This window comes from Pseudomonas sp. N-1-13 (assembly GCF_057787095.1).
This window is the reverse complement of record NZ_JBYNRI010000001.1, coordinates 5451775-5679327: the sequence shown is the minus strand read 5'-3', so window position 1 is coordinate 5679327 and position 227553 is coordinate 5451775. Positions and strand designations below refer to the sequence as shown.

General features: G+C 60.5%; 205 protein-coding genes, 2 tRNA genes, 1 pseudogene and 1 riboswitch (2 of these 209 cut by a window edge). Of the genes and pseudogenes, 103 read left to right on the top strand and 105 right to left on the bottom strand.

Annotation, left to right across the window (positions count from 1 at the left end; translation table 11 throughout):
- Together AC3I65_RS25470 and AC3I65_RS25465 are read right to left on the bottom strand one after the other, a co-directional pair.
- Positions 1-357, bottom strand: the beginning of a protein-coding gene (locus AC3I65_RS25470) for a slipin family protein (RefSeq protein WP_047226796.1). Its footprint begins 405 nt before the window's first position; 357 of the gene's 762 nt are visible here — the first part of the coding sequence; the start codon lies at positions 355-357; its stop codon lies beyond the left edge, outside the window.
- 1 nt (position 358) lies between these two features.
- Entirely contained in the window at positions 359-883 is a 525-nt protein-coding gene (locus AC3I65_RS25465; RefSeq protein WP_047226797.1) for an NfeD family protein, read from the bottom strand.
- Between the two features lie 144 nt (positions 884-1027).
- Between AC3I65_RS25465 and AC3I65_RS25460 the strand changes: the two genes are divergently transcribed.
- The 6 genes from AC3I65_RS25460 to AC3I65_RS25435 all read left to right on the top strand — a co-directional run bounded on the left by AC3I65_RS25460 (position 1028) and on the right by AC3I65_RS25435 (position 9961).
- Positions 1028-1273 carry a DUF2789 domain-containing protein gene (locus AC3I65_RS25460; RefSeq protein ID WP_076383248.1) on the top strand — a complete coding sequence of 82 codons (246 nt, stop codon included), beginning with the start codon at positions 1028-1030 and terminating at the stop codon, positions 1271-1273.
- Between the two features lie 213 nt (positions 1274-1486).
- Positions 1487-2068, top strand: a complete 582-nt coding sequence (locus AC3I65_RS25455) for an alpha/beta hydrolase (protein ID WP_076383249.1) — start codon at positions 1487-1489, stop codon at positions 2066-2068.
- A gap of 46 nt (positions 2069-2114) precedes the next feature.
- The gene (locus AC3I65_RS25450; RefSeq protein WP_488524266.1) at positions 2115-3038 is read left to right on the top strand and encodes a sigma 54-interacting transcriptional regulator; all 924 of its coding nucleotides are present in this window, start codon (positions 2115-2117) and stop codon (positions 3036-3038) included.
- 259 nt (positions 3039-3297) lie between these two features.
- Positions 3298-4242 (top strand): hypothetical protein, encoded by a 945-nt coding sequence (locus tag AC3I65_RS25445; protein WP_076383251.1) that lies wholly within the window; start codon positions 3298-3300, stop codon positions 4240-4242.
- A 28-nt stretch (positions 4243-4270) separates the two neighbouring features.
- Entirely contained in the window at positions 4271-9001 is a 4731-nt protein-coding gene (locus AC3I65_RS25440) for an RHS repeat domain-containing protein (RefSeq protein WP_488524265.1), read from the top strand.
- A gap of 177 nt (positions 9002-9178) precedes the next feature.
- Positions 9179-9961: a MetQ/NlpA family ABC transporter substrate-binding protein gene (locus AC3I65_RS25435; protein ID WP_047226803.1), complete on the top strand. Its 783-nt coding sequence runs from the start codon at positions 9179-9181 to the stop codon at positions 9959-9961.
- Positions 9962-10289: 328 nt separating this feature from the next.
- Here the strand turns inward: AC3I65_RS25435 and AC3I65_RS25430 are convergent, their stop codons facing one another.
- Positions 10290-11450 carry an AAA family ATPase gene (locus AC3I65_RS25430; protein ID WP_047226804.1) on the bottom strand — a complete coding sequence of 387 codons (1161 nt, stop codon included), beginning with the start codon at positions 11448-11450 and terminating at the stop codon, positions 10290-10292.
- Between the two features lie 142 nt (positions 11451-11592).
- Here AC3I65_RS25430 and AC3I65_RS25425 point away from each other — a divergent pair, with 142 nt between their 5' ends.
- Genes AC3I65_RS25425 through AC3I65_RS25415 form a run of 3 tightly spaced genes read left to right on the top strand, consistent with a single transcriptional unit; the run spans position 11593 to position 16801 of the window.
- On the top strand, positions 11593-12696 hold the full coding sequence (locus tag AC3I65_RS25425) for an efflux RND transporter periplasmic adaptor subunit (protein ID WP_107323105.1): 1104 nt from the start codon (positions 11593-11595) through the stop codon (positions 12694-12696).
- Positions 12693-13757, top strand: a complete 1065-nt coding sequence (locus AC3I65_RS25420; RefSeq protein ID WP_488524264.1) for an efflux RND transporter periplasmic adaptor subunit — start codon at positions 12693-12695, stop codon at positions 13755-13757. The genes AC3I65_RS25425 and AC3I65_RS25420 overlap by 4 nt, the downstream gene beginning before the upstream one ends.
- Positions 13754-16801, top strand: a complete 3048-nt coding sequence (locus AC3I65_RS25415) for an efflux RND transporter permease subunit (RefSeq protein ID WP_488524263.1) — start codon at positions 13754-13756, stop codon at positions 16799-16801. The genes AC3I65_RS25420 and AC3I65_RS25415 overlap by 4 nt, the downstream gene beginning before the upstream one ends.
- Positions 16802-16954: 153 nt before the next feature.
- Here AC3I65_RS25415 and AC3I65_RS25410 read toward each other — a convergent pair whose 3' ends face one another.
- From AC3I65_RS25410 to AC3I65_RS25400, 3 genes are all read right to left on the bottom strand, one after another.
- Entirely contained in the window at positions 16955-17791 is an 837-nt protein-coding gene (locus tag AC3I65_RS25410; protein ID WP_047230569.1) for an IS3 family transposase, read from the bottom strand.
- On the bottom strand, positions 17788-18090 hold the full coding sequence (locus AC3I65_RS25405) for an IS3 family transposase (protein ID WP_047230570.1): 303 nt from the start codon (positions 18088-18090) through the stop codon (positions 17788-17790). The genes AC3I65_RS25410 and AC3I65_RS25405 overlap by 4 nt, the downstream gene beginning before the upstream one ends.
- A 102-nt stretch (positions 18091-18192) precedes the next feature.
- Positions 18193-20412, bottom strand: a complete 2220-nt coding sequence (locus AC3I65_RS25400) for a heavy metal translocating P-type ATPase (RefSeq protein WP_488524262.1) — start codon at positions 20410-20412, stop codon at positions 18193-18195.
- Positions 20413-20498: 86 nt separating this feature from the next.
- Here AC3I65_RS25400 and cadR point away from each other — a divergent pair, with 86 nt between their 5' ends.
- Positions 20499-20945: a Cd(II)/Pb(II)-responsive transcriptional regulator gene (gene cadR / locus AC3I65_RS25395; protein ID WP_305466936.1), complete on the top strand. Its 447-nt coding sequence runs from the start codon at positions 20499-20501 to the stop codon at positions 20943-20945.
- Between the two features lie 144 nt (positions 20946-21089).
- Here the strand turns inward: cadR and AC3I65_RS25390 are convergent, their stop codons facing one another.
- The 3 genes from AC3I65_RS25390 to AC3I65_RS25380 all read right to left on the bottom strand — a co-directional run bounded on the left by AC3I65_RS25390 (position 21090) and on the right by AC3I65_RS25380 (position 23770).
- Positions 21090-22061, bottom strand: coding sequence for a thymidylate synthase (locus tag AC3I65_RS25390; protein ID WP_047226810.1), 972 nt, complete (start codon positions 22059-22061; stop codon positions 21090-21092).
- 48 nt (positions 22062-22109) lie between these two features.
- A complete protein-coding gene (lgt, locus tag AC3I65_RS25385; protein ID WP_076383259.1) occupies positions 22110-22919 on the bottom strand; it encodes a prolipoprotein diacylglyceryl transferase in 810 nt (269 codons plus the stop codon).
- A 68-nt stretch (positions 22920-22987) separates the two neighbouring features.
- Positions 22988-23770 (bottom strand): sulfite exporter TauE/SafE family protein, encoded by a 783-nt coding sequence (locus AC3I65_RS25380; RefSeq protein ID WP_047226812.1) that lies wholly within the window; start codon positions 23768-23770, stop codon positions 22988-22990.
- A gap of 152 nt (positions 23771-23922) precedes the next feature.
- Between AC3I65_RS25380 and AC3I65_RS25375 the strand changes: the two genes are divergently transcribed.
- The gene (locus AC3I65_RS25375; protein WP_188251751.1) at positions 23923-24669 is read left to right on the top strand and encodes an NRDE family protein; all 747 of its coding nucleotides are present in this window, start codon (positions 23923-23925) and stop codon (positions 24667-24669) included.
- Between the two features lie 132 nt (positions 24670-24801).
- Here AC3I65_RS25375 and ptsP read toward each other — a convergent pair whose 3' ends face one another.
- On the bottom strand, positions 24802-27081 hold the full coding sequence (ptsP, locus tag AC3I65_RS25370; protein ID WP_047226814.1) for a phosphoenolpyruvate--protein phosphotransferase: 2280 nt from the start codon (positions 27079-27081) through the stop codon (positions 24802-24804).
- A gap of 22 nt (positions 27082-27103) precedes the next feature.
- Entirely contained in the window at positions 27104-27583 is a 480-nt protein-coding gene (locus tag AC3I65_RS25365; RefSeq protein WP_003186867.1) for an RNA pyrophosphohydrolase, read from the bottom strand.
- Positions 27584-27726: 143 nt separating this feature from the next.
- On the opposite strand from AC3I65_RS25365, the gene AC3I65_RS25360 reads away from it, so the two are divergent.
- Positions 27727-28383 (top strand): histidinol-phosphatase, encoded by a 657-nt coding sequence (locus AC3I65_RS25360; RefSeq protein WP_160894064.1) that lies wholly within the window; start codon positions 27727-27729, stop codon positions 28381-28383.
- 103 nt (positions 28384-28486) lie between these two features.
- On the opposite strand, the gene AC3I65_RS25355 is transcribed toward AC3I65_RS25360, so the two are convergent.
- Positions 28487-28912: a DUF2269 domain-containing protein gene (locus AC3I65_RS25355; protein WP_160894062.1), complete on the bottom strand. Its 426-nt coding sequence runs from the start codon at positions 28910-28912 to the stop codon at positions 28487-28489.
- Between the two features lie 42 nt (positions 28913-28954).
- Complete coding sequence (gene ilvA / locus AC3I65_RS25350; protein ID WP_047226817.1) at positions 28955-30469, bottom strand: threonine ammonia-lyase, biosynthetic; 1515 nt, start codon at positions 30467-30469, stop codon at positions 28955-28957.
- A 137-nt stretch (positions 30470-30606) separates the two neighbouring features.
- On the opposite strand from ilvA, the gene rpiA reads away from it, so the two are divergent.
- Entirely contained in the window at positions 30607-31281 is a 675-nt protein-coding gene (gene rpiA, locus AC3I65_RS25345; protein WP_047226818.1) for a ribose-5-phosphate isomerase RpiA, read from the top strand.
- 143 nt (positions 31282-31424) lie between these two features.
- Here rpiA and AC3I65_RS25340 read toward each other — a convergent pair whose 3' ends face one another.
- The 4 genes from AC3I65_RS25340 to AC3I65_RS25325 form a co-directional block, all read right to left on the bottom strand.
- Positions 31425-32339 carry an SdiA-regulated domain-containing protein gene (locus tag AC3I65_RS25340; protein ID WP_488524261.1) on the bottom strand — a complete coding sequence of 305 codons (915 nt, stop codon included), beginning with the start codon at positions 32337-32339 and terminating at the stop codon, positions 31425-31427.
- Between the two features lie 118 nt (positions 32340-32457).
- Positions 32458-33390: an SdiA-regulated domain-containing protein gene (locus AC3I65_RS25335; protein ID WP_076383265.1), complete on the bottom strand. Its 933-nt coding sequence runs from the start codon at positions 33388-33390 to the stop codon at positions 32458-32460.
- A 163-nt stretch (positions 33391-33553) separates the two neighbouring features.
- Positions 33554-34219, bottom strand: a complete 666-nt coding sequence (locus AC3I65_RS25330; protein WP_047226821.1) for a fumarylacetoacetate hydrolase family protein — start codon at positions 34217-34219, stop codon at positions 33554-33556.
- A 41-nt stretch (positions 34220-34260) separates the two neighbouring features.
- Positions 34261-35655: an FAD-binding oxidoreductase gene (locus tag AC3I65_RS25325; RefSeq protein WP_107323098.1), complete on the bottom strand. Its 1395-nt coding sequence runs from the start codon at positions 35653-35655 to the stop codon at positions 34261-34263.
- 205 nt (positions 35656-35860) lie between these two features.
- Between AC3I65_RS25325 and serA the strand changes: the two genes are divergently transcribed.
- Entirely contained in the window at positions 35861-37090 is a 1230-nt protein-coding gene (serA, locus tag AC3I65_RS25320; protein ID WP_047226823.1) for a phosphoglycerate dehydrogenase, read from the top strand.
- Positions 37091-37200: 110 nt separating this feature from the next.
- Here serA and AC3I65_RS25315 read toward each other — a convergent pair whose 3' ends face one another.
- Positions 37201-37626 (bottom strand): DUF4399 domain-containing protein, encoded by a 426-nt coding sequence (locus tag AC3I65_RS25315; protein ID WP_047226960.1) that lies wholly within the window; start codon positions 37624-37626, stop codon positions 37201-37203.
- A gap of 133 nt (positions 37627-37759) precedes the next feature.
- Between AC3I65_RS25315 and AC3I65_RS25310 the strand changes: the two genes are divergently transcribed.
- Positions 37760-38326 carry a transporter substrate-binding domain-containing protein gene (locus AC3I65_RS25310; protein WP_047226824.1) on the top strand — a complete coding sequence of 189 codons (567 nt, stop codon included), beginning with the start codon at positions 37760-37762 and terminating at the stop codon, positions 38324-38326.
- Positions 38327-38491: 165 nt separating this feature from the next.
- Here the strand turns inward: AC3I65_RS25310 and AC3I65_RS25305 are convergent, their stop codons facing one another.
- The 12 genes from AC3I65_RS25305 to AC3I65_RS25250 all read right to left on the bottom strand — a co-directional run bounded on the left by AC3I65_RS25305 (position 38492) and on the right by AC3I65_RS25250 (position 50879).
- Positions 38492-39121: a class I SAM-dependent methyltransferase gene (locus tag AC3I65_RS25305; RefSeq protein WP_047226825.1), complete on the bottom strand. Its 630-nt coding sequence runs from the start codon at positions 39119-39121 to the stop codon at positions 38492-38494.
- A 169-nt stretch (positions 39122-39290) separates the two neighbouring features.
- Complete coding sequence (locus AC3I65_RS25300; protein WP_025211262.1) at positions 39291-39935, bottom strand: methionine ABC transporter permease; 645 nt, start codon at positions 39933-39935, stop codon at positions 39291-39293.
- Positions 39925-41049, bottom strand: coding sequence for a methionine ABC transporter ATP-binding protein (locus AC3I65_RS25295; RefSeq protein ID WP_488524260.1), 1125 nt, complete (start codon positions 41047-41049; stop codon positions 39925-39927). Before AC3I65_RS25295 ends, AC3I65_RS25300 begins: the two co-directional genes overlap by 11 nt.
- 2 nt (positions 41050-41051) lie before the next feature.
- Positions 41052-41861, bottom strand: a complete 810-nt coding sequence (locus AC3I65_RS25290; protein WP_047226827.1) for a MetQ/NlpA family ABC transporter substrate-binding protein — start codon at positions 41859-41861, stop codon at positions 41052-41054.
- A gap of 146 nt (positions 41862-42007) precedes the next feature.
- Positions 42008-43366, bottom strand: a complete 1359-nt coding sequence (locus AC3I65_RS25285) for an LLM class flavin-dependent oxidoreductase (RefSeq protein ID WP_488524259.1) — start codon at positions 43364-43366, stop codon at positions 42008-42010.
- The gene (locus tag AC3I65_RS25280) at positions 43366-44559 is read right to left on the bottom strand and encodes an SfnB family sulfur acquisition oxidoreductase (protein WP_488524258.1); all 1194 of its coding nucleotides are present in this window, start codon (positions 44557-44559) and stop codon (positions 43366-43368) included. Before AC3I65_RS25280 ends, AC3I65_RS25285 begins: the two co-directional genes overlap by 1 nt.
- Before the next feature lie 23 nt (positions 44560-44582).
- Positions 44583-45824 (bottom strand): SfnB family sulfur acquisition oxidoreductase, encoded by a 1242-nt coding sequence (locus tag AC3I65_RS25275; protein ID WP_488524257.1) that lies wholly within the window; start codon positions 45822-45824, stop codon positions 44583-44585.
- Positions 45825-46192: 368 nt separating this feature from the next.
- A complete protein-coding gene (locus AC3I65_RS25270; RefSeq protein WP_047226831.1) occupies positions 46193-46960 on the bottom strand; it encodes a hypothetical protein in 768 nt (255 codons plus the stop codon).
- Positions 46961-47428: 468 nt separating this feature from the next.
- On the bottom strand, positions 47429-48190 hold the full coding sequence (gene tcyN / locus AC3I65_RS25265) for an L-cystine ABC transporter ATP-binding protein TcyN (RefSeq protein WP_047226832.1): 762 nt from the start codon (positions 48188-48190) through the stop codon (positions 47429-47431).
- Between the two features lie 3 nt (positions 48191-48193).
- Entirely contained in the window at positions 48194-48859 is a 666-nt protein-coding gene (tcyL, locus tag AC3I65_RS25260) for a cystine ABC transporter permease (RefSeq protein WP_047226833.1), read from the bottom strand.
- Complete coding sequence (tcyJ, locus tag AC3I65_RS25255) at positions 48859-49653, bottom strand: cystine ABC transporter substrate-binding protein (RefSeq protein WP_047226834.1); 795 nt, start codon at positions 49651-49653, stop codon at positions 48859-48861. Before tcyJ ends, tcyL begins: the two co-directional genes overlap by 1 nt.
- A 227-nt stretch (positions 49654-49880) precedes the next feature.
- On the bottom strand, positions 49881-50879 hold the full coding sequence (locus AC3I65_RS25250; protein WP_488524256.1) for a D-cysteine desulfhydrase: 999 nt from the start codon (positions 50877-50879) through the stop codon (positions 49881-49883).
- Between the two features lie 490 nt (positions 50880-51369).
- Here AC3I65_RS25250 and betT point away from each other — a divergent pair, with 490 nt between their 5' ends.
- Positions 51370-53331 (top strand): choline transporter BetT, encoded by a 1962-nt coding sequence (gene betT, locus AC3I65_RS25245; RefSeq protein WP_488524335.1) that lies wholly within the window; start codon positions 51370-51372, stop codon positions 53329-53331.
- 12 nt (positions 53332-53343) lie between these two features.
- Here the strand turns inward: betT and AC3I65_RS25240 are convergent, their stop codons facing one another.
- Positions 53344-54084 (bottom strand): SDR family oxidoreductase, encoded by a 741-nt coding sequence (locus AC3I65_RS25240; protein WP_188251756.1) that lies wholly within the window; start codon positions 54082-54084, stop codon positions 53344-53346.
- Between the two features lie 272 nt (positions 54085-54356).
- Between AC3I65_RS25240 and mgrA the strand changes: the two genes are divergently transcribed.
- Positions 54357-55394, top strand: coding sequence for an L-glyceraldehyde 3-phosphate reductase (mgrA, locus tag AC3I65_RS25235; protein WP_047226838.1), 1038 nt, complete (start codon positions 54357-54359; stop codon positions 55392-55394).
- Positions 55395-55502: 108 nt separating this feature from the next.
- On the opposite strand, the gene gshA is transcribed toward mgrA, so the two are convergent.
- The 3 genes from gshA to AC3I65_RS25220 form a co-directional block, all read right to left on the bottom strand.
- Positions 55503-57086 carry a glutamate--cysteine ligase gene (gshA, locus tag AC3I65_RS25230; RefSeq protein WP_160894040.1) on the bottom strand — a complete coding sequence of 528 codons (1584 nt, stop codon included), beginning with the start codon at positions 57084-57086 and terminating at the stop codon, positions 55503-55505.
- A 272-nt stretch (positions 57087-57358) separates the two neighbouring features.
- Positions 57359-57742: a PaaI family thioesterase gene (locus AC3I65_RS25225; protein ID WP_047226840.1), complete on the bottom strand. Its 384-nt coding sequence runs from the start codon at positions 57740-57742 to the stop codon at positions 57359-57361.
- Positions 57742-60066 (bottom strand): Tex family protein, encoded by a 2325-nt coding sequence (locus AC3I65_RS25220; RefSeq protein WP_047226841.1) that lies wholly within the window; start codon positions 60064-60066, stop codon positions 57742-57744. Before AC3I65_RS25220 ends, AC3I65_RS25225 begins: the two co-directional genes overlap by 1 nt.
- A gap of 353 nt (positions 60067-60419) precedes the next feature.
- Here AC3I65_RS25220 and ompR point away from each other — a divergent pair, with 353 nt between their 5' ends.
- Both ompR and AC3I65_RS25210 read left to right on the top strand, forming a co-directional pair.
- Positions 60420-61160, top strand: coding sequence for an osmolarity response regulator transcription factor OmpR (gene ompR, locus AC3I65_RS25215; protein WP_025211284.1), 741 nt, complete (start codon positions 60420-60422; stop codon positions 61158-61160).
- Between the two features lie 113 nt (positions 61161-61273).
- A complete protein-coding gene (locus AC3I65_RS25210) occupies positions 61274-62587 on the top strand; it encodes an ATP-binding protein (protein ID WP_047226842.1) in 1314 nt (437 codons plus the stop codon).
- Between the two features lie 122 nt (positions 62588-62709).
- Here AC3I65_RS25210 and rimK read toward each other — a convergent pair whose 3' ends face one another.
- Both rimK and rimB read right to left on the bottom strand, forming a co-directional pair.
- Positions 62710-63615, bottom strand: coding sequence for a 30S ribosomal protein S6--L-glutamate ligase (rimK, locus tag AC3I65_RS25205; RefSeq protein ID WP_047226843.1), 906 nt, complete (start codon positions 63613-63615; stop codon positions 62710-62712).
- The gene (gene rimB / locus AC3I65_RS25200) at positions 63612-64094 is read right to left on the bottom strand and encodes a retropepsin-like aspartic endopeptidase RimB (protein WP_025211286.1); all 483 of its coding nucleotides are present in this window, start codon (positions 64092-64094) and stop codon (positions 63612-63614) included. Before rimB ends, rimK begins: the two co-directional genes overlap by 4 nt.
- A 233-nt stretch (positions 64095-64327) precedes the next feature.
- Between rimB and AC3I65_RS25195 the strand changes: the two genes are divergently transcribed.
- The 3 genes from AC3I65_RS25195 (at position 64328) to AC3I65_RS25185 (ending at position 67507) form a co-directional block, all read left to right on the top strand.
- A complete protein-coding gene (locus tag AC3I65_RS25195; RefSeq protein ID WP_047226844.1) occupies positions 64328-64732 on the top strand; it encodes an RNA-binding S4 domain-containing protein in 405 nt (134 codons plus the stop codon).
- A 149-nt stretch (positions 64733-64881) separates the two neighbouring features.
- A complete protein-coding gene (hslO, locus tag AC3I65_RS25190; protein WP_047226845.1) occupies positions 64882-65784 on the top strand; it encodes an Hsp33 family molecular chaperone HslO in 903 nt (300 codons plus the stop codon).
- Between the two features lie 178 nt (positions 65785-65962).
- A complete protein-coding gene (locus tag AC3I65_RS25185; protein WP_488524255.1) occupies positions 65963-67507 on the top strand; it encodes a phosphoenolpyruvate carboxykinase in 1545 nt (514 codons plus the stop codon).
- 171 nt (positions 67508-67678) lie between these two features.
- Here the strand turns inward: AC3I65_RS25185 and AC3I65_RS25180 are convergent, their stop codons facing one another.
- Both AC3I65_RS25180 and AC3I65_RS25175 read right to left on the bottom strand, forming a co-directional pair.
- The gene (locus AC3I65_RS25180) at positions 67679-68032 is read right to left on the bottom strand and encodes a DUF1493 family protein (protein WP_047226847.1); all 354 of its coding nucleotides are present in this window, start codon (positions 68030-68032) and stop codon (positions 67679-67681) included.
- Between the two features lie 148 nt (positions 68033-68180).
- Entirely contained in the window at positions 68181-69245 is a 1065-nt protein-coding gene (locus AC3I65_RS25175; RefSeq protein ID WP_488524254.1) for a S8 family peptidase, read from the bottom strand.
- A gap of 251 nt (positions 69246-69496) precedes the next feature.
- On the opposite strand from AC3I65_RS25175, the gene AC3I65_RS25170 reads away from it, so the two are divergent.
- The 3 genes from AC3I65_RS25170 to AC3I65_RS25160 all read left to right on the top strand — a co-directional run bounded on the left by AC3I65_RS25170 (position 69497) and on the right by AC3I65_RS25160 (position 73233).
- The gene (locus AC3I65_RS25170) at positions 69497-71425 is read left to right on the top strand and encodes a RecQ family ATP-dependent DNA helicase (RefSeq protein ID WP_488524253.1); all 1929 of its coding nucleotides are present in this window, start codon (positions 69497-69499) and stop codon (positions 71423-71425) included.
- A gap of 107 nt (positions 71426-71532) precedes the next feature.
- Entirely contained in the window at positions 71533-72774 is a 1242-nt protein-coding gene (locus tag AC3I65_RS25165) for a 3-hydroxyacyl-CoA dehydrogenase (RefSeq protein ID WP_488524252.1), read from the top strand.
- 39 nt (positions 72775-72813) lie between these two features.
- Positions 72814-73233: an acyl-CoA thioesterase gene (locus AC3I65_RS25160; RefSeq protein WP_047226851.1), complete on the top strand. Its 420-nt coding sequence runs from the start codon at positions 72814-72816 to the stop codon at positions 73231-73233.
- Positions 73234-73319: 86 nt separating this feature from the next.
- Here AC3I65_RS25160 and AC3I65_RS25155 read toward each other — a convergent pair whose 3' ends face one another.
- The 4 genes from AC3I65_RS25155 to AC3I65_RS25140 form a co-directional block, all read right to left on the bottom strand.
- Positions 73320-73805, bottom strand: coding sequence for a glycine zipper domain-containing protein (locus AC3I65_RS25155; RefSeq protein WP_047226852.1), 486 nt, complete (start codon positions 73803-73805; stop codon positions 73320-73322).
- A gap of 262 nt (positions 73806-74067) precedes the next feature.
- Positions 74068-76416, bottom strand: a complete 2349-nt coding sequence (locus AC3I65_RS25150; RefSeq protein ID WP_047226853.1) for an FdhF/YdeP family oxidoreductase — start codon at positions 76414-76416, stop codon at positions 74068-74070.
- Complete coding sequence (gene fdhD / locus AC3I65_RS25145; protein WP_160894032.1) at positions 76413-77252, bottom strand: formate dehydrogenase accessory sulfurtransferase FdhD; 840 nt, start codon at positions 77250-77252, stop codon at positions 76413-76415. Before fdhD ends, AC3I65_RS25150 begins: the two co-directional genes overlap by 4 nt.
- A 93-nt stretch (positions 77253-77345) precedes the next feature.
- Positions 77346-78233, bottom strand: a complete 888-nt coding sequence (locus AC3I65_RS25140; protein ID WP_076383281.1) for a LysR family transcriptional regulator — start codon at positions 78231-78233, stop codon at positions 77346-77348.
- Between the two features lie 136 nt (positions 78234-78369).
- On the opposite strand from AC3I65_RS25140, the gene lysM reads away from it, so the two are divergent.
- Positions 78370-78810: a peptidoglycan-binding protein LysM gene (lysM, locus tag AC3I65_RS25135; protein ID WP_107323084.1), complete on the top strand. Its 441-nt coding sequence runs from the start codon at positions 78370-78372 to the stop codon at positions 78808-78810.
- 112 nt (positions 78811-78922) lie between these two features.
- On the opposite strand, the gene yrfG is transcribed toward lysM, so the two are convergent.
- Positions 78923-79585, bottom strand: coding sequence for a GMP/IMP nucleotidase (gene yrfG / locus AC3I65_RS25130; RefSeq protein ID WP_047226857.1), 663 nt, complete (start codon positions 79583-79585; stop codon positions 78923-78925).
- A gap of 88 nt (positions 79586-79673) precedes the next feature.
- On the opposite strand from yrfG, the gene nudE reads away from it, so the two are divergent.
- Together nudE and cysQ are read left to right on the top strand one after the other, a co-directional pair.
- Positions 79674-80240, top strand: a complete 567-nt coding sequence (gene nudE, locus AC3I65_RS25125; protein WP_160894030.1) for an ADP compounds hydrolase NudE — start codon at positions 79674-79676, stop codon at positions 80238-80240.
- Entirely contained in the window at positions 80237-81064 is an 828-nt protein-coding gene (gene cysQ / locus AC3I65_RS25120; protein WP_173406435.1) for a 3'(2'),5'-bisphosphate nucleotidase CysQ, read from the top strand. The genes nudE and cysQ overlap by 4 nt, the downstream gene beginning before the upstream one ends.
- A gap of 129 nt (positions 81065-81193) precedes the next feature.
- Here the strand turns inward: cysQ and AC3I65_RS25115 are convergent, their stop codons facing one another.
- The 7 genes from AC3I65_RS25115 to rfbB are packed head-to-tail and all read right to left on the bottom strand — an operon-like array spanning position 81194 to position 88299.
- On the bottom strand, positions 81194-81649 hold the full coding sequence (locus AC3I65_RS25115) for a YiiD C-terminal domain-containing protein (RefSeq protein WP_047226860.1): 456 nt from the start codon (positions 81647-81649) through the stop codon (positions 81194-81196).
- A gap of 45 nt (positions 81650-81694) precedes the next feature.
- Positions 81695-83083 (bottom strand): sigma-54-dependent transcriptional regulator, encoded by a 1389-nt coding sequence (locus AC3I65_RS25110; RefSeq protein WP_047226861.1) that lies wholly within the window; start codon positions 83081-83083, stop codon positions 81695-81697.
- Positions 83080-84888 carry a sensor histidine kinase gene (locus tag AC3I65_RS25105; protein WP_047226961.1) on the bottom strand — a complete coding sequence of 603 codons (1809 nt, stop codon included), beginning with the start codon at positions 84886-84888 and terminating at the stop codon, positions 83080-83082. The genes AC3I65_RS25110 and AC3I65_RS25105 overlap by 4 nt, the downstream gene beginning before the upstream one ends.
- A 36-nt stretch (positions 84889-84924) precedes the next feature.
- Complete coding sequence (rfbD, locus tag AC3I65_RS25100; protein ID WP_047226862.1) at positions 84925-85806, bottom strand: dTDP-4-dehydrorhamnose reductase; 882 nt, start codon at positions 85804-85806, stop codon at positions 84925-84927.
- Positions 85803-86348: a dTDP-4-dehydrorhamnose 3,5-epimerase gene (gene rfbC, locus AC3I65_RS25095; protein WP_047226863.1), complete on the bottom strand. Its 546-nt coding sequence runs from the start codon at positions 86346-86348 to the stop codon at positions 85803-85805. The genes rfbD and rfbC overlap by 4 nt, the downstream gene beginning before the upstream one ends.
- A complete protein-coding gene (gene rfbA, locus AC3I65_RS25090) occupies positions 86345-87220 on the bottom strand; it encodes a glucose-1-phosphate thymidylyltransferase RfbA (protein WP_047226864.1) in 876 nt (291 codons plus the stop codon). Before rfbA ends, rfbC begins: the two co-directional genes overlap by 4 nt.
- A complete protein-coding gene (rfbB, locus tag AC3I65_RS25085; RefSeq protein ID WP_139048819.1) occupies positions 87217-88299 on the bottom strand; it encodes a dTDP-glucose 4,6-dehydratase in 1083 nt (360 codons plus the stop codon). The genes rfbA and rfbB overlap by 4 nt, the downstream gene beginning before the upstream one ends.
- Before the next feature lie 190 nt (positions 88300-88489).
- Between rfbB and AC3I65_RS25080 the strand changes: the two genes are divergently transcribed.
- The 9 genes from AC3I65_RS25080 to AC3I65_RS25040 all read left to right on the top strand — a co-directional run bounded on the left by AC3I65_RS25080 (position 88490) and on the right by AC3I65_RS25040 (position 98151).
- Positions 88490-91402, top strand: coding sequence for an aminotransferase (locus AC3I65_RS25080; RefSeq protein ID WP_076383286.1), 2913 nt, complete (start codon positions 88490-88492; stop codon positions 91400-91402).
- A gap of 248 nt (positions 91403-91650) precedes the next feature.
- On the top strand, positions 91651-92529 hold the full coding sequence (gene aguB / locus AC3I65_RS25075) for an N-carbamoylputrescine amidase (protein WP_076383287.1): 879 nt from the start codon (positions 91651-91653) through the stop codon (positions 92527-92529).
- A gap of 3 nt (positions 92530-92532) precedes the next feature.
- Entirely contained in the window at positions 92533-93639 is a 1107-nt protein-coding gene (gene aguA / locus AC3I65_RS25070; protein ID WP_488524251.1) for an agmatine deiminase, read from the top strand.
- A gap of 245 nt (positions 93640-93884) precedes the next feature.
- Positions 93885-94088 (top strand): hypothetical protein, encoded by a 204-nt coding sequence (locus tag AC3I65_RS25065; RefSeq protein WP_047226869.1) that lies wholly within the window; start codon positions 93885-93887, stop codon positions 94086-94088.
- Between the two features lie 339 nt (positions 94089-94427).
- The gene (locus AC3I65_RS25060) at positions 94428-95714 is read left to right on the top strand and encodes an OprD family porin (protein ID WP_188251767.1); all 1287 of its coding nucleotides are present in this window, start codon (positions 94428-94430) and stop codon (positions 95712-95714) included.
- A 233-nt stretch (positions 95715-95947) separates the two neighbouring features.
- Positions 95948-96694: a 2OG-Fe dioxygenase family protein gene (locus AC3I65_RS25055; RefSeq protein WP_047226871.1), complete on the top strand. Its 747-nt coding sequence runs from the start codon at positions 95948-95950 to the stop codon at positions 96692-96694.
- Between the two features lie 13 nt (positions 96695-96707).
- Positions 96708-97145 carry a GNAT family N-acetyltransferase gene (locus AC3I65_RS25050; RefSeq protein ID WP_171061302.1) on the top strand — a complete coding sequence of 146 codons (438 nt, stop codon included), beginning with the start codon at positions 96708-96710 and terminating at the stop codon, positions 97143-97145.
- Positions 97142-97855, top strand: coding sequence for an AzlC family ABC transporter permease (locus AC3I65_RS25045; protein ID WP_047226872.1), 714 nt, complete (start codon positions 97142-97144; stop codon positions 97853-97855). Before AC3I65_RS25050 ends, AC3I65_RS25045 begins: the two co-directional genes overlap by 4 nt.
- Positions 97834-98151 (top strand): AzlD domain-containing protein, encoded by a 318-nt coding sequence (locus AC3I65_RS25040; RefSeq protein WP_047226873.1) that lies wholly within the window; start codon positions 97834-97836, stop codon positions 98149-98151. The genes AC3I65_RS25045 and AC3I65_RS25040 overlap by 22 nt, the downstream gene beginning before the upstream one ends.
- Here AC3I65_RS25040 and AC3I65_RS25035 read toward each other — a convergent pair.
- Positions 98068-98994: a LysR family transcriptional regulator gene (locus tag AC3I65_RS25035; protein WP_047226874.1), complete on the bottom strand. Its 927-nt coding sequence runs from the start codon at positions 98992-98994 to the stop codon at positions 98068-98070. The two genes, AC3I65_RS25040 and AC3I65_RS25035, sit on opposite strands and share 84 nt — an antisense overlap.
- A 354-nt stretch (positions 98995-99348) precedes the next feature.
- Between AC3I65_RS25035 and AC3I65_RS25030 the strand changes: the two genes are divergently transcribed.
- Complete coding sequence (locus AC3I65_RS25030; RefSeq protein WP_047226875.1) at positions 99349-99759, top strand: MbcA/ParS/Xre antitoxin family protein; 411 nt, start codon at positions 99349-99351, stop codon at positions 99757-99759.
- On the top strand, positions 99759-100436 hold the full coding sequence (locus tag AC3I65_RS25025) for an RES family NAD+ phosphorylase (RefSeq protein WP_047226876.1): 678 nt from the start codon (positions 99759-99761) through the stop codon (positions 100434-100436). The genes AC3I65_RS25030 and AC3I65_RS25025 overlap by 1 nt, the downstream gene beginning before the upstream one ends.
- A 144-nt stretch (positions 100437-100580) precedes the next feature.
- Here the strand turns inward: AC3I65_RS25025 and AC3I65_RS25020 are convergent, their stop codons facing one another.
- Positions 100581-102188 (bottom strand): methyl-accepting chemotaxis protein, encoded by a 1608-nt coding sequence (locus tag AC3I65_RS25020; RefSeq protein WP_488524250.1) that lies wholly within the window; start codon positions 102186-102188, stop codon positions 100581-100583.
- A gap of 233 nt (positions 102189-102421) precedes the next feature.
- Between AC3I65_RS25020 and AC3I65_RS25015 the strand changes: the two genes are divergently transcribed.
- Complete coding sequence (locus AC3I65_RS25015) at positions 102422-102958, top strand: dihydrofolate reductase family protein (RefSeq protein ID WP_488524334.1); 537 nt, start codon at positions 102422-102424, stop codon at positions 102956-102958.
- Positions 102959-103194: 236 nt separating this feature from the next.
- On the opposite strand, the gene AC3I65_RS25010 is transcribed toward AC3I65_RS25015, so the two are convergent.
- The gene (locus AC3I65_RS25010; RefSeq protein ID WP_488524249.1) at positions 103195-103473 is read right to left on the bottom strand and encodes a DUF3077 domain-containing protein; all 279 of its coding nucleotides are present in this window, start codon (positions 103471-103473) and stop codon (positions 103195-103197) included.
- A 519-nt stretch (positions 103474-103992) separates the two neighbouring features.
- Here AC3I65_RS25010 and AC3I65_RS25005 point away from each other — a divergent pair.
- A complete protein-coding gene (locus AC3I65_RS25005) occupies positions 103993-104634 on the top strand; it encodes a BRCT domain-containing protein (RefSeq protein WP_047226880.1) in 642 nt (213 codons plus the stop codon).
- 309 nt (positions 104635-104943) lie between these two features.
- Here the strand turns inward: AC3I65_RS25005 and AC3I65_RS25000 are convergent, their stop codons facing one another.
- The 19 genes and pseudogenes from AC3I65_RS25000 to panM all read right to left on the bottom strand — a co-directional run bounded on the left by AC3I65_RS25000 (position 104944) and on the right by panM (position 121124).
- Positions 104944-105294: an HVO_A0114 family putative DNA-binding protein gene (locus AC3I65_RS25000; RefSeq protein ID WP_047226881.1), complete on the bottom strand. Its 351-nt coding sequence runs from the start codon at positions 105292-105294 to the stop codon at positions 104944-104946.
- The gene (locus tag AC3I65_RS24995; RefSeq protein ID WP_047226882.1) at positions 105291-105650 is read right to left on the bottom strand and encodes a toxin-antitoxin system TumE family protein; all 360 of its coding nucleotides are present in this window, start codon (positions 105648-105650) and stop codon (positions 105291-105293) included. The genes AC3I65_RS25000 and AC3I65_RS24995 overlap by 4 nt, the downstream gene beginning before the upstream one ends.
- Before the next feature lie 668 nt (positions 105651-106318).
- A tRNA-Thr gene (locus AC3I65_RS24990) sits at positions 106319-106394 on the bottom strand.
- Positions 106395-106469: 75 nt separating this feature from the next.
- On the bottom strand, positions 106470-107294 hold the full coding sequence (locus AC3I65_RS24985; RefSeq protein ID WP_488524248.1) for an FkbM family methyltransferase: 825 nt from the start codon (positions 107292-107294) through the stop codon (positions 106470-106472).
- Between the two features lie 331 nt (positions 107295-107625).
- On the bottom strand, positions 107626-108858 hold the full coding sequence (locus tag AC3I65_RS24980) for a methyltransferase (protein WP_488524247.1): 1233 nt from the start codon (positions 108856-108858) through the stop codon (positions 107626-107628).
- A complete protein-coding gene (locus AC3I65_RS24975) occupies positions 108839-109528 on the bottom strand; it encodes an ABC transporter permease (protein ID WP_076383341.1) in 690 nt (229 codons plus the stop codon). The genes AC3I65_RS24980 and AC3I65_RS24975 overlap by 20 nt, the downstream gene beginning before the upstream one ends.
- Entirely contained in the window at positions 109525-110220 is a 696-nt protein-coding gene (locus tag AC3I65_RS24970) for an ABC transporter permease (RefSeq protein ID WP_076383342.1), read from the bottom strand. Before AC3I65_RS24970 ends, AC3I65_RS24975 begins: the two co-directional genes overlap by 4 nt.
- Positions 110221-110298: 78 nt before the next feature.
- Positions 110299-111066, bottom strand: a complete 768-nt coding sequence (locus tag AC3I65_RS24965; RefSeq protein WP_047226887.1) for an ABC transporter substrate-binding protein — start codon at positions 111064-111066, stop codon at positions 110299-110301.
- A gap of 13 nt (positions 111067-111079) precedes the next feature.
- A complete protein-coding gene (locus AC3I65_RS24960; RefSeq protein ID WP_047226888.1) occupies positions 111080-111853 on the bottom strand; it encodes an ABC transporter ATP-binding protein in 774 nt (257 codons plus the stop codon).
- Positions 111854-112203: 350 nt separating this feature from the next.
- Positions 112204-112650, bottom strand: coding sequence for a hypothetical protein (locus AC3I65_RS24955; protein WP_047226889.1), 447 nt, complete (start codon positions 112648-112650; stop codon positions 112204-112206).
- Between the two features lie 40 nt (positions 112651-112690).
- Positions 112691-114925 carry an ATP-binding protein gene (locus tag AC3I65_RS24950; protein WP_488524246.1) on the bottom strand — a complete coding sequence of 745 codons (2235 nt, stop codon included), beginning with the start codon at positions 114923-114925 and terminating at the stop codon, positions 112691-112693.
- Complete coding sequence (locus tag AC3I65_RS24945) at positions 114922-115527, bottom strand: biliverdin-producing heme oxygenase (protein ID WP_076383345.1); 606 nt, start codon at positions 115525-115527, stop codon at positions 114922-114924. Before AC3I65_RS24945 ends, AC3I65_RS24950 begins: the two co-directional genes overlap by 4 nt.
- Positions 115528-115658: 131 nt before the next feature.
- A pseudogene (locus AC3I65_RS24940) lies at positions 115659-116054 on the bottom strand (DUF1016 N-terminal domain-containing protein); the annotation flags it as partial.
- A gap of 183 nt (positions 116055-116237) precedes the next feature.
- The gene (locus tag AC3I65_RS24935; protein ID WP_047226892.1) at positions 116238-116645 is read right to left on the bottom strand and encodes a hypothetical protein; all 408 of its coding nucleotides are present in this window, start codon (positions 116643-116645) and stop codon (positions 116238-116240) included.
- A 192-nt stretch (positions 116646-116837) separates the two neighbouring features.
- Positions 116838-116913, bottom strand: a tRNA-Phe gene (locus AC3I65_RS24930).
- A gap of 102 nt (positions 116914-117015) precedes the next feature.
- Positions 117016-117288, bottom strand: a complete 273-nt coding sequence (locus AC3I65_RS24925; protein ID WP_047226893.1) for an oxidative damage protection protein — start codon at positions 117286-117288, stop codon at positions 117016-117018.
- A complete protein-coding gene (mutY, locus tag AC3I65_RS24920; protein ID WP_047226894.1) occupies positions 117285-118352 on the bottom strand; it encodes an A/G-specific adenine glycosylase in 1068 nt (355 codons plus the stop codon). Before mutY ends, AC3I65_RS24925 begins: the two co-directional genes overlap by 4 nt.
- Complete coding sequence (locus tag AC3I65_RS24915; RefSeq protein ID WP_488524245.1) at positions 118349-120586, bottom strand: AsmA family protein; 2238 nt, start codon at positions 120584-120586, stop codon at positions 118349-118351. The genes mutY and AC3I65_RS24915 overlap by 4 nt, the downstream gene beginning before the upstream one ends.
- 139 nt (positions 120587-120725) lie before the next feature.
- A complete protein-coding gene (gene panM, locus AC3I65_RS24910) occupies positions 120726-121124 on the bottom strand; it encodes an aspartate 1-decarboxylase autocleavage activator PanM (RefSeq protein WP_047226896.1) in 399 nt (132 codons plus the stop codon).
- A 261-nt stretch (positions 121125-121385) separates the two neighbouring features.
- Here panM and AC3I65_RS24905 point away from each other — a divergent pair, with 261 nt between their 5' ends.
- The 6 genes from AC3I65_RS24905 to hisF all read left to right on the top strand — a co-directional run bounded on the left by AC3I65_RS24905 (position 121386) and on the right by hisF (position 126366).
- A complete protein-coding gene (locus tag AC3I65_RS24905) occupies positions 121386-123047 on the top strand; it encodes an OFA family MFS transporter (RefSeq protein ID WP_047226897.1) in 1662 nt (553 codons plus the stop codon).
- Between the two features lie 273 nt (positions 123048-123320).
- Positions 123321-123914 carry an imidazoleglycerol-phosphate dehydratase HisB gene (gene hisB, locus AC3I65_RS24900; protein ID WP_003186751.1) on the top strand — a complete coding sequence of 198 codons (594 nt, stop codon included), beginning with the start codon at positions 123321-123323 and terminating at the stop codon, positions 123912-123914.
- The gene (hisH, locus tag AC3I65_RS24895) at positions 123914-124552 is read left to right on the top strand and encodes an imidazole glycerol phosphate synthase subunit HisH (RefSeq protein WP_160894010.1); all 639 of its coding nucleotides are present in this window, start codon (positions 123914-123916) and stop codon (positions 124550-124552) included. Before hisB ends, hisH begins: the two co-directional genes overlap by 1 nt.
- Positions 124552-124806, top strand: coding sequence for a DUF2164 domain-containing protein (locus tag AC3I65_RS24890; protein ID WP_047226899.1), 255 nt, complete (start codon positions 124552-124554; stop codon positions 124804-124806). Before hisH ends, AC3I65_RS24890 begins: the two co-directional genes overlap by 1 nt.
- Positions 124807-124848: 42 nt before the next feature.
- Positions 124849-125586 carry a 1-(5-phosphoribosyl)-5-[(5-phosphoribosylamino)methylideneamino]imidazole-4-carboxamide isomerase gene (hisA, locus tag AC3I65_RS24885; RefSeq protein ID WP_047226900.1) on the top strand — a complete coding sequence of 246 codons (738 nt, stop codon included), beginning with the start codon at positions 124849-124851 and terminating at the stop codon, positions 125584-125586.
- Positions 125587-125595: 9 nt separating this feature from the next.
- Positions 125596-126366, top strand: coding sequence for an imidazole glycerol phosphate synthase subunit HisF (gene hisF / locus AC3I65_RS24880; protein ID WP_488524244.1), 771 nt, complete (start codon positions 125596-125598; stop codon positions 126364-126366).
- A gap of 29 nt (positions 126367-126395) precedes the next feature.
- Here hisF and AC3I65_RS24875 read toward each other — a convergent pair whose 3' ends face one another.
- Complete coding sequence (locus tag AC3I65_RS24875; RefSeq protein WP_488524243.1) at positions 126396-127907, bottom strand: trypsin-like serine peptidase; 1512 nt, start codon at positions 127905-127907, stop codon at positions 126396-126398.
- 216 nt (positions 127908-128123) lie between these two features.
- Here AC3I65_RS24875 and AC3I65_RS24870 point away from each other — a divergent pair, with 216 nt between their 5' ends.
- Positions 128124-128879, top strand: coding sequence for a substrate-binding periplasmic protein (locus tag AC3I65_RS24870; protein ID WP_305466913.1), 756 nt, complete (start codon positions 128124-128126; stop codon positions 128877-128879).
- 219 nt (positions 128880-129098) lie between these two features.
- On the opposite strand, the gene AC3I65_RS24865 is transcribed toward AC3I65_RS24870, so the two are convergent.
- The 4 genes from AC3I65_RS24865 to gpmI all read right to left on the bottom strand — a co-directional run bounded on the left by AC3I65_RS24865 (position 129099) and on the right by gpmI (position 134275).
- The gene (locus AC3I65_RS24865; protein ID WP_288911517.1) at positions 129099-129881 is read right to left on the bottom strand and encodes a divergent polysaccharide deacetylase family protein; all 783 of its coding nucleotides are present in this window, start codon (positions 129879-129881) and stop codon (positions 129099-129101) included.
- 1 nt (position 129882) lies between these two features.
- Complete coding sequence (locus AC3I65_RS24860; protein WP_047226905.1) at positions 129883-131199, bottom strand: S41 family peptidase; 1317 nt, start codon at positions 131197-131199, stop codon at positions 129883-129885.
- 32 nt (positions 131200-131231) lie between these two features.
- A complete protein-coding gene (locus AC3I65_RS24855) occupies positions 131232-132518 on the bottom strand; it encodes a murein hydrolase activator EnvC family protein (protein WP_047226906.1) in 1287 nt (428 codons plus the stop codon).
- A gap of 227 nt (positions 132519-132745) precedes the next feature.
- Positions 132746-134275, bottom strand: a complete 1530-nt coding sequence (gpmI, locus tag AC3I65_RS24850; protein ID WP_274090777.1) for a 2,3-bisphosphoglycerate-independent phosphoglycerate mutase — start codon at positions 134273-134275, stop codon at positions 132746-132748.
- A 152-nt stretch (positions 134276-134427) separates the two neighbouring features.
- Between gpmI and AC3I65_RS24845 the strand changes: the two genes are divergently transcribed.
- From AC3I65_RS24845 to secB, 3 genes are read left to right on the top strand one after another with little or no spacing between them, the layout of a single operon-like run.
- Entirely contained in the window at positions 134428-134841 is a 414-nt protein-coding gene (locus AC3I65_RS24845) for a rhodanese-like domain-containing protein (RefSeq protein ID WP_047226908.1), read from the top strand.
- Between the two features lies 1 nt (position 134842).
- Positions 134843-135097 carry a glutaredoxin 3 gene (gene grxC, locus AC3I65_RS24840; protein WP_047226909.1) on the top strand — a complete coding sequence of 85 codons (255 nt, stop codon included), beginning with the start codon at positions 134843-134845 and terminating at the stop codon, positions 135095-135097.
- 38 nt (positions 135098-135135) lie between these two features.
- Positions 135136-135618: a protein-export chaperone SecB gene (secB, locus tag AC3I65_RS24835; protein WP_047226910.1), complete on the top strand. Its 483-nt coding sequence runs from the start codon at positions 135136-135138 to the stop codon at positions 135616-135618.
- Between the two features lie 139 nt (positions 135619-135757).
- On the opposite strand, the gene trmL is transcribed toward secB, so the two are convergent.
- Positions 135758-136213, bottom strand: coding sequence for a tRNA (uridine(34)/cytosine(34)/5-carboxymethylaminomethyluridine(34)-2'-O)-methyltransferase TrmL (gene trmL, locus AC3I65_RS24830; RefSeq protein ID WP_047226911.1), 456 nt, complete (start codon positions 136211-136213; stop codon positions 135758-135760).
- On the opposite strand from trmL, the gene AC3I65_RS24825 reads away from it, so the two are divergent.
- Positions 136212-136652 carry a hypothetical protein gene (locus tag AC3I65_RS24825; RefSeq protein WP_076383353.1) on the top strand — a complete coding sequence of 147 codons (441 nt, stop codon included), beginning with the start codon at positions 136212-136214 and terminating at the stop codon, positions 136650-136652. The genes trmL and AC3I65_RS24825 overlap by 2 nt on opposite strands.
- Before the next feature lie 203 nt (positions 136653-136855).
- On the opposite strand, the gene AC3I65_RS24820 is transcribed toward AC3I65_RS24825, so the two are convergent.
- From AC3I65_RS24820 to glnA, 7 genes are all read right to left on the bottom strand, one after another.
- Complete coding sequence (locus AC3I65_RS24820) at positions 136856-137035, bottom strand: hypothetical protein (RefSeq protein WP_160894004.1); 180 nt, start codon at positions 137033-137035, stop codon at positions 136856-136858.
- Positions 137036-137157: 122 nt separating this feature from the next.
- On the bottom strand, positions 137158-138594 hold the full coding sequence (gene ntrC / locus AC3I65_RS24815; RefSeq protein WP_047226913.1) for a nitrogen regulation protein NR(I): 1437 nt from the start codon (positions 138592-138594) through the stop codon (positions 137158-137160).
- Positions 138591-139676, bottom strand: coding sequence for a nitrogen regulation protein NR(II) (glnL, locus tag AC3I65_RS24810; RefSeq protein WP_047226914.1), 1086 nt, complete (start codon positions 139674-139676; stop codon positions 138591-138593). Before glnL ends, ntrC begins: the two co-directional genes overlap by 4 nt.
- A 231-nt stretch (positions 139677-139907) precedes the next feature.
- Complete coding sequence (locus AC3I65_RS24805; protein ID WP_488524242.1) at positions 139908-140531, bottom strand: DUF4124 domain-containing protein; 624 nt, start codon at positions 140529-140531, stop codon at positions 139908-139910.
- Positions 140528-141046 (bottom strand): DUF4124 domain-containing protein, encoded by a 519-nt coding sequence (locus AC3I65_RS24800; protein ID WP_047226964.1) that lies wholly within the window; start codon positions 141044-141046, stop codon positions 140528-140530. Before AC3I65_RS24800 ends, AC3I65_RS24805 begins: the two co-directional genes overlap by 4 nt.
- 233 nt (positions 141047-141279) lie before the next feature.
- Complete coding sequence (locus AC3I65_RS24795; RefSeq protein ID WP_173406453.1) at positions 141280-141837, bottom strand: chorismate mutase; 558 nt, start codon at positions 141835-141837, stop codon at positions 141280-141282.
- Between the two features lie 122 nt (positions 141838-141959).
- Entirely contained in the window at positions 141960-143366 is a 1407-nt protein-coding gene (gene glnA, locus AC3I65_RS24790) for a type I glutamate--ammonia ligase (RefSeq protein ID WP_488524241.1), read from the bottom strand.
- Between the two features lie 328 nt (positions 143367-143694).
- Here glnA and thiI point away from each other — a divergent pair, with 328 nt between their 5' ends.
- A complete protein-coding gene (gene thiI / locus AC3I65_RS24785; RefSeq protein ID WP_047226917.1) occupies positions 143695-145149 on the top strand; it encodes a tRNA uracil 4-sulfurtransferase ThiI in 1455 nt (484 codons plus the stop codon).
- A gap of 138 nt (positions 145150-145287) precedes the next feature.
- Positions 145288-147108, top strand: a complete 1821-nt coding sequence (typA, locus tag AC3I65_RS24780) for a translational GTPase TypA (RefSeq protein WP_047226918.1) — start codon at positions 145288-145290, stop codon at positions 147106-147108.
- Between the two features lie 224 nt (positions 147109-147332).
- Here typA and AC3I65_RS24775 read toward each other — a convergent pair whose 3' ends face one another.
- A complete protein-coding gene (locus AC3I65_RS24775) occupies positions 147333-147770 on the bottom strand; it encodes a YkgJ family cysteine cluster protein (RefSeq protein ID WP_047226919.1) in 438 nt (145 codons plus the stop codon).
- 254 nt (positions 147771-148024) lie between these two features.
- On the opposite strand from AC3I65_RS24775, the gene AC3I65_RS24770 reads away from it, so the two are divergent.
- The 5 genes from AC3I65_RS24770 (at position 148025) to AC3I65_RS24750 (ending at position 157571) form a co-directional block, all read left to right on the top strand.
- A complete protein-coding gene (locus AC3I65_RS24770; protein WP_076383354.1) occupies positions 148025-150475 on the top strand; it encodes a glycogen/starch/alpha-glucan phosphorylase in 2451 nt (816 codons plus the stop codon).
- A gap of 287 nt (positions 150476-150762) precedes the next feature.
- The gene (locus AC3I65_RS24765) at positions 150763-154344 is read left to right on the top strand and encodes a DUF2339 domain-containing protein (protein WP_488524240.1); all 3582 of its coding nucleotides are present in this window, start codon (positions 150763-150765) and stop codon (positions 154342-154344) included.
- A complete protein-coding gene (locus AC3I65_RS24760; RefSeq protein WP_419417280.1) occupies positions 154341-155708 on the top strand; it encodes a DUF3999 family protein in 1368 nt (455 codons plus the stop codon). The genes AC3I65_RS24765 and AC3I65_RS24760 overlap by 4 nt, the downstream gene beginning before the upstream one ends.
- A 252-nt stretch (positions 155709-155960) precedes the next feature.
- Positions 155961-156971 (top strand): class 1 fructose-bisphosphatase, encoded by a 1011-nt coding sequence (locus AC3I65_RS24755; RefSeq protein WP_047226923.1) that lies wholly within the window; start codon positions 155961-155963, stop codon positions 156969-156971.
- 3 nt (positions 156972-156974) lie between these two features.
- Positions 156975-157571, top strand: coding sequence for a DUF924 family protein (locus AC3I65_RS24750; RefSeq protein WP_160893996.1), 597 nt, complete (start codon positions 156975-156977; stop codon positions 157569-157571).
- A gap of 58 nt (positions 157572-157629) precedes the next feature.
- Here AC3I65_RS24750 and AC3I65_RS24745 read toward each other — a convergent pair whose 3' ends face one another.
- Entirely contained in the window at positions 157630-159522 is a 1893-nt protein-coding gene (locus AC3I65_RS24745) for a methyl-accepting chemotaxis protein (protein WP_197685214.1), read from the bottom strand.
- A gap of 283 nt (positions 159523-159805) precedes the next feature.
- Here AC3I65_RS24745 and AC3I65_RS24740 point away from each other — a divergent pair, with 283 nt between their 5' ends.
- Positions 159806-160060 (top strand): lipoprotein, encoded by a 255-nt coding sequence (locus AC3I65_RS24740; RefSeq protein ID WP_047226926.1) that lies wholly within the window; start codon positions 159806-159808, stop codon positions 160058-160060.
- Positions 160061-160091: 31 nt separating this feature from the next.
- Positions 160092-160661, top strand: coding sequence for a lipocalin family protein (locus AC3I65_RS24735; RefSeq protein WP_047226927.1), 570 nt, complete (start codon positions 160092-160094; stop codon positions 160659-160661).
- A 114-nt stretch (positions 160662-160775) separates the two neighbouring features.
- Here the strand turns inward: AC3I65_RS24735 and AC3I65_RS24730 are convergent, their stop codons facing one another.
- The gene (locus tag AC3I65_RS24730) at positions 160776-162140 is read right to left on the bottom strand and encodes a formimidoylglutamate deiminase (protein ID WP_488524239.1); all 1365 of its coding nucleotides are present in this window, start codon (positions 162138-162140) and stop codon (positions 160776-160778) included.
- Between the two features lie 144 nt (positions 162141-162284).
- Between AC3I65_RS24730 and hutC the strand changes: the two genes are divergently transcribed.
- The 26 genes from hutC (at position 162285) to madM (ending at position 191433) form a co-directional block, all read left to right on the top strand.
- A complete protein-coding gene (hutC, locus tag AC3I65_RS24725; RefSeq protein WP_171061303.1) occupies positions 162285-162995 on the top strand; it encodes a histidine utilization transcriptional repressor HutC in 711 nt (236 codons plus the stop codon).
- Positions 162995-163564, top strand: a complete 570-nt coding sequence (locus AC3I65_RS24720; RefSeq protein ID WP_488524333.1) for a HutD/Ves family protein — start codon at positions 162995-162997, stop codon at positions 163562-163564. Before hutC ends, AC3I65_RS24720 begins: the two co-directional genes overlap by 1 nt.
- Before the next feature lie 446 nt (positions 163565-164010).
- Entirely contained in the window at positions 164011-165699 is a 1689-nt protein-coding gene (hutU, locus tag AC3I65_RS24715) for a urocanate hydratase (RefSeq protein ID WP_419417282.1), read from the top strand.
- 137 nt (positions 165700-165836) lie between these two features.
- Positions 165837-167303 (top strand): purine-cytosine permease family protein, encoded by a 1467-nt coding sequence (locus tag AC3I65_RS24710; protein ID WP_107323042.1) that lies wholly within the window; start codon positions 165837-165839, stop codon positions 167301-167303.
- Positions 167304-167372: 69 nt separating this feature from the next.
- Complete coding sequence (locus tag AC3I65_RS24705; protein ID WP_047226933.1) at positions 167373-168341, top strand: ABC transporter substrate-binding protein; 969 nt, start codon at positions 167373-167375, stop codon at positions 168339-168341.
- A gap of 70 nt (positions 168342-168411) precedes the next feature.
- On the top strand, positions 168412-169263 hold the full coding sequence (locus tag AC3I65_RS24700; RefSeq protein WP_047226934.1) for an ABC transporter permease: 852 nt from the start codon (positions 168412-168414) through the stop codon (positions 169261-169263).
- A complete protein-coding gene (locus AC3I65_RS24695; protein ID WP_488524238.1) occupies positions 169260-170090 on the top strand; it encodes a quaternary amine ABC transporter ATP-binding protein in 831 nt (276 codons plus the stop codon). Before AC3I65_RS24700 ends, AC3I65_RS24695 begins: the two co-directional genes overlap by 4 nt.
- Before the next feature lie 171 nt (positions 170091-170261).
- Complete coding sequence (gene hutH, locus AC3I65_RS24690) at positions 170262-171785, top strand: histidine ammonia-lyase (protein ID WP_047226935.1); 1524 nt, start codon at positions 170262-170264, stop codon at positions 171783-171785.
- 115 nt (positions 171786-171900) lie between these two features.
- Positions 171901-173433 (top strand): histidine ammonia-lyase, encoded by a 1533-nt coding sequence (gene hutH, locus AC3I65_RS24685; protein ID WP_047226936.1) that lies wholly within the window; start codon positions 171901-171903, stop codon positions 173431-173433.
- A 120-nt stretch (positions 173434-173553) separates the two neighbouring features.
- Positions 173554-174756 (top strand): imidazolonepropionase, encoded by a 1203-nt coding sequence (gene hutI / locus AC3I65_RS24680; protein WP_281459759.1) that lies wholly within the window; start codon positions 173554-173556, stop codon positions 174754-174756.
- An 11-nt stretch (positions 174757-174767) separates the two neighbouring features.
- Positions 174768-175571, top strand: a complete 804-nt coding sequence (hutG, locus tag AC3I65_RS24675; RefSeq protein WP_488524237.1) for an N-formylglutamate deformylase — start codon at positions 174768-174770, stop codon at positions 175569-175571.
- Positions 175572-175778: 207 nt separating this feature from the next.
- Entirely contained in the window at positions 175779-176726 is a 948-nt protein-coding gene (locus AC3I65_RS24670) for a choline ABC transporter substrate-binding protein (RefSeq protein WP_047226939.1), read from the top strand.
- 181 nt (positions 176727-176907) lie between these two features.
- Positions 176908-177822 carry an alpha/beta hydrolase gene (locus tag AC3I65_RS24665; RefSeq protein ID WP_488524236.1) on the top strand — a complete coding sequence of 305 codons (915 nt, stop codon included), beginning with the start codon at positions 176908-176910 and terminating at the stop codon, positions 177820-177822.
- 105 nt (positions 177823-177927) lie between these two features.
- Positions 177928-178899, top strand: coding sequence for a prolyl aminopeptidase (gene pip / locus AC3I65_RS24660; protein WP_047226941.1), 972 nt, complete (start codon positions 177928-177930; stop codon positions 178897-178899).
- Entirely contained in the window at positions 178896-179333 is a 438-nt protein-coding gene (dtd, locus tag AC3I65_RS24655) for a D-aminoacyl-tRNA deacylase (RefSeq protein WP_076383364.1), read from the top strand. Before pip ends, dtd begins: the two co-directional genes overlap by 4 nt.
- A 349-nt stretch (positions 179334-179682) precedes the next feature.
- On the top strand, positions 179683-181422 hold the full coding sequence (locus tag AC3I65_RS24650; RefSeq protein WP_230682610.1) for a glucan biosynthesis protein G: 1740 nt from the start codon (positions 179683-179685) through the stop codon (positions 181420-181422).
- Positions 181415-183985: a glucans biosynthesis glucosyltransferase MdoH gene (gene mdoH / locus AC3I65_RS24645; protein ID WP_047226943.1), complete on the top strand. Its 2571-nt coding sequence runs from the start codon at positions 181415-181417 to the stop codon at positions 183983-183985. The genes AC3I65_RS24650 and mdoH overlap by 8 nt, the downstream gene beginning before the upstream one ends.
- Before the next feature lie 194 nt (positions 183986-184179).
- The gene (gene mdcA / locus AC3I65_RS24640) at positions 184180-185850 is read left to right on the top strand and encodes a malonate decarboxylase subunit alpha (RefSeq protein ID WP_047226944.1); all 1671 of its coding nucleotides are present in this window, start codon (positions 184180-184182) and stop codon (positions 185848-185850) included.
- The gene (locus tag AC3I65_RS24635) at positions 185851-186726 is read left to right on the top strand and encodes a triphosphoribosyl-dephospho-CoA synthase (RefSeq protein WP_047226945.1); all 876 of its coding nucleotides are present in this window, start codon (positions 185851-185853) and stop codon (positions 186724-186726) included.
- Entirely contained in the window at positions 186726-187025 is a 300-nt protein-coding gene (locus AC3I65_RS24630) for a malonate decarboxylase subunit delta (protein ID WP_047226946.1), read from the top strand. The genes AC3I65_RS24635 and AC3I65_RS24630 overlap by 1 nt, the downstream gene beginning before the upstream one ends.
- On the top strand, positions 187018-187869 hold the full coding sequence (locus tag AC3I65_RS24625; RefSeq protein WP_047226947.1) for a biotin-independent malonate decarboxylase subunit beta: 852 nt from the start codon (positions 187018-187020) through the stop codon (positions 187867-187869). Before AC3I65_RS24630 ends, AC3I65_RS24625 begins: the two co-directional genes overlap by 8 nt.
- A complete protein-coding gene (mdcE, locus tag AC3I65_RS24620; protein ID WP_107323038.1) occupies positions 187866-188669 on the top strand; it encodes a biotin-independent malonate decarboxylase subunit gamma in 804 nt (267 codons plus the stop codon). Before AC3I65_RS24625 ends, mdcE begins: the two co-directional genes overlap by 4 nt.
- On the top strand, positions 188663-189286 hold the full coding sequence (locus AC3I65_RS24615) for a malonate decarboxylase holo-ACP synthase (protein ID WP_488524235.1): 624 nt from the start codon (positions 188663-188665) through the stop codon (positions 189284-189286). The genes mdcE and AC3I65_RS24615 overlap by 7 nt, the downstream gene beginning before the upstream one ends.
- Positions 189283-190203 (top strand): malonate decarboxylase subunit epsilon, encoded by a 921-nt coding sequence (mdcH, locus tag AC3I65_RS24610; protein ID WP_107323037.1) that lies wholly within the window; start codon positions 189283-189285, stop codon positions 190201-190203. The genes AC3I65_RS24615 and mdcH overlap by 4 nt, the downstream gene beginning before the upstream one ends.
- Positions 190204-190270: 67 nt before the next feature.
- The gene (gene madL, locus AC3I65_RS24605; protein ID WP_047226951.1) at positions 190271-190663 is read left to right on the top strand and encodes a malonate transporter subunit MadL; all 393 of its coding nucleotides are present in this window, start codon (positions 190271-190273) and stop codon (positions 190661-190663) included.
- Between the two features lie 5 nt (positions 190664-190668).
- A complete protein-coding gene (gene madM, locus AC3I65_RS24600; RefSeq protein WP_076386537.1) occupies positions 190669-191433 on the top strand; it encodes a malonate transporter subunit MadM in 765 nt (254 codons plus the stop codon).
- A 118-nt stretch (positions 191434-191551) separates the two neighbouring features.
- On the opposite strand, the gene AC3I65_RS24595 is transcribed toward madM, so the two are convergent.
- On the bottom strand, positions 191552-192466 hold the full coding sequence (locus AC3I65_RS24595; protein WP_047226952.1) for a LysR family transcriptional regulator: 915 nt from the start codon (positions 192464-192466) through the stop codon (positions 191552-191554).
- Positions 192467-192686: 220 nt separating this feature from the next.
- Here AC3I65_RS24595 and trhA point away from each other — a divergent pair, with 220 nt between their 5' ends.
- Positions 192687-193304 carry a PAQR family membrane homeostasis protein TrhA gene (gene trhA / locus AC3I65_RS24590; protein WP_047226953.1) on the top strand — a complete coding sequence of 206 codons (618 nt, stop codon included), beginning with the start codon at positions 192687-192689 and terminating at the stop codon, positions 193302-193304.
- 66 nt (positions 193305-193370) lie between these two features.
- On the opposite strand, the gene AC3I65_RS24585 is transcribed toward trhA, so the two are convergent.
- Positions 193371-194090: a 16S rRNA (uracil(1498)-N(3))-methyltransferase gene (locus AC3I65_RS24585; protein WP_047226954.1), complete on the bottom strand. Its 720-nt coding sequence runs from the start codon at positions 194088-194090 to the stop codon at positions 193371-193373.
- A gap of 200 nt (positions 194091-194290) precedes the next feature.
- Entirely contained in the window at positions 194291-195697 is a 1407-nt protein-coding gene (locus AC3I65_RS24580) for an adenosylmethionine--8-amino-7-oxononanoate transaminase (RefSeq protein WP_076383370.1), read from the bottom strand.
- Positions 195698-195921: 224 nt separating this feature from the next.
- Between AC3I65_RS24580 and AC3I65_RS24575 the strand changes: the two genes are divergently transcribed.
- Positions 195922-197679 (top strand): flavin monoamine oxidase family protein, encoded by a 1758-nt coding sequence (locus AC3I65_RS24575; protein WP_107323036.1) that lies wholly within the window; start codon positions 195922-195924, stop codon positions 197677-197679.
- A 571-nt stretch (positions 197680-198250) separates the two neighbouring features.
- Here AC3I65_RS24575 and llpB read toward each other — a convergent pair.
- On the bottom strand, positions 198251-198757 hold the full coding sequence (gene llpB / locus AC3I65_RS24570; protein WP_047226957.1) for a lectin-like bacteriocin LlpB: 507 nt from the start codon (positions 198755-198757) through the stop codon (positions 198251-198253).
- A 339-nt stretch (positions 198758-199096) separates the two neighbouring features.
- Here llpB and AC3I65_RS24565 point away from each other — a divergent pair, with 339 nt between their 5' ends.
- On the top strand, positions 199097-199648 hold the full coding sequence (locus tag AC3I65_RS24565) for a cytochrome b (protein ID WP_047226958.1): 552 nt from the start codon (positions 199097-199099) through the stop codon (positions 199646-199648).
- A gap of 32 nt (positions 199649-199680) precedes the next feature.
- Positions 199681-200277 carry a YceI family protein gene (locus AC3I65_RS24560; protein WP_439125314.1) on the top strand — a complete coding sequence of 199 codons (597 nt, stop codon included), beginning with the start codon at positions 199681-199683 and terminating at the stop codon, positions 200275-200277.
- 253 nt (positions 200278-200530) lie between these two features.
- Here AC3I65_RS24560 and rhlE2 read toward each other — a convergent pair whose 3' ends face one another.
- The 5 genes from rhlE2 to ahcY all read right to left on the bottom strand — a co-directional run bounded on the left by rhlE2 (position 200531) and on the right by ahcY (position 207096).
- Positions 200531-202396 (bottom strand): RNA helicase RhlE2, encoded by a 1866-nt coding sequence (gene rhlE2, locus AC3I65_RS24555; RefSeq protein WP_047230429.1) that lies wholly within the window; start codon positions 202394-202396, stop codon positions 200531-200533.
- A 266-nt stretch (positions 202397-202662) separates the two neighbouring features.
- Positions 202663-203439, bottom strand: a complete 777-nt coding sequence (locus AC3I65_RS24550; protein WP_448694358.1) for a substrate-binding periplasmic protein — start codon at positions 203437-203439, stop codon at positions 202663-202665.
- A 55-nt stretch (positions 203440-203494) separates the two neighbouring features.
- On the bottom strand, positions 203495-204577 hold the full coding sequence (locus AC3I65_RS24545) for a hypothetical protein (RefSeq protein ID WP_488524234.1): 1083 nt from the start codon (positions 204575-204577) through the stop codon (positions 203495-203497).
- A gap of 83 nt (positions 204578-204660) precedes the next feature.
- A complete protein-coding gene (metF, locus tag AC3I65_RS24540; protein ID WP_047230426.1) occupies positions 204661-205506 on the bottom strand; it encodes a methylenetetrahydrofolate reductase [NAD(P)H] in 846 nt (281 codons plus the stop codon).
- 180 nt (positions 205507-205686) lie between these two features.
- Positions 205687-207096: an adenosylhomocysteinase gene (ahcY, locus tag AC3I65_RS24535; RefSeq protein ID WP_076383373.1), complete on the bottom strand. Its 1410-nt coding sequence runs from the start codon at positions 207094-207096 to the stop codon at positions 205687-205689.
- A 23-nt stretch (positions 207097-207119) separates the two neighbouring features.
- Positions 207120-207226: riboswitch (S-adenosyl-L-homocysteine riboswitch) on the bottom strand.
- A 191-nt stretch (positions 207227-207417) separates the two neighbouring features.
- Between ahcY and AC3I65_RS24530 the strand changes: the two genes are divergently transcribed.
- Both AC3I65_RS24530 and AC3I65_RS24525 read left to right on the top strand, forming a co-directional pair.
- Entirely contained in the window at positions 207418-207822 is a 405-nt protein-coding gene (locus AC3I65_RS24530; RefSeq protein WP_047230424.1) for an acyl-CoA thioesterase, read from the top strand.
- Between the two features lie 203 nt (positions 207823-208025).
- Entirely contained in the window at positions 208026-208907 is an 882-nt protein-coding gene (locus AC3I65_RS24525; protein WP_047230423.1) for a formate/nitrite transporter family protein, read from the top strand.
- On the opposite strand, the gene AC3I65_RS24520 is transcribed toward AC3I65_RS24525, so the two are convergent.
- Positions 208858-210027 carry an MFS transporter gene (locus tag AC3I65_RS24520; RefSeq protein WP_047230422.1) on the bottom strand — a complete coding sequence of 390 codons (1170 nt, stop codon included), beginning with the start codon at positions 210025-210027 and terminating at the stop codon, positions 208858-208860. The genes AC3I65_RS24525 and AC3I65_RS24520 overlap by 50 nt on opposite strands.
- Before the next feature lie 196 nt (positions 210028-210223).
- On the opposite strand from AC3I65_RS24520, the gene AC3I65_RS24515 reads away from it, so the two are divergent.
- Positions 210224-211057 (top strand): EamA family transporter, encoded by an 834-nt coding sequence (locus tag AC3I65_RS24515; RefSeq protein ID WP_047230421.1) that lies wholly within the window; start codon positions 210224-210226, stop codon positions 211055-211057.
- A 51-nt stretch (positions 211058-211108) separates the two neighbouring features.
- Positions 211109-211492: an MAPEG family protein gene (locus AC3I65_RS24510; RefSeq protein WP_488524233.1), complete on the top strand. Its 384-nt coding sequence runs from the start codon at positions 211109-211111 to the stop codon at positions 211490-211492.
- Positions 211493-211645: 153 nt separating this feature from the next.
- Here AC3I65_RS24510 and mltA read toward each other — a convergent pair whose 3' ends face one another.
- Positions 211646-212830, bottom strand: coding sequence for a murein transglycosylase A (gene mltA / locus AC3I65_RS24505; RefSeq protein WP_076383375.1), 1185 nt, complete (start codon positions 212828-212830; stop codon positions 211646-211648).
- A gap of 123 nt (positions 212831-212953) precedes the next feature.
- On the opposite strand from mltA, the gene AC3I65_RS24500 reads away from it, so the two are divergent.
- Positions 212954-213403: a c-type cytochrome gene (locus AC3I65_RS24500; RefSeq protein ID WP_047230418.1), complete on the top strand. Its 450-nt coding sequence runs from the start codon at positions 212954-212956 to the stop codon at positions 213401-213403.
- Positions 213404-213470: 67 nt separating this feature from the next.
- On the opposite strand, the gene AC3I65_RS24495 is transcribed toward AC3I65_RS24500, so the two are convergent.
- On the bottom strand, positions 213471-213866 hold the full coding sequence (locus AC3I65_RS24495; protein WP_047230417.1) for a DUF1090 domain-containing protein: 396 nt from the start codon (positions 213864-213866) through the stop codon (positions 213471-213473).
- An 88-nt stretch (positions 213867-213954) separates the two neighbouring features.
- Positions 213955-215628 carry an NAD-dependent DNA ligase LigB gene (gene ligB, locus AC3I65_RS24490; RefSeq protein ID WP_488524232.1) on the bottom strand — a complete coding sequence of 558 codons (1674 nt, stop codon included), beginning with the start codon at positions 215626-215628 and terminating at the stop codon, positions 213955-213957.
- A 207-nt stretch (positions 215629-215835) separates the two neighbouring features.
- On the opposite strand from ligB, the gene AC3I65_RS24485 reads away from it, so the two are divergent.
- Positions 215836-216456: a LysE family translocator gene (locus AC3I65_RS24485; RefSeq protein WP_076383377.1), complete on the top strand. Its 621-nt coding sequence runs from the start codon at positions 215836-215838 to the stop codon at positions 216454-216456.
- A gap of 142 nt (positions 216457-216598) precedes the next feature.
- Here the strand turns inward: AC3I65_RS24485 and metK are convergent, their stop codons facing one another.
- Together metK and AC3I65_RS24475 are read right to left on the bottom strand one after the other, a co-directional pair.
- Positions 216599-217789, bottom strand: a complete 1191-nt coding sequence (gene metK / locus AC3I65_RS24480; RefSeq protein WP_047230414.1) for a methionine adenosyltransferase — start codon at positions 217787-217789, stop codon at positions 216599-216601.
- A 19-nt stretch (positions 217790-217808) separates the two neighbouring features.
- Positions 217809-218804 (bottom strand): ArsR/SmtB family transcription factor, encoded by a 996-nt coding sequence (locus AC3I65_RS24475; RefSeq protein WP_092401593.1) that lies wholly within the window; start codon positions 218802-218804, stop codon positions 217809-217811.
- Positions 218805-219061: 257 nt separating this feature from the next.
- Here AC3I65_RS24475 and tkt point away from each other — a divergent pair, with 257 nt between their 5' ends.
- The 6 genes from tkt (at position 219062) to fba (ending at position 225427) form a co-directional block, all read left to right on the top strand.
- The gene (gene tkt / locus AC3I65_RS24470; protein WP_047230412.1) at positions 219062-221059 is read left to right on the top strand and encodes a transketolase; all 1998 of its coding nucleotides are present in this window, start codon (positions 219062-219064) and stop codon (positions 221057-221059) included.
- 165 nt (positions 221060-221224) lie between these two features.
- Positions 221225-222280, top strand: coding sequence for an erythrose-4-phosphate dehydrogenase (epd, locus tag AC3I65_RS24465; protein WP_076383381.1), 1056 nt, complete (start codon positions 221225-221227; stop codon positions 222278-222280).
- A gap of 24 nt (positions 222281-222304) precedes the next feature.
- Entirely contained in the window at positions 222305-223468 is a 1164-nt protein-coding gene (locus tag AC3I65_RS24460; protein ID WP_076383382.1) for a phosphoglycerate kinase, read from the top strand.
- A 31-nt stretch (positions 223469-223499) separates the two neighbouring features.
- Positions 223500-223724 (top strand): hypothetical protein, encoded by a 225-nt coding sequence (locus AC3I65_RS24455; protein WP_047230409.1) that lies wholly within the window; start codon positions 223500-223502, stop codon positions 223722-223724.
- Positions 223725-223781: 57 nt separating this feature from the next.
- Positions 223782-224117 (top strand): MliC family protein, encoded by a 336-nt coding sequence (locus tag AC3I65_RS24450; RefSeq protein WP_047230408.1) that lies wholly within the window; start codon positions 223782-223784, stop codon positions 224115-224117.
- Positions 224118-224362: 245 nt separating this feature from the next.
- Positions 224363-225427 (top strand): class II fructose-bisphosphate aldolase, encoded by a 1065-nt coding sequence (gene fba / locus AC3I65_RS24445; protein WP_003177554.1) that lies wholly within the window; start codon positions 224363-224365, stop codon positions 225425-225427.
- Positions 225428-226476: 1049 nt separating this feature from the next.
- Here the strand turns inward: fba and AC3I65_RS24440 are convergent.
- Positions 226477-226761: a fructose-bisphosphate aldolase gene (locus tag AC3I65_RS24440; protein WP_107323029.1), complete on the bottom strand. Its 285-nt coding sequence runs from the start codon at positions 226759-226761 to the stop codon at positions 226477-226479.
- 465 nt (positions 226762-227226) lie between these two features.
- A protein-coding gene (locus AC3I65_RS24435; RefSeq protein ID WP_047230500.1) for a polysaccharide lyase family 7 protein crosses the window boundary here: on the bottom strand, positions 227227-227553 show its end. Its footprint extends 342 nt past the window's final position; the window shows 327 of its 669 coding nt (coding positions 343-669); the start codon falls outside the window, past its right edge; it ends in the stop codon at positions 227227-227229.

Here is a 227553-nt window from a genome sequence, read left to right as displayed (position 1 = left end):
GGCGCGCAAGGTGGTCTGGGCCAGTTGGCTGGTCGCCATGAGGAAGTTTTCGACCTGGATAATCGCCTTCTGTGGATCGAGCACGCGAAAGTACAACACCGCGTTGACCTTCACCGAGACGTTGTCGCGGGTGATCACGTCCTGCGCCGGTACGTCGAGGACAATGGTGCGCAAGTCGACGCGGATCATCTGCTGCACCACGGGAATCAGCAGGATCAGCCCGGGCCCTTTGACCTGCCAGAACCGGCCGAGCTGAAAAACCACCCCGCGTTCGTATTCGCGCAGGATCCGGAACGTTGAAGCCGCCAGTGCTATCAACAGCAACAACAGCATCGTGAAACCGATTTGCATACCCATATCAGGCTCCTTGTGAATCAGCGGCGGCCACTTCCAGTAGCAGACCCTTGCGTGCGATGACCCGCACGGCCTGGCCAGGCCGCAGCGGCATCGCGCTTGTCACCTGCCAGCGTTCGCCTTCCAGCTGGATCCAGCCATGATGGTTATTGCCGGCCTGTAACGCTGTCACCGCCGTGACGCTGCCCAACAACGCGGCATCGCCGCTGACGGGTTGGCGCGGTCGGGTTTTCAATGCGCGGACCAGGAGGGCTATCAGCAAAAAGCCACTGATCAGACCCAGGACGATCATCAGTGGGACCGGTATATCGGCGTTGGTCAGGATGATCGCGCCAATGACGCACAGAATGATGCCGCCCAACCCGGCGACTCCGTAGTTGGGCAGGGCGGCCTCGGCGATCAGCAAGGCCACGCCCGCGGCAATCAGCCAGAAACCCAAGGGATTGGCCGTCAGTAGCGCGAGTCCGTCAGCCGCCAATGCGGGCCCGCTCATGGCCAGCAATGCGACCATCAAACAGCGAATGTTCACTGGATCCTCCGCGATGTGATTGGGAACTCTATCTAGAGTCTAGTTCACGCGTGATTTGATCGAATTTTGATCAGTCTGGCGGTCGTCAAGAGGCTAGACTGCGGGGAGTAACCCAGCCATCCGATCTATGCTCAGGAGTCCCGCATGGAATCCCCGATCCACAGCCTGCCCGCGCTGTTCAAACAATTGGGCCTGTCTGACGACCCCGTTGATATCGACAAATTCATCACGACCCATTCACCCCTCAAGCCTGAACTGCACTTGGCTGACGCGTTTTTCTGGAGCACAAGCCAGCAGCAGTTACTGCGTGAAGAAATCCTTGAGGACGCGGACTGGGCGGAAGTGGTGGACCAGTTGAATGTGTTGCTGCGCAAGGGACGCAACGAGTGACACGGAAGCAGAACCTGTGGGAGCGGGCTTGCTCGCGAATGCGTCGTATCAGCCAGCATCACCGACAGCTGGCCCAGCGCTTTCGCGAGCAAGCCCGCTCTCACAGAGAAAGGTTGTTATTCTTTACTGTTATTAATAAATAGCTTCTTATTCCTTAATCAATCTGGCTCACCTCCCTATACTCGCCTGCAACAGACACGCGGGAGAGCACCCATGCGCAACGAATCGATTCGCTACCTGATTGTGCCGGGCTGGCAAGGATCGCCGCAAAACCACTGGCAAACCCATTGGCAGAACAGCCTGCCCAACAGTGCCCGGGTCGAGCAGGGCGACTGGTTGACCCCTCGGCGTGAAGACTGGGTGGCGGCGCTGGCCGAAGCCATTGCCGCCGACAGCAGGCCGGTGATCCTCATTGCCCATAGCCTGGGTTGCATCACGGTTGCCCATTGGGCGGCCAGCGCGCCGGTGCAGTTTCTGCAGCAGGTGCGCGGGGCGTTACTGGTGGCGCCGGCGGATGTCGAACGGCCGGCCTGCGCGCCTGCGTTGCGCAACTTCGCGCCGATTCCCACCGATCTGCTGCCATTTGCGAGCCAGGTGGTCAGTTCCGACAATGACCCCGCCGTAAGCGTTGAGCGCGCGCTTGAACTGGCGCGTCATTGGGGCGCCGAGGCCGGGATTCTGGCCGGGGCGGGGCATATCAATGTCAAGTCTGGCCATCAACGTTGGGAGCAGGGGTTCGCCTATCTCTATCGTCTGCAAACCCGCATGGAGCACCACGCCCTGCGTCGCGCCTGAATTTTTTTGCCCTCCCGTCTCCCGGCGGTTGGGGCGGGAGTCTGCCATGAGCTTGCATGAAACACTGGGTCAGCCGTTGCTGACGTTTCCCGACGCACAAAAAAGCCCCCTGAGCATTCGCGCCAAGGCGTTGGTGTTCGTCGACCCGCGTTCGCGGCAACTACGCCACGCATTGGAGCAACTGGCGCCGCGCTCGATCGCTGTACTGATTCGCGGCCAAACCGGTACGGGCAAGGAGTTGCTTGCCCGTTACTTGCATCGTGAAAGCGCTCGCGGTGGGCTGTTCGTTTCGGTCAATTGCGCTGCGATCAGCCCGACTTACGCCGACGCCGAATTGTTCGGTTATGCCGTCGGCAGCCACAACGGCTCGGCCAGTAGCCGCGCCGGCTGGTTCGGCTCGGCCAATGGCGGCACCCTTTATCTGGATGAGATCGGCGATTTACCGCTGCCGATCCAGCTAAAATTGTTGGCGGCTCTGGAGAACCACGAAGTCATCCGCGTCGGCGCCCACCAGCCCAGCCCTGTGGATGTGCGCCTGGTTGCGGCCACCAGCATCGATCTGGCGCAAGCAGTGGCAGCCGGTAAATTCCACCAACGGCTCTATGACTATCTCAGTGAAGGTCAACTCGAGTTGCCGGCTTTGCGCGAGCGGGTGGGCGATATCCTGTCCCTGGCCGAGTACTTCCTGGGCATCTACAGCCAGCGCCTCGGCCTGGCGGTGCCGCTGATCAGCGAAGCCGCGCAGCACGCGCTGGAACGGCACGACTGGCCGGGCAATACCCGCGAGTTGGAGAACGTCATTCATTTTGCGTTGCTGGTGAGCACCGGCGATCAAATATTGCCAGAACATCTCAATTTACCGCATCAACCGACACCCGCAACGGTGAATGAGCAAATGGTTCTTGAGTTGATCAGGCAAGGTGACCGGCAACAACTTGAGCGATTAAAGACATGGATCGCCGGGATCTGATGCCTGCGTCAATAATGTTACTGAATCATTTGAGCGCTGATGATTTTTATATTGTCGGCGTTGTTGTTGCGCGGATCCCGTAAATGTCGGGGCTGTTTCATTTTGCGGCCAGTTATAAGTTGTCATTCAAATAATTTGTCTGGGTTTTGATCTTGATTGGTGGCGCCGTAGTGATGGTTAATTAAATGGCGCAAGCAATGTGGCGACCAAACTGGAAGGCTGCCACTTATCAATCAAGTAACGGACTAAGGATTTGAAAATGGAACTTAAGAATAATGAACCTGGCGTGGCGACATGGTCGGACCTGAAAACCTTTAAGATTTTTTCAGTCTCGGGCGGTAATCAGTTGTACCGCAACGGTTATCAGCAATTGAAGGTTAAAGTGGTTGTCGAGGTCGAAGACTGGCTCTGGGGCAGTGTCGCTCTAAGCCAGTCCGAGCTGGACTCCATTGTTCTGGTCGATGCATTGACCGGATTGGCATTGACCAAAGACCGGCACCGCGAAGACATCAAAGACTGGAGGTACACCGAGCGGGAGGACAGCCGTTTTCGCCAGCTTCCTCCGAATGGCCCTATCCAAGGCTCGGTGCCGTCGGGTGAGTTTGTTTACACCAAAGATTTTTATGTCACGACCCGTTCCGACACACCGATAGATTTACAGCTGTGCATCACGCGGGCCGATGGCAAAAAATTTCTATCTTCCAAGGCCAGCGAGTTTGGCTCTCTGGTATTGATTCCACTGGCGCCCGCTGTTTACCGAAGTGAGCAGTACTCTGTTCGCACCATCCCCGCCTACTATTCCAGCCAATCGCCTGATATCGCGAAAGTCGAGGGTTTTGTCCTGGAGTTGATCGTTGACCAGCAGCGAATGGAATTTATGGCGGACTTTTATATGAGGACGCATCTTCAGATAGGAAGCCCGGACAATCGATACTCGGGTTATTACGTGGTGGGCTATGGCGATGGCCGCGCAATACGAACGTCAGCCTATTTGAGTTGGGAGCGGCCGGATGCGGTAGGAAGGAATTTAAGCGAAAAGGGCGTGGTTGCATTCGTTCTGGCGTTCGGAAAAAAGGGTGGGCCGGTGTGGGTCCGAGAGAATAGAAACAGCGCTGCACTGGAAATGCGTGATGTATTTGGAAATTTCCATCAACTGCGCGTCGGGATAACTGAAGAGACGTTGGCGGTCTGGGTCGCCCGGTAAATCAGAAACCATGTTCAAGGAAGAATAGATGAGTCGCTCAGTTCCATTCAAAGAGCAGTTAACTTCGGCTGCCTTCAGGTTTGATAGTTTCATTCGCTCGGGTGTTGATCCTCGTACCGGTAGTTATAGTTGCAGCGTGGCGCTGGATGCAGCGCCCACTGACGCAGCCGGCGGGTCGAAGGTGCCGCTTACCCTTTCATATGATTCCTTCAATAATCAAAACATGGGTTTAGGCATCGGCTGGTCCCTGCGCACCTGCAGCTATGAGCAACGCCGACGCAAGCTGACACTGTCGAACGGCGTGACCTATCAGCTTCTGGTCAGCGAAGGCCAGGCCGCGTTCAAGGATAAAAAGCTCGATAACCTGAACGTTACGGTGCAAGGCGATGAACTTGTCATTGAGCACATAGATGGGCGGACCGAAATACTCTCGCGCCCCTCTGCAACGGCTGAGGAGTGGCTGCTGACGCATGCGTATTGCCCCAATGGCAAGCAAACGCGCTATGCCTACAGGCTCATCTCTGGACAGCGACGTCTGACGGAGGTTTATCACCAACATCACCGCCTGTTGAGTATCGACTATGCCCAGAACGGAGGAACGCCACCGACCATTACCTTGTGGCCGGATATGCCTTCAAAAAGACTCCAATACCGGTTCGCGCTCAACAATGAACTACTCCAGCGCATCATTCTGGTCACGGCCGAAAATAATCAGTTGATGTGGTCCTTTGGTTATCGGCGAATCAATGGTTTTTTGCTGATGACCAACGTCCAACAGCCAAGCGGCGCGCAGGAAACGCTCAGTTACAGGCCTGAGGGACATCGCTTGCCTACGGGGGCGCCGGTCTCTTCGTTGCCGGTTGTCGTCCAGTCGGTCATGTCCCCCGGCGGGGGGCAGCCGGCCATGATGAGCAAATATGAATACTCGCGCAGAAACTTTCTCGGGTTCGATTCGCGGGCGCTCTGGACCGCTGACAGTGATGTGCTTTATGGCTTGAGCGGGCAGTACGAGTACGCTTGCACCCAGATACAGATCGCCCTGGATGAAGGTGGTCAGCGTGAGGCGTCTCGCGTCACGCGTACCTACAACCGCTTTCATTCGATGATTTCGCAAAGAACGATCAGTGGCGGCAAGATGCAACTGCGGGAGATCGAATACCACGATGTCCCCAATAGGGCTTTCGAGGATCAGCCCCCACAGTTCCAGATGCAACGCGTGGTGCGCGACAGCTTCTTTGACAGCAGCGATGCCGCGGATGCGGGGCGCAGTAGAATCAGAAGCGAGGTCACCCGCACGTCCTATGATGAACATGGGAATCTGCTGGAAAAGACCAGTCCGAGCGGAGTGCGTGAAGTCTATGAATACTTCCCCGCACAAGGGGATGCTGACTGCCCTGCCAGTCCATTGGGCGTGCCGTCCTTGCTCAAACAGAAGTCGATTTTCGCTTCCCCTGACTTCGCTGCCGCGCCTACAACGGTGGTCCGTTACACCTACGCTGAGCTGCCTTCGTTACGTCCCGGTGGCGGCCGTTGTGTGCAGCTCGCCAGTGAAACACTGTACGAAGACGGCGTCAGCGAGCCACGGGTGGACTGTCGATTAAAGTACGTCAATGACGTCAATGACGTCTTCCATGCGAGGCTGCAAAGCAAAGTTGAAACGGTAGGCGGTGTGCGGACTGAATACCATTATGCCTACCAGCGTGAAAACGGGCATGTCCGCACCGACCAGACCTTTAGCGCCGAAGGCGTGAGGCACTTGCGACAGAGCTGGCATGACGAGTGTGACTGGCTGATCAAGACCCGTGAATCCGGGGGCAGCAGCGTCAGCATGAAATACGATTCGCTGGGGCAACTGATCCGTGAAACGGTGATGCCAGGCACCGACAGCGCAGCGTCGCGTCAATTCACCTATCAACCGTTCACACCCGAAGATCCGTTTGTCACGGTCATCGTCACGGATTCGCGGGGTGTCCAGACAGCGACCCGCAGTGACGGGGTCGGCCGCACCATCAGCGTCCAGAAGCAGGATGTCGATATGCCTGGCGCGCCCATGCGCCTGATCTATCAGGCCGAATACGACAGCCTCGGGCGCCTGAAGGCGGATGAAGAAACCGACTGGTTCGAGGGCCAGGCGAAATCACTGAAGACCCTGTACGAGTATGACCCGTGGGGACATCAGAGCCGCGTCCGTCGCCGTGGACAGGTGATCGTGCATGATGAGGTCGACCCGGTAGCGCTCACTCGCACACAGTGGATGGAAGGCGCCGGCAAGACGCGTACGTTCACGAACGTTTTTGGCAAACCGTCGCGCATCGAACGGGTGGACCTGTCAGGCGTTGTTCGAGAGGTCACCGCCTACGAATACGATGGGCTGGGACGGTGCATCAGGCAAAGGGCTTCTGACGGGGCGGTGACTCGCTTCAGCTACGATCTGGCGGGGAGGGTCCTGAGTACGGTTTTGCCCGACGGTACGGTCATCAAGAAGCAGTACGCGGTACACAGCCAGGGTGACCATCCCACGCAAATCAGCGCCAATGACTACGTGGTGGGTAGCCGAACCTACGATGGGCTGATGCGTATTACGCTCAATCGCTCAGGTGGTCGCACTGAACGATTGGTCTATGAAGGCTCCAGCAGGAACGCTTCACAGAGGATCACTGCGGCCGGCAAAGTCCTGCGGTTCACCCTTGATCCGTTGCTCGATGATTGTGTCACCGAGCGCGCAGGCAGCCAGGCGCCGGTTTCGACAAGGCATCGTTTTGATCCGCGCACCGGCCTGCTCCAGGAGTCGGCCAACGCGCTGGTGCAGCGACGCATGGAATATTCTGCGTCCGGTCGGCTCAAGCAGGAAAAATGGGTAACTGCGCTCGACCGGTTCGAAAGTTCGCAAACCCACTCGTTGATGGGAAAGCCGATTTGCCATACAGACGTCAACGGCGCGGATCGCACCTGTCTTTATGACGAGACAGGACGGTTGTCGGGCATCACCCAAGGCCGAGTCTGCGTCGCCTACTCGTACAACGCTCAAGAGCACCTCAGTTGTATCACCGTCACCGACGCTCAATCGGGCCTGTCGATGGTCACCGACCTGGTGTACGACGAGTTTGGCCGCGAGGTTCTTCGACGTTCCTCCTCCCAGGAAAAAGACGTCCTGGAGTTGGCCCAGTCGTTCGGCCCCGGCGATAAGCTCAGCCAGCGCACGCTCAAGGTCGGGAACGTCCTCCTGCGCCTGGAATCGTTCACCTATGATCTGCGTGGCCGCTTGGAGCGTTACGCCTGCAAGGGTGAGCAGGCGCCCGTGGATACGCAGGGAAAAGTTATCGTTTCCCAGGATTTCACTTACGACTATCTCGATAACATTCGTCAGGTCACCACCCGTTTCGTCGGTGGCGAGAACATTGCGAACTATCGGTATGACCTGGCTGACAAAACGCAACTCAGTGCCGTCATCCACAGTCATCCCGACTATGTGGCGGGCAATACAACCTTCAGTTATGACGCGGACGGCAATCTGCTCAACGATGGGCAAGGGCGCAGGCTGCTGTATGACGAGTTGGGCCGCCTGGAAAGCGTGACGTCGGCGGACTCCAGATCGACGTTGGCCCGCTATCGGTATGACGCCTCGGATTGGCTCCATGCCTTTGAGCTGACGGGGGAGAAGGCATACCGGCGTTTCCACCATCAAGAGCAGTTGTGCAGCGAAGTGGCGGGTGACGAGAGGCGCAGCATCGTGCGCGAAGGGCGGCAGTTGCTGGCCCTGTTGCAAGGCCAGGAGACGGCGCTGTTTTGCACCGACGCTTACGGCAACGTCCTGCAGGCACTTTCCGGTGCAGACACCACCACGCAGGCTTATTCACCCTATGGGCAACGCCCGGTGTCCGACGGGTTGGGTAGCCTGTTCGGTTTCAATGGCGAGCCGCTGGACCCCGTGACGGGATGTTACCTGCTGGGTAATGGCTACCGGGTTTACGATCCGGTACTGATGCGATTCCACCGGCCCGACAGTTGGAGCCCGTTCGATGGCGGCGGCCTCAATCCTTATGCCTATTGTCTGGGAGACCCGATCAATCTCAGCGACCCGACAGGCCATATTTCTGCCTGGGGTTGGGTCAAGATAGGTCTTACTGCTGCTTTTGCTGTGGCTTCCGTCGCATTGACCCTTGCGACCCTTGGCGCATCCGCACCTTTGGTCGGGGTGTCATTTTCGGCCGCGGCGGCGTTGACGCTGGAAGTGGTGTCAGGCGCGGCATCGATTGCATCGGTGGTGTTGACGGAGGCAGCCCCGGATGCCGTCGCCACGCAGATTCTCAGTTACACCAGTATTGCGCTGGGTGTTGTGTCCGGCGGGGCTTCCCTGGCGGGCAAGGTATTGGGCAAAGGCACAAGCGTGGCGTTGCAGAAAACCGTCGAGGCACTCGGTGATACCGTGACATTGAATCGTGGCAATGCCTTGCGTGCGGTACGTGTTGGTGAATATGCCAAGGCCGCGAGCCGTCTGGTTCCTGAAGGCGGGCGGCGTAACTTCATCGCTGTGCAAAACGACCTGAGGAATGTACTGACAGCCAAGGATGTGGTCGGTTACGTCAAGTATCCGGTTGACGGCGTCAGGTACACGATCGATAGAGACCGGTACATCGAAAAAGCCAAAGAGTATCTCCAGCGCGCGGACGAATTTTTCGGCAGCCAGTCGCTTTGGCAGGCACAGGACGAAATCTATGGTGACGTCAGGAAGCGAAGCGCCGATATCCGATTTGCCTGACGAGGAAATTACGCCTGCTCATTTATGGCTTATGGGTATAAGCACCTCAATAAAAGATATTGTTAAGGCATAAAAAATATCGGTATCGTCCACATCACGCCAGCGATAGCACTTCGCTGGCACTTCCATTGTTTGACCGTGGTCCATGACGACGGTGATCTTCGATAAGGACACTGCATGAAAAAGGTTCTGTTATTCACCGCGTTGGCAGCAGCCCTGACCTCGGGTCTGGCCCAGGCGGCGGAGAAACTGGTCGTGGCGGCCACCCCGGTGCCCCACGCTGAAATCCTTGAGCTGATCAAGCCGGCCCTGGCCAAAGAAGGCGTGGACCTGCAAATCAAGGTGTTCACCGACTACGTTCAACCCAACGTACAGGTTGATCAGAAGCGCCTGGACGCCAACTACTTCCAGACCCTGCCGTATCTCAAGAGCTTCAACGAAGGCAAAGGCACCGATCTGGTGACCGTGATCGGCGTGCATGTGGAACCGTTCGGTGGTTACTCGAAGAAAGTCAAAAGCCTGGCCGAACTCAAGGACGGCGCGACCATCGCCATCCCCAACGAAGGCAGCAACAGTGGTCGCGCCCTGATCCTGTTGCAGAAGGCGGGCCTGATCGAGCTCAAAGACCCGAAAAACGCCCTGGCCACGCCCAAGGACATCGCCAAGAACCCGAAAAACTTTCAGTTCAAGGAGCTGGAATCGGCCATGCTGCCGCGTGTGCTGGATCAGGTCGACCTGGACATGATCAACACCAACTACGCCCTGGAAGCGGGTCTTAACCCGGCCAAGGATGCGCTGGTGATCGAAGGTTCGGATTCGCCGTACGTGAACTTCCTGGTGGCCCGCCCGGACAACAAGGACAGCCCGGCCATGCAGAAACTGGCCAAGGCCCTGACCAGCCCGGAAGTGAAGGCATTTATCGAGAAGAAATACAGCGGCGCGGTACTGCCGGCGTTCTGATCGAACAGCAAGGATTTGAAGTTTCAACGCCGACGGCTTTGCCAGCGTCGGCGTTTTTTTGTGCCGACGCTCAGAACCCGTCTTGATCGATGTAGCTATGCAGGCGGTTCTTTCAATGCGCGGCGCAGGGCCACGAGCAGTTTGACGATGTCGCGTGGGTCGAGGTGTTGCGGGGCTTTCACGTCAGCCATTGTGATCTTCCTTGTGATGGGGGCCAGGCAGTCTGGCCATAAGCTGCGGTTCCTTGGAGAGGTCCGTCGAGAAATAGACCCGTCCTACAGCCAGTGGAAAAATAGCCTTCTTACTTGGCCCCTGCAAATACCGTCGATCAATCCGGCCAGCTCCAGGCCGGCGCATCCAGTATTCCCTGGCCGACGATCCCGGTCTGGCCCAGATCTTTCTCCAGCACGATGCAATTGCAGTCGTTGTCCTGCTGCAAGGCGGTGATCAAGCGCCGGGCATGGGAGACCACCCAGACCTGACAGTGCGCTGAAGCGCGGATGATCAACCGCGCCAGGGCCGGCAACAGGTCCGGGTGCAGGCTGGTTTCCGGTTCGTTGAGCACCATCAGCGAGGGTGGGCGCGGGGTGAGCAGTGCGGCTATCAGCAGCAGATAGCGCAGGGTCCCGTCGGAAAGTTCGGCAGCCGACAGCGGGCGCAGCAAGCCATGCTGATGAAACTCGATGCCGAAACGCCCGCCTTGCAGTTTCTCGATATGCAGCCGGGCACCGGGGAATGCGTCGCTGATGGACGAGTGCAGGGCTTGATCGTCGCCGATCTCAAGAATGGTTTGCAGGGCAGCGGCCAGGTCACGCCCATCGTGGTGCAGCACCGGCGTGCGGGTGCCCAGTTGCGGCTGGCGCGCCGGGGCGTCGGCGTCGCTGCGAAAGTGGTCATAGAAGCGCCAGCGACGAATGAACTCGCGCATCTGCAGCACCTCCGGTGAGGTGCGCAGGCTGCCGACCTGGTCGAACAAACTGTCAAAGGTGGGCGTGTACTGAGCCAGGACGTCCCAGGTGCGACCGTCCCGGGCACGGATCATGGGCCCGTTGCGATCCACCAGCAGGCTGGCGGGACGAAACACCGGGCCGGCCCAGATGCATTCGCGCTTGATTTCAGGGTCCAGCGAAAACGCGGACAAACTCGGTTCCGGCAGGCCGAGGGAAATCGAATAGCTGAAATCTTCCCCGGCAAAACCCAGGCGCAGACGTTTCGTGCTGAGCCGCACCGTAGCTCCGATGGGCACCTCGCCGTTGCGCATACGCCGGCTGATCACTTCCGGCCCGGCCCAGAAGGTCGAGTCCAGCCCGCCTTCGCGGGCCAGGGCGTTGACCACGCCACCCTGGGCGGTCTCCGCCAACAGGCGCAGGGCACGATACAGATTGGATTTGCCACTGCCGTTGGGGCCGGTGATCAGGTTCAGCCGGCCCAGGGGGATCACCAGTTTGTTGATCGAGCGGTAGTTGGCCACCGCCAGTGTCTTGAGCATGTGCAAATTTTTCCCGCTGCCGCAAAGGCACTAGTCTGCCTGATGGGTGTATCCATTGTGATCCTGTGGCAGGTGTTGAACCCTGTTCTAAGCTCACAGTCGTATCGTCACTGGTACGTCCGTACAACGCAAAGGAGTCTGCATGGCTGGTCCTCGAAGTAAAGTTCTGGTTGGCCTTGGCTTGTGTGTGGTGTTGGCCGGATGCGGTGATGAAAAACCCGAGGAAAAGGCCCTGCCGAGGGTTTTCGTGCAACAGGCCGTGCCCACCGAATATGCCGCCTCGGTGACCCTCACCGGTGACGTCCAGGCTCGGGTGCAGACCGATTTGTCGTTCCGCGTGGCCGGCAAGATCGTCGAGCGCAAGGTGGATGTCGGTGACCGGGTTTCGGCTCGACAGGTGCTCGCCCGGCTCGACCCCCAGGATCTGCAGACTCGTGTCGACTCCGCCCAGGCTCAGGTGGCTGCCGAACAGGCGCGGGTCAAGCAGAGTGCGGCGGCGTTCGTGCGCCAGCAAAAACTCTTGCCCAAGGGTTATACCAGCCAGAGCGAATATGACACGGCCCAGGCGCAACTGCGCAGCAGCCAGAGTGCGCTGACCGCTGCCCAGGCCCAGTTGGCCAACGCCCGCGAACAACTGAGCTATACCGCGCTGATCGCCGAGGCTCCGGGCATCATCACGGCACGGCAGGCGGAGGTCGGCCAGGTGGTGCAGGCCACGGAACCGATCTTCAGCCTGGCCCAGGACGGAGAGCGCGACGCCGTGTTCAATATCTACGAGTCACTGTTGCGCGAACCGCCCTCGGATCCCGCCATCGTCATCAGCCTGCTGGACAACCCGGCCATCAAGACCACCGGTACGGTGCGCGAGATCACCCCGGCGGTTTCCGCTGAAACCGGCACCGTGCAGGTCAAGGTGACGCTCAGTGAGTTACCCGAAGGCATGCGCCTGGGTTCGGTGGTCAGTGCCACCGCCAAGTCTGCCGGCAAGACCGCCGTGGAACTGCCCTGGTCGGCGCTGACCAAGAACCTTCACGATCCGGCGGTGTGGCTGGTGGACGATGCAGGCAAGGCGCAGTTGCACAATGTCACCGTCGGCCGGTATCTCACCGGAAAGGTCATCATCAGCGACGGGCTCAAGGGGGGTGAGACAGTGGTCACCGCGGGTGGGCAATTGCTGCATCCCGGCGTGCGCGTAGAGATCGCTGAAAATACCCATGAGAAATCCCCGACGGGAGTCCAGCCATGAAGCGTTTATGGATGGTCTCGGCCGGTCTGTTGCTGGTGGCATGCTCGAAGGAAGAGCCGCCACCTGAGCCGGTGCGCCCGGTGTTGTCCATCGAGGTTCGCGCGCTCGACCAGCAAGCCCTTGGGCGCTTCGCCGGCAGCATCCAGGCCCGTTACGAGACCAATGTGGGCTTCCGCGTGCCGGGACGGATCGCCAGCCGCAACGTCGATGTCGGCGCCGAAGTGAAGAAGGGTGATTTGCTCGCTACCCTCGACCCCACCGATCAACAGAACCAGTTGCGCGCCGCCCAGGGCGACCTGGCACGGATCGAGGCGCAGTACATCAATGCCCAGGCTAATGCCCGTCGCCAGCAGCAGTTGTTCGACCGTGGTGTCGGCGCGCAGGCGCAACTGGACATTGCCCAGACCGATCTGAAAACCACCGCGGCTTCCCTGGAACAGGCCCGTGCATCGGTGGAGCAGGCTCGCGACCAACTCAACTACAGCCAGTTGCACACCGACCACGATGCCGTCGTCACGGCCTGGAATGCCGAGGCCGGGCAGGTGGTCACTGCCGGCCAGCAAGTGGTGACCCTGGCGCGCCCGGACATCAAGGAAGCGGTGATCGACCTGCCGGCCGGCCTGGCTGAGCGCCTGCCCGCCGATGTCGTGTTCGAGGTTGCCGGGGAACTGGACCCGAGCATCCGCACGACCGCCACCGTGCGCGAGATCGAACCCCAGGCCCAAAGCGCCACCCGCACGCGCCGCGCACGGCTGACCCTGGGCGATACACCGCCAGGCTTTCGCCTGGGCACGGCCATCAGCGTGACCCTGAGCTCCACCATCGAGCCGCGCATCGAGCTGCCGCTCAGTGCCTTGCAAGAGGTTGATGGCACAACGCGGATCTGGCTTGTCGATCCGCAGAGTCAGACCGTTTCCCCCCGAGAGGTGAGGATTCTCAGCCGCTCCACCGACTCGGTGCTGGTGGCCAATGGCATCAAGCCCGGCGACCGTGTGGTCAGCGCCGGTGTGAACAGCCTCCAGCCGGGGCAGAAAGTGAAACTCGACGAGGACGCACGATGAAAGGGCCTTTCAACTTATCCGAATGGGCCCTGCGGCATCAGTCGTTTGTTTGGTACTTAATGTTCGTCGCCCTGTTGATGGGGGTGTTTTCCTACATGAACCTGGGGCGCGAAGAAGACCCCTCGTTCACCATCAAGACCATGGTCATCCAGACTCGTTGGCCTGGCGCGACCCAGGAGGAAACCCTCAAGCAGGTCACCGACCGCATCGAGAAAAAACTCGAAGAGCTCGACTCTCTCGACTATGTCAAAAGCTATACCCGACCAGGGGAGTCGACGGTGTTCGTGTACCTGCGCGATACCACCGACGCCGAGGAAATCCCCGGGATCTGGTATCAGGTTCGCAAGAAGATCGACGACATCCGTGGTGACTTCCCCCAGGGCCTGCAGGGCCCGGGATTCAACGACGAATTCGGCGATGTGTACGGGTCGGTCTATGCCTTCACCGGCGACGGGCTTTCGATGCGTCAGTTGCGCGATTATGTGGAGCAAGTGCGCGCCGAAATCCGTGAGGTACCGGGCCTGGGCAAGGTCGAGATGGTGGGCGAGCAGGATGAAGTCCTGTACCTGAATTTTTCGACCCGCAAGCTCGCCGCGCTGGGTATTGATCAGCGCCAGGTGGTGCAGAGCCTGCAATCCCAGAACGCTGTGACTCCCGCCGGGGTGATCGACGCCGGGCCGGAGCGGATTTCCGTACGCACTTCCGGGCAGTTCCAGTCGGAAAAGGACCTGGCCAACGTCAATCTGCGGCTCAATGATCGTTTTTATCGCCTGGCCGACATCGCTGACATCAGTCGCGGTTATGTCGACCCCGCGACCCCAATGTTTCGCTTCAATGGCACGCCGGCCATTGGCCTGGCCATTGCGATGAAGAAGGGCGGCAACATCCAGGAATTCGGCAAGGCACTGCACGCGCGCATGAACGAACTGACCGCCGATCTGCCAGTGGGCGTCGACGTGCATACCGTGTCGGACCAGGCCGAAGTGGTGGAGGAAGCGGTCGGCGGTTTCACCAGCGCGTTGTTCGAGGCGGTGATTATCGTGCTGGTGGTCAGCTTTATCAGCCTTGGCTTACGGGCCGGGCTGGTGGTGGCCTGCTCGATTCCGCTGGTATTGGCGATGGTCTTTGTGTTCATGGAATACAGCGGCATCACCATGCAGCGGATTTCCCTCGGTGCGCTGATCATCGCCCTCGGTCTGCTGGTGGACGACGCGATGATCACCGTGGAAATGATGGTCACGCGCCTGGAGAAAGGTGAAACCAAGGAGCAGGCCGCGACCTTCGCCTACACCTCAACGGCGTTCCCGATGCTCACCGGGACCCTGGTGACCGTGGCCGGGTTCGTGCCCATCGGCCTGAACGCCAGCTCCGCCGGCGAGTACACCTTTACCCTGTTTGCAGTCATTGCCGTGGCGATGCTGGTGTCGTGGATCGTCGCGGTGCTGTTCGCCCCGGTGATCGGCGTGCACATCCTCAGTACCAATGTGAAACCCCACAGCAACGAGCCAGGACGGATCGGCCGGGCTTTCAATGGCGGCTTGCTGTGGGCGATGCGCAATCGCTGGTGGGCCATTGGCATCACCGTGCTGCTGTTTGCGTTGTCGGTGTTTTGCATGCGTTTTGTGCAGAACCAGTTCTTCCCGTCTTCGGACCGCCCGGAAATTCTGGTGGACTTGAACCTGCCGCAGAACGCTTCGATGGACGAGACCCGCAAGGCGGTCGATCGCCTGGAGGCGACGCTCAAGGGCGACCCGGACATCGAGCGCTGGAGCACCTACATCGGTGAGGGCGCGATTCGTTTCTACCTGCCGCTGGACCAGCAGTTGCAGAATCCGTACTACGCGCAACTGGTGATCGTCAGCAAAGGCCTGGAGTCGCGCACGGCCCTCACCGAACGCCTGCAAAAGCGTCTGCGCGAGGACTTCGTCGGCATTGGCAGCTACGTGCAGGCCCTGGAAATGGGCCCGCCGGTGGGGCGGCCGATCCAGTACCGGGTCAGCGGCAAGGACATCGACCAGGTGCGCAAGCACGCCATCGAACTTGCCAGCGAACTGGACAAGAACACCCACATCGGCGAAATCATTTATGACTGGAACGAGCCGGGCAAGGTGCTGCGTATCGACATTGCCCAAGACCGGGCGCGGCAACTGGGCTTGTCTTCGGAGGACGTGGCCAGGCTGATGAACAGTATCGTCAGCGGTTCGCCGGTGACCCAGGTCAATGACGACATATACCTGATCAACGTGGTCGGTCGTGCCGAAGACGCCGAGCGCGGTTCGCCGGAGACCCTGCAGAACTTGCAGATCGTCACGCCGAGCGGCACCTCCATTCCGCTGCTGGCGTTCGCCACAGTGCGCTATGAACTGGAACAACCCCTGGTGTGGCGTCGCGACCGCAAGCCCACCATTACCATCAAGGCCGCGGTGCGCGATGAAATCCAGCCCACCGATCTGGTGAAGCAACTGCAACCGGCCATCGATCAATTCGCTGCCGGCCTGCCGGCGGGCTACAAGGTCGCCACCGGGGGGACGGTGGAAGAAAGCAGCAAAGCCCAAGGGCCGATCGCCAGCGTCGTGCCGCTGATGCTGTTTTTGATGGCGACCTTCCTGATGATCCAGCTGCACAGTGTGCAGAAGATGTTCCTGGTGGCCAGCGTCGCGCCCCTTGGGTTGATCGGCGTGGTGCTGGCGCTGGTGCCGACGGGCACGCCCATGGGTTTTGTGGCGATCCTCGGGATACTGGCACTGATCGGCATCATCATCCGCAACTCGGTGATCCTGGTGACCCAGATCGATGAGTATGAACGTGACGGGTACGAGCCCTGGGATGCGGTGGTGCAAGCCACCGAACATCGGCGTCGGCCGATTCTGCTCACCGCGGCCGCCGCGAGCCTGGGGATGATCCCGATTGCCCGGGAAGTGTTCTGGGGGCCGATGGCCTACGCGATGATCGGCGGGATCATCATCGCCACCCTGCTGACGTTGTTGTTCCTGCCGGCGTTGTATGTGGCCTGGTACAAGATTCGCGAGCCCAAGCGCGACTGAACAGGCGTTGAATCATTGGGGCTGCGGTGCAGCCCCATCGCGAGCAGGCTCGCTCCCACATTGGATCTCGGTTGTACACCACGTGTGGCCGCTGAGATCTACTGTAGGAGCGAGCCTGAACTGGTCAAGTAATTCTGGACACCAGTTAAGGTTTCACGCCGCCAGTTTCTCCATGGCTACCGGCGACCGGTAGTCGTTGTAGCTATGGAGCCTGACGTTGTTGTATCGCATCACATAACGTTGCACATCCACGCGGGCTTCATGCTCCGAGCTGTAGCCATCGTCTGGCACCCACTCTGATTTCAGGCTCCCAAAGAAACGCTCCATCGGGGCGTTGTCCCAGCACTCACCTTTACGACTCATGCTGTGCAGGAGTCCATGCTTGCGCATCTCATTCCTGAATTTGTGGCTGGTGTATTGGCAACCTTGGTCAGAATGAAACAGCACCTCTTTTGGACAGCCTCGCAATTGAACCGCCATTCGCAACGCTTCGCAGGTCAGCGTGGCATCGGAAATCATTGAAAACGACCACCCCACGATCCGGCGAGCAAACAAATCCAACACTGCCGCGAAATACATCCAGCGCTTACCCACCTTGATGTACGTCACATCTCCACACCACACCTGGTTGATCGCCGTGACATCAAACTTGCGCTTGAGCACATGCGGCGCTACCAGCGCTTCCACGCCGGAAGATTTGTACTTGTGCCGCCGCCGCTGATGACTGGCAACACCGGCTTCGCGCATCAAACTGCGAGCCAGATGTCGCCCGACACGATGCCCCTTTGCTTGCAGTTCCTTGGAAAGGGTGCGAGACCCGGCGGATGCTCTGGATTCCTTGTGATGCTCGACCAGCACGGCTTTGAGTTTCTCCCGCTCAGGCTTCACCTTGCCTTGGCGCTGACGCCAGGCGTAAAAGCTGCTGCGGTTGACCCCAAACGCCCGACAGCAATTGTTAACGCCGTACTGCTCGTCCAGCTCGTTGATCAACGAGAATGATCTTTGGAGTCCAAAAGCAGGAGAGCACTGGCCTTTTTTAGGATTTCAATGTCCAGGTCTTTTTGCCTGAGCAACGCTTTGAGCTGCTGAATCTCTCGCTGATCGGCGGTAATCGCCTTAGCCCCCTCGGGGGTCGAACCCAAGCGCTCTTTGCGAACCTGGTCGACCCAACGGCGCAAGGCGGTAGGGCCAATATCCAGGCTGGCACAGACTTCGGGAACGGACTGGCCCTCGTCCAGCACCATGCTGGCAGCCTTGAGCTTGAACTCACTGGAATAAGATTTGCGCATATCCAAACACCTCAGATTTGGGCGCCATCATAGCGCCCGATTGAAGTGTCCAAAATCATTAGGCCAGTTCAGCCTGCTCGCGATGCGGGTGCCTCATCACCTCTATTTACGCAACAACCGCAACCCATTGAACACCACCAGCAAACTCACCCCCATGTCGGCAAACACCGCCATCCACATGGTGGCAAACCCGGCAAAGGTGAATCCCAGAAAGATCGCCTTGATGACCAGCGCCAAAGCGATGTTCTGTTTCAGGATGCTCGAAGTCTGCCGCGACAGGCGGATGAACGCCGGGATCTTGCGCAAGTCATCGTCCATCAGGGCGACATCGGCGGTCTCAATGGCGGTGTCGGTGCCCGCCGCCGCCATGGCGAAGCCGATCTCCGAGCGCGCCAGGGCAGGGGCGTCGTTGATGCCGTCGCCCACCATGCCGACCCGGTGACCCAAGGCATACAGATCCTCGATGGCTTGCAGTTTGTCGCCTGGCAACAGATCGCCTCGGGCCTGATCCATGCCCACCTGTGCGGCAATCGCTTCGGCGGTATGGGCGTTGTCGCCGGTGAGCATCAGGGTCTTGATACCCAGCTCATGCAGTTGCTGGATGGCTTCGCGGCTGGAGTCCTTCACCGTGTCGGCGACGGCAAACAGCGCCAAGGGGCCTGAGTGGTCGAGCAACAGCACCACGGACTTGCCTTGTTTTTCCAGGGCGAAGAGCTTCTCTTCCAGCTCGGCAGAGCACAGGCCCAGGTCTTCCACCAGACGGTGATTGCCCAAATGATAGGTCTGGCCGTTGATATCGCCGCGTACCCCGCGTCCCGGCAGCGCTGCAAAGTTATCCACAGCGTGCGGCGCCTGCTGTTTATCCACAACTGCGTTGGCGATTGCGTGGGAGACCGGATGGTCGGAACGGGCGGCAAGACTGGCGGCCAAAGCGGGTGCCGTCGCTTCCACTGTCGGGTCGAGTGGAACGTAGTCGGTCTGCACCGGCTTGCCATGGGTGATCGTGCCGGTCTTGTCCAGGGCCAGATAGTCGAGCTTGTGGCCACCCTCCAGATACACGCCGCCCTTGATCAGAATGCCTTTGCGCGCCGCTGCGGCGAGGCCGCTGACAATGGTCACCGGGGTGGAAATCACCAGCGCACACGGACAGGCCACCACCAGTAACACCAGCGCCCGGTAGATCCAGTCGAACCAGATCGCCCCCATGAACAGCGGCGGGATCACCGCCACGGCCAACGCCAGGGCGAACACCGCCGGGGTGTAGATTTTCGAGAACTGATCGACGAAGCGCTGGGTCGGAGCGCGGGAGCCCTGGGCCTGCTCCACGGCGTGGATGATTCGCGCCAGGGTGGAGTGGTCGGCTGCGGCGGTCACGGTGTACTCCAGTTCGCCGGTCTGGTTGATGGTGCCGGCGAAAACCTTGTCGCCCACGGTTTTTTCCACCGGCAGGCTCTCGCCGGTAATGGGCGCCTGGTCGATGGTAGAGCGACCGGCGACGACGTCCCCGTCCAGACCCACCCGTTCGCCTGGACGAACCCGCACCCGTGCACCGAGGTTGATGGCCTTGACCGCTTGCACCTGCCAGGTGCCATCGGCCTGTTGCACGGTGGCCTGTTCCGGGGCCATCTGCATCAAGCCGCTGATGGCGTTGCGCGCCCGGTCCAGGGACTTGGCCTCGATCAATTCAGCCACCGTGAACAGGAACATCACCATCGCCGCTTCCGGCCATTGGCCGATCAGCACCGCACCGGTCACCGCGATGCTCATCAGTGCGTTGATGTTCAGGTTGCGGTTTTTCAGAGCGATCCAGCCCTTCTTGTAGGTACCGAGACCGCCGCTGAGGATCGACACCAACGCCATTAGCGCGACCACCCACTCCGGCGCGGCGCTGGTGAAGTGGATCACCTCGGCACCCAGTGCGGTGACACCCGACAGCACCAGCGGCCACCAGGGCTTGGCCGGGGCGGGCAATTCGCTGGTTTCTTTTTCCTGGCCCGGGGCCAACGGCTCGGCCTGCATGCCCAGGGACTGGATCGCATCAATGATCGGCGAGTCGTTGGGCAAGTCGTGAGTCACGCCCAGCACGCGATTGATCAGGTTGAATTCCAGTTGTTGCACGCCTTCAAGTTTGCCGAGCTTGTTCTGGATCAGCGTCTGTTCGGTGGGGCAGTCCATGGCCTGGATGCGAAAACTGCTCAGCCGAGCGCCGTCCGTCGGGGCCTTGCCGAGCTTGACCACCGACGGTGCCGCTTTGGCTGAGCAGCAGGAATGCCCGTGGTCATGGCCGTGGTCGGGCTTGTGGGTATGAATGGAATCGCTCATCGGGTTACGTCCGTGAAAAGTGCCTGTTGCACAGTAAAGACCCTGTAGCCACTATAGGGTCAAGCACCTGTTTTGGAGGTAACGCCATGAAGATCGGCGAACTGGCAAAAATCACCGACTGCCAGGTCGAAACCATTCGCTACTACGAGCGCGAAGGCTTGCTGCCGGAGCCGGCCCGCAGCGATGGTAATTATCGGGTCTACACCCAGGCTCATGCCGAGCGGCTGACGTTCATCCGCAACTGCCGCACCCTGGACATGACCCTGGAAGAAATCCGCAGCCTCCTGGCCCTGCGCGACAGCCCTCAGGACCAGTGCGAAAACGTCAACGCGCTGATCGACGAACACATCCACCACGTCAAGGCGCGCATCGACGGTCTGCTGGCCTTGCAGGCACAACTGATCGACCTGCGCCATCGTTGTGGCGAAGGGCCGGACCTGGATCAATGCGGGATTTTGCAGCGCCTGGAAGTGAGTGGCGCGGTGGCGCCGGAGGTGGAGCATTCACATGTGGGCAGGAGTCATGGGCATTGAGTCCTTGCCGTCAATCTCCAACACACTGAGCTCTGTGTGGGAGCGAGCTTGCTCGCGATAGCGGCTTAACAGTCAACATCTATGTTGAATGTAATGGCCTCATCGCGAGCAGGCTCGCTCCCACAGGGGGAGAGGTGGCGTGGCTTAGACCGCCATCGGCGCCGTCATCGGCGCGTGGTGCTGGTAGCCCTCGAGGGAGAAGTCGCTCGGCTCTACTAGCTCCAGCCACTCAGGCTGGTACACACCGGTCTTGGCGAACTCCGGCACGCGCTCGGAAATCACCAGTTTGGGCATCGGGAACGGCTCGCGCTTGAGCTGCTCGTTGAGCATGTCCAGGTGGTTTTCGTAGACGTGGGCGTCGCCGATGAAATAGGTGAACCAGCGTGGCGTGTAGCCGGTCAGGCGACCGATCAGGCTCAGCAGCGCGGCGCCTTCGGTGAGGTTGAACGGTGTGCCCAGGCCCAGGTCGTTGGAACGGATGTAGAGGGTCAGGGAGATTTCCTTGGTCTCGACATTCGGGTGGAACTGGTAGAGCAAATGGCACGGCGGCAGGGCCATTTCATCGAGCTGGGCGCAGTTCCAGCCGTGGAACAGGATCCGCCGGCTGCCCGGGTCCTTGATGATGGTGTCGACGCACTGGCGCACCTGATCGATGGCTTTGTACAGCACCACGTAGGCCTGACCGTTTTCTTCGCCTTCGGCGATCTGCCGGTAACCCTGGGCCAGGGTCTGTTCGATGGCGGCCGGGTTGCTCAAAGGGATTTGTTTGTAGGCCGGCCACTTGCGCCATTGCACACCATAGATCTCACCCAGGTCGTCTTCGCCCTGGCGAAACGGGTTGGCCAGCCATTGGGCGTTTTCGTTGGCGTTCTGATCCCAGACCTTGCAGCCCAGGGCACGGAATTCGGCGGCGTTGTTGACCCCACGGAGGAAACCGCACATCTCACCGATGGCTGACTTGAAGGCCATTTTGCGCGTGGTGATGGCCGGGAATCCGTCCTTCAGGTCATAGCGCAACATGGCGCCGGGAAAGCTGATGGTGTTTACACCCGTGCGGTTGGCTTGCTTGGTGCCGTTCTTGATGACGTGGGCCACCAGATCGAGATATTGCTTCATGGGTTACCTGTGTCCTTGAACCCGGGGCCAGCGCCCCGGGGTTCGAATTTAAATCTTGGCCGCCGCAGCCGGCGCACGATGATAGGCCAGCCAGATCAGCGCCAGGCCACCAATGATCATTGGCAGGCACAGCAACTGGCCCATGGTCAGCCAGTTCCACGCCAGATAGCCGAGTTGGGCGTCTGGTACGCGGACGAATTCAACGATGAAACGGAAGATCCCGTAGAACAGCGCGAACATGCCCGACACGGCCATGGTCGGCCGTGGCTTGCGCGAGAACAGCCACAGGATGGCAAACAGTGCCACGCCTTCGAGCGCGAACTGGTACAGCTGCGAAGGATGACGGGGCAGCTGCGCCGGGTCGCTGAACGGCGGGAAGACCATCGCCCATGGCACGTCGGTGGCCTTGCCCCACAATTCGGCGTTGATGAAGTTTCCGATGCGCCCGGCCCCCAGGCCAATCGGCACCATTGGCGCGACGAAGTCCATCAGCTCGAAAAACGATTTGTTGTTGCGTTTACCGAACCACAGCGCTGCCAGCATCACGCCGATGAACCCGCCGTGGAACGACATGCCGCCCTTCCAGACTTCGAAGATCAGCGTCGGATTGGCCAGGTACGCGCTCAGGTCGTAGAACAAGACGTAACCCAGGCGTCCGCCAACGATCACGCCCATGGATAGCCAGAACACCAGGTCCGAGAGCTTTTCCTTGTTCCAGGTCGGATCGAAGCGGTTGAGCCGGCGCGACGCCAGCAACCAGGCACCGCCGATGCCGATCAGGTACATCAGGCCGTACCAGTGGATTTTCAGCGGGCCGATGGCCAGGGCCACCGGATCGATCTGCGGGTAAGGCAGCATTGATATTCCTCGTAAACGTCAAAAATATCCGGGCGACGCTGCCACCTCGGGATTAAGCCAGGATTGCGTCAGAGCAGAAAACTCAAGCCCACGCTGAACAGCAAAGCGGCGAACAGCCGTTTGAGCAAGCGCGGTGACAGGCGATGGGCCAGTCGCGCGCCGAAGCGGGCGAAGACCATGCTCGTCAGGGCAATGCCCAGTAGCGCCGGCAAATAAACAAAACCGAGACTATGAGCCGGCAGTCGCGGCTCTTGCCAGCCCAGAATCATGAAACTTAATGCACTGACCAGGGCAATCGGCAAACCGCAGGCCGATGACGTCGCCACCGCCTGTTGCATCGGCACGCTGCGCCAGGTCAGGAACGGCACGGTCAGCGAGCCGCCGCCGATGCCGAAAATCGCCGAGGCCCAGCCGATCACCGTCCCCGCCACCGTCAACCCGACCTTGCCCGGAACTGTGCGGCTGGCCTTGGGCCTCAAGTCCAGGCCCAGTTGTACGGCGACAATCAGGGCGAACACGCCGATGATTTTTTGCAGGTTCGGACCGGAAATCGCTTCGGCAGTGACGGCTCCGAAACCGGCACCGATCAGGATTCCAACGGTCATCCAGGCAAAAATCGGCCAGCGCACCGCGCCTTTGCGCTGATGCTCGCGCACGGCATTGACCGAAGTGAAGATGATCGATGCCAGGGACGTGCCGACCGCCAGGTGCGTCAACACCAGTGGGTCGAAGCCCTGCAAGGTAAAACTGAATACCAGCACCGGGACGATGATGATCCCGCCACCCACGCCGAACAGTCCGGCCAGCACGCCGGCACAGGCGCCGAGCAGCAGATAGAGCACAAATTCCACCAGCGTCCCTCGCCCATCCTAGAAACAAGAGCGGCATGGTAACGGATCCATGGCCTTGGGCTCCACTCAAGGCGATGGATGCCGGGGCGATGTCTGGGTAGAGTGAAACCCACAACAGCTGTGCTCGGCTTTATTTTTAATGGGACTATCTGATGTGCCTGATCGTATTTGCCTGGCGCCCCGGCCACGCCCGGCCACTGATCGTGGCGGCCAACCGCGATGAGTTCTACGCGCGCCCGACCTTGCCCCTGGGGCAATGGCCTGACGCCCCTGATGTCCATGCCGGTCGCGATCTGGAAGCCGGGGGGACCTGGCTTGGCGTCGGCGCCGATGGCCGCTTCGCTGCCCTGACCAACATTCGCGACCCGGCCCAGCCGCCCGGCTTCAAGTCCCGTGGTGAACTGGTGGCGCGATTTTTGAGCGGAAATCTTTCAATTGCCGATTATTTGAGCGAAGTGGTGCCCCGTGCCGGTGAGTACGGCGGGTTCAACTTGCTGTTGGGCGATGGCACCGAACTGTGGCACCACAATGCCCGCGATGCCCGGCCACAGCGACTGGCCGAGGGTGTCTACGGTTTGTCGAACGCCGGGCTGAACACGCCATGGCCCAAGCTGCTCAAGGCCCGGGCGGCGCTGGTCGAGGTACTGGACGACCCGCAGCCCCAGGCCTTGTTGGCGCTGCTGAACGACCCGCAGCCGGCCCCGGTAGCCGAACTGCCGGACACCGGCGTAGGGCTGGCGACCGAGACACTGTTGTCGAGTGTGTTCATCGCCAGCCCTGCTTACGGGACGCGAGCGAGTACGGCGCTGATTGTCCATGCCGATGGGACGCGGCATCTGGTCGAGCGCAGTTATGGGCCGCTTGGGGGGCATTTGGGGGAGGTGGAGTTTAAGGTTTGATTTTGTGCTGTCATTTCTGGCCCCATCGCGAGCAGGCTCGCTCCCACAGTAGATCTTCAGTGAACACAAACGTTGTGAACAACCGAGATCCCCTGTGGGAGCGAGCCTGCTCGCGATGAGGTCGCTAAAGATTCAGAGCGTCTTGTTCGAAGCCGGATTGATCATCCGCGCCAACCCAAGGTTCTTCAGCGCCAGTTGCAAGGAGCTGTGGATCACCTGCGGATTATCGATCGTCATCACTTCGGCCAGCAGTTCCTGGGCCTTGCTGAGGTTGATCTGACGCAGCATCCATTTCACTTTCGGCAGGTTGGTGGCGTTCATCGACAGGCTGTCAAAGCCCATCGCCATCAGCAGCACCGCCGCCGCCGGGTCCCCGGCCATTTCACCGCAGATGCTCACTGGCTTGCCTTCGGCATGGGCGTCGCGGACCACATTCTGCAGGGCTTGCAGCACCGCTGGGTGCAGATAGTCGTACAGGTCGGCAACCCGCGGGTTGTTGCGGTCCACGGCCAGCAAATACTGGGTCAGGTCGTTGGAGCCAACCGACAGGAAGTCAACCTGGCGCGCCAGTTCCTTGGTCTGGTACACCGCCGCCGGGATTTCGATCATCACCCCCACCGGCGGCATCGGCACGTCGGTGCCTTCATCGCGCACTTCGCCCCACGCCCGGTGGATCAGGTGCAAGGCTTCTTCCAGCTCATGGGTGCCGGAAATCATCGGCAACAGGATGCGCAGGTTGTTCAGACCCTCGCTGGCCTTGAGCATGGCGCGGGCCTGGACCAGGAAGATTTCCGGATGGTCGAGCGTCACGCGTATCCCGCGCCAGCCAAGGAAGGGGTTGTCTTCCTTGATGGGGAAGTAGGACAGGGATTTGTCCCCGCCGATGTCCAGGCTGCGCATGGTCACCGGTTGCGGATGGAAAGCGGCCAACTGTTCGCGATAGATCGCCAGCTGTTCCTTTTCGCTGGGGAAGCGCTGGTTGATCATGAAGGGCACTTCGGTGCGGTACAGGCCCACACCCTCGGCGCCGCGCTTCTGCGCCCGGGCAACATCGGCCAGCAGCCCGGTGTTGACCCACAGCGGCATGCGGTGGCCGTCGAGCGTCACGCAAGGCAGGTCCCGCAGCGCATCCAGGCCCAGGGACAGTTGCTTTTCTTCCTCCACCACATCGGCAAACTGCTTGCGCAGCAATTCGGTGGGGTTGGTGTAGACCTCGCCGTGGTAGCCATCGACGATCATCTGGATGCCGTCGACCTTTGAATACGGCAGGTCCACCACGCCCATGACCGTCGGAATGCCCATGGCGCGGGCCAGGATCGCGACGTGGGAGTTGCCCGAACCCAATACCGAGACCAGCCCCGCGAGCTTGCCTTCAGGCACCTCGCCGAGCATGGCCGGGGTCAGTTCTTCGCTGATCAGGATGGTGTTATCGGGATAGACCAGGGTCTGCTGGCGTTCCTGTTGCAAGTAGGCCAGCAGCCGGCGGCCGAGGTCCTTGACGTCGGAGGCACGCTCGCGCAGGTAGGCGTCGTCCATCAGTTCGAAACGGTTGACGTGGTCGGTCACCACCTGGCGCAACGCACCCTGGGCCCACTGACCGGTCTTGATGACCGTGGTCACCTCGCTGCCCAGGGAGGCGTCGTCGAGCATCATCAGGTAAACGTCGAACAGCGCGCGCTCTTCGGGGCGCAGTTGCGTCGCCAGTTTCGCCGACAGGGCGCGCATGTCGGCCCGTACGCCCTCGATGGCCGTCTTGAACAGGCCCAATTCGGCGGGGATGTCGACGATGGTCTTGTCCGGCACTACGTCGAGGTCGGCGGGTGGCAACATGACCACCGCCGTACCCACTGCCGCGCCGGGTGAACCTGGCACGCCGACGAACTTGGCTTCCTGGATGCCCTTGCCCTGGCGGCCCAGGCCGCTGATCGACCCGGTGGCTTCGGCGTGGGCGATAACCCCGGCCAATTGCGCGCTCATGGTCACGAGGAAGGCTTCTTCACCTTCGTCGAACTGGCGACGCTCCTTCTGCTGGATGACCAACACGCCGACGACACGGCGGTGGTGGATGATCGGCGCCCCGAGGAACGAGGCGTAGCGTTCTTCGCCGGTCTCGGCAAAATAACGATAGCGCGGGTGATCCGCGGCATTTTCGAGGTTCAGCGGTTCTTCGCGCGTGCCGACCAAGCCGACCAGACCTTCATTGGGCGCCATGCTGACCTTGCCGATCGAGCGCTTGTTCAAGCCCTCGGTGGCCATCAGCACAAAACGGTTGGTCTCGGGGTCCAGCAGATAGACCGAGCAGACTTGGCTGCCCATGGCCTCTTTGACGCGCAATACAATAATCCCCAACGCCGCCTTGAGATCCTTGGCGGAGTTAACTTCCTGGACGATCTTGCGCAGCGTATTGAGCATGGCTCGGGGTCGAACTCCGTCGTCAGTCGCGCGTCAGCAGGCGCGGGGCAAGCTCTTTGAGGGCGCGTCGGTATACCTCGCGCTTGAATGTCACCACCTGGCCCAACGGATACCAATAGCTGACCCAGCGCCAGCCATCGAACTCCGGTTTACCGGTCAAATCCATCCGCACCCGCTGCTCGTTGGAGATCAGGCGCAGGAGAAACCATTTCTGCTTCTGGCCGATGCACAGCGGTTGGCTATGCGTTCTGACCAGGCGTTGCGGCAAACGATAGCGCAACCAGCCCCGGGTGCAGGCGAGTATTTCGACATCTTCTCGCTCAAGCCCCACTTCTTCGTTCAACTCGCGGTACAAGGCCTCTTCGGGCGTCTCCTGAGGGTTGATCCCACCCTGGGGAAACTGCCAGGCGTCTTGATTGATACGGCGAGCCCATAGCACCTGCCCTGCATCATTCGTAAGAATGATCCCCACATTGGGTCGGAAACCATCGGGATCGATCACGGCAACAACCTCGCAAACGCATGTCGCCGCATTGTTCCACAAAGGTTGTGAAAGCAGCAACGAGCCTTCCTACCTTATGTGCACTCTTGTGAAAAGTCCGTATTCTGGACGCCTTTCTTCAGATTCTTCAGCGAGTAACTGCAATGCGGCTGGCTTTATTCGACTTGGACAACACCTTGCTGGGCGGCGACAGTGACCACGCCTGGGGCGATTACCTGTGTGAGCGCGGTTTCCTCGACGCCGTTACGTACAAGGCGCGCAATGACGAGTTCTATCAGGATTACCTGGCCGGCAAGCTCGACAACGCCGAGTACCTGAATTTTTGCCTGGAAATCCTTGGCCGCACGGAGATGGAGGTGCTGGCACAGTGGCATCTGGACTACATGCGCGACTGCATCGAACCGATTGTGTTGCCCCAGGCGATCGAGCTGTTGAGTAAACACCGTGAGGCCGGTGACAAGCTGGTGATCATCACCGCTACCAATCGCTTCGTCACCGCACCGATCGCCGAGCGCTTGGGAGTCGAGACCCTGATCGCCACCGAGTGCGAAATGATCGACGGGCGCTACAGCGGGCGCAGTACCGATATTCCGTGTTTTCGTGAGGGCAAGGTGGTGCGGCTCAATCGTTGGCTGGAGGAGACCGGCCATTCGCTGGACGGCAGTTACTTTTATAGCGACTCGATGAATGACCTGTCGCTGCTGGAAGTGGTGACCCATCCGGTGGCCGTGGATCCGGACCCGAACCTCAGGGCCGAAGCCCAGAAGCGGGGTTGGCCGGTGATTTCGTTGCGCGGCTGATATCTTCATCGCGAGCAGGCTCGCTCCCACACTGGATGTGCATCGTTCACAAACCCCTGTGGGAGCGAGCCTGCTCGCGATAGGGTCGACGCGGTCTAACGCCTTAAACCGGCTTGGCCCCCATCAACCCCGCAATGGCGACAAAGCAGACAAAACTGAACAGCGCCAAGGCAAAGGTAAATTTCCCGCTCCCTCCCGGCGCCTTGCGCAGTTTGTTCAACCGTACCAACAGCCAGAACCCCGCCAGCGCCGCCACGGTGTAGAGCACACTGGAAGCCAGCAACCAAGTCTGCCCCAGTGGCCAGCCGATCTGATGCACCATCCACCACCCCGTGAACGGCAGGCTCACCAGCGCCAGGACCATCACCAGCCAGACAAACACCCGCGGGCGTTGCAATGTGCGCGCGGCCGCCGTGGCATCGCCGTTGCGGCGCGTCCTCCAGACCCAGATGGCCAGCCCCAGGGCACCCGCCAAGAGCAATACTGTGGCGACGACATGAGCGATCTTCAGCGCGGTTAACGTTTCCATCGTTGGATTTCCTTGAGTCTTGCCGGGCAGTCTAGCTCTGCTTTAGCCCAGGAACAGCTGATACGCCGGGTTATCGCTTTCATCCCAGTACGGATAGCCGATTTCTTCCAGGGCTGCCGGTACCAGATGACGTTCATCGTGCGGTACTTGCAGGCCCGCAACCACACGACCATCCGCCGCACCATGGTTGCGGTAGTGGAACATCGAGATATTCCAGCGTCCGCCCAGCTTGTTGAGGAAGTTGAACAACGCCCCCGGACGTTCCGGGAATTCGAAGCGCAGCACGACCTCGTCGATGACGTGGGCCGCATGCCCGCCCACCATGTGGCGAATGTGCAGTTTGGCCAGTTCGTTGTCGGTCAGGTCCACCACCGGGAAGCCTTGCTCGGTCAGGCTGGCGATCAGCGCGCTGCGCGGGTCGTTTTCCGGGTGCGTCTGCACGCCCACGAAGATGTGCGCTTCGCTGCCCGTATTGTAGCGATAGTTGAATTCGGTGATCTGGCGCTTGCCGACGGCTTCGCAGAAGGCCTTGAAGCTGCCTGGCTTCTCGGGAATGGTCACTGCGATGATCGCCTCGCGGCCTTCGCCCAGCTCGGCACGCTCGGCCACGTGACGCAGACGGTCGAAATTGACGTTGGCGCCGGAGTCGATGGCCACCAGGGTCTGCCCGCTGACGCCGCGCGATTCCACATACTTCTTGATCCCGGCCACGCCCAAGGCGCCGGCAGGTTCGGTGATCGAGCGGGTATCGTCGTAGATATCCTTGATGGCGGCACAGATCTCGTCGGTACTGACGGTGATGACTTCATCCACGTAGTGCTTGCAGATGTCGAACGTGTGCTGGCCGATCTGCGCCACGGCAACGCCGTCGGCAAAGAGCCCCACGGTCGGCAGCACCACTCGCTCGCCAGCAGCCAGGGCGGCTTGCAGGCAATTGGAATCGTCCGGCTCGACGCCGATCACCTTGATGTCAGGCCGCAGGTATTTCACGTAGGCCGCGATCCCGGCGATCAGCCCGCCGCCGCCCACCGGGACGAAAATCGCATCCAGACGCCCCGGATGTTGGCGCAGGATCTCCATCGCCACCGTGCCCTGCCCGGCAATGGTGTGGGGATCGTCATAGGGGTGAATGTAGACGTAGCCCTTTTCGTCGACCAGTTTCAGCGAATAGGCCAGGGCTTCGGGGAACGAATCACCGTGCAACACCACTTTGCCGCCTCGGGAACGTACGCCTTCGACTTTGATTTCCGGAGTGGTCTTGGGCATCACGATGGTGGCTTTGACGCCCAGCACCTTGGCCGCCAGGGCCAGGCCCTGGGCGTGGTTGCCCGCCGAAGCCGTGACCACGCCGCGTGCGCGCTCTTCGTCGCTGAGCTGGGTCAGCTTGTTGTAGGCGCCGCGAATCTTGAACGAGAACACCGGCTGCAAGTCTTCGCGCTTGAGCCAGATGTTGTTGCCCAGCCGCTCGGAGAGCTGGCGGGCAGTCTGCAATGGGGTTTCCACGGCAACGTCGTAAACGCGCGAGGTGAGGATCTTTTTGACGTACTGTTCAAGCATCGGAAAGCATCACTGAGCGGGTTGGGCAGGGCCAAGGAGTCTAACCCGGCTTTTGGCTGGGCGACCACACGAATCCCAAGGTTTTGTTGGGTTATACTCGCGTCCCTCTTTACTCCCCGTCCGCTTTCGGAGCCCGCATGACCCAGGATCAACTCAAACAGGCCGTGGCCCAGGCCGCTGTCGACCTCATCCTCCCGAAACTGGATGACAAGAGCATCGTTGGGGTCGGCACCGGCTCGACGGCCAATTGCTTCATCGACGCACTGGCGCAGCACAAAGGTGCGTTCGACGGCGCGGTCGCCAGCTCCGAAGCCACCGCCGCGCGCCTGAAGGGCCACGGGATTCCGGTCTATGAGCTCAATACCGTGAGCGACCTGGAGTTCTATATCGACGGCGCCGATGAAAGCGACGCGCACCTGAACCTGATCAAGGGCGGCGGCGCGGCCCTGACCCGCGAGAAGATTGTCGCGGCCGTGGCCAAGACCTTCATCTGCATCGCCGACGCCAGCAAACTGGTGCCAGTCCTCGGCGCGTTCCCGCTGCCGGTGGAAGTCATTCCGATGGCCCGCAGCCATGTGGCCCGCCAACTGGTGAAACTGGGCGGTGACCCGGTGTACCGCGAAGGCGTGCTGACCGATAACGGCAACATCATCCTGGATGTCCATAACCTGCAGATCACCAACCCGGTGGAACTGGAAAGCCAGATCAACGCCATCGTCGGTGTGGTCACCAATGGCTTGTTCGCGGCTCGCCCGGCGGATGTTTTGTTGCTGGGGACGCCTGAAGGGGTGAAGACCCTGCGGGCTGAGTAAGCCGGCCAGATAACCTGCTCTTTCAGTGATTCAGTCCCTGTGGGAGCGAGCCTGCTCGCGATAGCGGTCTACCCGACACATCCATGTTGGCTGACGCACCGCCATCGCGAGCAGGCTCGCTCCCACATCAGGTTTTTTGGGGATCAAGGCTGCGGTTTCTTGAAGACGTAGAACAGGTTCGGTTCGCTCACCACATACAAGTTGCCATCATCGTCCATGGCAACGCCCTCGGCCTGAGGGACGGTTTTTTGCAGCCCTTGACGGCCCTTGCTCAACGACAGCGTGCTCAACGGGCGGCCGTCGATGTCCAGCTCGATAATCAATCGCGACTCATCGGACAGCGCCAGTAAATGGCCGCTGCGCTCGTCGTATTGCAGGCTAGAAAGATCGCGTACGAACAGTCCGGCATCGCGCTTGGGGTTGTTGATTACATGGACAGCGTAGGATTTGTCCGGTTTGTGATGGGGAAAGCCCCGCACTTCATAAATCAGCATCGGATCGCGCTCCTTGGCCACGAACAACCGTTTGCCCACTGAGTCGTAGGCCAACCCTTCAAACCCTTTGTTACCGTTCAGGTGCAGGCCAAGCGTCATTTGCTCTGCGTCGGCGCCGTCGAGGAATTGGGTATCGTCGTCCAAGTGAATCTTGATCAGCCGCTGCTGACGCTCGTCGGTGATGACGTAAATGTCCTCGCTGATGAACTCCACCGCCTCCGGGTCGCCGAAGCCAATCAGGGCGATGCGCCTAAGAATCTTGCCGTCCAATGACAGCTCGATCAGTTCGGCATTCTTGTTGGTAACGGTAAAGAGGCTCTTGCGGATCGGATCGTATGTCAGCGCCGAAACGTCATTGTCCAGGCCTTCAATCACCCGCGCCTCGACCGTCACCCGATAGTGGTCCAGGGCAATGGCCTGTTCGCTGGGGGGCTGCCAGAGGGCGTTGAGGTTGAACCAGGCGCGCTCGAACAGGCGCAGGTATTGAGCTGCTGCGATCAAAGCGATCAATACGATCATTATCAGCAGCAGGATCAAGGGCTTCGGGCGGGCAAGTCGACGCATGTGGGTGGGCTCGGATGAGAACAGGTGGTTGGAAATACCACGGCTGCCTGAACTGAAGCTTAATGGCCGGATGCCACACCCTACGGCGAAGGATGAATTACCTTACAGAGTTGCGCTATCAGCGTTGTTTTTCGAAACGATAGAACAGGTTCGGCTCGCTGACCATGTACAGGTTGCCGGACTCATCGAGGGCTACGCCTTCTGCGCGGGGGATCGTATCTTTGATGCCGTTGAAACCGCCCAGCAAGGTCATGAAGCTGACCTGTTCCCCTGCATCGTCCAGCTCCAGCAACAGATGGGAGTCGGCCGACAGCAGCAGCGAGTGCCCCGTGCGAGGATCGATCGCCAGCGCCGACAGGTTGCGCAGGTCCAGCTCGTCGCTGGCATGGATCTGTTTGTCGCCCTTGAGCAGTTGGCTGCCGTCGCTTTTCCAGGTGAACAACGCTGGCGGACGCTCTTCACCCAAGGCCAATTGCTGGTTGCGTGGATCCCAGGCGACGCCTTCGAAGCCCTTGTTCTGGTTCTTGGACGGGCCGAGATCGTAGTGGGGGAAATCCGTGCTGTTCAGTTCGCGAGTATCGGCATCGACCTGGATGATCGACAGCGTGTGTTTTCGTTCATCGGTAATAGCCATCAGGCCATTCTCCATGTAGGCCACGCCTTCAGGATTGCTCCAGCCCACCAACGGCATTTTGCGCAGCACGTCACCCTGCAGGGTGAGTTCCACCAGAAACGGATGCTTACCCATGATCGCGAACAGGGTTTTGGTCTGTGGGTTATAGGTCAGGTCGGACGCTTCATCCTCTTCCATTCCTGGCAGGACCTTGGCATCAATCACCGCGTGGTAGTCCGGCAGCCAGATGCTTTCCTGGCGCTGGGCGGGGCTCTCGAGACGTTCCGATGCCCACAGCAGGCCCCGGTCATCCCAGTGCATGGCATACGCCAGCCAGTAAAAGGCCCCGGCTGCTAACAGCGACCAGGCATACCAGGGCAGCGAGAAGCGAGCGCGGCGGACGGGGCTGGAGGAGGGCCGAGCTAGAGGAGTGGCCATCAGGGGATGTGTTCCAGGTATTCGGGTTAGGAAAATGAATGGCTCAGACGCCGTATTCCCTGGAATTATCCGGATGGCATGTGAAAAAAATGGTAAATGGCGAGAGCCGTCCATCCATGTGGACACGAGCCGGCTCGCGCCCACGCGGGACAGCGCCTTGCGGTTAACGAACGCTGCTTTCGAAACGGCTCGCGCCTGGCAATTCCAGTACCAGTTCATCCCCGACGTTCAACGGTCCTACGCCCGCCGGAGTGCCAGTGAGGATTACGTCGCCGGCCTGCAATGAGAAGCAGCCAGCCATGTATTGGATCATCGGCACGATGGGGTTGAGCATCAGGCTGCTGTTGCCGTCCTGGCGCACTTCACCGTTGATGGTCAGGCGAACCGGGATGTCGGTCAGGTCGGCAAAGGTGCCGCTGGACACGAAAGGTGCCAGCACCGCCGCACCGTCGAAGGATTTGGCGACTTCCCAGGGCAAGCCCTTGGCCTTGAGCTCGGCTTGCTTGTCCCGCAGGGTCAGATCCAGGGCCGGGGCGAAGCCGGAGATGGCATCCAGCACTTCCTCGGCACTGGGCCGGGTCGACAGTGGCTTGCCGATCAGCACGGCAATTTCAGCTTCGTAGTGCACCGCACCACGGTCAGCGGGGATGCTGAAACCGCCTTCCAGCGGCACCGCGCAGCTGCCGGGCTTGATGAACAGCAGGGGTTCGGTAGGTACCGGGTTATCCAGTTCCTTGGCGTGTTCGGCGTAGTTGCGGCCAATGCACACGATTTTTCCCACCGGGAAATGAATACGGGTACCGTCGACATACTGGTGCTGATAGCTCATTACCGACTCCTGCTTCTGGGATTCATCAGGTATTTTTTGCATTAAACCGCGAAAATCTTGCCCGGGTTCATGATGCCGTTCGGGTCGAACACTGCCTTGACGGCCTTCATGTATTCAATTTCTACCGGCGAGCGACTGTAGGTCAGGTAATCGCGTTTGGTCATGCCTACGCCGTGTTCGGCGGAGATCGAGCCGTTGTATTTCTCGACGGTTTCAAAGACCCATTTGTTCACGGTCGCGCACTTGGCGAAGAATTCGTCCTTGCTCAGGTTCTCTGGCTTGAGGATGTTCAAGTGCAAGTTGCCGTCGCCGATGTGGCCAAACCAGACGATCTCGAAATCCGGGTAATGTTGGCCGACGATAGTGTCGATGTCGCGCAAGAAGCCCGGGACTTTCGAAACGGTGACCGAGATGTCGTTCTTGTACGGTGTCCAGTGGGAGATGGTTTCCGAGATGTACTCGCGCAACTTCCACAGGTTTTGCAGTTGGGTTTCGCTTTGGCTCATCACCCCATCGAGCACCCAGCCCTGTTCGACACAGTGTTCGAACGTTTCCAGGGCGTGGTTGGCGACTTCTTCGGTGGTGGCTTCGAACTCCAGCAGGGCGTAGAAGGGGCACTCGGTTTCGAATGGCGCCGGTACGTCGCCCCGATCCAGGACCTTGGCCAGGGCCTTGTCGGAGAAGAATTCGAACGCCGTCAGGTCCAGCTTGCCCTGGAAGGCATGCAGTACGGGCATGATCGAATCAAAATCGGCGGTGCCCAGGACCATGGCGGTGAGGTTCTTCGGAGCCCGGTCCAGGCGCATGGTGGCTTCGACCACGAACCCGAGGGTGCCTTCGGCGCCGATGAACAACTGCCGCAGATCGTAGCCAGTGGCGTTCTTGATCAGGTCCTTGTTCAGTTCCAGCAGGTCACCTTTACCGGTGACGACTTTCATGCCGGCTACCCAGTTGCGGGTCATGCCGTAACGAATGACCTTGATTCCGCCGGCATTGGTGCCGATGTTGCCGCCAATCTGACTGGAACCGGCCGAGGCGAAGTCCACCGGGTAGTACAGACCGTGCTCTTCAGCCTTGTTCTGCAGTTGTTCAGTGACCACACCTGGCTGGCAGACGGCTGTGCGATCGGTGAGGTTCACGTCGAGAATCTGGTTCATGTAGTCGAATGACACAACCACTTCGCCGTTGGCCGCCACGGCCGCAGCGGAAAGCCCGGTACGCCCGCCCGATGGCACCAGCGCGACCTTGTGCTCATTGGCCCAGCGCACAATGGCCTGAACCTGTTCGGTGGTCTTGGGGAAGACGATGGCGCTCGGCGCCGGGGCGAAGTGCTTGGTCCAATCCTTGCCATAAGCGTTCAGGGAGTCGGCATCGGTCAAGACTTTGCCAGGCTCAACCAGGGTCTTCAGCTCATCTATCACGGCAGGATTGGTCATCGACAGAACTCTCGAACAATTCATGGTCATCCTGAGAACGCTTCACGTCGCAGGAATGAGTGTTTAGCGGGGTGCGTATGCTAGCATACCGACCCCGCAGCGTAGTGCCCATTGGCTGTTCTGCGGCGACGGCTGTCATGCCGGTCGGACCAGCATGCGCTGTCCGATTCCCTGCCATTTTTCTCCGGGACACAGGTTTACGCAGATGAGCAAGACTTCTCTCGATAAGAGCAAGATCAAGTTCCTTCTTCTCGAAGGCGTCCACCAATCGGCTGTCGACGTCCTCAAGTCGGCGGGCTACACCAGCATCGAGTACATCACCAGTTCTCTGCCGGAAGCCCAGCTCAAGGAAAAGATCGCCGATGCTCACTTCATCGGTATTCGCTCCCGTACCCAATTGACCGAAGAGATCTTCGACCACGCCAAGAAACTGGTGGCGGTCGGCTGCTTCTGCATCGGCACCAATCAGGTGGACCTCAATGCGGCGCGCGAGCGCGGTATCGCGGTGTTCAACGCGCCATACTCCAACACCCGTTCCGTTGCTGAACTGGTGCTGGCCGAAGCGATCCTGCTGCTGCGCGGCATTCCCGAGAAGAACGCTTCCTGCCACCGTGGCGGCTGGATCAAGAGCGCGGCCAACTCCTTCGAAATCCGTGGCAAGAAGCTGGGTATCGTCGGTTACGGCTCGATCGGCACGCAGTTGTCGGTGCTGGCTGAAGGCCTTGGCATGCAGGTGTTTTTCTACGACACCGTGACCAAGTTGCCGCTGGGCAATGCCACCCAGGTCAACGACCTGCACGAGCTGTTGGGCATGTCCGACATCGTGACGCTGCACGTTCCGGAAACCGCCGCCACCCAGTGGATGATCGGCGAGAAGGAAATCCGTGCCATCAAGAAAGGCGGGATCCTGATCAACGCCGCTCGTGGCACCGTGGTCAAGCTCGACGCCCTGGCCGAAGCGATCAAGGACAAACACCTGATCGGCGCCGCCATCGACGTATTCCCGGTGGAGCCGCGCTCCAATGACGATATCTTCGAAAGCCCGCTGCGCGGCCTGGACAACGTGATCCTGACCCCGCACATCGGCGGTTCTACTGCCGAAGCCCAGGCCAACATCGGCCTGGAAGTGGCGGAAAAGCTGGTCAAGTACAGCGACAACGGTACTTCGGTATCGTCCGTGAACTTCCCGGAAGTGGCCCTGCCGGCTCACCCTGGCAAGCACCGCCTGTTGCACATCCACGAGAACATCCCGGGTGTGATGAGCGAGATCAACAAGGTCTTCGCCGAAAACGGCATCAACATTTCCGGTCAGTTCCTGCAGACCAACGAGAAAGTCGGCTACGTCGTGATCGACGTCGATGCCGAATACTCCGATCTGGCGCAAGAGAAACTGCAGCACATCAACGGCACTATTCGTAGCCGGGTGTTGTTCTAAGCAGACCTGGCGTGCAACAAAAAAACGGGAGCCTCGCAGGGGGCTCCCGTTTTTTTCTGTCGAACACATAACCTGTGGGAGGGTTTTGTGTTGTGTCGACCTGTGCCGGTTTATTTCACGTTTACCGTGATCTTCTCGGACACGATCGTCGGATCGAACGGCATATGGCCGCTGTCGCCCAGTATCAGCTGCAAGGTGTGCTTGCCCGGTGCCAGTTTGATCGTAGCCTCGGTTTGCGCCTTGCCGAAATGCATGTGGTTGGCATCGGTGGGAATCGGCGCGCCCGCGGCAGGCAGTTTGTCGACATCAATCAGCAAATGATGGTGCCCGGTATTTTTGGTTTCATCACCCGCCGGGGCCAGCGCGATGTTCTTGACGCCGAACTTGACCTTGAACTCCTGGCCAACGGTGGCACCGTCTTCCGGGGAAACGATGAATACCTCTGCACCCTTGGGAGCAGGGGTTGCGGCGGATGCCAGCATCGAAGCTCCCAGCAACAGGCCGGCCAAGGCGGCACGTGACATAAAGCTTTTCATTTTTTTCTCCAGTTTTTCCATGAAATCCGCGTGGTCATGACAACTTCATGACCATTCGTTGTCGAAGCCTGCAACAACCATAGCAAAGCGAACCTGAAACGAGCGTCGCTTGTAACAATACAAAGGAGTGACCATGCGTTTTCTGCCTGGGCTGATCTGCCTGCTACCCCTCTTGAGCCCTCTGGCCCATGCCGAACTGATCGACGACATCAACGACCGTGGCGAATTGCGCATCGCTCTGGAAGCCAACACCAGCCCTTTCAACTTCAAGGAAGACGGCAAGCTCACCGGCTTCGAAGTGGAACTGGGTCAGATGCTGGCCGGCGAGCTCGATGTTCGCGCCGACTTTGTGGTCACCGATGCCAGCGATCTGCTGGCCGGTGTGGAAAGCGGCAAATACGATGTCGCCATCAACCACATAGCAATGACCCCGGAACTGGCCGAACGTTTCGACACAAGCACCGCTTATAGCCAACCGGATGCGCAACTGTTGGCGCGCAAGGACGACTCGCAACGCCCGATGGTCATGGCACAGTCGTTCCAGCCGGAAGAAAAGAGCGGCCCGCCGCCGAGCCTGGTGATTCCGTTCCAGAAGGGCAATCCGGCGTTCAAGGCCAGCCTGGACAACGCTTTGGCGCGTATCAAGGACGACGGGCGGCTTGAGCAGTTGTCACAGAAGTGGTTGGTCAAGCAGGAGTAACAATGGGGCGGTGGGCGACGGCGGTGTGTCAGTCGCATCAATGTTGCTGATCCGCCGTCATCGCGAGCAGGCTCGCTCCCACATTTGGATCATTGATGGTTCGCCATTTATGTTCGCAGTTGACCCGTGTGGGAGCGAGCTTGCTCGCGATGGCGCCCTCAAATCCTAAGCAGGTCTACGCCAGACACTCGCCAACCAAGGCTGCTGCTCTCGCGGCAGCCCAGCCGGTCGGTAGTAATGCTCAAGCTCTACAAAGCCCGCTTCTGTGAGCAAGGTGCGCCAGGCCGCAAGGTCGTGGTAGGCGCCGAAGCGCTGGCCGTTCCAGCCTTCCTGGTTTTCGCCCCGGGGGTTGGAACTGAACAGCACGCCGCCGGGCTTGAGGGTGGCGTGCAATTGCTTGAGCACCCGTGGCAGTTCCTGGACGGGGACATGAAACAGCACCGCGTTGGCGAAAATCCCGTCAAAGCGTTCGACCGGCAGGTCGAGTTCCAGGAAGTCCTGCTGCCACACCTCACAACCGCTGTCCTGGCGCGCCATCCGGGCAAATTCCTCTGAACCGTCGAGGCCGACCGCGACATGGCCCATGGCCGTGAATGTGCGCAGGTCGCGCCCCGGGCCGCAGCCGAAATCCAGGATGTGCAGCGGTGCCTGGCCCTGGATATGGCGCAGCAGGGCGTCGATGTTCTGGCTGACATCGTGGTCGCGGGTGCCGTCGCGAAAGCTCTCTGCCACGGCGTTGTAATGGCCCAGGGTCGTGGCGGTGATGGCGTGCAGGTCGTCGGTGGTGTGTTTCATGGGTGTGGGTTTGGGTGAGGAGTGTCAGCCGACTATACCGCAAGCCCGCTGATCTGCCTGTGGGAGCAAAGCTTGCTCGCGACTGCAGTCGTCCAGTTGGTATCCATGTTGGATGGAATACTGCTATCGCGAGCAAGCTTTGCTCCCACAGGTCAACTGCTCCCATAGGTCAGCGTTTATTCAAGCCGCGCGCCAGGCGGTCACCACCCAATTGGATCACGGCGACCAATGCCACCAGCAACACGATCACCGTGAGCATGATCTGGCTGTCGAAACGCTGGTAGCCGTAGCGGTAGGCGATGTCGCCCAGGCCGCCGGCGCCGATCGCTCCGGCCATGGCCGAGGAGTTGATCATGGTCACCAAGGTGATGGTAAAGCCACCAACGATGCCCGGCAGGGCTTCGGGCAGCAGCACATGCCAGACAATGTGCCAACGCCGGCAACCCATGGCCTGGGCCGCTTCGATCAGGCCATGGTCGACCTCGCGCAGGCTGACTTCGGCGATGCGGGCAAAGAACGGCGTGGCGGCAATGGTCAGCGGTACTACCGCGGCCCACACGCCATAGGTGGTGCCGACGATCAGCCGGGTGAATGGGATCAACGCCACCATCAGAATCAGGAACGGTATCGAGCGGAACAGGTTCACGAACGCGCCCAGGGCCCGGTTCAAGGCCGGCGCTTCATAAATTCCACCCTTGCCGCTCGTGACTAGGATCACCGCCAGCGGTATGCCCGCCAGCAAGGCGATCAGCGACGACACGCCAACCATCAGGAACGTGTCGATAAAACCCTGCAACAACCGGTCAAACCACATAACCCAGCACCTCTACCCGTTGTGCCCAATTGCCCGCCCGTTGACGCAATTCCTCGGCGCCCCATGACGAACCGCTCACGGCCAGCAGCAATTGCCCCAGCCCGTGGCCCTGAATGCGCTCGATGCCGCCGTGCAGCAGCCGCACCCGTCCACCGAGGGCACTGAACAAGGCGGCGAGATCCGGTTCTTCTCGATCTATGCCGCTGAATTGCAGGCGCAGCACGATAGCCGCATCCGCCGATGCCGGCCGCCCCTGCAAGCGACTTTGCAACTCTTGCGGTATGGCGTGTTGCAACGGCGCCAGCAGCGTCCGACTGACCTCGTGTTGCGGGCTGCCGAATACTTCCCAGACCGGGCCCTGCTCGACCATGCGTCCTTGCTCGAGCACCACCACCCGGTCGCAGACTTCACGGATCACCGCCATCTCGTGGGTGATCAACACGATGGTCAGGCCCAGTCGCTGATTGATCTCGCGTAGCAAACCGAGGATCGATTGGGTGGTCTCCGGGTCAAGGGCCGATGTGGCTTCATCGCACAACAGGATCTGCGGGTCATGGACCAGTGCCCGGGCAATCCCCACCCGCTGCTTCTGACCGCCCGAAAGTTGCGCCGGATAGGCCTTGTGCTTGCCTTGCAGGCCGACCAGCTCCAGCAGCTCGCGGACTTTGCGCTGGCGCTGTTCCTTGGGCACGCCGGCGACTTTCAGCGGCAGCTCAACGTTCTGCCACACGGTCTTGGCCGACATCAGGTTGAAGTGCTGGAAGATCATGCCGATGCGCCGGCGCAATTCCACCAGGCGGTCCTCATCGAACTCGCCGATGTCTATCTGATCAATCAACACCCTGCCGCTGGTGGGTTGTTCGAGGCGGTTGATGGTGCGGATCAGCGACGACTTGCCGGCGCCGCTGCGGCCGATGATGCCGAACACCTCGCCGCGCTGGATCGCCAGGTCGATCCCTTGCAGCGCGGCCACCGGACCCTGGGCACCGTTGTAGGTCTTGCCCAGGCCGATGAAGCGCACAAGGGCGCGGTTCAACTCCGGATGCAGCTCGGTCTGGTCGGCGCTTTGGGGCGTGGGAGCTTCGTGTCTGAGTCGAGCATTGACGGCGTTCATGGTCAGCCTTCCCATCCGGCCTGGTAGAGCTTGCCATGGGCCTTGTCCAGGGCAGCGCGCACGACAGGTGAGTGCTGATAGATGTCGACGAATTTGATCAGCCTTGGGTCGGTTTTGCTCTTGGGTTGGATCACGAACTGGATGACGTACTCCTTGTGATCGAGGCCGTCGAACAGCAAGGCAGACGTGGCGTCGAAGGTCTTCGCCAAGCGGATGTAGGCGGGATAGCCCTGTACCAAGTCGGCGTCGTCATAGGCGCGCACCAGTTGCACGGCTTCGACTTGCAGGATTTTGATTTTTTTCGGGTTGGCGACGATATCGTCTTCGGTGGCCTTGTAACCCACTCCCGGCTTGAGGGTGATCAGCCCGGCTTTGGCCAGCAGTTGCAGGCCGCGACCGCTGTTGATCGGGTCGTTGGCAATGGCGACGCTCGCGCCTTCGGGCAGCTCGTCGAAGCTTTTGTATTTTTTCGAATAGAGCCCGACGTTGTTGATGATCCCCGGCGCAAAGGGCACCAGGTCGAACCCGGCGGCGGCCTTGGCATTTTCCAGGAACGGAATGTGCTGGAAGTAATTCACGTCGATATCACCGGAGGCCAGGCTGACGTTGGGCGCGATCCAGTCGCTGAACTCCACCAACTCGACCTTCAAGCCTTGCTTGCCGGCTTCTTCTACGGCGGCTTCCAGGGGAATGGCAAACGCGGCGGTGGTGCCGATCTTCAACGGTGCGTCGGCGGCAAACAGCGTCGAGCTGAACAGGCCGAGGGCCAGGGCCAGTGCTTTGACTGGCAGGGTCAGGAGTTGCTTGGTCATGTCGGATATTCCAGTCATTAATGGGCGGTGCATATTTTTTGTGGCGAACAGAGCTCTGTGGGAGCAAGGCTTGCCCGCGATGAAGTTGATGCGGTCGCTCAAAAACCGAGGTGTCTGCATCGCGAGCAAGCTTTGCTCCCACAAGGTCAGTGTCGGTAGGTCGAACCGGTGTGTCGTTCGGGCAAATGGGCCTCTGCGTGAAACAGCTTTTCGCGCAGGGTGCCGTTGTCGTATTCGGTCTTGTACGAACCGCGTCGCTGCAACTCGGGGATCACCAGGTCGATGAAGTCCACGTAGCTTTGCGGCGTGACGATGCGGGTCAGGTTGAAGCCGTCGAGGCCGGTTTCGGCGATCCACGCCTCCAGTTCATCGGCCACCTGTTCGGGCGAGCCGATCAGGGTGATGTAGCGACCGCCCAGGGCGTGTTGGTCCAGCAATTTGCGCCGGGTCCAGTCGTTGTTCTGCAGGATCTTGGTGGCAGACTGGATGGCGTTGCTCTTCACGTACTGGATCGGTTCGTCCAGTTCGTACGCGGAAAAATCGATTCCTGTCGAGGCGGAAAAATGCGCCACCCCGGCTTCGGCGCTGGCGTAGCTCAGGTACTCGACATGCTTGGCCCAGGCGGCCGCTTCGGTCTCGCCGACGATCACGTTAAGGCCCATGAACACTTTGATGTCCCCGGGGTTTCGTCCGGCTCGGGCGGCGCTGGCGCGAACCTTGTCCACCTGGGCCTTGGTCGCGGGTTTGTTCTGGCCGCTGATGAACACGCACTCGGCATGCCGCCCGGCAAACAGCAGGCCGCGCTCGGAACTACCGGCCTGGAACAGCACCGGCGTGCGCTGGGGCGAGGGTTCGCAGAGGTGATAGCCCTCGACCTGGTAGAACTCGCCCTGGTGCCGAACCTTGTGCACTTTCTCCGGCCGGGCATAGATCCGCTGCTCGCGGTCGTTGAGCACCGCGTCGTTTTCCCAACTGCCTTCCCACAATTTGTAGAGCACTTGCAGGTATTCATCGGCCTGGTCGTAGCGGCGGTCATGCTCGACCTGCGCGGTAAGCCCCATGGCTTTGGCGGCGCTGTCCAGATAGCCGGTGACGATGTTCCAGCCGACCCGGCCGCGACTCAGATGGTCGAGGGTGCTCATGCGTCGGGCAAACAGGTAGGGTGGTTCGTAGGTCAGGTTGGCGGTGAGCCCGAAGCCGAGGTTTTTCGTCACGGCGGCCATCGCCGAGATCAGCAGCAACGGGTCGTTGACCGGCAGTTGGATCGACTCCTTGAGCGTGACGTCCACCGACTGTTGGTACACGTCGTAGACCCCGACGATGTCGGCGATGAACAGCCCGTCGAACAATCCACGCTCGAGCAACTGCGCCAGGGCGGTCCAGTATTCAATCGTGTTGTACTGGGTCGAGGTGTCCTGGGGATGAGCCCACAAACCATGGTTGATGTGCCCGATGCAGTTCATGTTGAACGCGTTGAGCAGGATCTTTTTCCTGTCGGCCGCCATCAGATAGTCCCCCGCAGCGGCGGTTTTTCATCGTTGAGGTAGAAGTTGCCCACCGCGTGGTATTTCCAGCGCACCGGGTCATGCAGGGTGTGCACCCGGGCGTTGCGCCAGTGGCGGTCGAGGCCATGTTCGGCCAGGGTCGCCTGGCTGCCGGCCAATTCGAACAGGGTGCTGCCGGCGGCCAGGGAAATCTCGGTGCTGATGGCGCGGGCTTCGGCTACGGCAATCGAGGCGGCGGCGACCGTGTCGGCCTGGGTGTCGGCCTGGGCCCGGTCGAGAAACTCACCGGCACGTTCCAGCAGGGCTTCGGCGGCGTGCAGGCGGATGCTCAGTTGGCCGAAACTCTTGAGGGTGTGCGGGTCTTCGGTGGCGACGTCGCTGGTGGCGTCGATCCAGGGCCGGGTTTTGCTGCGGACAAAATGCAGGGCGTCCTCATAGGCGGCGCGGGCGATGCCGATGTCGATGGCGGCGTGAAGAATCTGCGCCAGCGGCCCCACCGGCGTTGGGCGTTCGAAGGCGCTCTGGAAGGGCACGACGTCTTCGGCGGTGACATAAACGTCCTCGAACACCACCGATCCACTGCCGGTGGTGCGCTGGCCGAAACCGCTCCAGTCGTCGATCACCGTCAGGCCTTGGCTGTTGCGCGGGACGAATGCCAGTTGTTGCACGCCGTTTTCATCCACCACCGACGTGGGGATGCGCTGGGCGTAGATCGCCCCCGTGGCGTAGAACTTGCGACCGCTGATGCGGTAGCCCTCACCGTCGCGGCGCAGTTGCGTGATGCGGTCGTGGGCGGTCTTGGTGCCGAGCTCCGCCAATGCATTGCCAAAACGTTGGCCGGCCAGGACTTCGGCATACAGGCGTTGTTTTTGCGCTTGGCTGCCGTTTACCCGTAGCACTTCCAGGGCGTAGAAATGATTTTGCGGAATCTGCCCCAGCGAGCCGTCGGCCTGAGCAATCAGCGCGATGACTTTGGCCAGGGTGACGTTGGACACACCGGCGCCGCCATAGGCCTTGGGCACGCTGATGCCCCACAGGCCAGAGCGGGAGAAGGCCTCCAGTTCCGGGTACGGCAAGCGGCGCTCACGGTCGCGCAGGGCGCTGTCGCGCTTGAAGTCATCGGCCAGGTCGCTGGCCACGATCAGGGCTTGTTCATCGCTGGTGATCACCGCGACGTGTTGAGAAAACGTCATGTACTGCTCCAGAGGTCGGGTCGTCAGATCCAGGAATGCCGGGCCGGCAAGGTGCCGTTCAGGTGGTAGGCGCCTACCGCGTGATACTTCCAGCGCACCGGGTCGTGCAGGGTATGGACCCGTGCGTTGCGCCAGTGGCGGTCGAGATTGAATTCGGCGAGGGTGGCGCGGCTGCCGGCCAGTTCTAACAATTTTTCGCTGGCTTGCAGGGCGATCTCGGTGGTGAGCACCTTGGCCTCGGCCACGGCAATCGAGGCGCGGGCAGCCGATTGCGCGGTGATGGGCGCGGCGCTGACCTGGTCCAGCACTTGTCCGGCCTTGCGCAACAACGCTTCGGCGGCGTGCAGTTCGATTTTCAGCTTGCCGATGTCGGCGATCACATAGAGGTCGTCACTGGCCCGGTCGACCTTGGCATCGATCCAGGGCCGGGCTCGTTCTCGGACGAAGGCGATGGCATCGTCGATGGCGCCACGGGCGATGCCTGCATCGATGGCCGCCTGGATCAGTTGGGAAATCGCGCCTTGCACGCCGGGCGTTTCGTTGATGCGCCAGTTCTCCAGCACCAAGTCGGCATCCACTTGCACATTGTTCAGCAACACGGTGCCGCTGGCCGTGGTGCGCTGGCCGAACCCTGACCAGTCGTCGACGATCCGCAGGCCCGGGGTGCCGCGCCGCACGAACGCCAGCACCTGCCGACCCTCGTCATTCAGCGCCTTGACCGCGACCCAGTGGGCAAACAGCGCGCCGGTGGAATAGAACTTCTGACCATTGATGACAAACCCGTCACCGTCAGCGGTGATCCGGGCCTTGAGTTCAAGGGTATTGCGAGTGCCACGTTCCGGCCCTGCGTTGCCGATGCGCCAGCCTTCGAGCACGCTCTGCAGCAGGATTTTTTTCTGCCGTTCGGTGCCGGTGCCGAGAATCAGTTGGAGTACGCCGAATTGGTTTTGCGGGATCTGCCCGAGGGCCGGGTCAGCGGCGGAAATGATCGCGAACACCTCGGCCAGGGTGACGAAAGAAACCTGCGGGCCGCCGTATGCCCGGGGAATGGCGATGCTGCCCAGTCCGCTACGGGTGAATTGCTCGATTTCTGCCCAGGGTAGCTTGCGTTGCTGGTCACGACGCGCGGCCTGCTGACGGGCGACCTGCGCCAGTTCATGGGCGGCTTTGATGGCCTCGGCATCGTTGCGCAACACCTGTGCGGGCAACAGCTGCGGTGCGATGTCCAGGTCGCTCTGGATCTTTGCTTGCGCCAAATCCGACATTACAGCCACTCCGTGGCTGCAGGCAGTGCTCTGGCATACTGCGCTGGGGTGATTGTGTTCCGTTCCATACCCACCTCACATCTCAAGAAACGCCGCGATGAATGCGGCGAGCGAAAATCAAGAATGTCCGGTGGTCCGGTTTATATACCCTAAACGTGTGTAATTTATTTTTGAACTAACTTTTAGGAATAACAATAGAGGGCTTTGTGCCGAGCGATGTTGTGGCGAGGGGATTTATCCCCGTTGGGCTGCGCAGCAGCCCCAAAGCAGTCAACACAGCAACCTGCTGCACCGCGATTGCATAGTGGGGGCTGCTTCGCAGCCCAGCGGAGATAAATCCCCTCGCCACAACAGCTTGCTCAGAGTATTCATGTTCGGCGGCGCGTTTCGGCGGCCATGAGCGCCTCTTTCGGAGAAGTGCTCAGGTAGGGATTGGCGCAACCGATCTTTAACGTTCGTGGCGGCGCCCAGTGGGAGTTGTTGCCCACGCGGTCGAGGATGCAGTAGGTCACTTCCAGGCGCAGGTCTTCCCCCGCCTCCAGAATGATCTGCGGCGGTACCCAGATGTTGATCGGCTGCCCAACCTCGCAGGGCTTGATGCGGGGCAGGTCCATGCGCACGTCGCCCCAGCGCAAGGTAATCGCATCGTCAGCAGCCATGTTCAGATAGGGCTCTATGGTCAGTGGTACACCGCGTTTGACCTGACTCGGGTTCACGCCCTTGCGGCGAATGGCATCAGGAATCCGCACTGGCGCCAGGCCTTGGTTTTCATCACCGCTCAGGGCCGACGGTTGGCCACCGGGACAATCGAGCTTGACCTGCACCCGTTGCGTTGCTGACAGCGCCGGGCCGCGCCCTACTTGCATCACGCGGTAATGGATGCGCGAGGTCCCGTTTACAACGAAGCTCTCGGGTACTCGCAACGTAACGCTAGTTTGCACGTCGGCCTGGGACAACAGGCGGGAGCCGACGTAGCAGTTGTCCCAGAACAGCTCGATCAGATCGCCCGCGTCCATGCCGGGGTAAGGGGCAATTGCCACTTGCAGGTGCGCAGCGCTGGTGATGTTGATGCGGGTACGCAGAGCGTTGACCAGGGTAGGCGCAGCCAGTTCAGGAATATTCGACGTACATGTCATGGTGTTCTCCTTGATGCTTTAAAACGAAGTCCGTTTCGGGAAGATCAAAAGCGCTTAATCATCGCGATATATTTTTATTGCGCAGCATGGACCCTGTCTGCGGTTCATCGCGCAGAACTAAAATAGTTCGCATCGCCTGTGGGTCACTAGATAAGGGTTCAGCAGTTTCAGTGTCAATAGAGGAACTTGCTTAATAATTAATTGTATAAGGCTTCAGAAATGTCCTACGCATCGAAGTTAAGAATACGTTGCGTTGTGCGCCATTTTCCTCGGGTTCATTGGTTTGGAAGGGAGGTGCGGCAGGAAGTCGGATAAATAGCGTAGCCCAAAGAGAAGTGTTGCCGGAGATATGTATATACCGCACGTCAACGGGGTGGCTGTGTTAAGTCAACTGGAAGTTTCAGTTTGTTACGCTGGGCTGTTAGTTGTTCCACTTCCATCCTTGGAAGTGGGGACAATATCAATAATTTACTGGTCGCCGTGTCCGGCCGAGAGGAACTTGCTGAGGAACTGTCGAGTGCGTTCCTCCCGGGGGGCTGCAAACAAGGCCTTGGCTTCGCCTTGCTCGACGATCACACCTTTGTCGAAAAACACCACGCGGTTCGCTACGTCCCGGGCGAAGCCCATTTCGTGAGTCACAATGACCATGGTGCGCTTTTCTTCGGCCAGGCCACGAATCGTCGCCAGCACCTCGCCCACCAGCTCCGGGTCCAGGGCCGACGTTGGCTCGTCGAACAGAATCACCTCGGGCTCCATCGCCAGCGCCCTGGCAATCGCCACGCGCTGTTGCTGTCCACCGGAAAGACGCCGCGGGTAGGCGTCCTCCTTGCCCGCCAGCCCGACCTTGGCCAACAGTTTACGGCCTAAAACCTCAGCGTCGGCACGGGGGATCTTCTTCACCACCAGTGGGCCTTCGATGACGTTCTCCAGCGCGGTGCGATGGGGGAACAGATTGAAGTTCTGGAACACAAAACCCACTTGCTGGCGCAAACGACGCACCAGGTTCTGTTGCTGGTTCAGCGGGCGACTGCCATCGATTTCGATGTCGCCGACCTTGATCCGGCCACTGCTGGGTTCTTCGAGGAAGTTCAGGCAGCGCAGGAAGGTGGTCTTGCCCGAACCGCTGGGGCCGATGATCGCCACCACTTCGCCTTCTTCGATCTCCAGGTCGATGCCATTGAGCACCACTTGACCCTTGAACTGCTTTGTCAGTTTTTCCACGACAATCATGGGTCAGGACTCCTGGTCATGCCGATTGACCCGGGCTTCCAGGACGTTCTGCAGGTGCGCCAGCACGCTGGCCAGAATCCAGTAGATCAGCGCGGCGGCAAGGTACATGGTGAAGATTTCGAAAGTGCGGGCAGTGATCAACTGCGCCTGACGGAACAGCTCCGGCACCTGGATGGTCGCCGCCAGTGCGGTGTCCTTGACCAGGGAAATGAAGCTGTTGCCCAGAGGAGGCAAGGCCGTTCGCGCCGCTTGCGGCAGGATGGCCCGGCGCAGTGTCTGGGCGCGGGTCATGCCGATACTGGCCGCGGCTTCCCATTGGCCGCGCTCGATGGAGCTGATAGCGGCCCGCAGGATTTCACACGCATAGGCCGCCATGTTCAGCGAGAAGCCGATCAGCGCCGCCGGCAATGGATCCAGCTCGATGCCCAGTTGGGGCAGCCCGTAATAGATCACGAACAACTGCACCAGCAGCGGCGTGCCGCGAAAAAACGACACGTAGATGCGGGCGATCCAGCTCACCAGTTTGAAGCGCGACAGGCGCATCAACGCCAGGCCGAAGCCCAGCAGCAAGCCGAAGAACATGCCGCCCAAACTGAGGATGACCGTGTAATACGCGCCCTTGAGCAAGAAGGGCGCGGAGTCCAGCGCGAGTTGAAAAGCCTCTTCCATTATTGGGTGACGTCAGCGTTGAAGTACTTCTGCGAGATTTTCGCCAGGGTGCCGTCGGCCCGTAGTTTGTCGATGGCCTTGTTGATTGCATCCAGCAGCTCAGGCTCGCCTTTGCGCAGGGCGATACCGGCTTCCTGGCGGGAGAACGGCTCGCCGGCCACAGCGGTGTCCTTGGCCTTGGCGGTCAGCTCCAGAGCAGCCAGCCGGTCTACCAGAATGGCGTCGATGCGGCCTACACGCAGGTCCTGGTATTTGGTTGGGTCATCGTCGTAGGTGCGGATAATAGCCTTTGGCTGGTTTTCCTTGAGCCATTGCTCATAGTTGGTGCCCAGGCCAACGCCGACTTTTTTGCCGGCCAGATCATCGGCGGTCTTGATGGCGTCTTTGTTCTTGGTCAGAACCAGCGCCTGGATGCCGGAAACGGTGTAAGGCTGGGAGAAGTCATACTTCTTCTTGCGCTCCTCGGAGATGGTGACCTGGTTGATCACCGCGTCCAGGCGCTTGGATTCCAGCGCTGCGAGAATGCCGTCCCATTTGGTCGGTTGCAGTTTGACCTTCACGCCCAGCTCCTTGGCCAGGGCTTCGGAAAACTCCACTTCGAAACCGGCCAGCTTGCCGTCGGCGTCCACGAAACTGAACGGTGGGTAAGTGCCTTCCAGGCCGACGTTGATCACGCCCGCGTCCTTGATCTTTTGCAGCTGCTCACCGGCAACGGCCTGGCCCAGCAGGCCGGCGCTCAATGCCAGGCCCAGCGAACCCACCAACAGGTTGCGACGTAATGCGGAAAAATTCATGACAAGCCCCTGTGTTTTCTTATGAAGAGGTTATTTTGGCTGAGATAAGGCGTAGCCGCGATCCGAAAAGATTGCCACATCCTGCCTTAAAGCAGCCTGGGCGTCTCGCGGCAAATGCGCCTGTGGCGAGACTATAGGGTGGTGTTTATAGATTGGAAAATAATATTAAATCATTCAAATATTCGAGTATGGAATGAAAAAAGTCCCCTGTGGGAGCGAGAACTTCACTACGCCTGGAACGCCGCGTTATACGCAAACAACGCCGGTGCGCCGCCGGTATGCAGGAAGATGATCGGGCCCTCGTCGAAGCGGTCGCGACCCACCCCATCGAGCAGGCCGGCCATCGCCTTGCCGGTGTAGACCGGGTCCAGCAACAGGCCCTCCAGGCCAGCCAGCAATTTGACTGCCGCCAACGTACCGGCATTGGGTTCGCCGTAGCGGGGGCCGAAGTATTCGTCCCACAGGTTCACCCTGAAGGCCTCTGGAAGCGATACATCGAGCAACTGGGCGGTGCGTTCGGCCAAGCCCTGGACCTTGGGGCGCTGGTCTTCTTCGCTGCGAGACACCGTTATGCCAATCACGGGAAGTTGCCCCAGCGTTTCACTGAGCGCCAGCGTCAGGCCGCTGTGCGTCCCGGCGCTGCCCGAAGCCAGCACCACGGCAGCGAAATTCAGGCCGGTGTCCTTGATTTGCTCGGCCAGCTCAAGCCCGGCGCGTACATACCCCAGCGCACCCAGAGCGTTTGAACCGCCAATCGGTACCAGATAGGGCTTCTTCCCATTGCTGCGCAGGCGTGCGGCGAGGGCTTGCAACTGCTCGTCGGCGTTATCCAGGTTTTCTACCAATTCGACCTTGGCGTCGAACAGCTCCAGCAGCAGCCGGTTGCCGTTGCTCAGGTAGTTGCTGTCTTCGGTGCCGATGGGGTTTTCCAGCAGGGCCACACAGCCCAGGCCCAGCTTTGCCGCCAGCGCGGCAGTCTGGCGCACATGATTGGACTGGATCGCCCCGGCGGTGATGAGGGTGTCGGCACCTTGAGCCAGGGCGTCGGCGGCCAGGTATTCGAGCTTGCGCAGCTTGTTGCCGCCCAGCGCCAGAGGCGTCAGGTCATCGCGCTTGATATAGATATCGCGACCGAGCCAGGAGGAAAGACGGTCGAGTTTTTCCAGGGGAGTTGGATGACCGAGCAGGTCGAGACGGTTAAAGCGCGCCAGCTGTTGTTTGATCATGGGGTCGTACTGGTTGCAGGAAATCCATGGACTATAGGCACGCCGATATTGATGGGCAACCGCCAATCGTTTGCCGGGGCGTAAATGGGGACGCATGAGAGGTGAGCACCGAAAACCTGTGGCAGCGAGCCTGCTCGCGATCGCGGTGTGTCAGCGAATGGATGTACCCACTGAACCACCGCGATCGCGAGCAGGCTCGCTCCCACAGGGGCTGTGTTATGTCTGTTGAACACTGAACGAATGCTCTCCAGGCAACGTCATACCCTCCCGTAGGCTAGCGTAGGAAACATGCCATCCAGCCGTGCGATTAGTCCTTAGCTACCTATTCATGTTTAACTTGAACGTTCATTCAAGTTAAACCGTCGGTTTGCTGCCCGCTCACAACAGGAGGCTTGCCTTTGCCGAGTCCGTTTTCGATTTTCACGATTCCGCTTTCCGGGGTACATCGCTCATGAGTGCCTCGTCCCTTCCACCCAGCGGCCTGGTCCGCATGAATCCGCCGGTTTTTTACTTTGCCGCGACCTTCATTCTGCTGTTCGGCCTGGTGGTCATCGCCGTGCCGGAGCAGGCGGGTGCCTGGCTGCTGGCGGCGCAGAACTGGGCGGCCAATACGGTCGGCTGGTATTACATGTTGGCGATGACCCTGTATCTGGTCTTCGTGGTGGTCACCGCCTTGTCCGGCTACGGCAAGATCAAGCTCGGTGCCGACCACGACGAGCCCGAATTCAGTTACCTGTCCTGGGCTGGCATGCTGTTCGCTGCCGGTATCAGCATCACGCTGTTTTTTTTCTGTGTCTCCGAACCGCTGACCCATCTGGTTCAGCCACCGCAAGGCGAGGCCGGTACCGCAGATGCCGCGCGCCAGGCCATGCAGATCCTGTTTCTGCACTGGGGCCTGCACGGCTGGGGCGTGTTTGCTTTCGTCGGCATGGCCCTGGCGTACTTTGCCTACCGGCACAATTTGCCGCTGGCCCTGCGTTCAGCGCTGTACCCGCTGATCGGTAAACGTATTAACGGTCCCATCGGCTACGCGGTGGACGGCTTCGGCATCATCGCGACCGTGTTCGGCCTCGGCGCGGACATGGGGTTTGGGGTGCTGCATCTCAATTCCGGGCTCGATTACCTGTTCGGCATCGCCCATACCCAGTGGATTCAGGTCGGCCTGATCGTGCTGATGATGGGCGCGGCAATCATTGTGGCGGTGGCCGGTGTCGATAAAGGCGTGCGGGTCATGTCCGACATCAACATGCTGCTGGCCTGCGCATTGCTGCTGTTCGTGCTGTTTGCCGGACCTACCCAGCATTTGCTCAACACGTTGATCCAGAACATCGGCGATTATCTCGGCGCCCTGCCGATGAAGAGTTTTGACGTGTATGCCTACGACGAGCCCAGCGACTGGCTGGGCGGCTGGACGGTGTTCTACTGGGCCTGGTGGATTGCGTGGTCGCCGTTCGTGGGGTTGTTCATTGCGCGCATTTCCCGTGGGCGCACTATCCGTGAGTTCGTGTTTGGCGTGCTGCTGATTCCCCTTGGCTTCACCCTGGCGTGGATGTCGATCTTCGGTAACAGCGCCATTGACCAAGTGCTGAACCACGGCATGAGTGCCCTGGGTATATCGGCCCTGGAAAACCCGTCGATGAGCCTTTATTTGCTGCTGGAAACCTATCCATGGAGCAAGACCGTCATCGCGGTCACCGTGTTTATCAGTTTTGTGTTCTTCGTCACGTCAGCCGACTCCGGCACCGTGGTGCTTTCCACGTTGTCGGCCAAGGGCGGCAACCCCGATGAAGACGGGCCCAAATGGCTGCGGGTGTTCTGGGGGGCGATGACTGCCCTGGTGACCAGCGCATTGCTGTTCTCCGGCAGTATCGATGCCTTGAAGTCGGCAGTGGTGCTGACGTCCTTGCCGTTCTCGCTGATTCTGCTGCTGATGATGTGGGGCCTGCACAAGGCGTTTTACCTCGAGTCCCAGAAGCAGATTGCGCAGTTGCATTCGCTGGCGCCGGTGTCGGCTTCTCGACGGGGTACGGGCGGCTGGCGACAGCGCTTGAGTCAGGCGGTGCATTTCCCGTCCCGCGATGAGGTGTACCGTTTTCTCGACACCACGGTGCGCCCGGCCATCGAAGAGGTGAAGGCGGTGTTCGCCGAGAAAGGTCTGACAGTGGTGACCCAGCCAGACCCGGCCAACGACAGCGTCAGCCTGGAAATCGGCCACGGCGAGCAGCATCCGTTCATCTACCAGGTGCAGATGCGCGGCTACTTCACGCCGTCCTTCGCCCGCGGCGGCATGGGCTCCAAGGAACTCAACAACCGCCGTTACTACCGCGCCGAAGTGCACCTGAGCGAAGGCAGCCAGGACTACGATCTGGTGGGTTATACCAAGGAGCAGGTCATCAACGACATCCTCGACCAATACGAGCGGCACATGCAGTTCCTGCATCTGGTGCGCTGATCGGGCGAAACCTCAGACCAGGCCGCCGTTGGCTCGCAGAATTTGCCCGTTCACCCAGCCGGCGGCCGGGCTGACCAGGAAGGATATGATGCTGGCGATGTCCTCCGGCTGGCCGAGGCGTTCCAGGGGCGGCATTTTGGCGAAGTTCTGGATCTGTTCTTCGCTCTTGCCATGCAGGAACAGTTCGGTAGCAACCGGGCCGGGCGCCACGGCGTTGACCGTGATCTGGCGGCCGCGCAGTTCCTTGGCAAACACCTGTGTCAGTGACTCGACGGCGGCCTTGCTGGCGATGTACACCGAATAACCGGGCAGGTTCAGGCCAACGGTGCTGCTGGAAAAATTCACGATCCGGCCACCGTCGTTCAAACGGGTTGCGGCTTCGCGCAGGGTGTTGAAGGTGCCGCGGGTGTTGATGGCGAACGTCTGGTCGAACAACTCGTCACTGTGCTGGGCCAAGGGCATCACTTGCAGGGTACCCGCGTTATTGATCAGCACATCCACCTTGCCCAGTTGCGCTTCGGTTTCATCGAACATCCGCCGGACGTCGACGGCAGAGGACACATCTGCCTTGATCGCTATGGCTTGGTGACCGGCCTGGCGCAATTGCACCACCAGCTTCGACGCTTCGGCGGCGCTGTTGGCGTAGTTAATGGCGACGGCAAAGCCATCGAGGGCCAATTGCTTGGCGATTTCGGCACCGATGCCGCGGGAAGCGCCGGTTACGATGGCAACTTTGGCGGTTGGAGAGGGCATAGGAGGGCTCCTTTTGAAGTGGATGACGCCAGATTCACATGTTTACCCTCAGCGATAAATGCCCGACGGCTGCCTTGACTGTTCAGTAATTACAAACAATACCCGCGCTGCATGACGCCTCGTTGATTGGCCGATGCGTGGCCAATCTGCGGCAGATCACCTGCGCCGGCAGCCAGCCCCCACACCTGATATGCGAACTTTCGGCCTGACGAATGCGTCTGTGAGGTGTTAGCTTGCCCCTTGTACCAGCCACCCGAACAGAGAGCCTTTCGATGACCTACACCGCTGCCGAAAACCGCTACGAGTCCATTCCTTACCGCCGTGTCGGTCGCAGCGGGCTGGTGCTGCCGGCGCTGTCGTTGGGGTTGTGGCACAACTTCGGCGACAGCACGCCGATCGACACGCAGCGTTCGCTGCTGCGTACGGCGTTTGATCTGGGTATCAATCACTTCGACCTGGCCAACAACTACGGCCCGCCCTACGGCAGCGCCGAGATCAATTTTGGTCGGTTGCTGCGCGAAGACTTCAAGCAGTATCGCGATGAGTTGATCATCTCCAGCAAGGCCGGTTGGGACATGTGGCCGGGTCCTTACGGCCAGGGTGGTGGTTCGCGCAAGTACGTGTTGGCCAGCCTGGACCAGAGCCTGCAACGCCTGGGCCTGGACTATGTGGATATCTTCTATTCCCACCGCTTCGACCCCGACACCCCGCTGGAAGAAACTGCCAGTGCGCTGGCCACGGCTGTGCAGCAGGGCAAGGCGTTGTACATTGGCATCTCTTCGTATTCCGGGGTGAAGACTCGGGAAATGGCTGCGCTACTCAAAGAGTGGAAGGTCCCACTGCTGATCCATCAACCGGCCTACAACCTGCTTAATCGCTGGGTGGAAAAGGACCTGCTGGACGCCACCGATGAACTGGGCACGGGTGTGATTGCCTTTACGCCGTTGGCCCAGGGCCTGCTGACCGACAAGTACCTCAAAGGCATTCCGGCCGATGCGCGGGTCAATCGCCCGGGTGGTGGTTCGTTGCAGGCTTCGCACCTGTCGCAGGAGAACATCGCCCATGTACGCGCCCTCAATGAAATTGCCCAGCGTCGCGGGCAAAGCCTGGCGCAAATGGCCCTGGCCTGGACCCTGCGCGACGCACGGGTAACCTCTGCGCTGATCGGCGCCAGTCGGCCGGAGCAGATTATCGAGAACGTCGGGGCGTTGAAGAACCTGAGTTTTAGCGCTGAAGAACTGGCGCAGATCGACCGGTTTGCCCAGGAGGGCGGGATCAATCTGTGGGAGAAGCCTTCGTCGGCGGAGTAGTGACTTGAGCCAATCAGCCGATCCGCCAGAAATGGCCGGCTGTACACAAAACCCTGTGGGAGGGAGCTTGCTCCCTCCCACAGGTGTTCGCTCGTCGGCGAGGTGTGCCTAGTTACTGATTGCCAGGATGCTCGCCTGGTACGCCCCTACAAACACATCGAAATCCCCCACTTCGTTCTGCTCAAGCTCGGCTTGCTGAGCCAGGGATTGACGAGCGTTTTCTTCGAATGCGCTCTGTTCCTGGGCAGGCAACGGCTCGGCGCGGAAGAATTCGGCGTGGGCCTTGCTCTGGCGCAGGGAGAACTGGGCGAAACTTTCCTGGTGTTCTGCCATGGCCGCCAGCACTTGGGCGGAGGGGGTCAGTGACGGGTCCCGCACCTTCGCCAATTGCGCGTCCAGTGCCTGGCGGTGGGCGTCGCCCCCCTGGCTCTCGTCGAGCAGCGAGGCCAATGGCGCGATCTTCTCCAGAAGCTCGATAGCCCAGGCTTGCATGTCCACCGATTGCCCTTGGCGTTGCAATTGCAAACCTGGCCGACGGCCTTCCTTGACCACGGTCAGGAAGTTGTTCGTCGCATTGCTGCATTCGTTGTTTTCCAGGAGCGGACTGTCGTTCAGACCGCAATACAGCAGGAAAGCATCGAGGAAGCGCGATTCGGTGAGGTCGATGCCCATCGGCAGGAAGGGGTTGATGTCCAGGCAACGGACTTCGACGTACTGGATGCCTCGAGCCATCAACGCCTGGATCGGGCGCTCGCCGGTATAGGTCACGCGTTTTGGGCGGATGTTGGAGTAGTACTCGTTTTCGATCTGCAAAATATTGGTGTTGAGCTGCACCCACTCACCATTCTTATGCGTGCCGACTTCGACGTAGGGCGCGTACGGTGTCGCCACCGCCTTGCGCAGGCTGTCGGTATAGCTTGCCAGGTCGTTGTAGCAGGGGGTCAGGCCGGCCTGGGCGTTGCTTTGGTAACCCAGGTCGCTCATGCGCAGGCTGGTGGCGTACGGCAGGTACAAGGTGTCCGGATCCAATTGTTCCAACTGGTGCGGACGGCCGCGCAGAAAGCCGGCATCCAGAGCCGGCGAGGCACCGAACAGGTACATCAGCAACCAGCTGTAGCGACGGAAATTACGGATCAGCGCGATGTAGGCCGATGACTGGAAATCACGATCGCTCGCTTCAACGGCTTCGGCCTGACGCAGCAGCGGCCAGAGTTTTTCCGGCAGGGAAAAGTTGTAGTGGATCCCGGCGATGCATTGCATGGTCTTGCCATAGCGCAGGGCCAGACCCTGGCGGTAGACATACTTGAGCCGACCGATGTTCGAGGTGCCGTAATACGCGATCGGGATGTCTTCCTCCGCCGGCAGCGGGCACGGCATCGAAGGGCTCCACAGGTACTCGTTGCCGAGCTTGCTGTAGGCAAACCGGTGGATCTTGTCGAGGCTGTGCAAGGTATCGGCCACGTCAGCCTGGGCCGGGGTGATGAACTCCAGCAGCGACTCGGAATAGTCGGTGGTGATCTGCTCGTTGGTCAACGCCGAGCCCAGGGCCTCGGGGTGCGGGGTCTGCGCCAGATGCCCTGTGTCCGTGACGCGCAGGCATTCACGTTCGATGCCGTGCAGGCACTGCTCGAGCAGGGAGAGGTTGGCGCGCTCGCCGAGCAGAGCCAGGCGGCGGTTTAAAAGGTCGCTCAAGTTGAATTCCTTCACGCGTCAGTCGCCCCAATATGGGGGTGGTCACGACGGTCTACAAGGGTGAAGTTAAAACTGGCGTTTTCGCCTGGTTTTTGTGTGGCCAAAGACAATTCGTCGCGGCCCCTCTGTGGGAGCGAGCCTGCTCGCGATAGCGGTATGTCGGTCAACTTTACATTGACTGGTCCACCGCTATCGCGAGCAGGCTCGCTCCCACAGGGGATATCGATGCCGCATTCGCAGCGCCGAAATTAACCCAAATCGATGACAGGGAGCTATAGGACTGCGAACGTGCCTTGTGCTTTTGCGACCAGTTTGTCGCCTTGCATCACCTCGGCCTCAACCACCAGCGTGCGCCGACCCGGGTGGATGACCCGGGCCGTGCAGAGCACCTCACCGTCGGAGACGGCGCGAATGTAGTTGATCTTGCATTCGATGGTCGCGCTCTGCTGGTCAAAGCCGTGGACACTGGAACAAGCCAGGCCCATGGCGATGTCCACCAGGCTGAACAGCGCGCCGCCGTGCAGCTTGCCGCCACGGTTGCGCAGCGGTGGCTCAAGGCTCAGGGCGACTTGCGCCACCCCGTCCCCCAGGCTGTGCAGACGGCAGCCGAGCAGCTTGAAAAACGCGCTTTCCACCAACCCGGCTGGCGCGTCCATCAGCGTTTCTTCAACTGCTTGGCGTTGGCGAACAGCGAGGCCATGGCGTTGTTCGCCGGGGCCGCAGTGGCGGTTTCCTTGCGCGGCGCGGTGTTCTGCGACTGGCGCGGTGTCGAGCCCGGACGAGCGCCGCGGGCACCGTCGACCTTCTCGCCCGGTGTGTCACTCATGCGCATCGACAGACCGACGCGTTTGCGCGGGATGTCGACTTCCATGACCTTCACTTTCACCACATCACCGGCCTTCACCGCTTCGCGCGGATCCTTGATGAATTTCTCCGACAGCGCGGAGATGTGCACCAGGCCATCCTGGTGCACGCCGATGTCGACGAAGGCCCCGAAGTTGGTGACGTTGGTCACCACGCCTTCGAGGATCATGCCCGGCTGCAGGTCCTTGAGGTCTTCGACGCCGTCCTGGAACTCGGCGGTCTTGAACTCGGGGCGTGGGTCGCGGCCGGGTTTCTCCAGTTCCTGAAGAATGTCGGTCACGGTGGGCAGGCCGAAGGTTTCGTCGGTGAATTTTTTCGGGTCCAGGCGCTTGAGAAACGCGGCGTCACCGATCAGCGAACGGATGTCGCGGTCGGTCTGGGCGGCGATGCGTTGCACCAGCGGATAGGCCTCAGGGTGGACAGCCGACGAATCCAGCGGGTTGTCGCCGTTCATGACCCGCAGGAAGCCGGCGGCCTGTTCGAAGGTTTTTTCACCCAGGCGCGGGACTTTCTTCAATGCGGCGCGGGTCTTGAACGCACCGTGTTCGTCGCGGTGGGTGACGATGTTCTGCGCCAGCGTGGCGTTGAGGCCGGAGATGCGCGCCAGCAGCGCTACCGAAGCGGTGTTCACATCCACGCCCACGGCGTTCACGCAATCCTCCACGACGGCGTCCAGGCCCCGGGCCAGTTTCAACTGGGAAACGTCGTGCTGGTACTGGCCGACACCGATGGATTTCGGATCGATCTTCACCAGTTCCGCCAGCGGGTCCTGCAGGCGACGGGCGATGGACACCGCCCCGCGAATCGACACGTCCAGGTCCGGGAACTCCTTGGAGGCCAGTTCCGACGCCGAATAAACCGAAGCGCCGGCCTCGGAAACCATGACCTTGGTCATCTTCATGGCCGGGTATTTCTTGATCAGTTCGGCGGCCAGTTTGTCGGTCTCCCGGCTGGCGGTGCCGTTGCCGATGGCGATCAGGTCCACCGAATGCTTGGCGCATAGCGCGGCGAGCACGGCGAGGGTCTGGTCCCACTTGTTATGCGGCACATGGGGGTAGACCGTGGCATGGTCCAGCAGCTTGCCGGTGGAGTCCACCACGGCCACTTTGCAACCGGTACGCAGGCCCGGGTCCAGGCCCAGGGTGGCGCGCGGCCCGGCCGGTGCGGCCAGCAGCAGGTCGTGCAGGTTGTGAGCGAAGACGTTGATCGCTTCTGTCTCAGCGTTGTCGCGCAGCTCGCCCAGCAGATCGGTTTCCAGGTGGGTGTAGAGCTTGACCTTCCAGGTCCAGCGCACCACTTCGGCCAGCCATTTGTCGGCGGCGCGGTTCTGGTTCTGGATGCCGAACTGCTGGCCGATCATGCCTTCGCACGGGTGCATGGTGCCGGGCAACTCATCGCCCACCTTCAGCGCGGAGCTGAGAATGCCTTCGTTGCGGCCGCGGAAAATTGCCAGGGCGCGGTGGGACGGCATGCTCTTGAGCGGTTCGTCGTGTTCGAAGTAGTCGCGGAACTTGGCGCCTTCTTCTTCCTTGCCGGCGATCACGCGGGCGCTGAGGGTGGCTTCCTGCTTGAGGTAATTGCGCAGTTTTTCCAGCAGGTTGGCGTCTTCGGCGAAGCGTTCCATAAGGATGTACTTGGCGCCTTCCAGCGCGGCTTTCACGTCCGCCACACCTTTTTCGGCATCGACGAAACGCGCGGCTTCGGTTTCCGGGGACAGGGTCGGGTCGTTGAACAGACCGTCGGCCAGCTCGCCGAGGCCTGCCTCCAGGGCGATCTGGCCCTTGGTGCGGCGTTTTTGCTTGTAGGGCAGGTACAGGTCTTCGAGACGGGTCTTGGTATCGGCCAGCTTGATGTCACGCTCAAGTTGCGGGGTCAGCTTGCCCTGTTCCTGAATGCTGGCCAGGATGCTGACGCGCCGCTCGTCGAGTTCTCGCAAGTAGCGCAGACGCTCTTCCAGATGACGCAATTGAGTGTCATCGAGGCTGCCGGTCACTTCTTTGCGGTAACGGGCGATAAAGGGCACCGTGGAGCCCTCATCCAGTAGCGCGACGGCCGCTTCGACCTGTTGTGGGCGTACGCCGAGTTCCTCGGCGATGCGGCTGTTGATGCTGTCCATAAAACCACCTGAAAAATTGTGAAATCAGACTCGCCACCGCAGAAACCGGGCTCGGCGAACTGGTTGAGCGGCCTGGCGTGCGCCGCTGCCTGGGTCAAGAGGCTGCCTGTTGACCCGCGAAATTCAGAAAGTGCTGCCTGGCAAGGGAAAAAACGATGGGTCGGGATCACGATCCGACATTCCCTGGCACAAAAGGCCGCGCATTATAACCAGCGTTGCGTTCTTAGGGGCGTCGTGGTCTGTAGGCTCGACACCCGGTTGACTGGAGATAGAGGAAAAATCTGCTAACAATGCACACGGTGCGTATAACGGCAGCTAGGCCATAATGCGCGCCGAGATCAAAGGAGCTTCCTATGAGCAGCACTGCACAAACTGCTGAAGGCGAAAAAATTCTTATTGTTGACGACGATCCGGGGCTGAGCAGCCTGCTGGAGCGCTTTTTCGTCAGCAAGGGCTACCGTGCCCGCACCGTACCGAACACCGAGCAAATGGATCGGCTGCTGGCCCGTGAGGTCTTCAACCTGGTGGTCCTCGACCTGATGCTGCCAGGTGAAGACGGTTTGACAGCCTGCCGTCGCCTGCGTGGCGCCAACAACCAGATCCCGATCATCATGCTCACGGCCAAGGGCGATGAGCTGAGCCGTATCAAGGGTCTGGAACTGGGCGCTGACGATTACCTGGCCAAGCCGTTCAACCCGGACGAGCTGATGGCCCGGGTCAAGGCGGTGTTGCGTCGTCAGTCGGCCCCGGTGCCTGGCGCCCCGGGCAGCGAAGATGAAAGCGTGACCTTCGGCGACTATGAACTGTCCCTGGCCACTCGCGAGCTCAAGCGCGGCGATGAAATACACATGCTCACCACCGGTGAGTTCGCCGTGCTCAAGGCCCTGGTGATGAACGCCCGTCAGCCGCTGACCCGCGACAAGCTGATGAACCTGGCCCGTGGCCGTGAATGGGATGCGCTGGAGCGATCCATCGACGTGCAGATTTCCCGTCTGCGCCGGATGATCGAGCCTGATCCTTCCAAGCCGCGATATATCCAGACTGTCTGGGGCGTGGGTTATGTATTCGTGCCGGATGGCGCCGCCAGCAAGTGATCGGTGATTTGTAGGAGCGGGTGGCCTGGCGGGTTGAATTTCTTCCTGCAGGCGACTCGCGGTCCGTTATTGTGCGAGCATCGCTCGCTCCTGCAAGTGTGTAGCGGCTATTCATGAAAACCCCCGTTTGGTTCCCCCAGAGCTTCTTCTCCCGCACCCTCTGGCTGGTGCTGATTGTCGTGCTCTTTTCCAAGGCACTGACGCTCGTCTACTTGCTGATGAACGAAGATGTGCTGGTGGACCGGCAGTACAGCCATGGCGTTGCCTTGACCCTTCGAGCCTATTGGGCTGCCGACGAAGCCAACCGGGAGAAGATCGCCGAAGCGGCTACCCTGATCCGGGTGGTTGGCGCCGGCGTGCCGGAAGGCGAACAACACTGGCCTTACAGCGAGATCTATCAACGGCAGATGCAGGACGAACTCGGCGCCGATACCGAAGTGCGCTTGCGTATGCACTCGCCTCCGGCGCTGTGGGTCCGTGCGCCGAGCCTGGGGGATGGCTGGTTGAAGGTACCGTTGTACCCCCACCCGTTGCGCGGCCAGAAAATCTGGAACGTGCTTGGCTGGTTCCTGGCCATCGGCCTGTTGTCGACCGCTTCGGCGTGGATCTTCGTCAGCCAGCTCAATCAGCCGCTCAAGCGTCTGGTCTACGCGGCCCGACAATTGGGCCAGGGCCGTAGCGTACGATTGCCCATCAGCGACACTCCCAGTGAAATGACCGAGGTGTACCGCGCTTTCAACCAGATGGCCGAGGACGTCGAGCAGGCCGGACGCGAGCGTGAACTGATGCTTGCAGGCGTCTCCCACGACCTGCGCACACCGTTGACCCGTTTACGGCTGTCGCTGGAGTTGATGGGCGAGCACACCGACCTGACCGATGAAATGGTCCGCGATATCGAAGACATGGACGCGATTCTCGATCAGTTCCTGGCGTTCATTCGCGACGGTCGGGACGAGTCCGTGGAAGAAGTCGATCTCAGCGAGCTGGTACGGGAAGTGGCCGCGCCCTATAACCAGAACTGCGAAAAAGTGCACCTGCGCCTGGAGCCGATCCAGCCGTTCCCGCTGCGCCGGGTGTCGATGAAGCGATTGCTGAATAACCTGATCGGCAATGCCTTGAATCACGCCGGCACGGGTGTCGAAGTGGCGGCTTATGTTTCCGGTGATACCAGCGCACCTTATGTGGTGCTCAGCGTCATGGACCGTGGTGCCGGGATTGATCCGTCGGAACTGGAAGCTATTTTCAACCCCTTCACCCGGGGCGACCGTGCCCGGGGCGGAAAAGGCACGGGATTGGGCCTGGCCATTGTCAAGCGCATCGCTTCGATGCACGGCGGCAATGTCGAATTGCGCAACCGCGCCGGTGGTGGTCTGGAAGCGCGGGTGAGGTTGCCGTTGGGGCTGTTGTTGCCTAGGGATGCGGTATAGGGATACACCCGTTTGCTCAAGAACTGATGTGGGAGCGAGCTTGCTCGCGATAGCAGTGGATCAGCAGCATTGATGTTGACTGACACGCCGCCATCGCGAGCAGGCTCGCTCCCACCTATGAGTTAACCCTTACCCTTGGTCCGGGTCATGTTCGGCCCGCCGTTTTTTTCCAGATGCTCGATGATGATCCCCGCCACGTTCTTGCTCGTGGTGGTTTCGATCCCTTCCAGGCCCGGCGAGGAGTTGACCTCCATCACCAGCGGCCCGTGATTGGAACGCAGGATGTCTACACCCGCCACGGCCAGGCCCATGACTTTAGCGGCGCGCAGGGCAGTCATGCGCTCTTGCGGCGTGATCTTGATCAGGCTCGCGCTACCGCCGCGATGCAGGTTGGAGCGAAATTCCCCGGGTTTGGCCTGGCGCTTCATCGAAGCGATCACCTTGTCGCCGACCACGAAGCAGCGAATGTCCGCGCCGCCGGCTTCCTTGATGTATTCCTGGACCATGATGTTCTGCTTCAGGCCCATGAACGCTTCGATCACCGACTCGGCGGCCGTCGCGGTTTCACACAGCACTACGCCGATACCCTGGGTGCCTTCCAGCACCTTGATGACCAGTGGCGCGCCGTTGACCATGGCAATCAGGTCGGGAATGTCGTCGGGAGAGTGGGCAAAACCGGTCACCGGCAAGCCGATCCCACGGCGCGACAACAATTGCAGCGAGCGCAACTTGTCCCGGGAGCGGGCGATGGCCACGGACTCGTTGAGGGGAAATACTCCCATCATTTCGAACTGGCGCAACACGGCGCAACCATAGAACGTTACCGACGCACCGATGCGCGGGATCACCGCATCGAACCCTTCCAGCGGCTTGCCACGGTAGTGGATCTGCGGCTTGTGGCTGGCAATGTTCATGTAGGCGCGCAGGGTATCGATCACCACCATTTCATGGCCACGTTCGGTCCCGGCTTCAACCAGGCGACGAGTGGAATACAGACGCGGATTACGCGACAGCACAGCGATCTTCATGCAACACCTGTGGCAGAGGTAGTGGACACCGGGAACACCGGCTTGTCTTGAACGTATTTGATGCCCGGATTGACCACCAACTGGCCGTCGATCAAGGCTTTGGAACCCAATAACAGGCGATATCGCATGGACTTGCGGCAGGCAAGCGTGAACTCGACTCGCCAGATCCGATCCCCCAGTGCCAGCGTCGTGCTGATCACGTAGCGAACCTGAGCGTGGCCGTTGGAGCTTTTTATCGTTTTGCGCGCCACCAATGGGGCTTCGCAGCGACGATGGCGCAACTGCACCACCGTTCCCAGATGCGCGGTGAAGCGCACCCATTTTTCACCGTCGCGCTCGAACGGCTCGATGTCGGTGGCGTGCAGGCTGGAGGTGCTGGCGCCGGTGTCGATTTTTGCCCGCAGGCCCGCGACACCCAGATCCGGGAGCGCCACCCACTCGCGTAGACCGACAACGGTCAGATGGTCAAAAGTCTTCAATAAAAAAACCTGCGATCAGTACATCGGATCGTGGAGCCCGCGAATCGCGGTATTCACGCAGAATAATCACAAAATGGCGACAGTTATCTACACACCTGTTTCCGCTCGTAACCGATACCGGCCCGCATCGTGCCGCAAGTCAGTTCGGCCGACATTCTATCTGTCGGACCGAATTCGTGCGCTCGACAAAAACGGTAGTACAGTTCTGACTATTGGCTGAAAGAGGAATTGCAGTGGCACAAAAAAAGGAAGAAGACGACAAGGTCCGTCTCGATAAATGGTTGTGGGCAGCGCGATTCTATAAAACCCGCGCCCTGGCCAAGACCGCCATCGAAAGCGGCAAGGTCCATCACCGGGGCGAACGTTGCAAGCCGGGCAAGGAGCCTCGCATCGGCGACGAATATGTCATTCGCACCGGGTTCGACGAAAAAACCGTGGTTGTCCAAGCCCTGTCGATCGTGCGCCGCGGCGCGCCGGAAGCGCAGGCGCTGTATCGCGAGACCGAAGCCAGTATCGCCCGGCGCGAAACCGCAGCCGCCCAGCGCAAGGCCGGCGCCTTGGGGGTCAGCACCGATGGCAAGCCCAGCAAGAAGCAGCGTCGGGATCTGTTCAAGTTTCATGGCAGCAATAGCGAATAAAAGATCGGCAATTTGAGGCCGCAGTGCCTGTGGCTCGGATGCGCAGTCAGCCCCATCCCGTCCGACAAACCCTGGCCTTGCTTGGAACCCACCCGGAATGTCCATAAAATGCCCGTCATCCTTTGTCATCACCTCAGATACCAGACCCTATGACTGATTTGCCGGATACCGACTACACCCAACGCTTCATCTTCGATGACAGCGACACTCGTGGCGAACTGGTAGCGTTGGAGCGTAGCTACGCCGAAGTTCTTGCCAAGCATCCCTATCCGGAACCGGTCGCCCAACTGCTCGGTGAACTGATGGCGGCTGCGGCGCTGCTGGTCGGCACCTTGAAATTCGATGGCTTGCTGATTCTCCAGGCCCGTTCCGAAGGCCCGGTGCCATTGTTGATGATCGAATGCTCCAGCGAACGCGAGATCCGTGGCCTGGCCCGTTATCACGCCGAGCAGATCGCCCCCGACGCGACCCTGGCCGACATGATGCCCGATGGCGTGCTGGCCCTGACGGTCGATCCAACCCACGGCAAGCGCTACCAGGGCATTGTCGATCTCGATGGCACGTCTCTGGCTGAATGCTTCACCAACTACTTCGTCATGTCGCAACAGACCAACACTCGCTTCTGGCTCTATGCCGACGGGCGGCGTGCCCGTGGTTTGCTGCTGCAGCAGTTGCCCGCCGATCGCCTTCGCGACCCGCAAGAACGTGACGCCAGCTGGCAGCACATCACCGCTCTGGCCAGCACCCTGAGCGCCGATGAGCTACTGAGCCTGGACAACGAAACCGTGTTGCATCGTCTCTACCATCAAGAGCAGGTCCGCCTGTTCGACGTTCAGCCGTTGCGCTTCCAATGCAGCTGCTCTCGTGAACGTTCCGGCAATGCGCTGGTCAGTCTGGGTCTGGAAGATGCGCAGCAATTGGTGATCGAGCATGGTGGCGCCATCGAGATCGATTGCCAGTTTTGCAACGAGCGCTACCTGTTCGACGCTGCGGACATCGCCCAATTGTTCGCCGGTGCGGGTGTCGACACACCGTCAGATACTCGTCACTAAAACGGTTCAGCGCAGGTAAATCTCCTGGCAAACGCCGGATTTACGCCGTACTGACGGGAGGGCCCTACTTTTTTTGGGCTTTTCTGGCATAATCCGGCCCACTTTTTTCGGGTAGTAGTGCGCGACTTCCTACTACAAAACGTTTGGAGCACTCGGCCACAGGCCGACGGGGAATCTCATGACGCAAGCCAATAACGCCGTGTACACCGATCTGAGTGTCGATGATCTGGTCAAAGAAGCCCTCAGTCGCGGTGAAGGCGAGCTTGCCGATACTGGCGCGCTGGTTGTTCGCACCGGTCATCGTACCGGTCGTTCACCGGTTGACCGTTTCATCGTTGAAGAGCCGACCACCCAGGACGCCATTGCCTGGGGCCCGATCAACCGCAAGTTCCCGGCCGACAAGTTCGACGCCCTGTGGGACCGCGTAGCAGCCTATCTGGGCGAGCGTGAGCGTTTTGTCTCCCATGTTCATGTAGGTTCCGACCCTGCGCACTACCTGCCGGTCAAGATGACCACCGAGACTGCCTGGCACAACCTGTTCGGCCGCTGCCTGTTCATCAACCCCGAGCAGTACAACGCCGGTGGCAAGGATGAATGGCAGATCCTCAACGCGCCGAACTTCGTCTGCGAGCCTGAGCGCGACGGCACCAATTCCGACGGCACCGTGATCATCAACTTCGCGGCCAGGAAAGTACTGATCGCCGGCATGCGTTACGCCGGTGAAATGAAGAAAGCGCTGTTCTCCGTCCAGAACTTCCTGCTGCCAGCGGTTGACGTACTGCCTATGCACTGCGCCGCCAACATGGGCGAAGAGGGCGATGTAACCCTGTTCTTCGGTCTGTCGGGCACGGGCAAAACCACGCTGTCCGCCGATGAGAGCCGTTATCTGATCGGTGATGACGAGCACGGCTGGGGTGTTGGCGTGGTCTTCAACATTGAAGGCGGTTGCTATGCCAAGTGCATCGACCTGTCCGAGAAGAACGAGCCGGTTATCTGGAAAGCCATCCAGCACGGCGCCGTACTGGAAAACGTCGTTCTGGATCCGGTCACCAAGAAAGCCGATTACGCCGACGACAGCCTGACCCAGAACAGCCGCGCCGCGTACCCGCGTGAACTGATCGAAAAACGCGCACCGAAAAACCTCGGTGGCGAGCCAAACGCAGTGATCTTCCTGACTTGCGACCTGACCGGCGTACTGCCGCCGGTGTCGATCCTCAGTGAAGAACAAGCGGCCTACCACTTCCTGTCCGGCTACACCGCACTGGTGGGCTCGACTGAAATGGGTTCGGGCAGCGGCATCAAGTCGACGTTCTCCACCTGCTTCGGCGCTCCATTCTTCCCACGTCCTGCCGGTGAATACGCTGAGCTACTGATCAAGCGTATCCGCGGCTTCGGCTCCAAGGTCTACCTGGTCAACACCGGCTGGACCGGCGGTGGCTACGGCGTCGGCAAGCGCTTCAACATCCCGACCACCCGTGCGGTGATCGCGGCAATTCAGAGCGGCGCGCTGATCGGTGCTGAAACCGAGCACCTGGACATCATCAACCTGGACGTGCCGCTTGCCGTTCCGGGCGTTGAGATTGGCCTGTTGAACCCACGCAACACCTGGACCGACAAGGCTGCGTACGACGAAGCCGCCAAGGCATTGGCCGGCTTGTTCATCGAGAACTTCAAGAAGTTTGAAGTGAGCGACGCGATCAAGGCCGCTGGGCCGCAGCTGTAAGGCTTGGTTCGCGAATGAAAAAAACCGCCCTTTTCAGGGCGGTTTTTTTTATGGACGGCTTTTGAGGGGGCGGATGCAATGCTGTGCTGCTCCCGGCTCGAAAGCAGCCATTATTCCACCTGGAATCACGGTAAACAGCCAGAATAATGCCACTTAATGCGTGCCGTTCGGCTACACCCCTTCCACTTCCTGCGTCTCCCAGCGCTGAGCCTTGATTGCCTTGTAGAGCATCCCAATGGTCAGTGGCACCTTGCTGCCACGGCCCTTGGCCCTGCGCTTTTGAAACACATCAAATCCTTCCGGCTGAAAGTAGCGGTACGCGTCGTAGTCAATGAGGTCGAGGGCGAACCGCTCCTCCAATGCTTCCATCAGATGCCGAGCGTCCGCGCCGTCACAGCCCAAGTCGAGATTGATGGCGGTGTCCAGACGGATTGTCTTGCGCTCCGGCAGGCCGATTTCTTCATGGAGCAGTTCCATGAGCTGGCGCATGGCGTGGTCGTCAGGAAAATCTGGGGCGAGGTACATGAAAAAATGTCCGGGGTGAGGGTGGCGTCTGTATAGGTGGAAAGTTTAGGGCGAAATCTTTGCCCGTTGGAAAAAGAAGAAATATCCCACGACCGTCTAGGAACTGTCCGGGAGGCTTCGACAGCCGCGAGCGGTAGCGGCTCCTGATTCAGTCAGCCAGCGGTCCTGGGGCGCGTCGTGAGGCCGCCTCAAGGTCCATCAACCCTCTGCCGTAGGCTTCGCTGTTGGCGTAGATGCCAGTGCGGTTGGCTGTCGCCAGCAGATGTTCGCGCACTTGCTGTGCGTTGAGCTGCGGGTAGAGGCTTTGCAGCGCGGCCAGTGCGCCACTGACCAACGCGGCGGCCGGGGATGTGCCGGCGGTTTGCACGTAACGGCCATCCTTGCCCACGGTAAGCAGGCCTGGCTGTGGACCTGCGTCGCCGCCGGGTACGGCGATGCACCAGGCGGCTGCGACGCCGCAATAGTTGGATTTTCCATTGATGGTGCTGCCATCATTTTTCAACGCCACGACCGCGATCCAGCCTTTCTCCAGTTCCGGCAACGCTGCCGGTAACCCAGGTTCGGCCAAGGGCTCGCGCTTGAGCTCATTGCCGGTCGGGAAGACAAATACGGCGCCGTCTTCCACCAGTTTTCGGGCAGCGGCCAGGGAGTCGGGCATCACCTGGTTGTAACGTGCTTCAGTGATTTCGGTGGCGGGGATGGCGTTGGCCCACGAGTTATTGAACAGGCGCGCGCCCTTGTCGAAACCGCTTTGCCAGGACTGTGCGATTTCGCTGTCGAAAAAAAACGGTTCGTTGTCGTCGCCGAAACGGAAGGGGATCAACCTGGCCTCAAACGCGATGCCATGCATGCCCTGGTCGTCCTTGTTGGCGGCGAGGATGCCGGCCATTTGCGTGCCGTGACCGACCCGGTCAAGGGTACCGGGACGGTTTTCGACATGGTCGAATCCGGGGTCACCCAGCCTGCCCTCGAACTCTGTCAGCCTGCTGTTCAGTCCAGAGTCGATCAGCGCCACGGTCACGTTCCGGCCGGTGCCACCCCGGGCATACAGAGCTGAGGCTTTGACGATGGCCAGACCTTGCTGGGCGCGGTATTCCGGTGTTTCGAACACGGTGGTTCGCATGTCGGGTTGTGCTGGGATGGTCAAGCAACCGGCCAGCAGTGAGACCGACGTTAGCGCCAGGGTGCGTAGCGCGGAAAATGGATGTGACATGGTTCAGTCCTTGAGCGGAGTCTTGAGCGCCAGGCTTCCAGGCCTGTAACGCATGAGTGGATGGCGCACCTTACCTTGCAAGCGAAACGGGAACGAGGCATCAAAGTGCCTGGATTTGTATCGCCTCATGGCAAAGCACAAAGGCGCTGAGGCTGTATCATCCGGTATCGTTTTCCCCCCAAACCTTTTCTCGACTCCCTGCGCCGTCCGGCTAGGCTTTTGGCATCGCAGCAGTCAAGGAGTGACCGCCTATGCACAGCACCCTGGAACAGGTTTTCGGTTATCCGCAGTTTCGCCCCGGTCAGGAAGCTGCCGTCAGCGCAGTACTTGCCGGTCGGTCGGCAGCGGCCATTTTTCCTACCGGCTCGGGCAAGTCCCTGTGCTATCAATTGCCGGCCCTGCTATTACCGCATCTGACCCTGGTGGTCTCGCCGCTGCTGGCACTGATGCAGGACCAACTGGCGTTCCTGCATCGCCATGGCATTGCGGCGGCGAGTATCGATTCAGTCCAGCGTCGTGACGAAGCCAGCGAGGTCATGGCACGGGCCCGTTCGGGCGAGTTGAAGATTCTGATGATTTCGGTGGAGCGGCTGAAGAACGAGCGCTTTCGCAATTTCCTGCAGCAGGTACCGATCTCGTTGCTGGTGGTAGATGAGGCCCACTGCATCTCCGAATGGGGGCATAACTTTCGTCCCGACTACCTCAAGCTCCCCGACTACCAGCGTCAGTTCGACATTCCCCAGGTGTTGCTGTTGACGGCCACCGCAACGCCCAAAGTCATCGCGGACATGCAGGCGAAGTTCGCCATCGCCCCCGACGATGTGGTCACCACCGGCTTCTATCGACCTAACCTCAACCTGCTGGTGGAACCGGTGCGCGGCGCGGATAAGCGGCGGCGACTGGTGCAATGGCTGGGCGAGCGAGCCGGACAGCCGAGCATCGTCTATGTCACCTTGCAGCGAACCGCCGAGCAGATTGCCGAGCACCTGAGCCAGCATGGGATTGAGGCCCAGGCTTATCACGCCGGCTTACCTCATGAACAACGCGAAGCCATCCAGCGCCGGTTCATGGGCGGGCAGTGCAATTGCATCGTTGCGACCATCGCCTTCGGTATGGGTATCGACAAGAGTGATATCCGCAACGTGGCGCATTTCGACCTGCCTAAATCCATCGAGAACTACAGCCAGGAGATCGGCCGGGCGGGGCGTGACGGGTTGCCGTCCGATTGTCTGGTCCTGGCCAACCGTGACAGCCTCAACGTGCTGGAAAACTTTGTTTATGGTGATACGCCGGAGCTGGCGGGTATTCGGTGCGTGCTTGATGAGTTGAAGGCCGCAGCGGCCGATGGCCAATGGGAGTTTTTGCTGGGGCCGCTGGCGGACAAGAGCAACATCCGGCAACTGCCGCTCAAGACGCTGCTGGTGCAATTGGAACTGCGCCGGCTGATCGCGCCGCGTTATGCCTATTTCGCGGAGTATCGCTTCAAGTTTCTGATCGAGCCGCAGGCATTGCTCGAGCACTTCGAAGGGGAGCGTCAGGCGTTTGTCTCGGCCATCATCCAGACCTCCAGCCGTGCTCGTACCTGGGCCACGGTGGATTTCGACGGGATGTACCAGCTGTATCACGCCGAGCGTAACCGCGTGGTCAAGGCGCTGGATTACTTTCAGGAAAAGGGCTGGATCGAGCTGGAAAGCAAACAGATGACCGAGGTGTATAACGTGCTTGAAGCAGGGTTCGACGTTCAGGCACTGAGTGCAGAGTTGCACGACTATTTCACCCGGCACGAGCGTGGGGAGATCGCGCGGATCCACGCGATGCTCGAACTGTTCGCCACCGATCATTGCCTCGGTTATCGGTTGGCCCAGTATTTCGGCGATGAAAGTGCACCGCAGCGCTGTGGTCATTGTTCGGTGTGCCATGGACACGTTGCCCGTCTGCCGGAGCCACCACCATTACCAGTACTGGTGGACAGAGACTTCAACGCACTGTGTGGCGACTTTATCAACAGGCACGAGCAGCATACCGGCAGTGCACCCTCTGCGGAGCGGGTGACCCGGTTCCTCTGCGGCATCAGAGTGCCGTTGTTCACCAAACTGAAGGCACGTACGATTCCAGGATATGCGCAGCTGGAGGATTACCCGTACGCCGAAGTTCGCCACTGGGTTCAAGCGGCTTTGTAATCCGCATCCATCCGATGAATGCCCGCCATCACACGAATAAATTTCAAAAATATTCTGCGGCTGACTAAGGTGAGGGCTGTCTTTGGATCGCCAACAAGAGAGCAAACATGAGCCAGACACCCTTCGATATTCAGCGCGCCGCCGTAGTCGGTGCAGGCACTATGGGGCGGGGCATCGTGATGTGCCTGGCCAACGCCGGCGTGACGGTGCAGTGGGTCGACAACAACCCGCAGATGCTGGAACAGGCGTTGGCTGCCGTGGCCGATACTTATGCCCACAACGTGCGCCAGGGCCGTATCGACCAGGGTGAGGCCGATGCCCGAATCGCCAGGGTGACGCGGGCAGATGACTACGCGGCGATCCGCAATGTGGATCTGGTCATCGAGGCGGTTTACGAGAACCTTGAGCTCAAGCAGAAGATCTTCCGCGAGCTGGACGGCTTGCTCAAGCCGCAAGCCATTCTGGCGAGCAACACCTCGGCGCTGGACATCGATGCGATTGCCGCCGTCACCCGCCGCCCCACCCAGGTGTTGGGTCTGCACTTCTTCAGCCCGGCGCACATCATGAAGTTGCTGGAAATCGTTCGTGGGGCGCAAACCTCCAAAGCGGTGCTGGACGCAGCCCTGGTATTGGGCAAGCGCATGGGCAAGGTCAGCGTGGTGTCGGGCAATTGCCACGGGTTCATCGGCAATCGGATGCTTCACCCCTATGTGCTGGAGGCGCGCAAGATGCTGCTGGAAGGGGCGTTTCCCCATCAGGTTGACGCGGCATTGCAGGGTTTCGGCTTCGCCATGGGGCCGTTTCGCATGTACGACGTCGTCGGTATCGACCTGGAGTGGCGCGCTCGGGAACTGGCGGGCAAAGGTCAGGATGCACCCGAGGTGCAAGTGGACAACCGTTTGTGCGAACTGGGTCGGTTCGGCCAGAAAAGCGGCAACGGGTACTATCACTACGAAGCCGGCAGTCGCCAGGCCGAGCATGATGTAGAGGTCGATGCGCTGGTGCAGCGAGTCAGTGAAACGTTGGGTTTTCAGCGTCGCGAGATCTGCCCCGAGGAAGTCCTCGAGCGTTGCTTGCTGGCGCTGGTCAATGAGGGCGCGAAAATCCTGCAGGAAGGTATTGCCGAGTCGGCTCACGACATCGACCTGGTGTATCTCAACGGCTACGGCTTCCCCGCAGACAAGGGCGGCCCGATGGCCTGGGCCGACCATCAGGGACTTGAAGACATCCATGCACGGCTGCTGGAACTCGAAACGAAGCAGGGGGACCACTGGAAGCCCGCGCGTCTGATCGGGGAGCTGGCGGCCCAGGGCAAGGGATTCGCACAACACCAGGCCTCAAAATCCTGAACAACGCATGAACCATTGAGCAACCGTAAAGGACACCTGATGCCCCAACGTAGCGAATACCCGCACCTGCAACCGATCACCACACGCTGGCACGACAACGACGTGTACGGTCACGTCAACAACGTGACTTATTACAGTTTTTTCGACACGGCGGTGAACACTTATCTGATCGAGGTCGGCGGCCTCGATATCCACGATGGGGAGGTGGTGGGGTTCGTGGTGAGTTCGGCTTGCGACTACTTTGCCTCGATCGCCTTTCCCGACCGGATTGAAATCGGTCTGCGGGTGGGGAAGCTGGGCAGCAGTTCAGTGCAGTATGAGCTGGCGGTGTTCAAGGCGGGGGAGGAGGAGGCCTGCGCGGCGGGGCGCTTTGTGCATGTTTTTGTGGAGCGGTCTTCGAATCGGCCAGTGGCGATTCCGGATCGGTTGCGCGCCGCTTTGGAACGGCTGGTGATTTAAACGAAAAATCGCAGTCTCCTGTCAGACGCTTGAGAAGCGCTGACGAAGACTGCGATTTTCTATCGACTACTGGTTAGAGCCAGTGATCAATCGTCGTGATAGCGATGTTTGTGCTTGTGCTTGCGATGCCCATAGGCATGGCCACGACCTGGATGGCCGTCACGGTAATAACGGCGATCACCACGGCGACCGTCATAACGACGATCGTCGTCATCGTCCTTGCCCATATAGTTGCCCAGTGCACCGCCAGCGCCGCCGCCTGCTGCTGCACCGATCAGGCTGCCGGTGGTGCCGCCTACGCTACGGCCGACCACGTTACCGCCGGCTGCGCCCAGCGCACCGCCAATCGCTGCTTCGCCGCGGCTGCGTTTGTCCGCACCGACCGCACTGCCACCCGCGCCACCCAAGGCTGCGCCGATGGTGGACCCGGTGTTGCCGCCCAAGGACTGGCCGACCACAGAACCCAGAACCCCGCCCAATGCGCCGCCCACGCCTGCTTCGGTGGTGCCACCGGCAGAGGCTGCGCCACTGATCAGGCCAAGGGACAACAAGAGAATCGAGGAGAACTTCATAGAGGAGCCTCAAAGGGATGACGGCGCGATCCTGAGGCTGGCTTCGCTTGGTTACAATCGAAATCCGACGAGTAACACGACTTGTGCACAATTCGATAAGTTATTGTTTTTTGAGCGGAACTTAACAGATTTTCGCCGGTCTTTAGCTACTTCGGACAGGCCGTTTTCTATGGAAAACGGCCTTTTTTGTGGGCGATTGAAAAGCAGGATTGTGGGGAGCCAAGCCTTGCTCCCACACAACCTAATCTCCTGGCACGTTGTGTCAGGCCGACTTGGCCAGAATCAGCCCATTCTCGCTCGCTGCTTCCAGACGGATCGCCACGAATTTCGAAGTCGGGGTATGGCTGCCGTCGCCGGTGCTCTCCAACGGCACCAACGGATTCACTTCAGGGTAATAGGCGGCGGCCTGTCCGGCGGGAATGTCGAATGCCAACAGGGTAAAGCCTTTGACCCGTCGCTCGCGGCCGTCATCCCAGAGCGAGACGATGTCGGCCTTCTGCCCAGGTTTGAAGCCCAGTCGAATGATGTCCGCTTCGTTGACGAACAACACGTCACGCTGGCCCTTCACGCCGCGATAGCGGTCATCGAGGCCATAGATGGTGGTGTTGTACTGATCGTGGGAGCGCATGGACTGCATGATCAGGTCAGGCAACTGCCCGGTGGCGCGGGTGCGTTCATGCACCAGGTCGGTCGGCAGCCGGTTGGGCTTGAAGTTGGCGCGGCCTGAGGCGGTGTTCCAGCGACGTGCACCGGCGCTGTTGCCCAGATAGAAGCCGCCGGGGTTCTGGAGCTTTTCGTTGAAGTCTTTGAACCCCGGGATGGTATCGGCGATCAGGTCGCGGATGCGGTTGTAGTCCGCCACCAGCCAGTTCCAGTCCACCGGGTGGTGGCCCAGTGTGGCGGCGGCGATGCCGGCAATGATCCAAGGCTCGGAACGCATCTGGTTCGACAGCGGCTGCAATTGGCCATTGGATGCATGGACCATGCTGAAGGAGTCTTCCACGGTCACCGCTTGTGCGCCTTCGACTTGCAGGTCGATGTCGGTACGGCCCAGGCACGGTAGGATCAGCGCCTCTTTTCCATGAGCCAGATGGCTGCGGTTGAGCTTGGTGCTGATCTGCACAGTCAGGTCGCAATTGCCCAAGGCCTGGAACGTCCGATCACTGTCCGGGGTGGCCTGGGCGAAGTTGCCGCCCAGAGCGATGAAGACCTTCGCCCGGCCGTCAGCCATGGCGTGGATCGCTTCGACCACGTTGTGGCCATTCTCGCGCGGCACCTTGAACTGGAAGCGACGCTCCAGCGAGTCAAGGAACGCCGCCGGCGGACGCTCGTTGATGCCCATGGTCCGGTCGCCCTGCACGTTACTGTGGCCGCGAACCGGGCACAGACCGGCGCCCGGCCGGCCGATGTTGCCGCGCAGCAGCATCAGGTTGGCGATTTCCTGGATGGTCGCCACCGAATGGCGGTGTTGGGTGATGCCCATCGCCCAGCACATGATCACGTTCTTGCTGATGGCGTACATGCGCGCCGCTTGTTCGATCTCGACCAGGGTCAAGCCCGACTGCTCAACGATCTGCTCCCATGGCGTGTCATCGACCACGGCCAGGTAATCCAGTACGTCGATGCTGTGTTCGTTCAGGAACGCGTGGTCGAACACTGCAGCAGCGCCGGTGTTTTGCGCCTCACGTTCCCATTGCAGCAGGAACTTGGCCATGCCCCGCAGCACGGCCATGTCGCCACCCAGGGCCGGACGGAAATAGGCGGAGTTGGTCGGTTTATCCCCGTTGGTAAGCATTTCGATCGGGTTTTGCGGGTGCTGGAAACGCTCCAGGCCACGCTCCTTGAGCGGGTTGATGCACACCACCTGGGCGCCGCGTTTCACTGCTTCGCGCAACGGTTCGAGCATGCGTGGATGGTTGGTGCCCGGGTTCTGGCCCCAGACGAAAATCGCGTCGGCGTGCTCGAAATCGTCGAAAGTCACGGTGCCTTTGCCTACGCCGACACTCTGAGACAGCGCTACGCCACTGGCTTCATGGCACATGTTCGAGCAGTCGGGAAAGTTGTTGGTGCCGTAGGCGCGCACGAATAACTGATAAAGGTAGGCTGCTTCGTTGCTGGCCCGGCCCGAGGTATAGAACTCAGCCTGGTTCGGGCTGGAGAGCCCCTGCAAGTGTTTGCCGATCAGGGCAAATGCCGCTTCCCAACTGATGGGTTTGTAGCGGTCGGTTTCGGCGTCGTAGCTCAGTGGCTCGGTCAGGCGCCCCTGGTATTCCAGCCAATAGTCGCTCTGCTCCAGCAGCGAGGTCACACTGTGTTTGGCGAAGAATGCGCCATCGACACGGCGCTTGGTCGCTTCCCAGTTCACGGCTTTGGCGCCGTTCTCGCAGAACTTGACCATGCCGCTTTCCGGTGAGTCGCCCCAGGCACAGCCTGGGCAGTCAAAGCCGCCGTTCTGGTTGGTCTTGAGCATCATGCGCAGGTTCTTCAGCGCATTGTCGCTGGTCAGCCAGGCCTGGGCGACGCTGATCAGCGCGCCCCAACCACCGGCCGGGCCCTTGTAGGGCTTGTAGCGCGGTACGGGTTTCTGATCGGCTTGTTGATGATTGCTCACGCTTGATTCTCCATCGCAGGGCTATAGACCCGCGGCGCACTTTTCTGCGGCAGGTGGATGAGATTGAGGTTGTGCTGGCGGGCCCACTGCACGGCAAGGCCGGTGGGTGACGACAGGCTGACCAGGGTCTGGATGCCGGCGCGCAACACTTTCTGGATCAATTCGAGGCTGCAACGACTGGTGACGATCGCCACGCCTCCGTTCACCGGGATCTGTTGCCGGATCAGCGCGCCGATCAGTTTGTCGAGCGCGTTGTGCCGGCCGATATCTTCGCGTCCCAGCAGCAATTGGCCTTGGGCGTTCATGAACAGCGCCGCGTGTACCGCGCCGCAATGCTGGCCCAGGGGCTGGAACTGGCCGATGCGTTGACGCAGGCCTTCGAGCCACTGGGCCGGTGGCAGTAGCGTGCCGGGCAGTGCCTTGAGGTTCGGTAATGCCTGCTCCACCGCTTCCACCCCGCAAAGCCCGCAGCCACTGGTGCCGGCCAGTTGTCGGCGTTGTTGCTTGAGGTTCCAGAAGGCGCGGTTGGCGATGGTTACCTGGGCGTATTGCGCAGAACCGTCGCCGCTCAGTTGCACGTCATAGATGTCCGCAGGGTCTTCAATGATGCCGCTGCCTAGGCTGAAGCCGACGATGAAGTCTTCAAGGTCAGACGGCGTGACCAGCATGACGGCCTGACTGATGCCGTTATAGGCGATCGCCAGCGCCACTTCCTCGGCCAGCGCGGTGCTGTCCGATTGGGAATGGTCCAGGTTGCAGTAGCGATAGCTCTGGCTGGCGGCTGGCGCGGGTATTTTCTCCGCAGGCGCAGAACGGACCGGAGGCTTGTCGTTCATAGGCATCACTGACAGTGGGAATAGTGATAAGACTAAATGCGGCAATCTGCCACGTCTAATCGCTATTACTGATCTATCAATAGATGACGTCGATCAAGATGTCGTTGATGATTTCTGGTAGAGGGCGAAGCAAGCCTCCGCCAAAGCCGAGCGCGGAGCGCCGCGGCGCATGATCAGACCCAGCGGGACCAGAGTTTGCGCGTCTTCGATGGGCTGGATGCGCAAGTCTCGGGTCAGCATACCCAGGCCACTGTTCAGCGGCATCACGGCGCAACACAGTCCGCCGTGTACGGCTTGTAACAATTGATGCACCGCGTCGGTTTGCAGCAGAGGGCGGGGTGTGAGGCCCCGACTGTGGAAGTTGTGGTCGATGGACTGACGAAAATGCATGCCGCTGGTGAGCATGCCCAGGGGCAACTCGATCAGCGCTTCCCAGCTCAGCGGCTGCTCGCCGAAATAGAAGTATCGCTGGTCAAATAGCAAGCCCATGCGCGTATGGTTGAAGGGCAGGGCGTCGAAGCGCTCGGTGTCCAGGCGCTCCAGATAGGAAATGCCCAGGTCGATGCGGTTGTTCGCCAGTTGTTCGAGGATGCGTTCGGAGCTTAAGGATGACAATTCGAAATGCAGGTTAGGGTGCTCGCTGTGCAGCCGCTGCATCATCGACAACGGATCGAAGTCCGACAATGGCACCACTCCCAGGCGCAGGGTACCCACCAGGTTGCCACGGCAGGCCGCCGCTTCGGCCTGTAGACCGTCATAGGCCGCCATGACCGTGCGTGCCCAGGCCAACACCCGCTCCCCCGGAGCGGTGAAACCTTCAAAGCGCTGGCCTCGATTGACCAGTGGCAGGCCCAGCTCTTCTTCAAGGCTGCGCAGGCGCATTGACAGGGTCGGTTGGGTGATGTGGCAGCGCGCGGCCGCTTGGCCGAAGTGGCGGGTTTCGTCGAGCGCGATGAGAAATTTCAGCTGCTTGATGTCCATCTTCGTTCCAGGGCGCGGGAAGGTTGGGATTCTAGCGCTTTGTGCGCGGCAGGGTCATTGGTCGGCTGGGAACCGGGTTCGTTTGGCTTGGTCTAGGCTTTTGCGTCTGGACACTTAAACCCAAGGAGCGTGCACCATGAGTATTTTTAGTTTTGTGAAGGAGGCCGGCGAAAAACTGATCGATCTGCTGACTCCCGGTAATGCCAACGCCAGTGAGCAACTGAAAGAACACATCAGCAAGGTTGGTCTTGGTAACCCGAATGTTCAGGCGACCATTGAGGGCGATAAAGTTACTGTTATTGGTGAGGTGGGTAGTCAGGAGGAGAAGGAGAAAATCCTGCTGGCGGTAGGCAACATCGCAGGTGTGGGCAGTGTTGATGATCAGATCACGGTAACCGGGCCAGTCGCCCAGGCCGCTCGCTTTGTTACCGTAAAAAAGGGCGACACACTCAGCGCCATCTCCAAAGCCGAATATGGCGATGCGAACAAGTACAACAAGATTTTTGAAGCCAACAAACCGATGCTGTCGCATCCGGACAAGATCTATCCGGGGCAGGTGCTGCGCATTCCCGAATAAAGCTTGAGGACCGCATTGTCTTCATCGCGAGCAGGCTCGCTCCCACACTGGATCTGTGGCGAACAAGGAACCTTGTGAGAGCGAGCCTGCTCGCGATGCTAACGGCCGGCTATCAAAGCCCGGCAATCAAATCCCGATAATCCCCCAACGCCTCGAACTCCCCCGTATCCTTCGGCCCTTTGCGGCTGTCCGGTACGCTGACCGCCAGCAGGTGTGCCACGCCGAATTCCCGGGCGCTGCGCAGCACTGGCAAGGTGTCGTCGATAAACAGGCTGCGGGCCGGGTCGAAGTTCAGATCGGCTTGCAGGGCATCCCAGAACTGCGGGCTTTCCTTGGGAAAACCGTAGTCGTGAGAGCTGATCAAACGTTCGAAGTAAGGGGCCAGTTCGATGCGTTCCAGCTTCAGGGACAACGAGTCGCGATGGGCGTTGGTGATCATTACCACCCGTTTACCCGCCCGCTGGATCGCCGCCAGGAACGTGTCGGCGTCCGGGCGCAGGGCAATCAGGTGCGCGGTTTCCAGCTTCAGTTCGCGCACCGGCAGTTTCAGCTCGGTGCTCCAGAAGTCCAGGCAATACCACTGCAATTGGCCGGCGTTGCGCTCGAACAGCGGCTGCAGCTCCAGCTCCGCCATGGCCCGGCTCACGCCATGCAGTTCGGCGTAGCGTTGGGGCAAGTGTTCCATCCAGAAATGGTTGTCGTAATGCAGGTCCAGCAGGGTGCCGTCCATGTCCAGCAGCACCGTATCGATCTCGTGCCAGGGCAGCAAGGCCATAAAACTTCTCCAGCGGTAATCGGATATCCGACACAAACAATCAGAATAGGCCGGGTATAGTAGCCCGCTATCGCCCAGGGAGCCGTTTATGCGCCAGAAACCCACCATACTCGATCGACGGATCGTCGCCACCAGCCGCCTGTTTTGCGTGGAAGAACTGAAACTGCGGTTTTCCAACGGCGTGGAGCGCACCTATGAGCGTTTGGCGGGCAAGGGCGCAGGTTACGGCGCGGTAATGATCGTGGCGATGCTCGACGCCGATCACGCCGTGTTGGTGGAAGAATACTGCGGCGGCACCGATGCCTACGAATTGTCCCTGCCCAAGGGTTTGATCGAGCCGGGTGAAGACGTGTTGGCGGCTGCTGAGCGGGAGCTTAAAGAAGAGGCCGGTTTTGGTGCGCGTCAATTGGAGCACCTGACTGAACTGTCCCTGTCCCCCGGCTACATGAGCCAGAAGATCCAGGTGGTGCTGGCGACCGATCTCTATGAAGAGCGGCTGGAAGGCGACGAGCCTGAGCCGATGCGCGTGGACAAGGTCAACCTGCGTGAGTTGTCGGCCTTGGCGCAAAATCCTCAATTCACGGAGGGCCGGGCCTTGGCGGCGCTGTACCTGGCCCGTGACCTGCTGACCCAGCGCGGAGCGTTCCTGTCATGAATTTCCCCCATCCTCTAATGGCCCCTGTGGTCGAGCTGGCGCTCAAGGCCGGTGAGGCGATCCTGCCGTTCTGGCGAGCCAATGTGCAGGTCAATCATAAGGCCGACGCATCGCCGGTGACCGCCGCGGACATGGCCGCTCACGATGTGATCGTGGCCGGGCTGACCGCGTTGGCGCCGGATATTGCAATCCTCTCCGAAGAGGACGCCAATATTGCGCAAAGCGTGCGCGCCGGCTGGCAACGCTGGTGGCTGGTGGACCCGCTGGACGGCACCAAGGAGTTCATTTCCGGCAGCGAAGAGTTCACCGTCAATATCGCACTGATCGAGCAGGGGCGGGTGGTGTTTGGCGTAGTGTCGATGCCCACCAATGGTCGCTTTTACGTCGGTGGCGCGGGGTTCGGCGCCTGGCGTGGCGACAAGGGGGGCGAGCCTTTGCCGATCGAAGTGCGTAACGTGCCGGCGCCGGGTGATGCTTTTACGGTGGTCGCCAGCCGTCGCCATACCAGCCCGGAGCAAGAGCGTCTCTTGGGCGGCTTGAGCGAGAGCCTGGGTGAGTTGCAACTGACCAGCATCGGCAGTTCGTTGAAATTCTGCCTGCTGGCCGAGGGCGCGGCGGATTGCTATCCGCGACTGGCGCCGACGTCCCAGTGGGACACCGCCGCCGCCCAAGGCGTGTTGGAGGGGGCAGGCGGCGAGGTGCTGGACCTACGCGGCGAACCGTTCTGCTATCCGCCGCGGGAGTCGCTGTTGAATGAATCCTTCCTGGCGTTGCCGGCAAAGGCGGCGTGGCGTGGGAAACTGCTGGAACTTGCCCGCTCCTGAATCGGCTGCCCCTTGCTGGACCTGGGACAGTTGTTGTGGCGAGGGAGCTTGCTCCGCCCCAATGCGTCTGCTGCGCAGCCGAGCGGGAGCAAGCTCCCTCGCCACAGGGGTTTTTGTGATGCTCGGGGGTCAGCGGTGCAACACGTACTGCCCCACAAATTGCACCGCTGGTGCTTCGCTTCCGGCATTTATCACCTGGGTCTGCAAGGTCAGTCGCGCGCGTCCGTAGCGCCGGTAGGTGGCCAGGAAGCGTTTCCAGACCTTTTCTTCGGGAGCCTGGCAAATGACTGTGGCGTCCCTCGTGACTGGCAGTGGATAGCTGATCTGCCCTTCCTGAATGACGATATGCCCGTCCTCAATGCCCTCTTCGCGCAGGGCCAGGTGCAGCCAGCCCCAGCCACCCAGCACCGCGCCGCAGTACAGGCTGCCGCCGAACATGGTGCTCTTGTGGTTGACGTTGGCCTCCAGCGGTAAAAACAGGCGCAGTTGCCGGGCCTGCCAGTCGAGCACCTTCAGGCCCATGTCCCGCGTCAACGGGATGTCGTGGTGCAGGATCGATTCCAGGTAGCGGCTGTCGCGGTTCATGCAGGGCCTCTTTTGAAAGGGAAGATGGCAATCACTCAAGCAGACTCAATCGGACTCATCGGCATGGCCCTGGCTATCGCCGAAGTTCAGCCCATGCTTGCGTAACTTGTCGTGCAAGGTCTTGCGCGGAATGCCCAGGGCTTCGGCGAGGCTGCGCACCGAGCTGTGAGGGCGGGCCAGTTCGGCGGCGATCAGGGTTTTCTCGAAGTTCTCCACCTGCTCGCTCAAGCCGCCGCTGATCACTTCGACCGGGGCACCGGGGCTACCGTCGGGCGCGCTGTTGTCCAGGGCCAGTTCCAGACCCAGGGCAAAACGCTCGGCGGCGTTCTGCAATTCTCGCACGTTGCCCGGCCAGCTATGGCGCAGCAGCAATGCCCGTTGGGCCGGTTGCAACTCGTGGGGCGGCAGGCCGTGACGGGCGCTGGCTTCGTCGGCGAAATGCTGGAACAGCATCAGGGCATCCTCACCGCGTTCACGCAGCGGGGGGATACGCAACGGCGCGACGTTCAGGCGGTAATACAGGTCGGCGCGAAAACGACCCTGATCAGCGGCCTGACGCAGGTCTTCCTTGGTGGCGGCGATGACGCGGATGTCCAGCGGGATCTGTTGATTGCCCCCCAGTCGTTCCACTACCCGCTCTTGCAGCAGCCGCAGCAGTTTGACCTGAACGTCCAGGCTCATGCTTTCGATTTCATCGAGAAACAGCGTACCGCCGTTGGCGAACTCGAACTTGCCGATGCGGCGCTTCTGCGCGCCGGTGAAAGCGCCGGGCTCATGACCGAACAGCTCGCTCTCCACCACCGACTCGGCCAGGGCTCCGGCGTTGATCGCGACGAACGGGCCGTTGCGCCGGCCCGACAGATCGTGCAGGGCTCGGGCGACTACCTCCTTGCCGGCCCCGGTTTCTCCGAGGATCAGCACATCGGCGCGGGTCGCCGCTAACGCACCGATCTGCTCGCGCAGGCGCAGTATCGAGGGCGATTGGCCGACGAGCCGGGCGCTGAGTTCATGGCGGTCGCTCAGGGCCAGGCGCAGGCTGCGGTTGTCCAGTACCAGGCGCCGCAAGGCCAGGGCCCGGCGCACGCTGTCGAGCAGGTGATCGCTGGGGAAAGGTTTCTCAAGGAAGTCATAGGCTCCGGCGCGCATGGCCTGGACTGCCAGCGGCACGTCGCCATGGCCGGTGATCAGCAACACCGGCAGCTCCGGGTCCTGGGCATGGAGTTCGCTCAGCAACTCAAGGCCGTCGATGCCCGGCATGCGAATGTCACTGACCACCACACCCGGCCAGTCGCGAGACAGTTGCCCGGCCACGCCTTTGGCCTCGGCCAGGGACAGGACCTTCAGGCCGGCCAGGTCGAGGGTCTGGCTCAAGGCCTGACGCAAGTGGGGATCGTCGTCGATCAACACCACCTCAATCCGGTTATCGATGGTCATACGCTACGGTCCTCGGACGGTTGCAGGCTCACACCGGGCGCGCCAGCGCGCAACTTCAGGGTAATCAGGGCGCCGCCTTCCTTGTGATTGGCGAACGACAGTTCACCGCCGAAGGCGCGCATCAGGGTGTCGCAAATCGCCAGCCCCAGGCCAAGGCCCTGGGTGCGGGTCTTGGTGGTGTAGAAGGGCTCGCCCGCGCGACCAAGGGCTTCCATGCAAAACCCCGGGCCGTTATCGCGGATGTACAGGTTGACGCCGGTTTCGGTGGCTTCGGCACTGAGCCAGAGTTTGCGCGGCGGGCCTTTTTCAGTCAGGGCGTCGAGAGCGTTGGCCAGCAGGTTGCCGAGCACCTGGCGCAAGCGCGTTTCCCCGGCCTCGACCCACAAAGTGGCGGCCGGCAGGTCGCGGATCAGTTCCACTTCCATGCTGCGCCGGCGCTTGGCGAGCAGTGCCAGGGCATCGTCCAGCGCCGGTTGCAGGGCGACACTTTCCGGGGCGTGACGGTCGCGGCGGGCGAAGGCGCGCAAGTGGGCAATGATCGAGGCCATGCGAGCGGTCAGCTCACTGATCAGCTTGAGGTTGCCTCGGGCGTCCTCGGTACGCTGGTGATCGAGCAATATTTCGGCGTTTTCGGCATAGCTGCGGATCGCCGCCAGCGGCTGGTTGAGTTCGTGGCTGATGCTGGCCGACATGGTGCCCAGGGCTGACAGCTTGCCGGCTTGCACCAGGTCATCCTGGGCGCGGACCAGTTCCTGCTGGGCCTGCTCGCGTTCCAGCACCTCTTGCTTGAGTCGCCGGTTCAGGCCTTCCAGGTCACTGGTGCGCTCGGCTACCCGGCCTTCCAGCTCCTGACGGGCCTTGCCTTCGAAGGCGATGCGGTCCAGGTAATGCCGCCGGCGCTGCATCATCAACCCGAGCAACAGCATCAGGACCAGCAAGGCCGCACCGCCGATGACCACCACGGTGCGCACCGGACGGTCGATCAGGGTACGCGGGGCGAGAATGCTCACGCTCCAGCGGGTCTCCTCAATGGACTGGGTCTGGATCAGCCAGGCGTTCGCATCCAGATTCAGCGGCTTGGGGTCGCGGGTCGGGTAGGGCTGTACGGCGCTGATGGACTGGCGCTCCTCGTCACTTAAGGGGCGGGTCGCGCGAAATCGCCATTCTTGTCGCGAAGTGAGGATCACCACGCCGTTGTGGTCGGTCACCAGCAGTTGTTCGGGGGTTTTGCCCCAGAGGCTTTCGGTGTGGTCCAGATCCACCTTGACCACCAGTACGCCGATCACTTTTTCCCGGTCGCGCACGGCAGCGGCGAAGAAGTAGCCGCGCTTGGCCGAGGTGGTGCCCAAGCCGAAGAAGCGTCCCAGCCGCCCGGCCATCGCCTCGATGTAATACGGCCGGAAGGCAAAATTGCGTCCGACGAAACTGTCGTGTTTATCCCAGTTCGATGCCGCGAGGGTCTTGCCGGTGGGGTCCATCAGGTACATGACTTCTGCGCCAGTCTGGGCGCTGATGTTTTTCAGCAGTCGATTGGCATTGCCCTGGATGATGCCGTCGTCCGGTGCCAGTAAAGTGGCGCGCAGGGCCGGCAGCTCACCGAGAATCTGTGGCAGCACTTCATAGCGATGCAGGGTGCCCAACAGGTTGGCGACGTAGAGATCGAGGGTCTGGCGGTTCTGCCCAGCCAGTTCACTGCGGTAGTAACGCTCGGCCAGATGTTCCAGCGGCCACAGCAACGGCGCCAGGCACAGCGCAAGCAAGGCCAGGCTGCGCCAGCGGGGTCTGCGGGGAAGAGTGGAATTCATGAGCATCAGGCGCCTGTGGGGACAGGCGCATTATGCCTAGTGTCCGGCGGCAAGGCACTGGTGCAGCGCGCTTTGCCAGTCTGGCTGACTTACACCCCATTGCTGAAGCAGGCGTGTGCAATCCAGACGCGAGTTCAGCGGGCGTGGGGCCGGGGTCGGGTAAGCACTGGAGGGGATGGGCTCAAGCACCGCGCAGGGTTTGTGCTGCTCGATCAGGTGCTCGCCGATGGCCTGGGCAAAGCCGAACCAGGACGTTTCACCCTGCGCCGTCAGGTGGTAAGTCCCCCAGGCGCCGCACCGGCCGGCCTGCCAACGTTCAATCAAGTGGGCGGTGCTGTCGGCGATAGTCCCGGCCCAGGTCGGTGCGCCGATCTGATCGTCCACCACCCGCAGGTGCGATTTTTCCTGCAGCAGGCGTTGCATGGTCAACAGGAAGTTGCGGCCTTCGTTGGAGTACACCCAACTGGTGCGCAAAATCAGGTGCTGCCCGGCGACGTGGCGAATGGCGTCCTCGCCGGCCAGCTTGCTGCGCCCGTAGACACTCAGCGGGTTGGGCGGGTCGGTCTCGGTGTAGGGCTCAGGCTTGCGACCATCGAAGACGTAATCGGTGGAGTAGTGGATCAGCGGGACACCCAACTCGACCGCCACTTGAGCCAGGACGCCCGGCGCCGTGGCATTGATGGCGAAGGCCCGTTCCGGTTCGCTCTCGGCCTGGTCGACGGCGGTGTGGGCGGCGGCGTTGATGATCAGGTCAGGCCGCAGGGCAGTGATGGGCGAACGAAGGTGATCGGGGCGCGCCAGGTCGAGTTGGTCGCTGCCGCGCACGATCAACTCAGCCATGCCGGCCAGGCGCGACTGGAGTGCTCGGGAGACCTGGCCGTTCTGGCCGATGATCAGGATGCGCAAGGAGGTACTCATGGGAACAGGTCGGCCTCGTGCAGAGCCTTGCCGGCCTGGTCCTTGGGTGAGAGGATCGGCGCACTCTCCAGTTCCCAGTCGATGGCCAGGTCCGGGTCGTCCCAGCGAATGCAGCGCTCGGCCGAGGGCGCGTAGTAGTCGGTGGTCTTGTAGAGGAAATCAGCGCAATCGCTGAGCACGACGAAGCCATGGGCGAAGCCTGGCGGGACCCACAGTTGCCGATGGTTCTGCGCTGACAGGCGTACGCCCACCCATTGCCCGAAAGTGGCCGAACTGCGGCGAATGTCCACCGCCACGTCGAGCACTTCCCCGGCAATGACCCGCACCAGTTTTCCCTGGGCCTGTTCGATCTGATAATGCAGGCCGCGCAACACGCCCCTGGCCGAGCGCGAGTGGTTATCCTGGACGAACTGCAACGCGCAGCCGGTGGCCTCGGCGAACGCCCGAGCGTTGAAACTCTCGTAGAAAAAGCCGCGATCATCACCGAAAACCTTCGGTTCGATGATCAGGACTTCAGGCAGGCGGGTGGCGATGACGTTCAACGTGTCTCTCCAGCGATCTGGAACAGGTATTGGCCGTAGCCGGTCTTGCCAAAGTACTGGGCGCGCTCAAGGATGTGCTCGCGGCTGACCCAGCCCTGTTGGTAGGCAATTTCTTCCAGGCAAGCGACTTTCAAACCTTGGCGGTGCTCGATGGTTTGCACATATTGCGAAGCCTCCAGCAGGCTGTCGTGGGTGCCGGTGTCCAGCCAGGCGAAACCACGGCCGAAACGCTCGACGTGCAGGTCGCCGCGGTGCAGGTAGGCGTTGTTGACGTCGGTGATTTCCAGTTCGCCTCGTTTGGAGGGTTTGATGGTCTTGGCGATCTGGATCACGTCGTTATCGTAGAAATACAGGCCGGTTACCGCGTAGCTGGATTTGGGCGCGGTAGGTTTTTCTTCAATGGAAATGGCCCGCCCTTGAGCATCGAAATCGATCACGCCAAAACGCTCAGGGTCTTTGACCCAGTAACCGAATACCGTCGCGCCCGTCTGCCGGGTGGCGGCCGTCTGCAGTTGTTCGCCGAAATGCTGCCCGTGAAAAATGTTGTCGCCCAGGATCAGGCACACCGGATCGTTGCCGATAAATTGCTCGCCGATCAGAAACGCCTGGGCCAGGCCATCGGGCGATGGCTGCTCGGCGTAGTGAAATTGCACGCCAAACTGACTGCCGTCGCCCAACAGATTGCGGTATTGCGGCAAGTCCTGAGGGGTGGAAATCACCAGGATGTCCTTGATGCCGGCGAGCATCAGCACCGAAATCGGGTAATAGATCATCGGCTTGTCGTAAACCGGTAGTAACTGCTTGGAAACCCCAAGGGTAATCGGGTGCAGTCGGGTGCCGGAGCCGCCGGCCAGAACAATGCCTTTCATCATGCAATCGCATCCTTGTTGTCGAGCGAGCCCAGGCGCTCGCCCTGATAGCTACCGTCCTGGACACGTCGGCACCACAGCAGGTTTTCGAGGTACCACTGCACGGTTTTACGCAGGCCGGTCTCGAAGGTTTCCCGGGGCGTCCAGCCCAGTTCACGCTCGATCTTGCCGGCATCGATGGCGTAGCGCAGGTCGTGACCGGGGCGGTCTTTGACGAAGGTGATCAGGTCGGCATAGTGCTCCACGCCGTCGGGCTTGTGGGGCGCCAGTTCTTCGAGCAGGGCGCAGATGCCGCGCACCACGTCGATGTTCTTCTGTTCATTGTGGCCGCCGATGTTGTAGGTCTCGCCCACGGCACCTTCGGTCACGACCTTGAGCAGCGCCCGGGCATGGTCTTCGACGTACAGCCAGTCGCGCACTTGTTGGCCGTCGCCGTATACCGGCAACGGCTTGCCGGCCAGGGCATTGAGGATCACCAGCGGAATCAGCTTCTCGGGAAAGTGAAACGGCCCATAGTTGTTGGAGCAGTTGGTCAGCAGCACGGGCAAGCCGTAAGTGCGTTGCCAGGCGCGTACCAGATGGTCGGAAGCCGCCTTGCTCGCCGAGTACGGCGAGCTGGGGGCGTAGGCGGTGGTTTCGGTGAACAAATCATCCACGCCGTGCAGGTCGCCATACACTTCGTCGGTGGAAATGTGATGGAAACGAAACGCGCGCTTCTGCGGCTCGGCCAGGGTCTGCCAATAGGCGCGGGTGGCTTCCAGCAGGCTGTAGGTGCCCACGATATTGGTCTGGATGAAGTCCGCCGGGCCGTCGATGGAGCGGTCGACGTGGGACTCGGCCGCCAGATGCATGATGGCCTCAGGTTTGAACCTTGCCAGTATCGCGCTGACCGTCGGTTGATCGACGATATCGGCCTGGACGAACTCGTAGCGGTTGTCGTGCTCGATGCTGCTCAGCGATTCGAGATTGCCGGCATAGGTCAGCTTGTCGAGGTTCAGGACCTGATGTCCGGTATCCAGGATCAAGTGCCGTATAAGCGCCGAGCCGATAAAACCGGCACCGCCAGTGATGAGAATGCGCATCCGATCAAGCCTTTTTCCGTGGAACAACAAAGCATTGGAGCATAGCTTGTCGGCATGGCGAGGGCGGTGCAAGCAGGATATTTCCGGGCACGCTCACGCGCTTGGCAATTCACCTGCGGCAAAGGGGTTGCTTATCCCCCGACTCAATGGCGAGATAGACATCCGATAAAACCACCTCAGGGGTCGTTGTATGCCACTCGCTACGTTGGTTCACCGTGCCAGTTTGCCAAGCCCACAGATCAGTGCCGAACAGGCGCTGGTGCTGCTGCGCTCGAATTACGGACTCAGCGGTGACCTGCGACCCTTGGGCAGCCAGCAGGACCTCAACTATCGCGTCGACAGCGAGCGCGGACGGTTTGTGCTGAAGATTTGCCATGGTGACTATGCCGTCCAGGAACTCCAGGCCCAGCATGCCGCCCTCAAGCACCTGGCCGAGCACGGCGCGGTAAAAGTGCCGCGGGTGATCGCCGCCAATAATGGCCAGGATCTGTTGACCCTGGAGCTCGCAGGGCAAGCGGTTCATGTACGACTGCTGGAGTACATCGACGGCCAGTCGCTCACCCAGCTTAACCATTGGGGACCTGAACTGGTCACGGGGCTGGGGCGCTTGTGCGCACAAATCGACCTGGCGCTGGCCACGTTCGATCACCCTGGCCTGGAGCGCACCCTGCAATGGGACGCCCGCCACGCCAATGCACTGGTCGGCCATCTGCTGCCCGTCATCGACGATGATCAAGAACGCAACCTGATCGCCGAGGCGGCGCAACAGGCCGAACGCCGCTTGCAGCCGCTCAAGGCCAGCCTGCCGGTGCAGGCGATCCACATGGACATCACCGATGACAACGTGGTCTGGCAGCGCGATGCCCAGCGCCAATGGCAATTGCAGGGCGTCATCGACTTCGGCGACCTGATCCGCACCTGGCGCGTTACCGATCTGTCGGTGACCTGTGCAGCCTTGTTGCACCATGCCGACGGCGATCCGTTTTTCATCCTGCCGGCGATCAAGGCTTACAACGCGCTCAACCCGCTGCAATATGAGGAGCTGCTGGCGCTTTGGCCGCTGATCGTTGCCCGCGCTGCCGTGCTGGTGCTCAGCGGTGAACAGCAGGTATCCATTGACCCGGAAAATCAATACAGCCGCGACAACCTGGACCATGAGTGGGAGATTTTCCGGATTGCTCAGTCGGTCCCGTTCGAACTGATGGAAGCGGCGATCCTCACGTCCGTGGGCCACCATCTGCCACCCGTTGCCAGTGAAGGCTTTGTGCCGCTGTTGCCGACCTTGGTGGGCCGCGAGTTCGCCCTGATCGACCTGGGTGTACTGAGCCCGCATTTCGAAGCCGGTAACTGGGAGCAGGAGGGGATCGATCAGCGTCTGCTGAGTGAAGCCGCCGCGGTCCATGGGTTGGCCGCCAGCCGCTACGGGCAGTACCGGTTGTCTCGGACCCGGCCGGACAGCGCCGTTGAACCGGATACTTATCCATTACACGTAGAATTGCAGGTGCCGCGGGGCACGCCGCTGGAATCGCCGTTCGCCGGGGTGGTGCACAAGGCTGCCGACGGCATGTTGCAACTGGACAGCGTGCAACTGAGCATTCGGCTGTGGGGCGTGACATCGCCGCTGCATTCCGGGGCTGCGCTGGTCAAGGGCCAGGTCTTGGGCGAAGTCGATGGACCGTTGCGGGTGCAGTTGTGTCGTGGCGCTCAGCTCAATCCGCCGTTGTTCTGCACGCCATCCAGGGCGCCGGCCTGGCAGGCGCTCTGCCCCTCACCAGCGGTGCTGCTGGGACTGGCCTGTGATGCCGAGCCAGAGATCGACCCCCAGCAGTTGCTGGCCCGTCGCGATGCGAGCTTTGCCCGTTCGCAGAAGCACTATTACGTTGATCCGCCGCGCATTGAGCGCGGCTGGCGCAATCACCTGATCGACATGCAGGGCCGCTCCTACCTGGACATGCTCAACAACGTCGCGGTACTGGGGCACGGGCATCCGCGCATGGCGGCGGTGGCCGCCCGGCAGTGGTCGCTGCTCAACACCAACTCCCGCTTTCACTATGCCGCGATTGCCGAATTTTCCGAGCGCTTGCTGGCGCTGGCGCCGCCCGGCATGGATCGGGTATTTCTGGTCAACAGTGGCACCGAGGCCAACGACCTGGCGATCCGCCTGGCCTGGGCCTACAGCGGCGGCCGGGACATGCTCAGTGTGCTGGAGGCCTATCACGGCTGGTCGGTAGCGGCCGATGCGGTCTCGACGTCCATTGCCGACAACCCTCAGGCCCTGAGCAGTCGCCCGGATTGGGTGCATCCGGTGACCGCGCCAAACACTTATCGCGGTGAATTCCGCGGCCCCAACAGCGCGCCGGACTACCTGCGCAGCGTCGAGCACAACCTGGCAAAAATCGCCGAACACAAGCGCCAGCTCGCCGGCTTCATCTGCGAACCGGTGTACGGCAATGCTGGCGGGATCGCACTGCCGCCGGGGTATCTGAAGCAGGTCTACGCGCTGGTGCGCGAGCGCGGCGGCGTCTGCATCGCTGACGAAGTGCAAGTCGGCTACGGGCGCATGGGAGAATTTTTCTGGGGCTTCGAAGAACAGGATGTAGTACCGGACATCATCACCATGGCCAAGGGCATGGGTAACGGCCAGCCGCTGGGAGCGGTCATCACCCGCCGGGAAATCGCCGAGGCGCTGGAAGCAGAAGGGTATTTTTTCTCGTCAGCCGGCGGCAGCCCGGTCAGTTGCCAGATCGGCATGGCCGTGCTGGACGTCATGGAAGAAGAAAAACTGTGGGAAAACGCCCGGGCAGTGGGTGGGCATTTCAAGGCCCGCCTGCAAGCTTTGATCGACCGATATCCGTTGGTCGGTGCGGTGCATGGCTCCGGTTTTTACCTGGGCGTGGAACTGATCCGCAACCGCGACACCCTCGAGCCGGCCACCGAAGAAACCACGGCGCTGTGCAATCGCCTGCGGGAGCTGGGTATTTTCATGCAACCGACCGGCGACTACCTGAACATCCTCAAGATCAAACCGCCGATGGTCACCACCCGCCAGAGCGTGGATTTCTTTGTCGATATGTTGGCGAAGGTGTTGGACGAGGGGCTTTGACTAACTGAGGCAAACGCTTTCCCTGTGGGAGCGGGCTTGCTCGCGATAGTGGTGAACCCGTCTGCAGCGATGTCAGATGGGGGATCGCATTGCGAGCAGGCTCGCTCCCACAAGGTTTTGCGTGGTTGATAGTTCGATTTTTGTCGGTATTTTTTGCGACTGGCGTGTGGTTTTAAATCTGTATCGCTTCTAAAGTCGATTTTTATCGGTTATAAAGTCGGCACCACACATGCTCTGGAGCTCCCTTCATGAGTCGTATCGTCACCGTTGCCGCCACCCAGATGGCCTGTTCCTGGGATCTGGAGGCCAATATCGAGATCGCTGAACAGCAGGTTCGCGAGGCCGCCGCCAAAGGGGCGCAGATCATCTTGCTCCAGGAGTTGTTCGAGACGCCGTACTTTTGCCAGAAGCCCAACCCGGACTACCTGCAATTGGCGACTCCGGTCGAAGATAACGTCGCCATCAGGCATTTTCAGAAAGTTGCCAGGGAGCTTCAGGTCGTCTTGCCCATCAGCTTTTTTGAACGGGCCGGTCGTGCGCGTTTCAACAGTATTGCGATCATTGATGCCGACGGCCGTAACCTGGGGGTATACCGCAAGAGTCACATCCCGGACGGTCCTGGCTACCATGAGAAGTACTATTTCAACCCTGGCGATACCGGTTTCAAGGTCTGGAATACCCGCTACGCCAGGATCGGCGTGGGCATCTGCTGGGACCAGTGGTTTCCCGAGTGCGCCCGCAGCATGGCGCTGCAAGGTGCGGAAATCCTGTTTTACCCGACCGCCATTGGCAGCGAGCCGCACGACAAAAGCATTTCGTCCCGCGATCACTGGCAGCGCGTGCAACAAGGCCATGCCGGCGCGAACGTAATGCCGCTGGTGGCCAGCAACCGCATCGGCAACGAAGAGCAGGATGGCTACGACATCACGTTCTACGGCTCCTCGTTCATCGCCAATCAGTTCGGTGAAAAGGTCCAGGAATTGAACGAAACCGAAGAAGGCGTGCTGGTGCACAGCTTTGACCTGGACGAGCTGGAACACATTCGCAGTGCCTGGGGCACTTTCCGTGATCGTCGTGCGGACCTGTACGGCTCGATCAAAACTCTCGATGGCTCACTGGAGTCCTGATTTATGACAACGTTGAACAGCACTCCCCGCGCGGATGGTTTCCACATGCCTGCCGAGTGGGCACCCCAGACCCAGGTCTGGATGGTCTGGCCCGAGCGCCCTGACAACTGGCGCCTGGGCGGCAAGCCCGCGCAGGCCGCTCATGTGGCGGTCGCCAAAGCCATCGCCCGCTTCGAACCGGTAACCGTGGCGGTGTCCGCGAACCAATACGAAAATGCCCGGGCGCATCTCGATGTGCCGAATATCCGCGTGGTAGAAATGTCCAGCGACGATGCCTGGGTCCGGGACACCGGCCCGACGTTTGTCATCAATGACAGTGGCGAAGTGCGCGGCGTCGACTGGGATTTCAACGCCTGGGGTGGGTTTGACGGTGGCCTGTATGCGCCGTGGAACCGGGATTCGCAAGTGGCCAGCAAGATTCTCGAGATCGAACGTAGCCCGCGTTACCGCACCGAAGGCTTCGTGCTTGAGGGCGGCTCAATCCACGTCGATGGCGAGGGCACCCTGATCACCACCGAGGAATGCCTGCTCAACCGCAATCGCAACCCGCACTTGAGCCGCGAAGACATCGAGGCGGTGCTCAGCGCGCAGTTGGCTGTGGACAAGATCATTTGGCTGCCGGACGGCCTGTTCAACGACGAAACCGACGGGCATGTGGATAACTTCTGCTGCTACGTGCGCCCTGGCGAAGTATTGCTGGCCTGGACCGATGACCCGCAGGACCCGAACTACGCCCGCTGCCACGCCGCGATGGACGTCCTGCAAAACAGCACTGACGCCAAGGGACGCCCGTTCACAGTGCACAAAATGCCAATTCCGGGGCCGTTGTATGCCACTGAAGAGGAATGCGCCGGCGTGGACGCGGTGCAGGGTTCCCAGGAGCGCAATCCGACCGTGCGGTTGGCCGGTTCCTACGTGAATTTCCTGATCGTCAACGGCGGCATCATCGCACCGAGTTTCGACGATCCACTGGATGGCCCGGCGAAGGCGCTTCTGCAAGGGCTTTTTCCAGAGCTCGAAGTGGTCATGGTGCCGGGGCGCGAACTGTTACTGGGGGGCGGAAACATCCACTGCCTTACCCAACAACAGCCTGCGCCGCGCACAAAATGAGTGGTGATGTAACAGCCAGGTAATAGCGCTGGCGGCAGCTCTGCGCCGGGCTTTTTGGATCCATTTTGCTTTGGCCCGCGGCCTGATTGGGGATGCGGGCTTTTTTATGTCTGCAGATCGGCAGTGCAGGCACATTGGCATAGCTCTTGTATCTGTATCCCGGCAGTTCTGGGGAGCGGAGCTGAGTTGTTTTGTCATAAACCTTGGATAAATTGGCCGCTCATCAACCAGGAGAGGGCGCTGGAATGAATATGATAAGCGAGCGCACATACCATCCCTTGGCCGTTGTCAATGGTGAGTCGCTTAAAGCTTTGGCACAGTGGTTGAAGTCCAACGGAACGCGTCAGACCAGAGAACCCGATCCGCGTCGGATGATCATGGAACGCTACCCGGATGGCCTGTTCAGCGAGGCTGAGCTGGAAGCACTGTGGGACGTGATGCAAGGATAGAATTCGACGGATTGAGAAAAGGCGCTGGCCAGGATGGCAGCGCTTTTTTTGTGGCTGATGGTTCTGTGTTGAACACTGAGCCCATTTGAAGGTTGTTTTTAGAAGTTTTTCGCCTGATTACAGACGATTCACGAAATTGACACATCATTGAAGGCGGGACTAGGATTCGTCCACGCCTGTGGCTAACAGCCATGACTCTTAAATAATAAAAAGGCCCGCCACGATCATTCGTGGGCGGGCCTTTTCATTATTTTCAGGAGCAAGAGTCCGAAAAAGAGCGCAAAAGCGCCGTTTCGGCTGCCGTCGCAGTGCGTATCAACCCGTATAAGGAAAATAATCATGTTGAACAAGCGCATTGCTCTGATCGCACTGGGGATTTTAAACACGACATATGCCATGGCCAGCGACCAGGCTGAGTCCAAGGGGTTCGTTGAGGACAGCAGCCTGAACGTGCTGTTACGCAACGCCTATATCAATCGCGACTACAAAAACGGTAATGAAGACAAAGCCGAATGGGGGCAGGCCGCCATCGGAACGTTCTCGTCCGGCTTTACCCAAGGCACTGTCGGTGTAGGGGTGGACGCCTTCGGACTGTACGCGCTGCGTCTGGATGGCGGCAAAGGTCGCAGCGGTGCGGGCGGCATCGACTTCTTCAAGCAAGGCGACAGCGGCAACGCGGCCGATGACCTGTCCAAGTTTGGTGCGGCGGTCAAATTCCGTGTTTCCAATACCGTGTTGGCCTACGGTGACCAGATGCCGGCGTTGCCGGTGCTGAGCTACGACAACTCGCGCCTGCTGCCGGAAAGCTACACCGGCACGCTGATCACCTCCAAAGAGATCAAGGGCCTGGAGCTGAACGCTGGACGTTTCACCGCCGAGTCGCGCAAGAGCGCCGAGGGTCGTGACAGCGGTGGCCTGAAGTCGATCAACGTATTGGGCGGCAGCTATCAGTTCACCGAGCAGTTCAAGGCTTCGCTCTACGCCTCGGATGTCGAGGACGTGTTGAAGAAGCAGTACGTGAACGCCAACTACGTATTCCCGCTGGCCAAGGATCAATCCCTGACCCTGGACTTCAACGGCTATCGCACCAAGCTGGACAACAGCTATGTTCGCGAAAACAACGTCACCGGCGACGACAACAAGATCTGGAGCCTGGCCGCCACCTTCGCCACCGGCCCGCACAGTTTCACCCTCGCTCACCAGCGCAGCACTGGTGACAGCAACCTGGGCTACGCCTATGGCGGTTATCAGCGTGGGCAGAATCGTGTAGGGGACGGCGGCAATACGATCTACCTGGCCAACTCCTACTGGTCCGACTTCAATGCTGAAGACGAGCGCAGCTGGCAACTGGGTTATGGCCTGGATTTCACCACGTTCGGGATTCCCGGTCTGACGTATAACGTGGCTTATGTGCGTGGCGATAACATCACCACCTCCACCAGCGAAGGTGGCACCGAGCGCGAGATCTTCAACCAGTTCAAGTACGTAGTCCAGAACGGTCCCGCCAAAGACCTGAGCGTGCGGTTGCGCAGTTCCTTCCTGCGTGTTTCGCAGAAATCCAGCGAGTACAACGTCAGCGGCAATGAGCTGCGGGTGTTCGTGGATTATCCGATCAGCGTCTTCTGATGCCTGATCACGTTACAAGCGTCTGATGAAAAACCCCGAGCGCAAACTCGGGGTTTTTTCTTTGGACGGCAAAAAAAACGTTGGAACAGTCTGTTTTCCCGAGAAAAAGTCGTACTAATGAAACATTGTCCACCGTTTCAAGCATGGCTTGAAATGCCTCAAATACTTTCTCATGGACGTAAATCCTGTACCTACTAGATTAGGCTGCTCAATGCAGTGGAGACCTATGAAAAATGATCGTTCTGAACAGGGAAGTAGGCGAAGCGCTGAGGCGTGACAAATACGTCAACGTCCGCGGTGGAGACTTCAATCTCTACGGTCATTTCGGCGACTTTGTCCGGCTGACCAAGAGCTGGGAAAACATGGAGCCCGACAGCTACTACGGCCAGGCCGAGTCAGGCATGCGTTTTCGCCGCTATAGCGACTTCGAATACAACCCCAGGACCCGCGACCTTACGCAGCTCGAGCATCGGGCCTACATTCAGTCCAAGGCCAACAACAGCTATGTCGGTGGACTGGAGCGGCACTTCCAGGACTTTTCCAACGAAGTGATCAACTCACCGGTGATGCGCAGTCTGATCGACACGGACTTTGAGGTGTACAAGAACGTCCTTCCTCAGGAGCTGCACGAGGAAATCTGGCAGTGCCAGATCCACCAGATCCGTATCGAGATCAAGCCGGGCAAGCAACTGGAAATCACCCCTGAAGGGATCCATTGCGATGGGTATCCGTTCAGCGGCGTGCACTTCTGGGGCCGTCATAATGTGGCCGGCGCAGAGAGTCGTCTGTACACCGCCCAGGAAGAACAACTGGCAGCGATTACCTACGAGGACATTCTCGACACCACGTTCTTCCTCGACCGCGACATGCGCCATTACGTCACCCCGGCCCGGAACGTCCACAGCCATGAAATGGCTTTCAGGCAGATCCTGGCGATTTCCTTCTCGCGGCCCGGGACCGCTTTCGACATTGTTCGCTGAACAGCTCGAACCCATGGACGATCTGGAGCAACAGGTTCTGTTGCGCCGGGCAATGGTCAGGGACGCCGAACGACTGGAGCAGTTTTTTCGCGGTTTCGACGAAGTGTCGTTCTGCGAGTGGCAGGATGCCCGATTCTTGCGCGGGGTATTGTTGCAGGACACCACCACCGCGTACCTGGCCGTCGATGTCAGCGGTGAAGTGGTGGGGGCGGTGATTGGCGGCATGCTCGGCACCCGTGGCACCATCAATCACCTGGCCGTCAGCCCGGGGCATAGAACCCGAGGCTTGGGCCAGCGTCTGGTGGAGGCTGCATCGGCCGACATGAAACGGGTCGGCGTACTGCGCATGTTCCTGTTCGTCGACGATGCTAATCTGGCCGGCAAGCGGTTTTGGGCAGCCCAAGGCTTTTGTGAGCCTCGGGGTGAAATCACTTTCGAGAGGGATCTATGAGCAAGACTTCCAGCCAGCCGCTGGTGGTCGAACCACAAGCCTCGCGTACCTTTGCTGAAGCCAGTCCGGTGGTAGCGGGTTATTTTACGGTTTCGTTTGTGTTCGGTCTGATGGCGGTCAACGCCGGGTTGCCCTTGTGGCTGCCGGTGGCGATGTGCCTGTTCGTTTACGCGGGCGCTTCGCAATTTGCGGCGCTGGCGTTGATTTCCAGTGGAGCATCGCTGACCACTATCGTGCTCACCACCTTCCTGATCAACGCGCGACACATGCTGATGTCGGTCTACATGGCCAAGGCATTGCGTGCGCTGGGGCTCAGTCGTTTCGAGCGCTGGTGCTACGCGGCGGGGCTCACGGACGAGTCATTCGCTTTCCACAGCGTCAAGCTCGGCACCGGTGCGCCGGTCAGCGTGCGTTACCTGATCGGCTTCAACCTCTTTTGCCACACCTCCTGGGTGCTGGGTGGCCTGTTGGGAGCGGTGTGTGCGCAATACGCAGCGCACCTGATCAAATACCAGCTCGACTACGCCTTGACCGCGATGATGCTCTACGTGCTGGTTTCGCTGTGCAATACCCGTAACAAACTGATCGCTGCCCTGGCGGCGGTCGTCTGCATGGGCGGGCTGAGCCTGCTGGGCAGCTCGCCGTTCAATGTCTTCATTGCCACGTTCGTTGGCTGCGGGGTGGGCGTATGCCTGACCAAACGTTCCTGATCCTGGTCGTGGCCCTGATGATGGCGGTGACCTTTCTGCCACGGGCCCTGCCGCTGCAGGTCAATACTGAAAACTGGCCACCGTTCGTCGCCCGCGCCCTGGAATACCTGCCGGTGGCGATCGTCGCTGCCATCAGCCTCACCCCGTTGTTGATCAAGGATCAGCAGATACAACTCGACCGCCCGGAATTCTATGCCGCGATTCCGACGCTGTTATGTGCGTATTTCAGCCGCAACCTGTTTCTCAGTGTGGCGGTGGGCACGGCGGCGTACATCGCGCTCGGTTCGTTCCTTTAGCGTCAGGTCCACAACATCGTGCAGCGCCTGGCCGGACAACTCTGGATTATTCACCGCCAGGCGGACCTCGAGGAAATCCTCGAAGTCCGGGAAAATCGTCAGGTCGTTACGCAGCGCCGCTTCCCGGGACACCAGCCCCAGGCCATCGAGTTGGGTAATCAACGACAATGTCAGCGTTTCACTGCAGGAATACACCATCCGCTGACTGGAGCCGTACTCGCCCAGGCCGGCATCCAGGAAGCGAAGGAAACTGTGGGAATACGGACATTCCTCGGCCGGACGCACCTGAAACTTATCGCCGAGCAAACCGAGGGAGTCGTCCTCTTCGCCACAATGGGCGCCGACCACCTGCACCTGGACGTCCGGCATTGTGATGCTGGAAAAGCCGCTCTGCTGCGGACCGATCAGGATCGCCAGGTCAAAATCTTCGTTCTTGAGCTTGCTCAGGTTCTCCATCGACTCGGCGTAGCTGAACTCCAACTGATACTGAGGAAACACGGCGATCAGCCGATCGATCATCCGCCGGTTGAACTCCGCCGGCAGCGTGGTATTGAGCGCCACTCTCAGCGTGCGCTGCCGAGGCGTCTTCAGCGCCGCGACCTTCTCTTCCAACTGCCGCGTGGCAACCAGCACCTGATCCATGAACGGCGTCAGTTCCGAGCCTTGGCTCGTCAACGTCAGGCCCTTGTTCGACCGCCGGAACAACCGGAAGCCGAACTGCTCCTCAACTTTGTTCAACTGTGCCGCCAATGCCTGCACCGTGAGGCACGAATGTTCCGCCGCCGCCGACAAGGAGCCGGTCTGCACGATGCGCATGAGGTTGCGTAAGGTTCTGCTATCCATGAGGTAATGCCCTCTGCTTAAGTGGGCTCGCTATTGTTGTGCACCTGGCCCGGTCAGGCAGTGCATGCCGGCTATCATCATGTACCTTGCCACGGTTGTCGCGGTTTTGTGGCGAAAAGCTCCGGCAGACGATGGTTGGAGCTTATGCGGGATTTGGGTTTTTTGCCTGATCAACGGTAATCGGGGCGGTCAGCGAGTCCGTAAGTGGCTGGAGCAAGGAAAATTCCTGCACACAGCTCGCTGAATGGTTCAGGCAGAGGGTGGTAAAAATCCGCTTGCGAATAAAAAATAATAATTTATCCGTATTTGTACTACTCTCTAGGTGTCACCCCCTAGCAATGGAGCCCAAATTTTATGGCAACCTCCTCCATCACCCTCAACGCGCAGCAACAATTGGACTCCCCGGACGCGGGTCGGGTCGCGTTGAAGTTTTTCTTCAATCTTATGGCGTTGTGGGGCTGCAGTGTCGAGCAGCAGCGCACATTGCTGGGCAAGGTAGGCAACACGACTTTCTATAAGTACAAGCAATTACCGGAAAACGTCAGGCTGCCTCACGACACACTGGAGCGCATTTCCTACCTCATGGGTATTCACAAGGCGCTGAGCATCATCTTCAGCAACAGCCGGGACCGCGCTTACCAGTGGGTCAACAGCCCTAATACCGCTGCGCCCTTCAACGGCCAGTCGGCACTGGCCTACATGCTTGCCGGGCGGGTGGTAGACATTGCCGATGTGCGGCGTTACCTCGACGGAGTGCGCGGTTGATGACGCCACCACTGGCGGACCCGCAATGGAAGCGTGCCTACCGGATCGTCAACAGCAGCTTCCCGCCGATTGCGCTGTTCGAAGACGTGCTCGATCCCGAGGACCTGCCCACCGCGTATGCCCTGGAAGCACTGACCAACGACCGGCTCATGGAAGAAGCCGGGGTGCTGTCCCGGGTACGCCCCGAGGACCGCATTTCCGGGCCCGGCTCCTCGCCGGTGATGGCCGCGTTTACCCATATCGGCAAAAGCAGCCGCTTCAGTGACGGCACCTTCGGTGTCTACTACGCCGCCAGCAGCCAGGAAGCGGCCATTGCCGAGACCTGCTACCACCAGGCGCGATTCCTCGGAGCGACCAACGAGCCGGATCTGGAATTGACCATGCGCACTTACGTCAACAAGGTCATCAAGCCGCTGCACGACATCCGCCAGGACTACCCGCACCTGCACGACCCGGACCCCACCGCCTACGGTCCGTCCCAGGTGTTCGCCCGGCAACTGCGTGAAACCTTGTCCTGGGGCTTGCTGTACAACAGCGTCCGCCTGCCCGGCCACGAATGCGTGGCGGCGTTTCGTCCACCGGCGGTTTCGATTCCGGTGCAGGGCAAGCATATCCGGTACGTCTGGAGCGCCCAGAAGCGGGAGATTTCGTTTGTGTTTGAGGTGAGCGAGGTGTGAGTCAGGTCTTTAGGGTGTTTTGGCTGGGCAATAATTATTGCCCAGCCAAAATTTTCAATAATTCGCGAGTATTGAAAGCACGGGCTGCTACACAGCCGAGCGAGAGCAAGCGGCCTCGCCACAAAAGTGGGTCCGGCCGATTGATCAAATCTTGAACTGCTGCACCGAAGACTGCATCGACCCCGCCGCATCGTTCAATTGATCCGCTGTTTGCGTCAGGTTGTGAATCGAGCGGGTGTTCTCGCGGGACTGCGCGGCAATCGACTCCACCCTCTGAGCCATTTCATCGCTGGCCTTCGATTGTTCGGCAATGGTCTGGGAAATTTCCTCCACCACTTCTGCCGCATGCCGGGCGCCGGTGCGGATTTCGCTGATGGACACCCCGGCCTGCTGGGCCAGTGAGACGCCTTCGTCCACGCGGCTGACGCAAGCCTGCATGTTCGCCACCGCATCCCGGGCGCTGGTCTGGATGCGCTCGATCATTGCGGTGATTTCCTGAGTGGACTGGGTGGTGCGCGCAGCCAGGTTACGCACCTCATCGGCCACCACCGCAAAGCCGCGCCCCGCCTCACCGGCGCGGGCGGCTTCGATGGCGGCGTTGAGGGCCAGCAGGTTGGTTTGCTCGGCGATGCTCTTGATCACCTGAATGATGGAATGAATGTCTTCGGACGACGCATCCAGCGCGGTGATCTTGCTGGACGACTGATTGACCACCTCGGCGATCCGGCTCATGCCCTCTACCACCCCAAGAATCACTTGCCCGCCGCTGCTGGCCAGTTGTTCGGACTGCGCTGAAATCGTCCGGGCGCTGTCGGCGTGCTGATGGATCTGGCTGATGTTCGCCATCATCTGCTCCATGCTCGCCGCCATGCTGGTGGCGCTCTGAGCCTGCTGATCGGCGCTGGACACAATCTGCCGCGCCGTATCGCCCAATACGCGCGACGTGCCATGCAACTCGTCACTCTGGCTGCGGATCGTGGCGATCATTTGCCGCAGGTTGATCTGCATCTGCTCGATCACACCCTGCAACTGACCCAGCTCATCCTTGCTTTGAGCCCCCATCGAGCGCTGCAAATCCCCTTGGGAAATAGCCTGGGTATTGAGGATGATCTTGTTCAGCGGCGTAAGCACCGCCTTGAGCAGGCTCCAGGACAACAGCGCCAACGCCACGCAGGTGGCCAGCAATGTGAAAACCAGCCAGCGCTCCGACGTTTGAATGCTGTGGTCCTGTTGCTCGCGGGTGGCATGGGCCTGGCTCTCGATCAACTCACTCACCGCCTCGTTACGCTCCTCCAGCGCCGAAAACGCCCCGTCGAACTCCGTCCGCAGCGCCCGGCCATCCTGGGCACCCTCCAACGCCTTAGCGATCACCTGCTGAGCCGATGCAATATAGGTTTCCACTTGCGGCTTCAGCTCGGTAATAGCCTGAGCGATCGCTTGCGGCAACTGGGCCTCGGCATTCTCGGCGATGACCTGGCGCATCCGTTGCGCATGCTCATCGAACGCCTCCCTCACCTCCTTGGCTCCCGCGGCATCCCCCGGCGCCACCAGCAAAGCGGCCAACACATCGCCACGAATGGCGTCGTGCATCATGTCCGCCTCCATGTGCTTGCGCATGGCCGAAATACTGGTCTCGCTACGCGCCAGGGCGCTGGTCATGCTGATATAGCCCCACAACCCGATACCGCCGAGCACGAGGGCAAAGAAAAGGCTGATCAACCCCGAGCCTATGATCTTGGTCCTGATCTTCATCGCCTACTACTCCAGAGGGGGCGGGATTTCAGGGCAAGTGTAGTTGAGGGCCGGCGGAGCGCTCGGAGGTTCGCTTTGATTGCTTCGGGCGCTCACGCCCGCTTGCCGATAACGCCAACGACCTGCGGGCCCGAAGACAAGCGATGGGAGCGATTGCACAATGGATGATCAATGCCAGCAGGTGTTTCTCGACGCCGGGCATCGAAATACCCCGTATGAATAAGGAGATCCTGATGGCCACTGCACATGTTTTTATCGCCACCAGCCTGGATGGCTTCATCGCCAGGCCCGACGGTGACATCGACTGGCTTTTACAGCGCGATGATCAAACCGAGGACCATGGCTACTCAGACTTCATCGCTGACAAGGACGTGATCGTGATGGGGCGCGGAACCTATGAGAAGGTCCGGTCCTTCGACACCTGGTTCTACGAGCGCCCCGTGGTGGTGCTGTCTAAAAGCCTGTTGAATGCGCCAGTGCCCGAAGCGCTGAAGGGCAAGCTCCGGTTCTCTAGCCTCGCGCCCAAGGACGTGATGGAGGAACTGACGAGACAAGGCGTACGTCGGGTCTATGTCGATGGCGGACAGGTGGTGCAGTCATTCCTGCGCGATGGATTAATCACCGACATGGTGATTACCACTGTACCTGTGCTGATCGGCTCCGGAAGGCCATTGTTCGGGGCTCTTGAGCGGGACGTAGATCTGAAACTGGTATCCAGCCGCTGGTTTGCTTCGGGGTTGGTGCAGTCTACCTATCGCTTGGCGACATGATGCGCTTGCGTGGGTATTAGGCCCGCAGCGCCAGAGCGTTCTCGTAGGAAAACGGGGGACAGACCATGGTTGATTTAGTGTCCGCCTACTCATTGCAGCCGGTAATCGTGCTCTGTCCGTAGCCCCCGTGGCGAGGGAGCTTGCTCCCGCTGGGCTGCGAAGCTGCCCTTCTTTAATCCGCTCCTGCAAATAAAATTCAATGCTGCCCCCTCGGAGCAGCATTGCCCCCGCGGCTCTCAAGCAGAATGACTCCCCGGCGCCTCCAGCACCTTCACCACGTCATCGATGACGGCTTTGCTCATATCCTGCAAATAACACGACGCCCAGGCGTACCGATCCGTGCTGCGAATCATCGCCGCGTCCTCGGCCAAGAGCTTGGCAACGTGGAGCAGGTCGGAGGCGTGGGATAAGGCTTCGCCGATGGGAATGCCGCTGTTGATGCGGAAGAGGGGGCGGTCGGAGTGGTAGGAGAAGGGGGTTAGGCCTGGGGTTTTGAGGTCTCTGGGGTGGGTCATTGTACGCCTCCGGTTGTCAGTCGGCGGCAAGTAGCGGTTGGTGAAGCGCACGTACAAAAAAGCGGCAAATCCATGGCATACATCGATAGAGCTCCCATATCAAGTGAGAGCTGCCACGTTCGTTCTCAGGCGAATGGGTGGCAGCTGTGCGCAGGCTGAGAAACCGGAGATACAGGAACCCGGCAGACCCGAAGGTCTCCCACGCACAGCCGCCATTGCACGAAATACGGACATAAAAAAGCGCCGCAAAACGTGGTAGGGCGCTGTAGCGCCTGCATCTTACTCGGGTTCTCAGGCCCGGTCGCTGAATTGGCAGCGACAGTTGGAGGGTAGCGGTCGATTGGATAGGGGACAATCGTGGCGCCATGCTGGCGGGGCTAGGAATTGTGTGTCTGGGATTAACGCATCTGGGGCGGACGGAGCGAGCTTGCGCATGTATGGCAGAGTGCTAGCTTTACTGGCGTTGCCGTAAACGATCACGCTTAGCGCCGAGCCAACACTCTTCAAGGAAAGCTCGTAATGGACCTACACAACGAATTCGAAAACAGTAAATTCTTCCACCGTGCCCGTATTGATCGACGCGCTGCTGACGCATTGGTCGGGCTGGCTGCCGGGATTGCTGCAGATGGTGTGGTGAATACCACTGAAGCGGTGTTCCTGAAGCAATGGTTGGAAAGCAATCTGGCGCACCTGAACGATCCAGTGATTAATCTGCTGTATTCGCGTTTGGCGTGCATGCTTCAGGACGATGTTCTGGACCCGGATGAGTCTCTTGAGCTGCTTAATATCCTGCATGGTTTTTCTGGATTGGACATAGAGAGGCCAACGGCCGGCGGTGCTGTTGCCGTTGCGCCTACGGATCTTCCATTCAACACGCCGGCTCCTGAATTGGTTTGGGATGGCCGGATGTTTGTGTTTACGGGGGTCATGGCCTTTGGGCCGCGCAAAGATTGCCAGGCGTTAGTCGAGGAACGGGGTGGTTTGATTGGGGGCGGTGTGAGTAAGAAGGTGCATTACCTGGTGGTCGGTAGCGTGGGTAATGAGCAGTGGCGCCACAGTACCTACGGAACGAAGATCATGAAGGCAGTGGAGTTGCGGGAGGCGGGCGCTTCGATCGCCATTGTGGGTGAGGATCATTGGCTAAAGGTTTTGTTTGGTTGAGGTTGCTTCGGTCGTGGTGCTTCAGGACGGACAGCTCCCAACCTGGCCAGCTAAGTGTCGGTGATGGCCTCATCGCGAGCAGGCTCGCGCCCACAGAATTCAATGTCTGGACAGAAAGTGGACGTGCAGAAACAACAAAGCCCTCGCATTTCTGCGAGGGCTTCGTTTTTGTATGGTGCGGCACCAGGAGTAAAACACAATGCGCAGAACCCTTTAAAATAAAGGATCAAGCGTGTTCAGAATATAAAGAAGGTACTCAAATAGGTACCTGGCCCCCCCCCGTCGTGCGGGGGGCGTCTGCCTGGAAGCTCAGGCCGCGATGATCTGAAATTCCGTGGCCTTGGCAATCGGCCTGACGTGATTATTCTCGCGCTTCATTTCAACCAGCCCGTAACCAGACATGGTTTTTAGCGTCCGCGACAGGTTGCTTACCTTTCGCCCAGTAGCCTCGGCCAACGAGGTCAGAGATTCTGGCTGAGTTTCTTTGATGAGCTTGAGCAGCGCCCGGTTTTCGTCACTCAGCACCTCGGCCAGCGACTTCATGGACGGGAACCAAATTTTGGGCTCGGTTGCCTTGGGCTTGTACTCGCCACAGGCAATCGCCAATACACGGGCACGCATCTGCGCTTGCGACATGATGCCAATCTTTAATGTTTTCATTTCTTCACCTGCTCCAACACACGGTCAACGTCTGCGAAAAAATCCCGTAGCAACTGCTGAGCGTCTTTGAATTCATAGGGCACGCCCTTATCCGTGCTCGACCGATGCTTATGGTCGTAGGGTAGGACCTGGCCCGCATATTTGAACTTGGCGGGCTTCACCAAGTGGGCATTGTCATAACCAAGCACCCTGGTTCCACCTCGATCATGCAGGGTGAGCGAGTATTTAATCCCATGCGGGATATGCTCAGAAGGCTCAACCTGGTAGGCCTCAATCTTGGCCCAGTAGCCACCCTCCTGAGCCAAAATTTCTTGGTGCAGGCTCAGTAATGTGTCGAGCCCATAGTCCCTTTGCATGTCACAAACCTTATCATCTGTTGATAAAACGTCAAGGTAGGAAGCAGGTTCACTCAGTCCTCTCGTCGCAACCCTCTAGGCTGCCCACGCAGCCTGCCTTGCGGAATCCCTGCATTGGCAGCGCAGGTGCCCCAGGAAGGTAAAACGGGAACAGATCACGCTTAATTTGGCGTCTGCATATTCATTTCAGCTAGGAATCGTGGCCTGTCCCCGAATTTGTCCGGGATTGGGTGGCGGCCATGCACGGGTAGGAAAACCGAGAATCAAGGCACCCGGCACACCCGAAGGTGTCCCGCGCACAGCCGCCATAACGCATATCGCAGACACAAAAAAAGCGCCTGCAATAGTAAGCGAGGCGCAGCTGATACGCCTTGATTTACTTCGGGTTTCCTACGCCCGGTCGCTGAATTGGCAGCGATAGTTGGAGGGTAGCGGTCGATTGGATAGGGGACAATCGTGGCGCCATGCTGGCGGGGCTAGAAATTATGTGTCTGGGATTAACGCATCTGGGGCGGACGGAGCGAGCTTGCGCATGTATGGCAGAGTGTCGGTGGCGGTGATGGCCTCATCGCGAGCAGGCTCGCTCCCACAGAGTTCAGTATCTGGACAGAAAGTGGACGTGCAGAAACAACAAAGCCCTCGCATTTCTGCGAGGGCTTCGTTTTGTATGGTGCCGGCACCAGGAGTCGAACCCGGGACCTACTGATTACAAGTCAGTTGCTCTACCAACTGAGCTATACCGGCGTGTGGGCGACGATTATAGCGATTGGGTGCGTTCTGTAAACCCCTGAATTCTGACTATTTTTGCAGGGCCTCGGCTCAGGCGCGGCGCACGAGGTTGCGCACTTTCTGCAAGGTTCGCCAGGTACGGCTGTTTTGCAGGGCATGGAGTTGGGCTTCGGCCCGTTCGGCGCGTTGCAGGGCGGCGGTGAGTTGCTGGTCTGGTTCGCTCAGGGGGTGGCTGAATTTGTGGCCTTTGCAGAATTGGAACCCGTCGAGGTTGCACGGGGGGATGTCGAAAGCGGGTTTGAGCGCCAGGTGTTCTTCGGCGAGGTAAAAGGTGTTGAGGCCGTCGAACAGGATGGAGTGATAGCCGGCTTCGGTGACGAGGGTTTCCCAGGTCTGGTCGCGGGCCCATGGGGTTTCGATGAGGATGATCCAGGGGCGCCAGCGGGTGAAGTCCATGCCGCGCAGCACGGTTTCTTCGTGGCCTTCGACGTCGATTTTCAGAAAGTGGATGGGGCGGTCCTGGGCGTATTGCTCGCAGATCGAAGTCAGGGTGCGGGACTGGACGGTCTGCTTGCTTACCTTCATGCCCGCGTCGCGGTGCTGTTGGGCGACGCTGGCTTCGACGGTGGACAGGCCCGTATCGGCGATGGTGTAGAAGGTCAGGCTGGCGGCGTTTTCGCCGGCTACGCATTGCAGGTTGATGTCGTTTGGCCGTTCTTGGCAGAGAGCGTCGTAGTAGGCCTGCACCGGTTCGATGTTGATCCCGTGCCAGCCGTGATCGTAGAACGCCCGGGTCACGGAATCATCTGTTGGATGATTGGCGCCTACGTCCAGATAAAAGCCGTTTTCCACCGATTGAAGGGCGCGCCACAGGCGTATGTCTTCGAAGTTCTGTGCGTAGGAAATGAACGTCACGGCCAGTCCTTGTGTGTGTCGGCATTGTGTCAATCACGATACGAAAGGCTGTTGTACTGCACAGGCGCGATGGGCGCAATTGCTGGCGTGTGGGAGCACTGAGTTCGGCGGTTATGTCGTTTTGCTTGAACGCTTATGCACAACGGGCGGGGTGGGGCGACTGCCATCTTGCGATTTTGTGACAGCTTTCTCGTTTGCTCGCAAATGCCTGTTTTAATGGTTTTTTATCCATATGAACAAAAAATGACCAGCCTCGCTTCCAGCAGAAAATCGCGGATTAATTGGATCCAAGACAATTTCATCAACAGAGTTATCCACAGGCTGTTTCATGTCAGCGACGTTCGGCCAGCAGCATCAGATTTCGCGGCGTGAGGGGCGTTTCGCAGAAGGTGCCGAGGCGGACGTGGTAGTTTTTCTGGCTGAGGAAAAGCGCCCGATCCAGCACCAGCCACAGCTCAAGAGGCCGCCGGAAAAGGCCTCGGACCAATTCCAGGTTGCGCACTTGGGCCAGACGTTGATGGCCGGCCGCTTCCAGTGCCGACCAGTCAGGCGAGCCGACTGTGGATAAGTCTTTCAGGGCTGCCAGATCGGTGCAGTACTCGATGAAGGATTTTTCCAGCCAGGCACTGGGGAGCGAGGGGGTGGGCAGATACTCGTCGCGGCCCCGGATCTGTCGTTGCAGCAGGTCAAAGCTCAGGCGCCGAGCCATGGAGTGGTCCCGTTGCCGCCGGATGCGGGCGCCGGCGGTGACCGTTTCGGTCAGTGGCAGGCTGAGATCATCGAGCGTTAGCTGTAGGACCGAACCCTTGGCGACGTCGGACAGCGGTTGATAACGTTCAGCACTGATGCGGTTGTAGCAGCACGGGGCGATTGCCAGTTGAGTGCAGCCAGCGGCGCTCGCCAATTGCATCAGGCGCACATGCAGGTCGCCGCAGGCGTGCAGGGCTACTGGCGTGTGTTCAGGGTGGATCGCCAGGCCTGCCTCTGCCGCCAGCACGTCTTGCTGCAAGTGCGTGGCGGGCAGACGGTGGCGTTGGCTCAGTTGCTGGCCGCTGGCGACCAGGGCTGGGTCGTATTCCAGGCAAGTCAGTTGTTGTTCAGCCTGCAGCAAGCGTCGGCCAAGATGACCTTTGCCGGCGCACCAATCGAGCCAGTGGGTCGGTTTGGTAGCGAAGTGCAGGCGGCTGGCGAAGGCTTCGATTTGCTGCCATTTGCGCCCTGGCACGTCGACGCTGAGGCGATGGGCGGCGGTTTCGAGCTCTTTGCCCGGCAGTTCTGCGACGACGCTCAAGGGATGGGAAGTGGCCGCCAGTTCTGGAAATGGCGCGGGTGCATGTTGAATCAGCCAGGGTTGGTGATGGTCGTTTTCTGCGTCTTCCAGCGAACGCTGGCGTAGCCATTGGGCCAGCTCAGGGTAGGACCCTTCCCATGGCAGTTGCAGATGGGTGAACGGACGCGGTTTCCACAATGCCTGGTGCGTTGTGAGAAAAGCATCCAGCGCGGTGAAACGGGCGAGTAACGCCTCGCCCGTCAACACGCCGCTGTCAGCGTCCTTGGCAGGCATCGACGCGCAACCAGCGCTCCAGCTGCTTGAAGCCCTGCACCAGCATGAACGCCATCAGCAGGTAGAACATGCCGGCCGCGAAGAAGATTTCCACCGGCAGGTAGGTCCGGGCAATGATGGTCCGGGCCATACCGGTCAGCTCCAGCAGGGTCACGGTGCTCGCCAGGGCGCTGGCCTTGAGCATCAGGATCACTTCGTTGCTGTAGGCCGGCAGGCCGATGCGCGCGGCGCGAGGCAGGATGATGTAGAACAACGCCTTGGGTCGGGACATGCCCAGGGCTCGCGCGGCCTCGATTTCACCACGGGGGATGGCCTGGATCGCGCCGCGCAGGATCTCGGCGATGTAGGCGGCGGTGTGCAGGGTCATGGTGGCCGTGGCGCACCAAAACGGATCCCGCAGATAGGGCCACAGCGAACTGCTGCGCACGGCGTCGAACTGCGCCAGACCGTAGTAGACCAGGAACAGCTGAACCAATAACGGCGTGCCACGGAAAAAGAAAATGTAGGCGTAGGGTAACGCCCGCACGTACCACAGGCGTGAGGAGCGGGCGATGCCCAGCGGAATCGCCAGCAGCAGACCGGCGATCACGGCGATGGCGACCAGCTCCAGGGTCAGTGTCGCGCCTTGGGCCAGTTTCGGCAGCCACTTGATGATGACTTCCCAGTTCATTGGGTGCTCCTGGCAAAGCCGCGAGCGGCACGTCGTTCCAGAAAATGCATGCCGATCATGGCGAGCACGGTAAGGCCCAGGTACATGAACGCGGCCACCATATAGAAGGTGAACGGTTGCTTGGACACGGTCACGCCGATTTGCGCGTGCCGCATGATTTCTTCCAGGCCGATCACCGACACCAGCGCGGTGTCTTTCATCAGGATCATGAACAGGTTGCCCAGCCCGGGCAGGGCGATGCGCCACATCTGCGGCATGATCAGCCGAGTGAAGATCCGCCACTTGGACAACCCCAGCGCCACGCCAGCTTCGCGATGGCCCTTGGGAATGGCCAGGATCGCGCCGCGAAATACTTCCGTGGCGTAGGCGCCAAAGCACAGGCCCAGGGCGATGACGCCAGCGGCGAAGGCGTTGAGGGAAAGGTCCGGGTTACCGAAGTATTCGCCCAGGGCACGCATGAGATTGACGGTGCCGAAGTAGATCAGCAGCACCCAGAGCAATTCGGGGATGCCGCGAACCAGTGTCGAATAAGTGCCGCCCAGCCATTGCAGCGGCTTGTACGGGGAAGTCTTGGCCAAGGCGCCGAGCAAGCCGAGCACCAGCCCCAGGCAGAGGGCCGAGAGCGCCAGTTTGACGGTCATCAGCGCGCCAGCGGCGAGCGCCGGGCCGAATCCGTAGAGATCGATCATCATGGGTGTGTGTTCATATCGCGGCAGGCTTTGCTAAGGGCCGGCGTCGCAATGAAGCGGCGCCGGCCAGGCACGTCAGTATCAATAGATGCTGAACGGGAAGTACTTGTCGTTGATCTTTTTATAGGTGCCGTCGGCAACGATTTCCTTGAGCGCGGCGTTCAGCTTGTTGCGCAGTTCGTCGTCACCCTTGCGCACGGCGATACCGATCTTGTCGCTTTCCACCACCGGGTCGCCTTTGAATTCGAAGGCGGCGCCGTCTTTGCTCTTGAGCCATTCGTATTGCACGTATTTGTCCGCCAGGATGGCGTCAACGCGGCCCGAGAGCAGGTCCAGGTAAGCGTTTTCCTGGGTATCGTAGAGCGTGACCTTTACGTTGTAGTCATCTTCCATGTTGCGGTCTTCCAGCCAGGTGCCGGCCAGCGTGGCGCGTTGTGCGCCAATGGTCTTGCCGCTCAGGTAGGCCTTGTCGGTCTTGAAGTCTTCGGTGGCCTTCGGTGCGATGAATTGCAGCTTGTTGGAGTAGTACGGTTCGGTGAAGTCCACGGCCTGCTTGCGTTCCTCGGTAATCGACAGCGAGGAGATCAGGAAGTCGAACTTCTTGGCGTTCAGGGCCGGAATGATGCCGTCCCAGTCGGAGGTCACCACGCTGCATTCGACTTTCATCTTGGCGCACAGGGCGTCGCCAATGTCCTTGTCGAAGCCGACCACGTTGCCACTGGCATCTTTGTTATTGAACGGCGGGTAGGCCGCTTCGATGCCCATCTTCAGTGTTTCCGCGGCCATGGCGCTGGCCGAGAAGACCAGACTGGCGGCAGCGGCCAGGAGAAATTTCTTGTAGGTCTGCATATGTACTGCTCCGTTAGCGGTTGCTGGACATGAATTGTTTGCAGCGCGCCGAAAGCGGGTTTTCGAAGACCTGCTGTGGCGATCCTTGCTCCTCGACCAAGCCTTGATGAAGGAACACCACTTCGCTGGAAACCTGACGGGCGAAGCCCATTTCGTGAGTCACCAGCAGCATGGTGCGGCCTTCTTCGGCCAGGGCGCGGATCACACTAAGTACTTCCTGGACCATTTCCGGGTCAAGGGCAGAGGTGGGTTCGTCGAACAGAATCACTTTAGGCTGCATCGCCAGCGTGCGGGCGATGGCGGCGCGCTGCTGCTGACCACCGGAAAGCTCGGCAGGGTAGGCATGACGCTTGTCGGCGATGCCGACCTTGGCCAGCAGGGCTTCAGCCACTTCCACGGCCTCGGCCTTGCTCTGGCCGAGCACCCGGCGCGGGGCTTCGATGATGTTGTCGAGCACGCTCATGTGCGGCCAGAGGTTAAAGTTTTGAAACACAAAACCGATTTCGCTGCGCATGCGGTTGATCTGTTTGCCATCGGCGGCCACCAGTTCACCGTTTTTCGCGGCCTTGAGCTTGAGTTCTTCGCCGGCCACCAGGATCTGGCCCTGGTTGGGATTTTCCAGCAGGTTGATGCAGCGCAGGAATGTGGACTTGCCGGAACCGGAGGAACCCAGGATCGAGATCACATCGCCGTCGCGGGCGGTCAGCGAGACGCCTTTGAGCACCTCCAGCTTTCCGTAGCGTTTGTGCAGGTTGCGGATTTCAAGCGCGGGCGTGGCCTGGGCCATGTGCGGTCCTCATGGTGTGTGCTCCCTTGCTGTTGGCGGCCTTCCTGGCGAGGCGGCCAAGCTAGCATAGCGTCCGAATGGCAGCCAACAGCGCTACGGGTGGTAAACCGCGAATGTGCGGCAGGTTGTCGCATCGGCGCAGCAGACTGTCGCGCCATCAACAACCGAACGGCCGTTCGAACTCTGTTTACCGGTAAAAATCCCGGGGAGTCGCGTAAAAAAAGGCGCGATGGTGCCAGCTTTGGCTGGGGGTTGGAAGGGTTAATCGGATGAGTGTTGCCGTTGTGCGTTTTTATCGTCCATAGGAAGTTTTAGCTGGCTGTCCTCTTCTCCGTGAGGCTGATCGCGTTCTATTCGCTGGCGGGCTCTTCCATCAACTGACGATAACGATCCAGCGCCTCGCTGAAGTCCTTGATGAACTCCGGGGTGCTGAGCCAGCGCTGGGCCGTCTCGCGATCCATGTCGTCGGCCCACATGCGGTAGTCGACCAGCATGTCCGCGGCCAGGTTGGTGGCGGCCATGCTTTCGTTCTCGGCGTTTTTCAGGTCCAGCAGGCCGGGGCGTTCGCTGATCATCACGCTCAGGGACGCGAGCAGCGTGTCGAGCATTTCGCTACGGCTGATGGCCTCGGCTTCGCGTAGCTTGGCGAACAGCTCGAGCACGTAGACCGGTGGCTGGGCGGTGGCGTGGGCCGGGTCGCCATACATGGGGATGGATTTACGCCCGCTCATGCGGATTTGCTTGGCTTTGTCTTTGGCACGCTTGGCGCGTTTTTGCTGTTTGTTCAGTGAGGCCATTGGGCTTCGGTTTCCAGTTTGTTAGGGGGCGATGCCCGGCTCAGTTGATTTTCGGCACGGTAAAGCTGAATTCGCTGCCCTTGCCTGGCTGGCTTTCGGCGTGCAGTTTACCGCCATGGGCCTGGACAATCCCCTTGGAAATATACAAACCCAGTCCGGTGCCGTTCGGGTTGCCTTCCTTGACTGTCCAGTAGCGGTCAAACACGTGAGGCAACTGCTCCGGTTTGATTCCTTCGCCGGTATCACGAACGCTGAACACGATCTCGTCACCCACCGACATCGCGCTGATGCCCACGCTACCTTGCTGGGGGGTGAACTTGATGGCGTTTCCGATCAGGTTCGACAGCACCTGGAACAACCGCTCGGGGTCGGCATTGATCTTGAGATTGGGTTCGGCGTGGAACGAAATATCGATGGCCTTGGCGGTTGCCAGCGGCGTCAGCAGCGAGCAGGCGTCTTCGAATATCTGGCTGACGTCCAGCGGCTGGGGATGGATGGTGTAGCGCCCAGCGTCGATGCGCGAAGTGTCCAGCAGGTCTTCGAGCAGAACGTTCATGCGGCTGGCGGCCTGTTGCATGGTGTCGATGGCTGAAGCAATTCGCTTAGAGCTATGGGAGCCGTCGGAGCTGAAGGACTTTTGCATCATGCCGCAGAGCATGGATATGACCGTCATCGGGTTGCGCAGGTCATGGGACACCACCGCCACCAGTTCATCACGCGCCTGCACCGCCTGACGCTCCTTGTGGACTTGCCGGGCCAGATCGTTTTCCAGCGCTGAGCGGCGCAGGTCGTTGGCGGCAAACAGATCGCCGTGGGTCCATTGGGTACTGATGCCGGCCATTTCGACTTTCCAGATTTCGAAAGACGTTCGCGGTCGCAGGCGCAAACCTGTCTCGCTGCTTTCCAGGTCCAGAGGTTTTTGCGGGTCGCCGCTCCACTGGATGGTTTGCTTCACCTCGGGGCGGAACCACAGCACGCCATTTTCCACAGGCTTGGGCAGGTGGATCGCCAGCACACCGCTCGCCACGTCCTGATAGGCCTGGGCTGGAGCGAAAACGCTGCTCAGGTTGTGGTGGGAGAAAACGGGCTGGTCGGTCTCCAGCATCCATTTATGCAGCTCGCGGATCTGCTCCGCTTCCGGGCACTGGCCATGGCGGTGCAGCTTGTTGTCCTCGAGGATCGCGACGCCGGTGGCGCCGGTCAGGTCCATCAGCCTTTGGGGTTCGCGGGACAAGCCGTCAAAGACATTGTCGCTGGACTCGGCCATGGCCGTGGCGAGAACCTTGAGGTCCTCAAGCTTGGCGTCCCGTTGGCGGGTCAGCTCCAGTGCTTCCATGGCGCTGATCTGCAGCGACAGCACTTGGCCGATGGTCTGGCAGGCCATGCGCATTTCATGGGGCACGAGCAGGGGGTGACGGTTGCCGCAACTGATCAGGCCCCACAGTCGGTCGCCTTCCATCAGGGAAATGCTCATGGACGACAGCACACCCATGTTTTTCATGTATTGGCGGTGGATCGGCGAGACGCTACGCAGGGTGGAAAAGCTCAGGTCCAGGGGTGTCTGAGTGTCGGGACGCAACTGCGGGACCAGCGGTACCGGCGTGTAGTCAGCGTTGGGGATGATTCGCAGCCAGTTGGTGCGATACAGCTCCCGGGCCTGTTCAGGGATATCCGATGCCGGAAAAAACAGGCCTTTGTAGAGCTCCATCGACGGCGCGCTGGCCTCGGCGATCACCTGGCCGTGGCCTTCTTCTTCGAAGCGATAGATCAGCACCCGGTCGTAACCGGTCATGGCCTGAATTTCCCGAACGCTGATTTCGTACAGAGCCTGAAGGCTTTTCGCGCTTTGCAGGCGTTGCAGCATGCGCCCCAGGTTGGCTTCGCCGCTGACACCTTCGGGACGGTAGTCGCTCAGGTGCTGTTCCAGTTCGACGATCAGGGCGCCTTGATGGCGGTGGACCAGGGCGTCAAAACGCAACTGGTTCACGACAATCTCCACGGGCGCGTTGTCCCCGTCCGCATCGGCGCGACAGGCCTTGAGGACGGCTTGGGCCTGCTGCTGCCCGAACAGTGCGTCCAGCGTCTGGCCGGGGAGACCGTGAGAATCGTGCCCCATCAATTGCAATACGTTGGCGCTGACCTGTCGGATGACGAAGTCGGGTTCGGACAGCATCAGTAGCACGCCATGAGGCTGGATGGCCCCGGGGAAGCGAATCGGTTCGTCTGCACAATTGGCCAGCAGTTCTTCGAAGGCTTCCTGGTTTTCCGGGGTCATAACAATACCTTTTGGCTGTCCAGCCAGTGTTCAAAATGAGTAAACGTCGCTTTGGCGGCACGTGTGACTTCGAGCGTTTGGGCGTCGCCAAGGTTCCTGTCGCCCAAATACTGAAGGAAGTCCTTCCAACGCCGACCGGTGAGTTCGCCATACACATTGAGAAACGCCGCGCCGCTGGAGGCATCAAGACCGAGCTGTTCGGCGACTCTGCGCCGCAGGATCTGACCCCCGAGGGTTGCACCTTCCAGCACATAGGAAACCCCCAGGGCGGCGGCACGGGAATCGATCTGCGGCAGGTCCCGGCAGGTGGGCAGTGCCTCGATAGCGTGGTCATCCAGGCCCAGTGCCGTGAGATCCGCCTGCAGTACGGGAAGCTTGATCCGCAGGGATTGGTCCAACCCCGTCGGTGTCAGCGTCAGGACATGAAGTCGCTGTTCCAGCGGTTTATAAAAACCGTAGTAGGCGGCCATCAGGCGCCGGTACAGGTCGAGGTCCAACTGTTCGGAGAAAAACGGCAAGCGTTTTTCCAGGGCGACGTGCAGCTCAGCGGTTTCGGTCCGCAATGCCTGAATCAGAGAAGGGGGAGGCGCGGCCGGTGACATGCGGGATAGAGCTCGTTGACTGGAGCGTTGCTGGAAAAAAAGCGCATCAATCTTACACAGATTTTTCGGCCAGAGCGGCCATCAGCTGTTGGCTTTCAGTTCGCCCGTCGTCAGGCTTGGTTGTCGAGCTTCAAGGCTTGCTCCAGGTCGGTTTCCAGCAAAGCGCCGACATTGGGCATTCCGAGGAACTCCAAAACTACGGGGTCCCTGACGATGTTCCTCGGGCTGAGATTGAGCCTTTCAATATGGCTGGTCGCTTCCTGTTTCACCGCCGGGCGGTCTTGGCTGGCCAGCAGACGTTCGTAGTAGAGGGTGCCGATCTGACGTTCCAGGGCGCGGGTGGACCAGTTTTGGATGGCTACCTCGTTCATGTACCAATGGCGGGCGTTTGGGTCTTCTACCCGCAGAAGTGTGCGGTAATGGGTCCAGCTCAATTCGGAACGCACTGCGTTCCAAATTGGAAACGATTGATAAAAGTCCCGCATGTGGCGCAGGTTGCGTTCATCAAAGCCTTTCCCAAACGGGGGGACCAAAAGGATGCTCTGGACGACGTTTCGATGATGCAGGGCGAGTCTGATTAGGTGGGAGGAAAGCTGTCCGATTCTTGCAGGACGGGTTTGACGCCGCCTGATCTTGGCTGACCCTGGCTTGTAGGAGCTATCCCGGGATGGCGTCATCCACTGCCGACGTCCTCATAATGAGGACGATCATCAGATCGGATCTTGGGCTAGCGCCTTGGACGCGGCGACATAATCGGCCTGGAACTGCTCACTCTCCACCCAATCCAGTGCGGTCTGCTCATCGACGCCTTTGGTCAGGCGACGGTATTCGATCAATGCAGTAATGATGAAGTCGGTCGCTTCGTCCTCACCTTCCTGTTCCAGCACCAGCGTCAACAATGGATAGGCCAGGAACGCTTCGCACATCGCCTTCTGGCTGACCTTTTCAGCTGAGCTCATGATTTGGAACAGCTCCGTCAGGTCCACGGATTCCAGATCGATGCGCTCATCGTTCGGGTCCAGGAAATCGTTCGGCGCAGCAGCACGCTGAATGCGGTTCTTCTTGGCTTTCGCCTTGGCGCGCTGGTTTCGTTTCTGCTGTTTGTTTGCCGATGACATGGGGGGGCAGACTCCTGGCATGAAAATAAGGCGATCTATCCTACAGCTTCAGGGCAACCACTTCGAATCTCAATCCACCACAAACAATGTGGCACCCAGTGAGGTTGAAGAACTCGACGCGCTGTCACAGCTCTCGTAAATCCCAGGCAATAAAAAACCCCGATCAATTTCTTGATCGGGGTTTTCGGTATTTGGTGCCCAGAGACGGAATCGAACCGCCGACACGGGGATTTTCAATCCCCTGCTCTACCGACTGAGCTATCTGGGCAACGGGGCGCATTAAACGGGTTTTTCAGGGGGTCGTCAAGCACGTTATCAAAAAATATTTAATTATTACCGTCGCTTACGATCCGCCCCGGTTCTGGGTGGCCTATTCGGACGGCGGCACGTAGCCTTCGGCCTTGGCGTATTCTTCGCCGGAAAAGAACTTTTCCATTTCGCCTTGAAGGTATTTGCGGTCTTCGGCGTTCATCATGTTCAGGCGTTTTTCGTTGATCAGCAGGGTCTGGTGTTTTTGCCAGTCCGCCCAGGCCTTGGCCGAGACATTGTCGTAGATGTCCTGGCCTTTGACGCCCGGGAACGGCGCGCGCTCCAGGCCTTCCAGTTGTTCTTTGTACTTGCGGCACATCACGGTGCGGATCATTGCAACTCTCCTGCGTTCAATACGGCGGCCGCGCGTTCGAGCAAGGTCTTGACCGGGGCGGCGAGGCCCAGGCGCGGCGGGGTGGCGAGGTTATACCAGAGCCAGTCGGCCTCGGCCACGTGATGGCCGGTTTCCCGGACCCGGACCAGCCAGGGTTCGATCGCCAACTGAAAGTGGCTGAAAGTGTGTACCAGGCTCGGCATCTGCTGATGATTGCCCAGCTCCAGCGAGTGTTGCAGGGCCAGGTGTTGCAGGTCGTCGAGGTCGTCGAGTTCCGGCAGGCTCCATAAACCGCCCCACAGGCCCGTGGAGGGGCGACGATAAAGCAGAATCGCGCCTTCGCGGTTGGCCAGCATCGGCATCAAGGTGCGTTTTTTGGGCACATCCTTGCGTGGCTTGGGGATCGGGTAGCGGGTCTCCAGGCCGAGCATGTGGGCTTGGCAGCCTTTTTTAAGCGGGCAAAGCAGGCAGCTGGGTTTGCTGCGGGTACAGAGCGTGGCGCCCAGGTCCATCATCGCCTGGGTGTAGGCGTTGACCCGGTCTTGAGGCGTGAAGCGCTCGGCAGTCGCCCACAGTTGCTTCGCGACCTTCGGTTCGCCCGGGTAACCTTCCTGGGCGGTGAAGCGCGCCAGCACCCGCTTGACGTTGCCATCGAGGATCGGTGCCCGCAGGCCCATGCTGATGCTGGCGATGGCGCCGGCTGTGGACAGGCCGATCCCCGGTAATTCGGTGAGTTTTTCCACGTCGCGGGGGAATTCACCGCCATATTGGTCGACTACGATCTTCGCGGTTTTCTGCAGATTACGGGCGCGGGTGTAGTAGCCCAGGCCGGTCCACAGGTGCAGCACTTCGTCTTCCGGCGCGGCGGCCAGGGCTTGCACGGTGGGCAGCGAGGCCATGAACCGGTCGAAATAATTGAGCACGGTGCTGACCTGGGTCTGCTGCAGCATGATTTCCGAGACCCACACCCGATACGCAGTGATGTCTTGCTGCCAAGGCAAGTCGTGGCGCCCGTGGCGGTCGAACCAGTCCAGTACGGCGCTGGAAAACTGCTCGGCTGTCATCGCTTGAACAACCCCTTGAGCGCGTCCTTCAGCTCGGGGCTGACCTTGTCGCCGAGCTTCTCGTCGATCTTCTCATTGAGCTTGTCGCCGAGGCGGTCGCCGGCCAGTTTCGCGGCGACTTTGCCCAGCCCCTCGTTGTCCAGCCGGCATGCCTTCGCGCCCAGCTCCAGCGGACCGCGGCAGCGCAACGGCCATTCGACATCGACGTAACGTTCGTTGACCTGGCAAGCCGGGTCGGGCATGTCGCTCTTGTCGCCTTCGATGATGATGCCGACGCGGTAGTCCATGCCCAGCACACGCAGGTCGATATCGCCGTTGCCGTTGACGGTCATGCCAGGGATACGGACCTTCAGGTCCGGGTTGCTGGCCACGCCGCTGCGGAAGGTGAGATTGCCGTTGAGTTGCTCGAATGGGGTGTCCTTGCCCCGGGGCTCGCCACTGAGGGTTTTACGATTGAGGGTGGCGATGCCCCTGCACAACTGCTGCTCGAGGTTGGCATTGAGCAGGACGCCGTCGTTGATGACGAACCCGGCAGTACCGTTGAGGCTGTCGATCAGGGCCTTTTGGCTGTTGCCACTGGCGGTCACGGCGCTGTTGAGTGTCACCAGGCCTTTGACGGGCGGATTCTTGCCCTGGCTTTCGATGATTTTCTCGGCCGGTACCCGGTTGATGCGGGTTTGCAGGCTCAACTGCGGCGTGGGCTGGCGCACGTCCAGCGTGCCTTTGACTTCGAAGTTGCCGTTGTACAAATCGCCCCGCAGGTTTTCCAGGGTCAGCAGGCCGCCCTGGCCGGTGGCCTTGAGCGCGGCATTCTGGATCGGCAGTTTATCGAGGGTCAGTTGGCCGAAGGTCAGGTCGGCATCCAGGTCCAGTTTGCCCAGGCGTTCGACCGGAAACAGCCGGTCGTTGCTCCAGGCGCCCTGGGTGGGCGCGCTCGGCAACGGTGTGCTGCCGGCGCCCGCCATGGCACTGGCTTCGGTGTTGCTGACCTCCGCCTCTCGGGCCGCCTTGGAACTGTCGGCCTCGGCGGATTTTGGCGCCAGGTAGCGGTCAACGTTGAAGGTATCGGCCTTGAGCTGCGCACGCAGTGACTGTTTGGCAAAGTCTTCCACGGCGATACGACCGCTGAAGGTGCTGTCGTCGATTTTCAGATTGATGCTATTGAATTCGGCGCTGGTCGGCGTGGCCGCAATACGGGTGACCAGTTCGACTTTGCTCAAGCTGCCTTCGGCCATGGCCGGCAGTTTCTGACCGACGCCGTCGACGAATTTCGCCAGGTCGAATTGGGCGATCGACATGCCGCCGCTCAGTTGCGGGGTCTTGTCCAGATCATTGACCTTCAGTTCGCCCAACGCCCGCAGTTGATTGATGGAAAGCTTGATGCCGGTCCATTCGGCGACGTTCGCCGCTTTATCCAGGAGTAGCTGCCCGTGTGCCGCGAACGTCACGGTCTTGCCTTGCAAAGGGTCGCCCGTGGCTTCGCCGGACAGCTTCAGGTCTTCGAACTTGTAGCGCTGCAAGGCGCGCTCGAAGCGCAGCTCGCCCGTGACCTCGGTGCGCACCCGCACGGCTGGCTGGTTGCTGGCCAGGAATGCGGTGAGCGTGACCGGAATGTTGGTGGAATCATGGATCGGGCCAGTGCTCAGTTGGATGCTTTCGGCGGTGAACTGCCGGCCGGCCTGCTCGTCGGTGTATTCGACCCGGGCGTTGTTCACGGTCAGGCTGTCGATGTCCAGGCGGGTTGGCTGGGCCGGTTTCTGCGCCGGGGCGCTGTCCCAAGGGGCAGGCTGTTCGGCCGGTGCCGGGGCGTTTGCCGTGGTTTTAGAGGCGGGTGCCTTGCCGATGTCTTCCCAATTGCCGTGGCCGTTCTTGTCACGGTTGAGTCGCAGGTTCAGGCCTTCGACGCGCACGTCGCTCATCTGCACTTCGCGGCGCAGCAGTGGAATCACGCGCACGGAAAGGCCGAGCATCTGCAGGTCGGCGAACGGTTGTGTCGGGTTTGCCAGGGTGGCGACACTGGCTTCGTGCAATTCCAGACCCAGCCACGGGAAAAGGCTCCAGCCGATGTCGCCATTGAGGGTCAGCTCAATGTGGGCCTTGTCGCGGGCTATCTGGCGGATCTCTTCTTTATAGTCGTTGGGATCGAAGAGGTGGGTCAGGGCAAAGCCCAAGGCCACAATGACCAGCAACAGCCCGAGAAGTACCAGACCCAGGATTTTGCCGAACGCTTTCATGGGCGAGTCCTTGTAGGTTGAGTTCAAAATTTAGCCTGGGAGTATAACGCCCTGACCTAGTGGCGCGTTGGGTGATCGTTCTTTCTGACAGGCCTGTGGGCCATGGAACCGTGGCGAGGGCCGCGCTGAGCTCCCGGATCTAGGCCTGCTCCAGTGCCAGTTTCAATTTGGCCGCCAGCGCCTGGGCTTCCAGATGACCGGATGGGGCCAAGAGCTTCAGCTCAGCACCGTGTTGCGTAGCCATTTTCCGGGCTTCGCTGACCAATCGTTCCGCCACCCCACGACGACGGGTGACGTTTCGCACGCACATTTGGGACAAGTGCCAGACGTCCTGGTGCCGTTGCAGCCGTGCGGCACCGAGCAACCGGTCATTGAAGCGGGCTGCGATCAATGCGCCGTCCTCCAGGCATTTGTGTATCAATTGTGTGCCGTCAGTGAACGGCTCGAACAGCCAGGCCGGGGCATCCTGGTAGATTTTGTGCAGGTCCTGCCGGTCCCGACAGGTGGCGTCATTCAACTGCTCGACAACGATGGGCATATAAATTCCTGAAAAATAAACGATTCACGCCCTACAGAAAACGTGCAATGGCGCGATAAGACAGAAGATGTAAAAAAGGTGATAGCACTTTGGCTTTTCTGTCATAAGCAAATGGTAACCTTTACCCGTTCGCCCGTCCTTCTGCGACTCAATGTCGCACCAAAATGAAGCTTCACCAGAAAATACAGTCGCGCTTTGCGTGCAATAAGGCTGAGGGTGATGCATGGCTGGCGAGCCATACCAATAACTGGGGGATACATAATGAGCACGAGCATCACGGCGGACGGCTTTGCCGCCCAGCCTGCGTTCCTCTCCAAGGAACGCATTATCGCCAAGCCCGGATTCAACCGGTGGCTGGTTCCACCGGCCGCACTGGCCATCCACCTTTGCATCGGCATGGCCTACGGCTTTTCGGTGTTCTGGTTGCCGTTGTCCAAGGCACTGGGCGTCACCAAGCCTGTAGCCTGTGCACCGGACATGAGCTTCATCGCACAAGTCTTTTCGTCCCAATGTGACTGGCCGATCTCGATGCTCGGCTGGATCTACACCCTGTTCTTCATCTTCCTGGGTTGCTCGGCAGCCATCTGGGGCGGCTGGCTGGAACACGCCGGGCCGCGTAAGGCTGGCGTTGTATCGGCCTTGTGCTGGTGCGGCGGTCTGCTGATTTCCGCGCTGGGTATTTACACTCACCAGATATGGCTGATGTGGGTCGGCTCCGGGGTAATCGGTGGTATCGGCTTGGGGCTGGGCTACATCTCCCCGGTTTCGACGCTGATCAAGTGGTTCCCGGACAAGCGTGGCATGGCCACCGGCATGGCGATCATGGGCTTCGGCGGCGGCGCGATGGTAGGTGCACCGCTGGCTGCAGCGCTGATGAGCCATTTCTCTTCGCCGACTGAAGTGGGCGTATGGCAAAGCTTCCTGGTCATGGCCGCGATCTACTTCGTGTTCATGGTCGGTGGCGCCCTGTCGTACCGCGTCCCGCCGACCGGCTGGAAGCCTGAAGGCTGGACCCCTGCACCGAAGAAAGCTGCGAACGCGATGATCACCCATCGTCACGTTCACGTGAACGTGGCCTGGAAAACCCCGCAGTTCCGTCTGGTATGGCTGGTGCTGTGCCTGAACGTATCCGCCGGTATCGGCATCATCGGCATGGCATCGCCACTGTTGCAGGAAGTGTTCGGCGGCAAGTTGCTCGGCAATGACTTGCCTTTCGGTCAGTTGGATGCTGCGCAACTGGGTCAGATCGCGGCCATTGCGGCCGGTTTCACTGGTCTACTGAGCCTGTTCAACATCGGTGGGCGGTTCTTCTGGGCATCCTGCTCGGATTACCTGGGTCGCAAGAACACCTACTTCGTGTTCTTCGCCCTGGGCTTTGCCCTGTACGCGCTGATCCCGAACCTGGGTCATCTGGGCAGCGTCGCGCTGTTCGTGGCGGCGTTCTGCATCATCCTGTCGATGTACGGCGGCGGTTTTGCCACCGTGCCGGCCTACCTGGCGGACCTGTTCGGTACGCAAATGGTCGGCGCGATCCACGGTCGGCTGCTGACCGCCTGGGCCGCGGCAGGCGTGCTGGGTCCGGTACTGGTGAACTACCTGCGTGAATATCAGTTGAGCATCGGCGTTGAACGCGCTGCGGCCTATGACATCACCTTGTACATCCTCGCCGGCCTGCTGGTGCTGGGCTTCCTGTGCAACCTGATGGTTCGTCCGGTCGCCGACAAGTACTTCATGACCGACGCCGAACTGGCCGCCGAACAGGCACTGGGCCATGACAAGGGCGCTGACAGCACCACTTCGCTGGAGTGGAAAGCCGCGCCGGGCACCAAGCCTTTGGCGATCGCCGCCTGGTTGGTGGTGGGCATTCCGTTGGCGTGGGGTGTCTGGGTAACCCTGCAGAAGACGGCGGTGTTGTTCCAGTAATGCGCTAGCCCGAACCCGCTGGGGTGAGGGCGAATCTTGTGGGAGCGAGCCTGCTCGCGATGAGGGAGGGTCAGCCGGCATCATTGTCGGCTGATCCACCGCTATCGCGAGCAGGCTCGCTCCCACATTTGTTTTGGGTGATGGCCACAATTGCTTGTACGGACATGTCTATCGCCGACAACCCGTCAGGGATATCACCTCCCGTGTTTCTGTTTGCCGCTCGCGCCCCTATAATGGCTGCCTTTTTCGCCCAATGATTTTGCGGAGCTGGTGATGGCCGAACGTAAGGCGTCTGTCGAGCGCGACACTCTGGAAACCCAGATCAAAGCCTCGATCAACCTGGATGGCACCGGAAAGGCCCGGTTTGATATCGGCGTGCCTTTTCTTGAGCACATGCTGGACCAGATCGCCCGTCATGGGCTGATCGACCTGGATATCGTCAGCAAGGGCGACCTGCACATCGACGACCACCACACGGTGGAAGACGTCGGTATCACCCTGGGGCAGGCCTTCACCAAAGCCATCGGCGACAAGAAAGGCATCCGTCGCTACGGCCACGCCTACGTGCCGCTCGATGAGGCGCTGTCGCGTGTGGTCATCGACTTCTCCGGTCGTCCGGGCCTGCAAATGCATGTGCCGTACACCCGTGCCACCGTTGGCGGCTTCGACGTGGACCTGTTCCAGGAATTTTTCCAGGGCTTCGTCAACCACGCCAATGTGACCCTGCACATCGACAACCTGCGCGGGCACAACACCCACCACCAGATCGAAACCGTGTTCAAGGCTTTCGGCCGCGCGCTGCGCATGGCCGTGGAGCTCGATGACCGCATGGCCGGGCAAATGCCCTCCACCAAGGGCGTCCTGTAATGCAGACGGTCGCGGTTATCGATTACGGCATGGGCAACCTGCACTCGGTGGCCAAGGCCCTCGAGCACGTGGGCGCCGGCAAGGTACTGATCACCAGCGATGCCGACGTGATTCGCGAAGCCGACCGGGTGGTCTTTCCCGGTGTTGGTGCGATTCGTGACTGCATGGCCGAGATCCGTCGCCTGGGCTTCGATTCGCTGGTGCATGAAGTCAGTCAGGATCGTCCGTTCCTCGGCATTTGCGTGGGCATGCAGGCCTTGCTCGAGAGCAGCGAGGAGAACGACGGCGTCGATTGCATCGCGATGTTTCCAGGCCAGGTGAAGTTTTTCGGCAAGGATCTGCACGAAGACGGCGAGCACCTGAAAGTCCCGCACATGGGCTGGAACGAGGTGAAGCAGACGGTGGATCACCCGCTGTGGCACAACATTCCGGACCTGGCGCGCTTCTACTTCGTGCACAGCTACTACATCGCGGCCGCTAACGCCCGGCAGGTGGTGGGCGGCGGTCACTATGGCGTCGACTTCGCCGCGGCCCTGGCCGACGGTTCGCGCTTCGCCGTGCAGTTCCACCCGGAGAAGAGCCATACCCATGGCCTGCAGTTGCTGCAGAACTTCGCGGCGTGGGACGGGCGCTGGTAATGGCCCGCAAGAAACCGCCGATCCTCACTCTCACGCCCGAGCAGGAAAGTGAGGCGAACCTCAAGATCCAACGGTTCATGGAGGATCGTTTCGAACTGGACCTGGGTTCGTTCGAGGCGGCGGAAATTCTTGAGCTGTTTACCCGCGAAATTGCTCCGCACTATTACAACAGGGCGATTTTCGATGTGCAGACGCACCTTAAAGAAAGGTTCGAAAGTATCGAAAGCGACTTGTGGGCGCTCGAGAAAAACTGATTTCCGAGCCAAGCTGAACATTCGAATTTGAAGGTTTGCCAGATGCTGATTATCCCCGCTATCGATCTCAAGGACGGCGCTTGCGTACGTCTGCGTCAGGGCCGGATGGAAGACTCCACGGTGTTCTCCGATGACCCGGTGAGCATGGCCGCCAAGTGGGTGGAGGGCGGCTGCCGTCGCCTGCATCTGGTTGACCTGAACGGTGCCTTCGAAGGGCAGCCGGTGAACGGCGAAGTGGTCACAGCCATTGCCAAGCGCTACCCGAACCTGCCGATCCAGATCGGCGGCGGTATCCGCTCGCTGGAAACCATCGAACACTACGTCAAGGCTGGCGTGAGCTATGTGATCATCGGCACCAAGGCAGTGAAAGACCCGGCGTTTGTCGCTGAAGCTTGCCGCGCCTTCCCGGGCAAGGTCATCGTTGGCCTGGATGCCAAGGACGGTTTCGTCGCCACTGACGGTTGGGCTGAAGTCAGCACCGTGCAGGTGATTGACCTGGCCAAGCGTTTCGAGGCCGACGGGGTGTCTGCCATCGTCTACACCGACATCGCCAAAGACGGCATGATGCAGGGTTGCAACGTTCCGTTCACCGCCGCCCTGGCCGCCGCCACGAAGATTCCGGTGATCGCCTCCGGCGGTATCCATAACCTGGGCGACATCAAGGCGCTGCTCGACGCCAAGGCGCCTGGCATCATCGGCGCGATCACCGGTCGCGCGATCTACGAAGGCACGCTGGATGTCGCTGAGGCCCAGGCCTTCTGCGATTCCTACAAAGGCTGAGGACTGACCATGGCGCTGGCCAAACGCATCATCCCTTGCCTGGACGTGGACAACGGCCGGGTGGTCAAGGGCGTCAAGTTCGAGAACATCCGCGACGCCGGCGACCCGGTGGAAATCGCCCGTCGCTATGACGAGCAGGGCGCGGACGAGATTACCTTCCTCGACATCACGGCCAGCGTCGACGGCCGCGATACCACGCTGCATACCGTCGAGCGCATGGCCAGCCAGGTGTTCATCCCGCTGACCGTGGGCGGTGGCGTGCGCACCGTGCAGGACATCCGCAACCTGCTCAACGCCGGTGCGGACAAGGTGTCGATCAACACCGCCGCGGTGTTCAACCCGGAATTCGTCGGCGAAGCGGCCCAGCGTTTTGGTTCGCAGTGCATTGTCGTGGCCATCGATGCCAAGAAAGTGTCCGGCCCGGGCGAAACCCCGCGCTGGGAGATCTTCACCCACGGTGGGCGCAAACCCACCGGCCTGGACGCCGTGGAATGGGCGAAGAAGATGGAAGGCCTGGGGGCCGGTGAGATCTTGCTGACCAGCATGGACCAGGACGGCATGAAAAACGGTTTCGACCTGGGCGTCACCCGCGCCATCAGCGATGCCTTGGGCATTCCGGTCATCGCCTCCGGCGGCGTCGGCGACCTGCAGCACCTGGCCGATGGCATCCTTGAAGGCCATGCCAGTGCGGTACTGGCGGCGAGCATTTTCCACTTCGGCGAATACACCGTGCCGGAAGCCAAGGCTTACATGGCGCAGCGCGGAATCGTCATTCGATAAGCGGGCACAACCGAGCCCCGATGCTCACCTCAGGGGGCGACGGGGGTTGTGTTCTGCGCCCCTGTCGCAGGGCTCAGTACGTCAATCCTCGGCTGGGATGCCTGGCCTGATTTGTCGTAGGCGATTGTGCAGAATTTCAGCGGCAGTTCTGCATCCGGAAACCAGAAATCCATGTAGGTGTGGGTCAGATACTGCTCATCCCTTGAGCAATCTGTGGTGTCCAGCGGGCCAAATTTGACGGCGTAGGTCCGGTACTCGCTACCGCGTGCCAGCTCCACGCCGACTCCGCTGCTGATCGACAAATCGGGCTGCGCCGTTGGCGTGTCATCAAGGACTTCCACCACAAGGGACAGTCCATTCTTGATGAGTCCGACCTGCGCTCCTTGAGTCGCGGAATCAACGCCAAGAATGCAAAGGAAATAGAAACCGGGCTGGGCGCCGATCTCGCTGTTGATAAACGCGTCGTTAGAACTTATTGCGTCGCTGTAGTAATGGCCACTTTCGCAGTCCTTCGCAGTGCGCACGGTCTTGTGGCGATAAAAAGCGGTGCTGATGGAGAAATGGTAATCCCATGTCGGAATTTCCATCGTCCCGTCATCCCGTTTTTTGAGCCTCTTGTACCTTGCGGGCTCGTTGGCATCAGCACTCACGGTAAACGCCGGATAAAGCGGACAAGAGGAAGTTGCCTCATTGGCAATGTGGCCTTGTACAAAGCATCCGTTGAGAAAGATCGTCGGGTTCCCATAAACGTTTTTGGGAATGGCCTTATAGACATCCCCAACCCGCGTACAGGGTGCATGTTCGTCGCATGGAGCGAAACCGGCCGCCAGGTTACCGGTGCCTATTACGCCTATTATCTCGTTGGAGTGACGATCAAGAATCGGCCCCCCTGAACTGCCGCCGGCTATATCCTGACAGCGCGTCATCACGTTGTTTCGCCACACCCATGGGCCTTCCACTATTTCCCGAGCAGGCTGTAAAGTGCAGGCAGCCATGCGCAATGTGGCTTTGTCGAAACCCTGCGGGGCACTCACGATCAGCACATCGGTCCCGTCGGCAGGCTTTTGCCGGGCCAGTTCCAGGGGCTGTATACCTTCCTCAATGAGTTTCTGAAGGCTGACGTCCAATTCTATGATCGCCAGATCAACGCCTTGCATACTGCGCCATGCCACCTTTTTCAGCGCGTAGGTTTTGAATAATCCGGTGTCGGCGAAGTAATCGAACTGCATGACCCCGCTGACCGGTTTATCCGTCACGATGTTGCCGTTGCCTTTTTCGATACAGTGTCCTGAAGTGAGTACATAGGCGGGTGTTGGTTGGGGTACCGAGGCATCCTGAGTGTCGAGAAGCGTCGCGGTACAAGAGCCGTCGATAAACAGGCGTCCGACGCCCCGCCAGTGGTTGTGTGATCCATCCGCGTTTTCAAGGACCTTAGAGGCCGTAAAATTTTGCATGCCTTCGCCAAAGTCCTGGCTGTGGGCGATACCCTGCAAACTCAGCGAGCAGAGCAGGCCGGTCAGCAGAAAGGAGATCGAATTCATCGAGTGATACCTTTGGTTAGTTGAATGAAAACCGGCAGTGGCCGGTGTTCTCCAATTAATCAGGTAGGGGCTGACGGTTGGCGGTAAATAGTTACCTCAACGGTGAGAGTGCTGTTTTATATTTTGAGTCGTTGAGCCGCCTGGGCAGCAAAGGGCTGTGGACATGCTCGCAGGCCCGAGGCACTCTTGGGCACGCCATGGATTCGGGTAGCAGACATGTTCAGACGCATTCTTTTGGTTATTGCCAGTGCCTCTTTGTTGTTCGCCAACGGGGCGCAGGCTCAAGATCGCCGTGACGTCGGCCTGGTGTTGCTGACGGAAAACTTCCCGCCCTACAACATGGCCAAGAATGGCAAAAACTTCGCTCAGGACGAGAACATCAATGGCATCGCGGTGGATATTGTCCGCGAGATATTCAAACGTGCCGATATCAGCTACAGCCTGACACTGCGTTTCCCGTGGGAGCGAATTTATAAACTGGCCCTGGATAATCCCGGGTACGGCGTGTTTGTCACGGCGCGATTGCCCGAGCGTGAAAAACTCTTCAAATGGGTCGGCCCGATTGGCCCGGACGACTGGATCATGCTCGCCAAGGCCGACAGCAAGATTTCTCTGGACTCGTTGGAGCAGGCGCGTCAATACAGGATCGGGGCTTACAAGGGTGACGCGATTGCCGAGACCTTGGCCAAGCAAGGGCTGAACCCGATTGTCGTGTTGCGCGATCAGGACAACGCCAGGAAGCTGGTCAATGGTCAAATCGATCTGTGGGCCACCGGGGATCCGGCCGGGCGCTATCTGGCGCGTGAGGAAGGGGTGAGCGACCTCAAGACCGTGCTACGGTTCAACAGTGCCGAGTTGTACCTGGCGTTGAACAAAAACGTGCCCGACGACGTGGTCGCCCGCCTTCAAGCGGCCCTGGATGAACTGCGCAAGGAAGGTGCGGTGGACGCGATCATGGCGCGGTATCTCTGATCGCCGATTCGGTTCCGAATGCGCAAATCTGTGGGAGCGAGCTTGCTCGCGAAAGCGGTGGGTCAGCTTGAAGAGATGTTGAATGTACAGCCGTCATCGCGAGCAAGCTCGCTCCCACAGGTATTGTGGGTGTCTGCAAATAATGTGTTCACCATGGATCACTGTGGGAGCGAGCCTGCTCGCGATGGCGGCGCCGCTGTTTGAGATAGCGCTCAGTCGCTACCGATAAACCCCATCTTTGCCATGCCCAGCCATCGCCCGATTGCTGCGCAAGCTGATCATCGACTTGATGTCGATCCATTCGATGCCCTGGGCCTTGAGCCTGGGCAGTTCGCGTTCGAGCACGGCCAGGGTCTGCGGATAGGGATGGCCGATCATCACCGCAGAGCCCTGCTGGCGAGCCAGCTCTATGGCGACCTGAAGCTGATGGGCGATGGCCGCTTCGGTGCGCTCATCGTCCAGGAACACATCACGTGACACGCTGGCGAGGCCGATTTTTTGCGCCTCGGCGGCGGCGACTGTCTGGGCGCTGGTGCGGCTGTCGACAAAGAACTTGTGTCGCTGCTGCAAGTTCGCCATCAACCACGCCATGGCCCGCGGCTGGGAAGTCATGCGGCTGCCCATGTGGTTATTGATCCCGCTGGTGAAGGGCACTGCGGCGAATGCGGCGTCGAGGCGTTTTCCCAACTCTTCAAGGGGCAGTTCCGGATGCCAGGCGAACGGCCCGGTGGCCGGGTCCATGGGCATGTGCAGCATGACGACCTTGCCGGCGCGATGGGCTTCGCGGGCGAGTTCGGCAGCGTGTGGCGTATCGGGCATGATCGCCGCAGTGACCGGGCCGGGCAGGGCCAGCACGCGGCGATCCCGAGGCAGGTTTTGCCCCAGGTCATCGATGATCAGGCTCAGGTAGGCCTTGTGCGGTGTCGGTGCCGGTGTGGCGGGCGCGGCAAAGGCCGCGCCAGCCAGGCAGCACACCAGGCCCAGGATGAAGCGCAGGCCCATCTCAGCGGCCGGAAGTGATGTTCAGTCCTTTGAGCAGGCTCAGGGCCTGAGCCAACTGATAATCATCATCCTGCGGCATGGGCTTGGCCTTGGCGCCGGAACCGGTCGGTTTGTCGGCGCCGCCGTTGCCATTGCCCAAGTGACCCTGCAAGTCAGCTTCCTTGAAGTACTCGCTGTCCTGCTCGCTGGTGATCTTGGCCTTGCGCACCTCGATGTCCGGGACGATGCCCTGGGCCTGGATGGATCGGCCGTTAGGGGTGTAGTACAGCGCAGTAGTGATCTTCAGGGCGCGGTCATTGTTGAGCGGCAAGACGGTCTGCACCGAGCCTTTGCCAAAACTGGTGGTGCCCATGACGACACCGCGTTTCTGGTCCTGCAGGGCGCCGGCGACGATTTCCGATGCCGAAGCGCTGCCACCGTTGATCAGTACCACCAGCGGCACGGCTTCGCTCAGGTCGTTGCCGGTGGCCGAAAAGCGCAGCTCGGAATTGGCGATGCGGCCCTTGGTGTAGACGATCAGGCCCTTGGTGATGAAATGGTCCACCACCTCCACGGCCGATTGCAGCACGCCGCCGGGGTTGTTACGCAGGTCCAGGACCATGCCGTTGAGCTTCTTGCCGTTGTCCTTGCGCAGCTTGGCCAGGGCCTTGGCGACTTCTTCGCCGGTCTTGACCTGGAACTGGGTGATGCGGATGTAGCCGTAGCCCGACTCCAGCAACTGGCTCTTCACGCTTTTGACCTGGATGATCGCGCGGGTCAGGGTCACGTCGAACGGTGTGCCGCCATCGCGCACCAGGGTCAGGGTAATCTTCTGGCCGATCTTGCCGCGCATCTTGTCCACGGCTTCGGTCATGCTCTGGCCGCGAGTCGGCTGGCCGTTGATCTTGACGATGAAGTCACCGGCCTGGATGCCGGCCTTGGAAGCAGGCGTGTCGTCGATGGGCGAAACCACTTTGACGAAGCCGTCTTCGCTGCCGACCTCGATGCCCAGGCCGCCGAACTCGCCGCTGGTGCTTTCCTGCAGCTCGGCGAAATCTTCCGGCCCCAGGTAGGCCGAGTGGGGGTCAAGGTTGCTGAGCATGCCCTTGATGGCGTTCTCCAGCAGCAGCTTGTCGTCCACCGGTTCCACGTAGGCGGCCTTGATCCGGTCCATGACTTCGGCAAAGGTGCGCAGTTCGTCCAGCGGCAGCGGGGCCTTGGTGGTCGCGGCCGTAGCGGCGGTCGACGAGGGGGCCGGTTCAGCGGCGAACGCCAGGGGCGCACCGATCACTAGGGCGATCGTCAGGGCCAGCGAGGTGAGGCGGGACAAATGCAGCATGTCGAACGAACTCCTGAGTTGGATGGGCGCGCTTATCCTTGCGCACGACACCATTGGGTCGGGTCACTGGGGCGACCCTGCTGACGAATAGCGAAATACAGCGCTGGCGTATCCTGCCCGCCACTGTTACCAACCGTAGAGATGGACTCGCCGGCCTTGACTACATCGCCGGCCGCCTTGAGCAGCGTCTGGTTATGGCCGTACAGGCTCAAATAGCCATTACCATGATCCAGGATCACCAGCAGGCCGGCGCCGCGAAGCCAGTCGGCGAACACCACACGACCGCCATGCACGGCATGCACCTGGCTGCCGGCAGTGGCGCTGATCATCACGCCGTCCCATTTGGTGCGGGTATCATCGCCGCGGGTTTGGCCGAAGCGTGCAAGCAATCGACCATTGACCGGCCATGGAAGTTTGCCCCGTGCCGAAGCAAAGGCGCCGCCGAAGGTTTCACCCCCTGCCGAAACCAGGGGGCCAGGGCTTGATCGGGCAGGTTTGCGCGGTGCATCGCTGGCGTCGGCCTGGGCCTCACGCAAGCGCTTTTTTTCGGCTTCCTGCTGGGCGATCAGCGCCTTCTGGCGCGCTTCTTCCGCCTCTCGAGCCTGGCGTGCCAGGGTTTCTTCGATGGTCTTCAAGACTTTTGCCAGTTGAGCCTGGTCCTGCTCGCGAGCCTTGAGCTTGCTGTCGCGGGCCTTCACGTCCTCATTGAGCTTGGCCAGGGCGACCTGACGCTCCTTGCGAACCTTCTCGAGTTCTTCGCGCTGGGTGTCGAGGCTGCTTTTCTGCACCAGCAACTGGGCCTGCTGCAATTCAATCTCTTTTTCGACATTGGCCAGCTGGCGCAGGGTTTCGTTAAAGCTCTTGAGTTGCTCCAGGCGTGCCTGGCTCAGGTAATCGTAGTACGTGAGTGTGCGAGCGAATTTCTCGGGGTTCTGCTGGTTGAGCAACAGCTTGAGGTACTCCTGACGGCCGTTCTGGTAGGCCGCGCGGGCCTGGATGGCGATCAGCTTTTGCTGTTCAGTGCGCGCGCTCTGGAGTTTTTTTTTCTCCGTATCGAGTCGCTGCAACTCGGATTCACTTTTCTTCAGCTCTTGTTGCAGGGCGTCGACCTGCTTTTCCAGCTTGCCCATCTCGGTCTCGGTACCGCGCAGATCTTTCTGCACGCCGGACTTCTCTTCCTGCAACTTGCCCAGCAGCTTTTTCAGCTCGGCAATGTCCTGACGCGTGGCGTCCAACTGCTGTTGGGTTTGTGCGCGCTCGTCAGCGAAGGCCGGTTGGAGCAGGCAGGTCAGAGCGAGGGCTATCAGAACGCGAAGCATAGAGGCGGGCGACACCAGGGAAAGGGACGGCCTAGTATGCCCGCCCCACGCTGCAAAAAAAACGCCCATTTGGGGCTGTGTGATAACTGGCCCAAAAAACACCAAAAACCAATGTGGGAGCGAGCTTGCTCGCGATGGCGCCAGCACATTCAACAAAGATGTTGATTGGAAGATCGCTATCGCGAGCAAGCTCGCTCCCACAGGGTATGCGGTGATTGATGGATCAATCAGACCAGGATCGACGTCCCGGTCATCTCCGTCGGCTTCTCCATCCCCAGCAACATCAGCATGGTCGGCGCCACGTCAGCCAGTACGCCGCCATCGCGGACCTTGAAGTCACGCTTGCCGACATAGATAAATGGCACCGGCTCGGTGGTGTGGGCGGTGTGGGCCTGGCCGGTGGACTCGTCGGACATCTGCTCGACATTCCCGTGGTCGGCGGTGATCAGCGCTTCACCGCCGACTTTTTCCAGCGCCTCGACGATGCGCCCGACGCAGGTGTCCAGGCATTCCACCGCTTTGACCGCGGCGTCGAACACCCCGCTGTGGCCGACCATGTCGCCGTTGGCGTAGTTGACCACGATCACGTCGTAGCGCTGGTGCTCGATGGCATCGACGATGCGGTCGGTGACCTCCGGTGCGCTCATCTCCGGTTGCAGGTCATAGGTGGCGACTTTCGGCGACGGGATCAGGATGCGTTCTTCGCCGGGGAAGGGCTCTTCACGGCCACCGGAGAAGAAGAACGTCACGTGGGCATACTTCTCGGTTTCAGCGATGCGCAGTTGGGTCTTGCCGTTCTTCGCCAGGTAGTCGCCCAGCACGTTTTCCAGGCTGCCGGCGGCGAAGGCCGACGGCGCGGGGATGCTGGCGGCGTATTGGGTCAGCATCACGAAGCCGGCCAGTTTCGGCTGGCGGGCGCGTTCGAACTCCTTGAAATCGTCTTCGACAAACACGCGGGTCAGCTCGCGGGCACGGTCGGCGCGGAAGTTCATGAACACCACGGCGTCGCCGTCCTCGACTTTGACCGGCTCGCCGATGGTGGTGGCCTTGACGAATTCGTCGCTTTCACCCCGCTCGTAGGCGGCTTGCAGGCCTTCCTGGGCGGTGGCGGCGTTGAACTCGGCGTTGCCGTCGACGATCAGGTTGTAGGCCTGGGACACCCGGTCCCAGCGGTTATCGCGGTCCATGGCGTAGTAACGGCCGACGATGCTGGCGATACGGCCCTTGCCGAGAGCCTGGAAGGTGCTGTCGAGCAGTTCGATCGACGAAGTGGCGCTTTTTGGTGGCGTGTCGCGGCCATCGAGGAACGCGTGCAGGTAGATTTTTTCGGCACCGCGCTTGAAGGCCAGTTCAGCCATGGCGATCAGGTGGTCCTGGTGGCTGTGCACGCCGCCATCGGACAGCAGGCCCATGAAGTGGACGGCTTTGCCAGCAGCCACGGCTTTATCCACAGCAGCGCAGATGGTCGGGTTTTCAAAGAACTCGCCGTCGCGGATCGCTTTGGTCACGCGGGTGAAGTCCTGATACACCACGCGGCCCGCGCCGAGGTTCATGTGGCCGACTTCGGAGTTGCCCATCTGTCCGTCGGGCAGGCCGACGTCCATGCCGCTGCCGGAGATCAGGCCGTTCGGCACGGTGGCCCACAGACGGTCCAGCACAGGCTTGCGGGCCGCGTACACGGCATTGGATTCGTGGCTGTCACTGTGACCGAAGCCGTCGAGAATCATCAGGACCAAAGGTTTAGGCGTGGTAGTCATGGAATCCACTCGTGGCTGATTAAAAGAAGGCGATGGAAAAGGGACGGGCAGTTTAAAGGTAAGTTCCGGTGCCGTCACCGCCGGGCGGGGTTTGGCCGGCCTTGTGTGCTGTGTATACTGGCCGACATTTTAACGCCCTGGAACCTCCTTCGATGGTTGCTCACCTGATTGAATTTGCCACTAACCACTACCTTCTCGTCGGTATCTTCGTCGTACTGCTGGCGTTGCTGGTTGCCCATACGATGCAGGGCGGCGGTCGCAGCCTCAGTACTGGCGAGCTGACGGCACTGGTCAACAAGGACACCGGCGTGGTGGTAGACATCCGCCCGAGCAAGGATTTCGCCGCTGGTCACATTGTCGGCGCGGTGAACATTCCCCAGGACAAACTGATCGCTCGTATCGGTGAACTGGAAAAACACAAGGCCAAGACGCTGATCCTGGTGGATGCTCAGGGCCAGCACGCAGGCACTCATGCCCGCGAGCTGATGAAGTCCGGCTTTACCGCCGCCAAACTGTCCGGTGGCGTTGCAAGCTGGAAAGCCGACAATCTGCCCCTGGTGAAGTGATATGACCCACGTTGTTGTCTATTCCAGCGATTACTGCCCCTATTGCTCCCGAGCCAAGTTCCTGCTCAAGAACAAAGGTGTGGCTTTCGAAGAGATCAAGGTCGACGGCAAGCCGCAACTGCGCGCCGAAATGACTCAAAAGGCCGGACGTACCTCCGTGCCGCAGATCTGGATCGGCAGCACCCACGTGGGCGGTTGCGATGATCTGTTTGCCCTGGATCGCGCCGGCAAGCTCGATGCGATGCTCAAGGCCTGAATTCCCCACTAAGAACCTGAAAGTAAGAAGGATCTGCGATGACTGACCAACAGAACACAGCTGCCAGCGAAGAAGAAACCGCACCGCAATTCTCCTTGCAGCGTATTTATGTGCGTGACCTGTCCTTCGAAGCCCCGAAAAGCCCGGCGATCTTTCGCCAGCAGTGGGAGCCGAGCGTAGGCCTGGACCTGAACACTCGCCAGAAAGCCCTGGAAGATGATTTCCACGAAGTGGTGCTGACCCTGTCGGTGACCGTGAAGAACGGTGACGAAGTGGCGTTCATTGCCGAAGTGCAGCAAGCCGGGATCTTCCTGATCAAGAACCTGGATGCCGCTTCGATGAGCCACACCCTGGGTGCCTTCTGCCCCAACATCCTGTTCCCGTACGCCCGCGAAACCCTGGACAGCCTGGTGACCCGCGGTTCGTTCCCGGCCCTGATGCTGGCCCCGGTGAACTTCGATGCCCTGTACGCGCAAGAACTGCAGCGCATGCAGCAAGAAGGCGCCGCGACCGTTCAGTAAGCGGTATCGCGGCTGTAGCACAAGGTATAAACCTGTGGGAGCGAGCCTGCTCGCGATAGCGTCATGTCAGTCAGTATTGAGTTGACTGGTAAAGCGCTATCGCGAGCAGGCTCGCTCCCACAGAAGTTTCTGGCCAGGGTTACCGGAAACCGTTCTGCCGCCAGGCCTCGTAAACGGCCACTGCCACGGTATTGGACAGGTTCAGGCTGCGACAGCCTTCGCGCATCGGCAGGCGCAGACGCTGGTCGGCGGGCAGGGCGTCCAGTACCTCGGCCGGCAGGCCACGGCTTTCCGGGCCGAACAGGAACGCATCGCCCGCGACGAAGCTGGCATCATGGAATGGCCGCGACCCCTTGGTGGTGAAGGCAAACAAGCGCGGATGCCCCAGGCTCTCCAGACAGCTGGCGAGATCGGCATGGCGTTGCAGGGTGGCATACTCGTGGTAGTCGAGACCGGCACGGCGCAGGCGCTTGTCGTCCATCTCGAAGCCCAGTGGTTCGATCAGATGCAGGTGGCAGCCGCTGTTGGCGCACAGCCTGATGACGTTGCCGGTGTTCGGCGGAATTTCCGGTTGAAAAAGGATGACGTGAAACATGCACGGCTCCGCAGATAAAGATGAGCGGCATTCTACGCCGCAAACCGATCAGCGTTCGAAGCTATTACCTCGAGTGATGGGGTCTTTGGCGATCTTCGGTCTGATGGTCGGCCTGATGATCGGTCGCCTGACCACGCCCGAGCCGAGCGTGCTGCAACAGGTCGAAGTGATCGACGGGACGCTGGTGGCCTGGTTCAACAACGAGCCCAAGCTGCATGGGGAAATCATCGACGGCTCAGTGGCGCTGTTGCTCCAGGCAGAGGGCCGTCCGCAGAAGGGCCAGCTCAAACTCAATGGCAAGGACGTGAACTGGCGGGTGCGTTTGAGTGACAAAGGGTTGTTGCTGACGCTGGTGGCGGCGCGTCCATTGCGGGGGGAGTGGGCCGGCAGCGAGGTCGATGACCGCTGGCGGCTGGAGATCCGTCTCCAGGAGCAATAAAAGAGGGAATCCCCGGCCTGCCTGTACCAAGGTCCCCAAACGGGAGGGGCTTGCGTTAAACGCGCAGCCCCGGGTGTAAAGAAGGGAAACCTTGACCTGCCTGTATCAAGGCCCCCAAAACAGTGGGCTCGATGAGCCCGATGTAAAATGGGGAATCCCCGGCCTGCCTGTACCAAGGTCCCCGAAACTGGGTAGTGATTGAGTTATTGCAGGGGGCGTGCCAGTTTTAAATGGCTTGTCACAAAAAATCTGCTGATGATGCGCAAAGCCCCGTATTTCGGGGCTTTTGCTTTTGTTTGTGCGGTTTCTTCGAGTTGGGCTGATTGGTTTTGACGGGGGGCCGCATGTGCCATTGCGGTTCTCAGTGCATCGATGCGGTGCATCAAGCCTTCAAAAGCATCGCGAGCAGGCTCGCTCCCACAAGATAGTCGCGACACCGCAAACCTTTGTGGGAGCGAGCCTGCTCGCGATTGGCCTTCAAGATCAGTGAAGGGCTAAAGGCTGCTCAGCCCTCATCCCCCTCATCATCATCCCCGCCATCAACCTTCATCCCCAATTCCTTGATCTTGCGGGTCAAGGTATTGCGGCCCCAGCCCAGCAGCACCGCGGCGTCGCGACGGCGGCCGGCGGTGTGCTTGAGGGCGGTCTCGATCATGATGCGTTCGAAACTCGGTACGGCGCTGTCCAGCAGGTTCGATTGGCCGCGGGCCAGGGCCTGGTCGGCCCACTGGCGCAGGGCCTGTTCCCAGTTGGTCACCGGGGCCGAGTCCTGCGGCAGGCTGAGCAGCTCCGGTGGAAGATCGCTGATGTGCACTTCGCGACCGGACGCCATCACCGTGATCCAGCGGCAGGTGTTCTCCAGCTGGCGCACGTTGCCGGGCCACGGCAGGTTCTTGAGGTATTCCTCGGTTTCGCTCTTGAGCAGTTTGGGCTCTACCGCCAGCTCCTGGGCCGCGCGGCTGAGGAAGTGCCGGGCCAGGGTCGGGATGTCTTCGCGACGGTCCGCCAGGCGCGGGATATGAATGCGGATCACATTCAGGCGATGGAACAAGTCTTCGCGGAATTTGCCCGCGTGGACCAGGGTTTCCAGGTTCTGGTGGGTCGCGGCGATGATGCGTACATCGACCTTGACCGGTGTATGGCCGCCCACCCGATAGAACTCGCCGTCCGCCAGCACGCGCAACAGCCGGGTCTGGGTGTCAGCCGGCATGTCGCCGATTTCGTCGAGGAACAAGGTGCCGCCGTCGGCTTGTTCGAAGCGCCCGCGCCGCAGGTTGGCTGCGCCGGTGAACGCGCCTTTCTCGTGACCGAACAGCTCGGACTCCATCAGGTCCTTGGGGATCGCCGCCATGTTCAGCGCAATGAACGGTGAGGCCGCCCGTGGACTGTGGCGGTGCAGGGCATGGGCGACCAGTTCTTTACCGGTGCCCGATTCGCCGTTGATCAGCACGGTAATGTTGGAGTGGCTCAAGCGCCCAATGGCGCGAAACACTTCCTGCATTGCCGGCGCTTCACCGATGATTTCCGGGGTGCGTGCCAGCGCTGGCACCTCTTCCATACCCTGTTGCTCCTGGGCGTGCTGGTTGGCGCGCTTGACCAGTGACACGGCCTCATCGACGTCGAAGGGCTTGGGCAGGTATTCGAAGGCGCCGCCCTGGTAGGACGCCACAGCGCTGTCCAGGTCCGAATGGGCGGTCATGATGATCACCGGCAGCCGTGGGTGCTGCTCGCGAATCCGCGCCAGCAGGTCCAGACCGCTAGCGCCGGGCATGCGGATGTCGGAGATGATGACGTCCGGTTGCTGACGGGCCAGGCGGCTCATCACTCCGTCGGCGCTGTCGAAGCTCTGGGTGGTCATGCCTTCCTGTTGCAAGGCTTTTTCCAGGACCCAACGGATAGAACGGTCGTCATCGACGATCCACACGGTTTCACTACGGCTCATGTCGATGTGGCTCCTTGTTCCAGTGGCAGGAAGATCGAAAAGGTGGTGTGGCCGGGATGGCTCTCACATTCGATCAAGCCCTGATGCTGACTGATGATGTTTTGGGTAATGGACAGGCCCAGCCCGGTACCGTCAGGGCGGCCGCTGACCATGGGAAAGAAGATGGTTTCCTGCAACTCCGCGGGAATGCCCGGGCCGTTGTCGATGATTTCGATCTTGGTCACCAGGCGATGACGCACATGGCCGATGGTGAACTGGCGCATGGCGCGGGTGCGCAGGCTGATGCGGCCCAGGCGCAGCTCGTTCTGGCTGCTGATGGCCTGCATGGCGTTGCGCACGATGTTCAGCACCGCCTGGATCATCTGCTCGCGATCGATCAAAACATCGGGAATGCTCGGGTCGTAGTCGCGCACCAAGGTGATGCACCCCTGGCTCTCGGCTTCCACCAGGCTGCTGACGCGCTCCAGCACTTCGTGAACGTTGCACATCGCCAGGGACGGCAGCTTGTTGGAGCCGAGCATGCGATCCACCAGATTGCGCAAGCGGTCGGCTTCTTCAATGATGACGTTGGTGTAGTCCTTGAGACTTTCTTCGGGCAGCTCCCGGGCCAACAGTTGCGCCGCGCCGCGAATCCCGCCGAGGGGGTTCTTGATCTCATGGGCCAGGCCGCGCACCAGCATCTTGCTGGTTTCCTGCTTGGACAACTGAGCCTCTTCCTTGGTGATGCGCAGCAGGCGATCACGGGGGTGCACCTCCAGTAGCAACAGCGTGGCACCGTTGTTCAGGATCGGTGTTACCGCGTAATCCACGGTCAGTGTCTGGCCGGTCAGGGCGGTGAGCATCGCTTCGCGCTTGGTGAACGGGTGCGCCTGTTCCACTGCCTGGCGCAAGGAGTTGAGCGCCTCGGCCGATTCGGTGAACAGCTCGCTGATGAACTGCCCGTGGCTGCGCTGGCCGCTGACGGCCAGCAGCATCTCTGCCGCCGGGTTCATGTACTCGAGCCGCAGTTCGGCATCGAGCAGGATGGTTGCGGTGGTGAGGTTATCGAGTAGCAAGCGGTGTAGTGCGTCGCTAATGGTCATCAGGACCTCTTTTGGAGCGTAAGCAAGCACGCGTATGACGCGCCGATACAAGGAAAATGCAAAAACCAAACCAAGGCTCCGAAAAGAAGCGTTTAGAGCCTCAAACGAACCTTTTTCGCCCGATTGCGTGGCGTTCTGCCAGCTTTTTCGGGTACTTTCGAACCAAAATGGGCTGGAATTTGAGTAGGGTGCAGACACTTGCACCAATATAGTGCGCCATCCAGGCGGGCGTTAGAAGAACGGCAGGATGCTGCTTTGCTCTTCTGCGGGCTCGTCGGTGAGGGGGCATTCGGGACGCTGGCCGTAGTCGGCGGTGGCGCAGGGTTTGATGCGGCGTTTCTGCGCCAGGGAAATGCGCTGCATGTGGAAGGGCTGGTTGGCGGTACGTTCGACGATACGGCCCTGCTCATCGAGAATCTCTACCGCCAGATGATGGCTGCCCCGATCAATGTTGCTCAGCGCGAACACTGGGCTGGGTCCCGGTTCGCCTGTGGGGTTGCCATCCAGTAGCAGGCGGTAGCGGTGGCCTTTTTGCAAACCGGGTTCGCTGGTGACCGTGACGATCAGTTCCCCCGCTGTGCTGCGTATCGTGGCATCCGGTTCAGGGATCAACAGTCGCAGCATTTCGTAACGGAACATGGGATCGGGCTTTTTTTCAGGCGCCGACGCCGAGGCTGCGCCGGAGGGCGGTGTCGCCATCCGGTTGGCGGGCGGCAGTTGCACTTTCTGTGCGTTACCGGGACGCGGTTGATCGGTGAAGACGCGATTGCCCTGGGCGTCGATGTAGGTATAGACCTGCGCTGCCCCCAGCCCTGGCAGCACGGCCAGGCACAGCACGAGCAGCCAGCGGATCATGGGCGGTGCACCCGTTGCACGGTGAAGATGACGGTTTCGCTCTGTTGCACAAGATGTTCGCCGTCGATGACCTGTACCGCCAGGCTGTGCTCGCCCCGATCGATATTCACCAATTGCAGGCGCGGCACGTTGCTCGGCTGGCCATAGGGCTGGCCGTCCAGCAACAACCTGAACAGATGAGGGCTTTGCAGACGCGGCCGAGCCAGGACGCCAACGGTGAAGGTGCCGTTGTTGGCGCGCAGGGCCTCTTCGCTGGGGATGTCTGTCAGCTCCAGAGTTTCGTAGGCGTTGCCTGGCTCGTCCCGGTTCGCGGCGGGCGCAGCAGCGTTCGGGTTGGTCGGGGGCTGGGGTTCGACACTGTTGAGTGGCGGCAGCTCCACTGCCTGGGCCGGTATGCCATCGGGCGGCTGGTTGCTATAGGCGGTGTTACCGTCGGCGTCGGTGTATTTGTAGATCTGTGCGGCGGCTGGCAGCGCCAACAGCAACAACAGCATTCCTGGAAAGCCACGACCCATAAAATCAACCGAAAACCGAAAGTGTTGGATTGCAGCATAGGTCAGGGGAGGCGGTTGGCCCAAGTTGTTGCACGCCATCCCTTGTGGGGGCGGTGTTCACAGCCTCCAGGTTCGACACTGGACCCCTGTGGGAGCGAGCCTGCTCGCGATGGCGGAGTGTCAGTCACACAAGTGGTAGATGGGCTGGCCTCATCGCGAGCAGGCTCGCTCCCACAGGGGAAAGATGTGTGGGCTCAGGATTTTGTGAGGACGCACAGCTCTGCGGTCGCCCGAACCAGCGCCATTTGCCGCAACGGGTCGTTACTGACGGTATGGGTGGCCTGGGCCAGCCATTGCGGGCATTGCGGGTCGGTGCGGTAGGGGCTGAAGTCGGCCAGTTGTTGCAGCAGGCGTTTTTGCAGTTGATCCAGCTGCGGGCGGATCTGCCTAACCAGGTCCGGGCGCGGTGCGTCCGGGGCTTTGCCTTGCAGTTGCCAGTCGGACAGATGCGCGTATTGCACCAGTTTGTTGGCTTCTATTTGTGCGGCGAAAAACGCCTCTACCGCTTCACTGCTCAGTTTGTAAGCTGGTGCCTGGGCGACGGCAGCGGCGATCACCTCGCGTTCGCGCTGGCGATCTTCCACCGGTTTGCGGCTGTCCCACTTGCTCAGGGCGACCTGATCGGCAATGGCCAGGCGCTCGCCTATGGTGCCGAGCAGTGGGGCGAGGGTGGTGGGTGCGGTGGCGGCCTGGGCGGCGGTGCCCAACAACGCGGCAGACAGAGCAAGGCAGAATGAAACGCGCGAAGTCATGGGTGATCTCGTCTTCGAATAGTGGAGGGCGCAGACAATCATGCACGTAACCTGCGCCCATAAAAAAGGCCTCCCGAAGGAGGCCTCTTTTTATTCACGCCCCGTGGGGCGACGCTACCGGATCAGCAGCTGTAGTACAGCTCATATTCCAGTGGGTGTACGAAGGTGCGAACCTTGATTTCTTCTTCGCTTTTCAGTGCGATGTAAGCGTCGATGAAGTCATCGCTGAATACGCCGCCCTTGGTCAGGAACGCACGGCCCTTGTCCAGCTCTTCCAGGGCTTCTTTCAGGCTGCCACAAACCTGTGGGATTTGCTTGGCCTCTTCAGGCGGCAGGTCATACAGGTTTTTGTCGGCGGCATCGCCAGGGTGGATCTTGTTCTGAATACCGTCCAGACCGGCCATCATCAGTGCAGCGAAGGCCAGGTACGGGTTGGCAGCCGGATCCGGGAAGCGAGCTTCGATACGGCGAGCCTTAGGGCTGTTGACGTAAGGAATACGGATCGAGGCGGAACGGTTACGAGCCGAGTAGGCCAGCATGACCGGTGCTTCGAAGCCTGGTACCAGACGCTTGTAGGAGTTGGTCGACGGGTTGGTGAAGCCGTTCAGGGCCTTACCGTGCTTGATGATACCGCCGATGAAGTACAGAGCGGTGTCCGACAGGCCGGCATAACCTTCGCCAGCGAAGGTGTTCTTGCCGTCTTTGGAGATCGACATGTGCACGTGCATGCCCGAACCGTTGTCGCCGTACAGAGGCTTCGGCATGAAGGTCGCGGTGCGGCCGTATGCATCAGCAACGTTGTGTACGCAGTACTTCAGGGTCTGGACTTCGTCAGCTTTCTTGACCAGCGTGTTGAATTTCACGCCGATTTCGTTCTGGCCGGCAGTCGCCACTTCGTGGTGGTGAACTTCGACGGTCTGGCCCATCTCTTCCAGTGCGTTGCACATGGAGGTACGGATCTCGTGGTCGAAGTCGAACGGTGGAACCGGGAAGTAGCCGCCCTTGATACCAGGACGGTGGCCTTTGTTACCGCCTTCCACGTCCTGATCGGACATCCACGAACCTTGTTCGGAGAAGATCTTGAACATGGAGCCGGAGATGTCGGACTTGAACTTGACCGAGTCGAAGATGAAGAACTCAGGCTCAGGGCCGAAGAAAGCGGTGTCGCCGATACCGGTGGACTTCAGGTATTCCTCGGCACGGTGGGCGATGGCGCGTGGGTCGCGGTCATAGCCTTGCATGGTCGAAGGTTCGATGATGTCGCAGACCAGGATCAGGGTCGGCTCTTCGGTGAACGGGTCCAGGACGGCAGTTTCGTCGTCCGGCATCAGGATCATGTCGGAGGCTTCGATGCCTTTCCAGCCAGAGATGGAGGAACCGTCGAACATCTTTCCGATTTCAAAGAATTCGTCGTCCAGCGCATCACGGGCCGGCATGGTCACGTGATGTTGAGTGCCTTTGGTGTCAGTGAAGCGCAGATCAATCCACTTGACGTCATGATCTTTGATGAGTTGAACCGACTTCGACATATGTCCTCCGGGTGGCTTCGGGCGGGTAATGGTGTGCCCTTAGATATGGGTGATGCCGGCGCGAATACTCTGCCAAGGCAACCTGCCTCACAAGGGAGCAATTTGCATGCCAGTGCCCCAGCATGGGTTTTTTGCACCAAATCCACGCTTTTATAGCCTGTATTCGCGGATTGTCGAACAATTGCGCACTGCAATGTGGCGTAACTTGCGAGAGATGACCTGTTTTGGTGCGTTGAAAACCGAGTGCACATTAACTGGTTAAACCTTGAGCAATTTCCGCTATAATCCGCGCCCCCCTTTTTCGGCTGGCCGTTCGCGCGCTGTTTTCATGAAACTAATCGTAAAAGTCTTCCCCGAGATCACCATCAAGAGCCGCCCGGTACGGATGCGTTTCATCCGCCAGTTGGCCAAGAACATCCGTGCCGTGCTCCGCGATCTGGACCCGGCTGTGGTGGTGAACGGCGTGTGGGACAACCTCGAACTGGAAACCCGCGTCAGCGAACCCAAGATTCTCAAGGAAATGACCGAGCGCCTGAGCTGCATGCCGGGCATCGCGCATTTCCTGCAGGTCGACGAATACCCGCTGGGGGATTTCGACGACATCCTCGCCAAGTGCAAGCTGCATTATGGTGATGCCCTGGCCGGCAAGATTTTCTCGGTGCGCTGCAAGCGCGCCGGCAAACACCCGTTCAGCTCGATGGACGTGGAGAGATACGTCGGCAGCCAGTTGCGCAAGCAGTGTGGCGCCGCCGGAATTTCATTGAAAGACCCGCAAATTGAAGTGCGCATCGAAATTCGCGACCAGCGGTTGTTCGTGATCCACAGTCAGCACGACAGCATTGGCGGGTATCCGCTGGGTTCGCTGGAACAGACCCTGGTGCTGATGTCCGGCGGTTTCGATTCCACGGTCGCGGCCTACCAGATCATGCGGCGCGGGCTGATGAGCCATTTCTGCTTCTTCAATCTTGGCGGGCGCGCCCATGAACTGGGCGTAATGGAAGTGGCGCACTTCATCTGGAAGAAGTATGGCAGCTCCCAACGCGTGTTATTTGTGAGCGTACCGTTCGAGGAAGTCCTGGGCGAGATTCTCGGCAAAGTCGATAACAGTCATATGGGCGTCATTTTGAAGCGTATGATGTTGCGTGCCGCATCCAGCATCGCCGATCGGCTGCACATCGATGCGCTGGTCACCGGCGAGGCGATCTCCCAGGTGTCGAGCCAGACGCTGCCGAACCTGTCAGTGATCGACTGCGTGACCGAAAAGCTGGTGCTGCGCCCGCTGATCGCCAGCCACAAGCAGGACATCATCGACACGGCCAACGAGATCGGCACCGCCGATTTTGCCCGGCACATGCCGGAATACTGCGGGGTCATCTCGGTCAATCCGAAGACTGCGGCCAAGCGCGGGCGTGTGGAGCATGAAGAGAAAGAATTCGACATGGCGGTGCTCGAGCGTGCGCTCGAAAACGCCAGGCTGGTGCCAATCGATCGGGTGATCGATGAATTGGGCCAGGACATACAGATTGAAGAAGTCGGCGAAGCGCTGGCCGGTCAGATCATCATCGACATCCGTCACCCGGACGACGCTGAAGACGACCCGCTGAGTATCGCCGGTATCGAGGTACAAACGATGCCGTTCTATGCAGTGAACGCGCGTTTCAAGGAACTGGACCCTACTCGCCAGTACCTGTTGTATTGCGACAAAGGCGTGATGAGTCGCCTGCATGCCCACCATTTGCTCAGTGAGGGGCATGCCAATGTGCGCGTTTATCGACCGAGCTAAGTGCCCGGGGCTGTTTGCCTGTGGCCTGCGTCACCGGCCCCCCGACGCCGCCGACAGGCTGTAACGGCTTTGTCGGACTCAACGTAAATCGCTGCCACGACCTGTCAGCACACCGAATCCTCTGATCGAGATACACAAGTGATCGAAAATCTACGCAACATCGCCATCATTGCTCACGTTGACCATGGTAAGACCACCCTGGTAGACAAACTCTTGCGTCAATCCGGCACTCTGGAGCGCAACGAGCTCAACGACGAGCGCGTGATGGACTCCAACGACCAGGAAAAAGAGCGCGGTATTACTATTCTGGCGAAAAACACCGCCATCAACTGGAATGGCTACCACATCAACATCGTGGACACCCCGGGCCACGCCGACTTCGGTGGTGAAGTAGAGCGCGTAATGTCGATGGTCGACTCCGTGCTGCTGCTGGTCGATGCCCAGGACGGCCCTATGCCGCAAACCCGTTTCGTGACCAAGAAGGCTTTCGAAGCCGGCCTGCGTCCGATCGTGGTCATCAACAAGGTTGACCGTCCAGGCGCGCGTCCGGACTGGGTTCTGGACCAGATTTTCGACCTGTTCGACAACCTGGGCGCCACCGAAGAACAGCTGGACTTCAAAGTCGTCTACGCCTCGGCCCTGAACGGTATTGCCGGTCTGGACCACACCAACATGGCCGAAGACATGACCCCGCTGTACCAGTCGATCGTCGACGACGTACCTGCGCCGAAAGTCGACCGTGACGGTCCGTTCCAGATGCAAATCTCGGCCCTGGACTACAACAGCTTCCTGGGTGTTATCGGTGTTGGCCGTATCGCCCGTGGTCGCATCAAGCCGAACACGCCGGTCGTGGCTATTGACGCCGACGGCAAGAAGCGCAACGGTCGTATTCTCAAGCTGATGGGTCACCACGGCCTGCACCGTATCGACGTTGAAGAAGCAGCTGCCGGCGACATCGTCTGCATCAGCGGCTTCGAGCAACTGTTCATCTCCGACACTCTGTGCGACCCACTGAACGTCGAAGCGATGAAGCCGTTGACCGTCGATGAGCCAACCGTTTCCATGACCTTCCAGGTCAACGACTCGCCATTCTGCGGTAAAGAAGGCAAGTTCGTGACCAGCCGTAACATCAAGGAGCGTCTGGACAAGGAGCTGCTCTACAACGTGGCACTGCGCGTTGAAGAAGGCGACTCGGCCGACAAGTTCAAGGTTTCCGGCCGTGGTGAGCTGCACCTCTCGGTTCTGATCGAAACCATGCGTCGCGAAGGCTTCGAAATGGGCGTAGGTCGTCCTGAAGTGATCATCCGTATGGTTGACGGCGTCAAGCACGAACCGTACGAAAACGTGACCATCGACCTGCCGGAAGAATCCCAGGGCGCGATCATGGAACAAATGGGCCTGCGTAAAGGCGACCTGACCAACATGGTTCCGGATGGCAAGGGCCGTGTGCGCCTTGAGTACAACATCCCGGCCCGTGGCCTGATCGGTTTCCGTAACGAGTTTCTGACCCTGACCTCCGGTGGCGGCATCCTGACTTCGATCTTCGATCGTTATGACGTGATGAAGTCCGGCGACATGTCCGGCCGTCAGAACGGTGTTCTGGTATCGGTTGCGACCGGCAAGGCACTGACCTACTCGCTGGAAACCCTGCAAGCGCGCGGCAAGCTGTTCGTCGAGCACGGCCAGGACATCTACGAAGGTCAAATCGTCGGCCTCAACAGCCGTGACAACGACCTGGGCGTGAACCCGACCAAAGGCAAGAAGCTCGACAACATGCGCGCTTCGGGCAAAGACGAAACCATCGCATTGGTTCCGCCGGTCAAGTTCACTCTGGAGCAAGCGCTGGAGTTCGTGCAGGAAGACGAACTGTGCGAAGTGACGCCTAAGTCGATTCGCCTGCGTAAGAAGATCCTTGGCGAAAGCGAGCGTACCCGCGCCGCCAAGAAAAGCGGTAACTGAGTTTCGACTTAGTTAGCGGCTAAAAAAACGCCCCCGGTCGTGAGATCGGGGGCGTTTTTTTATGCCTGGAAGTTATGTAGTGGCTGTCAGGGCGCCATCGCGAGCAAGCTCGCTCCCACAAGGGATTCAGGTCGGACACAAAATCTGTATCCACCGCAAATCCCCTGTGGGAGCGAGCTTGCTCGCGATGGCGATGTTCCAGGCGCAGCTAAAACATCATTCGATCAGAATTTGTCCAACGTCCGCGGATTACGCTCGCGCTCCACTTCCTTGGGCTTGTAGGCGCAGTACCCCGGGCGCGGCCCGACCCGCGGATGGTTGCGGCAGGTATCCGGGCGTTTCTCATAAATGGTGCACAACCGGCTCTTGCGATCCAGATAAAGGCAATCATTGTTGCTCATGCGCTGGAGCGTGAAGATTTCGGATTTCTGGTTATAGCGCTCGACGATCCCTTCCTTTTGCAGGCGCTTGGCGATGTTTTTCGGCGGGTCGCCCAGTTCGAATTCATCGACGATACCGATCCGGATCAGGTCCTTGATCTTGACCTCCACCGGCAGTGTGCAGCAGCTCGACACGCAGGAACCGCACATTGGCGCGGAGTACTTGGCCCAGGTATCGATTCGGTCGATCTCCGCGGCGGCGATCAGGTTGGGCTTCATCATCAAGGTTTACCAGCATGCATCAGGGCGCGCGATCATACCGGGACTGGTGAAATTTTGAACGACCATCTGCCGGTTTTTTTTCGAGCCCGGTAAAACTCTCCCAGGACCGGCACGGCCCCTGCATTCATTCGCCCATACGGCAATTCCCTGGCGGCGATTCTCCGTCGCTATGGAAAAACCAACGAACCTGCGCCTGTAGTGCCTGTCAGACCGTCTAGGCTCAGACAATTTCATGCTCGTTCGAGGTCTCATCAATGACTCAAGAACCACTTGTTCGCGAAGCCGAAGTGGCTGCATTTCGCGATGCCGTGTTGACCAAACTCACTTACGCCGTCGGCAAGGACCCGGATCATGCGTTTGATCACGACTGGTTCGAAGCCATTGCCCTGGCCGCCCGCGACCATATGGTCGAGCACTGGATGGACCACACGCGGCAGATTTACCGCAAGGGCCAGAAGCGCGTTTATTACCTCTCCCTGGAATTTCTCATCGGCCGCTTGCTCTATGACAGCCTGAGCAACCTCGGCCTGCTGGACACTGCGCGCGAAGCCTTGACCGAACTGGGCGTGGATCTGGAGCGCATTCGCCTGCTCGAACCCGATGCGGCGTTGGGCAACGGCGGCCTCGGCCGGTTGGCGGCATGTTTCATGGAAAGCATGTCCACCTTGGGCATTGCCGGCCATGGCTACGGCATTCGTTACGAGCACGGCCTGTTTCGCCAGGCCATCGTTGATGGCTGGCAGCAGGAGCAAACCGAACACTGGCTGGATTTCGGCAACCCCTGGGAGTTCGAGCGGCCGGAAGTGGTTTACCCGATCGGCTTCGGCGGCAGCGTCGAGACCGTGACCGACGCCTCCGGCAATACCAAGCAAGTCTGGTCTCCGGGTGAAACCGTGCGAGCCATCGCCTATGACACCCCCGTGGTGGGTTGGCGCGGTGCCAGCGTCAACACCCTGCGTCTGTGGCGCGCCCGCGCCATGGAAGAGCTGCACCTGGAACGCTTCAACGCCGGGGACCATTTGGGTGCCGTGGCGGAAGTGGCCCGGGCCGAAAGTATCTCCCGCGTGCTGTACCCGGCCGACAGCACCGAGGCGGGCCAGGAATTGCGCCTGCGCCAGGAGTATTTCTTCGTCGCCGCCTCGCTGCAGGATTTGTTGCGCCGTCATCGCAACATGCACACCTCGGTATTGACCTTGGGCGACCACGCGGCGATCCAGCTCAACGACACTCACCCGTCGATCGCCGTGGCCGAGTTGATGCGCCAATTGGTGGACGTCTACGACGTGGCCTGGGACGCCGCCTGGCAGATCACCCAGGACACGCTCTCCTACACCAACCACACGCTGCTGCCCGAAGCCCTGGAAACCTGGCCAGTGGGGCTGATGGAGCGCATGTTGCCCCGACACATGCAGATCATTTACCTGATCAACGCCCAGCACATCGATGCTCTGCGGTCCAAGGGGGTGCACGATTTCGACGTGCTGCGCGCGGTGTCGCTGATCGAAGAAGACAACGGCCGCCGGGTGCGCATGGGCAACCTCGCCTTTCTCGGTTCACACAGCGTCAACGGTGTGTCCGGATTGCACACGCAACTGATGCGCAGCACGGTGTTCTCCGAGCTGCACAAGCTCTACCCCGAGCGGATCAACAACAAAACCAACGGCATCACGTTCCGCCGCTGGCTGTTTCAGGCCAACGCTGAACTGACTTCGATGATGGTCGATGCCCTGGGCCCGAGTGTGCTCGACAACCCCGAGGAGCGCCTGATCGAGCTGGAGCCGTTCGCGGATCAACCGGCGTTCCGCAAACAGTTCGCCGAACAGCGCCTGCACAGCAAAAAGGCCTTGGCGCATCTGATTCACGAGCGGTTGGGGGTTGCCGTGAACCCGGCGGCGATGTTCGACGTGCAAGTCAAACGGATCCATGAATACAAGCGTCAGTTGCTCAACCTGATGCACACGGTGGCGCTGTACCAGGCGATCCGCGCCGAACCGGAAGTGGACTGGGTGCCACGGGTGAAAATCTTCGCTGGCAAGGCCGCCGCCAGTTATCACCAGGCCAAGTTGATCATCAAGCTGACCAACGATATCGCCCGTGTGGTGAACAACGACCCGACCGTGCGTGGCCTGCTCAAAGTGGTGTTCCTGCCCAACTACAACGTCAGCCTGGCCGAGAGCATCATCCCGGCGGCGGACCTTTCCGAGCAGATATCCACGGCCGGTTTTGAAGCGTCAGGCACCAGTAACATGAAGTTCGGTCTTAACGGTGCGCTGACTATCGGCACCATGGACGGCGCCAACGTGGAGATGCATGAGCGCGTGGGCGGTGAGCACATGTTCATTTTCGGCCTGACGGCCGAGCAGGTGGAGGCCCGCAAGCAGAACGGCGAGTTCAGTGCCGCGCCGGACATTGCCGCGTCCCATCGCCTCAACGATGTGTTGCAGGCTATTCGCGGCGGGGTGTTTTCGCCGGACGATCCGATGCGCTACACCGGGCTTGTCGATTCGCTGGTGGATTACGATCGCTTTCTGGTCTGCGCCGACTTTGACTCTTACTGGGATGCCCAGGCCAGGGTCGAAGAACGTTGGCACGACGCCCAGCACTGGTGGCGTTCGGCGGTGCTCAACACCGCGCGCATGGGCTGGTTTTCCTCCGACCGGACCATTCGGGAATACGCCACCGACATCTGGAAAGCCCTGGAGTAGCAGTTGCAGGAAATGTGAGCGAAGCCCAACGGTGGTTGGGCTTGGTCGATATACTAAGCGCCAGTTTCGCCGGGCTGTGTGGCCGATTTAGTGCTTGAGGCGCCAGCAATCCATTGTGGGAGCGAGCCTGCTCGCGATAACGGTGTGTCAGCCAACCTGTTTGGTAACTGACGGACCGCTATCGCGAGCAGGCTCGCTCCCACAAGGTTTGTGTGGTTCCACTAGACTGAACCAGGCACCGCTTCACCCCGGTTACGCCCGCAAAGGGCCGCTTAGGGATATCGACCATGCAATGGATTTTGATGCTGTTGGGCCTGGCATTTGGCTGGGTGGTGGATGAGTCGTTCGCCGATGCGCTGATAGGCGCGTTGCTGGGCCTTGGCATCGCTCAGGGGATTGGTCTGCGTCGCCTCGGCGCCCACGCCGCCGAACAGCAGAACCAGTTGCAAACGGCCCAGCGCACCTTGAGCGCACTGGAGCAGCGGCTGATCGCGCTTGAGCGCAGCACGGTCGCAGCCTCCGAACCGCCGCCATCGCCCGAGATCGTCGTGGCCCAGGCACCGGAATCCGAAATCCCACCTGAGCCGGAGCTAGTCTGGGAACTGCCGCCTGACCTTGAAGCCCTTCCGGCGATGACCACACAAGCCAGTCAGCCGTTGCCCGACGACGTATGGAAGTCTGCGCCGGCCGCCCCCAAACCGGTCCAGCCGGAACCGGCTGCCCCTCGTGGTCCGAATCTGTTCGAGCGTGCCGTCGCGGGGGCGCGTAACTGGCTGTTTGGCGGTAATACCGTATTGCGGGTCGGGGTGGTGCTGTTGTTCCTCGGCCTGGCGTTTCTGCTGCGCTATGCCACTGAAGGCATGGTCGTGCCCATCGAGTTGCGTTATGCCGGCGTCGCGGCCAGTGCGTTGGGCCTGTTAGGCCTGGGCTGGTGGCTGCGCCAGCGCAACAGCAACTACGCGCTGATGTTGCAGGGCACCGGGATCGCCGTGCTGTACCTGACCGTGTTCGCCGCCATGCGCCTGCATCCGCTGCTCGACTCGAAAGCGGCCTTGGGCTTGCTGGTGGCGGTCACGGTGTTCTCGGCGATTCTGGCGGTCACCCAAAATGCCCTCGGCCTGGCTGCGGTGGCAGCGTTGGGCGGGTTTGCCGCGCCGATCCTGACTTCCACCGGCAGCGGTAACCATGTCGCGCTGTTCAGCTACTTCATCCTGCTCAATGCCGGCATTCTGGCGATTGCCTGGTTCAAGGCCTGGCGCCTGCTCAACCTGATTGGTTTTGTCGGCACCTTCGGCATCGGTTTCGCCTGGGGCTTGCGCTCTTATGGGCCGGAACTGCTCTGGAGCACCGAGCCGTTCCTGATTGTTTTCTTCCTGATGTACCTGGCGATCGGCTTGTTGTTTACCCGACGCAAGCTGCTGGAAATGGGCGACGGGCCCGAGGACGAAGGCCGCGATGCGCTATTGCGCTGGTCGGCCCGCAAGGGCGACTACGTGGACGGCACCCTGTTGTTCGGCCCGCCCCTGGTGGGGTTCGGTCTGCAGTTCGCGCTGGTGCAGCATCTGGAGTTCGCCGCAGCGTTCAGCGCCCTGGCCCTGGGCATCATCTATATGGGACTGGCGCGGGTATTGATGGGGGGGCGCGCCGTCCTGTTGGCCGAAACCTGCCTGGCATTGGGGGTGATTTTTGCCAGCCTGGCGATTCCCCTGGGCCTCGATGCTCGGTGGACCGCGGCGGCATGGGCCGTGGAAGGGGCGGGGATTTTCTGGCTGGGCCTGCGTCAGCAGCGGCCTTTGGCTCGGGCTTTTGCCTTGCTGCTGCAACTGGGCTCGGCGCTGGCTTTTGTCAGCGAGTTGCGTCAGGGCGACAGCAGCCTGATCGATGGCGCCCCGCTGGGGGCGTTGATGCTGGGTGGCGCCTTGCTGTTCAGTTTCTACCAGTTGCGCAAGACCGCGCCTGAGCACGCCACACACTGGGAGCGCCAAGGCCTGCCGGTGCTGGCAGTGCTGGGCTTGAGTTTTCTCTATCTGTTGGCGCCGTTGTTCTTCTTCACTCACGGCACTGCCATCGCCTGGGCCTTGGCCGGTCTGGCGACGCTGTTCGCGGGCCTGCGCCTGCAATCGCGCAGCTTCCTGTTTACCGCGTTCGCAGTACAACTGCTGGGTGGCGCGTTGTTTCTGTTGCGTTTGCAGGGGGCCGAAGGGGATTCGACCGCCGTGTTCAGCGCTGGCTGGAGCGGTTTGCTCAGCGCCTCCCTGATCGGCCTGGCGCTGATTGGCGGCATGCTGTTGGCGGCACGCGATGACATGGTGCGCAACGATGTCCGATTGCTACGCGGGCTGTCGGTGGTGCTGCTGGCTGGGTTGGTGCTGATCAACCTTGCCGTGCTCTTCGTCCTGCCCTGGCAAACGGCGAGCGGTGTATGGGCGGCCAGCGGCCTGCTGATCATCTGGCTGAGCCTGTACCTGAAGCAGCGCGTGAGTTTCGTGTTTGGCCTGTTGTTGCAGTTGATCGGCGGCGCGGCGTTTCTTGCCGCCGGGTCGGCGCTGCTCGGGCCGCTGAGTGCCGAGGATCTGCGGCCCCTGGCCCACAGCGGGTTCTGGACGCCGCTGGTGCTGGGACTGGCGGCACTGGTGGGCGCATGGCGATTGCAGCGCGGCCATCCGTCGGCGGTGTTCCAGGCCTTGAGCTTGCAGCGGTTGTCCGAGTTGCTGCTGGTCTGGGGCGCAGGCTGGTGGGCACTGGCGTGGGGCAGCGAAGTGCTGCGCTTTGCACCGCAGCACCTGCAAGGTCATTTGATGCTGATCGTCGCGGCAATCAGTGTAGCGCTGTGGGCATTGCTGGCCCTGCGTTTGAAATGGCCGGCGATGGGGTTGCTATGCACCTTGCTGATACCTGTGGCCGGCTGTGTGCTGGTCGCGACTGGGCACAGCCGTTATCACCCGGCGGCGGATTTCGGCTGGCTGGCCTGGTTGGCCGTGTTCGCCGTGCATTTGCTTTCCCTGAAACGTCTGGCACCGCTGCTACCGGCCCGGGCGCGCAGCACCGCCCATGTGCTCGGTTGCTGGCTGCTGATCGGTGTGCTGGCGCTGGAGGTGCGCTACGGCCTGCTGCTGTTGTCCGAGCAGTACAACGCCTGGCGCTGGCTGGGTTGGGCGATTCTGCCGAGCCTGTACCTGGTGCTGATGGCCGCGCCGCGGGCCTGGCCGTGGCCGGTCTCGGCCCATTCGCGCGAATATCGTGTGTACGCGGCAGCACCCCTGGCCCTGTTGATGCTGGGCTGGTTCTGGCTGGCCAACACCTTCAGCGACGGCAGCGCCGAGCCGTTACCCTATTTGCCGCTGCTCAACCCGTTGGAGCTGGGCTTGCTGTTCGCCTTGTTTGGCGTCTACGCGTGGACCCGCAGCGCGGTGGCGCAACTGGCAATCCGATGGGGTCATGCCGGACACGTCGCCCAGTTGATCGCCGGCGTGTCGCTGTTCGCGTTCTTCACCGCCGTGGTGATGCGCAGTGCCCACCATTGGATCGGCGTGCCGTTCGAGCTGGATGCGTTGCTCGAATCCATGTTTGTGCAGGCCGGGCTGTCCATCGTCTGGACCCTGATTGCCCTGGGCCTGATGATCGGCGGGCATCTGCGCCATCGTCGTGAGGTCTGGCTGATCGGTGCGGCGTTGATCGCCGTGGTGGTGGCCAAGCTGTTCTTTGTCGAATTGAGCAACCGTGGCGGTCTGGCGCGGATCGTGTCGTTTATCGGCGTGGGTGTATTGCTGTTGGTGGTGGGCTACTTCGCGCCGCTGCCGCCAAAACGCCCGGAAGGGGGCTCGCGGACCGAGCCGCCAATACCTGTCAGTGAGGGAGTGTCGTCTTGAGTCACAAGTTGAGTCGCATCGGGTTGGGCGTGGTGGGGTTGTGGGTGGCCTTGTCGGTGACGGCCCAGGAACAGCCGGCGGACTTTGCCCATCAGGTGCCATTGGCCTTGAGCGGCGAGGGGCCCTGGTATCGCCTGGCGTTGCCCCTGGAGATTCAGTTGCAAGCGCGCCAGACCGATCTGAGCGACCTGCGGGTGTTCAACGCCGCCGGGCAGGCCCAGGCCTACGCATTGGTTCGCGAGACGGCCCGGAGCCGGGAAAACAGCACCACCGACGTGAAGTGGTTCCCGTTGTACAACGCCGCCGATGACAACGAGCGCGCGCCCAGCGTACGGGTGCAATCGAGCGCCAACGGCACGCTGGTGCAGGTGCAACCGTCCAGCCGGCTCGAGGCGGGGGAGGAGGAACTGCGCGGCTGGCTGCTGGATGCCAGTGCGATCAAGGCGCCCTTGCAGCAGCTGATCCTCGACTGGACCAGCGAGCGCGACGGCTTCCAGCGCTTCACCATCGAAGCCAGTGACGACCTGCAACACTGGCAGGCGTGGGGCGAAGGCCAGGTGGCGCGGCTGACCTTTGCTGATGAGCGGGTGGAGCAGCATGAGGTCAGCTTGCCAGGACAGCCGGCGCGTTATCTGCGGTTGTTGTGGGAATCGCCGTCATCGGCGCCGGTGTTGACCTCGGCCCAGTTGCAGAGCGGCAGTCGCGAAAGCCTGCCGTTGCCGTTGGTCTGGTCGCAGCCTTTGGCCGGTAGCACCACGAAGGCTGGGCAATACACTTGGCAGTTGCCCATGGGGTTGAATGTCGAACAGGTGCAGGTCGAACTGAGCCAGGCCAACAGCCTGGCACCGGTGACCCTGGCCGGACGGCGTGAAAGCAGCCAGCCGTGGCAATCGCTGGGCAGCGGCTTGCTGTATCGCCTGACCCAGAACGGCCAGGATGTGCTGCAAAACCAACTGCAGCTGTCGGGGCAGACCGTGCAGCAATTGAAGCTGACGGTGGACGAGCGAGGCGGCGGTCTCGGTGCCCAAGCGCCAGCCTTGCGTTTTGCCGTGCGCCCGACCCAGGTGGTGTTCCTGGCGCGTGGCGAGGGGCCCTATAGCCTGGCGCTAGGCAATGCGACGGCGAAAGCGGCCAGCCTGCCACTGGCCACGCTGGTGCCCGATTACAAACCGTCACGCCTGGCGACGCTGGGTACGGCGAAGACCGATGGTGTGGCGACCTCGGCATCGGCTGCCGCAACGCCCTCTGCGACCGTCGAGACCAACTGGAAGAAGATCGGCTTGTGGGCGGTGTTGCTGATCAGCGTACTGGTCCTCGCGGCGATGGCATTGAGCTTGCTGCGCAAGCCGCCGGTCAAAAACTGAGGTGCTGCGCACCCATCGCGAGCAGGCTCGCTCCCACACTGGATTTATGTCGTATACAAAAACTGTGTCCGCAGAAGATCAAATGTGGGAGCGAGCCTGCTCGCGATAGCGTCCTCTCAATCAACAGAAATACCCAAGCGAGGCGCCACCCCGTGAACTCAATCCTCCATTCCCCGTCTCATAGGAGGAATTAAGTCCCGACTCGCGCTAAACTGCGCAGGTTTTTCCGCCCCCTATTCTTCGGAGCCGTCCATGTCCCGCGTTACCTTGAGTCGCTATTTGATTGAGCAGACCCGCAGCAACAACACCCCTGCCGATCTGCGCTTTTTGATCGAAGTGGTGGCGCGTGCATGCAAGGAGATCAGCCACGCCGTATCCAAAGGCGCCCTGGGTGGTGTCCTGGGCAGCATGGGCACCGAAAACGTGCAGGGCGAAGTGCAGAAGAAGCTCGACGTGCTCTCTAACGAAATCCTGCTCGAAGCCAACGAATGGGGCGGCCACCTGGCCGGCATGGCGTCCGAGGAAATGGACAACGCCTACCAGATCCCAGGCAAATACCCCAAGGGTGCTTACCTGCTGGTGTTCGACCCACTGGACGGTTCGTCGAACATCGATATCAACGCGCCAGTGGGCACCATCTTCTCGGTATTGCGTTGCCCGAACGAATACCTGAGCCAGAATGAAGCCTTGAATGAAAAGGCGTTCCTGCAGCCAGGCACCGAACAGGTCGCCGCCGGTTATGCCATTTATGGCCCGCAAACCATGCTGGTGCTGACCCTGGGCGACGGCGTCAAAGGCTTCACGCTGGACCGTGAGATGGGCAGCTTCGTTCTGACCCACGAAGACATCACCATTCCTGAAACCACCCAGGAATTCGCCATCAACATGTCCAATCAGCGTCACTGGGAAGCCCCGGTACAACGCTACGTGGGCGAATTGCTGGCCGGTGAAGAAGGTCCGCTGAAAAAGAACTACAACATGCGCTGGGTCGCCGCGATGGTCGCGGACGTACACCGCATCCTGACCCGTGGCGGTCTGTTCATGTACCCGCGCGACAGCCGCGAGCCGTCCAAGCCGGGCAAACTGCGTCTGATGTACGAAGCCAACCCGATGTCGTTCCTGGTGGAACAGGCTGGCGGTGCGTCCACTGACGGTCACCAGCGTATTCTCGACATCCAGCCCGAAGGCCTGCACCAGCGTGTGGCGGTGTTCCTTGGCTCGAAGGAAGAAGTCGCCCGCGCCACGGCCTACCACAAGGAATAAATCATGGCCCAGCCCTGGCAGCCGTTGCTCGATTGGTGGTTTGGCTCAGCCAAATCGCCGGACGAAATAGCCGCTGACAAGGGCAAGCTGTGGTTCGGCAAACGGCATGATCGCCAAGCGCACGAGCGCTTCGGCGATCAGGTCGAGCAGGCACTGGCCGGCGGATTGACCGACTGGGCGCAACGCCCCGAAGGCTGGCTGGCTCTGGTGCTGCTGCTTGATCAGCTCCCGCGGATGATCTTTCGCGATTCCCCCAAGGCTTTTTCCGGTGACCTGCGTGCCCAAGCGCTGGTGGCCCAAGGCATGGCGGCGGGTTTCGACCGGCAACTCGAACCTATCCAGCGGGTGTTCATCTACCTGGTGCTCGAACATTGCGAAAACCTGGCGGTGCAGAATGAAGCGGTGTCCCGTTTCATCGAACTGACCCGCGAGCAGCCCGAGGCGGATCGGGCGGTGTTCGAAGACAACCTGGATTACGCCGAGCGGCATCAGAAGATCATTGCGCAGTTTGGACGTTTCCCCCATCGCAATGCGGTGTTGGGGCGTGAGTCCACGGCTGATGAAATCGAGTTTTTGAACAGGCCTGGGTCCAGGTTCTAGATTGCGTTGCGGCTACTATCGCCATCGCGAGCCTGCTCGCGATGGGCCCGCCCGGGCACTAGATTCGGAAACTACCCACCAACTGCTTCAACCGCGCCGCTTGCTGTTCAAGGTCAGCACAGGCCCGCAATGTCGCTTGCAGGTTTTCCACGCCTTCCTGGTTCAGCGTGTTGATTTCGGTGATGTCGACGTTGATCGATTCCACCACGGCGGTCTGCTCTTCTGTGGCGGTGGCCACGGACTGGTTCATGCCGTCGATTTCACCGATGCGCTGGGTCACGCTGCCCAGGCGTTCGCCGGCCTGGTTGGCGATGCCGACGCTGCTTTCGCTCTGGCGCTGGCTGTCGGTCATGGTCAGGACCGCTTCCCGGGCGCCGACTTGCAGCTCCTCGATCATCTTCTGCACCTGCTGCGCCGAATCCTGGGTGCGATGAGCCAGGTTGCGCACTTCATCGGCCACCACCGCGAAGCCGCGACCGGCTTCACCGGCCCGGGCGGCTTCAATGGCGGCGTTCAGGGCGAGCAGGTTGGTTTGCTGGGAAATGCTGGTGATCACCTCAAGGATCTGGCCGATGTTCACCGTATTGTTGTTCAGGGTTTCGATGTTGCCGCACGAATCGCTGATCTTGGCGGACAACTGCTGCATGGCGGTGATGGTTTTATCCACCACGTGTTGACCATCTTCGGCCAAGCTGCGGGCATCGCTGGAATGTTGCGAGGCGAGGGCGGCGTTCTGGGCGATTTCCTGGGCGGCGGCACCGAGCTGGTTGATCGCCGCGGCCACGCTGCTGGTGCGTGAAGCCTGCTGATCGGAATTGACCATCGACGAGTTTGACGCGCTGACCACACGCAGTGCGACTTCGTTGACCAGACCGGTGGCCGAGGCCACTTCGCGGATCGACGTGTGAATACGCTCCACGAAACGGTTGAACGACGTGCCCAGAGCGCCGAATTCGTCCTGGCCATGGATGGTCAGACGGCGTGTCAGGTCGCCTTCGCCTTCGGCGATGTCATGCATGGCGCGGCCCATGGTCAGCAGCGGTTGCATCAGCACGCGGATCAGCATGCCCAGCAGGGCGATGATGAATACTACGGCAATCACCATGGCGATCAGCGCCGAAGTACGGAACTCGCTGAGCATCGCCAGGGCAGTGTTCTTGTCGAGCACCAGCGCCACGTACCAGTCGGCCCCCGGTACGCCGTTGACCCGCGTGAAGGAGAGGTATTGAGTCTTGCCGTCGAGCTCGACTTCTTTCATGCCTGGGCTGACGTGCAGTGCACCGTCAGGGTAGGCCTCGGCCAGGGTCTTGAGCACGCGCTTGCTGTCGGGGTGGATGAGGATCTTGCCGTCGGCGCTGACGATGAACGCATGGCCGTGGCCGCCGAAATTCAGCGAGTTGATGATGGCGCTGACGCTGGACAGGTCGATGTCCGCACCGGCCACGCCGATCATCTGGTTCTGATGCTGTACTGGGGTGGCGACGGTTATTACCAGTTTTCCCGACGAGGCGGCGATGTAGGGCTCGGTGACGATGGTTTGTTGGGCGCTGTTGGCGGCCTTGTACCAGCCACGGGCGCGGGGATCGTAGTCGGCCGCACGATTGCCGGCCGGTACCGAGAACATCACGCCGTCGGTGCCACCGAAATAGCTGAGCTGGAAGTTGCCGGTGTAGGCCGGTAGGCCCACGGCGCGCTTGAGACTATCGGCACTGCTGCCGTCCACGGCAATCTGCTGGGCCAACGATTGCAGCAATTGGGTGCGGCCTTCGACCCAGGTTTGAATGTTGCGGCTGGTCAGGCTGCCGAGCTCCTGCATGGAGGTCTCGGTGCTGGCTTGCAAGCCCTGGCGCTGACGGTAGTCGTTGAACAGGATGAAGCAGGCGAATGCAACGGCTACCACGAGCGCAGCAGCCAGCAGGATTTTGTGGCTGAATTTCATGTTTCTGGTCATTAAGAACGCTACCGCAGAGGAGCTGGTCAGGAAGGGGCGTCAATTTGCCATAACACCTGGCATCGCGCTGCTCTTTTTATCGGCTCCAAAGCGCTTTGAATCAGGCGCGTGCAGGCTAATCCCGACGAAATACACGACGGCGTCACAAACGGGTTGATTCATCCATGAAACACCGGCCCAAAGCCCAACAAATACTGGGTCTGTCGGGGAACCAGATAGGGGTTTTCTCTTCTAAGGTTCTGGTTGGCACCCTGCCACCCCCTTCCGTTCCAGGAGTTACACCATGTCGCTGCGATCTATCGCCCTGTTGTCCCTGTGCGTCTTGTTGACGGCATGCAGCAAGGTCAACCAGGAAAACTATTCGAAACTGTCTGCCGGCATGCCCAAGGCCGAAGTCGAAGCGTTGTTGGGGAAACCGACCGATTGTTCGGGCGCGCTCGGCATGTCCAGTTGCACCTGGGGCGACCAGAAGAGCTTTATCAGCGTGCAGTACGCCGGTGACAAAGTGTTGATGTTTTCCGGCCAAGGCCTGAAGTAAACCGGGGCCACCGGCCCGCGGGAGAAAAATAATGATGCGGTTATTGTTAGTGCTTTTTGCCGGCCTGGTATTGGCTGGCTGTGCCACTTCTGGCGAAGACCCGTTGGCGCCAAAGACTGTCAACAGCGTCGACCTCAAGCGTTACCAAGGGACCTGGTACGAGTTGGCCCGTCTACCGATGTACTTCCAGCGCAACTGCGCGCAATCGGAAGCCCACTACACCCTCAAGCCTGACGGCAATGTGGATGTGTTCAACCGCTGCCTGACCTCGGACTGGCAGTGGGAAGAAGCCAGGGGCACTGCAACGCCTCAAGTGCCGGGCAAGACCGACAAGCTCTGGGTCGAGTTTGATAACTGGTTTTCGCGGATCGTGCCGGGTGTGGCGAAGGGGCAATACTGGGTCCTGTATGTCAGCGATGATTACAAGACCGCCATCGTCGGTGACCCGAGTCGTCGCTACATGTGGTTGCTGTCCCGAACCCCGACGGTCAATGGCGTTGTGCGCGAAGAACTGCTGAGCAAGGCGCGCCAGCAGGGTTACGACACAACACGGTTGATCTGGCGTGCCTCGGATCGGCAGATGGCCAAGACTTCGGATTGATAGTCACCGATCAAATGTGGGAGCGAGCCTGCTCGCGATGAGGTCGTCACATTCAACGCAGATGTTGACTGATAGACCGCCATCGCGAGCAGGCTCGCTCCCACAGTTTTGTGGTCAACCCAACAGTTCGCGCAAGACTTGAGTAAACGCCCGCGCACTGTCCTCCTCCCCGGCATGATGCCCGTCACGCACGACCCATTGCCCGCCAACCATCACATCCCGCACCTGACGATCTCCGCCGGCAAACAGCCAGCGATTGAGAATCCCATCGCCGTTGGCGCTGGCCAGGTACGGATCGTTGCCATCGAGCACCAGCCAGTCGGCGCGCTTGCCAACTTCGAGGGCGCCGACTGGTTGTCCCAACGCCTGGGCACCCCCTTGCAGCGCGGCATCGAACAAGGTGCGCCCGACCATCGGTTGATCGGCCCGATACAAGCGGTTGCGCCGTTGATCTCGCAGGCGCTGGCCGTATTCCAGCCAACGCAGCTCTTCCACCACGCTCAACGACACATGGCTGTCGGAACCGATCCCAAGACGTCCGCCCTGGGCGAGGAAATCCACGGCCGGGAAAATCCCGTCACCCAGGTTGGCTTCGGTGGTCAGGCACAGGCCGGCAATCGCTTGGCTCCTGGCCATGAGGCTGACTTCGTGAGCATTGGCGTGGGTGGCGTGGACCAGGCACCAGCGCTGATCCACCTCGGTGTTTTCGTACAGCCATTGCAGCGGTCGGGCGCCACTCCAGCTCAGGCAGTCGTCGACTTCCTTTTGCTGCTCGGCAATGTGGATGTGCACCGGGCAATGGCGGTCGCTGGCGGCCAGCACTTCCTGGATTTGCCCGGGGGTCACGGCGCGCAGCGAGTGGAAACACAAACCCAGCGCCTGGGCTGGTTGCCCGGCCAGGATCGGCTGCAAGCGTGACTGAAGTTTCAAGTAGTTTTCGGTGCTGTTGATGAATCGACGTTGCCCGTCATTGGGGGCCTGGCCACCGAAACCGGAATGGCTGTAGAGCACCGGCAGCAGGGTCAGGCCGATGCCGGCGGCGCTGGCGGCCTGGCTGATGCGCAGGGCCAGTTCCGCCGGGTCGGCGTAAGGCGTGCCGTCGGTGTCGTGGTGTACATAATGGAATTCGGCGACCGAGGTGTAACCGGCCTTGAGCATTTCGATGTACAGCTGTCGGGCGATGATGCCGAGCTGATCGGGGCTGATTTTTCCGACGAGGCGGTACATCAGGTCGCGCCAGGTCCAGAAACTGTCGTTGGGGTTGCCCGCCACTTCCGCCAGCCCGGCCATGGCCCGCTGGAAGGCGTGGGAGTGCAGGTTCGGCATGCCAGGCAACAGTGGCCCGCCCAGCCGTTCGGCGCCGTTTGCCTGGGAATCGGCCTGGATATGAGTCAAGACGCCGCTGGCGTCGACTTCAAAACGTACATCATGGGCCCATCCACTAGGCAGCAGCGCGCGTTCGGCAAAGAAGACGGACATGGTTCAACCTCATCGTGCGTAATTTGTATATACATATACAGACGTTTGCCTGCCCGGTAAACTCCGGCAAGCTAGCACCCTTCTTTTGCAGAACAAGGAACCGCCGTGCCGACTCCGCCTGCCAAACCGCCGCTGGCCGCAAACATGGGCGACAGTCCGGCGCCCTTGTACGCCCGCGTCAAACAGATGATCACCCAGCAGATCGACAGTGGAAACTGGCCGCCGCATTACCGCGTGCCGTCGGAAAGCGAACTGGTCAGCCAGCTGGGTTTCAGCCGCATGACCATCAACCGTGCCCTGCGTGAGATGACCGCCGACGGCCTGTTGGTGCGCATGCAGGGCGTCGGCACCTTCGTGGCCGAGCCCAAGAGCCAGTCGGCGTTGTTCGAAGTGCATAACATTGCCGACGAGATCGCCTCCCGAGGCCATCGCCATACGTGCAAGGTCATCACACTGGAGGAAGAGGCCGCCGGTTCCGAGCGCGCCCTGGCCCTGGACATGCGCGAAGGCCAGAAGGTATTCCATTCGCTGATCGTTCATTTCGAAAACGACATCCCCGTGCAAATCGAGGACCGTTTCGTCAATGCCCTGGTGGCCCCGGACTACCTCAAGCAGGACTTCACCCTGCAAACGCCCTACGCCTACCTCAATCAGGTTGCGCCGCTGACCGAAGGCGAGCACGTGGTTGAAGCGATTCTCGCTGAGGCGAGCGAGTGCAAGCTGCTGCAGATCGAACGGGGCGAGCCATGCCTGTTGATTCGCCGCCGCACCTGGTCGGGGCGTCAGCCGGTAACCGCCGCGCGCCTGATTCACCCCGGTTCCCGTCATCGTCTGGAAGGACGCTTTCATAAATGATCAAGCAGATGAAAGTTCTGCGCGCCGCCGATTATCCACGCATGCCATGGAAAAACGGCGGCGGCAGCACCGAAGAAATTACCCGTGATGCGGGTACCGGCCTGGACGGTTTCGGCTGGCGCCTGTCGATTGCCGATATTGCTGAGTCGGGTGGCTTTTCCAGCTTCGCCGGTTACGAGCGGGTCATCAGTGTCTTGCAGGGTGACGGCATGACGCTGAACGTCGATGGTCAGGTTACGCGGGCTTTGCATCCGCTGGACCCTTTTGCATTCAACGGCGAGAGCCATGTGCACTGTACGTTGCTGGGCGGGCCGACTCGTGATTTCAACCTGATCTACGCGCCACTGCGTTACCGCGCGCGGTTGCAGTGGATGGGCGGCCAGCAGCGGTTTTTCAGTGAGGCGGGGACGGTGTTGGTGTTCAGTGCGGCTCCGACGCTGAGGGTCAAGATTGATACGGCTGTCGAGGCACTGGGGCTTTATGACTGCCTGCAACTGAGCGGTAACACCGGATTGCTGGAGATATCAACTGCTGGCCAGTGCTGTGTGATCGAGCTGACTGCTCACTGACCTCAGACGTGTAGGCCATTGTGGCGAGGGAGCTTGCTCCCGCTCGACTGCGCAGCAGTCGCAAAAAATATAGGGCTGCTTCGCACCCCAGCGGGAGCAAGCCCCCTCGCCACAAAAAGCCTGATCGTTGTTCCTTCTACTCGCACCAACTTGTTACCGAATGCCCCAGCGTGGCGCAACGCCACGCTTTATTGGCCCTTCCTTCCAGTACCAAAAATCCCCTTCAGAAATTTCATTTTCCGCTAGAGCCCTTTAATTACGGGACTCACAACCATGCTCGTCGTTTTCCTTGGGCGCGCATTCATCAAGTTGGCCGCCTGATTGCATATGCTTGTACATACAAGTAAAGACGTATGCGTATGAGTCACCATTGCTCAACGTAACGTGCCTGGAAATCGCGCCCATTGCCTGGGCTGGTCTGGATTGATCGCTGAGGAGTTCTTGCTGTGACCGACGCTACCCGCAAACCCGAAAAATACCGTGACGTTGAAATCCGTGCCCCACGCGGTAACACCCTGACCGCCAAGAGCTGGCTGACCGAAGCGCCGCTGCGCATGTTGATGAACAACCTCGACCCGGAAGTGGCCGAGAACCCCAAGGAACTGGTGGTTTACGGTGGCATCGGCCGTGCGGCGCGTAACTGGGAGTGCTACGACAAGATCGTCGAAAGCCTGACCAACCTCAACGACGACGAAACCCTGCTGGTGCAATCCGGCAAGCCGGTGGGCGTGTTCAAGACCCACAGCAACGCTCCTCGCGTGTTGATCGCCAACTCCAACCTGGTGCCGCACTGGGCCAGTTGGGAACACTTCAACGAACTGGACGCCAAGGGCCTGGCCATGTACGGCCAGATGACCGCCGGCAGCTGGATCTACATCGGCAGCCAGGGCATCGTCCAAGGCACCTACGAGACCTTCGTCGAGGCCGGTCGCCAGCATTACGACGCCAACCTCAAGGGGCGCTGGGTCCTCACGGCCGGCCTGGGCGGCATGGGCGGTGCGCAGCCGTTGGCCGCGACCCTGGCCGGCGCTTGCTCGCTGAACATCGAATGCCAGCAGGTGAGCATCGATTTCCGCCTCAAGACTCGTTATGTCGACGAACAGGCCACTGATCTGGACGACGCCCTGGCCCGTATCGAGAAATACACCGCAGAAGGCAAGGCGATCTCCATCGCGCTCTGTGGCAACGCCGCCGAAATCCTGCCGGAAATGGTCCGTCGCGGTGTGCGCCCGGACATGGTCACCGACCAGACCAGCGCCCACGACCCGCTCAACGGTTACCTGCCGGCCGGCTGGACCTGGGACGAGTACCGCGCCCGCGCCAAGACTGAGCCTGCTGCCGTGGTCAAAGCGGCCAAACAATCGATGGCCGTCCACGTCAAAGCCATGCTGGCCTTCCAGAAAATGGGCGTGCCGACCTTCGACTACGGCAACAACATCCGTCAGATGGCCCAGGAAGAGGGCGTCGAAAATGCCTTCGATTTCCCAGGGTTCGTGCCGGCGTATATCCGTCCGCTGTTCTGCCGTGGCATCGGTCCGTTCCGCTGGGCTGCGCTGTCGGGCGACCCGCTGGACATCTACAAGACCGACGCCAAGGTCAAGGAACTGATCCCCGACGACGCCCATCTGCACAACTGGCTGGACATGGCCCGCGAGCGCATCAGCTTCCAGGGCCTGCCGGCGCGTATCTGCTGGGTCGGCCTGGGCCAGCGTGCCAAGCTGGGCCTGGCGTTCAACGAAATGGTGCGCAGCGGCGAATTGTCGGCTCCTATCGTGATCGGCCGCGACCACCTGGACTCCGGTTCCGTGGCCAGCCCCAACCGCGAAACCGAAGCCATGCAGGACGGTTCCGATGCCGTGTCCGATTGGCCGTTGCTCAACGCTTTGCTCAACACTGCCAGTGGCGCGACCTGGGTGTCGCTGCACCATGGCGGCGGCGTCGGCATGGGCTTCTCCCAGCATTCGGGCATGGTCATTGTCTGCGACGGTACCGACGAAGCGGCCGAGCGAATTGCCCGCGTGCTGCACAACGATCCGGGTACTGGGGTGATGCGCCATGCTGATGCGGGTTACCAGATCGCCATTGATTGCGCGAAAGAGCAGGGGCTGAACCTGCCGATGATCACCGGCAAGTAACCCCGGAGCCCATGTGGGAGCGAGCTTGCTCGCGATGAGGGCGTATCAGTCGATGCAACAGGTACCGACCCACCGCCATCGCGAGCAAGCTCGCTCCCACAGGGATGAATTCCAGAACAATCCACAGAGGTTGAACCATGGCCGTCACCCGCACACGCGCAAGCAGCAAGCCGTTGATCGAGAAGCGCTCGATCGACTACATACCGGAAGCGGAGAGACACGGCCGATTGTTGAGCCAGTTCACCCTCTGGATGGGTGCCAACCTGCAAATCACTGCCATTGTCACTGGCGCATTGGCGGTGGTGCTGGGTGGTGATGTGTTCTGGTCGTTGATCGGTTTGCTGATCGGCCAACTGCTCGGCGGTGGCGTCATGGCGTTGCATGCCGCGCAAGGGCCCAAGCTTGGCCTGCCGCAGATGATCTCAAGCCGGGTGCAGTTTGGTGTGTACGGCGCGGCTATCCCGATCGTGCTGGTGTGCCTGATGTACCTGGGTTTCACCGCAACCGGAACCGTGCTTTCCGGCCAGGCGCTGGGCCAGTTGTTTGGTGTCAGCGACAGTGTCGGCATCCTCATTTTCGCCAGTACCATCGTGCTGGTCACGGTGCTCGGTTATCGGGTGATTCACTTCATTGGCCGTGTCGCCAGCGTCATTGGTGTGATCGCCTTTGTTTACCTGTTCGCTCGCCTGATGAGCCAGACGGACGTTGGCGCACTCCTGCAAATCCGCCATTTCAGCTGGAGCAGTTTCCTGCTTGCGGTGTCGCTCGCGGCTTCCTGGCAGATCGCCTTCGGCCCCTACGTGGCGGACTATTCGCGTTACCTGCCGAGCAAGACTTCCTCGGTGAAAACCTTTTTTGCCGCAGGCGCAGGTTCAGTCATCGGCGCGCAGGTGGCGATGATCCTTGGCGTGTTTGCCGCCGCCTCGGCCAATGGGCAGTTCGCGGGTCACGAAGTGGCCTACATCGTTGGCCTGGGTGGTACCGGTGCCACCGCTGCGCTGCTGTACTTCAGCATCGCTTTTGGCAAGGTCACTATCTCCACGCTGAACTCCTACGGCAGCTTCATGTGCATTGCGACCATCATCAGTGGTTTTCGGGGTCACCTGAACGTCACGCGCTTGCAGCGTCTAGGCTTCGTGCTGGTCATCGTCGGCGCGGCGACCCTGATCGCGCTGCTCGGTCAGCACTCGTTCCTCGGTGCGTTCAAGTCTTTCATCCTGTTCTTGCTGGCGTTCTTTACGCCTTGGAGCGCGATCAATCTGGTGGACTACTACTGCATCACTCGCGAGCGCTATGACGTGCCGGCGCTGGCCGACCCGAACGGTCGCTACGGTCGTTGGAATGCCCTTGGTATCAGCGTCTATGTCTTCGGTGTACTGGTTCAACTGCCGTTCATCGCCACCAAGTTCTATACCGGTCCGCTGGTGGAAGCCATGGGTGGTGTAGATATTTCCTGGATCATCGGCCTGGTGGTTCCGGCGGTGCTGTATTACCTCGCCGCCAGGAAGTGGCACAGCGCTGTACCCGATCAATTGATCCTGCCGGTCGAGCAGGACGCGGTTGACGCACAACCGAGCAGGGCGGGTCGCATCCAAGCGGCCTGATGGGATGTTGACAGGGCTGGATGCCTCTTGACTGCCGTAAGCCAATTCACTGATTAGGAGCGTCACATAATGAAATCGAACAAGACCCTGCTGACCACATTGCTTTGCATGGGCCTGCTGGCCAGTGCCGGCGCCACGCAAGCGGCGGGTTGGTGCGAGTCGGGCAAGCCGGTGAAATTCGCCGGTCTGAACTGGGAAAGCGGCATGTTGCTGACCGACGTCATGCAAGTGGTGCTGGAAAAAGGCTACGGCTGCAAGACCGACAGTCTGCCAGGCAACTCCATCACCATGGAGAATGCCTTGAGCAGCAACGATATTCAGGTGTTCGCCGAAGAATGGGTCGGTCGCAGTGAAGTCTGGAACAAGGCCGAGAAGGCCGGCAAGGTTGTCGGCGTCGGCGCCCCGGTGGTGGGTGCCATCGAAGGCTGGTACGTGCCGCGCTATGTGATCGAGGGCGACGCCAAGCGCAAGCTCGAAGCCAAGGCGCCGGGCCTGAAGAACATCGCTGACCTGGGCCAGTACGCCGCTGTGTTCAAGGACCAGGAAGAGCCATCCAAGGGCCGCTTCTACAACTGCCCGGCCGGCTGGACCTGTGAGCTGGACAACAGCGAAATGCTGAAAAGCTATGGCCTGGAAAAAACCTACACCAACTTCCGCCCCGGCACCGGTCCGGCCCTGGATGCGGCGGTGCTGTCGAGCTACAAGCGCGGCGAGCCGATCCTGTTCTACTACTGGTCGCCAACCCCGCTCATGGGTCAGGTGGACCTGGTGAAACTGGAAGAAAAACCGGGCGTGGACAAAAGCGTGACCATCAAAGTCGGCCTGTCCAAGACCTTCCACGACGAAGCGCCTGAACTGGTGGCGGTGCTGGAAAAGGTCAATCTGCCCATCGATATCCTGAACCAGAACCTCGGGCGCATGGCCAAGGAGCGGATCGAGTCGCCGAAACTGGCGAAGATCTTCCTGAAGGAACATCCTGAAGTCTGGCACGCCTGGGTCAGTGAAGACGCGGCCAAGAAAATCGACGCGGCTCTGTAGGTCGAATACACCCGGCCAACCCTAGGGCTGGCCGGGACGTTCACTGCATCCACTTGATCGAGAGTCTCTTATGTTTCCCGAAAGCTTTACCTTCTCCATCGCCGACTGGGTCAACAGTTGGGTCGACTCCCTGGTGACCAACTACGGCGATGTGTTCCGGCACATTTCCGACACCTTGCTGTGGGCCATCGTCAACCTCGAAGGCCTGCTGCGCATGGCACCCTGGTGGTTGATGCTGGCCATCGTCGGCGGCATTGCCTGGCACGCCACCCGCAAGGTCGCGACCACGGCGGTGATTGTCGGCCTGCTGTTCCTGGTGGGCGCGGTGGGCCTGTGGGACAAACTGATGCAGACCCTCGCCCTGATGCTGGTGGCGACATTTATTTCGGTGTTGATCGGCATTCCGCTGGGCATCCTCTCGGCCCGCAGCAATCGCCTGCGTTCGGTGTTGATGCCGTTGTTGGACATCATGCAGACCATGCCAAGCTTCGTGTACCTGATTCCGGTATTGATGCTGTTTGGCCTGGGCAAGGTCCCGGCGATTTTCGCCACGGTGATCTACGCCGCGCCGCCATTGATTCGCCTGACCGACCTGGGCATTCGCCAAGTGGACGGCGAAGTGATGGAAGCCATCAATGCCTTCGGCGCCAACCGTTGGCAACAGCTGTTCGGCGTGCAACTGCCCCTGGCCCTGCCCAGCATCATGGCCGGGATCAACCAGACCACCATGATGGCCCTGTCGATGGTCGTCATCGCTTCGATGATCGGCGCCCGTGGCCTGGGCGAAGATGTGCTGGTGGGCATCCAGACCCTCAACGTCGGACGCGGCCTGGAAGCCGGGCTGGCGATCGTGATTCTCGCCGTGGTCATCGACCGCATTACCCAGGCCTATGGTCGTCCTCGGCATGAGGTGAGCAAATGAACAACGCAGCCATCAGCAAGATCGAAGTCAAGAACGTCTTCAAGATTTTCGGCAATCGCTCCAAGGAGGCTTTGGAGCTGATCCGCCAGAACAAGACCAAGGACCAGGTGCTGGCCGAAACCGGTTGTGTGGTCGGTGTGAACGACTTGTCGTTGAGCATTGGCACCGGCGAGATCTTCGTGATCATGGGGCTGTCCGGCTCCGGCAAGTCCACTTTAGTGCGCCACTTCAACCGGCTGATCGATCCTACTAGTGGCGCGATCCTGGTGGACGGCGAAGACATTCTGCAACTGGACATGGAAGCCCTGCGCGAATTTCGCCGGCACAAGATCAGCATGGTGTTCCAGAGCTTCGGCCTGTTGCCCCACAAGAGCGTGCTGGACAACGTCGCCTATGGCTTGAAAGTGCGTGGCGAAAGCAAACAAGTGTGCGCCGAACGGGCGCTGCACTGGATCAACACCGTGGGCCTGAAGGGCTACGAGAACAAATACCCGCACCAGCTCTCCGGCGGCATGCGCCAGCGCGTGGGCCTGGCCCGTGCCTTGGCGGCGGATACCGACATCATCCTGATGGACGAAGCCTTCAGCGCCCTCGACCCGCTGATCCGCGCGGAAATGCAGGACCAGTTGCTGGAACTGCAAAAGACCCTGCACAAGACCATCGTGTTCATCACCCACGACCTCGACGAAGCCGTGCGCATCGGCAACCGCATCGCGATTCTCAAGGATGGCAAGCTGATCCAGGTCGGCACACCCCGAGAGATCCTGCACTCGCCGGCGGATGAGTATGTTGATCGGTTTGTGCAGCGCAGGGCTGCGGTGGTTTGAGGGATTTGTGGTGGCTGGGCTGCTCCCATCGCGAGCAGGCTCGCTCCCACAATGGGGTCTTTTTTGTTCACCCCATTTTGTGTCCAAAGCAAATCCCTGTGGGAGCGAGCCTGCTCGCGATGGCGCCGGTAAAGCTGCATCAATGTTCAGGTTATAAGCATGAGGTTGAAGATGTCCCAGGCTGAAAAAATCGTAATCGCCGACGCGCCATTGCGTTGGCAGGATGTGGTCGCGGTCGCCCGCTTCGGTGCCGAGCTTGAGCTGTCGGCCCAGGCCTGGGCGCGGATCGACAATGCCCAGGCCATCGTCCAGCGCATCGTCGAAAGCGGCGAGCGCGCTTATGGCGTCAACACCGGCCTGGGTGCCCTGTGCAATGTCTCGCTCAAGGACGAACAGCTCAGCCAATTGTCGCGCAACACACTGCTCAGCCATGCCTGTGGCGTTGGCGCGCCGCTGGCCGATGAACAGACCCGGGCGATTGTCTGCGCGGCCATCCTCAACTACAGCCAGGGCAAGTCCGGCATTCATCGCCGGGTGGTCGAAGCCCTGCTGGCGCTGCTCAATCGCGGCATCACCCCGCAAGTGCCGTCCCAGGGTTCGGTGGGCTACCTGACCCACATGGCCCATATCAGCATCGCGTTGTTGGGCGTTGGCAATGTCAGCTATCGCGGGCAAATCGTCTCGGCGCAACAGGCTCTGGCCGCAGAGGGCTTGCAACCGGTGCAACTGGGGGCCAAGGACGGTTTGTGCCTGGTCAACGGCACGCCGTGCATGACCGGCCTCAGTTGCCTGGCCCTGGCCGATGCGACGCGGCTGCTGCAATGGGCCGACGTGATCGGCGCCATGAGCTTCGAGGCCCAGCGCGGGCAGATCGCGGCGTTCGATGCCCAGATCATCGCCCTCAAGCCGCACCCTGGCATGCAACAGGTCGGCGTCAACTTGCGAGCACTGTTGGACGGCAGCGAAGTCATCGCTTCGAGCCTGGGCATTCGCACCCAGGATGCGTTGAGCATCCGCTCGATTCCTCAGGTCCACGGTGCCGCTCGCGACCAACTGGCCCATGCCCGGCAACAGATCGAAACCGAACTCAACGCCAGCACCGATAACCCGCTGTTGTTGGGCACGCCCGAGAGCTTCCGGGTCATGTCCCAGGCCAACCCCCACGGTCAGTCGGTGGCTTTGGCGGCGGATCTGCTGGCGATTGCCATGGCCGAAATCGGCTCCATCGCCGAACGTCGTCTCGACCGTTTGATCAACCCCCACGTCAGCGGCCTGCCGGCCTTTCTGGTGGCCAACCCCGGGGTAAATTCGGGGATGATGATCGTGCAATACGTCGCCGCGTCGCTGTGTGCGGAAAATCGCCAGCTGGCCCAGCCGGCGGTGCTCGACAACTTTGTCACCTCGGGCTTGCAGGAAGATCACCTGAGCATGGGCACCAACGCCGCCCTGAAGCTGCACCGGGCGTTGGAAAACTGCACGCAGATCCTCGCCATCGAATACCTGCTGGCCGCCCAGGCTTTTGAGTTTCTCAAGACGCAACGCTTCGGTGCCGGCACTGACGTTGCCTGGAAACTGCTGCGTGAGCATGTGCCGGCCTACGACGAGGACCGCTGGCTGGCGCCGGACATCGCCAGCGCTGCCGCGCTGCTTAAAGATCCAGCCGTGTTGCACAACGCTTTACCGAATTTGAATTGATCAAAAAACCGCCAGCGTGCCAAGGCATCCACCGCCCAAAAGGCGAGGGTGACGGATAACGGAACATTCCGGAGCGACTGGCGGGTGAAAACAAAACTCTCAAAAGGAGCAATACATGACTGCCTTAAACCTGATTCCCGGCCAATTGAGCCTGGCTCAATTGCGTGACATTTATCAGCAACCCGTGACCCTGAGCCTCGACGCCAGCGCGTCGGCGCAGATCGAAGCCAGCGTCGCCTGCGTGGAGCAGATTCTCGCCGAGAATCGCACGGCCTACGGCATCAACACCGGTTTTGGTCTGCTGGCCTCGACCCGCATCGCCAGTGAAGACCTGGAAAACCTGCAACGCTCTCTGGTGCTGTCCCATGCCGCTGGCGTGGGCGAGCCGATCAGCGATGCGCTGGTGCGCTTGGTCATGGTGCTCAAGGTCAATAGTCTGAGCCGGGGTTTTTCCGGCATCCGTCGGCAGGTGATCGATGCGCTGATTGCGCTGATCAATGCCGAGGTCTATCCACACATTCCGTTGAAAGGCTCGGTCGGCGCTTCGGGTGATCTGGCGCCGCTGGCCCACATGTCCCTGGTGCTGTTGGGCGAAGGCAAGGCCCGTTACAAAGGTGAATGGTTGCCGGCTGTCGAAGCGCTGAAAGTGGCCGGCCTTGCGCCGCTGACCCTGGCGGCCAAAGAAGGACTGGCGCTGCTCAACGGCACCCAGGTGTCCACTGCGTTTGCCCTGCGTGGCCTGTTCGAAGGCGAAGACCTGTTCGCCGGCGCCCTGGCTCTGGGCAGCTTGACGGTAGAAGCGGTGCTCGGTTCGCGTTCGCCATTCGATGCGCGTATTCACGCCGCGCGCGGCCAGAAAGGCCAGATCGATGCCGCCGCTGCTTATCGCGATCTGCTGGGCGAGCGCAGCGAAGTCTCCGCTTCCCACCAGAATTGCGACAAGGTCCAGGACCCGTATTCCCTGCGCTGCCAGCCACAAGTGATGGGCGCCTGTCTGACCCAGTTCCGCCAGGCCGCTGAGGTGCTGGTGATCGAAGCCAACGCCGTATCGGATAACCCGCTGGTGTTCGCCGCCGAGGGCGACGTGATTTCCGGTGGCAACTTCCACGCCGAGCCGGTGGCAATGGCCGCTGACAACATGGCCCTGGCAATCGCCGAAATCGGTTCGCTGAGTGAGCGGCGTATTTCGCTGATGATGGACAAGCACATGTCGCAACTGCCGCCGTTTCTGGTGGCCAATGGCGGGGTGAACTCCGGCTTCATGATCGCCCAGGTCACCGCTGCTGCCCTGGCCAGCGAAAACAAGGCGTTGTCCCATCCCCATTCGGTGGACAGCCTGCCGACTTCGGCCAACCAGGAAGACCACGTGTCCATGGCCCCCGCCGCCGGTAAGCGGCTGTGGGAAATGGCCGAGAACACCCGGGGGATTCTGGCGGTGGAATGGCTGGCGGCGTGCCAGGGGCTGGATCTGCGCGGCGGTTTGAAGACCTCTGCCAAGCTGGAGCAGGCCCGCGCCCTCTTGCGCGCAGAAGTGCCGTTCTATGAGAAAGACCGGTTCTTCGCGCCGGACATCAATGCGGCGAGCGAGTTGTTGGCCAGTCGTTGCCTGAATGAACTGGTCACGGCGCAGTTGTTGCCGAGCCTGTAAGGACCTCATCGCGAGCAAGCTCGCTCCCACAGGGGGTGGTGTAGAGCCCCGGTACACCAGAAGTCCTTGTGGGAGCGAGCCTGCTCGCGATTCGATCTTCAATAATTCGAGGAAACCGGGATGAAAACCCTCTGGCAAAACTGCCACGCCGCCACCATGGCCCAGGGCGTCTACTCGATCATCGAAGACGCCGCCATCGTCACCCACGGCGAGCTGATTCAATGGATCGGCCCGCGCGCCGAGCTGCCGGCCGGTGATTACCCAGCCGTCAACGACCTCAAGGGCGCCTGGGTCACTCCTGGGCTGATCGACTGTCACACCCACACGGTGTTCGGCGGCAACCGCAGCGGTGAATTCGAACAGCGCCTGCAGGGCGTCAGCTACGCCGAGATCGCAGCGGCCGGCGGGGGCATCGCCAGCACCGTGCGCGCTACCCGGGCCGCCAGCGAAGATGAACTGTTCAACAGCGCCGCCAAACGCCTGAAAAGCCTGATGCGCGATGGCGTGACCACGGTGGAAATCAAATCCGGCTACGGCCTTGACCTGGCCAGCGAACGCAAGATCCTGCGGGTCATCCGTCGCCTGGGTGAACAGCTGCCGGTCAGCGTGCGCAGCACCTGCCTGGCGGCCCACGCCTTGCCACCGGAATACGCTGATCGCGCCGATGACTACATCGAGCACATTTGCACCGAAATGCTCCCGGCCCTCGCCGCCGAAGGGTTGGTGGATGCGGTGGATGCATTTTGCGAGTACCTGGCGTTTTCCCCGGCGCAGGTCGAACGGGTGTTTATCACCGCCCAACAACTGGGCCTGCCGGTGAAGCTGCACGCTGAACAATTGTCGTCGCTGCACGGTTCAAGCCTGGCGGCCCGTTATCAGGCGCTGTCGGCCGATCATCTGGAATTCATGACCGAGGACGACGCCAGGGCCATGGCCGAATCCGGCACGGTGGCGGTGCTGCTGCCGGGGGCATTTTATTTCCTGCGCGAAACCCAGCTGCCGCCCATGGATGCCCTGCGCAAGCACGGCGTGAAGATCGCCGTGGCCAGCGACCTCAACCCCGGCACCTCGCCGGCGCTGTCGTTGCGCTTGATGTTGAACATGGCCTGCACCTGCTTTCGCATGACCCCTGAGGAGGCTCTGGCGGGGGCGACGATTCATGCGGCCCAGGCCTTGGGCATGGCTGCCACTCACGGTTCGCTGGAAGTCGGCAAAGTCGCGGACTTTGTCGCCTGGCACATCGACCGCCCGGCCGACCTGTCGTACTGGCTGGGTGGCGATCTGGAAAAACGCGTCGTGCGTCACGGCGTGGAAATCGATTAAGGAGAACGGTTGTGGAGAAGGTCCTGAATTTCAAGCAAGGGCGCGTGCCGCTGTTGATCAGCATGCCCCACGCCGGCCTGCGCCTGACCCCGGCGGTGAAGGCTGGTTTGATCCCTGAGGCCCAGAGCTTGCCGGACACCGACTGGCATATTCCCAAGCTTTACGAGTTCGCCGCCGAACTGGGCGCCAGCACCCTGGCCGCTGAATATTCACGGTTCGTGATCGATCTGAACCGCCCCGACGATGACAAACCGATGTACGTTGGTGCCACCACCGGTTTGTATCCTTCGATCCTGTTCGATGGCGTACCGTTGTTTCGCCAGGGGCTGGAGCCGTCCGCCGCGGAGCGGGCGACTTATCTGCAACAGATCTGGGTGCCTTACCACCAGACCCTGCGGCAGGAACTGGCGCGGCTCAAGGCCGAATTCGGCTATGCCTTGCTGTTCGACGCCCACTCGATCCGTTCGGTGATCCCACACCTGTTCGACGGCAAGTTGCCGGACTTCAACCTCGGCACCTTCAACGGCGCCAGTTGCGACCCGACCCTGGCCAGCCAGCTCGAAGCCATCTGCGCCCGCTACGGCGAATTTACCCACGTGCTCAACGGACGTTTCAAGGGCGGACATATCACCCGGCACTACGGCAACCCGGCTGAGGACATCCACGCGGTGCAACTGGAACTGTGCCAGAGCACCTACATGGAAGAGTTCGAGCCGTTCAACTACCGTGCGGATCTGGCGGAACCGACCCAGGTGGTGCTCAGGGAATTGCTGGAAGGCTTGCTGGCGTGGGGGCAGCAGGCCTACAAGAAATAATGCCTGTTTCCTGGGGCTAGGGGGGGGGGGGAGCAAGCCTTGCTCCCTCAGATAGATGTGGCCTTGAGCCTCGCAGGGGAACGGTCGCCACCGTGCAAAACCGGGTCGCCACAGTTCATCTTCAGCCCCTCGACGCTGCGTAATGTTCCGGTCACGGTGCACCAAGACACCGACCTACAATAATCGCTGCCGCACGAGACCTTCCCGATGAAAAGACTGTTCAAACGCTGTCTGTCGATCCTCTGCGGTACCGCCATCCTGAGCAGCGGGGCAATGGCCGCCGAGCCGGCGTCCTGCCAGACGGTGCGCATGGGCGTGGTCAACTGGACCGACGTGATCGCCACCAGTGGCATGGCCGATGTGTTGCTCACCGGTCTGGGTTATGAAAGCAAACAGACCAGCGCCGTGCAGCAGATCATCTTCGCTGGCATTCGTGACAAGCGCCTCGATATCTTCCTGGGCTACTGGAAACCGGCGATGGACAACAACATCGCTCCGTTCCTGGCGGCCAACCAGGTGAGAGTCCTGGACCAGCCAAGCCTTGCCGATGCCCAAGCCACGCTGGCGGTGCCGGACTACGTGGCCGCAGCGGGCCTCAAGACTTTCGCCGACATCGCCCGGTTCAAGGAGCAGCTCGGCGGAAAAATCTACGGCATCGAGCCGGGCAGCGGCGCCAACACCACCATCAAGACCATGATTGAAACCAATCACTTTGGCCTCAAGGACTTCAAGCTGATCGAGTCCGGTGAGGCCGGGATGCTGGCGGCGGTGCAGCGGGCGGTGAATCGCAAGGAGTTCGTGGTGTTCGTCGGCTGGACCCCGCACCCGATGAACATCAATATGAACATCACCTACCTGACGGGCAGCGAAGACGTCTACGGCCCGAACGAAGGCGCCGCGACGGTCTCCACCGTCACCGCGCCGGACTACGCCCAGCGTTGTCCGAACGTGAACCGCTTGCTGGAAAACCTCACTTTCACCGCCGCCCAGGAAAGTCAGTTGATGGTGCCGATCATGGCGCGCAAGACACCCCAGGACGTCGCCCGGCAATGGCTGCGTGAGCACCCCGAGGATCTTCAGCGCTGGCTCACCGGGGTGACCAGTTTTGACGGCAAGGATGGCGTGGCGGCGGTGCAGGCCAGTCTCAAGAATTGACGATTAGATGATCGTGGCGAGGGGATTTATCTGTAGGAGCAAGGCTTGCCCGCGACGGCGATATGTCAGTCGACACTGATGTTGAATGTACCGCCGTCATCGCGGGCAAGCCTTGCTCTCACTTAGATCCCCTCGTCTCATAATCAGCGCCCATCCCGATCCTCTATGTTGGCGTCGTTCCATGGCTACTTATCCACTCTCCCAGGCAATGTCCGCCTTCATCGACCAAACCCTGAGCTTCAACGCCCCGGACAACAGCCTCCCTGGTCTGCGCCAGGCCTACAGCCAGATGTGCCGGGCCTTCACCCCGCCATGCCCGCAAGCGCTGGCAGTCGAGGATCTCGAGCTGGCCGGGGTAGCCGTGCGGGCTTACTGTCCTCGAAGCGCGCCGCCGTCCGAAGGGTGGCCATGCATCCTTTATCTGCACGGTGGCGGCTGGGTGGTGGGTGATCTGGACTCCCACGACTTCATCTGCATGGAACTGGCCGCGACCCTCGGCGTGCTGGTGCTGGCGGTGGATTATCGACTGGCGCCGGAGCATCCGTTCCCCGCCGGCTTTGAAGACTGCCTCGCCGTGTGGCATCACCTGGCGGCCACCCCCTTTGCCATCGACCCTCGCCGTCGGCTGGTGGCCGGTGACAGCGCCGGAGGCAATCTCGCCGCCGCGTTATGCCTGGCCTTGCGCGATGCCGGGCAAGCGCTGCCACGGGGTCAGGTGCTGATTTATCCCGCCCTCGGTGGCCCGGCCCATCTGCCCTCGCGGCGCGAATGTGCCGATGCGCCACTGTTGAGCAGCAGCGATCTGGACAGTTATCGCGCCCTCTATCTGAGCGACGCTCAACCGTCTTCCCTCGCCATGCCGTTGCTCGCCGATGACCTGAGCGGCCTGCCGCCAGCGCTGGTCGTCGTGGCGCAATGGGACCCGTTGCGCGACGACGGCGTCCTTTATAGCGAGCGGCTGAACAGCGCAGGTGTGGATGCTGTGCTGTATGTCGGGGGAGGATTGGTTCACGGCTGTTTACGTGGCCGGGGCCAAGTGCCGGAGGTCGATCAGATGTATCGCACACTGCTGGCGTATCTGGCTGACACGCTTTGACTGCGCAGGGGACATGCTCATTCGGGTAATTCGGGTTTATGATGCCGGACGGCAGATTAAATAGAAGTCCCCCCAGGGATGACTCGACCCCTTACGGAGCGCGCAATGCAGACTTTGTACCCGCAGATCAAACCTCATGCCCGGCACGATCTGGCTGTCGATGACACCCACACGCTCTATGTCGATGAAAGCGGTTCCCCGGAAGGCCTGCCTGTGGTGTTCATTCACGGTGGCCCGGGTGCCGGTTGCGATGCCCAGAGCCGTCGCTACTTCGATCCGAACCTGTACCGCATCGTTACCTTCGACCAGCGCGGCTGTGGCCGCTCCACCCCTCATGCCAGCCTTGAAAACAACACCACTTGGGATCTGGTCGAAGATCTGGAGCGCATCCGCAAACATTTGGGCATCGAAAAATGGGTGCTGTTTGGCGGCTCCTGGGGCTCGACCCTGGCCTTGGCTTACGCCCAGACCCATCCCGAGCGGGTACACGGCCTGATTCTGCGTGGGATCTTTCTCTGCCGTCCGCAGGAAATCGAGTGGTTCTACCAGGCCGGCGCCAGTCGCCTGTTCCCCGATTACTGGCAGGATTACATCGCACCGATCCCCCTGGACGAGCGCGACGACCTGCTCGCTGCCTTCCACAAACGCCTGACAGGCAATGACCAGATCGCCCAGATGCACGCGGCCAAGGCCTGGTCGACCTGGGAAGGTCGCACGGCGACCCTGCGCCCGAACCCGCTGGTGGTCGATCGCTTCTCCGAGCCGCAGCGGGCGTTGTCGATTGCCCGGATCGAGTGTCATTACTTCACCAACAACGCTTTTCTCGAACCCAACCAGTTGATCCGTGACATGGGCAAGATCGCCCATCTACCGGGCGTCATCGTGCACGGCCGTTACGATGTGATCTGCCCGCTGGACAATGCCTGGGAACTGCATCAGAACTGGCCCAACAGCGAACTGCAGGTGATCCGCGACGCCGGTCACGCCGCTTCGGAGCCGGGTATTACCGATGCGTTGGTGCGCGCCGCCGCCCAAATGGCCCGGCGTCTGCTCGACCTGCCGCCCGAAGAAGCATGAAGGGGCTGTTGCAACGGGTCCGCGGCGCTCGGGTCGAGGTCGCAGGGGAAGTCGTTGGCGCGGTGGACCAGGGCCTGCTGGTGCTGGTGGCGGTCGAGCCCGAGGACACCCGGGCCAGCGCCGACAAGTTGCTGCACAAGCTACTGAACTACAGGGTGTTCAGCGACGCTGATGGCAAGATGAACCTGTCCCTGGCAGATGTCGGCGGTGGCTTGCTGTTGGTGTCGCAGTTCACCCTGGCGGCGGACACCAAAAGCGGATTACGCCCGAGCTTTTCGACGGCCGCACCTCCGGCCTTGGGCGAGGAACTCTTTGACTATCTGCTCACCCACGCGAAACAGGTGCATGGCACTGTGGCATCAGGTAGATTCGGCGCCGACATGCAGGTGCATCTGGTTAACGACGGCCCGGTAACCTTCCTGTTACAGGTCTGAAAGTGTTTGAAACATCTTTTCGGTCCTGTTTCGAGGCAAAACAGGGAGTTTTCTCGATAAATACTTTGTTACCCCTGATGCGTTGTCACGCGGGCTACTAGATAATCGCGCGCTACGGGGGACCAGCGTTCGCTGGTCCATTTGACTTAGGTAGAGACTTGTCCTGGGCCGTTTGGGGAATCATTTTGTCCCATCGGAGTCGGAACAATGCTCGCCAACTTGGCAAGAGTGGCCTGCAGGTGCGGATTTCAATGCCGATACCTTGCAGATACTTTATCTGGCCGTTGGTTTTTTGATCTGTTTTCGGCGAGGGTTGCTCGTGATTGTTAGTCCCTGTAATGCACCAAAAATGACTGCCAAACGGTTTAGAAACGCTCTGGTAGCGGGCTCGGCCCTGCTGTGCCTGTTTGGCGCGGGCCAACTGTGGGCATTCAGCCTGGATGATGTATCGGCGAAGGCTCAAGAACTGGCCGGGCAAAAATTCGAAGCCCCGCGCAGCAATCTGCCGAACGAATTCCGCGAAATGAAATTCGCTGACTATCAAAAAATCCGTTTCCGCACCGAAAAAGCCGAGTGGGCAGATCAGAAGACGCCGTTCAGGCTGTCCTTCTATCACCAAGGCATGCATTTCGACACGCCGGTGAAGATCAACGAGATCACCGCGACCACCGTCGATGAAATCAAGTATGACCCGACGCGCTTCGATTTCGGTGACGTCAAGTTCGATCCCAAGTCCACGGAGAAACTGGGCTACGCGGGTTTTCGCGTGCTGTACCCGATCAACAAGGCTGACAAGCAAGACGAAATCATGACCATGCTGGGCGCGAGCTACTTCCGCGTCATCGGCAAGGGCCAGGTTTATGGTTTGTCCGCCCGTGGTCTGGCCATCGATACCGCCCTGCCATCGGGTGAAGAATTCCCGCGCTTTCGCGAGTTCTGGATCCAGCGTCCGAAGCCGACCGATAAGCACCTGGTGATCTTCGCCCTGCTGGATTCGCCACGGGCTACCGGTGCCTATCGCATGATCCTGCGTCCGGGCACCGACACCGTCGTCGACGTGAAGTCGCGCGTGTTCCTGCGAGATCGCGTCACCAAGCTGGGCATTGCTCCGTTGACCAGCATGTTCCTGTTCGGCGCCAACCAGCCGTCCAAGATCCTGAACTACCGTCGAGAGCTGCACGACTCCAGCGGCTTGTCGATCCATGCCGGCAACGGCGAGTGGATCTGGCGCCCGTTGAACAACCCGAAACACCTGGCCGTGAGCAATTTCTCGGTAGAAAACCCGCGTGGTTTCGGCCTGCTGCAACGCGGTCGTGACTTCAGCCACTACGAAGACCTCGATGACCGCTACGACAAGCGTCCAAGTGCCTGGATCGAACCGAAAGGCGATTGGGGCAAGGGCTCCGTCGATCTGGTTGAAATTCCGACCGCTGACGAAACCAACGACAACATCGTGGCGTTCTGGAGCCCGGAAAAGCTGCCTGAGCCAGGTCAGCCGCTGGACTTCGCCTATCGCCTGCACTGGACCCTCGACGAAGCCAACCTGCATTCGCCGGACAGCGCCTGGGTCAAGCAGACCCTGCGTTCGACCGGTGACGTGAAGCAGTCCAACCTGATCCGTCAGCCGGACGGCAGCGTGGCTTATCTGGTGGACTTCGAAGGTCCTTCCCTGCAAGCCCTGCCGGAAGACGCCGAAGTGCGTAGTCAGGTGAGCGTCGGCGAAAACGGCGAGATCGTCGAGAATAATGTGCGTTACAACCCTGAAACCAAGGGCTGGCGCCTGACCCTGCGACTGAAGATCAAAGACCCGAAACAGTCCACTGAATTGCGCGCCGCGCTGGTCCGTCCACTGGTTCCGGTTGAAGCGCCTGCCGCGTCCCATGCGGTGACCACGACCCTTGCCAAGGCTGACAAGGTTGCCAGGCAGCAGAGCGATAAGGAAATCGCGCAAGAAAAAGAGCAGGAAAAAGAAGCCAAGGCCGACAACGCGTCCACTGCCGCTGAGTCGACCCCAACCCCGCAGGAACCGGAACCGACTGAACAAGTCCTGACCGAGACCTGGAGCTATCAGTTGCCAGCCGATGAGTAATACTCCAGTACAGCCAGAGACGCTCAGCGAGTATCTGGCCCATTTGCCCATGACCGATGCGCAGCGTGCCGAGCTGGCGGGCTGCAAGTCTTTCAGCGAGTTGCACGAGCGCCTTTCGTCGTCGACTTTCGATGCACCTACCGAAGCGGCGCAAGCCTCGGTGGGCCGTCGGCTGACCCTGAGCACCGCCGAAGAACTCGAAGACGCCGAAATGCTGGCGCTCGACGCCAGCGGGCGTGTCTGTCTCAAAGCCACGCCGCCGATTCGTCGGACCAAGGTGGTACCGGAGCCGTGGCGCACCAATATCCTGGTGCGCGCCTGGCGTCGCCTGACAGGTCGCACCAACCCGCCGAAGCCACCCAAGGACGAGCGCGTGCTGCCGCACGCACGCTGGCGCACCGTGGGTTCGATCCGTCGCTATATCCTGCTGATCCTGATGCTCGGCCAGACCATCGTCGCCGGCTGGTACATGAAGGGCATCATGCCGTACCAGGGCTGGTCGTTGGTGGACCTGGACGAAGTCCTGCATCAGCCGCTGTTGCAGACCGCTACCCAGGTGCTGCCCTATGCATTGCAGACCAGCATCCTGATTCTGTTCGGGATCCTGTTCTGCTGGGTATCGGCCGGTTTCTGGACGGCGCTGATGGGTTTTCTCGAGTTGCTGACCGGTCACGACAAGTACCGCATCTCCGGTGCCAGTGCCGGCAACGAGCCAATTCCCAAGGACGCCCGCACCGCGCTGGTGATGCCGATCTGCAACGAGGACGTGCCGCGAGTGTTCGCCGGTTTGCGCGCCACGTTCGAGTCGGTTGCGGCCACCGGGGACCTGGATCGTTTCGACTTCTTCGTACTCAGCGACAGTAACGAAACCGATATCTGTGTCGCCGAGCAGCAAGCCTGGCTGGACGTCTGCCGTGAAGCCGGGGGCTTTGGCAAGATTTTCTATCGCCGCCGTCGTCGTCGCGTCAAGCGCAAGAGCGGTAACCTCGACGACTTCTGCCGTCGCTGGGGCAGTGACTACAAGTACATGGTCGTGCTCGACGCCGACAGCGTGATGAGCGGCGAGTGCCTGACCAGCCTGGTGCGCCTGATGGAAGCCACGCCGGATGCTGGCATCATCCAGACCGCGCCACGCGCCTCGGGCATGGACACGCTGTATGCGCGCATGCAGCAATTCGCCACTCGGGTGTACGGTCCGTTGTTCACCGCCGGCCTGCACTTCTGGCAGTTGGGGGAATCCCACTACTGGGGTCACAACGCGATCATCCGCATGAAGCCGTTCATCGAGCACTGCGCCCTGGCGCCGTTGCCTGGTAAAGGGGCGTTCGCCGGGGCCATCCTGTCCCACGACTTCGTTGAAGCAGCGCTGATGCGCCGTGCCGGCTGGGGCGTCTGGATTGCCTATGACTTGCCGGGCAGCTATGAAGAGTTGCCGCCGAACCTGCTGGACGAACTCAAGCGTGACCGTCGCTGGTGCCACGGTAACCTGATGAACTTCCGGCTGTTCCTGGTCAAGGGCATGCACCCGGTGCATCGCGCGGTATTCCTGACCGGCGTGATGTCCTATCTGTCGGCACCGCTGTGGTTCTTCTTCCTGGTGCTATCCACCGCGCTGCTGGCGGTGAACACGCTGATGGAACCGCAATACTTCCTCGAGCCACGCCAGTTGTACCCGTTGTGGCCGCAGTGGCATCCGGAAAAAGCCATCGCGCTGTTCTCCACCACCATCGTGTTGCTGTTCCTGCCCAAGCTGCTGAGCATCATCCTGATCTGGGCCAAGGGCGCGAAAGAGTTTGGTGGCAAGTTCAAGGTAACGATGTCGATGCTGCTGGAGATGTTGTTCTCCATGCTGCTGGCGCCGGTGCGGATGATTTTCCACACCCGCTTCGTGCTCGCCGCCTTCCTGGGTTGGGCCGCTACCTGGAACTCGCCCAAACGTGACGACGACTCCACGCCCTGGAGCGAAGCCGTCAAACGCCACGGCCCGCAAACCCTGCTGGGCTTCTTCTGGGCCTTGCTGGTGATCTGGCTGAACCCGAGCTTTTTGTGGTGGTTGGTGCCGATCGTCGGTTCGCTGATGCTGTCGATTCCGGTGTCGGTAATCTCCAGCCGAGTGGGCCTTGGCTTGAAGTCCCGCGATGAAAGCCTGTTCCTGATCCCCGAGGAATACGCACCGCCACAGGAACTGCTGTCGACTGACCAGTACACTCATGAAAACCGTTGGCACGCGCTGAACGACGGTTTCATCCGCGCAGTGGTCGATCCGCAACAGAACGCCCTGGCCTTTGCGCTGGCCACCTCGCGTCACGGCCAGGCCGAGCCGATCGAATGGCTGCGGATCGAACGGGTTCGTCATGCCCTCAAGGTGGGCCCGGCGGGCCTGAACAACAGCGAGCGACTGGCGCTGCTGAGCGACCCGGTGGCCCTGTCCCGCCTGCATGAGCAGGTCTGGAGCGAGGGGCATACCGAATGGCTGTCGGCGTGGCGTGCATCGGTCAAGGCCGATCCCCACGCTCCGTTACTGCCGCTTCAGCCCATGAGCGCACAGCCTCAACTGGCCTGATACGCAAAAAGCCCCGCTTCTGAAAGGAAGCGGGGCTTTTTGTTGGGGGCTGTTTGAGTATGTGAATACCGCCCGAATGGACCCTATGCGCAGACCATTACCCTAACCGTAATAGTTCGCCACTTAGCTTGATTGATGCCCGCGCCACAACACTCCTAATGTGACCCCCACGACAGCGAACCCGTGGAGTGGTCATGACAACAACAATATCCCCCGACTCGCGCTGGACGCGGCGGCGTTGCGAAAAGCAGCGGCGTCTCGAGCTGGTGAAGGGGCTTGCCGACGGTGTGGTGTTGCCCACCGACAAGATCGTCGCGGCGCTGGAGGCGTTGATCCTTCCGGGCGATCGCGTGGTGCTGGAAGGCAATAACCAGAAGCAGGCGGATTTCCTGTCACGCTCTCTGGCCAAAGTCGACCCGGCGAAGCTGCACGACCTGCACATGATCATGCCCAGCGTCGGTCGCTCCGAACACCTGGACCTGTTCGAACGCGGCATTGCCCGCAAGCTGGATTTTTCCTTCGCCGGAACCCAGAGCCTGCGCATCAGCCAGTTGCTCGAAGACGGTCTGCTGGAAGTCGGCGCGATCCACACCTACATCGAGCTCTATGCCCGGTTGGTGGTGGACCTGATTCCCAACGTGGTGCTCTCGGCCGGGTTCATGGCCGACCGTGCCGGCAATATCTACACCGGCCCCAGCACCGAAGATACCCCCGCGCTGATCGAGCCGGCGGCCTTCAGCGATGGCATCGTCATCGTCCAGGTCAACCAATTGGTGGACGATGTCAGCGACCTGCCACGGGTTGATATCCCGGCGTCCTGGGTCGATTTCGTGGTGGTGGCCGACAAGCCGTTCTACATCGAACCGTTGTTCACTCGCGACCCGCGCCACATCAAGCCGGTGCATGTGTTGATGGCGATGATGGCCATCCGCGGGATCTACGAAAAACACAATGTCCAGTCCCTCAATCACGGCATCGGGTTCAACACCGCCGCCATCGAGCTGATCCTGCCGACCTACGGCGAGTCCCTCGGCCTGAAGGGCAAGATCTGCCGTAACTGGACCCTCAATCCCCATCCAACCCTGATTCCGGCCATCGAAAGCGGCTGGGTCGAAAGCGTGCATTGCTTTGGCACCGAACTGGGCATGGAAAACTACATCGCCGCGCGGCCGGACGTGTTCTTCACCGGTCATGACGGCTCGCTGCGCTCCAACCGCATGGTCTGCCAACTGGCCGGGCAATACGCGGTGGACCTGTTCATCGGCGCCACTTTGCAGGTGGACGGTGACGGACATTCTTCGACGGTGACCCGTGGCCGACTGGCCGGTTTCGGCGGTGCGCCGAACATGGGCCACGACCCGCGGGGGCGCCGTCACGGCACGCCGGCCTGGCTCGACATGCGCCACGGCGATGGTGAGGCGCCGCTGCTTGAGCGCGGCAAGAAACTGGTGGTGCAGATGGTCGAGACCTTCCAGGAGGGCGGCAAACCCACCTTCGTCGAAACCCTCGACGCGGTGGAGGTGGCGAAAAAAGCCGGCATGCCCCTGGCACCGATCATGATCTACGGCGACGACGTCACCCATTTGCTCACCGAAGAAGGCATCGCCTACCTGTACAAGGCCCGCTCGCTGGAAGAGCGTCAGGCAATGATCGCGGCCGTGGCCGGGGTCACTGCCATCGGTTTGCGCCATAACCCGAAAGACACTGCCCGTATGCGCCGCGAAGGCTTGATTGCCCTGCCTGAAGACCTCGGCATTCGTCGCACCGATGCCACCCGCGAGTTGCTCGCCGCCAAGAGCGTGGCCGATCTGGTGGAGTGGTCCGGTGGTCTCTACAACCCGCCCGCCAAGTTCAGGAGTTGGTAAATGCACGCCTTCAACCTGCAACCGAAAAAATTGTCCTTGGCCGAGCGCTTGGCGGATATGGCCGTGGACGCGCTGATCGACGAAGCCGACCTGTCACCCAAACCGGCCCTGGTGGATCGGCGCGGCAATGGCGCCCACACTGATCTGCACTTGGGGCTGATGCACGCTTCGGCGCTGTCGCTGTGGCCGGCATTCAAGGAAATGGCCGACGCCGCCCTTGAATGCGGCGAGATCGGCCTGCCGTTGCGCGAAGCCCTTGGGCGGATCGGCCGTGAGGGGGAAGCGGCGATGCTCGCTACCACCGATGGTGTGAACACCCACCGCGGCGCGATCTGGGCGTTGGGGTTGTTGGTAGCTGCGGCCGCGCTGGAACCTGAATCCAGCGTCGCCAGCGCCGTCACTTTACGTGCCGCCCGCCTGGCCTTGCTTAACGATCGCTACGCCCCCAAACCTTTCAGCCATGGCGCTCAAGTGGCCCAACGCTACGGCGTGCGCGGTGCCCGGGAAGAAGCGCAACTGGCGTTCCCGGCCGTCACCGGCCTGGGCCTGCCACAACTCAAGCGCAGTCGCGCGGCGGGGGCGGGAGAACAGAACGCTCGGCTCGATGCCTTGTTGGCGATCATGACGACGTTGGCCGACACCTGCGTGCTCTACCGCGCCGGTGAGCCGGGTTTGCAGGCCATGCAGCACGGTGCCAGAGCGGTGCTCGACGCCGGTGGCAGTGCCAGCCTGGGCGGTCGTCGCCAGTTGCATGCGCTGGACCAACAACTGATTGCCATGAACGCCTCGCCCGGCGGCGCTGCTGACTTGCTCGCCGCCTGCCTGTTCCTCGACCGTATCGAGCGCGGCGATGGCCTCTTCCCAGGAGTGTGCTGATGCAAACCTTATCTTTTGAATTTCCCGCCGGGCAGCCGCCACGGGGCCGGGCGCTGGTGGGCTGTGTCGGCTCGGGCGACCTGGAAGTGCTGATCGAGCCGGGCCTGGCGGGCAAGTTGACCATTCAGGTGCAGACCTCGGTCAACGGCAGTGAACAACGCTGGCAACACCTGTTCGCCCGCATGTTCGACGGCCAGATGCCGCCGGCCCTGGCGATCGACATCCACGATTTCGGCGCCACCCCCGGGGTGGTGCGTTTGCGCCTGGAACAGGGCTTCGAGGAGATCGGCCATGACTGACAGCGCCGCGTTGCTCAACAAACACAGCTTCGTCGAGCTGGGTGCCCGGCAACGGGCCAAGGCCTTGCTGGATAACGGTTCATTCCGTGAACTGCTCGACCCCTTTCAGCGAGTCATGTCGCCGTGGCTGCTGCGCCAGGGCGTGGTGCCGCAAAGCGACGACGGTGTGGTGATCGCCAAGGGCTTGCTGGATGGCCTGCCGGTGGTGATCGCGGCCATCGAAGGCGCGTTCCAGGGTGGCAGCCTTGGCGAAGTCGGCGGGGCGAAGATCGCCGGCGCGCTGGAGCTGGCCGCTGAAGACAACCGCAAGGGCATCCCGACCCGCGCCGTGTTGCTGCTGGAAACCGGCGGCGTGCGTCTGCAAGAGGCCAATCTGGGGCTGGCGGCGATTGCCGAGATTCATTCGGCGATTGTCGACTTGCGCCAGTACCAGCCCGTCATCGGCGTGGTGGCCGGCAGCGTCGGTTGTTTTGGCGGCATGTCCATCGCCGCTGGGCTGTGCAGCTATCTGCTGGTGACCCAGGAAGCGCGACTGGGCCTGAACGGTCCGCAAGTGATCGAGCAGGAAGCCGGGATCGACGAATACGATTCCCGTGATCGGCCGTTCATCTGGAGCCTGACCGGCGGTGAGCAACGCTTCGCCACCGGGTTGGTGGACCGCTATGTGGCTGATGACGTGGCGCAGATCCGCGAGCAAGTCAGCCAGTTGTTGCAGTTGGGTGTACCCGCCGAGCACCGCAGCGGTCAGGCCGAGGTGTTCCTGCAACGTTTGGCCCGACTGGACACTGAAGTGCAAATCGAACCGGCCGCGGTTCGCCAGCTGTATCAGGGAGAACGCCCATGAATTCGTATTCGTTGAGAGGCTTGCGCTGGTTCGCGGCTCTGAGCGACGGCGCCACGCCGTTGGCAGGATTGCCCGCTTCTCTGAAAGTGGCCGACGTCACGCTGGGCGAGCAGAACGTGCGGCTGTTGGCCGTCGTGGCCGATCCCGATAGCCGTTTCCCTCGTGCCCGCAACGGCGAAGTCGGTTTGCTGGAAGGCTGGGGCTTGGCCAAGGCCGTGGATGAGGCTATTGACGCCGACCGTGATGCGTCCAGCAAGCGCGCGCTGATTGCCATCGTCGATGTGCCGAGCCAAGCCTATGGTCGTCGCGAAGAAGCCCTCGGCATTCATCAGGCCCTGGCCGGTGCCGCGGACAGTTATGCCCGAGCACGGCTGGCCGGGCATCCGGTGATTGGTTTGCTGGTGGGCAAGGCGATGTCCGGGGCGTTCCTGGCCCACGGTTATCAGGCCAACCGGTTGATCGCCTTGCGTGATCCGGGCGTGATGGTCCACGCCATGGGCAAGGCCTCGGCGGCGCGGGTGACCCTGCGCAGTGTCGAAGAGCTTGAGGCCCTGGCCGCCAGCGTGCCGCCGATGGCCTACGACATCGACAGTTTCGCCAGCCTCGGTTTGCTCTGGGAAACCCTGTCGGTGGAGCAGATCGAACAGCCAAACGCGGCGGATCTGGCACGGGTCAGGGATTGTCTGCAACAGGCGATCAACGAAGTGGCAGGTGCGCCTCGGGACCTGAGCAGCCGTCTCGGGGCGACGCATCGTGCGGCTTCCAGCACCGTTCGCCAATTGTTGAGAGCGCAGTGGTGAGCACCTTCCTGGCCCACGACCTGCTATGGGGAATGACTCCACAGGCGTTGCCTGCGGATGCGCCGGCGTGGGTCATTGAGTCCTTGAGCCTTGAGCAGCCGGTGGTGGTGCGGCGAGCGATCACCGCGCCGGGACACATTGCCGTGGGCGTGCGAGGCGTCTCGCGGGAACAGCGTTACGCCACGTCGATGCCGGTGGCGGCGATCCAGCACCGGGTGCGCCCGGAGGACCTTTGCCATGTCGCATTGCGGCGTGACTTGCCGGCGTTGCAGGCGCTCGCTCAAGTGCGGCCAATGCTGAATGCCAGCGGCTGGATCTGGGGCGTCAGCGGCAGCGCCGGATTTGAACTGGCCAGTGGCATCGAGGTGCTGCATGCACGCAGCGATCTGGACTTGATCCTGCGCACACCGGATCCGCTGGATCGTATTCAGGCCAGGGATTTGTTGGCGCAACTGGACGGTTCGACGTGCGCCGTGGACATGCAACTGCAAACCCCCTTCGGCGCCGTCGCCCTGCGCGAGTGGGCCGGCTCGGCGCGGCGGGTATTGCTCAAGGATAATCTTCAGGCGCGTCTGGTGACCGATCCATGGCAACCGGCGCTGGAGCAAGTGGCGTGAGCAGCCTTTTGGTATTCCCAGGCCAGGGTGCGCAGCGAGCGGGCATGCTCCAGGGCGTGTCGCCGCAACTGCTGGAACTGGCCTGTGAAGTGCTCGGCGAAAACGTACGACAGCTGGACAGCACCGAGGCGTTGCAATCGACCCGAGCCGTACAACTGTGTCTGTTGATCGCGGGTGTCGCGGCGGCCCGGCAATTGTTGGAACAGGCACCTGTGCCGGATTACGTCGCGGGCCTGTCCATCGGCGCGTACCCGGCGGCGGTGGTGGCTGGTGCGCTGGGGTTCGATGATGCATTGCGCCTGGTCAGCCTGCGTGGCGAACTGATGCAGCAGGCGTATCCGCGAGGCTACGGCATGACGGCGATCATCGGCCTTGATCTGGCGACAGTGGAGGCGTTGCTCGCGCAGGTACACAGCGCCATGACGCCGGTTTACCTGGCCAACATCAATGCCGATAACCAGGTGGTCATCGCTGGCAGTGACGAGGCCATGGCCAGCGTTGCCGAGAGAGCACGCCGCCAGGGCGCCGCGAAAGCGTGTCGGTTGGCGGTGAGCGTACCGTCCCACTGCCCGTTGCTGGAGGTCCCGGCCCGGGCACTGGCCCAGGCGTTTGCCGACGTGCCGTTGAAAGCGCCCGCTTTGGGTTATCTGAGCGGCAGTCGTGCCCGGCCCGTGGTGAACACCGACGCCTTGCGTGAGGACCTGGCCTTCAACATGTGCCGCGTGGTGGATTGGCGCGGCACCGTGCAAAGCGCCTACGAGCGAGGCGTGCGGTTACAGATCGAACTGCCACCCGGTGCGGTTTTGACGGGACTGGCGCGTCGGGTGTTCGAGCAGGGCACCGTCATTGCCTTCGACGGTGCGCGCCTGGACACCTTGCAGACGCTGCTCAGAGAGGAGGGACGCCGCCGACCCTAAACCACCGACTCAAGCTGGCGAAGCACAAAAACAACAACTTCGACGATGCACTTTGAGGACTACAACAATGATTATTTACGGTGTGGCGTTTTTGGCCTTTTGTACCCTGGCGGGTATTTTCATCGGTGAGCTGCTGGGCAAACTGATCGGCGTGCCGGCCAACGTCGGCGGTGTCGGCATTGCGATGCTGCTGTTGATCGGCCTGGGCAGTTACCTGAGCAAACGCGGCCTGTTCAAGGGCAAATCCGAAGCCGGCGTGGAATTCTGGAGTGCGATCTACATTCCTATCGTGGTCGCGATGGCGGCCCAGCAAAACGTCTATGGCGCGCTCAAGGGCGGGCCAATGGCGATTCTGGCTGGGACCCTGGCGGTGGTGATTGCCTTTGCGATGGTGCCGGTGCTGGTGCGCATCGGCAACAAAGGGCCTGAAACCGATGTTTCCGCCAAGACAGTCGGGTGATTGCCATGTACGAATCAATGATGAAAGTGATCACCGGCTACGGTCTGCTCAGTGGCTTTGCGATTGTCGGCATCACCATGTGGGTGTCGTACTGGATCAGCGACACGTTCACCAAGGGCCGCCTGCACGGTTCGGCCATCGCGATTCTCCTGGGGTTGGTGCTGTCGTACATCGGCGGTGCGATGACCGGCGGGCAGAAGGGTGTAGTAGACATTCCGCTGCTCTCGGGCATCGGCCTGCTGGGCGGCGCCATGCTGCGTGACTTCGCCATTGTAGCCACGGCGTTCGGCGTGAGTGTCGAGGAACTCAAGCGCGCCGGTTTCGTCGGAGTGCTGGCGTTGTTCGTCGGGGTGGCCACCTCGTTCATCGCCGGTGTCGGAGTGGCGATGGCCTTCGGTTACACCGACGCGGTGAGCCTGACCACCATCGGCGCCGGAGCGGTGACCTACATCGTCGGGCCGGTCACTGGCGCGGCGATCGGTGCCAGTTCCGAGGTAATGGCGCTGTCCATCGCCGCCGGTTTGATCAAGGCGATCCTGGTGATGGTGGCGACGCCGTTCGTGGCACCTTTTATTGGCCTTAACAATCCGCGCAGTGCGGTGATCTTTGGCGGGTTGATGGGCACTTCCAGCGGCGTGGCCGGCGGCCTGGCGGCCACCGATCCGAAACTGGTGCCGTATGGTTGCCTGACGGCGGCGTTCTACACGGCGCTCGGGTGCTTGCTCGGGCCTTCGCTGTTGTATCTGATCATGCGGGGGTTGTTGGGCTAAGGCTTTGAATTTTCGCTGAGCGGGCTGTCCTCATCGCGAGCAGGCTCGCTCCCACATTGGATCGGTGTTCACCATCCCGTGTGGGAGCGAGCCTGCTCGCGATGAAGGCGACTGGGTCTCAAGCCTGGCGATTGGCATACATCCGGCACTCCGCCAGCAACGCCAGCAAATTCGGATCGCGCTCCTTGGCCTTCAGGAATACCACGCCGATGTGCTGCTGAAGCCGATACTTTTCCTGCAACGGGATCAATTTCACCCGGTTTTCATACACCGCCGCAATCCGTCCCGGCAGCAAGGCATAACCGACCCCGGAGCTGACCATGCTCAGCAGGGTGAAGATGTCGTTGACCTGCATCGCCACCTTCGGCTCGAACCCCGCCTGCTTGAACACTCGATTACCATCCTGATGGGTGGCGAAGCCCTGGGTGAGGGTGATGAAGGTTTCGTTGCACACTTCGGCCAAGTCCACTTCACTGCGTTGGGCGAAGGCGGAATCGGCTGGCGTGGCGAGAAAAATGTCGTCTGAAAACAGCTCGATATGCTCGCAGTCAGGGTCGTTCACGCTGTCGTCCAGGGAGATCAGGATGGCGTCCACCTCCATGTTCTTGAGCTTGTACAGCAGGTCGATGTTCGAGCCCAGGATCAGGTCGATGTTCAGTTCGCTGCGGCGGATCTTCAGGCCCATGATCAACTGCGGCACGGTCTTGACCGTCAGTGAATACAGCGAGCCGAGCTTGAACCGCTCCGCGGAAAACCCGGCGGCTTCACGGGTCAGGCGCACGCTTTCGATCACGTCCTGAATCAGCTTCTGTGTGCGTTCTTCCAGCACGTAAGCGCTTTCCAGGGGGGTGAGGTTGCGGCCCTCGTGCTTGAACAACGGGCAACGCAAGGCGCTTTCCAACGAGTGAATGGCCCGGTGTACGCTGACGTTGCTGGTCTGCAACTCGGCCGCCGCCCGCGCAAGATTGCCGGTGCGCATGAACGCCAGGAACACCTCGAGTTTTTTCAGGGTCAATTCTTCGTCGATCAGCATGGGGTGGACTCTTATTCGTATCGCCCGATTGTGCCCCAATCGGTAGGAGGATGTTGATCTGTGGGAGCAAAGCTTGCTCGCGATGCAGGCGACTAGGCTCCTGAGGCACCGCGTTATCTTCATCGCGGGCAAGCCTTGCTCCCACAGAGAGCTAAACATTGCACTTTGTAGCGCCAAGCCTGAGCCTTGGCGTCTGTTTTGGAATGTGAGGTGGGACTGGATGTATCACGGAGAGCGACTCAACGCCTGGACCCACCTGGTCGGGGCGGTGGCGGCTTTTATCGGGGCGGTGTGGTTGCTGGTAATTGCCGGGATGACGGGCGATGCGTGGAAAATCGTCAGCGTGGCGATCTACGGTTTCACCTTGCTGGTGCTGTACAGCGCTTCGACGGTTTACCACAGTGTGCGCGGGCGCAAGAAAGCAATCATGCAGAAGGTCGATCACTTTTCGATCTATCTGCTGATCGCCGGCAGCTATACGCCGTTCTGCCTGGTCACCCTGCGCGGGCCGTGGGGCTGGACCTTGTTCGGGATTGTCTGGGGGCTGGCGCTGATCGGGATCTTGCAGGAGATCAAGCCGCGCTCTGAAGCACGAATCCTGTCGATCGTGATCTACGCGGTGATGGGCTGGATCGTGCTGGTGGCGGTCAAACCGTTATTGGCCGCCTTGGGCAGCGCCGGCTTTGCCTGGCTGGCTTCGGGTGGTGTGTTGTACACCGTCGGCATTGTCTTTTTCGCGCTGGACCATCGGTTGCGGCACGCCCATGGCATCTGGCATCTGTTCGTGATCGCCGGCAGTTTGCTGCATTTTGTGGCGATCTTGTTCTATGTGCTCTAGCTCATAACCACCGCTGGTCCTGTGGGAGGGAGCAGGCTCGCTCCCACACGGCTTCTTCATTCGACTTTAGAAATCCCCCCACAGCTGCTGTGCCACGGCCAGTGCCACCACCGGTGCGGTTTCAGTGCGCAGCACGCGCGGGCCGAGGCGGGCGGCGTGGTAGCCGGCGGTCCCGGCTTGTGCCACTTCGGCATCCGACAAACCGCCTTCGGGGCCGATCAGGAAGGCCAGGCTCGACGGTCTGGCATGGCTGACCAGCGGCTCGGCCACCGGGTGCAGCACCAGTTTCAGTTCGGCGTCGGTTTGCTTCAGCCAGTCGGCCAGTAGCAGCGGCGGGTGGATCACCGGCACGGTGGAGCGCCCGCACTGCTCGCAAGCGCTGATCGCCACCTGGCGCCAGTGCAACAGGCGTTTGTCGGCGCGTTCGTCCTTGAGGCGCACTTCGCAGCGCTCGCTGAAAATCGGCGTGATCTCGTTGACGCCCAGTTCGGTAGCTTTCTGGATCGCCCAGTCCATGCGCTCGCCCCGGGACAGGCCCTGACCGAGGTGGATGCGCAAGGGCGATTCAACCTGCCCGGCGAATTGTTCGTTCAACTGCACAAGCACGCGTTTTTTGCCGACTTCGGCCAGGGTGCCGCGAAACTCCTGGCCAGAGCCGTCGAACACCTGCACCGCATCGCCCTCGGCCATGCGCAGCACCCGACCGATGTAGTGGGCCTGGGCTTCGGGCAGTTCGTGAGCGCCGAGGCTGAGGGGGGCGTCGATGAAGAAGCGGGACAGTCTCATTTCGAATCTCTGAAAAAGTTAAACCTGTGGCGAGGGGATTTAGCGAAACGTCGCACCGCCCCGCTGGGCTGCGAAGCAACCCCAAATGCTTACAACGCGATTTGCCTGAAGTATCGGAGTGTCCGGTTTTAGGGCTGCTGCGCAGCCCAGCGGGGATAAATCCCCTCGCCACAACAGTATTCCAACAAGAACACCGGGGTTTAACCCGGATCACGGAATCCTGGATGAAAATCCTTCGGCACCGCCACGCTGACCTTGTCCCGGGTGGCGATGTCGATGCCCTCGCTGGCCACTTCAGCCAGGAAGTCGATTTGCTCGGGGGTGATGACATACGGCGGCAGGAAATACACCACGCTGCCCAGCGGCCGCAGCAATGCGCCGCGCTCCAGAGCATGCTGGAACACCGTCAGGCCGCGACGTTCCTGCCATGGGTAAGCGGTCTTGCTCGCCTTGTCCTTGACCATCTCGATGGCCAGGACCATGCCGGTCTGGCGCACTTCGGCCACATTCGGGTGATCGGCCAGGTGCGCGGTGGCGCTTGCCATGCGTTGGGCCAGGGCCTTGTTGTTTTCGATGACGTTGTCTTCTTCGAAGATATCCAGCGTCGCCAGGGCCGCCGCGCAGGCCAACGGGTTGCCCGTGTAGCTGTGGGAATGCAGGAAGGCGCGCAGGGTCGGGTAGTCGTCGTAGAACGCGCTGTAGACCTCATCGGTCGTCACGCACGCCGCCAGCGGCAGGTAGCCGCCGGTCAGGGCCTTGGACAAACAAAGGAAGTCCGGGGTGATACCGGCCTGTTCACAGGCGAACATCGTGCCGGTGCGGCCGAAGCCGACGGCGATTTCGTCGTGGATCAGGTGCACGCCATAGCGATCACACGCCTCGCGCAGCAGCTTCAGGTACACCGGGTGATACATGCGCATGCCGCCGGCGCCCTGGATCAGCGGCTCGACGATTACAGCGGCCACGGTGTCGTGGTGTTCGGCCAAGGTCTGTTCCATGGCCGCGAACAGATTGCGCGAATGCTCTTCCCAGCTCATGCCTTCGGGGCGGAGGTAGCAATCGGGGCTCGGCACTTTGATCGTGTCCAGCAGCAACGCCTTGTAGGTTTCGGTGAACAGCGGCACGTCGCCCACCGACATCGCTGCGATGGTTTCGCCGTGGTAGCTGTTGCTCAGGGTGACGAAGCGCTTCTTGGCCGGCTGGCCACGATTGATCCAGTAGTGAAAGCTCATCTTCATCGCCACTTCGATGCAGGACGAGCCGTTATCGGCGTAGAAACACCGGGTCAGGCCTTCAGGCGTCATCTTCACCAGGCGCTCGGACAGTTCGATCACCGGCTGGTGACTGAAGCCGGCGAGGATCACATGCTCCAGTTGATCGACCTGGTCCTTGATGCGCTGGTTGATCCGCGGGTTGGCATGGCCGAACACGTTGACCCACCAGGAACTGACGGCATCGAGGTAGCGCTTGCCTTCGAAGTCTTCCAGCCACACGCCTTCACCGCGCTTGATCGGGATCAGCGGCAGCTTTTCGTGGTCTTTCATCTGGGTGCAGGGATGCCATAGCACCGCGAGGTCGCGTTGCATCCACTGGTTATTCAGGCCCATATACAGTCTCCTCGAGGCGGCTCGCGGCGGGCGCGGGCAAAACAATCGGGCAAGCCTATGCAATGGCAGCCCCGGGGACAACCCATTGTGTCATTCCTGCTACCTTGAGTAAGGCGATAGACGCCGCTGGCGGCGCTGGGGTGGCTGACGTATTCTTCGCCGTTCTCTGAGCCGTCTGGCTCGAAAAACTGATCGTTCCTGCGTTTTATTCCGGAGTTCGCTGAATGTCTGCTGGTTGGCTGCGCGCCTGTGCGCTGGTGGTGATAGGGCTGTTCAGCGTGTGTGCGCTGGCCAAGGACAAGCAACCGACGGTGATCGTCATCGGCGGCGGCCTGGCGGGGCTCACGGCGGCCTACGAGCTGCAGAACAAAGGCTGGCAGGTAACCCTGCTGGAAGCCAAGCCAAGCCTGGGCGGTCGTTCGGGCATGGCCACCAGTGAATGGATCGGCAACGAAAAAACTCAGCCGGTACTGAACAAGTACATCTCGACCTTCAAGTTGAGCACCACACCGGCCCCGGAGTTCGTGCGCACCCCCAGCTATTTGATCGACGGCACCTACCTCACCGCCGCTGACCTGGCGACCAAGCAACCGGCCACGGCTGAGGCCCTCAAACGTTACGAAACCACCCTGGACGACCTGGCCCGTTCCATTGAAGACCCACAGAACCCGTCGGCCAACAACACGTTGCACGCACTGGACCAGATCAGTGTCTCCAACTGGCTCGACCGTCTGCAATTGCCGACCACCGCGCGGCAGTTGGTGAACCAGCAGATCCGCACCCGCTATGACGAGCCGTCGCGACTGTCGTTGCTGTATTTTGCCCAGCAAACCCGGGTCTACCGTGGTGTGTCCGACCGTGACCTGCGCGCCGCGCGCCTGCTGGGTGGCAGCCCTGTGTTGGCCCAGGCTTTCGTCAAGCAACTGAAAACCATCAAGACCAGCTCGCCCGTCTCGGCCATCTCCCAGGACAAGGACGGCGTTACCGTCAAGGTTGGCAGCGTCGGCTATCAAGCTGACTACGTAGTGCTGGCGGTGCCGTTGCGAGCCCTGAACAAAATCCAGCTGACCCCGGCCCTGGACGCCCGGCATCAGGGCGCGATCAAGGGCACCAACTACGGCTGGCGCGACCAGATCATGCTCAAGTTCAAGACCCCGGTCTGGGACAGCAAGGCGCGCATGTCGGGTGAGATCTACAGCAACACCGGTCTGGGCATGATGTGGATCGAGCCGGCCATGAAGGGCGGCGCCAATGTGGTCATCAATCTGTCCGGCGACAACGCCCGGGTGATGCAGGCCTTTGGTGACAAGCAGATGGCCGATCAGGTGCTGATTCGCTTGCACGCGTTTTACCCGCAGGCCCGGGGTGCTTTCACCGGTTATGAAATTCGCCGCTACAGCACCGACCCGTCCATGGGCGGCGCGTACCTGGCCTTCGGACCGGGCCAGATCAGCAAGTACTGGCGCCTGTGGGAAATGCCGTTGCAGCGCGTAGCCTTTGCCGGCGAACACACCGATACCTTGTATCCGGGCACCCTGGAGGGCGCGTTGCGTAGCGGTCAGCGGGCAGCCAGCCAGGTTGAAGACCTGGCGGCGGGCAAATCGTTTGAACCGGCCAAGGTCGTGCCGGTGGCAGCGGCAGCAGCTGCCGGTGCGGTGGCGGCGAAGAAGGGTAATTTTTTCTCCAACCTGTTTGGTGGCTCGGATGACGACAAGAAGCCGGAGCCGGTCAAGGCTCCGGAGCCGGTAGCGCCTGCTCCAGTGCCGGCACCCGCCCCAGCGCCCGCACCGGTGGCACCATCCGCGCCAGCCCCGGCGAAAGTTGAGCCCGCCAAGAAAGCAACCACCAAACCAGCGGTGAAAAAACCAGCCGCCAAGACCCCGGCCAAAAAAGCCCCGGCCAAGGCTCCGGTGAAAAAGGCCCCGCCGGCGAAGAAGCCGGCAGTCAAACCGACGACGACTACTGAAACCAAGGCTCAGTAACGATCAGGTGGAAAGAACGCGGCTCAAGGGCCGCGTTTTTTATCCAGTATCAAGCGTACCGGCGGCGCCACTCAAAGCCCGGCGTCGCTTAATAAGCGCTACGTCCTACACGCCTTGGCGATATATCGGAAACTTCCCACCCTTTAACCAGAAGCAGGCTATAGCGCTTACCAAGCCATAAGTCTAGGCTCCTCGAAAAACAGGAGCGCGTATGAAAATACTAATGGCAGTGGTTGTATTGGTTTCGATATATGGATGTGTGTATGGCGAATGCCGGGATCCTTTGACAATTCCGATGATTCCAAAAAGAGATCCGCAGTTAGCACACAAATGCTCCATCGATCCATATAAGCCTGAGTGTTCGGTAAACTAATTCTTCAAGTTTCAGGCTCGTAAACTGGAGCGACCATGAAACCGATAGAAGCTTTGATGTTCTTTATAATGCTCGCCAGTAGAGGCTTTACTGACGGTCGTATGACGCTTAAAAAATACGACCCTCAATTGGCGTACAGATGCGATATGGATCCACAGGTCCGAGTACCCCATTAAGTAACATTACCTAAGAGAATTTTTAGAGGGGGGGTAACGAAAATGACCACGTATGAATTGGCACGTCCTCAAACAGGATCCTGACCCGCTTCGGCTTCGACATACGTCCCGGAACGAAGCCAAAGCGGGCCCAGCAGAGGTTGCCTGTTCGCATGTCAAAAATGACTAGGTTTCCATCGTCCTGCATGGTCATACAAGTGTTATACCAAAGTGACTTATCAGTACTGTGGGTGCTTTCGGCGATCCACAATCGCCGTCTGGACGGATCATAAAGAAAGCCGCTGTTGCTGACGACGAATTGTAGAGGTTCACGCATTCTCCTTGGATACAACGTGACGCTGTGAGGTTGTTTATCACCAGCGGTCCAGATAATTGCCTCGCGGTCCTTGATTACCAAGTTTCCATCGGCCTGCAATATCAATCGGAACCGCCCATTACTGGATTTTAGGTATTGCCCCGGGGACATCGTTTGATTAGGGGGTAATTGCGGCGAGCCGTTAGCTTTAAAATGGGTATAACGAACAGCCATTTTGTTCACCTTGTTCAATGAGTTGTGGAGCGCTCATTTGATCAAGGGTGAAAGTGAAAATGGCGATAGATATATATTGAATGGAACAAATAGTTGGACGGCGGTGACGGCTCCGGTGCGGTCCCCTGTGGGAGCGAACCTGCTCGTGATGAGGTCCATACAGGCCCCAAAGGCTGCCTGATCGCCTCGCCATCACCCGCCGTTTCCCCTTTAATCTTTCCTTAACCCACCCCCTCCAGACTGATGATCGTATTTCTCGATATTTCAAAGCAAAATTTTCCGCTTTAAATCGATAGATAACTCGCTAGTCTTGGTCGCAGTTTTCACAGGATATGAGCAATGCAGCTACGCAACTCTTCTTCTCGCTATGGCTGGGTCAGCATCGTTTTGCACTGGGGCATTGCACTGGTGGTGTACGGGCTGTTCGCGCTGGGGCTGTGGATGGTCGGCTTGGATTACTACAGCACTTGGCGTAAAGACGCGCCGGACCTGCACAAGAGCATTGGCTTGGTGCTGCTGGCGGTCATGTTGCTGCGGGTGATCTGGCGGGTTGTCAGTCCGCCACCACCGACCTTGTCAACCTATGGCCGCCTGACCCGCGTCGGCGCCAAGCTTGGCCATAGCGCACTGTATCTCGGGTTGTTCGCCGTGATGATTGCCGGTTACCTGATTTCCACCGCAGACGGTGTCGGGATTCCGGTGTTTGGTCTGTTTGAAGTACCCGCGCTGGTGTCCGGACTGCCCGATCAGGCAGACGTTGCCGGCCAGATTCACTTCTACCTGGCATGGGCGCTGGTAATTTTCTCCGGCCTCCATGCGTTGGCAGCATTGAAACACCACTTTATCGATCGTGACGCGACCCTCAAGCGCATGCTGGGACGCCAAGCCTGATGTTCAACCTCGACTCCAAAGGAATAGAAAGCATGTTGAAAAAAACGCTCGCCGCCCTGGCAATCGGTTCTGCCCTGCTGTCGGCCGGTCAGGCCATGGCTGCCGACTACGTGGTCGACAAGGAAGGCCAACACGCCTTCGTCGACTTCAAGATCAGCCACCTGGGCTATAGCTACATCACCGGTACCTTCAAGGACATCGACGGCAAGTTCAACTTCGACGCCGCCAAGCCTGAAGACAGCAAGATCGAGTTCAACGTGAACACCGCCAGCGTGTTCACCAACCACGCCGAGCGCGACAAGCACATCGCCAGTGCTGACTTCCTGAACGCGAGCAAATTTGCCAAGGCCACCTTCGTGTCCACCAGCGTCAAATCCACCGGCAAGAACGCTGATGGCAAGGAAACCGCCGACGTGGCTGGTGACCTGACCCTGCTGGGCGTGACCAAGCCTGTCGTGGTCAAAGCCACCTTCCTGGGTGAAGGCAAGGACCCGTGGGGCGGCTACCGTGCCGGCTTCGAAGGGACCACCAGCATCAAGCGTTCCGATTTCGGCAAGCAGAAAGACCTGGGCCCAACGTCCGACGTGGTCGAGCTGTACGTTTCGTTTGAAGGTGTCAAAGCGAAATAACATTCGCGCCTGACAAAAAACGCCCCTGATCTTGGATCAGGGGCGTTTTTTATTGCCGTATGGAATCTTGTGAACCGCACATGACCCCTTGTGGGAGCGAGCCTGCTCGCGATTGCCATGGGTCAGTCAACCTCTGTACTGGCTGAACCACCGCAATCGCGAGCAGGCTCGCTCCCACGGGGTGAAGTTGGCGTTACTCAAAAAAAATGCCCCTGATCGCGAGATCAGGGGCATTTTTACGGCTTGGAGAAACTCAGCGATTGCGGGTCAGCAGTGCCGGCTTCTCGCCCCGTGGACGGCTTGGCAGTTGATCCAGCTGTTCAGGCGTCGGGAATCGATCGATCTTCGACTCCTTGTGCATGATCTTCGGCTGGTTACCACGAGGGGCTTGCACGGCAGGTTCCTGACGAGGCTGCTCGTCACGTGCCGGGCGGCGAGGGCGGGAGTCTTCGCGGCGGGCCTGGCCGTCACGAGGTGCGCCGTTGCGCGGGCCGCTGCGCTTGGCCGGCGGGGTGCCGGTGGACGAGCCGTTGCTGTTGCGCGGGCCGTTCTGACGCCCCTGGGATTGGCCACGAGGAGCACCTGCGCCCGCCGCGCCCTGTGCCGGTGCGCCAGGACGACGTCCGCGACCCTGGGCGGGTTTCTGCTGCGGCACGTAATCGACGCGGTTGCCGAAGTTATCGATATCGTCGTCCAGGAACTCGTCCGGTGCGCGATCGGCAGCGGCACGTGGTGCCGGGCGCTGCTGTTCACGGGCCGGAGTACCTTCGCGAGGCTTGTGCTCGCGAGCCGGGCGTTCGCCGCGACTGGTGCTGGCCGATTTTTCCTTGCCCTTGTCCTTGCCTTTGTCTTTACGGCCGCCGCCACCACCGCCGCCGCCATTTGGACCGTCACCGCGAGGGCCACGGGCATTGCGTGGGTTGCGCACGTCCGGACGTTCACGCACTTCAGGCTTCTCGGCCTCGATGGTGCTGGCATCGAAGCCCATCAGGTCGCCATCGGCGATTTTCTGCTTGGTCATGCGCTCGATGCTTTTGAGCAGTTTCTCTTCGTCCGGCGCGACCAGCGAGATCGCTTCGCCCGAACGGCCGGCCCGGCCAGTACGGCCGATACGGTGTACGTAGTCTTCATCGACGTTCGGCAACTCGAAGTTGACCACGTGGGGCAACTGGTCGATGTCCAGACCGCGAGCGGCGATGTCGGTGGCAACCAGAATGCGCACTTCGCCGGCCTTGAAGTCGGCCAGGGCCTTGGTGCGGGCGTTCTGGCTCTTGTTACCGTGGATCGCCACGGCCGGCAGGCCATGTTTGTCCAGGTACTCGGCCAGACGGTTGGCGCCGTGCTTGGTGCGGGTGAACACCAGGACCTGTTCCCAGGCGCCGGCGGTAATCAGGTGCGCCAACAGGGCACGCTTGTGGCTGGCCGCCAGGCGGAACACACGTTGTTCGATGCGCTCGACCGTGGTGTTTGGCGGTGTGACTTCAATGCGTTCCGGGTTGTGCAGCAGCTTGCCGGCCAGGTCGGTGATGTCCTTGGAGAACGTCGCCGAGAACAGCAGGTTCTGACGCTTGGCGGGCAGGCGGGCCAGCACTTTCTTCACGTCATGGACAAAGCCCATGTCGAGCATGCGGTCGGCTTCGTCCAGCACGAGGATTTCCACGTGGGACAGATCGACGCTGCCCTGGCCGGCCAGGTCGAGCAAACGACCCGGACAGGCCACCAGCACGTCGACGCCACGGGCCATGGCCTGGACCTGAGGGTTCATGCCAACGCCGCCGAAAATGCAGGCACTGACGAATTTCAGGTCGCGAGCATAGATCTTGAAGCTCTCGTGTACCTGGGCTGCCAGTTCGCGGGTTGGGGTCAGGACCAGGACGCGCGGTTGGCGCGGGCCGTGACGCTGGGATTTGTCTGGGTGACCGTTGGGGAAAAGCCGCTCCAGGATAGGGAGGGCAAAACCACCGGTTTTACCAGTGCCTGTCTGCGCCGCGACCATCAGATCGCGACCTTGCAACACGGCGGGGATGGCCCGCTGTTGCACCGGGGTAGGCTGGGTGTAGCCGGCAGCCTCGATGGCGCGGACTAAAGCCTCGGAGAGACCGAGGGAAGCAAAGGACATGAGTAATCCTGTTTTAGTGAGGGCCTGGCCCAATGGGATAGTCTTGCCGGGCGCGAATGACGTTCAACAAAAAGACGTCATCCCGTCCGGTCCTGCCGAGTCTGGAAGGCAGGTCCGGACAGGGCTCGCGCGGGCTGGAAGCTGCGCTGTAGCGGTGTCGGGATGCCTTTTGCAAGACCGGGCGTCCGGGCGTGAGCCTGGCGGGAAGGCCGGAGTATAACAGAGCAAACGCCGTGCGCCGCTTTCCTGCTGCTCAACGGTTTATTTCAACGCTGCACCGGGCTGGACGGTTTGGTCCTGGCAGACGGAACGGCGCCATAGCGGGCGATCAGCTCGGCATAGGCCGGTTCGCGCTTGAAGCGCTTGAGCTCGGCGCTGAAGCGCTGCACCAGCAGATCCATCCCGGCGTTGCGCCGCACCGCCAGGTATTGGCTTTGACGGCTCACAACCACGGGGTTTTCGGTGATCTGGTCGCCCAGTTGCATTTGCTTGAGTACGTGCCGACCCACCCGGCGGTCGGTGATGAGCAGGTCAATCCGGCCCAGTTGCAACTTGCCAAAGTTGGCTTCATGGGTGGGTGCCGTCTCACGTTTGAACAGGGGCGATTCTCTGAAGGCCTGGCTGTACAGATAACCGGGCGAGGTGCCCACGGTCAGGCCGACCAAGTCATTGAGCGTGCGAAAGGGATGGGGGCGGGCGTTGGCGTAGAACATCACGAACTCCACGTCCGAGAGCGGTTCGCTGGGGTAAAGCAGCATGGCGTCGCGTTCGTTGCTGTGGAAAATGTCCAGCGCACCGTCCGCCAGGCCCTGCTCAAGCATCGCCAGGCAACGTTTCCACGGCAGCAGTTGCCATTGCACATCAATGCCCAGGCGCTTGAACACAATGGCGGTGGTTTCGTAGTCGAGTCCCAGGACCTGGCCGTTCTCTTCGTAGACATAAGGCGCCCAGGGTTCGGTGACAATGCGCAACTTCTCGGCCCGGGCATCCATGCTCAGGTACAGGAGGACAAAGGTGGTCAGTAACCGGGTGATGAAGGGCATGGCCTGAGGTTACGACGAGAGCTCATCAAATAGCTAGAGCCCTCTGGCCCGCGGCTTAATTGCCTTTTACCTGCATTAGGTGCCGATAGATGGCTTCGCGGCGCTCGCCCAGCACCCAGCGAATCAGTGGGTGGTTGAGCCATCGTTTGAGTTCATGGTCTTTCAATGGCTCTTTCAGGCGATTTTCAACGTTCTCCCTGGCCTTTTCCCACCAGACCGGCGTGCAGGCCTGGTCGAACGGGTTGGTGTGACGGTAGCAGCCGTAGAGAATTTCGCGCATGAATTGCCGTTTATGGCTGGGTAACGCCACGGTAATCAATTTATAAGCCAGACGTTGCAATGTGGGCGGTCGGGGTAACGTCGCGGTGACTTGTCGGGTTTCATCCAGGGCCGATTGGCACATGGGCGCGGCATGATGTTTGTCGAGCCAAGCCTTGGTTTTGGCGCGGAACAGCTGTTTGCGGCTCCAGTAATGGTGAATCAGGTCCGGACATTCGCGCACGTGTACCGAACGATAGGCCGCCACCGAAAGGCAAAACTCTTCCAGCGTGTAGGCTCCGTTCGCCATGGGATAAAACTCGTCCATCAGGGCAATCGAGCGATCCAGAACTGATGCGTCGGTCCAATGAAGACCAATCACGCCCGAGTTCAACTGCGGCATGTTGTCATCCGCCAGTTGCCGTCGTTGCAGGGCTTGCGCCAGCGTTACGTAAAGTACGGCATCCTTGTTGGCGCCATAGTTCAGATCTACCGCGTTGCAGAGCAACGTGCCGGGCTGAATGCGCCGAAACAGCTCCAGAGGAGAGCAGTGGAAGAAGGTGTCGGTGTCGATCAGCAGTGCCAGCTCGACTTCCTCAAGCACCTTTTGCATGACTACATGCTTTGCGCGAAAGTGATAGCCATGCGGCTCGATCCAGGTCTGACGGGTTTCGTTGTCGAGGTGGCGTACGCGCACCGGGAGTCCAGCGTAGGGCATGGGATTGTCGGTAAATACTTGGATGTCCAATGCCTCACCCGGGCTCTCGCGCAGTCCGGCCAAGGCGCTGGCAATGCTGAACACGGCTTCTTGATGATAGGTCTCGGCCCCATAGACCAGATAAATGAGTTGTGGGGTCGTTAACCTTTGACCAATAGGCATCTACTGCATCCCTCCAGATATTTCGGGTAGAAAAAAGGCCTTGGTTTTTCGCCAAGGCCTCTTTGTACCGCCCAATTAAGACATTAACGCGGCAGCTTGAGGTTATTCCATACTGCGAGGCTGGGCTCGGCCTGGTTCAGGGTATAGAAATGCAGCCCCGGTGCCCCGCCCTGTAACAAACGTTCACACATTTGTGTGATGACTTGCTCTCCGAAGCTTTGGATGCTGGATGTGTCGTCGCCGTAGGCTTCCAGCTGCTTGCGGATCCAGCGTGGGATTTCTGCCCCGCAGGCGTCGGAAAAACGCGCGAGTTTGCTGTAGTTGGTGATCGGCATGATCCCCGGCACGACAGGAATGTCGACGCCCATCTTGCGTACGCGGTCGACAAAGTAGAAGTAGCTGTCAGCGTTGAAGAAGTACTGGGTGATCGCGCTGTTGGCGCCGGCGTTGGCCTTGCGTACGAAGTTGAGCAGGTCGTCTTCGAAATTGCGTGCCTGGGGGTGCATCTCTGGGTAGGCCGCCACTTCGATATGGAAGTGCTCACCGGTTTCTTCACGAATGAATTCAACCAGGTCGTTGGCGTGGCGCAGTTCACCGCTCGCCATGCCCATACCCGAGGGCAGGTCACCGCGCAGGGCCACGATACGGGTGATGCCGGCAGCCTTGTACTGGCTCAACAGGCTGCGCAGATCGGCTTTGCTGTCACCCACGCAGGACAGGTGCGGGGCGGCGGGGATTTTGACTTCACTTTCGAGCTGCAACACGGTGTTGATCGTGCGGTCACGGGTCGAACCGCCAGCGCCATAGGTGCAGGAGAAGAAGTCGGGGTTGTAGCTCGCCAACTGACGGGCAGTGGCGATCAGTTTTTCATGCCCAGCATCGGTCTTCGTCGGGAAGAACTCGAAGCTGTAGCGACGGTCTTGGGACATGGTCATATCCTTGGAAACTCGTAGGCCGGTGAGGCTTGCATATCCCTTGCGGGAGCGGACTCATGTGGGAGCGAGCCTGCTCGCGATTGGCATCACCTCGGTCTGACAGTCAGATCGAGGTGTCTGCATCGCGAGCAGGCTCGCTCCCACAGGTCCGCTCCACCAAGGAGGCAGCGCCGATCAGTACCGGTAGGCGTGGGGCTTGAACGGGCCTTCGACGGTCACGCCGATGTAGTCAGCCTGTTGCTTGGTCAGTTTGGTGACCACGCCGCCGAAACCGCGGACCATTTCCAGGGCCACTTCTTCGTCGAGTTTCTTGGGCAGCACTTCCACGGTCAGGCGCTCGGCTTTCTGGGCTGGCGACAGGTCGGCGTATTTCTGGCCGAACAGGAAAATCTGCGCCAGGACCTGGTTGGCAAACGAGCCGTCCATGATGCGGCTTGGGTGGCCGGTGGCGTTGCCCAGGTTCACCAGGCGGCCTTCGGCCAGCAGGATCAGGTAGTCATCGTTCTGTGGGTCGAAGCTGCCGGCGCCGGTGCGATGCACCTTGTGGACCTGTGGCTTCACTTCTTCCCACGCCCAGTTCTTGCGCATGAAAGCAGTGTCGATTTCATTGTCGAAGTGGCCGATGTTGCAGACCACGGCGCGCTTTTTCAGGGCCTTGAGCATGTTCGCGTCGCAGACATTGACGTTACCGGTGGTGGTCACGATCAAGTCGATCTTGCCCAGCAGCGCTTTGTCGATGCTTGCTTCGGTGCCATCGTTGTTACCGTCGATGAACGGCGAAACCAGCTCGAAGCCGTCCATGCAGGCCTGCATGGCGCAGATCGGGTCAACTTCGGACACCTTGACGATCATGCCTTCCTGGCGCAGGGACTGAGCCGAGCCCTTGCCCACGTCACCGTAGCCGATCACCAGCGCCTGCTTGCCCGACAGCAGGTGGTCGGTACCGCGCTTGATGGCGTCGTTGAGGCTGTGACGGCAGCCGTACTTGTTGTCGTTCTTGCTCTTGGTCACCGAGTCGTTGACGTTGATGGCCGGGATTTTCAGTTCGCCCTTGGCCAGCATGTCCAGCAGGCGGTGTACGCCGGTGGTGGTCTCTTCGGTCACGCCGTGGACGTTGTCCAGTACGGCTGGGTATTTCTTGTGCAGCAGTTCGGTCAGGTCGCCGCCGTCGTCAAGAATCATGTTGGTGGCCCATGGCTGGCCATCCTTGAGGATGGTCTGCTCCAGGCACCATTCGTATTCCTCTTCGGTCTCGCCCTTCCAGGCAAATACCGGGATACCGGCAGCGGCAATGGCGGCAGCGGCCTGGTCCTGGGTCGAGAAGATGTTGCAGGACGACCAGCGCACTTCGGCACCCAGGGCAACCAGGGTTTCGATCAGCACGGCGGTCTGAATGGTCATGTGGATGCAGCCGAGGATCTTCGCGCCCTTGAGCGGTTGCTCGCCGGCGTATTTGCGACGCAGACCCATCAGGGCTGGCATTTCGGATTCGGCGATGATGATTTCGCGACGACCCCAGGCAGCCAGGGACATGTCAGCGACTTTGTAATCGGTAAAATCTGCAGGCGTGATAACAGCGCTCATGAAGAGCCTCCATTCGTAATGTATGCGAATGGGCGCCGTTGTGCGTTTAGTGTCCGTGCGGGGAGCCCCGTACAAACAACGCCCCATCCGAGCCTGACAGGTCGAACCTGCTGCAGCGCCCCTCGGACAGGTGGCGGGAACGGTCCAAAGCGAGGACCGAGGTAAAGCGGTGGCGATTATAACGGGCTAATCGGATCTTCCAAAGGGTTTCTGTCGGCAAATCAAAATTGCCGATGATCGTTATTGGGACCCCGACATAGAGCCACGCTGCCCGGTCTGCCATGATGCAGGCATCCATCGGCCAGACGCTCAGGAGTGAACATGAATTTCCACACCCGCAAGTGGGTCAAGCCCGAAGACCTCAACCCCAACGGCACGCTGTTTGGCGGCAGTCTGTTGCGCTGGATCGACGAGGAAGCGGCGATCTATGCCATTGTCCAGCTCGGCAACCAGCGTGTGGTTACCAAATACATCTCCGAAATCAACTTCGTCAGCGCTTCGCGCCAGGGCGACATCATCGAACTGGGCATCACCGCCACCGAATTCGGCCGCACCTCGATCACCCTGACCTGCGAAGTGCGCAACAAGATCACCCGTAAAAGCATCCTCACCGTGGAGAAGATGGTCTTCGTCAATCTTGGGGAAGATGGCCTGCCGGCGCCGCACGGCCGGACCGAGATCAAGTACGTCAAGGATCAGTTCCAGGACGATATTGCCAGTGCGTGAGATCGGCGGCGTCGCCAATCGCACGCAGGCTCGCTCCCACCTGAACTTGCGGTCGGTCGCAGCATTGTTGTCTACCACCCATCCCTTGTGAGAGCGAGCCTGCTCGCGACGGCAGTGCTTCAAGCTCCTGGATTTCATCCGCCACTGAACAGCTCCGAAGGCCGCGTGTCGTAGGTACATCACGCCACCGGTTCAGGAGCTCCATGGACACTCGTAAAGACGGCAAGACACCTGATCTTTCGGCACAGGAAAAGCACGAAGTCGACCGCAATCAGCCACCGCGGGCCGCAGTGCTGCATGAAATTATCCGGACCCAGGGCAATCAGGAACTGGAGCGCAGTGTCGCCGCGCTTTGGTGGTCGGCCCTGGCCGCCGGGTTGACCATGGGCCTGTCGCTGATGGCGATGGGGCTGCTCAATTCCCGCTTGCCCGAGGGTGAAGCCTTCAAGGTGATCGCCAGCTTCGGCTACTGCGCCGGTTTTCTCGCGGTGATTCTTGCCCGTCAGCAGCTGTTCACCGAAAACACCTTGACCGCCGTGCTGCCCATCATGAGCAAACCCACCTTGGGCAACTTCGGCCGTCTGTTCCGCCTGTGGGGGGTGGTGCTGGTGGGGAACCTGTGCGGGACCTTGCTGGTGGCCTATGTGATGCTGCATCTGCCGATTTTCGACCGCCGCACCGATATGGCTTTTCTGGAGATCGGTCGCAAGGTCATGGAAAACGACACTGGCCAGATGTTCGCCAAGGGCATCATTTCAGGCTGGATGATCGCCACCATGGTCTGGATGATCCCGTCCATGGAGAGCGCCAAGATGTGGATCATCATCCTCATCACCTATCTGATGGCGCTTGGGGATTTCACCCACATTGTCGTCGGCTCGGCCGAAGTGTCCTATCTGGTGTTCGCCGGCCAGCTGTCGTGGGAGGACTTCTGGATGGTGTTTGCCGGGCCGACCCTGGCAGGGAACATCATTGGTGGCAGTTTCATCTTTGCGCTGCTGAGTCATGCCCAGGTGCGGAGCGAGACCGGCCAGCCTAGTCGGCCACACCCACCAGGGCGTCCTGACGACGCTGACGATAAATAAAATACAGTGCTGTCAACACGGTCAGCCCGCCCACCAGAGCGCCGGTCCATGGCAGGTCCGCCAGGTCGGCGCCGCTGGCCACCACCAGGCCGCCAATCCAGGCACCAGATGCGTTGCCAAGGTTGAACGCGCTCTGGTTCAGGGTCGAGCCCAGGTTCGGCGCTTCTTGGGCCTGGTCGATGATCAGCAATTGCAGGATCGGACACAGTGCGAAGGCGAACACACCCCATAGGACCAGGGTAATAGCTGCAGGAACCACCGACCGGCTGGTCTGGCTGAACGCGGCCAGCACCAGCACCACCGCCAGGGCCATGGCTACCAGCGAAGGCAGCAGGCGCCGGTCCGCCAGCCGTCCGCCGAGGAAACTGCCCGCTGTCAGGCCGACACCGAATAGCAGCAGCATGAGCGTGATGCCGTGGGGGCTGACTCCCGTGATGTCCTGCAGGATCGGCGCGATGTAGGTGAACACGCTGAACAGGCTGGTGGAGGCCAGCACGCTCATGCCCAGGGCCAGCAGCACGTTGGCCTTGCCCAGCACTCTGAACTCGCTGGCCAGATTGGCCTTCTCCATGGGAATTTCCCGGGGCAGCCAGACCCATTGGGCAAGGGCGGCAATGATCCCGATGACCGATACCGCCCAGAAGGTCGAGCGCCAGCCGGCATATTGGCCCAACGCAGTGCCCAAGGGCACGCCCAGTACATTGGCCAGGGTCAGTCCTGTGAACATCATCGCAATGGCTTGGGCCCGTTTGTTCGGTGCCACCAGTCCGGCCGCGACCACCGAGCCGATCCCGAAGAATGCCCCGTGGCACAGTGCGGTGATGACCCGGGCGGCCATCAGTGTGGCGTAGTTCGGCGCCAGGGCGCAGAGCACGTTGCCGACGATGAACATCAGCGTCATGCCCAGCAGCGTTGCCTTGCGCGGCATGTTGGCGGTGCCGATGGCCAGGATCGGCGCGCCGAACACCACGCCCAGGGCGTACCCGGTAATCAGCAGCCCGGCCTGGGGAATGCTCACGGCCAGGTCACGGGCGACATCGGGCAACAGCCCCATGATGACGAATTCGGTGGTGCCGATGCCAAAAGCGGCGACGGCCAAAGCAAGCAAGGCGAGTGGCATGCGCAAAGTCTCTGTCTGTAGTCTTGACGCTCTGATCAGGCATACGCATGCCGATGCGCCGGTTCGGATGAAACGGGGCAGCAGCAAAATTATTGGAATTGGTTTATGCGCAACTGAGTGCGGCGTGGTCGTTTGCAGTATAAACGGGCGCTGATGGATGGCGAATCAATTCTCTGGACGCAATAAGGAGCTTGCTGTGCTGGCAACGGCCTTGGTATTGGTCGCCGCGCTGTTGCATGCGGCATGGAATACGCTGATCAAGTTCAGTGGCGAGCGTTTGCTGGTGGTGGCGTGCATGGACAGCGTCGCGTTGCTGTTCGTGGTGCTGGTGCTGGGCTTCGTGGCGTTGCCACCGCTGGAGATCTGGCCGTGGATCCTGGCGTCGGCGGCATTCGAGCTGTTGTACCGCTATCTGTTGATCCAGGCGTATCGGGTGGGTGACCTGGGGCTGGTCTATCCGCTGATGCGTGGTCTGTCGCCATTGGTGGTGCTGGCTTTGACGTTGATCTTCGCCGGAGAAGTGCTGACAACCCATCAGATCATCGGCATCTTGCTGATCCCGTTCGGCATGCTGTGCCTGTTGTGGCAGGGCGGTGGTGGCGAACGGTTGCCCTGGTCGATGCTACCGGTGGTGGCGCTGATCGGCCTGTGCATCGGCTGCTACACCTTTATTGACGGCCATGCCCTTCGGCGCTGGCCCCGGCCACTGGATTACCTGGCCTGGGTCACGCTGCTCAGTGCCTGGCCCTTTCCGTTGCTGGCGCTGGTGCGCAAACGACCTGCGTTCATGCTGTTCTGGCGTGAACAGTGGCGGCTTGGGCTGGCGGTCGGGTTTTGCGTATTGTTGAGCTACGCTCTGGTGCTGTGGGCCATGCAACTGGGCTCGATTGCCGAAGCAGCTGCGCTGCGGGAGATCAGCGTGATCCTGGTGGTGTTGTTTGGCATGCGCTACCTGAAAGAACCTTTCGGCCGGCCGCGGCTCTTAGCCTGCGGGCTGGTGCTGATTGGCATGTTGGTGATGAAATTCTGACCAGTGCCTCGATTCTTGTTTTTCTATAACACTCAAAGAAGGAACTGCTTCATGACGGTTGCCCTGTGGTGCATTTTGATTGCCTTTCTCCTGCCTTACCTGTGCATTGCGATCGCCAAGGCCGGTGGAAAGTACCGGTTGAGCGACAACCACGACCCTCGGGATTTTCTGGACTCGCTCGAAGGAGCCCCCCGGCGTGCATACGCCGCGCAACTGAACAGCTTTGAAATCGCCCCGTTTTTCGCCGCTGCCGTGATTGTCGCGCACCTGGCCGGCAATGCCGAGCTTGTGACCATCAACGTGCTGGCGGTGCTGTTTATCACCAGTCGTCTGCTGTACATGATCTGCTATCTGGCGGACTGGGCGATCTTGCGTTCGCTGGTGTGGTTCGTGGGGGTAGGGTTGGTGTTGAGTTTCTTCTTCGTTTCGGTCTGAGCCTGGCGGTTGAGTCCCGTTGTCTGTGCTGTCCCCATCGCGAGCAGGCTCGCTCCCACAGTTGATCTCCAGTGGACACATGTTTTGTGTACGGCTAGATCCAATGTGGGAGCGAGCCTGCTCGCGATGGCGCCGGTACAGTCAGCCCACTTCTCAGGGATTGGCGGTGACCGTATTGGCAACCTGCGGCACCTGCGGCAATGCCATGCCCTTGGGCCACAGCATCCAGATCTGCCCCTGTTGTTTCATATCCCCGGCCAGGTTTCCCGCTGCTTCGCCGGTGCCCCAGAACAGATCCGCCCGTACTTCGCCGGCAATTGCGCCGCCGGTGTCCTGGGCCGCGACCGGGCGGTTCAATGCACTGCCGTCAGGGCGGGTGGTGGACAACCACAACAGGCTTCCCAGAGGAATCACCTTGCGATCCACCGCCACGCTATAGCCGGCGGTCAGCGGCACATTCAGTGAACCCCGTGGCCCTTCGTTGCTGTCGGGGTTGCGGTTGAAAAACACGTAGCTGGGGTTGCTGCCGAGTAATTCGGGAATCCGGTTCGGGTTGGCTTTTGCCCAGGCACTGATGGTGCCCATGGTCACCTCTTCTTTCTTCAGTTCGCCCTGTTCGACCAGCCAGCGCCCGATGGGCCGGTAGGGGTGGCCGTTCTGGTCGGCATAGCCGATGCGCAACTGGCGGCCGTCATCGAGTCGAATGCGGCCCGAGCCTTGGATTTGCAGGAATTGCAGGTTCATCGGGTCTGTCAGCCAGGCGATCACCGGAGCCTTCACCCCGTTGGTTTCGATGGTGGCCGCGTCGTCGTAGGGTTTGAGCACTCGGCCTTCGAGGCGACCGCGCAGGCGCTTGCCCTTGAGCTCGGGGTAAATACTGTCCAGCGACACGATGATCATGTCCTCCGGAACCCCGTACACCGGGATGTTGGCGCTGGCAGTCTGGGTGAGGCTGCCGGGGTAGACCGGTTCGTAGTAACCAGTAATCAGACCGTTGGGGCTGTTGTCACCCGAGCGCAGGCCGTAGACATCCAGGTTCTGCTTCAGAAAGCTGCGCACATCTACAGCGGTCAGCGGCACATTGGCCGCCGCCGCGCAGGTGGCACCCCACACCGCGTCGGCTTTGAGCCGGTTGCAGGCGCTGCGCCAGGAGCCAAAGCCCGCCAGCAGGTCTTCGTCGGACACCGATGGCAAGGCTTCCCACGGTGCGCTGACATAAGTAGCGACGGCGTGAGTCTGGGGCTCTTCGGCTTTGTCGCCGCGATTGCAACCGGCCAACAGCGCGATAAGCGGTAGGGTCAGCGCCAGGCCTTTGTGCCAGGTCTTGAAACTGTGCATGAGATTTCCTTGCCGGTCGTACGGACGCTCCAGGCGTCCAGACAACCCGTATTGATAATAGGGCTATTGGTCTTTGCCGATGACCCGAGGATACTAACCGCCGTTTCCTGCTCCGAGGCCAAGATGTTTGTAAAACGATTTTCCATGGCCGTGCTGGCCTGCCTGATGTTGTCCGCCTGTGGCGGTGTCGATCCCAATTCCCCGCTGGGCCAACGCAAAGCGATCTTCAAGCAGATGCTCAAGACCAACGAAGAGCTCGGTGGCATGCTGCGCGGTCGCATCCCGTTCGACGGCCCGCGCTTTGCCGAGGGCGCGGTGCAACTTGATCAACTGTCCCGCGAGCCGTGGAAGCATTTCCCGCAAGTGCGTGAAGAAGACCACACCAGTGCCCGGGATGAGGTCTGGCAAAAACAGGCGCGTTTCCAGGAACTGGCCCGCAGCCTTGAAGCCGCCACCGGTGAGTTGGTAACCGCCAGCAAGGTCCAGCCGTACAGGGCCAGCAACCTGGGGCCTGCGGTGCAGAAAGTAGAGGACGCGTGCAGTGCCTGCCATAAAGAGTTTCGGGATTATTGAGTAGGGGCAGCTGCAAGTTTTTAGCTGCAAGCTGCAAGCTGCAAGTGTGAAGCTTGGGGCTTGCAGCTTACTTATCCAACTCATCCACCGCTTCCTGCAACTCTTTGCGCGAAGCCGCCAGCTTGTCCTTGCGTTTGTTGATCCGCTGCGCGTCGCCTTTTTTCATGGCTTTGTCCAGATCGGCCTGACGCTGGTTGACTTCGTGCTTGGCTTCAAGAACCTTGTTTTCACGTTCCTTGCGCAGGGACGCGTCGGTGCAATGGGTGGTGACCTGGCTTAATGCTGTTTCCAGGCCGGCTTGCTGGTCTTTGTTGTCGCGGGACTTGGCCAGCTCGATTTGATTGATGATGCCCTGGCGCTTGGCTGCGCAGCCGGTGAGCTCCGGTGTTTGCTCGGCTGCCATCAGGGGGGCGGCCATAGCGCTGCATAGTGTCAGCAGTGCGATAGGAGACAGGAAATTCATAGCAACTCCGTGAAAACTCGCGAACGGTTGGTATAGATGCGCTGTTGGAGCGCATGTTTACCCCTTGGGTTCAACTGTGGGACCTGGATTAAAAACCGTCGACCCCGGCACCCCTTAGTACTTCACTTAACGCCAGCACCTGTGGGTCGCGAAAAAAAGCCCTCAGTTGCGCAGCGCGTCCCGGGCCGATACCGGCTTCGGCTTGCCAATGTTCGATGTCGCGCTCGGCAAGCACCTGCCATGGCCCTTCCAGCCGGACCTCGCCGGTGGGTGGCAGGCCAAGAGCCTTGAGCCACTGCCCAAAAGGACGTTGCCGGGCGCTGTGCAGGCTGTCGAGCAAGCGGGCGCTGCTGCGTTCGCCGAAGCCGGCAATGTTAGCAAGCTCGTCGGCATCGAGGGTCATCCAATCCAGCAATCCATTGAGTCGACCGGCGGCCAGGAGTTTTTCCCAGGTGCCCGGGCCGACATGGGGCAGGGCTAACCCGTGCTTGCCGCTGAGCCAGCCCAGGCGCGCCAGAAACTGGCTTTCGCAGCCGGGTGTCGGCTGCCAGCAACTTAAAAAGTGATAATCGGCTGCCGCTGGGGCGTTCACGTCCTGGCGCTCGACACTACGCAACACGACGCTGTCCAGGCGTGGAATGGTCAGCCCGGCCAGGCTGATGGCGACCCGGTCGCCAGGACGAATGTCCATTTGCTCCCAGCGTTTGAGGGTGATGACGCTCACGCGGCGGATTCGTCGGTCGTCGAGCATGGCAGGTTCAAGTTCCAGCACGGGCGTGATGCGCCCGGTACGACCAATCTTGAAGCGCACGTGGCGCACCTCGGCCAGGGCCTGGGCATAGGGGTACTTCCAGGCCACGCTCCAGAACGGCGCCCGGGCTTGCCAGCGGTCGGCCGGTGGGCGGCGGCTTTGACGCAGGACGATGCCATCGCTGGCAAAGGGCAGTGGCGTGCGATACCAATGGTTGCGCCAGTGCTCAACGTCGGCCAATGCCTGAACGGGCTGGCTGTAGCCGATGGTGTCGGCGAAGCCCAGCGCCTGCAGGGTCGCCTCCCGTTCGGGCAGCGTGGCCGGTCCGTCAGGCCAGTCCCAGACAAACAGGCCGATGTCCGCCCCTTCTTGCGCGGTCAAATTCGTGCGCGCCATCAGCCCCGCCACGGTCGCCCGGGCGTTGAGACTGCCGTTGCTGGCCTGGACATGGGCAATCAGCCGCCAGTACAGCTCACCCTGAACGACCAGGTCCAATGGCTGATTCAGCCGTTGCGGGATGGCGTTGATTTTGTGCGCAGCCCAGGTCCAGTCTTGCCCCTGGACACCATCACCGCGGCTGATCGCCTGATGCAGGCGCCCCCCGCGATAGATCAGAGTCACGGCCACGCCATCGACTTTCGGTTGGACCCAGAGGTCTTCTCGGCCTTGTAGCCACGCCTTGACCGCGGCGGCATCCTTGAGTTTGTCCAGGCCGGTGTGTGCAACCGGGTGTGGCACTTTCCCGCCCGCCGTACGCAGGGGGAAACTGGGTGCCACAAGGTCAAAGCAGTCGCGCCAATGGCCCAGCTGGATGCGGGATTGATCGTAGAGTTCATCGGCTACCAGTGATCGGCCGAGACGGTGATAGCTGTCATCCCACGAATCGATTCGCTGTTGCAGGGCGGTGATTTCCGCCTGGGCGCGTCCGAGGGGCCAGTCGGGACAAGGCGCGGCAATGACAGGGAAGGAGATGAATATAAAACAGGCCAATAGGCGTGATAACGGCAGCATCGAAGCATCCTTGCTTGGTGGTGTGCTTGAAGGCTAGTCACTGTCACAGAAGGTGCGAGGCTGGGAGCGTTACCGGATTTTGCAGGGGGCAATAGCGAAGTCGTGGCGGTACAGTGCAGGGTGATTTGGTTGCGCAACTGTGCCTTGAACCCATCAGGGGCGAGTGCAGAATGGGGGCTCGATCCGCTCTGCCAGGCGTGCATCCCTATGGACCTGACGACCCTCGCTGTTTTCATCCCGGCCTGCTTCGCGCTGAACATGGCGCCGGGGCCGAATAACCTGCTGTCCATCAGCAACGCCTCGCGTTATGGCTTCGTCCGGGCGTGCAGCGGTGGCATTGGCCGGTTGCTGGCGTTTGCACTCATGATTGCCCTGGCAGCGGTGGGATTGACCGCTGTGCTGCATACCTCGGAACTGTTGTTCCTGGGGATCAAGTTCGTGGGTGCTGCTTATCTGTTCTACCTTGCCGTGCAATTGTGGCGGGCGCAGCCAGAAGCCGGAGCTGAAACGGCGGTCACTTCGATGAGCGTGACCCGCCTGGCACGCCAGGAGTTTCTGGTGGCGATCGGCAACCCGAAGGCGATCCTGTTGTTCACCGCCTTCCTGCCGCAGTTCGTCGACCGCGCCAGCACTGTCACCCAGCAGTTCGCCGTGCTGGGCGGCCTGTTCCTGGCGCTGGAGTGCATTGCCATCGGGTTGTATTGCTACATGGGGATTTATGCGCGGCGGCTGTTTGCCCGGCCGAGCGGCAAACGTCTGTTCAATCGCCTGTGTGCGGGGCTGCTGGCCAGTGCGGCTTCGTTCTTGCTGGTGGCGCGACGGTCCTGAAGTCGATGGCCCCTTGCTCCCACAGATAAGTGCCCAAGCGACAAATCCTTGCATGGCTTAACCCCCCCCTGAATGGGTATGGGCCGGACATGAAAAAGCCCCTGACGACCCAGTCGCCAGGGGCTTTTCGTACCCGCAGTTTTTACAGGCCGGCAGCGGCGCGCAGGGCGTCGGCGCGGTCGGTTTTTTCCCAGGTGAAGGTGGTGAAGGTGTCGTCACCGACCGTCTTGGTTTGCGGCGTGCGGCCGAAGTGGCCGTAGGCGGCGGTGTCCTGGTACATCGGGTGCAGCAGGTCGAGCATGGTGGTGATGGCGTACGGACGCAGGTCGAACACTTCACGAACCAGCTTGATGATCTTGTCATCGCCGATCTTGCCGGTGCCGAAGGTGTTCAGCGAGATCGAGGTAGGCTGAGCAACGCCGATGGCATAGGAAACCTGGATCTCGCAGCGCTCGGCCAGGCCGGCGGCCACGATGTTCTTGGCCACATAACGACCGGCATAGGCTGCCGAACGGTCGACCTTCGATGGATCCTTGCCGGAGAACGCGCCACCGCCGTGACGGGCCATGCCGCCGTAGCTGTCGACGATGATCTTGCGGCCGGTCAGGCCACAGTCGCCTACCGGGCCACCGATGATGAACTGGCCGGTCGGGTTGATGTGGAACTGGGTGTCCTTGGACAGCAGCTCGGCAGGCAGTACGTGCTTGACGATCAGCTCCATCACGCCTTCACGCAGGTCTTTATAGGACACTTCGGGGTTGTGCTGGGTCGACAGTACGACGGCATCGATACCGACAACCTTGCCGCCTTCGTAACGGCAAGTCACCTGGGACTTGGCATCCGGGCGCAGCCAAGGCAGCAGGCCGGATTTACGGGCTTCAGCCTGGCGTTGAACCAACTGGTGCGAGAAGGTGATCGGTGCTGGCATCAGCACGTCGGTCTCGTTGCTGGCGTAGCCGAACATCAGGCCCTGGTCGCCGGCACCCTGGTCTTCAGGCTTGGCGCGGTCAACACCCTGGTTGATGTCGGGGGACTGCTTGCCGATGATGTTCATCACGCCGCAGGTCGCGCCATCGAAGCCGACGTCGGAGCTGTTGTAGCCAATGCCCAGGATGACGTCACGGACGATCTGTTCCAGGTCGACCCAGGCTGAAGTGGTGACTTCGCCAGCGATGATCGCCACGCCCGTTTTCACCAGAGTTTCGCACGCCACGCGGGCGAACTTGTCTTCAGCAATGATGGCGTCCAGCACCGCATCAGAAATCTGGTCGGCGATTTTGTCCGGATGCCCTTCAGACACGGACTCGGAGGTGAAAAGGGAGTATTCGCTCATCTCGATGTTTTCCTACAAGTTACCGATGGTGAGTGTCGCCAGCCGGTCGCTGAAAATGGCGGACCTGGATCTGGAAACCATTACGTAAGCCCACATAGAGGCTTTCCCCGGGCACGAGGCCCGCAGCGGTGGCCCAACGGGCCAGATCGTCCTGTTCAAACCCCAGCCAGAGATCACCGCAGGCCTCCTTGGCCCAACTCTGGTTGTGGCTGCATAACTCTGTCACTAACAGGCTACCGCCCGGTTGCAGCAAGTCGGCCATGTGCTTGAGCGCATCGGCCGGCGCGGCGAAATGGTGAAGCACCATGTTCAATACAACACAATCGGCCTGCAGGCTCACACCATTCAAGGCATCGGCCAGTTGCAGGCTGACATTAGCCAGTGTTTCACGTTCGCACACCTGGCGTGCCAGCTCGAGCATGGCCGGGCTGTTGTCCAGCGCCGTCACTTGGCTGAAACGCCGCGCCAGCTCCGGCAGAAACGCACCGTCGCCGGGGCCGACTTCAATGGCCGTGGCGGTGGGCTCGAAGCCCAGTTTGTCGAGCAGCGCCACGACGCTTTCACGGTACTGCGGCAACCCGGCAATCAGGTCCTGCTGGGCGCGAAACTTCTCGGCCACCCGGGCGAAAAAATCCTGGCTGGCAGCGGCTCGCTGCCCGTGTACCTGGGCGATGCGGGCCTGCACGTCTGTCGGCAGGTCCAGTTCATCCACCTCTTCGAGCAACGCGGCATGCAGCTTGCCGCCCAGCAGATCGGTATGGGGCAGGGCGCGGCGGTAAAAAATCGCATTGCCTTCACGACGGGTCGCCACCAGGTCCGCCTGGGCCAGGACCTTGAGGTGGTGGCTCATGCCGGACTGACCGATGCCGAAGATCTGCGCCAGTTCCAGCACGCCGAACGAATCGTTGGCCAAGGCGCGCAATACATTGAGCCGCAGCGGATCGCCGCCGGCCTTGCAAAGGGCCGCCAGCTCATCGCAATCGTCATGGCGAATGGAAGGCACGCGTAAATTCATAGGGCGGCAGTCTAGTGAGGGGTATGGATCACCGCAAGGTCAATATCAAAAAGTTTTGATATTGCTCGATAAATGGCACTTCCCAAGGCGTGCTTGACTCTACAAACCTTCAGCGGAAAGGTTTCACCTGGCGAATGCGACTTTATCCACCGGAAAAAAGCCTCTGGATGACTATCTGTCATTGCCCCGGGGCGGGTGGGTGAGGGAAAATGCTCGCCTTTTTTCAGTTTCACAATTCAAAACCCAGGAGATCAGCGATGCCCAGCCGTCGTGAGCGTGCCAATGCCATCCGTGCACTCAGCATGGATGCCGTGCAAAAAGCCAACAGCGGCCATCCCGGTGCCCCTATGGGTATGGCGGATATCGCCGAGGTGCTTTGGCGCGACTACCTCAAGCACAGCCCGAGCAACCCGTCGTTTGCCGACCGTGACCGCTTCGTGCTGTCCAACGGCCACGGCTCGATGTTGATCTATTCATTGCTGCACCTGACCGGTTATGACCTGTCGATCGATGACCTGAAGAATTTCCGCCAGTTGCACAGCCGCACTCCGGGCCACCCGGAATATGGCTACACCCCAGGCGTGGAAACCACCACCGGTCCACTGGGCCAGGGCCTGGCCAACGCCGTGGGCTTTGCCCTGGCGGAAAAAGTCCTGGCGGCGCAGTTCAATCGCCCAGGCCATAACGTTGTCGATCACCACACCTACGTGTTCCTGGGTGATGGCTGCATGATGGAAGGCATTTCCCACGAAGTCGCCTCCCTGGCCGGCACCTTGGGCCTGAACAAGCTGATCGCTTTCTACGATGACAACGGCATTTCCATCGACGGCGAAGTCGAAGGCTGGTTCACCGACGACACCCCCAAGCGTTTCGAAGCCTACAACTGGCTGGTCATCCGCAATGTCGACGGCCACGACCCGGAAGAAATCAAGACCGCCATCGAGACGGCGCGCAAGAGCGCCCAGCCGACCCTGATCTGCTGCAAGACCACCATTGGTTTCGGTTCGCCCAACAAACAAGGCAAGGAAGACTGCCACGGCGCGCCACTGGGTGCCGAGGAAATCGCCCTGACCCGCGCTGCGTTGAAGTGGGAACACGGTCCGTTCGAAATCCCGGCCGACATTTATGCCGAGTGGGACGCCAAGGAAAAAGGTCGTGCCGCCGAAGCCGAGTGGGACCAGCGCTTTGCCGCCTACTCCGCGCAATTCCCTGAGCTGGCCAATGAACTGGTGCGTCGCCTCAGCGGCGAGCTGCCTGCCGATTTCGCTGAAAAAGCCTCGGCTTACATCGCGGAAGTCGCCGCCAAAGGCGAAACCATTGCCAGCCGCAAGGCCAGCCAGAACACCCTCAACGCTTTTGGCCCGCTGCTGCCGGAGCTGCTCGGCGGTTCGGCCGACCTGGCCGGTTCCAACCTGACCTTGTGGAAGGGCTGCAAAGGCGTCAGCGCCGAAGATGCCAGCGGCAACTACATGTACTACGGTGTTCGTGAGTTCGGCATGAGCGCGATCATGAACGGTGTGGCTCTGCACGGCGGCCTGGTGCCTTACGGCGCTACCTTCCTGATGTTCATGGAATACGCCCGCAACGCAGTGCGCATGTCGGCCCTGATGAAGAAGCGCGTGCTTTATGTGTTCACCCACGACTCCATCGGCCTGGGCGAAGACGGCCCGACTCACCAGCCGATCGAGCAACTGGCAAGCCTGCGCTGCACGCCGAACCTGGACACCTGGCGCCCATGTGACGCCGTGGAATCGGCAGTGGCCTGGAAATACGCCATCGAGCGTAACGACGGTCCATCGGCGCTGATCTTCTCCCGCCAGAACCTGCAGCACCAGAACCGCGATGCCGACCAGATCGGCGACATCACCCGCGGTGGCTACGTGCTCAAGGACTGCATTGGCGAGCCTGAACTGATCCTGATCGCCACCGGCTCCGAAGTCGGCCTGGCCGTCCAGGCCTACGACAAACTAACCGCGCAGGGCCGCAACGTACGTGTGGTGTCCATGCCGTGCACCAGCGTGTTCGATGCCCAGGACGCCGGCTATAAGCAAGCGGTATTGCCGTTGCAAGTCAGCGCCCGGATCGCCATCGAAGCCGCTCACGCCGATTATTGGTACAAGTACGTCGGCCTGGAAGGTCGCGTGATCGGCATGACCACCTACGGCGAATCGGCGCCCGCGCCGGCGTTGTTCGAGGAGTTCGGCTTTACCCTGGAAAACATTCTGGGTCAGGCTGAAGAGCTGTTGGAAGACTGAGTCCAGGAATGTATCGCCTGTTCTGACGCTATCGCGGGCAAGCCTTGCTCCCACAGGATGTGCACTCCCACAGGGAAATGCCATCCTGTGGGAGCATGGCTTGCCCGCGATGACAATGGAATGTGCAGCGCCTTATTCATGGATTCACCCAAGTCAGAGAACCCCATGCCCCAACCGCGTCCCTACAAAGTTGCACTCAACGGCTACGGCCGGATTGGTCGTTGCGTCTTGCGTGCGTTGTTCGAGCGAGGGGCCAGGGCCGGGTTCGAGATTGTGGCGATCAACGATCTGGCCGACATGGCCAGCATCGAATACCTGACACGCTTTGACTCCACCCACGGCCGGTTTCCGGGCGAGGTGCGGGTCGAGGGCGATTGTCTGCACATTAATGGCGATTGCGTGAAAGTCCTGCGCAGTGCCACTCCCGAAGGTATCGATTGGGCATCCTTGGGTGTCGACCTGGTGCTTGAATGCTCGGGCGCCTACAACACCCGTGAAGATGGCCAGCGCTTCATCGCGGCCGGCGCTCCGCGGGTGTTGTTCTCCCAGCCGATGGCCAGCGAAGCGGATGTCGACGCGACCATTGTCTACGGCGTGAACCAGGATTGCCTGAGCGGCGACGAGCTGTTGGTGTCCAACGCGTCCTGCACCACCAACTGCGGCGTGCCGCTATTGCGCCTGCTGGACCAGGCCATTGGCCTGGAATACGTGTCGATCACCACCATTCACTCGGCGATGAACGATCAACCTGTGATCGACGCCTATCACCATGAAGACTTGCGGCGGACCCGTTCGGCGTTCCAGTCGGTGATTCCGGTGTCCACTGGTCTGGCGCGCGGCATTGAACGGCTGCTGCCGGAACTTGCGGGGCGAATTCAGGCCAAAGCCGTGCGGGTGCCGACGGTCAACGTGTCCTGCCTCGACATTACGATGCAGACCGTGAGCGATACCGACGCCACCGAGGTCAACCGGATCTTGCGCGAAGCCGCCACCAGCGGTCCGCTCAAAGGCCTTCTGGCTTACACCGAGTTGCCCCATGCCAGCTGTGATTTTAACCATGACCCACATTCGGCCATCGTCGATGCCAGCCAGACCCGGGTTTCCGGGCCACGGCTTGTGAACATCCTGGCTTGGTTCGACAACGAATGGGGGTTTGCCAACCGAATGCTGGACGTTGCCGAGCATTACCTGCAAACCGCTTCTAAAAAACCTGCTCTCTAAACAGTTACCCAGGAATTGCGACCCATGACCGTGTTGAAGATGTCCGACCTCGATCTGCAAGGTAAGCGCGTACTGATCCGCGAAGACCTCAACGTCCCCGTCAAGGACGGTGTTGTCACCAGCGACGCGCGTATCCTGGCTTCGCTGCCGACCATCAAGCTGGCCCTGGAAAAAGGCGCGGCCGTGATGGTCTGCTCCCACCTGGGCCGTCCGACCGAAGGCGAGTTCTCGGCGGAAAACAGCCTCAAGCCGGTCGCCGATTACCTGAGCAAAGCCTTGGGCCGCGACGTACCGCTGGTGGCTGACTACCTGGGCGGTGTGGACGTGAAGGCCGGCGATGTCGTGCTGTTCGAAAACGTGCGCTTCAATAAAGGCGAGAAAAAGAACGCTGACGAACTGGCCAAGCAGTATGCAGCCCTGTGCGACGTGTTTGTGATGGACGCGTTCGGCACCGCCCACCGCGCCGAGGGTTCGACCCACGGCGTGGCGAAGTTCGCCAAAGTGGCCGCTGCTGGCCCGCTGCTGGCCGCCGAACTGGACGCACTGGGCAAGGCCCTGGGCTCCCCGGCCCAGCCGATGGCTGCCATTGTTGCCGGCTCCAAGGTCTCCACCAAGCTCGACGTGCTTAACAGCCTGAGCCAGGTGTGCAACCAGTTGATCGTCGGCGGCGGCATTGCCAACACCTTCCTTGCTGCGGCCGGTCACCCGGTCGGCAAATCCCTGTACGAGCCGGACCTGCTGGACACCGCCCGGGAAATCGCCGCCAAGGTCAGCGTGCCGTTGCCGGTGGACGTGGTGGTTGCCAAGGAATTTGCCGAAGGCGCCACCGCCACCGTCAAGCTGATCGCTGACGTGGCCGAAGACGACATGATCCTCGACATTGGCCCGCAAACCGCAGCCAATTTCGCCGAACTGTTGAAATCTTCCAAGACTATCCTGTGGAACGGTCCGGTCGGCGTGTTCGAGTTCGACCAGTTTGGCAACGGCACCAAAGTGCTGGCCCAGGCCATCGCCGAGAGTGACGCTTTCTCCATCGCTGGCGGCGGCGACACCCTGGCGGCGATCGATAAATATGGCGTGGCCGAGCAGATCTCCTACATTTCTACCGGCGGCGGTGCGTTCCTCGAATTCGTCGAAGGCAAAGTACTGCCAGCCGTGGAAGTCCTGGAAAGCCGGGCCAAGGCCTGAGGTTTCGTTGACCAGGCAAAGGAGTGTTGTGATGGTCAAGACGTTCACGTTGCTGTTGACGACGACGCTGTTAGTGGCCTGTTCGAGCAGCCCAAAGGCCACGGCTCCGGAAACCGGGACGCCAACGCCTGAAGGCGGCTGTTACCAGGCCGACTGGCAGGCCGAGACCAATCCGGTGCTGAACAAGCGTTCGGGGCCGGATGGCCTGGATAAGTATGAGACGCAAAACCCGGCCAAGGAACATGGTTGTCCTTGACGGGTCAGACTCTTTAACTCATGGCTGGCGGCACGGGTCGTCAGTCGAGGAACACGGATGAAAGGCTTTATCGCCGTTGTGGCGCTGGCAATGCTGGCCGGTTGTGCGCAGCTGGATCGGTTTCGTTCGTCCGAGCCTGTCGTAGAGGGCTGGACAACCTGGACCTGTGACAGTCAGGCCAAGGTGCTGTGGCGCTATACCGATGATACCCGCAAGGAAGTCGACGTTCGCCTCGGCGGTGCCGAGCAGGTCTATCACCTGAAGGAAGAGCCGGGCGCATCGGGTACGCTGTACAGCGACGACATGCTGGCGTTTCACGTCAAAGGTGAGGAAGGCCTGGTTTACTGGGTCGCCACCAATGACTTGATTGGCCGGGGCTGCAAGGCTGACTGATTCAATAGAGATCCAATGTGGGAGCGAGCCTGCTCGCGATAGCGATGTATCAGGCATCAGTGATGTTGACTGTCGGGCCCTCATCGCGAGCAGGCTCGCTCCCACAGGGGCCTCTTATAGTTTCGAGATTTTGTTTCACCGAACACACAGGGCGGACCCACCCCCGACCTGCAATGACTTGAATAGCCGCCGCCGCTCCGGCAGGCTGGCACGATTAACGACCCTCGACCGGGAGAGACACACTAATGGCACTTATCAGCATGCGTCAGATGCTGGACCACGCAGCCGAGTTCGGCTACGGCGTCCCAGCCTTTAACGTCAACAACCTTGAGCAGATGCGCGCCATCATGGAAGCCGCTGACAAGACTGACTCCCCGGTGATCGTCCAGGCTTCGGCCGGCGCCCGCAAATACGCCGGCGCGCCATTCCTGCGTCACCTGATCCTGGCTGCCATCGAAGAATTCCCGCACATCCCGGTGTGCATGCACCAGGACCACGGCACCAGCCCTGACGTCTGCCAGCGCTCCATCCAACTGGGCTTCAGCTCGGTCATGATGGATGGCTCCCTGGGCGAAGACGGCAAGACCCCGACCGACTACGAATACAACGTGCGTGTCACCCAGCAGACCGTCGCCATGGCCCATGCCTGCGGCGTCTCGGTGGAAGGCGAACTGGGTTGCCTGGGCTCGCTGGAAACCGGCATGGCCGGTGAAGAAGACGGCATCGGCGCCGAAGGCGTGCTGGATCACAGCCAGATGCTGACCGACCCGGAAGAAGCCGCGGACTTCGTCAAGAAGACCCAGGTCGACGCCCTGGCCATCGCCATCGGCACCAGCCACGGCGCCTACAAGTTCACCAAGCCGCCTACCGGCGACGTGCTGGCCATTGACCGCATCAAGGAAATCCACAAACGCATCCCCAACACTCACCTGGTGATGCACGGTTCTTCCTCGGTTCCGCAAGAGTGGCTGGCGATCATCAACCAGTACGGCGGCGACATCAAAGAAACCTACGGCGTGCCGGTTGAAGAAATCGTCGAAGGTATCAAGTACGGCGTGCGCAAGGTCAACATCGACACCGACCTGCGCCTGGCCTCTACCGGTGCCATGCGTCGTTTGATGGCGACCAATCCGAGCGAGTTTGATCCGCGTAAGTTCTTCGGGGCTACCGTGACGGCGATGCGTGATGTGTGTATTGCGCGTTACGAAGCTTTCGGTACTGCGGGTAATGCTTCGAAGATCAAGCCGATCTCTTTGGAAGCGATGTATCAGCGGTATTTGAAGGGTGAGTTGAACGCTAAGGTTAACTAAGGCTTCAGCGTTGTGGTTGTGAGAAAACCCGCAGTGATGCGGGTTTTTTTATGTTTGGGATTTGTGTGTATATCCGTTTTTTGGGTAACGGCTGCTTATGGTTCCGCCCTTACGGCGGGTCACTTTTGGCAAACGCCCCAAAAGTAACCAAAAGGTCTTGCCCCACCACTCGGTGCCTCGCCTAGGCTCGGCATGCCCGAACGCAGGCATTGCTCCGTGGGCCCGCCGCGAAGGGCCATCCATGGCCCAGCGCGGCTATCCCGGCATCCATGCCGGGATGCCCACTCCACAATACCTGCGTTCGGCCAGCGTGGTTAACGGGGCCCACAGATCAAAATCAAAAGCGAGGCGGCCTGATAGCCGGCCTATTTGTCACGGCTGTCCTCCGATCCAATTGTGGGAGCGAGCCTGCTCGCGATAGCGGTAATTCAGTTGCACAGAAGTTGGATTTACTGCCGTCATCGCGAGCAGGCTCGCTCCCACATTTCGATATTTAACAGACATAAGTTTGTATATGCCACACGTCCATTGTGGGAGCGGGCTTGCTCGCGAAAAGGCCAGTACATTCAACACATCCTCATTGGCTGTTGTACCGCCTTCGCGAGCAAGCCCGCTCCCACAGGAGAAACGCGATCAATCAAAAAACAGGTCGGCTATCAGGCCGCCTCGCGGAGGACTTTGATCTCGGCGCCCCGTTAACCACGCTGGCCGAACGCAGGTGTTGCGTAGTGGGCACCTCGGCATGGATGCCGAGGTAGCCGCGCTGGGCCATGGATGGCCCTTCGCGGCGGGCCCACGGAGCAATGCCTGCGTTCGGGCATGCCGAGCCTAGGCGAGGCACTGAGTGGTGGGGCAGGAGCGTTTTGGTTACTTTTGCGCTCTTCAAAAGTGACCCGCCGTAAGGGCGGAACCCTAAGTAGCCGTTACCAAAGAAATGGATATACACACAGATCCTGATAGCGCTGTGTCAGTCGCCATCCATGCTGCTGACCCAGCGCTATCGCGAGCAAGCTCGCTCCCACAGGGGATCATCTCCCGCCGGGAGGGCTTTATTGGTCTTCGAGGCCGCGTTGTTCAATGACGCCAAACACATCGGTGACATCCTGAACCAGGATCCGGGCGACATTGGTGAGGGTATTGAGGTCGCTGGCGGCCGAATCGCGCAGGGTGGCGCAGGCCATGAGCGACAGGTAATCAAGGGTAGCGTGCAGGCGTTCACTGGCGCAGGCGTGGAGTTCAGTCAGTGGGGCAGTGCTGTCGATGAACAGGATGGGTTGGGTGGTGGCGATTGGAGTGAGCGGGGTGAAGCGGCTGAGTGATTGAGTCGTCGTCATAAGGTTTGGGCTCTATTAATAAAAATTAATTGCCACCTTCTTGCTGCGAAACAAATGGGTGGCAGTTGCGCGCGGGTTCGCAGACCGAGATAGAGACCAAACCCGGCAGACCCGAAGGTCTCCCGCGCGCAACCGCCATAAAATGAACGCAGGCGAGTTTGCCTGAATTTTCATTTGACGGTGCAAAGTCTCTGTTCTGTCAGTGGGCTGCGAAACCCGTGCCCCGCTGACCAAAGCCAGCAGACGAGCCCGAACTATAGAGGAGATTTTCGAGCCCAAAATCGACCTGTAGGACGCACCGCGCCCACGTGGCGAGGGAGCTTGCTCCCGCTCGGGCGCGCAGCCGCTGCAAAACCGGCGCATGCGGTTGGTCTGACGAAAGGAGGGGGCTGCTGCGCAGCCCAGCGGGGATAAATCCCCTCGCCACAAAGGTAAATTCCTACGAGATTTTCGGAGCTGAAAATCTCAGGTGTTGTGATCGATATCCAGCTTGCTGAACGTCACTTTCCCTCCTTCGCTGGTGTAGCCCGTATTGTCCTGCACATACACGCCAGCCTTGAAATACAGCGGCTTGACCTTCCATTTGGCGCTCATGGTGGTGTACCAGCTACGACCCGCCGCGGTGATACCCAGGTCGCCGGTACGATCAAGATGGAGCCGATAAGAGAAAGACTGATTGAGTTTTACACCCGAGGCGACGGTGATGACCCGGCCCTCGTCGTCATCGGGGCGCATGCGCACTTTGGCGACGATGTTGCCGGTCTTGCTGTCGTCCTTGTACTGGTATTCCAG

Excerpts from the sequence above, each read along its gene's own strand:
- mdcE (WP_107323038.1), top strand. The coding sequence starts at position 187,866 with ATGAATTCGTATTCGTTGAGAGGCTTGCGCTGGTTCGCGGCTCTGAGC.
- AC3I65_RS25105 (WP_047226961.1), bottom strand. The coding sequence starts at position 84,888 with ATGAATTCCACTCTTCCCCGCAGACCCCGCTGGCGCAGCCTGGCCTTG.
- hutC (WP_171061303.1), top strand. The coding sequence starts at position 162,285 with ATGGGCGACAGTCCGGCGCCCTTGTACGCCCGCGTCAAACAGATGATC.
- AC3I65_RS24975 (WP_076383341.1), bottom strand. The coding sequence starts at position 109,528 with ATGAACTGGGAAGTCATCATCAAGTGGCTGCCGAAACTGGCCCAAGGC.
- mgrA (WP_047226838.1), top strand. The coding sequence starts at position 54,357 with ATGACCTACACCGCTGCCGAAAACCGCTACGAGTCCATTCCTTACCGC.
- AC3I65_RS25270 (WP_047226831.1), bottom strand. The coding sequence starts at position 46,960 with ATGACATGTACGTCGAATATTCCTGAACTGGCTGCGCCTACCCTGGTC.
- hutI (WP_281459759.1), top strand. The coding sequence starts at position 173,554 with ATGAAAACCCTCTGGCAAAACTGCCACGCCGCCACCATGGCCCAGGGC.
- aguA (WP_488524251.1), top strand. The coding sequence starts at position 92,533 with ATGACAACGTTGAACAGCACTCCCCGCGCGGATGGTTTCCACATGCCT.
- AC3I65_RS25005 (WP_047226880.1), top strand. The coding sequence starts at position 103,993 with ATGGACCTACACAACGAATTCGAAAACAGTAAATTCTTCCACCGTGCC.
- AC3I65_RS24460 (WP_076383382.1), top strand. The coding sequence starts at position 222,305 with ATGACCGTGTTGAAGATGTCCGACCTCGATCTGCAAGGTAAGCGCGTA.
- rpiA (WP_047226818.1), top strand. The coding sequence starts at position 30,607 with ATGACCCAGGATCAACTCAAACAGGCCGTGGCCCAGGCCGCTGTCGAC.
- AC3I65_RS25015 (WP_488524334.1), top strand. The coding sequence starts at position 102,422 with ATGGCCACTGCACATGTTTTTATCGCCACCAGCCTGGATGGCTTCATC.
- metK (WP_047230414.1), bottom strand. The coding sequence starts at position 217,789 with ATGAGCGAATACTCCCTTTTCACCTCCGAGTCCGTGTCTGAAGGGCAT.
- AC3I65_RS25180 (WP_047226847.1), bottom strand. The coding sequence starts at position 68,032 with ATGTACCTCGCCCCAGATTTTCCTGACGACCACGCCATGCGCCAGCTC.
- yrfG (WP_047226857.1), bottom strand. The coding sequence starts at position 79,585 with ATGGCCTTGCTGCCCTGGCACGAGATCGATACGGTGCTGCTGGACATG.
- AC3I65_RS24550 (WP_448694358.1), bottom strand. The coding sequence starts at position 203,439 with ATGCCCTTCATCACCCGGTTACTGACCACCTTTGTCCTCCTGTACCTG.
- AC3I65_RS24705 (WP_047226933.1), top strand. The coding sequence starts at position 167,373 with ATGAAATCGAACAAGACCCTGCTGACCACATTGCTTTGCATGGGCCTG.
- AC3I65_RS24565 (WP_047226958.1), top strand. The coding sequence starts at position 199,097 with ATGCAGCTACGCAACTCTTCTTCTCGCTATGGCTGGGTCAGCATCGTT.
- AC3I65_RS24625 (WP_047226947.1), top strand. The coding sequence starts at position 187,018 with ATGACTGACAGCGCCGCGTTGCTCAACAAACACAGCTTCGTCGAGCTG.
- AC3I65_RS24585 (WP_047226954.1), bottom strand. The coding sequence starts at position 194,090 with ATGAGACTGTCCCGCTTCTTCATCGACGCCCCCCTCAGCCTCGGCGCT.
- AC3I65_RS25030 (WP_047226875.1), top strand. The coding sequence starts at position 99,349 with ATGGCAACCTCCTCCATCACCCTCAACGCGCAGCAACAATTGGACTCC.
- thiI (WP_047226917.1), top strand. The coding sequence starts at position 143,695 with ATGAAACTAATCGTAAAAGTCTTCCCCGAGATCACCATCAAGAGCCGC.
- AC3I65_RS25455 (WP_076383249.1), top strand. The coding sequence starts at position 1,487 with ATGCGCAACGAATCGATTCGCTACCTGATTGTGCCGGGCTGGCAAGGA.
- AC3I65_RS24525 (WP_047230423.1), top strand. The coding sequence starts at position 208,026 with ATGGACACTCGTAAAGACGGCAAGACACCTGATCTTTCGGCACAGGAA.
- hutH (WP_047226935.1), top strand. The coding sequence starts at position 170,262 with ATGTCCCAGGCTGAAAAAATCGTAATCGCCGACGCGCCATTGCGTTGG.
- AC3I65_RS24800 (WP_047226964.1), bottom strand. The coding sequence starts at position 141,046 with ATGGGTCGTGGCTTTCCAGGAATGCTGTTGTTGCTGTTGGCGCTGCCA.
- AC3I65_RS24980 (WP_488524247.1), bottom strand. The coding sequence starts at position 108,858 with ATGCCTGCCAAGGACGCTGACAGCGGCGTGTTGACGGGCGAGGCGTTA.
- ntrC (WP_047226913.1), bottom strand. The coding sequence starts at position 138,594 with ATGAGCCGTAGTGAAACCGTGTGGATCGTCGATGACGACCGTTCTATC.
- AC3I65_RS25285 (WP_488524259.1), bottom strand. The coding sequence starts at position 43,366 with ATGGCGGCCGACAGGAAAAAGATCCTGCTCAACGCGTTCAACATGAAC.
- glnA (WP_488524241.1), bottom strand. The coding sequence starts at position 143,366 with ATGTCGAAGTCGGTTCAACTCATCAAAGATCATGACGTCAAGTGGATT.
- AC3I65_RS24510 (WP_488524233.1), top strand. The coding sequence starts at position 211,109 with ATGACGGTTGCCCTGTGGTGCATTTTGATTGCCTTTCTCCTGCCTTAC.
- AC3I65_RS25110 (WP_047226861.1), bottom strand. The coding sequence starts at position 83,083 with ATGACCATCGATAACCGGATTGAGGTGGTGTTGATCGACGACGATCCC.
- AC3I65_RS24775 (WP_047226919.1), bottom strand. The coding sequence starts at position 147,770 with ATGATGAAGCCCAACCTGATCGCCGCCGCGGAGATCGACCGAATCGAT.
- AC3I65_RS25310 (WP_047226824.1), top strand. The coding sequence starts at position 37,760 with ATGCGTTTTCTGCCTGGGCTGATCTGCCTGCTACCCCTCTTGAGCCCT.
- hisF (WP_488524244.1), top strand. The coding sequence starts at position 125,596 with ATGGCGCTGGCCAAACGCATCATCCCTTGCCTGGACGTGGACAACGGC.
- AC3I65_RS25170 (WP_488524253.1), top strand. The coding sequence starts at position 69,497 with ATGCACAGCACCCTGGAACAGGTTTTCGGTTATCCGCAGTTTCGCCCC.
- AC3I65_RS24750 (WP_160893996.1), top strand. The coding sequence starts at position 156,975 with ATGGCCCAGCCCTGGCAGCCGTTGCTCGATTGGTGGTTTGGCTCAGCC.
- AC3I65_RS25035 (WP_047226874.1), bottom strand. The coding sequence starts at position 98,994 with ATGGATAGCAGAACCTTACGCAACCTCATGCGCATCGTGCAGACCGGC.
- AC3I65_RS24580 (WP_076383370.1), bottom strand. The coding sequence starts at position 195,697 with ATGGGCCTGAATAACCAGTGGATGCAACGCGACCTCGCGGTGCTATGG.
- ptsP (WP_047226814.1), bottom strand. The coding sequence starts at position 27,081 with ATGCTCAATACGCTGCGCAAGATCGTCCAGGAAGTTAACTCCGCCAAG.
- tcyJ (WP_047226834.1), bottom strand. The coding sequence starts at position 49,653 with ATGAATTTTTCCGCATTACGTCGCAACCTGTTGGTGGGTTCGCTGGGC.
- tcyL (WP_047226833.1), bottom strand. The coding sequence starts at position 48,859 with ATGGAAGAGGCTTTTCAACTCGCGCTGGACTCCGCGCCCTTCTTGCTC.
- AC3I65_RS24995 (WP_047226882.1), bottom strand. The coding sequence starts at position 105,650 with ATGCAAAGGGACTATGGGCTCGACACATTACTGAGCCTGCACCAAGAA.
- grxC (WP_047226909.1), top strand. The coding sequence starts at position 134,843 with ATGACCCACGTTGTTGTCTATTCCAGCGATTACTGCCCCTATTGCTCC.
- AC3I65_RS24875 (WP_488524243.1), bottom strand. The coding sequence starts at position 127,907 with ATGAATTCGATCTCCTTTCTGCTGACCGGCCTGCTCTGCTCGCTGAGT.
- hutH (WP_047226936.1), top strand. The coding sequence starts at position 171,901 with ATGACTGCCTTAAACCTGATTCCCGGCCAATTGAGCCTGGCTCAATTG.
- AC3I65_RS25175 (WP_488524254.1), bottom strand. The coding sequence starts at position 69,245 with ATGTCACATCCATTTTCCGCGCTACGCACCCTGGCGCTAACGTCGGTC.
- AC3I65_RS25390 (WP_047226810.1), bottom strand. The coding sequence starts at position 22,061 with ATGAAGCAATATCTCGATCTGGTGGCCCACGTCATCAAGAACGGCACC.
- AC3I65_RS24965 (WP_047226887.1), bottom strand. The coding sequence starts at position 111,066 with ATGCAGACCTACAAGAAATTTCTCCTGGCCGCTGCCGCCAGTCTGGTC.
- hisB (WP_003186751.1), top strand. The coding sequence starts at position 123,321 with ATGGCCGAACGTAAGGCGTCTGTCGAGCGCGACACTCTGGAAACCCAG.
- gpmI (WP_274090777.1), bottom strand. The coding sequence starts at position 134,275 with ATGACTACCACGCCTAAACCTTTGGTCCTGATGATTCTCGACGGCTTC.
- AC3I65_RS24670 (WP_047226939.1), top strand. The coding sequence starts at position 175,779 with ATGAAAAGACTGTTCAAACGCTGTCTGTCGATCCTCTGCGGTACCGCC.
- AC3I65_RS25325 (WP_107323098.1), bottom strand. The coding sequence starts at position 35,655 with ATGACCAATCCTGCCGTGATAGATGAGCTGAAGACCCTGGTTGAGCCT.
- serA (WP_047226823.1), top strand. The coding sequence starts at position 35,861 with ATGAGCAAGACTTCTCTCGATAAGAGCAAGATCAAGTTCCTTCTTCTC.
- tkt (WP_047230412.1), top strand. The coding sequence starts at position 219,062 with ATGCCCAGCCGTCGTGAGCGTGCCAATGCCATCCGTGCACTCAGCATG.
- AC3I65_RS25010 (WP_488524249.1), bottom strand. The coding sequence starts at position 103,473 with ATGACCCACCCCAGAGACCTCAAAACCCCAGGCCTAACCCCCTTCTCC.
- AC3I65_RS24845 (WP_047226908.1), top strand. The coding sequence starts at position 134,428 with ATGGTTGCTCACCTGATTGAATTTGCCACTAACCACTACCTTCTCGTC.
- AC3I65_RS24925 (WP_047226893.1), bottom strand. The coding sequence starts at position 117,288 with ATGATCCGCACCGTGATGTGCCGCAAGTACAAAGAACAACTGGAAGGC.
- AC3I65_RS24915 (WP_488524245.1), bottom strand. The coding sequence starts at position 120,586 with ATGAAAGCGTTCGGCAAAATCCTGGGTCTGGTACTTCTCGGGCTGTTG.
- mdoH (WP_047226943.1), top strand. The coding sequence starts at position 181,415 with ATGAGTAATACTCCAGTACAGCCAGAGACGCTCAGCGAGTATCTGGCC.
- ahcY (WP_076383373.1), bottom strand. The coding sequence starts at position 207,096 with ATGAGCGCTGTTATCACGCCTGCAGATTTTACCGATTACAAAGTCGCT.
- AC3I65_RS25080 (WP_076383286.1), top strand. The coding sequence starts at position 88,490 with ATGCCACTCGCTACGTTGGTTCACCGTGCCAGTTTGCCAAGCCCACAG.
- trmL (WP_047226911.1), bottom strand. The coding sequence starts at position 136,213 with ATGTTTCACGTCATCCTTTTTCAACCGGAAATTCCGCCGAACACCGGC.
- AC3I65_RS24520 (WP_047230422.1), bottom strand. The coding sequence starts at position 210,027 with ATGCCACTCGCCTTGCTTGCTTTGGCCGTCGCCGCTTTTGGCATCGGC.
- AC3I65_RS24500 (WP_047230418.1), top strand. The coding sequence starts at position 212,954 with ATGTTTGTAAAACGATTTTCCATGGCCGTGCTGGCCTGCCTGATGTTG.
- AC3I65_RS25185 (WP_488524255.1), top strand. The coding sequence starts at position 65,963 with ATGACGCAAGCCAATAACGCCGTGTACACCGATCTGAGTGTCGATGAT.
- mltA (WP_076383375.1), bottom strand. The coding sequence starts at position 212,830 with ATGCACAGTTTCAAGACCTGGCACAAAGGCCTGGCGCTGACCCTACCG.
- AC3I65_RS24960 (WP_047226888.1), bottom strand. The coding sequence starts at position 111,853 with ATGGCCCAGGCCACGCCCGCGCTTGAAATCCGCAACCTGCACAAACGC.
- AC3I65_RS24935 (WP_047226892.1), bottom strand. The coding sequence starts at position 116,645 with ATGTCATCGGCAAACAAACAGCAGAAACGAAACCAGCGCGCCAAGGCG.
- AC3I65_RS25155 (WP_047226852.1), bottom strand. The coding sequence starts at position 73,805 with ATGAAGTTCTCCTCGATTCTCTTGTTGTCCCTTGGCCTGATCAGTGGC.
- AC3I65_RS24855 (WP_047226906.1), bottom strand. The coding sequence starts at position 132,518 with ATGCTTCGCGTTCTGATAGCCCTCGCTCTGACCTGCCTGCTCCAACCG.
- AC3I65_RS25375 (WP_188251751.1), top strand. The coding sequence starts at position 23,923 with ATGTGCCTGATCGTATTTGCCTGGCGCCCCGGCCACGCCCGGCCACTG.
- trhA (WP_047226953.1), top strand. The coding sequence starts at position 192,687 with ATGTATCACGGAGAGCGACTCAACGCCTGGACCCACCTGGTCGGGGCG.
- hisH (WP_160894010.1), top strand. The coding sequence starts at position 123,914 with ATGCAGACGGTCGCGGTTATCGATTACGGCATGGGCAACCTGCACTCG.
- pip (WP_047226941.1), top strand. The coding sequence starts at position 177,928 with ATGCAGACTTTGTACCCGCAGATCAAACCTCATGCCCGGCACGATCTG.
- AC3I65_RS25430 (WP_047226804.1), bottom strand. The coding sequence starts at position 11,450 with ATGCTCAAGACACTGGCGGTGGCCAACTACCGCTCGATCAACAAACTG.
- AC3I65_RS25340 (WP_488524261.1), bottom strand. The coding sequence starts at position 32,339 with ATGCGTCGACTTGCCCGCCCGAAGCCCTTGATCCTGCTGCTGATAATG.
- AC3I65_RS25055 (WP_047226871.1), top strand. The coding sequence starts at position 95,948 with ATGATCGTTCTGAACAGGGAAGTAGGCGAAGCGCTGAGGCGTGACAAA.
- epd (WP_076383381.1), top strand. The coding sequence starts at position 221,225 with ATGCCCCAACCGCGTCCCTACAAAGTTGCACTCAACGGCTACGGCCGG.
- AC3I65_RS25280 (WP_488524258.1), bottom strand. The coding sequence starts at position 44,559 with ATGACGTTTTCTCAACACGTCGCGGTGATCACCAGCGATGAACAAGCC.
- rimK (WP_047226843.1), bottom strand. The coding sequence starts at position 63,615 with ATGAAGATCGCTGTGCTGTCGCGTAATCCGCGTCTGTATTCCACTCGT.
- AC3I65_RS24755 (WP_047226923.1), top strand. The coding sequence starts at position 155,961 with ATGTCCCGCGTTACCTTGAGTCGCTATTTGATTGAGCAGACCCGCAGC.
- hisA (WP_047226900.1), top strand. The coding sequence starts at position 124,849 with ATGCTGATTATCCCCGCTATCGATCTCAAGGACGGCGCTTGCGTACGT.
- AC3I65_RS24650 (WP_230682610.1), top strand. The coding sequence starts at position 179,683 with ATGACTGCCAAACGGTTTAGAAACGCTCTGGTAGCGGGCTCGGCCCTG.
- AC3I65_RS24545 (WP_488524234.1), bottom strand. The coding sequence starts at position 204,577 with ATGCCTATTGGTCAAAGGTTAACGACCCCACAACTCATTTATCTGGTC.
- AC3I65_RS24765 (WP_488524240.1), top strand. The coding sequence starts at position 150,763 with ATGCAATGGATTTTGATGCTGTTGGGCCTGGCATTTGGCTGGGTGGTG.
- AC3I65_RS24970 (WP_076383342.1), bottom strand. The coding sequence starts at position 110,220 with ATGATGATCGATCTCTACGGATTCGGCCCGGCGCTCGCCGCTGGCGCG.
- AC3I65_RS25335 (WP_076383265.1), bottom strand. The coding sequence starts at position 33,390 with ATGGCCACTCCTCTAGCTCGGCCCTCCTCCAGCCCCGTCCGCCGCGCT.
- lgt (WP_076383259.1), bottom strand. The coding sequence starts at position 22,919 with ATGCTGCCTTACCCGCAGATCGATCCGGTGGCCCTGGCCATCGGCCCG.
- metF (WP_047230426.1), bottom strand. The coding sequence starts at position 205,506 with ATGTCCCAAGACCGTCGCTACAGCTTCGAGTTCTTCCCGACGAAGACC.
- secB (WP_047226910.1), top strand. The coding sequence starts at position 135,136 with ATGACTGACCAACAGAACACAGCTGCCAGCGAAGAAGAAACCGCACCG.
- AC3I65_RS25290 (WP_047226827.1), bottom strand. The coding sequence starts at position 41,861 with ATGACCAAGCAACTCCTGACCCTGCCAGTCAAAGCACTGGCCCTGGCC.
- dtd (WP_076383364.1), top strand. The coding sequence starts at position 178,896 with ATGAAGGGGCTGTTGCAACGGGTCCGCGGCGCTCGGGTCGAGGTCGCA.
- AC3I65_RS24575 (WP_107323036.1), top strand. The coding sequence starts at position 195,922 with ATGTCTGCTGGTTGGCTGCGCGCCTGTGCGCTGGTGGTGATAGGGCTG.
- AC3I65_RS24730 (WP_488524239.1), bottom strand. The coding sequence starts at position 162,140 with ATGTCCGTCTTCTTTGCCGAACGCGCGCTGCTGCCTAGTGGATGGGCC.
- llpB (WP_047226957.1), bottom strand. The coding sequence starts at position 198,757 with ATGGCTGTTCGTTATACCCATTTTAAAGCTAACGGCTCGCCGCAATTA.
- AC3I65_RS25025 (WP_047226876.1), top strand. The coding sequence starts at position 99,759 with ATGACGCCACCACTGGCGGACCCGCAATGGAAGCGTGCCTACCGGATC.
- aguB (WP_076383287.1), top strand. The coding sequence starts at position 91,651 with ATGAGTCGTATCGTCACCGTTGCCGCCACCCAGATGGCCTGTTCCTGG.
- AC3I65_RS24870 (WP_305466913.1), top strand. The coding sequence starts at position 128,124 with ATGTTCAGACGCATTCTTTTGGTTATTGCCAGTGCCTCTTTGTTGTTC.
- AC3I65_RS24665 (WP_488524236.1), top strand. The coding sequence starts at position 176,908 with ATGGCTACTTATCCACTCTCCCAGGCAATGTCCGCCTTCATCGACCAA.
- AC3I65_RS24530 (WP_047230424.1), top strand. The coding sequence starts at position 207,418 with ATGAATTTCCACACCCGCAAGTGGGTCAAGCCCGAAGACCTCAACCCC.
- mutY (WP_047226894.1), bottom strand. The coding sequence starts at position 118,352 with ATGACAGCCGAGCAGTTTTCCAGCGCCGTACTGGACTGGTTCGACCGC.
- AC3I65_RS25140 (WP_076383281.1), bottom strand. The coding sequence starts at position 78,233 with ATGGACATCAAGCAGCTGAAATTTCTCATCGCGCTCGACGAAACCCGC.
- AC3I65_RS25000 (WP_047226881.1), bottom strand. The coding sequence starts at position 105,294 with ATGAAAACATTAAAGATTGGCATCATGTCGCAAGCGCAGATGCGTGCC.
- cysQ (WP_173406435.1), top strand. The coding sequence starts at position 80,237 with ATGAATTTCCCCCATCCTCTAATGGCCCCTGTGGTCGAGCTGGCGCTC.
- AC3I65_RS25295 (WP_488524260.1), bottom strand. The coding sequence starts at position 41,049 with ATGAACGCCGTCAATGCTCGACTCAGACACGAAGCTCCCACGCCCCAA.
- AC3I65_RS24630 (WP_047226946.1), top strand. The coding sequence starts at position 186,726 with ATGCAAACCTTATCTTTTGAATTTCCCGCCGGGCAGCCGCCACGGGGC.
- AC3I65_RS25405 (WP_047230570.1), bottom strand. The coding sequence starts at position 18,090 with ATGCGCAAATCTTATTCCAGTGAGTTCAAGCTCAAGGCTGCCAGCATG.
- fdhD (WP_160894032.1), bottom strand. The coding sequence starts at position 77,252 with ATGAACGACAAGCCTCCGGTCCGTTCTGCGCCTGCGGAGAAAATACCC.
- tcyN (WP_047226832.1), bottom strand. The coding sequence starts at position 48,190 with ATGATTGTCGTGGAAAAACTGACAAAGCAGTTCAAGGGTCAAGTGGTG.
- AC3I65_RS25165 (WP_488524252.1), top strand. The coding sequence starts at position 71,533 with ATGAGCCAGACACCCTTCGATATTCAGCGCGCCGCCGTAGTCGGTGCA.
- rfbA (WP_047226864.1), bottom strand. The coding sequence starts at position 87,220 with ATGATGAAAGGCATTGTTCTGGCCGGCGGCTCCGGCACCCGACTGCAC.
- lysM (WP_107323084.1), top strand. The coding sequence starts at position 78,370 with ATGAGTATTTTTAGTTTTGTGAAGGAGGCCGGCGAAAAACTGATCGAT.
- AC3I65_RS25420 (WP_488524264.1), top strand. The coding sequence starts at position 12,693 with ATGAAGCGTTTATGGATGGTCTCGGCCGGTCTGTTGCTGGTGGCATGC.
- AC3I65_RS25225 (WP_047226840.1), bottom strand. The coding sequence starts at position 57,742 with ATGGACGCGCCAGCCGGGTTGGTGGAAAGCGCGTTTTTCAAGCTGCTC.
- ompR (WP_025211284.1), top strand. The coding sequence starts at position 60,420 with ATGAGCAGCACTGCACAAACTGCTGAAGGCGAAAAAATTCTTATTGTT.
- AC3I65_RS24890 (WP_047226899.1), top strand. The coding sequence starts at position 124,552 with ATGGCCCGCAAGAAACCGCCGATCCTCACTCTCACGCCCGAGCAGGAA.
- AC3I65_RS24450 (WP_047230408.1), top strand. The coding sequence starts at position 223,782 with ATGAAAGGCTTTATCGCCGTTGTGGCGCTGGCAATGCTGGCCGGTTGT.
- AC3I65_RS24770 (WP_076383354.1), top strand. The coding sequence starts at position 148,025 with ATGACTCAAGAACCACTTGTTCGCGAAGCCGAAGTGGCTGCATTTCGC.
- AC3I65_RS24860 (WP_047226905.1), bottom strand. The coding sequence starts at position 131,199 with ATGCTGCATTTGTCCCGCCTCACCTCGCTGGCCCTGACGATCGCCCTA.
- AC3I65_RS25240 (WP_188251756.1), bottom strand. The coding sequence starts at position 54,084 with ATGCCCTCTCCAACCGCCAAAGTTGCCATCGTAACCGGCGCTTCCCGC.
- AC3I65_RS25220 (WP_047226841.1), bottom strand. The coding sequence starts at position 60,066 with ATGGACAGCATCAACAGCCGCATCGCCGAGGAACTCGGCGTACGCCCA.
- ligB (WP_488524232.1), bottom strand. The coding sequence starts at position 215,628 with ATGCTGCCGTTATCACGCCTATTGGCCTGTTTTATATTCATCTCCTTC.
- AC3I65_RS25415 (WP_488524263.1), top strand. The coding sequence starts at position 13,754 with ATGAAAGGGCCTTTCAACTTATCCGAATGGGCCCTGCGGCATCAGTCG.
- AC3I65_RS25450 (WP_488524266.1), top strand. The coding sequence starts at position 2,115 with ATGAGCTTGCATGAAACACTGGGTCAGCCGTTGCTGACGTTTCCCGAC.
- AC3I65_RS24635 (WP_047226945.1), top strand. The coding sequence starts at position 185,851 with ATGCACGCCTTCAACCTGCAACCGAAAAAATTGTCCTTGGCCGAGCGC.
- AC3I65_RS25435 (WP_047226803.1), top strand. The coding sequence starts at position 9,179 with ATGAAAAAGGTTCTGTTATTCACCGCGTTGGCAGCAGCCCTGACCTCG.
- AC3I65_RS24865 (WP_288911517.1), bottom strand. The coding sequence starts at position 129,881 with ATGGGCCTGCGCTTCATCCTGGGCCTGGTGTGCTGCCTGGCTGGCGCG.
- rfbD (WP_047226862.1), bottom strand. The coding sequence starts at position 85,806 with ATGAGTACCTCCTTGCGCATCCTGATCATCGGCCAGAACGGCCAGGTC.
- rhlE2 (WP_047230429.1), bottom strand. The coding sequence starts at position 202,396 with ATGTCCTTTGCTTCCCTCGGTCTCTCCGAGGCTTTAGTCCGCGCCATC.
- hslO (WP_047226845.1), top strand. The coding sequence starts at position 64,882 with ATGACTGATTTGCCGGATACCGACTACACCCAACGCTTCATCTTCGAT.
- AC3I65_RS24740 (WP_047226926.1), top strand. The coding sequence starts at position 159,806 with ATGTCGCTGCGATCTATCGCCCTGTTGTCCCTGTGCGTCTTGTTGACG.
- AC3I65_RS24945 (WP_076383345.1), bottom strand. The coding sequence starts at position 115,527 with ATGTCACCGGCCGCGCCTCCCCCTTCTCTGATTCAGGCATTGCGGACC.
- AC3I65_RS25115 (WP_047226860.1), bottom strand. The coding sequence starts at position 81,649 with ATGAACCGCGACAGCCGCTACCTGGAATCGATCCTGCACCACGACATC.
- AC3I65_RS24950 (WP_488524246.1), bottom strand. The coding sequence starts at position 114,925 with ATGACCCCGGAAAACCAGGAAGCCTTCGAAGAACTGCTGGCCAATTGT.
- AC3I65_RS25460 (WP_076383248.1), top strand. The coding sequence starts at position 1,028 with ATGGAATCCCCGATCCACAGCCTGCCCGCGCTGTTCAAACAATTGGGC.
- AC3I65_RS25210 (WP_047226842.1), top strand. The coding sequence starts at position 61,274 with ATGAAAACCCCCGTTTGGTTCCCCCAGAGCTTCTTCTCCCGCACCCTC.
- fba (WP_003177554.1), top strand. The coding sequence starts at position 224,363 with ATGGCACTTATCAGCATGCGTCAGATGCTGGACCACGCAGCCGAGTTC.
- panM (WP_047226896.1), bottom strand. The coding sequence starts at position 121,124 with ATGCCCATCGTTGTCGAGCAGTTGAATGACGCCACCTGTCGGGACCGG.
- AC3I65_RS25445 (WP_076383251.1), top strand. The coding sequence starts at position 3,298 with ATGGAACTTAAGAATAATGAACCTGGCGTGGCGACATGGTCGGACCTG.
- AC3I65_RS24475 (WP_092401593.1), bottom strand. The coding sequence starts at position 218,804 with ATGAATTTACGCGTGCCTTCCATTCGCCATGACGATTGCGATGAGCTG.
- AC3I65_RS25400 (WP_488524262.1), bottom strand. The coding sequence starts at position 20,412 with ATGAGCGATTCCATTCATACCCACAAGCCCGACCACGGCCATGACCAC.
- AC3I65_RS24455 (WP_047230409.1), top strand. The coding sequence starts at position 223,500 with ATGGTCAAGACGTTCACGTTGCTGTTGACGACGACGCTGTTAGTGGCC.
- glnL (WP_047226914.1), bottom strand. The coding sequence starts at position 139,676 with ATGACCATTAGCGACGCACTACACCGCTTGCTACTCGATAACCTCACC.
- AC3I65_RS25250 (WP_488524256.1), bottom strand. The coding sequence starts at position 50,879 with ATGATCAAACAACAGCTGGCGCGCTTTAACCGTCTCGACCTGCTCGGT.
- AC3I65_RS25330 (WP_047226821.1), bottom strand. The coding sequence starts at position 34,219 with ATGAGCTATCAGCACCAGTATGTCGACGGTACCCGTATTCATTTCCCG.
- AC3I65_RS24485 (WP_076383377.1), top strand. The coding sequence starts at position 215,836 with ATGGACCTGACGACCCTCGCTGTTTTCATCCCGGCCTGCTTCGCGCTG.
- AC3I65_RS24495 (WP_047230417.1), bottom strand. The coding sequence starts at position 213,866 with ATGAATTTCCTGTCTCCTATCGCACTGCTGACACTATGCAGCGCTATG.
- cadR (WP_305466936.1), top strand. The coding sequence starts at position 20,499 with ATGAAGATCGGCGAACTGGCAAAAATCACCGACTGCCAGGTCGAAACC.
- AC3I65_RS24795 (WP_173406453.1), bottom strand. The coding sequence starts at position 141,837 with ATGACTTCGCGCGTTTCATTCTGCCTTGCTCTGTCTGCCGCGTTGTTG.
- AC3I65_RS24820 (WP_160894004.1), bottom strand. The coding sequence starts at position 137,035 with ATGCACCGCATCGATGCACTGAGAACCGCAATGGCACATGCGGCCCCC.
- AC3I65_RS24700 (WP_047226934.1), top strand. The coding sequence starts at position 168,412 with ATGTTTCCCGAAAGCTTTACCTTCTCCATCGCCGACTGGGTCAACAGT.
- AC3I65_RS25440 (WP_488524265.1), top strand. The coding sequence starts at position 4,271 with ATGAGTCGCTCAGTTCCATTCAAAGAGCAGTTAACTTCGGCTGCCTTC.
- AC3I65_RS25065 (WP_047226869.1), top strand. The coding sequence starts at position 93,885 with ATGAATATGATAAGCGAGCGCACATACCATCCCTTGGCCGTTGTCAAT.
- AC3I65_RS24745 (WP_197685214.1), bottom strand. The coding sequence starts at position 159,522 with ATGACCAGAAACATGAAATTCAGCCACAAAATCCTGCTGGCTGCTGCG.
- AC3I65_RS25020 (WP_488524250.1), bottom strand. The coding sequence starts at position 102,188 with ATGAAGATCAGGACCAAGATCATAGGCTCGGGGTTGATCAGCCTTTTC.
- AC3I65_RS25160 (WP_047226851.1), top strand. The coding sequence starts at position 72,814 with ATGCCCCAACGTAGCGAATACCCGCACCTGCAACCGATCACCACACGC.
- AC3I65_RS24905 (WP_047226897.1), top strand. The coding sequence starts at position 121,386 with ATGAGCACGAGCATCACGGCGGACGGCTTTGCCGCCCAGCCTGCGTTC.
- AC3I65_RS25050 (WP_171061302.1), top strand. The coding sequence starts at position 96,708 with ATGGACGATCTGGAGCAACAGGTTCTGTTGCGCCGGGCAATGGTCAGG.
- ilvA (WP_047226817.1), bottom strand. The coding sequence starts at position 30,469 with ATGCTTGAACAGTACGTCAAAAAGATCCTCACCTCGCGCGTTTACGAC.
- AC3I65_RS24595 (WP_047226952.1), bottom strand. The coding sequence starts at position 192,466 with ATGCTGATCGACGAAGAATTGACCCTGAAAAAACTCGAGGTGTTCCTG.
- AC3I65_RS25425 (WP_107323105.1), top strand. The coding sequence starts at position 11,593 with ATGGCTGGTCCTCGAAGTAAAGTTCTGGTTGGCCTTGGCTTGTGTGTG.
- madM (WP_076386537.1), top strand. The coding sequence starts at position 190,669 with ATGTACGAATCAATGATGAAAGTGATCACCGGCTACGGTCTGCTCAGT.
- AC3I65_RS24560 (WP_439125314.1), top strand. The coding sequence starts at position 199,681 with ATGTTGAAAAAAACGCTCGCCGCCCTGGCAATCGGTTCTGCCCTGCTG.
- nudE (WP_160894030.1), top strand. The coding sequence starts at position 79,674 with ATGCGCCAGAAACCCACCATACTCGATCGACGGATCGTCGCCACCAGC.
- AC3I65_RS25045 (WP_047226872.1), top strand. The coding sequence starts at position 97,142 with ATGAGCAAGACTTCCAGCCAGCCGCTGGTGGTCGAACCACAAGCCTCG.
- AC3I65_RS25315 (WP_047226960.1), bottom strand. The coding sequence starts at position 37,626 with ATGAAAAGCTTTATGTCACGTGCCGCCTTGGCCGGCCTGTTGCTGGGA.
- AC3I65_RS24710 (WP_107323042.1), top strand. The coding sequence starts at position 165,837 with ATGGCCGTCACCCGCACACGCGCAAGCAGCAAGCCGTTGATCGAGAAG.
- AC3I65_RS24825 (WP_076383353.1), top strand. The coding sequence starts at position 136,212 with ATGCACGGCTCCGCAGATAAAGATGAGCGGCATTCTACGCCGCAAACC.
- AC3I65_RS25360 (WP_160894064.1), top strand. The coding sequence starts at position 27,727 with ATGCGGCTGGCTTTATTCGACTTGGACAACACCTTGCTGGGCGGCGAC.
- AC3I65_RS25040 (WP_047226873.1), top strand. The coding sequence starts at position 97,834 with ATGCCTGACCAAACGTTCCTGATCCTGGTCGTGGCCCTGATGATGGCG.
- AC3I65_RS24695 (WP_488524238.1), top strand. The coding sequence starts at position 169,260 with ATGAACAACGCAGCCATCAGCAAGATCGAAGTCAAGAACGTCTTCAAG.
- AC3I65_RS24735 (WP_047226927.1), top strand. The coding sequence starts at position 160,092 with ATGATGCGGTTATTGTTAGTGCTTTTTGCCGGCCTGGTATTGGCTGGC.
- AC3I65_RS25305 (WP_047226825.1), bottom strand. The coding sequence starts at position 39,121 with ATGAAACACACCACCGACGACCTGCACGCCATCACCGCCACGACCCTG.
- AC3I65_RS24440 (WP_107323029.1), bottom strand. The coding sequence starts at position 226,761 with ATGACGACGACTCAATCACTCAGCCGCTTCACCCCGCTCACTCCAATC.
- AC3I65_RS24955 (WP_047226889.1), bottom strand. The coding sequence starts at position 112,650 with ATGGCCTCACTGAACAAACAGCAAAAACGCGCCAAGCGTGCCAAAGAC.
- AC3I65_RS25300 (WP_025211262.1), bottom strand. The coding sequence starts at position 39,935 with ATGTGGTTTGACCGGTTGTTGCAGGGTTTTATCGACACGTTCCTGATG.
- AC3I65_RS25355 (WP_160894062.1), bottom strand. The coding sequence starts at position 28,912 with ATGGAAACGTTAACCGCGCTGAAGATCGCTCATGTCGTCGCCACAGTA.
- rfbB (WP_139048819.1), bottom strand. The coding sequence starts at position 88,299 with ATGCGCATTCTCATCACTGGCGGTGCCGGTTTTATCGGCTCGGCGCTT.
- mdcA (WP_047226944.1), top strand. The coding sequence starts at position 184,180 with ATGACAACAACAATATCCCCCGACTCGCGCTGGACGCGGCGGCGTTGC.
- AC3I65_RS25060 (WP_188251767.1), top strand. The coding sequence starts at position 94,428 with ATGTTGAACAAGCGCATTGCTCTGATCGCACTGGGGATTTTAAACACG.
- AC3I65_RS25275 (WP_488524257.1), bottom strand. The coding sequence starts at position 45,824 with ATGTCGGATTTGGCGCAAGCAAAGATCCAGAGCGACCTGGACATCGCA.
- betT (WP_488524335.1), top strand. The coding sequence starts at position 51,370 with ATGAATCCGCCGGTTTTTTACTTTGCCGCGACCTTCATTCTGCTGTTC.
- madL (WP_047226951.1), top strand. The coding sequence starts at position 190,271 with ATGATTATTTACGGTGTGGCGTTTTTGGCCTTTTGTACCCTGGCGGGT.
- AC3I65_RS24805 (WP_488524242.1), bottom strand. The coding sequence starts at position 140,531 with ATGATCCGCTGGCTGCTCGTGCTGTGCCTGGCCGTGCTGCCAGGGCTG.